Annotated in this window: 201 protein-coding genes, 2 tRNA genes and 1 other annotated feature (1 of these 204 running past the window's edge); of the genes, 96 read left to right on the forward strand and 107 right to left on the reverse strand. The window is 67.3% G+C overall.

All coding sequences use genetic code 11. The features are described 5' to 3' along the window. Window positions 1–1,090, forward strand: partial view of a 3-dehydroquinate synthase gene (gene aroB, locus BoBH3_RS04010; RefSeq protein ID WP_262329446.1) — the 3' portion only. Its footprint begins 59 nt before the window's first position; 1,090 of the gene's 1,149 nt are visible here — the last part of the coding sequence; its start codon lies beyond the left edge, outside the window; the stop codon is at window positions 1,088–1,090. A gap of 7 nt (window positions 1,091–1,097) precedes the next feature. Here the strand turns inward: aroB and BoBH3_RS04015 are convergent, their stop codons facing one another. The 4 genes from BoBH3_RS04015 to BoBH3_RS04030 form a co-directional block, all read right to left on the reverse strand. Further along, window positions 1,098–1,433: a DUF1330 domain-containing protein gene (locus tag BoBH3_RS04015; protein WP_262329447.1), complete on the reverse strand. Its 336-nt coding sequence runs from the start codon at window positions 1,431–1,433 to the stop codon at window positions 1,098–1,100. Window positions 1,434–1,545: 112 nt separating this feature from the next. Further along, complete coding sequence (locus tag BoBH3_RS04020; protein ID WP_262329448.1) at window positions 1,546–2,652, reverse strand: calcium:cation antiporter; 1,107 nt, start codon at window positions 2,650–2,652, stop codon at window positions 1,546–1,548. A gap of 96 nt (window positions 2,653–2,748) precedes the next feature. Further along, window positions 2,749–3,729, reverse strand: coding sequence for a TRAP transporter substrate-binding protein (locus BoBH3_RS04025; RefSeq protein ID WP_262329449.1), 981 nt, complete (start codon window positions 3,727–3,729; stop codon window positions 2,749–2,751). 56 nt (window positions 3,730–3,785) lie between these two features. Continuing rightward, entirely contained in the window at window positions 3,786–5,600 is a 1,815-nt protein-coding gene (locus BoBH3_RS04030) for a glucan ABC transporter ATP-binding protein/ permease (protein WP_262329450.1), read from the reverse strand. A 153-nt stretch (window positions 5,601–5,753) separates the two neighbouring features. Between BoBH3_RS04030 and BoBH3_RS04035 the strand changes: the two genes are divergently transcribed. Then, window positions 5,754–6,524, forward strand: a complete 771-nt coding sequence (locus BoBH3_RS04035) for a motility protein A (protein ID WP_262329451.1) — start codon at window positions 5,754–5,756, stop codon at window positions 6,522–6,524. Window positions 6,525–6,537: 13 nt separating this feature from the next. Further along, window positions 6,538–7,362 carry an OmpA/MotB family protein gene (locus BoBH3_RS04040; RefSeq protein WP_262329452.1) on the forward strand — a complete coding sequence of 275 codons (825 nt, stop codon included), beginning with the start codon at window positions 6,538–6,540 and terminating at the stop codon, window positions 7,360–7,362. 75 nt (window positions 7,363–7,437) lie between these two features. Here the strand turns inward: BoBH3_RS04040 and BoBH3_RS04045 are convergent, their stop codons facing one another. The 8 genes from BoBH3_RS04045 to BoBH3_RS04080 form a co-directional block, all read right to left on the reverse strand. After that, the gene (locus BoBH3_RS04045; RefSeq protein WP_262329453.1) at window positions 7,438–7,734 is read right to left on the reverse strand and encodes a hypothetical protein; all 297 of its coding nucleotides are present in this window, start codon (window positions 7,732–7,734) and stop codon (window positions 7,438–7,440) included. Window positions 7,735–7,741: 7 nt separating this feature from the next. After that, complete coding sequence (locus BoBH3_RS04050) at window positions 7,742–8,749, reverse strand: WD40 repeat domain-containing protein (protein ID WP_262329454.1); 1,008 nt, start codon at window positions 8,747–8,749, stop codon at window positions 7,742–7,744. Between the two features lie 15 nt (window positions 8,750–8,764). Then, the gene (locus tag BoBH3_RS04055; RefSeq protein WP_262329455.1) at window positions 8,765–9,727 is read right to left on the reverse strand and encodes a CobW family GTP-binding protein; all 963 of its coding nucleotides are present in this window, start codon (window positions 9,725–9,727) and stop codon (window positions 8,765–8,767) included. 44 nt (window positions 9,728–9,771) lie between these two features. After that, the gene (locus BoBH3_RS04060) at window positions 9,772–10,722 is read right to left on the reverse strand and encodes a metal ABC transporter substrate-binding protein (protein ID WP_262329456.1); all 951 of its coding nucleotides are present in this window, start codon (window positions 10,720–10,722) and stop codon (window positions 9,772–9,774) included. 34 nt (window positions 10,723–10,756) lie between these two features. Continuing rightward, the gene (locus BoBH3_RS04065) at window positions 10,757–11,632 is read right to left on the reverse strand and encodes a metal ABC transporter permease (protein ID WP_262329457.1); all 876 of its coding nucleotides are present in this window, start codon (window positions 11,630–11,632) and stop codon (window positions 10,757–10,759) included. 150 nt (window positions 11,633–11,782) lie between these two features. Then, window positions 11,783–12,517 (reverse strand): zinc ABC transporter ATP-binding protein AztA, encoded by a 735-nt coding sequence (gene aztA, locus BoBH3_RS04070; protein ID WP_262329458.1) that lies wholly within the window; start codon window positions 12,515–12,517, stop codon window positions 11,783–11,785. 14 nt (window positions 12,518–12,531) lie between these two features. Beyond that, window positions 12,532–12,687 carry a hypothetical protein gene (locus tag BoBH3_RS04075; protein ID WP_262329459.1) on the reverse strand — a complete coding sequence of 52 codons (156 nt, stop codon included), beginning with the start codon at window positions 12,685–12,687 and terminating at the stop codon, window positions 12,532–12,534. Window positions 12,688–12,913: 226 nt separating this feature from the next. After that, window positions 12,914–14,524 carry an OpgD/OpgG family glucan biosynthesis protein gene (locus BoBH3_RS04080; RefSeq protein WP_262329460.1) on the reverse strand — a complete coding sequence of 537 codons (1,611 nt, stop codon included), beginning with the start codon at window positions 14,522–14,524 and terminating at the stop codon, window positions 12,914–12,916. Between the two features lie 266 nt (window positions 14,525–14,790). Here BoBH3_RS04080 and BoBH3_RS04085 point away from each other — a divergent pair, with 266 nt between their 5' ends. From BoBH3_RS04085 to BoBH3_RS04095, 3 genes are all read left to right on the forward strand, one after another. Next, window positions 14,791–15,756 (forward strand): TAXI family TRAP transporter solute-binding subunit, encoded by a 966-nt coding sequence (locus BoBH3_RS04085; protein ID WP_410050546.1) that lies wholly within the window; start codon window positions 14,791–14,793, stop codon window positions 15,754–15,756. A gap of 158 nt (window positions 15,757–15,914) precedes the next feature. Continuing rightward, window positions 15,915–18,053, forward strand: coding sequence for a TRAP transporter permease (locus tag BoBH3_RS04090; RefSeq protein ID WP_262329461.1), 2,139 nt, complete (start codon window positions 15,915–15,917; stop codon window positions 18,051–18,053). Continuing rightward, entirely contained in the window at window positions 18,050–18,415 is a 366-nt protein-coding gene (locus BoBH3_RS04095) for a DUF1850 domain-containing protein (RefSeq protein WP_262329462.1), read from the forward strand. The genes BoBH3_RS04090 and BoBH3_RS04095 overlap by 4 nt, the downstream gene beginning before the upstream one ends. Before the next feature lie 21 nt (window positions 18,416–18,436). Here BoBH3_RS04095 and BoBH3_RS04100 read toward each other — a convergent pair whose 3' ends face one another. Further along, entirely contained in the window at window positions 18,437–18,676 is a 240-nt protein-coding gene (locus BoBH3_RS04100) for a hypothetical protein (RefSeq protein WP_262329463.1), read from the reverse strand. Between the two features lie 137 nt (window positions 18,677–18,813). Between BoBH3_RS04100 and BoBH3_RS04105 the strand changes: the two genes are divergently transcribed. The 5 genes from BoBH3_RS04105 to BoBH3_RS04125 are packed head-to-tail and all read left to right on the forward strand — an operon-like array spanning window position 18,814 to window position 23,276. Next, window positions 18,814–20,403, forward strand: coding sequence for a gamma-glutamyltransferase family protein (locus BoBH3_RS04105; RefSeq protein WP_262329464.1), 1,590 nt, complete (start codon window positions 18,814–18,816; stop codon window positions 20,401–20,403). Window positions 20,404–20,408: 5 nt separating this feature from the next. Further along, window positions 20,409–21,605: an amidase gene (locus BoBH3_RS04110; protein WP_262329465.1), complete on the forward strand. Its 1,197-nt coding sequence runs from the start codon at window positions 20,409–20,411 to the stop codon at window positions 21,603–21,605. A gap of 12 nt (window positions 21,606–21,617) precedes the next feature. After that, window positions 21,618–22,250, forward strand: coding sequence for a nitrile hydratase subunit alpha (nthA, locus tag BoBH3_RS04115; RefSeq protein ID WP_262329466.1), 633 nt, complete (start codon window positions 21,618–21,620; stop codon window positions 22,248–22,250). After that, window positions 22,247–22,906: a nitrile hydratase subunit beta gene (nthB, locus tag BoBH3_RS04120; RefSeq protein WP_262329467.1), complete on the forward strand. Its 660-nt coding sequence runs from the start codon at window positions 22,247–22,249 to the stop codon at window positions 22,904–22,906. The genes nthA and nthB overlap by 4 nt, the downstream gene beginning before the upstream one ends. Then, on the forward strand, window positions 22,893–23,276 hold the full coding sequence (locus tag BoBH3_RS04125; protein ID WP_262329468.1) for a nitrile hydratase accessory protein: 384 nt from the start codon (window positions 22,893–22,895) through the stop codon (window positions 23,274–23,276). The genes nthB and BoBH3_RS04125 overlap by 14 nt, the downstream gene beginning before the upstream one ends. Before the next feature lie 106 nt (window positions 23,277–23,382). On the opposite strand, the gene BoBH3_RS04130 is transcribed toward BoBH3_RS04125, so the two are convergent. Both BoBH3_RS04130 and BoBH3_RS04135 read right to left on the reverse strand, forming a co-directional pair. After that, the gene (locus BoBH3_RS04130) at window positions 23,383–24,399 is read right to left on the reverse strand and encodes a nickel/cobalt transporter (RefSeq protein WP_262329469.1); all 1,017 of its coding nucleotides are present in this window, start codon (window positions 24,397–24,399) and stop codon (window positions 23,383–23,385) included. Continuing rightward, complete coding sequence (locus tag BoBH3_RS04135; protein ID WP_262329678.1) at window positions 24,390–25,031, reverse strand: DUF1007 family protein; 642 nt, start codon at window positions 25,029–25,031, stop codon at window positions 24,390–24,392. The genes BoBH3_RS04130 and BoBH3_RS04135 overlap by 10 nt, the downstream gene beginning before the upstream one ends. A 315-nt stretch (window positions 25,032–25,346) precedes the next feature. On the opposite strand from BoBH3_RS04135, the gene BoBH3_RS04140 reads away from it, so the two are divergent. From BoBH3_RS04140 to BoBH3_RS04190, 11 genes are all read left to right on the forward strand, one after another. Beyond that, on the forward strand, window positions 25,347–28,892 hold the full coding sequence (locus BoBH3_RS04140) for an indolepyruvate ferredoxin oxidoreductase family protein (protein WP_262329470.1): 3,546 nt from the start codon (window positions 25,347–25,349) through the stop codon (window positions 28,890–28,892). Between the two features lie 113 nt (window positions 28,893–29,005). Beyond that, window positions 29,006–29,680, forward strand: a complete 675-nt coding sequence (locus BoBH3_RS04145) for a Crp/Fnr family transcriptional regulator (RefSeq protein WP_262329471.1) — start codon at window positions 29,006–29,008, stop codon at window positions 29,678–29,680. Between the two features lie 79 nt (window positions 29,681–29,759). Beyond that, on the forward strand, window positions 29,760–29,966 hold the full coding sequence (locus tag BoBH3_RS04150) for a hypothetical protein (RefSeq protein WP_262329472.1): 207 nt from the start codon (window positions 29,760–29,762) through the stop codon (window positions 29,964–29,966). A gap of 88 nt (window positions 29,967–30,054) precedes the next feature. Next, window positions 30,055–30,360 (forward strand): hypothetical protein, encoded by a 306-nt coding sequence (locus BoBH3_RS04155; RefSeq protein ID WP_262329473.1) that lies wholly within the window; start codon window positions 30,055–30,057, stop codon window positions 30,358–30,360. A gap of 333 nt (window positions 30,361–30,693) precedes the next feature. Further along, a complete protein-coding gene (locus BoBH3_RS04160) occupies window positions 30,694–32,679 on the forward strand; it encodes an AMP-dependent synthetase/ligase (protein ID WP_262329679.1) in 1,986 nt (661 codons plus the stop codon). Continuing rightward, window positions 32,676–33,491, forward strand: a complete 816-nt coding sequence (locus BoBH3_RS04165; protein ID WP_262329474.1) for an ABC transporter ATP-binding protein — start codon at window positions 32,676–32,678, stop codon at window positions 33,489–33,491. Before BoBH3_RS04160 ends, BoBH3_RS04165 begins: the two co-directional genes overlap by 4 nt. Window positions 33,492–33,663: 172 nt before the next feature. Further along, on the forward strand, window positions 33,664–34,578 hold the full coding sequence (locus BoBH3_RS04170) for a branched-chain amino acid ABC transporter permease (RefSeq protein ID WP_262329680.1): 915 nt from the start codon (window positions 33,664–33,666) through the stop codon (window positions 34,576–34,578). 13 nt (window positions 34,579–34,591) lie between these two features. Continuing rightward, the gene (locus BoBH3_RS04175) at window positions 34,592–35,671 is read left to right on the forward strand and encodes a branched-chain amino acid ABC transporter permease (RefSeq protein ID WP_262329475.1); all 1,080 of its coding nucleotides are present in this window, start codon (window positions 34,592–34,594) and stop codon (window positions 35,669–35,671) included. Window positions 35,672–35,775: 104 nt separating this feature from the next. Beyond that, window positions 35,776–37,104: an ABC transporter substrate-binding protein gene (locus BoBH3_RS04180; RefSeq protein WP_262329476.1), complete on the forward strand. Its 1,329-nt coding sequence runs from the start codon at window positions 35,776–35,778 to the stop codon at window positions 37,102–37,104. 69 nt (window positions 37,105–37,173) lie between these two features. Then, window positions 37,174–38,019, forward strand: coding sequence for an ABC transporter ATP-binding protein (locus BoBH3_RS04185; RefSeq protein ID WP_262329477.1), 846 nt, complete (start codon window positions 37,174–37,176; stop codon window positions 38,017–38,019). A gap of 39 nt (window positions 38,020–38,058) precedes the next feature. After that, window positions 38,059–39,291, forward strand: coding sequence for a phenylacetate--CoA ligase family protein (locus BoBH3_RS04190; RefSeq protein WP_262329478.1), 1,233 nt, complete (start codon window positions 38,059–38,061; stop codon window positions 39,289–39,291). A gap of 15 nt (window positions 39,292–39,306) precedes the next feature. Here BoBH3_RS04190 and ung read toward each other — a convergent pair whose 3' ends face one another. From ung to BoBH3_RS04205, 3 genes are all read right to left on the reverse strand, one after another. Next, on the reverse strand, window positions 39,307–40,005 hold the full coding sequence (gene ung, locus BoBH3_RS04195) for a uracil-DNA glycosylase (RefSeq protein ID WP_262329479.1): 699 nt from the start codon (window positions 40,003–40,005) through the stop codon (window positions 39,307–39,309). 152 nt (window positions 40,006–40,157) lie between these two features. Then, a complete protein-coding gene (locus tag BoBH3_RS04200) occupies window positions 40,158–41,678 on the reverse strand; it encodes a bifunctional metallophosphatase/5'-nucleotidase (RefSeq protein WP_262329480.1) in 1,521 nt (506 codons plus the stop codon). Window positions 41,679–41,766: 88 nt separating this feature from the next. Further along, window positions 41,767–42,477 carry a hypothetical protein gene (locus BoBH3_RS04205; protein ID WP_262329481.1) on the reverse strand — a complete coding sequence of 237 codons (711 nt, stop codon included), beginning with the start codon at window positions 42,475–42,477 and terminating at the stop codon, window positions 41,767–41,769. 158 nt (window positions 42,478–42,635) lie between these two features. On the opposite strand from BoBH3_RS04205, the gene hemH reads away from it, so the two are divergent. Continuing rightward, on the forward strand, window positions 42,636–43,700 hold the full coding sequence (gene hemH, locus BoBH3_RS04210; RefSeq protein WP_262329482.1) for a ferrochelatase: 1,065 nt from the start codon (window positions 42,636–42,638) through the stop codon (window positions 43,698–43,700). Window positions 43,701–43,715: 15 nt separating this feature from the next. Here hemH and BoBH3_RS04215 read toward each other — a convergent pair whose 3' ends face one another. Next, a complete protein-coding gene (locus BoBH3_RS04215) occupies window positions 43,716–44,600 on the reverse strand; it encodes an alpha/beta fold hydrolase (protein ID WP_262329483.1) in 885 nt (294 codons plus the stop codon). A gap of 45 nt (window positions 44,601–44,645) precedes the next feature. Here BoBH3_RS04215 and BoBH3_RS04220 point away from each other — a divergent pair, with 45 nt between their 5' ends. Beyond that, on the forward strand, window positions 44,646–45,137 hold the full coding sequence (locus BoBH3_RS04220; RefSeq protein ID WP_262329484.1) for a MarR family winged helix-turn-helix transcriptional regulator: 492 nt from the start codon (window positions 44,646–44,648) through the stop codon (window positions 45,135–45,137). Between the two features lie 90 nt (window positions 45,138–45,227). On the opposite strand, the gene BoBH3_RS04225 is transcribed toward BoBH3_RS04220, so the two are convergent. Both BoBH3_RS04225 and BoBH3_RS04230 read right to left on the reverse strand, forming a co-directional pair. Continuing rightward, complete coding sequence (locus BoBH3_RS04225) at window positions 45,228–45,938, reverse strand: orotate phosphoribosyltransferase (protein WP_262329485.1); 711 nt, start codon at window positions 45,936–45,938, stop codon at window positions 45,228–45,230. Between the two features lie 73 nt (window positions 45,939–46,011). Then, window positions 46,012–46,086 (reverse strand) — tRNA-Gly (locus tag BoBH3_RS04230). 185 nt (window positions 46,087–46,271) lie between these two features. Between BoBH3_RS04230 and BoBH3_RS04235 the strand changes: the two genes are divergently transcribed. The 4 genes from BoBH3_RS04235 (at window position 46,272) to BoBH3_RS04250 (ending at window position 49,918) form a co-directional block, all read left to right on the forward strand. Continuing rightward, window positions 46,272–46,796: a prolyl-tRNA synthetase associated domain-containing protein gene (locus BoBH3_RS04235; RefSeq protein WP_262329486.1), complete on the forward strand. Its 525-nt coding sequence runs from the start codon at window positions 46,272–46,274 to the stop codon at window positions 46,794–46,796. Window positions 46,797–46,879: 83 nt separating this feature from the next. After that, on the forward strand, window positions 46,880–47,779 hold the full coding sequence (gene trxA, locus BoBH3_RS04240; protein WP_262329487.1) for a thioredoxin: 900 nt from the start codon (window positions 46,880–46,882) through the stop codon (window positions 47,777–47,779). Window positions 47,780–47,858: 79 nt separating this feature from the next. Then, window positions 47,859–48,530 carry an LON peptidase substrate-binding domain-containing protein gene (locus tag BoBH3_RS04245; RefSeq protein WP_262329488.1) on the forward strand — a complete coding sequence of 224 codons (672 nt, stop codon included), beginning with the start codon at window positions 47,859–47,861 and terminating at the stop codon, window positions 48,528–48,530. Continuing rightward, window positions 48,527–49,918, forward strand: coding sequence for an MFS transporter (locus BoBH3_RS04250; RefSeq protein ID WP_262329489.1), 1,392 nt, complete (start codon window positions 48,527–48,529; stop codon window positions 49,916–49,918). The genes BoBH3_RS04245 and BoBH3_RS04250 overlap by 4 nt, the downstream gene beginning before the upstream one ends. Window positions 49,919–50,062: 144 nt before the next feature. Here BoBH3_RS04250 and BoBH3_RS04255 read toward each other — a convergent pair whose 3' ends face one another. The 4 genes from BoBH3_RS04255 to BoBH3_RS04270 form a co-directional block, all read right to left on the reverse strand. Beyond that, on the reverse strand, window positions 50,063–51,499 hold the full coding sequence (locus BoBH3_RS04255) for a homospermidine synthase (protein WP_262329490.1): 1,437 nt from the start codon (window positions 51,497–51,499) through the stop codon (window positions 50,063–50,065). 152 nt (window positions 51,500–51,651) lie between these two features. Next, window positions 51,652–52,185: a GNAT family N-acetyltransferase gene (locus BoBH3_RS04260; protein ID WP_262329491.1), complete on the reverse strand. Its 534-nt coding sequence runs from the start codon at window positions 52,183–52,185 to the stop codon at window positions 51,652–51,654. 227 nt (window positions 52,186–52,412) lie between these two features. After that, window positions 52,413–53,558 carry a type III PLP-dependent enzyme gene (locus BoBH3_RS04265; protein WP_262329492.1) on the reverse strand — a complete coding sequence of 382 codons (1,146 nt, stop codon included), beginning with the start codon at window positions 53,556–53,558 and terminating at the stop codon, window positions 52,413–52,415. 563 nt (window positions 53,559–54,121) lie between these two features. Beyond that, window positions 54,122–54,682, reverse strand: coding sequence for a glyoxalase superfamily protein (locus BoBH3_RS04270; protein ID WP_262329493.1), 561 nt, complete (start codon window positions 54,680–54,682; stop codon window positions 54,122–54,124). Window positions 54,683–54,982: 300 nt separating this feature from the next. Here BoBH3_RS04270 and BoBH3_RS04275 point away from each other — a divergent pair, with 300 nt between their 5' ends. From BoBH3_RS04275 to BoBH3_RS04285, 3 genes are read left to right on the forward strand one after another with little or no spacing between them, the layout of a single operon-like run. Then, a complete protein-coding gene (locus BoBH3_RS04275; protein WP_262329494.1) occupies window positions 54,983–56,662 on the forward strand; it encodes an OpgD/OpgG family glucan biosynthesis protein in 1,680 nt (559 codons plus the stop codon). A gap of 4 nt (window positions 56,663–56,666) precedes the next feature. After that, window positions 56,667–56,939 (forward strand): GNAT family N-acetyltransferase, encoded by a 273-nt coding sequence (locus BoBH3_RS04280; protein WP_262329495.1) that lies wholly within the window; start codon window positions 56,667–56,669, stop codon window positions 56,937–56,939. 15 nt (window positions 56,940–56,954) lie between these two features. Continuing rightward, a complete protein-coding gene (locus BoBH3_RS04285; RefSeq protein ID WP_262329496.1) occupies window positions 56,955–57,917 on the forward strand; it encodes a glutathione S-transferase family protein in 963 nt (320 codons plus the stop codon). On the opposite strand, the gene BoBH3_RS04290 is transcribed toward BoBH3_RS04285, so the two are convergent. Both BoBH3_RS04290 and BoBH3_RS04295 read right to left on the reverse strand, forming a co-directional pair. After that, on the reverse strand, window positions 57,918–58,367 hold the full coding sequence (locus tag BoBH3_RS04290; protein WP_262329497.1) for a Fur family transcriptional regulator: 450 nt from the start codon (window positions 58,365–58,367) through the stop codon (window positions 57,918–57,920). Between the two features lie 106 nt (window positions 58,368–58,473). Next, window positions 58,474–59,466, reverse strand: a complete 993-nt coding sequence (locus BoBH3_RS04295; protein WP_262329498.1) for an LLM class flavin-dependent oxidoreductase — start codon at window positions 59,464–59,466, stop codon at window positions 58,474–58,476. 193 nt (window positions 59,467–59,659) lie between these two features. On the opposite strand from BoBH3_RS04295, the gene BoBH3_RS04300 reads away from it, so the two are divergent. Next, on the forward strand, window positions 59,660–59,869 hold the full coding sequence (locus BoBH3_RS04300) for a hypothetical protein (protein WP_262329499.1): 210 nt from the start codon (window positions 59,660–59,662) through the stop codon (window positions 59,867–59,869). Window positions 59,870–59,884: 15 nt separating this feature from the next. Here BoBH3_RS04300 and serA read toward each other — a convergent pair whose 3' ends face one another. From serA to secA, 5 genes are all read right to left on the reverse strand, one after another. Further along, the gene (gene serA, locus BoBH3_RS04305) at window positions 59,885–61,144 is read right to left on the reverse strand and encodes a phosphoglycerate dehydrogenase (protein ID WP_262329681.1); all 1,260 of its coding nucleotides are present in this window, start codon (window positions 61,142–61,144) and stop codon (window positions 59,885–59,887) included. A 155-nt stretch (window positions 61,145–61,299) separates the two neighbouring features. Continuing rightward, a complete protein-coding gene (locus BoBH3_RS04310; protein ID WP_262329500.1) occupies window positions 61,300–61,746 on the reverse strand; it encodes an NfeD family protein in 447 nt (148 codons plus the stop codon). Between the two features lie 12 nt (window positions 61,747–61,758). Next, on the reverse strand, window positions 61,759–62,739 hold the full coding sequence (locus BoBH3_RS04315) for an SPFH domain-containing protein (protein WP_262329501.1): 981 nt from the start codon (window positions 62,737–62,739) through the stop codon (window positions 61,759–61,761). A gap of 206 nt (window positions 62,740–62,945) precedes the next feature. Beyond that, window positions 62,946–64,430, reverse strand: coding sequence for a SulP family inorganic anion transporter (locus tag BoBH3_RS04320; protein WP_262329502.1), 1,485 nt, complete (start codon window positions 64,428–64,430; stop codon window positions 62,946–62,948). Between the two features lie 60 nt (window positions 64,431–64,490). After that, window positions 64,491–64,546, reverse strand: a sequence feature (sul1 is cis-regulatory element that is thought to sense ions involved in sulfur or methionine metabolism; They are found in Alphaproteobacteria). A gap of 262 nt (window positions 64,547–64,808) precedes the next feature. Continuing rightward, a complete protein-coding gene (gene secA, locus BoBH3_RS04325; RefSeq protein WP_262329503.1) occupies window positions 64,809–67,592 on the reverse strand; it encodes a preprotein translocase subunit SecA in 2,784 nt (927 codons plus the stop codon). A 342-nt stretch (window positions 67,593–67,934) separates the two neighbouring features. Between secA and BoBH3_RS04330 the strand changes: the two genes are divergently transcribed. The 4 genes from BoBH3_RS04330 to mutT all read left to right on the forward strand — a co-directional run bounded on the left by BoBH3_RS04330 (window position 67,935) and on the right by mutT (window position 71,370). Next, on the forward strand, window positions 67,935–68,771 hold the full coding sequence (locus tag BoBH3_RS04330; protein ID WP_262329504.1) for a peptidylprolyl isomerase: 837 nt from the start codon (window positions 67,935–67,937) through the stop codon (window positions 68,769–68,771). 229 nt (window positions 68,772–69,000) lie between these two features. Continuing rightward, window positions 69,001–70,251, forward strand: a complete 1,251-nt coding sequence (gene argJ / locus BoBH3_RS04335; RefSeq protein ID WP_262329505.1) for a bifunctional glutamate N-acetyltransferase/amino-acid acetyltransferase ArgJ — start codon at window positions 69,001–69,003, stop codon at window positions 70,249–70,251. Between the two features lie 197 nt (window positions 70,252–70,448). Continuing rightward, a complete protein-coding gene (locus BoBH3_RS04340; protein WP_262329506.1) occupies window positions 70,449–70,958 on the forward strand; it encodes a peptidase associated/transthyretin-like domain-containing protein in 510 nt (169 codons plus the stop codon). 7 nt (window positions 70,959–70,965) lie between these two features. After that, a complete protein-coding gene (gene mutT / locus BoBH3_RS04345) occupies window positions 70,966–71,370 on the forward strand; it encodes an 8-oxo-dGTP diphosphatase MutT (protein WP_410050547.1) in 405 nt (134 codons plus the stop codon). 1 nt (window position 71,371) lies between these two features. Here mutT and BoBH3_RS04350 read toward each other — a convergent pair whose 3' ends face one another. The 5 genes from BoBH3_RS04350 to BoBH3_RS04370 form a co-directional block, all read right to left on the reverse strand. Further along, complete coding sequence (locus BoBH3_RS04350) at window positions 71,372–72,058, reverse strand: DUF930 domain-containing protein (protein WP_262329507.1); 687 nt, start codon at window positions 72,056–72,058, stop codon at window positions 71,372–71,374. A gap of 110 nt (window positions 72,059–72,168) precedes the next feature. Beyond that, a complete protein-coding gene (locus BoBH3_RS04355; RefSeq protein WP_262329508.1) occupies window positions 72,169–73,371 on the reverse strand; it encodes a winged helix-turn-helix domain-containing protein in 1,203 nt (400 codons plus the stop codon). Window positions 73,372–73,461: 90 nt separating this feature from the next. Continuing rightward, the gene (locus tag BoBH3_RS04360) at window positions 73,462–73,986 is read right to left on the reverse strand and encodes a CAP domain-containing protein (RefSeq protein ID WP_262329509.1); all 525 of its coding nucleotides are present in this window, start codon (window positions 73,984–73,986) and stop codon (window positions 73,462–73,464) included. A gap of 4 nt (window positions 73,987–73,990) precedes the next feature. Continuing rightward, window positions 73,991–76,672, reverse strand: a complete 2,682-nt coding sequence (locus tag BoBH3_RS04365; protein WP_262329510.1) for a DUF3772 domain-containing protein — start codon at window positions 76,670–76,672, stop codon at window positions 73,991–73,993. A 161-nt stretch (window positions 76,673–76,833) separates the two neighbouring features. Then, window positions 76,834–77,910 (reverse strand): ROK family protein, encoded by a 1,077-nt coding sequence (locus BoBH3_RS04370; protein WP_262329511.1) that lies wholly within the window; start codon window positions 77,908–77,910, stop codon window positions 76,834–76,836. 204 nt (window positions 77,911–78,114) lie between these two features. Here BoBH3_RS04370 and BoBH3_RS04375 point away from each other — a divergent pair, with 204 nt between their 5' ends. Beyond that, window positions 78,115–78,591 carry a DUF2938 domain-containing protein gene (locus BoBH3_RS04375; protein ID WP_262329512.1) on the forward strand — a complete coding sequence of 159 codons (477 nt, stop codon included), beginning with the start codon at window positions 78,115–78,117 and terminating at the stop codon, window positions 78,589–78,591. Between the two features lie 118 nt (window positions 78,592–78,709). Here the strand turns inward: BoBH3_RS04375 and BoBH3_RS04380 are convergent, their stop codons facing one another. Genes BoBH3_RS04380 through gloB form a run of 3 tightly spaced genes read right to left on the reverse strand, consistent with a single transcriptional unit; the run spans window position 78,710 to window position 80,699 of the window. Further along, window positions 78,710–79,468 carry a GNAT family N-acetyltransferase gene (locus BoBH3_RS04380; protein ID WP_262329513.1) on the reverse strand — a complete coding sequence of 253 codons (759 nt, stop codon included), beginning with the start codon at window positions 79,466–79,468 and terminating at the stop codon, window positions 78,710–78,712. Beyond that, a complete protein-coding gene (locus BoBH3_RS04385) occupies window positions 79,468–79,932 on the reverse strand; it encodes a cupin domain-containing protein (RefSeq protein WP_262329514.1) in 465 nt (154 codons plus the stop codon). The genes BoBH3_RS04380 and BoBH3_RS04385 overlap by 1 nt, the downstream gene beginning before the upstream one ends. A gap of 2 nt (window positions 79,933–79,934) precedes the next feature. After that, window positions 79,935–80,699 carry a hydroxyacylglutathione hydrolase gene (gene gloB, locus BoBH3_RS04390; protein ID WP_262329683.1) on the reverse strand — a complete coding sequence of 255 codons (765 nt, stop codon included), beginning with the start codon at window positions 80,697–80,699 and terminating at the stop codon, window positions 79,935–79,937. 139 nt (window positions 80,700–80,838) lie between these two features. On the opposite strand from gloB, the gene BoBH3_RS04395 reads away from it, so the two are divergent. The 4 genes from BoBH3_RS04395 (at window position 80,839) to BoBH3_RS04410 (ending at window position 85,404) form a co-directional block, all read left to right on the forward strand. After that, window positions 80,839–81,603 carry a class I SAM-dependent methyltransferase gene (locus tag BoBH3_RS04395; protein WP_262329515.1) on the forward strand — a complete coding sequence of 255 codons (765 nt, stop codon included), beginning with the start codon at window positions 80,839–80,841 and terminating at the stop codon, window positions 81,601–81,603. 129 nt (window positions 81,604–81,732) lie between these two features. Beyond that, entirely contained in the window at window positions 81,733–82,686 is a 954-nt protein-coding gene (locus BoBH3_RS04400) for an acetyl-CoA carboxylase carboxyltransferase subunit alpha (RefSeq protein ID WP_262329516.1), read from the forward strand. Window positions 82,687–82,870: 184 nt separating this feature from the next. Beyond that, complete coding sequence (locus tag BoBH3_RS04405; RefSeq protein WP_262329517.1) at window positions 82,871–84,271, forward strand: L,D-transpeptidase family protein; 1,401 nt, start codon at window positions 82,871–82,873, stop codon at window positions 84,269–84,271. A gap of 212 nt (window positions 84,272–84,483) precedes the next feature. Then, complete coding sequence (locus tag BoBH3_RS04410; RefSeq protein WP_262329518.1) at window positions 84,484–85,404, forward strand: TorF family putative porin; 921 nt, start codon at window positions 84,484–84,486, stop codon at window positions 85,402–85,404. Between the two features lie 51 nt (window positions 85,405–85,455). Here BoBH3_RS04410 and BoBH3_RS04415 read toward each other — a convergent pair whose 3' ends face one another. Next, window positions 85,456–85,926, reverse strand: a complete 471-nt coding sequence (locus tag BoBH3_RS04415) for a DUF1810 domain-containing protein (protein WP_262329519.1) — start codon at window positions 85,924–85,926, stop codon at window positions 85,456–85,458. 33 nt (window positions 85,927–85,959) lie between these two features. After that, a complete protein-coding gene (locus tag BoBH3_RS04420; RefSeq protein WP_262329520.1) occupies window positions 85,960–87,078 on the reverse strand; it encodes a mandelate racemase/muconate lactonizing enzyme family protein in 1,119 nt (372 codons plus the stop codon). A gap of 155 nt (window positions 87,079–87,233) precedes the next feature. Here BoBH3_RS04420 and BoBH3_RS04425 point away from each other — a divergent pair, with 155 nt between their 5' ends. After that, a complete protein-coding gene (locus BoBH3_RS04425) occupies window positions 87,234–88,271 on the forward strand; it encodes a DmpA family aminopeptidase (protein ID WP_262329521.1) in 1,038 nt (345 codons plus the stop codon). 123 nt (window positions 88,272–88,394) lie between these two features. On the opposite strand, the gene BoBH3_RS04430 is transcribed toward BoBH3_RS04425, so the two are convergent. After that, entirely contained in the window at window positions 88,395–89,645 is a 1,251-nt protein-coding gene (locus tag BoBH3_RS04430; RefSeq protein ID WP_262329522.1) for an aminopeptidase, read from the reverse strand. 206 nt (window positions 89,646–89,851) lie between these two features. Further along, complete coding sequence (locus BoBH3_RS04435) at window positions 89,852–90,727, reverse strand: GntR family transcriptional regulator (protein WP_262329523.1); 876 nt, start codon at window positions 90,725–90,727, stop codon at window positions 89,852–89,854. Between the two features lie 142 nt (window positions 90,728–90,869). On the opposite strand from BoBH3_RS04435, the gene BoBH3_RS04440 reads away from it, so the two are divergent. Both BoBH3_RS04440 and BoBH3_RS04445 read left to right on the forward strand, forming a co-directional pair. After that, a complete protein-coding gene (locus BoBH3_RS04440; RefSeq protein WP_262329524.1) occupies window positions 90,870–92,012 on the forward strand; it encodes a C45 family autoproteolytic acyltransferase/hydolase in 1,143 nt (380 codons plus the stop codon). A 53-nt stretch (window positions 92,013–92,065) separates the two neighbouring features. Then, on the forward strand, window positions 92,066–93,619 hold the full coding sequence (locus BoBH3_RS04445) for an ABC transporter substrate-binding protein (RefSeq protein ID WP_262329525.1): 1,554 nt from the start codon (window positions 92,066–92,068) through the stop codon (window positions 93,617–93,619). Between the two features lie 30 nt (window positions 93,620–93,649). On the opposite strand, the gene BoBH3_RS04450 is transcribed toward BoBH3_RS04445, so the two are convergent. Beyond that, window positions 93,650–94,294, reverse strand: coding sequence for a GntR family transcriptional regulator (locus tag BoBH3_RS04450; RefSeq protein WP_262329526.1), 645 nt, complete (start codon window positions 94,292–94,294; stop codon window positions 93,650–93,652). A 108-nt stretch (window positions 94,295–94,402) separates the two neighbouring features. On the opposite strand from BoBH3_RS04450, the gene BoBH3_RS04455 reads away from it, so the two are divergent. Genes BoBH3_RS04455 through BoBH3_RS04475 form a run of 5 tightly spaced genes read left to right on the forward strand, consistent with a single transcriptional unit; the run spans window position 94,403 to window position 100,469 of the window. Further along, window positions 94,403–95,287, forward strand: coding sequence for an alpha/beta hydrolase family protein (locus BoBH3_RS04455; protein WP_262329527.1), 885 nt, complete (start codon window positions 94,403–94,405; stop codon window positions 95,285–95,287). Window positions 95,288–95,338: 51 nt separating this feature from the next. Continuing rightward, a complete protein-coding gene (locus BoBH3_RS04460) occupies window positions 95,339–96,880 on the forward strand; it encodes an ABC transporter substrate-binding protein (RefSeq protein ID WP_262329528.1) in 1,542 nt (513 codons plus the stop codon). Window positions 96,881–96,940: 60 nt separating this feature from the next. Beyond that, on the forward strand, window positions 96,941–97,885 hold the full coding sequence (locus tag BoBH3_RS04465) for an ABC transporter permease (protein WP_262329529.1): 945 nt from the start codon (window positions 96,941–96,943) through the stop codon (window positions 97,883–97,885). A 14-nt stretch (window positions 97,886–97,899) separates the two neighbouring features. Then, window positions 97,900–98,754: an ABC transporter permease gene (locus BoBH3_RS04470; RefSeq protein ID WP_410050556.1), complete on the forward strand. Its 855-nt coding sequence runs from the start codon at window positions 97,900–97,902 to the stop codon at window positions 98,752–98,754. Further along, window positions 98,751–100,469 (forward strand): ABC transporter ATP-binding protein, encoded by a 1,719-nt coding sequence (locus BoBH3_RS04475; protein ID WP_262329530.1) that lies wholly within the window; start codon window positions 98,751–98,753, stop codon window positions 100,467–100,469. The genes BoBH3_RS04470 and BoBH3_RS04475 overlap by 4 nt, the downstream gene beginning before the upstream one ends. A 104-nt stretch (window positions 100,470–100,573) precedes the next feature. Here the strand turns inward: BoBH3_RS04475 and BoBH3_RS04480 are convergent, their stop codons facing one another. From BoBH3_RS04480 to BoBH3_RS04490, 3 genes are read right to left on the reverse strand one after another with little or no spacing between them, the layout of a single operon-like run. Beyond that, entirely contained in the window at window positions 100,574–101,767 is a 1,194-nt protein-coding gene (locus BoBH3_RS04480) for an ABC transporter substrate-binding protein (RefSeq protein WP_262329531.1), read from the reverse strand. A 31-nt stretch (window positions 101,768–101,798) separates the two neighbouring features. Next, the gene (locus BoBH3_RS04485; RefSeq protein WP_262329532.1) at window positions 101,799–102,833 is read right to left on the reverse strand and encodes an N-acetylglucosamine-6-phosphate deacetylase; all 1,035 of its coding nucleotides are present in this window, start codon (window positions 102,831–102,833) and stop codon (window positions 101,799–101,801) included. A 5-nt stretch (window positions 102,834–102,838) separates the two neighbouring features. Then, window positions 102,839–103,582, reverse strand: a complete 744-nt coding sequence (locus BoBH3_RS04490; RefSeq protein ID WP_262329533.1) for a glucosamine-6-phosphate deaminase — start codon at window positions 103,580–103,582, stop codon at window positions 102,839–102,841. Window positions 103,583–103,667: 85 nt separating this feature from the next. Between BoBH3_RS04490 and BoBH3_RS04495 the strand changes: the two genes are divergently transcribed. The 10 genes from BoBH3_RS04495 (at window position 103,668) to BoBH3_RS04540 (ending at window position 114,305) form a co-directional block, all read left to right on the forward strand. Next, window positions 103,668–104,882 (forward strand): ROK family protein, encoded by a 1,215-nt coding sequence (locus tag BoBH3_RS04495; protein WP_262329534.1) that lies wholly within the window; start codon window positions 103,668–103,670, stop codon window positions 104,880–104,882. Window positions 104,883–105,041: 159 nt separating this feature from the next. Continuing rightward, entirely contained in the window at window positions 105,042–106,217 is a 1,176-nt protein-coding gene (locus BoBH3_RS04500) for an extracellular solute-binding protein (RefSeq protein ID WP_262329535.1), read from the forward strand. A gap of 2 nt (window positions 106,218–106,219) precedes the next feature. Beyond that, the gene (locus BoBH3_RS04505) at window positions 106,220–107,236 is read left to right on the forward strand and encodes a Gfo/Idh/MocA family protein (RefSeq protein ID WP_262329536.1); all 1,017 of its coding nucleotides are present in this window, start codon (window positions 106,220–106,222) and stop codon (window positions 107,234–107,236) included. A 10-nt stretch (window positions 107,237–107,246) separates the two neighbouring features. After that, window positions 107,247–108,251 carry a Gfo/Idh/MocA family protein gene (locus tag BoBH3_RS04510; protein ID WP_262329537.1) on the forward strand — a complete coding sequence of 335 codons (1,005 nt, stop codon included), beginning with the start codon at window positions 107,247–107,249 and terminating at the stop codon, window positions 108,249–108,251. Window positions 108,252–108,399: 148 nt separating this feature from the next. After that, entirely contained in the window at window positions 108,400–109,908 is a 1,509-nt protein-coding gene (locus BoBH3_RS04515) for a xylulokinase (protein ID WP_262329538.1), read from the forward strand. A gap of 68 nt (window positions 109,909–109,976) precedes the next feature. After that, complete coding sequence (locus BoBH3_RS04520) at window positions 109,977–110,933, forward strand: ABC transporter permease (protein WP_262329539.1); 957 nt, start codon at window positions 109,977–109,979, stop codon at window positions 110,931–110,933. Between the two features lie 33 nt (window positions 110,934–110,966). Further along, window positions 110,967–111,911 (forward strand): sugar ABC transporter substrate-binding protein, encoded by a 945-nt coding sequence (locus BoBH3_RS04525; RefSeq protein ID WP_262329540.1) that lies wholly within the window; start codon window positions 110,967–110,969, stop codon window positions 111,909–111,911. Window positions 111,912–112,045: 134 nt separating this feature from the next. Next, complete coding sequence (locus BoBH3_RS04530; RefSeq protein ID WP_262329541.1) at window positions 112,046–112,810, forward strand: ATP-binding cassette domain-containing protein; 765 nt, start codon at window positions 112,046–112,048, stop codon at window positions 112,808–112,810. Between the two features lie 4 nt (window positions 112,811–112,814). After that, complete coding sequence (locus BoBH3_RS04535) at window positions 112,815–113,744, forward strand: nucleoside hydrolase (RefSeq protein WP_262329542.1); 930 nt, start codon at window positions 112,815–112,817, stop codon at window positions 113,742–113,744. A 39-nt stretch (window positions 113,745–113,783) separates the two neighbouring features. After that, window positions 113,784–114,305 (forward strand): hypothetical protein, encoded by a 522-nt coding sequence (locus BoBH3_RS04540; protein WP_262329543.1) that lies wholly within the window; start codon window positions 113,784–113,786, stop codon window positions 114,303–114,305. Window positions 114,306–114,356: 51 nt separating this feature from the next. Here BoBH3_RS04540 and BoBH3_RS04545 read toward each other — a convergent pair whose 3' ends face one another. Both BoBH3_RS04545 and BoBH3_RS04550 read right to left on the reverse strand, forming a co-directional pair. After that, entirely contained in the window at window positions 114,357–114,713 is a 357-nt protein-coding gene (locus BoBH3_RS04545; RefSeq protein WP_262329544.1) for a hypothetical protein, read from the reverse strand. 93 nt (window positions 114,714–114,806) lie between these two features. Beyond that, window positions 114,807–116,627, reverse strand: a complete 1,821-nt coding sequence (locus tag BoBH3_RS04550; RefSeq protein ID WP_262329545.1) for an ABC transporter ATP-binding protein — start codon at window positions 116,625–116,627, stop codon at window positions 114,807–114,809. 142 nt (window positions 116,628–116,769) lie between these two features. Here BoBH3_RS04550 and BoBH3_RS04555 point away from each other — a divergent pair, with 142 nt between their 5' ends. Beyond that, complete coding sequence (locus BoBH3_RS04555; protein ID WP_262329546.1) at window positions 116,770–117,906, forward strand: DSD1 family PLP-dependent enzyme; 1,137 nt, start codon at window positions 116,770–116,772, stop codon at window positions 117,904–117,906. Window positions 117,907–117,966: 60 nt separating this feature from the next. Next, window positions 117,967–118,743: a hypothetical protein gene (locus tag BoBH3_RS04560; RefSeq protein WP_262329547.1), complete on the forward strand. Its 777-nt coding sequence runs from the start codon at window positions 117,967–117,969 to the stop codon at window positions 118,741–118,743. Between the two features lie 9 nt (window positions 118,744–118,752). On the opposite strand, the gene obgE is transcribed toward BoBH3_RS04560, so the two are convergent. After that, entirely contained in the window at window positions 118,753–119,796 is a 1,044-nt protein-coding gene (gene obgE / locus BoBH3_RS04565) for a GTPase ObgE (RefSeq protein WP_262329548.1), read from the reverse strand. A gap of 43 nt (window positions 119,797–119,839) precedes the next feature. Beyond that, window positions 119,840–120,706 carry a LysR family transcriptional regulator gene (locus BoBH3_RS04570; protein WP_262329549.1) on the reverse strand — a complete coding sequence of 289 codons (867 nt, stop codon included), beginning with the start codon at window positions 120,704–120,706 and terminating at the stop codon, window positions 119,840–119,842. A gap of 166 nt (window positions 120,707–120,872) precedes the next feature. Between BoBH3_RS04570 and BoBH3_RS04575 the strand changes: the two genes are divergently transcribed. The 4 genes from BoBH3_RS04575 to BoBH3_RS04590 all read left to right on the forward strand — a co-directional run bounded on the left by BoBH3_RS04575 (window position 120,873) and on the right by BoBH3_RS04590 (window position 124,384). Further along, on the forward strand, window positions 120,873–121,775 hold the full coding sequence (locus BoBH3_RS04575; RefSeq protein WP_262329550.1) for a DMT family transporter: 903 nt from the start codon (window positions 120,873–120,875) through the stop codon (window positions 121,773–121,775). 88 nt (window positions 121,776–121,863) lie between these two features. After that, on the forward strand, window positions 121,864–122,409 hold the full coding sequence (locus tag BoBH3_RS04580) for a hypothetical protein (protein WP_262329551.1): 546 nt from the start codon (window positions 121,864–121,866) through the stop codon (window positions 122,407–122,409). A 748-nt stretch (window positions 122,410–123,157) separates the two neighbouring features. Further along, window positions 123,158–123,574 (forward strand): hypothetical protein, encoded by a 417-nt coding sequence (locus tag BoBH3_RS04585; protein ID WP_262329552.1) that lies wholly within the window; start codon window positions 123,158–123,160, stop codon window positions 123,572–123,574. Window positions 123,575–123,709: 135 nt separating this feature from the next. Continuing rightward, window positions 123,710–124,384, forward strand: a complete 675-nt coding sequence (locus BoBH3_RS04590; RefSeq protein ID WP_262329553.1) for a hypothetical protein — start codon at window positions 123,710–123,712, stop codon at window positions 124,382–124,384. Between the two features lie 4 nt (window positions 124,385–124,388). Here the strand turns inward: BoBH3_RS04590 and BoBH3_RS04595 are convergent, their stop codons facing one another. The 4 genes from BoBH3_RS04595 to BoBH3_RS04610 all read right to left on the reverse strand — a co-directional run bounded on the left by BoBH3_RS04595 (window position 124,389) and on the right by BoBH3_RS04610 (window position 129,730). Then, window positions 124,389–127,610, reverse strand: coding sequence for an efflux RND transporter permease subunit (locus BoBH3_RS04595; RefSeq protein ID WP_262329554.1), 3,222 nt, complete (start codon window positions 127,608–127,610; stop codon window positions 124,389–124,391). Between the two features lie 11 nt (window positions 127,611–127,621). Beyond that, entirely contained in the window at window positions 127,622–128,809 is a 1,188-nt protein-coding gene (locus BoBH3_RS04600; RefSeq protein WP_262329555.1) for an efflux RND transporter periplasmic adaptor subunit, read from the reverse strand. A 65-nt stretch (window positions 128,810–128,874) separates the two neighbouring features. Beyond that, complete coding sequence (locus BoBH3_RS04605) at window positions 128,875–129,516, reverse strand: TetR/AcrR family transcriptional regulator (protein ID WP_262329556.1); 642 nt, start codon at window positions 129,514–129,516, stop codon at window positions 128,875–128,877. 37 nt (window positions 129,517–129,553) lie between these two features. Beyond that, the gene (locus tag BoBH3_RS04610; RefSeq protein WP_262329557.1) at window positions 129,554–129,730 is read right to left on the reverse strand and encodes a hypothetical protein; all 177 of its coding nucleotides are present in this window, start codon (window positions 129,728–129,730) and stop codon (window positions 129,554–129,556) included. A gap of 29 nt (window positions 129,731–129,759) precedes the next feature. Between BoBH3_RS04610 and BoBH3_RS04615 the strand changes: the two genes are divergently transcribed. Continuing rightward, window positions 129,760–130,575: a glutamine amidotransferase gene (locus BoBH3_RS04615; RefSeq protein WP_410050548.1), complete on the forward strand. Its 816-nt coding sequence runs from the start codon at window positions 129,760–129,762 to the stop codon at window positions 130,573–130,575. After that, window positions 130,572–131,813 carry an NAD(P)/FAD-dependent oxidoreductase gene (locus BoBH3_RS04620; protein ID WP_262329558.1) on the forward strand — a complete coding sequence of 414 codons (1,242 nt, stop codon included), beginning with the start codon at window positions 130,572–130,574 and terminating at the stop codon, window positions 131,811–131,813. The genes BoBH3_RS04615 and BoBH3_RS04620 overlap by 4 nt, the downstream gene beginning before the upstream one ends. Window positions 131,814–131,998: 185 nt before the next feature. On the opposite strand, the gene BoBH3_RS04625 is transcribed toward BoBH3_RS04620, so the two are convergent. The 7 genes from BoBH3_RS04625 to BoBH3_RS24480 all read right to left on the reverse strand — a co-directional run bounded on the left by BoBH3_RS04625 (window position 131,999) and on the right by BoBH3_RS24480 (window position 138,826). Further along, window positions 131,999–132,796, reverse strand: a complete 798-nt coding sequence (locus BoBH3_RS04625) for a succinate dehydrogenase iron-sulfur subunit (RefSeq protein WP_262329559.1) — start codon at window positions 132,794–132,796, stop codon at window positions 131,999–132,001. After that, on the reverse strand, window positions 132,789–133,097 hold the full coding sequence (locus tag BoBH3_RS04630) for a hypothetical protein (protein ID WP_262329560.1): 309 nt from the start codon (window positions 133,095–133,097) through the stop codon (window positions 132,789–132,791). The genes BoBH3_RS04625 and BoBH3_RS04630 overlap by 8 nt, the downstream gene beginning before the upstream one ends. Window positions 133,098–133,108: 11 nt before the next feature. Then, window positions 133,109–134,941 (reverse strand): succinate dehydrogenase flavoprotein subunit, encoded by a 1,833-nt coding sequence (sdhA, locus tag BoBH3_RS04635; protein ID WP_262329561.1) that lies wholly within the window; start codon window positions 134,939–134,941, stop codon window positions 133,109–133,111. A gap of 4 nt (window positions 134,942–134,945) precedes the next feature. Then, window positions 134,946–135,338, reverse strand: a complete 393-nt coding sequence (gene sdhD, locus BoBH3_RS04640) for a succinate dehydrogenase, hydrophobic membrane anchor protein (protein WP_262329562.1) — start codon at window positions 135,336–135,338, stop codon at window positions 134,946–134,948. 11 nt (window positions 135,339–135,349) lie between these two features. Beyond that, window positions 135,350–135,751, reverse strand: a complete 402-nt coding sequence (gene sdhC / locus BoBH3_RS04645; protein ID WP_262329563.1) for a succinate dehydrogenase, cytochrome b556 subunit — start codon at window positions 135,749–135,751, stop codon at window positions 135,350–135,352. Window positions 135,752–135,901: 150 nt separating this feature from the next. Further along, the gene (locus BoBH3_RS04650; protein ID WP_262329564.1) at window positions 135,902–136,981 is read right to left on the reverse strand and encodes a MaoC family dehydratase; all 1,080 of its coding nucleotides are present in this window, start codon (window positions 136,979–136,981) and stop codon (window positions 135,902–135,904) included. A gap of 132 nt (window positions 136,982–137,113) precedes the next feature. After that, a complete protein-coding gene (locus BoBH3_RS24480; RefSeq protein ID WP_316045080.1) occupies window positions 137,114–138,826 on the reverse strand; it encodes a serine/threonine dehydratase in 1,713 nt (570 codons plus the stop codon). Between the two features lie 82 nt (window positions 138,827–138,908). Between BoBH3_RS24480 and BoBH3_RS04665 the strand changes: the two genes are divergently transcribed. Then, complete coding sequence (locus tag BoBH3_RS04665) at window positions 138,909–139,787, forward strand: HpcH/HpaI aldolase/citrate lyase family protein (RefSeq protein ID WP_316045081.1); 879 nt, start codon at window positions 138,909–138,911, stop codon at window positions 139,785–139,787. A 149-nt stretch (window positions 139,788–139,936) separates the two neighbouring features. On the opposite strand, the gene ppa is transcribed toward BoBH3_RS04665, so the two are convergent. Beyond that, window positions 139,937–140,473, reverse strand: coding sequence for an inorganic diphosphatase (ppa, locus tag BoBH3_RS04670; RefSeq protein WP_262329565.1), 537 nt, complete (start codon window positions 140,471–140,473; stop codon window positions 139,937–139,939). Between the two features lie 162 nt (window positions 140,474–140,635). Here ppa and BoBH3_RS04675 point away from each other — a divergent pair, with 162 nt between their 5' ends. Beyond that, window positions 140,636–141,358: a fused DSP-PTPase phosphatase/NAD kinase-like protein gene (locus BoBH3_RS04675; protein WP_262329566.1), complete on the forward strand. Its 723-nt coding sequence runs from the start codon at window positions 140,636–140,638 to the stop codon at window positions 141,356–141,358. Between the two features lie 4 nt (window positions 141,359–141,362). On the opposite strand, the gene BoBH3_RS04680 is transcribed toward BoBH3_RS04675, so the two are convergent. From BoBH3_RS04680 to hmuQ, 3 genes are all read right to left on the reverse strand, one after another. Beyond that, a complete protein-coding gene (locus BoBH3_RS04680) occupies window positions 141,363–142,820 on the reverse strand; it encodes a hypothetical protein (protein ID WP_262329567.1) in 1,458 nt (485 codons plus the stop codon). A 148-nt stretch (window positions 142,821–142,968) separates the two neighbouring features. Beyond that, the gene (gene hutX / locus BoBH3_RS04685; RefSeq protein WP_262329568.1) at window positions 142,969–143,490 is read right to left on the reverse strand and encodes a heme utilization cystosolic carrier protein HutX; all 522 of its coding nucleotides are present in this window, start codon (window positions 143,488–143,490) and stop codon (window positions 142,969–142,971) included. 10 nt (window positions 143,491–143,500) lie between these two features. Beyond that, complete coding sequence (gene hmuQ, locus BoBH3_RS04690) at window positions 143,501–143,848, reverse strand: heme-degrading protein HmuQ (protein ID WP_262329569.1); 348 nt, start codon at window positions 143,846–143,848, stop codon at window positions 143,501–143,503. 307 nt (window positions 143,849–144,155) lie between these two features. On the opposite strand from hmuQ, the gene BoBH3_RS04695 reads away from it, so the two are divergent. From BoBH3_RS04695 to BoBH3_RS04710, 4 genes are all read left to right on the forward strand, one after another. After that, complete coding sequence (locus BoBH3_RS04695; RefSeq protein ID WP_262329570.1) at window positions 144,156–145,088, forward strand: heme/hemin ABC transporter substrate-binding protein; 933 nt, start codon at window positions 144,156–144,158, stop codon at window positions 145,086–145,088. A gap of 23 nt (window positions 145,089–145,111) precedes the next feature. Next, a complete protein-coding gene (locus BoBH3_RS04700; RefSeq protein WP_262329571.1) occupies window positions 145,112–146,191 on the forward strand; it encodes a FecCD family ABC transporter permease in 1,080 nt (359 codons plus the stop codon). Beyond that, window positions 146,184–147,011, forward strand: a complete 828-nt coding sequence (locus BoBH3_RS04705; protein ID WP_262329572.1) for a heme ABC transporter ATP-binding protein — start codon at window positions 146,184–146,186, stop codon at window positions 147,009–147,011. The genes BoBH3_RS04700 and BoBH3_RS04705 overlap by 8 nt, the downstream gene beginning before the upstream one ends. Before the next feature lie 133 nt (window positions 147,012–147,144). Beyond that, the gene (locus BoBH3_RS04710; protein ID WP_262329573.1) at window positions 147,145–147,651 is read left to right on the forward strand and encodes a L,D-transpeptidase; all 507 of its coding nucleotides are present in this window, start codon (window positions 147,145–147,147) and stop codon (window positions 147,649–147,651) included. Here BoBH3_RS04710 and BoBH3_RS04715 read toward each other — a convergent pair. Then, a complete protein-coding gene (locus BoBH3_RS04715) occupies window positions 147,648–148,595 on the reverse strand; it encodes a 2-hydroxyacid dehydrogenase (protein ID WP_262329574.1) in 948 nt (315 codons plus the stop codon). The genes BoBH3_RS04710 and BoBH3_RS04715 overlap by 4 nt on opposite strands. A 293-nt stretch (window positions 148,596–148,888) precedes the next feature. Between BoBH3_RS04715 and BoBH3_RS04720 the strand changes: the two genes are divergently transcribed. Further along, the gene (locus tag BoBH3_RS04720; protein ID WP_262329575.1) at window positions 148,889–149,206 is read left to right on the forward strand and encodes a DUF2853 family protein; all 318 of its coding nucleotides are present in this window, start codon (window positions 148,889–148,891) and stop codon (window positions 149,204–149,206) included. A 172-nt stretch (window positions 149,207–149,378) separates the two neighbouring features. Here the strand turns inward: BoBH3_RS04720 and BoBH3_RS04725 are convergent, their stop codons facing one another. Next, window positions 149,379–150,683: a class I SAM-dependent methyltransferase gene (locus BoBH3_RS04725; protein WP_262329576.1), complete on the reverse strand. Its 1,305-nt coding sequence runs from the start codon at window positions 150,681–150,683 to the stop codon at window positions 149,379–149,381. Between the two features lie 80 nt (window positions 150,684–150,763). After that, on the reverse strand, window positions 150,764–150,985 hold the full coding sequence (locus BoBH3_RS04730) for a DUF1674 domain-containing protein (protein WP_262329577.1): 222 nt from the start codon (window positions 150,983–150,985) through the stop codon (window positions 150,764–150,766). A gap of 119 nt (window positions 150,986–151,104) precedes the next feature. Between BoBH3_RS04730 and htpX the strand changes: the two genes are divergently transcribed. The 6 genes from htpX (at window position 151,105) to BoBH3_RS04760 (ending at window position 157,705) form a co-directional block, all read left to right on the forward strand. After that, the gene (gene htpX, locus BoBH3_RS04735; RefSeq protein ID WP_262329578.1) at window positions 151,105–152,034 is read left to right on the forward strand and encodes a zinc metalloprotease HtpX; all 930 of its coding nucleotides are present in this window, start codon (window positions 151,105–151,107) and stop codon (window positions 152,032–152,034) included. 2 nt (window positions 152,035–152,036) lie between these two features. Beyond that, window positions 152,037–153,401 carry an RsmB/NOP family class I SAM-dependent RNA methyltransferase gene (locus BoBH3_RS04740; protein ID WP_262329579.1) on the forward strand — a complete coding sequence of 455 codons (1,365 nt, stop codon included), beginning with the start codon at window positions 152,037–152,039 and terminating at the stop codon, window positions 153,399–153,401. Between the two features lie 124 nt (window positions 153,402–153,525). Further along, window positions 153,526–155,250: a heparinase II/III family protein gene (locus BoBH3_RS04745; protein WP_262329580.1), complete on the forward strand. Its 1,725-nt coding sequence runs from the start codon at window positions 153,526–153,528 to the stop codon at window positions 155,248–155,250. 95 nt (window positions 155,251–155,345) lie between these two features. After that, entirely contained in the window at window positions 155,346–156,938 is a 1,593-nt protein-coding gene (gene purH / locus BoBH3_RS04750; protein ID WP_262329581.1) for a bifunctional phosphoribosylaminoimidazolecarboxamide formyltransferase/IMP cyclohydrolase, read from the forward strand. 13 nt (window positions 156,939–156,951) lie between these two features. Next, window positions 156,952–157,218 carry a hypothetical protein gene (locus BoBH3_RS04755; RefSeq protein ID WP_262329582.1) on the forward strand — a complete coding sequence of 89 codons (267 nt, stop codon included), beginning with the start codon at window positions 156,952–156,954 and terminating at the stop codon, window positions 157,216–157,218. A gap of 4 nt (window positions 157,219–157,222) precedes the next feature. Continuing rightward, a complete protein-coding gene (locus BoBH3_RS04760) occupies window positions 157,223–157,705 on the forward strand; it encodes a YbaK/EbsC family protein (RefSeq protein WP_262329583.1) in 483 nt (160 codons plus the stop codon). 2 nt (window positions 157,706–157,707) lie between these two features. Here the strand turns inward: BoBH3_RS04760 and BoBH3_RS04765 are convergent, their stop codons facing one another. Then, the gene (locus BoBH3_RS04765; protein WP_262329584.1) at window positions 157,708–158,511 is read right to left on the reverse strand and encodes a DUF72 domain-containing protein; all 804 of its coding nucleotides are present in this window, start codon (window positions 158,509–158,511) and stop codon (window positions 157,708–157,710) included. Window positions 158,512–158,654: 143 nt separating this feature from the next. Here BoBH3_RS04765 and pepT point away from each other — a divergent pair, with 143 nt between their 5' ends. Continuing rightward, a complete protein-coding gene (pepT, locus tag BoBH3_RS04770; RefSeq protein WP_262329585.1) occupies window positions 158,655–159,884 on the forward strand; it encodes a peptidase T in 1,230 nt (409 codons plus the stop codon). On the opposite strand, the gene BoBH3_RS04775 is transcribed toward pepT, so the two are convergent. From BoBH3_RS04775 to BoBH3_RS04825, 11 genes are all read right to left on the reverse strand, one after another. Then, window positions 159,881–161,305 (reverse strand): phosphomannomutase, encoded by a 1,425-nt coding sequence (locus BoBH3_RS04775; RefSeq protein ID WP_262329586.1) that lies wholly within the window; start codon window positions 161,303–161,305, stop codon window positions 159,881–159,883. The genes pepT and BoBH3_RS04775 overlap by 4 nt on opposite strands. 70 nt (window positions 161,306–161,375) lie before the next feature. After that, entirely contained in the window at window positions 161,376–162,668 is a 1,293-nt protein-coding gene (locus BoBH3_RS04780; RefSeq protein ID WP_262329587.1) for a TRAP transporter large permease, read from the reverse strand. Next, a complete protein-coding gene (locus BoBH3_RS04785) occupies window positions 162,665–163,213 on the reverse strand; it encodes a TRAP transporter small permease (RefSeq protein WP_262329588.1) in 549 nt (182 codons plus the stop codon). Before BoBH3_RS04785 ends, BoBH3_RS04780 begins: the two co-directional genes overlap by 4 nt. Before the next feature lie 61 nt (window positions 163,214–163,274). Continuing rightward, complete coding sequence (locus tag BoBH3_RS04790; RefSeq protein ID WP_262329589.1) at window positions 163,275–164,300, reverse strand: TRAP transporter substrate-binding protein; 1,026 nt, start codon at window positions 164,298–164,300, stop codon at window positions 163,275–163,277. Between the two features lie 57 nt (window positions 164,301–164,357). Then, window positions 164,358–165,884 carry an AMP-binding protein gene (locus BoBH3_RS04795; protein WP_262329590.1) on the reverse strand — a complete coding sequence of 509 codons (1,527 nt, stop codon included), beginning with the start codon at window positions 165,882–165,884 and terminating at the stop codon, window positions 164,358–164,360. A 5-nt stretch (window positions 165,885–165,889) separates the two neighbouring features. Further along, complete coding sequence (locus tag BoBH3_RS04800) at window positions 165,890–166,600, reverse strand: ABC transporter ATP-binding protein (RefSeq protein ID WP_262329591.1); 711 nt, start codon at window positions 166,598–166,600, stop codon at window positions 165,890–165,892. Continuing rightward, window positions 166,597–167,331, reverse strand: a complete 735-nt coding sequence (locus BoBH3_RS04805; RefSeq protein WP_262329592.1) for an ABC transporter ATP-binding protein — start codon at window positions 167,329–167,331, stop codon at window positions 166,597–166,599. The genes BoBH3_RS04800 and BoBH3_RS04805 overlap by 4 nt, the downstream gene beginning before the upstream one ends. After that, window positions 167,328–168,335 (reverse strand): branched-chain amino acid ABC transporter permease, encoded by a 1,008-nt coding sequence (locus BoBH3_RS04810; RefSeq protein ID WP_262329593.1) that lies wholly within the window; start codon window positions 168,333–168,335, stop codon window positions 167,328–167,330. The genes BoBH3_RS04805 and BoBH3_RS04810 overlap by 4 nt, the downstream gene beginning before the upstream one ends. Beyond that, window positions 168,332–169,207 carry a branched-chain amino acid ABC transporter permease gene (locus BoBH3_RS04815; protein WP_262329594.1) on the reverse strand — a complete coding sequence of 292 codons (876 nt, stop codon included), beginning with the start codon at window positions 169,205–169,207 and terminating at the stop codon, window positions 168,332–168,334. The genes BoBH3_RS04810 and BoBH3_RS04815 overlap by 4 nt, the downstream gene beginning before the upstream one ends. A gap of 58 nt (window positions 169,208–169,265) precedes the next feature. Continuing rightward, window positions 169,266–170,468, reverse strand: a complete 1,203-nt coding sequence (locus tag BoBH3_RS04820; RefSeq protein ID WP_262329595.1) for an ABC transporter substrate-binding protein — start codon at window positions 170,466–170,468, stop codon at window positions 169,266–169,268. A gap of 62 nt (window positions 170,469–170,530) precedes the next feature. Next, a complete protein-coding gene (locus tag BoBH3_RS04825) occupies window positions 170,531–171,301 on the reverse strand; it encodes an SDR family NAD(P)-dependent oxidoreductase (protein ID WP_262329596.1) in 771 nt (256 codons plus the stop codon). Window positions 171,302–171,740: 439 nt separating this feature from the next. Here BoBH3_RS04825 and BoBH3_RS04830 point away from each other — a divergent pair, with 439 nt between their 5' ends. The 7 genes from BoBH3_RS04830 to BoBH3_RS04860 are packed head-to-tail and all read left to right on the forward strand — an operon-like array spanning window position 171,741 to window position 178,705. After that, the gene (locus BoBH3_RS04830; protein ID WP_262329597.1) at window positions 171,741–172,964 is read left to right on the forward strand and encodes a CaiB/BaiF CoA transferase family protein; all 1,224 of its coding nucleotides are present in this window, start codon (window positions 171,741–171,743) and stop codon (window positions 172,962–172,964) included. Between the two features lie 11 nt (window positions 172,965–172,975). Continuing rightward, entirely contained in the window at window positions 172,976–174,142 is a 1,167-nt protein-coding gene (locus BoBH3_RS04835) for an acyl-CoA dehydrogenase family protein (RefSeq protein WP_262329598.1), read from the forward strand. 8 nt (window positions 174,143–174,150) lie between these two features. Next, the gene (locus tag BoBH3_RS04840) at window positions 174,151–175,401 is read left to right on the forward strand and encodes an acetyl-CoA hydrolase/transferase family protein (RefSeq protein ID WP_262329599.1); all 1,251 of its coding nucleotides are present in this window, start codon (window positions 174,151–174,153) and stop codon (window positions 175,399–175,401) included. After that, the gene (locus BoBH3_RS04845; protein WP_262329600.1) at window positions 175,401–176,576 is read left to right on the forward strand and encodes a CaiB/BaiF CoA transferase family protein; all 1,176 of its coding nucleotides are present in this window, start codon (window positions 175,401–175,403) and stop codon (window positions 176,574–176,576) included. Before BoBH3_RS04840 ends, BoBH3_RS04845 begins: the two co-directional genes overlap by 1 nt. A 17-nt stretch (window positions 176,577–176,593) precedes the next feature. Further along, window positions 176,594–177,052 carry a MaoC family dehydratase gene (locus tag BoBH3_RS04850; protein ID WP_262329601.1) on the forward strand — a complete coding sequence of 153 codons (459 nt, stop codon included), beginning with the start codon at window positions 176,594–176,596 and terminating at the stop codon, window positions 177,050–177,052. Continuing rightward, entirely contained in the window at window positions 177,052–177,915 is an 864-nt protein-coding gene (locus tag BoBH3_RS04855; RefSeq protein WP_262329688.1) for an HpcH/HpaI aldolase/citrate lyase family protein, read from the forward strand. Before BoBH3_RS04850 ends, BoBH3_RS04855 begins: the two co-directional genes overlap by 1 nt. 28 nt (window positions 177,916–177,943) lie before the next feature. Then, complete coding sequence (locus tag BoBH3_RS04860) at window positions 177,944–178,705, forward strand: IclR family transcriptional regulator (protein WP_262329602.1); 762 nt, start codon at window positions 177,944–177,946, stop codon at window positions 178,703–178,705. A 39-nt stretch (window positions 178,706–178,744) separates the two neighbouring features. Here BoBH3_RS04860 and BoBH3_RS04865 read toward each other — a convergent pair whose 3' ends face one another. From BoBH3_RS04865 to BoBH3_RS04905, 9 genes are all read right to left on the reverse strand, one after another. Continuing rightward, window positions 178,745–180,283 (reverse strand): amidohydrolase family protein, encoded by a 1,539-nt coding sequence (locus BoBH3_RS04865; protein ID WP_262329603.1) that lies wholly within the window; start codon window positions 180,281–180,283, stop codon window positions 178,745–178,747. After that, on the reverse strand, window positions 180,280–181,131 hold the full coding sequence (locus BoBH3_RS04870) for an NHL repeat-containing protein (protein ID WP_262329604.1): 852 nt from the start codon (window positions 181,129–181,131) through the stop codon (window positions 180,280–180,282). The genes BoBH3_RS04865 and BoBH3_RS04870 overlap by 4 nt, the downstream gene beginning before the upstream one ends. 77 nt (window positions 181,132–181,208) lie before the next feature. After that, window positions 181,209–182,123, reverse strand: a complete 915-nt coding sequence (locus BoBH3_RS04875; protein WP_262329605.1) for an allantoinase PuuE — start codon at window positions 182,121–182,123, stop codon at window positions 181,209–181,211. 160 nt (window positions 182,124–182,283) lie between these two features. Continuing rightward, window positions 182,284–183,102, reverse strand: coding sequence for an ABC transporter permease (locus tag BoBH3_RS04880; protein WP_262329606.1), 819 nt, complete (start codon window positions 183,100–183,102; stop codon window positions 182,284–182,286). An 11-nt stretch (window positions 183,103–183,113) separates the two neighbouring features. Continuing rightward, entirely contained in the window at window positions 183,114–183,980 is an 867-nt protein-coding gene (locus BoBH3_RS04885) for an ABC transporter permease (protein ID WP_262329607.1), read from the reverse strand. A gap of 12 nt (window positions 183,981–183,992) precedes the next feature. Next, a complete protein-coding gene (locus BoBH3_RS04890) occupies window positions 183,993–185,021 on the reverse strand; it encodes an extracellular solute-binding protein (protein WP_262329608.1) in 1,029 nt (342 codons plus the stop codon). Window positions 185,022–185,048: 27 nt separating this feature from the next. Further along, window positions 185,049–186,134, reverse strand: a complete 1,086-nt coding sequence (locus BoBH3_RS04895) for an ABC transporter ATP-binding protein (protein WP_262329609.1) — start codon at window positions 186,132–186,134, stop codon at window positions 185,049–185,051. Between the two features lie 120 nt (window positions 186,135–186,254). Then, window positions 186,255–187,022 carry a GntR family transcriptional regulator gene (locus tag BoBH3_RS04900; RefSeq protein WP_262329610.1) on the reverse strand — a complete coding sequence of 256 codons (768 nt, stop codon included), beginning with the start codon at window positions 187,020–187,022 and terminating at the stop codon, window positions 186,255–186,257. Between the two features lie 130 nt (window positions 187,023–187,152). Beyond that, the gene (locus BoBH3_RS04905; protein ID WP_262329611.1) at window positions 187,153–188,148 is read right to left on the reverse strand and encodes a carbon-nitrogen hydrolase family protein; all 996 of its coding nucleotides are present in this window, start codon (window positions 188,146–188,148) and stop codon (window positions 187,153–187,155) included. A 107-nt stretch (window positions 188,149–188,255) separates the two neighbouring features. Between BoBH3_RS04905 and BoBH3_RS04910 the strand changes: the two genes are divergently transcribed. Continuing rightward, window positions 188,256–189,110, forward strand: coding sequence for a LysR family transcriptional regulator (locus tag BoBH3_RS04910; protein ID WP_262329612.1), 855 nt, complete (start codon window positions 188,256–188,258; stop codon window positions 189,108–189,110). 6 nt (window positions 189,111–189,116) lie between these two features. On the opposite strand, the gene BoBH3_RS04915 is transcribed toward BoBH3_RS04910, so the two are convergent. Next, window positions 189,117–189,746 (reverse strand): pyridoxamine 5'-phosphate oxidase family protein, encoded by a 630-nt coding sequence (locus BoBH3_RS04915; RefSeq protein WP_262329613.1) that lies wholly within the window; start codon window positions 189,744–189,746, stop codon window positions 189,117–189,119. 143 nt (window positions 189,747–189,889) lie between these two features. Here BoBH3_RS04915 and BoBH3_RS04920 point away from each other — a divergent pair, with 143 nt between their 5' ends. After that, window positions 189,890–190,795: a LysR family transcriptional regulator gene (locus BoBH3_RS04920; protein WP_262329614.1), complete on the forward strand. Its 906-nt coding sequence runs from the start codon at window positions 189,890–189,892 to the stop codon at window positions 190,793–190,795. Between the two features lie 15 nt (window positions 190,796–190,810). Here the strand turns inward: BoBH3_RS04920 and BoBH3_RS04925 are convergent, their stop codons facing one another. The 9 genes from BoBH3_RS04925 to BoBH3_RS04965 form a co-directional block, all read right to left on the reverse strand. Continuing rightward, the gene (locus BoBH3_RS04925; protein WP_262329615.1) at window positions 190,811–191,821 is read right to left on the reverse strand and encodes an Ldh family oxidoreductase; all 1,011 of its coding nucleotides are present in this window, start codon (window positions 191,819–191,821) and stop codon (window positions 190,811–190,813) included. After that, on the reverse strand, window positions 191,818–192,204 hold the full coding sequence (locus BoBH3_RS04930; protein ID WP_262329616.1) for a carboxymuconolactone decarboxylase family protein: 387 nt from the start codon (window positions 192,202–192,204) through the stop codon (window positions 191,818–191,820). Before BoBH3_RS04930 ends, BoBH3_RS04925 begins: the two co-directional genes overlap by 4 nt. Window positions 192,205–192,298: 94 nt before the next feature. Further along, window positions 192,299–193,531, reverse strand: coding sequence for an ABC transporter substrate-binding protein (locus tag BoBH3_RS04935; protein WP_262329617.1), 1,233 nt, complete (start codon window positions 193,529–193,531; stop codon window positions 192,299–192,301). Window positions 193,532–193,590: 59 nt separating this feature from the next. Beyond that, complete coding sequence (locus BoBH3_RS04940; protein WP_262329618.1) at window positions 193,591–194,298, reverse strand: ABC transporter ATP-binding protein; 708 nt, start codon at window positions 194,296–194,298, stop codon at window positions 193,591–193,593. Continuing rightward, window positions 194,285–196,045, reverse strand: a complete 1,761-nt coding sequence (locus BoBH3_RS04945; protein ID WP_262329619.1) for a branched-chain amino acid ABC transporter ATP-binding protein/permease — start codon at window positions 196,043–196,045, stop codon at window positions 194,285–194,287. The genes BoBH3_RS04940 and BoBH3_RS04945 overlap by 14 nt, the downstream gene beginning before the upstream one ends. Before the next feature lie 2 nt (window positions 196,046–196,047). Continuing rightward, entirely contained in the window at window positions 196,048–197,001 is a 954-nt protein-coding gene (locus BoBH3_RS04950) for a branched-chain amino acid ABC transporter permease (RefSeq protein ID WP_262329620.1), read from the reverse strand. 127 nt (window positions 197,002–197,128) lie between these two features. After that, window positions 197,129–198,538 (reverse strand): MmgE/PrpD family protein, encoded by a 1,410-nt coding sequence (locus BoBH3_RS04955; RefSeq protein ID WP_262329621.1) that lies wholly within the window; start codon window positions 198,536–198,538, stop codon window positions 197,129–197,131. 42 nt (window positions 198,539–198,580) lie between these two features. Beyond that, a complete protein-coding gene (locus BoBH3_RS04960) occupies window positions 198,581–199,468 on the reverse strand; it encodes an NAD(P)-dependent oxidoreductase (protein WP_262329622.1) in 888 nt (295 codons plus the stop codon). 131 nt (window positions 199,469–199,599) lie between these two features. Beyond that, window positions 199,600–200,529 (reverse strand): LysR substrate-binding domain-containing protein, encoded by a 930-nt coding sequence (locus BoBH3_RS04965; protein ID WP_262329623.1) that lies wholly within the window; start codon window positions 200,527–200,529, stop codon window positions 199,600–199,602. A 146-nt stretch (window positions 200,530–200,675) separates the two neighbouring features. Here BoBH3_RS04965 and BoBH3_RS04970 point away from each other — a divergent pair, with 146 nt between their 5' ends. Next, window positions 200,676–201,416, forward strand: a complete 741-nt coding sequence (locus tag BoBH3_RS04970) for an SDR family oxidoreductase (RefSeq protein ID WP_262329624.1) — start codon at window positions 200,676–200,678, stop codon at window positions 201,414–201,416. 65 nt (window positions 201,417–201,481) lie between these two features. Here BoBH3_RS04970 and BoBH3_RS04975 read toward each other — a convergent pair whose 3' ends face one another. From BoBH3_RS04975 to BoBH3_RS04985, 3 genes are read right to left on the reverse strand one after another with little or no spacing between them, the layout of a single operon-like run. After that, window positions 201,482–202,450: a tripartite tricarboxylate transporter substrate-binding protein gene (locus BoBH3_RS04975; RefSeq protein WP_410050549.1), complete on the reverse strand. Its 969-nt coding sequence runs from the start codon at window positions 202,448–202,450 to the stop codon at window positions 201,482–201,484. Window positions 202,451–202,483: 33 nt separating this feature from the next. Further along, window positions 202,484–203,449, reverse strand: coding sequence for a sulfolactaldehyde 3-reductase (gene yihU / locus BoBH3_RS04980; RefSeq protein ID WP_262329626.1), 966 nt, complete (start codon window positions 203,447–203,449; stop codon window positions 202,484–202,486). Between the two features lie 36 nt (window positions 203,450–203,485). Beyond that, window positions 203,486–203,887, reverse strand: coding sequence for a carboxymuconolactone decarboxylase family protein (locus BoBH3_RS04985; protein WP_262329627.1), 402 nt, complete (start codon window positions 203,885–203,887; stop codon window positions 203,486–203,488). Between the two features lie 167 nt (window positions 203,888–204,054). Here BoBH3_RS04985 and BoBH3_RS04990 point away from each other — a divergent pair, with 167 nt between their 5' ends. Both BoBH3_RS04990 and BoBH3_RS04995 read left to right on the forward strand, forming a co-directional pair. After that, window positions 204,055–204,888, forward strand: a complete 834-nt coding sequence (locus BoBH3_RS04990) for an N-acyl homoserine lactonase family protein (protein WP_262329628.1) — start codon at window positions 204,055–204,057, stop codon at window positions 204,886–204,888. Next, window positions 204,885–205,679 carry an SDR family oxidoreductase gene (locus BoBH3_RS04995; RefSeq protein WP_262329629.1) on the forward strand — a complete coding sequence of 265 codons (795 nt, stop codon included), beginning with the start codon at window positions 204,885–204,887 and terminating at the stop codon, window positions 205,677–205,679. Before BoBH3_RS04990 ends, BoBH3_RS04995 begins: the two co-directional genes overlap by 4 nt. 106 nt (window positions 205,680–205,785) lie before the next feature. Here the strand turns inward: BoBH3_RS04995 and BoBH3_RS05000 are convergent, their stop codons facing one another. Further along, window positions 205,786–207,123 carry an MmgE/PrpD family protein gene (locus BoBH3_RS05000; protein WP_262329630.1) on the reverse strand — a complete coding sequence of 446 codons (1,338 nt, stop codon included), beginning with the start codon at window positions 207,121–207,123 and terminating at the stop codon, window positions 205,786–205,788. 18 nt (window positions 207,124–207,141) lie between these two features. Next, window positions 207,142–209,202, reverse strand: a complete 2,061-nt coding sequence (locus BoBH3_RS05005; RefSeq protein ID WP_262329631.1) for a TRAP transporter large permease subunit — start codon at window positions 209,200–209,202, stop codon at window positions 207,142–207,144. A gap of 149 nt (window positions 209,203–209,351) precedes the next feature. On the opposite strand from BoBH3_RS05005, the gene dctP reads away from it, so the two are divergent. The 3 genes from dctP to BoBH3_RS05020 all read left to right on the forward strand — a co-directional run bounded on the left by dctP (window position 209,352) and on the right by BoBH3_RS05020 (window position 212,224). Continuing rightward, window positions 209,352–210,389: a TRAP transporter substrate-binding protein DctP gene (gene dctP / locus BoBH3_RS05010; protein ID WP_262329632.1), complete on the forward strand. Its 1,038-nt coding sequence runs from the start codon at window positions 209,352–209,354 to the stop codon at window positions 210,387–210,389. Window positions 210,390–210,494: 105 nt separating this feature from the next. After that, entirely contained in the window at window positions 210,495–211,184 is a 690-nt protein-coding gene (locus tag BoBH3_RS05015; protein WP_262329633.1) for a GntR family transcriptional regulator, read from the forward strand. Between the two features lie 200 nt (window positions 211,185–211,384). Further along, window positions 211,385–212,224, forward strand: a complete 840-nt coding sequence (locus BoBH3_RS05020; RefSeq protein WP_262329634.1) for an amino acid ABC transporter substrate-binding protein — start codon at window positions 211,385–211,387, stop codon at window positions 212,222–212,224. Window positions 212,225–212,759: 535 nt separating this feature from the next. Here the strand turns inward: BoBH3_RS05020 and BoBH3_RS05025 are convergent. Further along, window positions 212,760–212,836, reverse strand: a tRNA-Met gene (locus BoBH3_RS05025). Between the last annotated feature and the right edge of the window lie 46 nt (window positions 212,837–212,882).

Raw genomic sequence — 212,882 nt, forward strand, 5'->3', positions numbered from 1 at the left:
GGGCCGCGCCTACGACATCCATATCGGTCGCCACCAGCTCTGCGAGGCTGCGGCGCTGATCGCCGGCTTTGCGCCGGGCGCCAAGGCCGCCCTCGTCACCGACGAGAGCGTGGCCGCGCTCCACGGCGCCGCCTTCGAGGCCTGCCTGCAGCAGGAAGGCATCGCGGCAACGCGCATCGTCATCCCGCCGGGTGAGAGCTCCAAATCCTACGCCCGGTTCGTCGCGCTGTGCGACGCTCTCCTGGAGGCGAAGATCGAGCGCAACGACCTCGTCATCGCCTTCGGCGGCGGCGTCGTCGGAGACCTGACCGGCTTCGCGGCGGCTGTGCTGCGGCGCGGCGTGCGCTTCGTACAGGTGCCGACGACGTTGCTTGCGCAGGTCGATTCCTCAGTCGGCGGCAAGACCGGCATCAACTCTCCGCACGGCAAGAACCTGATCGGCGCCTTCCACCAGCCGGCGCTCGTCATCGCCGACACCGCGCTTCTCGACACGCTGAGCGAGCGCGAGTTCAAGGCCGGCTATGCCGAGGTGGTGAAATACGGGCTGATCGACGATCCCGGTTTCTTCGACTGGTGCGAGGCGAACTGGGGCCGCGTCATCGCCGGCGGGCCGGAGCGGGACCATGCCGTCGCCGTCTCCTGCCGGGCCAAGGCCGCCATCGTCGCCCGCGACGAGCGCGAGGAGGGCGACCGCGCGCTCCTCAACCTCGGCCACACATTCGCTCACGCGCTGGAGCGGCTGACGAATTACGATTCCACCCGCCTCGTCCATGGCGAGGCCGTCGCCATCGGGCTCGCCCTCGCCTTCCGCTTCTCGCAGCGGCTCGGCCTCTGCCCGGGGCAGGACGCCCTTCGCGTCTCGCGCCATCTCGACCATGTCGGCCTGCCGAGCCGTCTCCAGCAGGTGCCGGGCGGTCCCGGCAGCGCCGACCAGATCGTCGAGGCGATGACGCAGGACAAGAAGGTCAAGCGCGGTGTGCTGACCTTCATCCTGGCGCGCGGCATCGGCCGAAGCTTCATCGCGCCGGGCGTCGCCGCCGACGAGGTGCGCGGCTTCATCGAGACGGAACTGGCCGCCAGCGCCGCCTGAGCAGCCGTCAGGCCAGACCTGCCTTGGCGAGGAAATCCGTCGCGCGGTAGCTCGGGTCGACGCCCTCTACGATCATCGTCACGCTGCGCGCGTTCTCCGTCCGCAACGGCAGGATCTCGCGATAGCCCGGCGAGTCGTACCAGGCCCGCGCCCGCCCGCGATCCGGAAAGGCGATCACCACGAGATCGCCGGGCCACGGCCCCTCGACGATCTCCGGTGTCGCGCCATGGATCAGGAACCGGCCGTCATAAGGTTCGAGCGTCGCGTCGATGCGCCGGATGTATTCGATGATCTCCAGGCCGAGCCGGACATCCTGCAGATGGGCGATGGCGTAGGCGGTCATCCATGTCTCCTTCACGATGGCCCTGATGGGGCGTCGCGAAGGACCCTGCAGCCGCGAGCGCCGCAGGTCGATTACCTGCGGGGTTATCGTCCGCCGATAACGCTGAAATGCTCTAGGGGCTAAACACCAGCACGAGGAAGACGAAGAAGACGGCGAGATGCACCGCTCCTTCCAGCATGGTGGTGCGCGTGCCGGTGAAGGTCAGCGTCGAGAGCAGCAGCGTCATCGCCGCGATGACCATGTTCGTCGCCGACAGGCCGAGCACGACCGGCTGGCCGGTGAACACGCCGATCAGCAGCACGGCCGGCACGGTCATGCCCAGCGTCGAGGCCGCCGCGCCGAGGCACAGATTGACGGCGCGCTGCAGCTGGTTGCCGGTGATGGCACGGAGCGCCGCAATGCATTCCGGCGTGAACACCACCATCGCGATCAGGATGCCGCCGAGCGCCGCCGGCGCCCCGAGTTGGCCGATGCCGAAATCAAGGACCTTGGCCAGGCTTTTCGACAGGATGACGATCGGCAGGATGTTGGCGAGCAGCAGCCCGATGCGAGGCAGCAATTCACCCGCTGCGGGACGGGCCCGCGCGTCCTTCGCAACCGCGGCCGCCGCCGGTTTGCCGTCTTCCTCCGGCTCGCGGAAGAACATGCTGTGGCGGCCGGTCTGGAGCGCGAGGAAGGCGCCATAGAGTGCGACCGTGAAGATCGAGAAGGCGACCGCCTGGAAAGGCGTCAGTGTGCCGTCCTGCGTCGAGGTCGTGAAGTTGGGAAGGAAGAGGGGGATGACCGTGAGCGGAATGATCACCGCCAGGTACGAGGAAGCGCCCTTCAGGTTGTAGCGCTGCTGGAAGTGCCGCAGGCCGCCGATGAGGAGGCCGACGCCGACCACGCCGTTGAGCACGATCATCAGCACCGCGAACATCGTATCGCGGCCGAGCGTCGGCGCGCCGGTGGCGCCGAGCATCACGGCGCCGACCAGCGCGACCTCGATGATGACGATCGAAAGTGTCAGGATCAGCGTGCCATAGGGCTCGCCTAGTCTTTCGGCCAGTTCCTCCGCCTCATGCACCACGCCGAAGGAAGACCAGACGATGACGCCAAGCAGCCACAGGAAGAGCAGCAGCGACGGCACCGGGGCGCCCAGTTGGCCGAGCAGAGTATCGCCAAACAATAGAAATACGGCGACAGAGGCCCAAGCGCAGGCAAGGCGGAAGATCATCATGCTGAAATGGCTCTGAGAGTCGGCGGGAATGCGGCGATAGTCGCATAATCCCCCGGCCCTGTCTCGGTAAACGCCCTCCTGACCGCGGCTGGGAGGCTATTTCTTCTCAAATTGATCGAGGACGGCGGCTCCATCAGCTCCGGCGCCGCGACGCCATTCCTCGACGACACCCTTGCCGGCCTTCGCCAGCGCCTGGGCGAGATCGGGCGACACATCGGTGCGGATCACGACCTTGTTGGCTCGCATCCGGGCATAGTTTTCATCGAGCCGGGTGAGGATCGCAGACCACTGCCGCTGCTCGGTCTCCTTCGCCGCAGCGTCCACGACCTGCCTGAGGTCCGCCGGCAGCGCTTCATAGGCAGCGAGATTCACCGTCGCGATGGAGATCGGCATCGCATAGTTCACTTCGGTGAAATGCGGCAGGAAATCCCAGAGATTGCGCCCCGCACCGCCATCGCCGGAAGACAGCACGGCAACGACGGATCCGTCCTTCACCTTCGGCATGGCGTCCGCGAAGGACAGGTTGGCGGCGCTCGCCCCGGCGGCGTTCATCACCGCGGTCGAGGTGGCGTCGTAGGTCCGAATCGCAAGACCCCGCAGGCTCGCGGCCGAATCCAGGGGCGCCTTCGACCAGATGCCCGAGGCCGGCCAGGGCGTCGTGTAGAGGATCTTCTGGCCGAACGTTGCCAGCCGCTTCTCATAGACCGGCCGCGCCAGATCGGTGAGGCGGCGCGCGTCAGTGACCGACGTCGCCAGGAAGGGCAGCGAGGACAGGCCGAACAACGGGTCGACCGCGCCGAGCGCTCCCGCGAACGCATCGCCCGCGGCAACCTCGCCCTTCTGGACGGCCGCGATCATCTGGGCCGATTTGATGCCGCGCTTGGCATCGAAGCTGGGGCGGATCGTCAGGCGCCCGCCGGCCCGTTCATTGACCAGCTTGGCGAAGGTCGCGACGCCCTCACCGGGAATGGCCGTTTCCGGATATTCCGTAGGCATCTCCCAGCTCGTCTGCGCAACGACAGCACCCGCGCCGAAGACGAAGCTGGAGACGAGAAAACCGGCGGCAAGCCATCGCATGACAATTTCCCTCGATCGATTTGCCGGATGATTCCAGCAAGAGGGAATGCCCCTCGTCAATCCGCCCGCAATTTCTGAGCCAGCGGGCTCACCGCTTCCTCGGCGGTCGCAACCGGCTTGTCGCTGACCAGATACTGCGCCCGCGCCAGCGCCGCGAAGCGTCCGCCCTTGGCGACGAGCTCGTCAAAGGTGCCCATCTCCTCGACCTCGCCCTGCTCGAAGACGAGGATGCGGTCGGCATTGCGGATCGTCGCGAGGCGGTGCGCGATGACGAAGGTGGTGCGGCCCTTCATCACCTCCTCCAGTGCCTTCTGCAGCTTGACCTCGGTGGCCGCGTCGAGCGCCGAGGTCGCCTCATCGAGGATCAGGATCGGCGGATTCTTGAGCAGGGCGCGCGCAATCGAGAGCCGCTGGCGCTCGCCGCCCGAGAGCGTGCGGCCGCGCTCGCCGACCAGCGTGTCGAGCCCGTCGGGCTGGCGGGCCATCACCTCGGCCGCCTGCGCGCGCTCAAGCGCCTGCATCATTTCCGTATCGGTGGCGTCCGGCTTGCCGACCTGCAGGTTCTCGCGGATCGAGCGGGCGAAGAGCATCGGCTCCTGGAAGACGACGCCGATATTGCGCCGGAGCGACAGCAGCGAGATCTCGCGGATGTCCAGTCCGTCGACGACGATCCGCCCCGATTGCGGATCGAAGGCGCGATGCAGCAGGCCGAGCGTCGTCGACTTGCCCGAGCCGGTGGAGCCGACGACGGCGATGGTCTCGCCGGGCCTGACCGAGAAGGAGACGTCGCGCACCGCAGCGCGCTTGCCGTCATAGGAGAAGGAGACGTCCTCGAAGGCGACCGCGCCTTCGAGCCGGCCCGGGTCCTTGGCGTTGGCCGGGTCGCGCACGCTCGGCAGCGTATCCAGCACCTCGAAGAACTCGCGCATCTTCGGCGCCTGCATGAAGATGAAGTTGACGAAGCCGACGATCTGCTCGAGCCGCCCGACCAGCATGGTGGCGAAGCCCATGAAGGTGACGATCTCGCCGACCGTCGTCTGGCCATGCATCAGCAGCCAGGTGCCGACGATGAAGATCAGCAGCACGGTCAGCGTCGCCGAGGCCCGCGTCGCGACATTGGCGACGGCCCACCAGGACAGGACCGGCAGCTGCGCATTCAGCAGGTTCGTGATCGTGGAGCGCAGACCCCTGACCTCGGCTTCGATGCGGGTGAAGCTCTGGATCACCGGCACGTTGCCGAGCGCGTCAGAGGCCCGCTCGGCCAGGTTGGAGTGGTAGGTCTCGACATTGCTCTGCAGCCGGTCGGTCTTGCGCAGCACGAAGGCGGTAAGCCCGCCGAACAGCAGGACGAGGAAGATCAGCAGCAGCCCGAGCTGCCAGTTCTTCCAGACGGTGAAGGGCAGCAGCACGAACAGCGCCACGGCCGAGGCGCAATGTTCGCGGAAGAAGGAGAGCCAGAGCGCCCACATCGCGTTGGTGCCGTCGAGCATCACCTTCAGCACGCGCCCGGAATGGGTCTGCGTGTGGTAGGCGAGCGGCAGGGTGAGCGCGTGCTCGAAATAGCGCGCCATCACGGCCAGCCGCGCGCGATGCGCCAGCCTGTCGGCATGCAGCGCGACGATGACGCCCATAACGATGTTGACGAGCCCGAAGCCGACCCAGGCGAAGATCAGCAGGTTGATGCTGTCCCAGGTGAGCTTCCCACCGGAGGACTGGATCGTGGTCAGCCGGTCGATCAGCGCGCCAAACAGCATCGGCTCCGCGAAGGAGACGGCGGCCAGCAGGACGTTGGCCAGGGCCAGAAGGACGCCGAGGCGCCTTTCCGATCCGAGCTCACCGAGGACACGGGCATAGAGCGAGAGCAGAGACATTCCCGAATCCTTATCCGATCCTTCTCGCGACGCGAAGCTGTAGACTTGAAGCGACTGGCGTAAGGCTCGCTCAAGCCGCCGCACCCTATGATGACCGCGACTGCATATACGAGGCGCCCCAGTTGCGGCGGCAGCCGCACTCCAAGGTGTGTCATGGATATCGCCACCGCGATCGGCGTCATCGGCGGCATTGCCACGATCTGCACGCTGATCATCATCGATGGTGGTAATTTCGCCGCCTATTGGGACAAGCACGCGGCGATCATCATCTTCGGCGGCTCCACGGCCGCGACGATGCTGCGCTTCCCGTTCTCCGTGATCATGCACGGCCTGCCCATGGGCATCCGCTTCGCCTTCACCCTGCGCTCCATCCATCCGCGCGAGTTGATCGACGAGATCACCCGCGTCGCCGAGATCGCCCGCAAGAGCGGCCCGGTCGCGCTCGAAGGCGCCGAAGTCTCCGATCCCTTCCTGCAGCAGGGGCTGCGTTACATCGCGGACGGCTACGACAAGGACTTCATCCGCGACACGATGGAGCGGGATCGCGACAATTTCCTGCAGCGCCTCGATGAGGGCTCCAAGCTCTATCGCGCCATCGGAGACTGCGCGCCGGCCTGGGGCATGATCGGCACGATCATCGGCATGGTCGGCATGTTCGCCAACATGTCGGACCCCGCCAAGCTCGGCCCCTCCATGGCCGTCGCGCTGCTGGCCACGCTCTACGGCGCGCTCGTCGCTAACATGCTGACGCTGCCGATCGCCGACAAGCTGCACATCAAGCTCGAGGAGGAGGAAATCTCGCGCACGCTGATCATCGACGGCGTGCTGCAGATGCGCGACAACAAGAGCCCGACCCTGGTGCGCGAAATGCTGCTGGCCTATCTGCCCGATCATCATCGGGCCGAAATGGCCGAGGCGGCCTGACGGGTCCCCGGCGATGGCACGCAAAAAAGGGGGAGGCCATGGCGGTCACGGCTGGTTCGTGACCTTCGCCGATCTCATGGCGCTGCTGATGAGCTTCTTCGTCATGGTGGCGGCCTATTCGACCATGGACAAGCAGAAGCTCCAGATCGTCGCCGGCTCGATGCGCGAGGCCTTCGGCAATCAGCCCGACAACCGCCTCTCCGGCATTGTCGAGATCGACGGCATCCCGACCAAGACCCACATCAAGAACACCTATATCAAGCCGCTCGAGGACGCCTCCGACAAGACCGCGCCGAACCAGAACACCCAGAAGGAAGAGGGCCTGATCTCGGCGACGCAGGATCGCGGCTTCGCGCTTGCGGCCGCCTCGCTGCGGCAGGCCCTGCGCGAGATGCCGGAGATTGCCGATCTCTCCCGCAACATCCTGATCGAGGTCTCGGACGAGGGCCTCGACGTCCAGCTCGTCGACCAGGAGGGGCGCGCCATGTTCGCGGAGGGCTCGGCCCAGCCGAACGAGCGCATGCGCAAGGTCCTCGCCGCGGTCGCGCCGACGCTGCGGCGCATGCCCAACAAGGTGGCGATCTCCGGCCATACCGCCACGCCGCGACCGGGATCTCCGCCGGAGGGGGACCTCTGGGGCCTCTCGATCGCACGCGCCAGCTCTGTTCGCGAGATTCTCGCCAATGCCGGCGTTCCGAACGATCGGTTCGTCTCAGTCACCGGCAAGGGCAATACCGAGCCGCTGATCAAGGACAATCCCTACCTGCCCTATAACCGCCGCATCGGGATCTCTCTGAGGGCGGAGGCCTCTGCCCTGCCGACCGGGCTGAAGCCCTGAGAATCCGATAGGCGCCATTCTCGGGCGCGACCCCAGGATTTCGGAAGCCAGCGCGCTCCTCAAGAGCTTCCCGGGTCAAGCCCGAGAAGGACGGAGTGCATCCACAAGCGCCTCCGGCGTCACCTCGTCCATCGCCATCTGGAGCTTGAAGGCGCGGGTCTTCTCGCCGGGCTTCATCACGAGGATGACGGTCTCGCTGCCGGGACAGGCGGGATCGGCGCAGATGATCTCGTTGACCGCGACCGCGGCCGTCTCGCCGAGGCCGAGCAGGTCCCGCACCTGCTCCTTCAGCCGCTCGGCAGTCGCCTTCGCCGCGGCTTTCGCCTCGTTCCCCTTGCGGGCCGCAGGCCCGCCGAAGAGCCCGAAGCGCATCGCGGCTCTAGCTCGGCAGGGCGAGCACGCCGGCCGCGCCGTCCTCGGCGCCGAAGGCGAGCTGCTTGCCGGCCTTGTCCCAGGCGAAGGCGCTGATGCCGCTGCCGCGCGCGGGCGGCCGCACCAGAAGCTCCGAGCCATCGGTCAGCCGCACCATCAGGATGCAGCCATCGTCATAGCCGATGGCCAGCACCAGCGCCCCCGGGTGGAAGGCGACGCGGGTGACGCGCGCATGGCGCACGCCGCATTCGCGCGGCGCCTTGCCCTGCGGCCCGTCGCCCTGGAACGGCCAGACGATGGCGCCGTCCGCCCCGCTGGAGGCGAGCCACAGGCCGTCATGGGACCATGAGAGCGAGCGGGGCTTCGCCGGGTAGCCGGTCATCCGCATATGGCTCGGCTTGTCGCCCAGCTTCCAGCCATGCAGCGCGTTCTCCTGCATGGAGGTGACGATGAAGCGCCCGTCCGGAGACCAGGCCACATCGATATGCGAGCCCTTCCATTCAAGGAATTCCGGTTTCGCCTCGGTGTTCGGATACCAGAGCGAGACGCCGTTCATCTGGCCGATGGCGAGGCGATAGCCCTTGGGCGCGAAGACGAGGCCCTGCGGCGTGCTGGCAGCTTCGAGCGTGCGGATGCGGCCCTTCTCGTCGCGGGCCTGCACAGTCTTGCCGCTGTTCCAGGCCAGGTTGCCCGAGGCCGAGAGCGTGATCGCGTCGACCCAGCGCCGCTTCGAATCCTTGGCGATCTCGATCGGTTGGCCTTCGAAACCCGTCGCGACGACGCGCCCGTCATCACCACCGGAGATCAGTCGCTCGCTGTCGCCGACGGCGCAGAGGATGCCGCCGGCATGGGCTTCGACGAATTCCGTCGCGCCCTCGCGCCAGCGCAGCACGCGCCCGTCGGCGAGCGCGAAGACGAGCCCCTGCTTCAGCCAGTGGGCGACTACGACATGGGTCTCCGCCGCGATCGGCGTGACGTGCTCGCGCAGCGAGACGGGTTTGTCAGTGGTGTTCATGACGCGGCTTTTACGTCACGCCGCGCAGGCTTCAAACCCCTTGCGCAGCTCATTTTCGTTGAGGCTGCGCCCGATGAAGACGAGGCGGCTCTCGCGCTTCTCGTCAGGCTTCCAGTCGCGCTGGAGATCGCCGTCCAGGATCATGTGCACGCCTTGGAAGACGAAGCGGCGGGGCTCGTCCTTGAAGGCGAGGATACCCTTCGAGCGCAGGATGTTCGGCCCCTGGATCTGGGCGATGTCATTGATCCACGGCATGAACTTCTCGGGATCGACATCGCCCGGGATGGTCAGCGAGATCGAGCGCACATCCTCGGCGTGGTGATGGTGGTGCCCGGCCTCGAGAAAATCCGGCTCGATGTCGAGGATGCGGTCGAGGTCGAAGGCGTTGCGGTCCAGCAGGCTCGCGATGTCCACATTGGCGCGCTCGGCCTTGTGCAGCTTGGCATAGGGGTTGATCGCGCGGATCGCTGCCTCGACCTCGGCCAGTTCTTCAGCCGTCACCAGGTCCGTCTTGTTCAGGATGATGATGTCGGCGAAGGCGATCTGGTTCTTCGCCTCGGGCGCGTCCTTCAGCCGGTCCTTCAGCCACTTCGCGTCGGTGACGGTGACGACTGCGTCGAGACGGGTGGCGTCGCCGACATCCTGGTCGACGAAGAAGGTCTGGGCGACGGGGGCCGGATCGGCCAGGCCCGTCGTCTCGACGATGATCGCGTCGAACTTGCCCTTGCGCTTCATCAGCCCGTCGAGAATGCGGATCAGGTCTCCGCGAACGGTGCAGCAGATGCAGCCGTTGTTCATCTCGAAGATTTCCTCGTCGGCGCCGACGATGAGGTCGCCATCGATGCCCGCCTCGCCGAACTCGTTGACGATCACAGCGAATTTCTTGCCGTGGTCTTCGGTCAGGATGCGGTTGAGGAGCGTGGTCTTGCCGGCGCCCAGATAGCCGGTGAGCACCGTGACGGGGATTTTCTCGGACATGGAATCGACCTGATGGCTGTGACGCGGGAGCGGTGCCGGCCCTGTCAGGCCGGACCGGCGGCGAGCGCCTTCTCGATCTCGCTTATATTGTGCTTCATCATGCGGATGTAAGTCCCCGCCGGTCCCGAACCGGCGGAGAGCGCGTCCGAGTAGAGCCTGCCGCCGACCTTGGCGCCGCTCTCGCGCGCAATCTGCTCGACGAGGCGCGGATTGGTGACGTTCTCCAGGAAGACGGCCGGGATCTTCTGCGCTTTCACCTGCCGGATGATGCGCCCGACATCGCGGGCGGAGGCCTCGGCTTCAGTCGAGACGCCCTGCGGCGCGACGAAATCGACGCCATAGGCCTTCACGAAATAGCCGAAGGCGTCATGCGTGGTGATCGCCTTGCGCCGGTCGGCCGGGATGCGCGAGACCGCAGCCTTCACCTCGCCCTCCAGCGCATCGAGCTCGGCGAGATAGGCCGTGGCATTGGCCTCGTAGCTCGCCTTGCCAGCGGGATCGGCAGCGCTCAGCGCATCGCGGATATTGGCGACATAGACCTTGGCATTGGCGACGCTCTGCCAGGCATGGGGATCGTCATGGCCATGGTTATGGGCATGGCCCGCCTTGCCTTTGGCGTGGTCGTCGTGATCGTCATCGGCCTCGATCGCAGTGATGCCCTTCGTCGCCTCGGCGAGCGCAGCCTTGGTGCCGGAGGATTTCAACAGCCGCGGCAGCCAGCCCTCGAAATGCAAGCCATTGACGACGACGAGCTTCGCCGCAGCCATGGCTTTCGCATCGGCCGGCGTCGGAGAATAGACATGGGCGTCGCCATCGGGGCCGACCAGCGTGGTGACGCTGACGCGGTCGCCGCCCACCTGCTGCACGAAATCGCCGAGGATCGAGAAGCTCGCCACCACCGGCAGCTTCTCCTGCGCGATGGCGCCGAACGGCGAGACGGCAAGCGCCAGCCCGTAGGCAAGGCTGGCGGCAAGAAGGACGCGGCGGTTCGGCATGGCTGACCTCCAGAAATGTAACGCTATAACGTTTCTATCTCTGGAGATGGGCCCGAGGCAAGAGGCGAAGCGCAAGCCCGCCCTGCGATCCGAACAGCAGCGAGCCGAGATAGATCGCCCCGGCGGCGAGGATGATGGACGGGCCGGCAGGCAGGCTCGCGCCCGCCGCATAGGAGATGACGAGCCCCCCATAGCCCGAAACCATGCCGAAGCCGGAAGCCAGCAGCAGAAGCCGGGTGATGTCGGCTGTCCAGAAGCGGGCGGCGGCGGCCGGCAGCATCATCATGCCGACGGCGAGCAGCGTGCCGAGCGCATGGAAGCCGGCGACGAGATTGAGCACGACGAGCGCGAGGAAGCTCAGATGCACGACGCCACCTGAGCGGCTGACCGAGCGCAGGAAGCCGGGGTCGACGCATTCCATCACGAGCGGCCGGTAGAGCGCTGCTAACGTTAGCAGGGAGACCGTGGCGACGCCTGCGAGCAGCAGCAGCACCTGGTCGTCCAGCGCCAGCACATTCCCGAACAGCACATGCAGCAGGTCGATCGCTGAGCCGCGCAGCGACACGATGGTGACGCCGAGCGCCAGCGAGATCAGGTAGAAGGCTGCAAGCGAGGCATCCTCCTTCAGCACGGTGGCCCGCGCCACGGCGCCCGCCGCGAGCGCCACCGCGAACCCTGCCGCGAGCCCGCCGATGGTCATCGCAGGCAGCGAGAAACCGGCGACGAGATAACCCAGCGCCGCGCCCGGCAGAATGGCATGCGCCATCGCATCGCCCGTCAGGCTCATGCGCCTGAGCATCAGGAAGACGCCGATCGGCGCGCCCGAGACGGCGAGCGCCGCGACGCCGACCAGCGCGCGCCGCATGAAGTCGAATTCGGCGAAGGGGCCGATGAGGAGATCGTAGAGCATGGGTCAGCTATCCGGCGGTCGGTCGCACGACGTCATTGCGAGGAGCGAAGCGACGAAGCAATCCAGGGGGATTGGTGAAACGCTTCGAACAAGCCCCCTGGATTGCTTCGCTGCGCTCGCAATGACGGAAAGCCGGATCGTCGGCGCGTCTTACGCCGCGTCGCGCTCGCAGGGAGCGGCGTGACTATCGAAGGCCTCGACCATGCGCCGCGCCTTCAGCAAATTCTCCGGCGTCAGCACTGTGGCGGTCTCACCCCAGGCCACGGCCTCGCGCGCCAGCAGCAGCGTCCGCGGGAAGGCCTGGCGCACCGTCTCGATGTCGTGCAGCACCGCGACGACCGTGCGGCTCTCGCCATGCCAGCGCCTGACCAATTCCAGCAGATCGGCCGTGGTGCGGGCATCGATGGCGGTGAAGGGCTCGTCGAGCAGAATCACATCGGCATCCTGCAGCAGCAGCCGCGCGAACAGCACCCGCTGCATCTGCCCGCCGGAAAGCGTCCCGATCGGCCGGCTCTCGAAGCCGGTCAGGCCGACAGCCGCGATGGCGTGCTCGATCTTGTGGGCAGCGCCCCCGCCGATGCGCCCGAAGATGCCGGCGCGGTTCCACAGGCCCATGGCGACGAGATCGTAGACATGGATCGGGAAGGAGCGGTCGAGATCGGCCGATTGCGGCAGATAGGCGATGCGCTTGCCCTTCGCGAGCGCGACACCGCCGGACAGCGGCGCAAGCGCGCCCGCAATGCCCTTCAGCAGGGTCGACTTGCCGGCCCCGTTCGGCCCGACGATGGCGGTGAGGCTGCCGGCCTCGATCTCGCCGGAGAGATGATGCACCGCCGGATGGCGGTCATAGCCCAGCGTCAGATCGGTGAGGCGGATGGCGGACATGGAACGCAACTCGCTCAAAAAATCACGGCCAGCGTCGCCAGCCAGAGCGCGGCGACGACCACGGCGGCCAGACCAACGCGGGCACCTGCCGAAAGACGCAGCAGCGACCAGCCCGGCTCGCTCGGAGCGGCATGGGGCGCGTGCCGGACATGGGCGTGCGTATGGGCCATGTGAGATGATATAATGTTACGCTTCCGCCGGAGCAAGTGCGATTCCGCACCTCGTCCAAGGCCTTTCCGGATGCTGGAGACGGCTTTTATCTGATTGAACCGTCATTGCGAGCGCAGCGAAGCAATCCGGGAGCGGCAGAGCTCTACGTCCCCTGGATTGCTTTGACGCTTCGCTCCTCGCAATGACGGGGAGCGCCTCAATACGATCGAATGCAATCTCAACCGTTCAGAACGGCAGGTACTGATACATCCAGGTCTCGGTCAGCACCGTCTCGCCCGCCTTGAGATAGCAGCGCAGCTCGACCGGATCGCTGCCATCGACGGTCAGGTCGAACTGGGCGCGCCAGTGGCCGGGCATGTCGTTGGGCACAGCTTCCGCGAAGACATAGGAAAAAAGGCCGCGCGAGGTCGAGACAACGACTTCCGGCTTCACACCGAAGGGGATGCTCTCGAGCATCGGCCCGAGGAACTCGACCATGAACTTGCGCACGCCCTGCGGGCGGACCATGCCGGGCTTGCCGCCATTACCGAGACGCGTGGCGACGACCCGCCCCAACGTGCTGGGAAAGGGTTCGTCGGCCAGCCAGTGCAGCTTGTAGCGGAAGTCGTAGGCGTTGCCGGCCTTGGCCTGCGCCTCCGGCACCCACATGGCGACGATGTTGTCGTGGATCTCGTCGTCGGTCGGGATCTCGATGAGCTGGACCGAGCCCCGGCCCCAATCGCCCTGCGTCTCGACCCAGAGGCTCGGCCGGCGCTCATAGGAGACGCCGTCGAGGTAATGGCCGACCTCGCGGTCGCGCTGCATCAGGCCGAAGCCGCGCGGGTTGCGGTCGACAAAGGCCGAGGCGGTGGTGTGGCGCGGATTGTTGAGCGGCCGCCAGGCGCGCTCGCCGGCCCCGGTCCAGAGCGCGAGCCCATCGGAATCATGCACCTCCGGCCGCCAGTCGATGGCGGCAGGCTTCGCCGTCTCGGAGTACCAGAACATCGAGGTCAGCGGCGCGATGCCCAGTCGCGCGATATCCTTGCGCAGATGCAGCGCCGTCTCGATTTCCATGACGACGCCCTTGCCGCGATGCATGCGGAAGCGATAGGCGCCGGCCACGCTCGGCCCGGACAGCAGCGCGTAGAGCGTCACATATTCGGCGCCGGGCTGCGGGGTTTCCAGCCAGATATGGGTGAAGTCCGGGAATTCCTCCTCCTTGCCGGAAACGGCGGGATCGATGGCCAGCCCGCGCGCCGAGAGCCCATATTGGTAGAGTTCGCCGATGGCGCGGAAATACGAGGCGCCGAGGAAGGCGACCCAATCGTTCCGCTTCCAGTCCAGCGCCTCGCCGTTGCGGCCGGGATGGCCGCTGCGGCTCTCCTGGAAACGCAGCCCCGCGAAGCCCGCCTCGGCTGGCAACGCATGGGCCGGCGAGTCGGCCGGCATCGAGAAATAGCTCTCATCGTAGAGGATCTCGCGCGCCTTGCCGCTCTCGGCCACATGCACGCGCACCGGCTTCTGGAAATACCGGCCGAGGTGGAAGAAGGTCACCGGCCAGGGCGAGGGACCGTTCGCCCACAGCGCCGCCTCCGGCTTAAACCGGATCTTGCCATGGGCGTCGTAGTCGATCCGCTGCAGGACATCCGGGCTTGGATTGGCGGGCGCCTGATAAGGCTCGCCGGCCATGCGCTTCGCCCGCGCCTTGAGCAGGTCGAAGGTGAAGTCCTGTGCCTGGCCGAGCTTGAGCCCCTGTTCGGCAAGCGCCTCCGGCGCGAAACCGACGGCCGCCAGTGCCGCCGTCGCGCCCGCTCCGGCGAGAACTGTCCGTCGATCGAGGCGCGTCCTCCGGCTCATCTGCATCAAGCTCAAGTCCTGCCCGCCACGGTCCCGCATAACGCCCCTGATCCAGTCTGGTTCCGCCGCCCGGCAGACCTTGCATTCGGAACGTCCGGGCAACGACCTGAGATAGGTGGCCGATTGTGGCGAAACCAGCACGTTCATTGGGCTAAAGGCGAAAGCCCCGGCATAGCCGGCCGCTTTCACTTTCACGGCCCGCATGCTCTAAAAAACCTCAACCCGCCGTTCGAGCCGGGGCACGAAGCCAAGACCAGGGAGAAAACATGAAAACGTCGTTCCGCGGCCGTCTGGCCGCCATGGCTGCGGCTTGCGCGCTCGCTGCCGCGCCTGTGACCGCGAACGCCCAGGATTTCGTCAACATCCTCACTGGCGGGACCTCCGGCGTCTATTACCCGATGGGCGTCGCGCTCTCTAAGATCTACGGCGAGAAGATCGCCAACACCCGCCCCAGCGTCCAGGCCACCAAGGCCTCGGTCGAGAATCTGGTGCTGCTGCAGCAGGGCCGCGGCGAGATTGCCTTCACGCTCGGGGATTCGCTCGACGCCGCCTGGAAGGGCGACGAGGAAGCCGGCTTCAAGGCACCGTTGAAGAAGCTGCGCGGGATCGCGGCCGTCTATCCGAATTATGTCCAGATTGTCGCTTCCAAGGAGAGCGGCATCAAGACGCTGGCCGATCTCAAGGGCAAGCGCCTCTCGGTCGGCGCGCCGAAATCCGGCACTGAGCTCAACGCTCGCGCCATCCTTGCCGCCGCCGGCATCGCCTACAAGGACCTCGGCAAGATCGAGTACCTGCCCTTCGCCGAGTCGGTCGAGCTGATGAAAAACCGCCAGCTCGACGCCACGCTGCAATCGGCCGGCCTCGGCGTCGCCTCGTTGCGCGATCTCGCGACCTCGGTCGAGATCAACGTCGTCGAGGTACCGAAGGCCGTCATCGACAAGGCCGGCCCGCCCTTCATCAGCGCTCCGATCCCGGCCAACACCTATACCGGCCAGACCAGCGACGTGAACACGGCCGCCGTGGTCAACTACCTCGTCACGCATGAGGGTGTGAAGGAGGAGCTGGTCTACCAGATGACGAAGAACGTCTTCGAGAACCTCGGCGACCTCGCCGCCTCTCACTCGGCTGGCAAGGAGATCAAGCTGGAGAAGGCGCTCGATGGCATGCCGGTCCCGTTGCATCCGGGCGCCGCGCGCTACCTGAAGGAAAAAGGCCTGAAGGCCGGTTCGTAAGGTCCGAAGCGCGTCATCCCGTGCAACGCTGCGGCGCAGACGCGGGACCGCGCGACGAGCAAGCACCTCTTCCTGAAGACGATCCCGCATCTGCGCTGCGGCACCGGCATGCCGCGGCGCGTGCGGGATGACACATGAACACCGGCAGGACTTCGACCATGGCCGCCACCGAAACCGACCAGTTGGAAACCCTCTCCGGCGCGAAGCCGGGCGAGGTCGAGCACGCCGATCTCGACAATTTCGAGCATGGCTTTCCGCACGGCTTCGGCCCCGGCGGCTGGGGGCTCTTCGCCTATGGCCTGGCGATCACCTTCGCCGCCTTCCAGATCGCCATATCCGCCTGGAACTTCCTGCCGAGCCAGGCCGCACGCGGCGTTCATGTCGGCTTCCTGCTGCTGTTGTCCTTCGGCCTCGTCGCCAATTTCCGGGCCAAGGACACGCCGGGCCGCCTGCTCGGCTGGGCCATCGGCCTCCTCGGCTTCGGCATCGGCCTCTATCAGTGGATCTTCTACGCCGACCTGATCCTGCGCGACGGCGATCCCTCGACGCTCGACCTCGTCGTCGGCACCCTGCTGATCCTGCTGATCTTCGAGGCAGCGCGCCGGTTGATGGGCAACGCCCTGCCGATCATGTGCGGCGTCTGCCTGCTCTACTGGTTCTTCGGCCAGCACCTCCCCGCGCCTCTCAATCACCGCGGCTACGGCTTCGACCAGATCATCGGCCACCTCTCCTTCGGCACCGAGGGCTTCTACGGCACGCCGATCTACGTCTCCGCGACCTATATCTTCCTTTTCATCGTCTTCGGCTCCTTCCTCGAAAAGGCCGGGATGATCCACCTCTTCAACGATGTCTCGCTCGGCATCTTCGGCGGCGCGCGCGGTGGCCCGGCCAAGGTCGCCGTGGTTTCGTCCGGCATGATGGGCATGATCTCCGGCTCCGGCGTCGCCAATGTCGTCACCGTCGGCCAGTTCACGATCCCCCTGATGATCAAGTTCGGCTATCGGCGCGCCTTTGCCGCCGGCGTCGAGGCCACTGCCTCGATGGGCGGGCAGATCATGCCGCCGGTGATGGGCGCCGTCGCCTTCATCATGGCCGAGACGCTGGGCGTGCCCTATGCCGAGATCGTCAAGGCGGCGGCGATACCCGCCGTGCTCTACTTCGCCTCGGCCTTCTGGATGGTGCATCTGGAGGCCGGCAAATACGGCCTCAAGGGCATCGAGCGCTCGATGCTGCCGAGCCCGCTCAAGGCCCTGCGCGAGCGCTGGTACCTCGCCCTGCCGCTCGCCGTGCTGATCTTCATGCTGTTCCATGGCTTCACGCCGCTCTTCGCCGGCACGATGGGCCTGGCGCTGACGGTCGGCCTTCTGCTCGGCGCCGGCATCACGGCCGGGTTCGGCACGCAGACGCTGCGCATCATCTTCTGGGTCGGCCTCGGGCTGATCGCCGCCGCGCTCTTCCGCGACGGCATGGACATCCGCATCGTCGCCGGTCTGATCGCGGTGCTGATCCTCGCCAACGCCTTCACGCTGGGCGGACGCACGACTCTGGCGATCAGCCGCGATGCCCTCGCCGACAGCGCCAAGACGGCCCTGCCCGTCGGCATCGCCTGCGCCATCGTCGGCACCATCATCGGTCTGATGACGCAGACCGGTATCGGCACCACCTTCGGCGCCTGGATCATCGGGCTCGGCCAGCACAGCCTGTTTCTGGCACTGATCTTGACGATGATCCTGTCGATCCTGCTCGGCACCGGCATCCCGACGATCCCGACCTACATCATCGTCGCGGCCCTCGCGGCACCGGCGCTGGAGAAGCTCGGCGTGCCGCTGATCGTCAGCCACATGTTCGCCTTCTACTACGGCATCATGGCCGATCTCTCGCCGCCGGTGGCGCTGGCCGCACTGGCGGCCGCGCCGATCGCCAAGGAGAACCCGGACAAGATCGGCTGGGAGGCGATGCGCGTCGCGCTCGCCGGTTACGTCATCCCCTTCATCGCCGTCTATTCGCCGGCGCTGATGCTGCAGTCGGGCGATCCGATGGCGAACGTGATCGGCTTCTGGCCGGCGGTCGTCTACGCCACCTTCAAGGCAAGCGTCGCCATTGCCCTCTTCGGCATGGTCGCGATCGGCTGGCTCTTCGGCAGGCTCTCGGTTCTCGAACGTGTGCTCTGCTTCGGCGCAGCGGTGCTGCTCTTCGGCGAATTCGCCTATAGCGACCCGCTCGGCTATGCGCTCGCCGCGGCCGTCGTGCTGCGCCATTGGCTGGCCTCGCGCAGCACGGCCGCGGCCGCGGCATGAGCCTGTGCCTCGCAGCCGGCGCGCTCGTCGTGGCGCTCGGCCGCGGGGAGATCACGCTGGGCTGGCGCCATTCCGTTCAGAAGACGCTCTGGGACGAGGTTTGGCGCGAGACGCCGGCCGGACTGGAGATCGTCGAGGCCCGCATCGAGGGCTCGGGCGCCGGCATGGACCCTCCGGACGGCGCGCGGCTCATCAATGGCTTCTGGCGTTGGCATCCGGCATTGCCGCCGCTCAGGGAAGTGGCGATGCGCCGCTCCGGCGCGACCGCCGACTGGCGCATCTGCATCGATGGCCAGTGCCGGCCGATGAGCGACTATCTGCCGGCCGATGCCGACCCGGTGACGCTCAAGATATGTGACTAGGCGCTATATGGGGCGCGAGCGTCAGTCGACCTCGGTCAGATGCTCGATCTTGAGCATCCGGCGCATCAGGTTGACCATCCCGTAGGCGGCGAAGACCGAGAAGATCGCCATCATGATGTACTCGAAGATCGGGCCGAGCTCGAACAGGCCCGCCAGCGCCCAGCCCGCCGCTAGCGCCACGCCGAACAGTTCGACGGCGATCAGGATCCCGAACGAGATCACCATGATCAGGTTGCGCCAGTTGGTGTGCCGTCCGGCCATGTCGTCCTTCCTTCGCGCGCAGGCGTCAGGGCCATGCGCCCGATGCACCTAGCGGAGCTTCCCGCCCCATGCAACAAATTCGCGAAAATCGCGCTGCCCGGTCAGATGGGCACGCCCCCGGAGATTGAAAACCCCTGATGCTCGATACGCCTGTCTTCGCTTCGGCCGCTGTCGCCGCTCCGCATACCCTGGCCTCCGAGGCCGGGCGGGCCGTCCTGGCCGAGGGGGGCAACGCCATCGAGGCCATGGTCGCGATGGCGGCGACGATCGCCGTGGTCTATCCGCACATGAACGCCATCGGCGGCGACGGCTTCTGGCTGGTACATGAGCCCGGCGGCCGCATGCACGGCATCGAGGCCTGCGGGCCGGCGGGCTCGCTGGCCACCATCGAGCGCTATCGCAGCCGGGGCTACGACGTCATTCCCTCGCGCGGGCCGGAATCGGCGCTCACCGTCGCCGGCGCTGTCGGCGGCTGGCGGCTCGCGCTCGATCTCTCCCGCTCGCTCGGCGGCCGCCTCCCGCTCCGCGACCTGCTGGCGGACGCCATAAGCCATTGCCGCGAAGGCTACGCCGTCTCCGCTTCGGAGCTGCGCACCCAGTCCAACGAGTTGGAGGCGCTGAAGGCGGCGCCCGGCTTCCTCTCCAGCTTCTGGACCGATGGCGAGCCGCCTAAAGCCGGCGCCCGCCGCAGGCCAACCGCGCTCGGCGCGACGCTGCAGCAACTCGCCGACGCCGGCCTAGACGATTTCTATCGCGGCGACATCGGCCGCGAGATCGCGGCCGATCTGGAGCGCATCGGCGCACCGGTGACCCGCACCGATCTCGAAGCCTACCGGGCGCAGGCCGTGACGCCGCTCTCGCTGAAGCTGCCGGGGCTGACCGTCCACAACCTGCCGCCACCGACGCAGGGGCTGGCCTCGCTCCTGATCCTCGGCATCTTCGAGAAACTCGGCCGCTGGAAGCTCGACAGCTTCGAGCACCATCACGGGTTGATCGAGGCGACGAAGCGCGCCTTCGCCATCCGCGACCGCCACGTCACCGATCCATCGCGCCTGAAGCACCCCTCCGCCGATTTCCTGACCGAGGCCGTTCTGGCGCGCGAAGCCGCCGCCATCGACATGAAGCGGGCCGCCACCCTGCCGCTCAAGAACGGCGACGGCGACACGATCTGGATGGGTGCCATCGATAGCACCGGGCTTTCCGTCTCCTATATCCAGTCGATCTACTGGGAATACGGCTCGGGCTGCGTACTGCCGGCGACCGGCATCAACTGGCAGAACCGTGGCCAGTCCTTCTCTCTCGACGAGCGCGCCGCCAACCCGCTGGCGCCGGGCCGCAAGCCCTTCCACACGCTGAACCCGGCCTTCGCCCGCTTCGACGACGGGCGCATCCTCTCCTATGGCGCCATGGGCGGGGATGGGCAGCCGCAGTTCCAGGCGCAGATCCTGACGCGCTACCGCGCCGGCCAGAACCTCGCGACCGCCATCGACGCGCCGCGCTGGCTCTTCGGCAAGACCTGGGGCGCGGGCTCGACGGCGCTCAGGCTGGAGAACCGCTTCGACCCGTCCCTGCTGGAGCGCCTCGATGCCGCCGGCCACCCTGTCACCGAGACGGGCCTGCCCTATTCCGACGGCTTCGGGCATGCCGGCATGCTGGTGAAGCACCAGAAGGGTCATGTCGAGGCCGTGCATGATCCGCGTTCCGACGGCGATGCGAGGGGGGTGTGACCGCCATGACGTTCGATGATCCGTTCCGCTGCTTCGTTCCCTATCCCGATGCGGCGGTGAAGCACGCCGCGGCCGGCCCACTCGCCGGGCTGACGCTGGCGGTGAAGGACCTCTTCGACGTGAAGGGCTATCCGACCGGCGCAGGCTCGCCGATCGTGCTGGCGCAGTCCGGCATCAAGACCAAGACCGCGCCGATCGTGAAGGATCTGCTCAAGGCCGGCGCCCGCTTCGTCGGCAAGACGCATACCGACGAGCTCGCCTTCTCGCTCAACGGCCAGAACGCGCATTTCGGCTCGCCCATCAACCCGGCCGCGCCCGAGCGGATCACCGGCGGCTCCTCCTGCGGCTCGATGGCTGCGGTGGCCGGGCGCCTCGCCGATTTCGCGCTCGGCTCGGACACCGGCGGCTCGGTCAGGGCTCCCGCGAGCTATGGCGGCCTTTTCGGCATCCGCCCGAGCCATGGCCGGCTCTCGCTGAAGCGCACCTGGCCGCTGGCGGAAAGCCTCGACACGCCGGGCTGGTTCGCCCGCGACGGCGAGACTTTTGGCCGCGTCGCGAACGTTCTCTTCAGCCTCGACAAGGCCGAGCTTCCGGAAGTGCCACGCATGATCGTCGCCGACGACATGTTCGGCCAGGCGGTACCCGAGGCGGAAACGATCCTGCGCAATGTCGTGCAGCGCACCGTCCACGAACTCGGCGAGTCCGAGAGCGTGAAGCTCGTCCGCGATCTCGATGCGCTCTATTGGGCCTTCCGCTGGATTCAGGGCCGCGAGGCCTGGCTCTCCGACGGCCCGATGATCGAGCGCTTCGCCCCGCCGCTCGGGCCGGGGGTGAAGGACCGCTTCGCCTTCTCGAAAGCCGTGACCGACGCCGAATACGCCAAGGCCGAGGCAACCCGGAAAACCTTCCGCGCCCGGCTGGCGCGCCTGCTCGGCAAGGACGGCGTGCTGATCCTGCCGACCATGCCGGACATCGCGCCGCTGATCAGCACACCGGAATCGGCGCTCGACGATTTCCGCAACCGGGCGCTGCGGCTGCTCTGCCTCGCGGGGCTTTCGGGCTTCCCGCAGGTCACGATTCCCGTTGCGCAGCGGGAAGGCGCGCCGCTCGGCCTGTCCCTGATCGGCCCGAAGGGCTCGGACCGCTCGCTCGTCGCCTTCGCCCTGCGCTATGAACGCGCCGCACGCATCAGGATCGCCTGAAAGGAGGTCGTCATGAGCGGACATCACCACGATCACGACCACGACCATCATCACGACAACCACTACACCGCCATTGAGGCGCGGGTTAAGGCGCTCGAGACGCTGATGGTCGAGAAGGGCTATGTCGAGCCGGCCGCGCTCGACGCCATCGTCGAGACCTACGAGACGCGGGTCGGCCCGCGCAACGGCGCCCGCGTCGTCGCCAAGGCCTGGACCGACCCGGCCTTTGCCGAGCGGTTGAAGGCGGACGGCACGGCGGCGGTGGCGGAACTCGGCTATGGCGGACGCGGCGGCGAGCACATCGTCGCCTGCTTCAACACGCCCGAGCAGCACAACCTCATCGTCTGCACCCTGTGCTCCTGCTATCCTTGGCCGGTGCTGGGGCTGCCTCCGGTCTGGTACAAATCCCCGCCCTACCGCGCCAAGGCCGTGATCGACCCGCGCGGCACGCTCGCCGATTTCGGCGTCACGCTGCCCGAGGGCCAGCGCATCCGCGTCTGGGACTCGACCGCCGAAACCCGCTTCATCGTCATTCCGATGCGCCCGGCCGGTACCGAGGGCTGGAGCGAGGAGAAGCTCGCCTCCATCGTCAACCGCGACTCGATGATCGGCACGGGGCTGCCCCGCGTGGAGGATGCGCGATGAACAGCGCCCACGACCTCGGCGGCCAGATGGCCTTCGGCCCGGTCAGGCCGGAGCCGAACGAACCGATCTTCCACGGCGACTGGGAAAAGCGCGTTCTCGCGATCAACGTCGCGGCCGGCGCCATGGGCGCCTGGACCATTGACGAGATCCGTCATCACCGCGAGAGCCTGCCTCCGGCGCAATACCTCTCCTCGACCTATTACGAGATCTGGCTCGCCGCTCTCGACAAGGTGCTCGTCAAGCATGGCTTCCTGACCTCGGAGGAACTGCTTTCCGGCAAGCCGGCGCCCTCGCGCCGCGAGCCGAAGCGCGTGCTCAAGGGCGAGGAGGTGCCGGCGGTGCTGCGTCGCGGCTTCCCCTATGAGCGCGAGGCCAGCGCCCCGGCGCGCTTCGCCATCGGCGACAGGGTCCGCACCATCGTGATGCACCCGCAGCATCACACCCGCCTGCCCCGCTATGCCCGCGGCAAGGAAGGCGTGATCGAGCGGATCGTGGGTTGCCACGTCTTCCCCGACACAGGCTCGCAAGGCCTGCCTGAGACCGCGCAATGGCTCTACACGGTGGTCTTCACCGGCCCCGAGCTCTGGGGCCGCGACGCCGATCCGACCTCCACCGTGAGCGTCGAGGCCTGGGAGAGCTATCTTGAGCCGGCATGAAAGCGATCTCGCGGCCGCACTGGCCGCCGACACCCCGATCCCGCGCGATGCGGAGGGTCCGATCTTCGCCGAGCCCTGGCAGGCCCTGGTCTTCGCGCTGGTGGTAGCGCTGCAGAGCAAGGGCGTCTTCACGGCGGACGAATGGGCGCAGGCGCTCGGCGCCGAGATCCGCGAAGCTCTGGCCGCCGGCGGCTGCCGGGATGGCTCGGACTATTACGAGCGCTGGTGCGAGGCGCTGGAACACCTGCTGATCGAGAAGGGGCTGGCCTCCCACGGCGGCGTCGACGCGCTCGCTGCCTCCTGGGCCCGCGCCGCCGAGGCGACCCCGCACGGCAAGCCGATCCTGCTGGAGAACGACCCGCTGCGCTGAATGGCCGTCATGCTCGGGCTTGACCCGAGCATCTCGGAAACCAGCGCCATCTCGTCATGAGATTCTCGGGTCGTCGCTCCGCGCCGCCCGAGACTGACGGGAGGCTCTAGCTGCCCGCCATCCACATCCCGGCGAACAGCGCCCCGCCCAGCACCGCGACGAAGGCGGCGGCCAGCAGTTCGAGGCCGCCGATGATCCGCGCGCCGCGAAGGCTGCCGCCGCCCGCGAGCTTCAGCGCCGCGAACTTGAAGAAGACCGCGACAGCCGCGAGCGCGCCCGTCGTCAGTGCCGTGCCGAGAGCCATGGCGAGAGCCGCCGCGACACCGGCCCAGAACAGCCCCTGCAAGGCGGCGAAGACGAGCACGATCAGCGCTCCCGCACAGGGCCGCAGGCCGGCCGCCAGCACGACGCCTGCCATCTCGCGCCAGCCGGCAAGCCGCGAAACCGCTTCGGCATCGGGCAGATGGACATGGTCGCAGGCCGCCGGATCATGGGCGCCGCCCGCATCGAGCGCGACGAAGGCGCCAGCTTTGCGCCAGAGGATCAGCAGCCCGACCAGCGCGACGAACAGGAAACTGCCCTGCTCGATCACCTGCGCCGCAGCGTTCATCCGTACAGCCGTCGTGCGCAACAGCAGCGTCGCCACCGCCACGATGCCGATCGCCACCAGCGCCTGCAGCAGGGCCGCCGCGAAGCTCAAGACCAGGCCCCGCTTCAGGCTGCGGTTGTCGGCGACGATATAACCGGAGATCACAGCCTTGCCGTGCCCCGGCCCGGCCGCGTGGAAGACGCCATAGCCGAAGGATAGCCCGAGCAACCCCCAAAGCGCGGCCGGCTGCTCGGCGATGCTTTTCAGAGCCGCCGTGAGGTCCCGATAGAAGCTCGACTGCCAGGCGATGATCAGCGCGCCGAACCCCGTAGTCGAGGGCAGCGCCTCGCGCGGCAGCGCCGCCCCGAAGGGATTGCGCGGCGGGGGAGGCGGGGGCGGGCTGACCGCCGCGATCACCATGGCCAGAAGCGTCATCATGCCCGCGACTACAAGCAGTGCCGCTACGAAGACGACGAGCCGCCGCGAAAGAGCGGCTCCCGCCGGGCGCATCGCCTCTGCCGGCGTCAGGGACATGCCACCAGCGCCCGCGTGGTCACCTGCAGGCCGCTCACATCCGGGGTCTCGGTAACGTCCGCCTCGGCGAGGCGCTTCTGCGTCGCATCATCGAGCTTGGCCGGCCGTGCGACGCGCACGATGCACCCCTGCGGCGCGTCCTTGGCGACGACCGCATCCGGCGCATCGACGATCTCGAAGGCGACGAAATAGGTGGGGTCGCCAATCTCGATGCCGAAGGAGCGCGCCTTCAGAGGGCTCTTCAGCGGCAGCGTGAAAGTCAGCGTCAGGACCTTGTCCTCATAGCTCATGCCCTCCTCGCCGGGCATGGCGAACTCCTGCTGGCGGCCATTGATCTTGGCGGTGGTGAAGAAGTCGACATCGGGCAGCGATTCGGTGTTGGTCTTGGCGAGCTCCGCCAGCTCGTCCGGAGTCACCTTGCCATCGCCGTTCTTGTCCAGCCCTTGGGTGATATAGGCCGAATAGGCCTCGTCGAAGCTCCAGCGATGGCGGATCGCCCGCACGGAGCCGTCCGGTGCGAAGACGATCTCGGCCTTCGCCTTGACGAAGACATGCGGATGCGCCGCCGCGCTGCCGGCGAAGCCGCAGGCGAGAGCAAATCCGGCCAGGGCCGAAAGCAGCCTCGATCGCATCAAGGACGGAACCCTCCTCGGTTTCGGGCACGCTCGCCGGATCATGGTTAACCGATCGTCAACGCGCGGCTCAACCCGGCGCGCTGTCACAGCCATCCCTGCCAAACGGGGCCAAATCGCGGCACATCTCATCAAGCCGAGCGCGTCGTTTCATAGTCACGCTGGACCGGCCGTCAAAAATTGGAATGATACCAGATTGATTGACCGCCCCCGGCCATCATGTCAGCCTCGCTGACATATCTGCCGCTGTGACGGCATGGCATGAGGCCGGAGCAACCGGCCCGCCTGGGGAAACGACGATCCGGGAGGTCGGCCATGGCCGAGAGACCGAACCAATCGGGCACTGCGGCGGGCGCGCTGCGAGAGGTCGCGCTCGACGACAAATACGACCTCGACAAGCGCGAGGTCTTCCTCACCGGCACGCAGGCCGTGGCCCGGATGCTGCTGATGCAGCGCGAGCGGGACCGGCAGGCCGGCTTGAACACCGCTGGTTTCGTCTCGGGCTATCGTGGCTCGCCGCTGGGCGGGCTCGACCAGCAGCTGCTGCGCGCGGGCAAGACGCTGAAGGCCGCGAACATCGTCTTCCAGCCGGGGTTGAACGAGGATCTCGCGGCCACCGCCATCTGGGGCACGCAGCAGGCGGGGCTCAGCGGCGAGGGCAAATACGACGGCGTCTTCGCGCTCTGGTATGGCAAGGGGCCGGGCGTCGACCGCTCGGGAGACGTCTTCCGCCACGGCAACATGGCCGGCACCGATCCCAGGGGCGGCGTCATCTGCCTGATGGGCGACGACCACACCGCCGAATCCTCGACCAACGCCCACCAGACCGAGTTCGTCCTCGTCGACCGGATGATGCCGATCCTGAACCCGGCCGGCGTGCAGGAGATTATCGAGTACGGCCTGCACGGCATCGCGCTCTCGCGCTTCGCCTCGGTCTGGGTCGGCATCAAATGCGTCAAGGACAACATCGAATCGACCGCCTCCATCGACGGCTCGCTCGGCCGCGTCTCGATCGTCACGCCCACCGATTTCGCCATGCCGCCGGGCGGCCTCGCCATCCGCCGCGAGCTCGATTTCCTCGAGCAAGAACGCCGGCTCCATCTCTACAAGCGCGACGCGATGCTGGCCTATCTCAGGGCCAACAGGCTCAACCGCATCGTCACCCATGGTGGAGCCAAGCCGCGCATCGGCATCGCCACCGTCGGCAAGTCCTATCTCGATGTGCGCCAGGCAATGGAGGATCTCGGCATCGACGAGGTCCGCGCCAACGATCTCGGCATCCGCCTGTTCAAGCTCGCCTGCCCATGGCCGATCGACCCGGCCGAGCTGAAGAGCTTCGCCGAAGGCCTCGACCTCATCATGGTGGTCGAGGAGAAGCGCTCGCTGATCGAGGTCCAGGTCCGTGAGGAGCTTTATGGCGCGGCGCAGCAGCCGATGGTGATCGGCAAGAAGGACGAGAAGGGCGAATGGCTCTTCCCCGTCCATGCGGCGCTCGACCCCAACGACATCGCCATCGCGCTCGGCTCGCGGCTGCTCCAGTACCAGGACGATCCCGCGTTACGGGCGCGTCTGGAGGAGATCGCCGCGGCGCAGGGCCGGCTCGCCGAGGCGCAGGAGATCGCGAAGCGCACGCCCTATTTCTGCTCGGGCTGCCCGCACAACTCCTCCACCGTGGTGCCCGAGGGCTCGCGCGCCTATGCCGGCATCGGCTGCCACTACATGGTGCAGTGGATGGACCGGGACACGGCGGGCTTCACCCAGATGGGCGGCGAGGGCGCCAACTGGGTCGGCGAAGCACCCTTCTCGACGCGCGGCCATGTCTTCCAGAATCTCGGCGACGGCACCTACACCCATTCCGGCTCGCTCGCGATCCGCTGGGCCGTCGCGAGCGGCGTCAACGTCACCTACAAGCTGCTCTACAACGACGCCGTCGCCATGACCGGCGGCCAGCAGGCGGAAGGCCATCTGACGCCAGACCAGATGGCCCGACAGGTCGCAGCCGAGGGAGTCCGGCGCATCGCCTTGGTCAGTGACGAGCCCGATAAGTACCCGGCCACCACGCAATGGCCCGCGGGCACGACGCTGCATCACCGCGACGAGATCGACGCCGTGCAACGCGAATTGGCGACGGTCTCCGGCGTCTCGCTCCTGCTCTACGACCAGACCTGCGCGACCGAGAAGCGCCGGCGCCGCAAGCGGGGCGCCTATCCCGATCCGGACAAGCGCGTGATCGTCAACGAGCTGGTCTGCGAGGGCTGTGGCGATTGCGGCGTGCAGTCGAACTGCGTCTCGGTGCAGCCGCTGGAGACCGAGTTCGGCCGCAAGCGCCAGATCGACCAGTCGAACTGCAACAAGGATTTCTCCTGCCTTAAGGGCTTCTGCCCCTCCTTCGTCACCGTCCATGGCGCGCGGCCGAAAAAGGCAGACCCGCTGCGGCTCGATGCCGATGCGCTCGGCGCGGGCGATCTGCCCGAGCCCGTCATCCCGGCGCTGGATCGCAGCTTCGCCGTGATCGTCACCGGGGTCGGCGGCACCGGCGTCGTCACCATCGGCGCGATCCTCGGCATGGCCGCGCATCTCGAGGGCAAGGGTTGCGGCATGATCGACATGGCCGGCCTCGCCCAGAAGGGCGGCGCCGTCTTCAGCCACGTCAAGCTCGCGCCCCGGCCCGACGACATCCACGCCATCCGCGTCGCGGCCGGGCAGGCCGATCTGGTGCTCGGCTGCGACCTCACCGTCACCGGCTCGAAGAAGGTCCTCGGCGCGATCCGCCCGGAAGCCGGCACCGTCATCGTCAACACCGCCGAGAGCCTGCCGGGGGACTTTACCCGCAACGCCGATTTCTCGCTGCCGACAGAGCGGCTGAAGCGCGCGATCCTCGCTGCGGCCGGCAAGGAACGCACCCGCTTCGTCGATGCCACGGCGGCCGCGACCGCCTTCCTCGGCAATGCCATTGCCGCCAACATGTTCATGCTCGGCCAGGCGTGGCAGCTAGGGGCCGTGCCGCTCTCCCGCACGGCGCTCGTCAAGGCGATCGAGCTCAATGGCGAGGCGGTTGCGATGAACCTGCAGGCCTTCGAGCTCGGCCGCCGCGCCGCTCATGATCCCGAGGCGCTGGCGCAAATGCTCGGGCAGACCAAGGCCGCAACCCCGTCCCGCCGCTTCTCCCAGACGCTGGAGGAGGTCATCGCCCGCCGCGTCGCCTTTCTCGCGGCCTACCAGAACACCGCCTATGGCGCGCGCTATCGCCATCTCGTCTCCCGCGTGCAGACGCGCGAAGCCGCCGTGATGCCTGGCCAGACCGGACTCAGCGAAGCCGTCGCCCGCAACCTCTTCAAGCTGATGGCCTACAAGGACGAATACGAGGTCGCGCGGCTCTACAGCGACGGCGCCTTCCGCCGGCAGGTCGCGGCGACCTTCGAGGCCGACAGCGCGGGGGGCAAACCGCTGCGCTTCGAGTTCCACCTCGCCCCACCGCTGTTGGCGCGGCGCGATCCGAACACCGGCCTGCCGCGCAAGATCGGCTTCGGACCCTGGATGATGGGCGCCTTCGCCGTGCTGGCGAAGCTCAAGGGGCTGCGCGGCACCGCCCTCGACATCTTCGGCTACACGCAGGAGCGCCGCACCGAGCGCCGGCTGATCGCGGATTACGAAGCGCTGCTGAACGAGCTGCTGACGCGGCTTTCGCCAGAGAACAACGCACTCTGCACGGCGCTGGCGGCGATCCCGGAGAAGATCCGCGGCTTCGGCCACGTCAAGGAGCGGCATCTCAAGGCGGCGAAGGCGGAGGAGGCGGCCCTGCTGGCGCAGCTGAGGGATGAGGGATCGACCCCGTCGACCCTGCCCCAGGCTGCGGAATGAGACCCGGGGAACCCTCTCCTGCAAGGAGAGGGTTCCAGCGCCTCTTCGGTTCAGCTTGAGCCAATCACCATCGGCCCCCATACTGAGCCGGCCCCGCCTTCTAAGGACTGCCTGTGATCGCCCCCGAGGAACTGCGCGCCATCGCTTCCTGGTCCCGCGACCTTTCAGAGGCCGAGTTCGAGGAGGCACGGCGCGGCATCTCCTTCAAGAGCTATGGCAAGGGCGCCTCGATCTGCCATGTCGGCGACCGGCTCGAGGCCTGGACCGGCGTGGCCGAAGGGCTGGTCAAGATGGCGACCACCTCGAAGACCGGCAAATCCGCGACGCTGGCCGGGCTTCGTGGCGGCGCCTGGTTCGGCGAGGGCACGGTCATCAAGGCCGAGCCGCGCCGCTACGAACTGGTGGCATTGCGCGAGACGCGGCTCGCCCTGATGCGCCGCGCCACCTTCCTGTGGTTGTTCGAGCATTCGGCGGCGTTCAACCGCTTCCTCGTCCACCAGTTCAACGAGCGCCTCGCCCAGTTCATCTCGCTGGCCGAGACGGAACGCACGCTCGATTCCACCGGGCGTCTGGCGCGCAATCTCGCCTGGCTCTTCAACCCGATCCTGTACCCCGACCTCGACCGGACGCTGGCGATCTCGCAGGAGGAGCTCGGCATGCTCGCCGGCATCTCGCGCCAGATGGCCAATCAAGGTCTGGCGAAGCTGGCGGATGTCGGGCTGATCGAGCTCGGCCACGGCAGCATCACCATCCGGGACCTCGACAAGCTGGCCCGCTACGAAGGTTGAGGTTTTCCAGCATGGCACCAAACCGCATCTCGCGCGTTGCCTTTCCCGAACAGCCTCGTGCTGAGAAAGGAACTTCGAGATGTTTGGGCTCTTCGACCTGTTCATGAAACGGGTCAATGACCAGGCCGCCGAATACGCTGCGACGCAGTCACGGATCGCCCGGCGCAGCTGGAACGAATGGGCCGACCCCTTCAACACGCTTCAGCCTGTGAAAATCGCCGTCCACCGCTCCGCGCGCGGCGCGATGCGGCATCGCGACCCGGCGGGACACCGCAGCTCCACCTGAACGCCAGCCAACTTTCTCATTCAGGCTTCATTGGAACGCGCTGCGCTTCAATGCGGCCATGGACAGTCATCGACTGAAGGAGACGACCATGCGTAGATTTCTGATGGCCGCCGGCTTGACCCTTGCCGCGATCGCCGCCTCTCCGGCCGGCGCCGCGCCGCAAAGCGCTCCGCAGGCCCGGGCGCTGGACACGCTTCCGGCCGAATATACCCGCCACACCCGTGAGCATCGTCACTGGGAGGTTCAGCGGAACATGGAGCGCCAGCACCGGCGTGACTCCTACCGCCATGGCCGTGGCTATGATCGCGGCTATGGCTACGGATATCGTCATCGCGGCCCGCCGCCGCACGCGCCGGCCTATGGCTATCGCCGCAACAACTACTATCGCTACTGATCGCTCTCGCGACGGCCGAACCGGCCCGCAGCTCCACCGAGCTGCGGGCCGTTTTCGTTGCATAGGTCTTTGGTCGCAGCGACATCGCAGCGGCGCCGATGCAGGCACAGCGGACAGCAGATCGACCGAATTGCTTGGGAAAGGCTGGGTGTAGACTGCCGCAAAGGGACGAATTCAGACCTCGCCGTGACCATAGTCACCAAAAGGGGAATTGTCTGTCAAGCACCTCCTTGCGAAGATGGCCCCCGCCTGCAAGGCTTGCATGAGAACGAGGTCGGAACCGGCCCGCAGAAGAAGCCGCCACACGCATGGCGGCTCGTCAGGGAGAACGCAATCGTGGCAAGCGGCACCGCCGGCGAGGCGGATACCTTTCCGAAGTTGCTGTTGCGCAATGCCCGCGAGCGCGCCTCGCGCGTCGCCTTCCGCCACAAGGACCTCGGCATCTGGCAGTCATGGAACTGGGCCGAGGTCGCGACCCATGTCCGCGATTTCGCCAAGGGCCTGCAGGATCTCGGGCTGAAGCGCGGCGAGAAGGTCGCGATCGTCGGCTACAACCGGCCGCGGCTCTACTGGTCGATGTGCGCGGCGCAGTGGCTCGGCGCGGTCCCCGTTCCCGTCTATGCCGACAGCGTCGCCGAGGAGATGGCCTATGTCCTCGATCATGCCGAGGCGGTCTTCGCCGTGGTGCAGGACCAGGAGCAGGTCGACAAGATCCTCTCCATCGCCGAGCGGCTGCCGCATCTGCGGCACATGCTCTATGATGAGCCGCGCGGCCTGCGCGACTACGACCACGCCAAGCTCCACGCCATCGAGGCGGTGATGCAGGCAGGCCATCGGGCGCTGAAGGACCCGCAGGCCGAGGCCGCCTTCGCCCGCGAGATGGAGCAGGGCAAGGGCTCCGATCTCGGCATCATCCTCTACACCTCCGGCACCACCGGCCGGCCCAAGGGCGTGATGCTCTCGCATTACAACGTCATCGTCGCCGCCGAGATCGGCTGCGGCTTCGACGGGCTGACCGAGAGCGACGAGGTCATCGCCTATCTGCCGATCGCCTGGGTCGGCGACCATGTCTTCTCCTATGCGCAGGCGATGCTGGCCGGCTTCTGCGTCAACTGCCCCGAGAGCCCGGACACGGTGATCGATGACCGCCGCGAGGTCGGCACCACCTATGCCTTCGCTCCGCCGCGCGTCTTCGAGAACATGCTGACGATCACCATGGTGCGCATGGAGGATGCGGGCGCCCTGAAGCGGAAGATGTTCCACTACTTCCTCGGCGTCGCGAAGCAGTATGGCGAGAAGATCCTGAATGGCGAAAGCGTGCCGCTGAAGGGCCGGCTGCTCTACAAGCTCGGCGACATGCTGGTCTACGGGCCGCTGCGCAACCGCTTCGGCCTCACCAACATCAAGGTCGGCTACACGGCGGGCGAGGCCATCGGCCCCGAGCTCTTCCGGTTCTACCGCTCGATCGGCGTCAACCTGAAGCAGCTCTACGGCCAGACCGAAGCCGGCGTCTACATCACCATGCAGCCCAACGGCGAGATCAAGGCCGACACGGTCGGCAAGCCCGCGCCGCTGGTCGAGATCCGCATCGATGAGAGCGGCGAGGTTCTCTATCGCTCACCCTCGATCTTCGGCGGCTACTACAAGGACCCGGAGAAGACGGCCGAGACGATGACCGCCGACGGCTATGTGCGCTCGGGCGATGCCGGCTTCTTCGACGAGGGTGGCCACCTCAAGATCATCGACCGCGCCAAGGATGTCGGCAAGCTCGCCAGCGGCGAGCTCTTCCCGCCGAAATACCTCGAGAACAAGCTGAAATTCTATCCGAACATCAAGGAGGCGGTGGCCTTCGGCCAGGGCCGCGACTACGCCACCGTCGCGATCAACATCGACCTGACAGCAGTCGGCAACTGGGCCGAGCGCAACAACGTCGTCTACGCTTCCTATCAGGAGCTCGCGGGCCACGATCTGGTCTACGACATGATCGCGAAGCATGTCGACGAGGTGAACCGCTCGCTCGCCGCCGAGCCGATGATGGGCGGCGCCCAGATCAAGCGCTTCCTCATCCTGCACAAGGAACTCGACGCCGACGACGGCGAACTGACGCGCACGCAGAAGGTTCGCCGCGGCTTCATCGCCGAGCGCTACGCCCCTCTGGTCGCCGCGCTCTATGACGGCTCCGAGATCGCCGACATCTCGACCGAAGTCACCTTCGAGGACGGCCGCAAGGGCGTGATCTCGGCCCGCGTCAAGGTCCGCGACGCCAAGACCTATCCCGTCACAGTCGAGGGGGCGCCGGCAGCGGCGAAGGCGGCATGAACGCGGAGCCGATCAACGTGACGGGCACCCCTCTCCGCGACAAGGGCGAGGTCCTGCTCTCGGTCGAGAACATCTCGCTGCGCTTCGGCGGCGTGAAGGCGATCACCGACGTCTCCTTCGACATCCGCAAGGGCGAGATCCGCGCCATCATCGGCCCCAACGGTGCCGGCAAGACCTCGATGCTGAACTGCATCAACGGCTTCTACCAGCCGCAGGAAGGCCAGATCGTCTTCAAGGGCGAGCGCCGCGCCAAGATGCGCCCGCACCGCGCCGCCGCCGGCGGCATCGCCCGCACCTTCCAGAACGTCGCGTTGTTCAAGGGCATGTCGACGCTCGACAACATCATGACCGGCCGCACCCTCAAGATGAAGAAGGGCTTCTTCTGGCAGGCGCTGCGCCATGGCCCGGCGATGCAGGAGGAGATCGAGCACCGCCGCGTCGTCGAGGACATCATCGACTTCCTGCAGATCGAGCACATCCGCAAATTGCCGGTCGGCAAGCTGCCCTACGGCTTGCAGAAGCGCGTCGAGCTCGGCCGGGCGCTGGCGATGGAACCGGAGCTGCTGCTGCTCGACGAGCCGATGGCCGGCATGAACCTCGAGGAGAAGGAGGACATGTGCCGCTTCATCCTCGACGTGAACAACCAGTTCGGCACCACCATTGCGCTGATCGAGCACGACATGGGCGTGGTCATGGACCTGTCCGACCGGGTCGTCGTGCTCGAATACGGCCGCAAGATCGCCGATGGCACGCCGGAAGAGGTCAAGGCCGACCAGCGCGTCATCGATGCCTATCTCGGCGTGGCGCATTGAGGAGCGTGGACCCATGAGCGACATCGCCACCCGCCCCGCCCCGAACGTCTTCGCCAATCCCATGGTGAAGGCCGGCCTGATCGCCGCGGCCATCGTCGCCGCGATCGCCATCGGCGTCCGGCTCGATCCGTCCAACACGCTCTACGCCATCTTCGTCGACCCGTTCCAGCAGATGGTCCAGGCGCCCGATCTCCTGGTGCAGACCATCTGGGAAGGGCTCGTCTCCGGCGTGCTCTATGCGCTGATCGCGCTCGGCTTCGTGCTGATCTTCAAGGCCTCGGGCGTGTTCAACTTCGCCCAGGGCATCATGGTCGTCTTCGCGGCGCTGACGCTGGTCGGGCTCTACGAGAAGGGCGTGCCGGCCTTCCTCGCCGTCATCCTGACGCTCGGCGTGATGTTCGCGCTCGCCGTTACCATCGAACGCGTGGTGCTGCGCCCGCTGGTCAATCAGCCCGACATCATCCTGTTCATGGCGACCTTCGGCATCACCTATTTCCTGATCGGCTTCGGCGAATCCCTCTTCGGCGGCAATCCGAAGCAGATGATCACCGAGCAGCTCTACCTGCCGAAGGGCGCGATCGACCTGCAGATCCTCGGCGGCCTGGTCTCGCTGCAGAAGATCGACATCGCCGCCGCGATCATCGCCTCGCTGATGATCGGGCTGCTGGCCCTGTTCTTCCAGTACACCCGCATCGGAAGAGCGCTGCGCGCGGTGGCCGACAGCCACAAGGCGGCGCTTTCGGTCGGCATCTCGCTGAACCAGATCTGGGTCATCGTCTGGTTCACCGCCGGCATCGTCGCGCTCATCACCGGCATCATGTGGGGCGCGCGCTCGGACGTCTCCTTCGCGCTGGAGATCGTCGCGCTGAAGGCCCTGCCCGTGCTGATCCTCGGCGGCTTCACCTCGATCCCGGGCGCCATCGTCGGCGGCCTCATCATCGGCGTCGGCGAGAAGCTCGGCGAGTTCTACTGGGGCCCGCTGATCGGCGGCGGCATCGAGAGCTGGCTCGCCTATTTCATTGCGCTGGGCTTCCTGCTGTTCCGGCCGCAGGGCCTGTTCGGCGACAAGATCATCGAACGCATCTGAGGAGCCGGACGACATGCTCTACCGCGAGGCCGGCCAGTACAAATCGACCTACGCCGCCGACATGGCTGTCTTCCCGCTCAGGGAGGACCGGATCGGCATCGCCGTGATCCTGGGCATCGCCCTGGTGGCGGTCCCCTTCCTTGGCAGCGACTTCTTCATCGCCTCGGTGATGATCCCCTTCCTCATCTTCTCGCTGGCGGCGATCGGGCTCAACATCCTGACCGGCTATACCGGGCTGATCTCGCTCGGCACCGCGGCCTTCATGGGTGTCGGCGCCTATGCCTGCTACAAGCTGACGACCTTCTTCCCGAACGTGAACATCATCGTCCTGATCCTCGTCTCGGGGCTGTTCTCGGCCGGCATCGGCGTACTCTTCGGCCTGCCCTCGCTGCGCATCAAAGGCTTCTATCTCGCCGTCGCGACGCTCGCCGCGCAGTTCTTTCTGCAATGGGCTTTCGTCCGCGTGCCCTGGCTGTTCAACTACAATGCCTCCGGCGCCATCGAGGTGCCGCAGCGCACGCTCTTTGACATCCCCGTCACCGGCGCTTCCGCCACGCCCGAGACGCGCTATTTCGTCTGCCTCGGCCTCGTCGTGGTGCTGACCTGGTTCGCCTCTAACCTTGTTCATGGAAAGCTGGGGCGGTCATGGATGGCCGTGCGCGACATGGACATCGCCGCCGAGCTGATGGGCATCAAGCTGCTCAACGCCAAGCTCGGCGCCTTCGCCGTCTCCTCCTATTTCGCCGGCGTCGCCGGGGCGATGATGATCTTCCTCTGGTACGGCGGCGGCGAGGCGGCGGACGTCTTCTCGATCCGGCTCTCCTTCAACATCCTGTTCATGGTCATCATCGGGGGGCTCGGCTCGCTGATCGGCTCCTTCTTCGGCGCGGCCTTCCTCTCGGTGCTGCCGACGGCGCTGAAGTTCGGCCTGCCGGCCCTGGGCGTGCCGCTCACCGGCGCCACCGCCGAGCACGTCACCTTCATGCTGGTCGGCGCGCTGATCATCTTCTTCCTGATCGTCGAGCCGCATGGGCTGGCTCGCCTCTGGCAGATCGGGAAGCAGAAGCTGCGGACGTGGCCCTTCCCCTACTGACCCGGGGGCGGTCCGATTAACGACCGGCGACAACGAAGCGCCGGCGCTTGAAGACCGGGGAGGCGACAGCCAGCCCGGACAGAGGAAACGAACGGAGGAAGTTCATGAAGACCAGCATTCTGATGAAGGGCGCGGCACTCGGGGCCCTCTTGGCGTCGACCGCCGCCATCATGCCCGCCTCGGCGCAGGACACGATCTACTTCTCCAACAACGCCTATCGCACCGGCCCGTTCTCCGGCTCCGGCATCCCGATCGGCGACGGCATGCGCGACTACATCTCGATGATCAACGAGCGCGACGGCGGCGTGAACGGCGTCAAGATCATCTACGAGGAGTGCGAGACCGGCTACGACACCAAGAAGTCGATCGAGTGCTACGAGCAGGTCAAGTCGAAGACCATCGTCTACTCGCCCTGGTCGACCGGCGCGACGCTGGCCGCGATCCCGCGCGCCCATGTCGACAAGCTGCCGATCCTCTCCATGGCCTATGGCCTCTCGGCCTCGGCCGACGGCACGAACTTCCCCTGGGTCTTCATCCCGCCGCTGACCTATTGGGACGGCGCCTCGGTGATGGTGAAGCACATGGCGGCCGAGCTCGGCGGCATGGACAAGCTCAAGGGCAAGAAGCTCGGCCTGATCCATCTCGACGCGCCTTTCGGCAAGGAGCCGATCCCGGTGCTCGAGAACCTCGCCAAGAAATACGGCTTCGAGCTCAAGCTCTATCCCGTCGCGGCGGCCGACATGCAGAATCAGGGCTCGCTCTGGCTCTCGATCCGCCGCGACCGGCCGGACTTCCTCTACAACCAGGGCTGGGGCGCGATGAACCCGACCGCGGTCAAGGAGGCGATCAAGAACAACTTCCCGATCAACAAGCTGGTCGGCGTCTGGTGGGCCGGCGGTGACGACGACGCCCGCGCGGGCGGCGCCGAGGCCAAGGGCTACAGGTCTCTGAACTTCAACGCTGCGGGCCAGAACTTCCCGGTCATCCAGGACATCCTCAAGCATGTCGTGGAGAAGGGTAAGAGCACGACGCCGAAGGAGAAGGTCGGCGAGAACCTCTACAACCGCGGCGTCTACAACTCGATGCTCGTCGTCGAGGCGATCCGCACCGCCCAGAAGCTGACCGGCAAGAAGGTGATCACCCCGGAGGACATGCGCCGCGGGCTCGAGAGCCTCAATGTCGACGAGGCGCGCCTCAAGGAGATCGGCATGGCCGGCTTCGCCTCCCCGGTGAAGATCACCTGCGCCGACCACTCCGGCCACCACAAGGCCTATGTCGCCGAGTGGGACGGCACCAAATGGACGCAGAAGGGCGACTGGATCGAGCCGATGAAGGACGAGGTCCGCCCGCTCATCGAGGCCAACGCCAAGGACTATGTCGAGAAGGCCGGCAACTGGCCCAAGCGCACCGAGCCCTGCGAGAAGTCGTCCTGATCTGACGGCAGCCGGCGGCGGCTCCCCGCCGCCGGCACCCCTTCGTTACCGATTGTCCGGGAGAGGCCGATGTCGACCGCCACCCTCGAAAAGCCAGCCTCCGCGACGGCCAGCGACACCATCCTGTCGCTGAACAACATCGAGGTCATCTACGACCATGTCGTGCTGGTGCTGAAAGGCGTCTCGCTCACCGTACCACGCAAGGGCATCGTCGCGATCCTGGGCGCCAACGGCGCCGGCAAGACCACGACGCTGAAGGCGATCTCCAACCTGCTCAAGGCCGAGCGCGGCGAGGTCACCAAGGGCTCGATCGTCTTCGACGGCGAGCGCGTCGACAAGATGTCGCCGAACGAGCTGGTGCGGCGCGGCTGCATCCAGGTGATGGAAGGCCGCCACTGCTTCGGCCATCTCTCGATCGAGGAAAACCTGCTCACCGGCGCCTTCACCCGCCGCGACGGCAATGCCGCGATCAAGCGCGACCTCGAGAAGATCTACGAGCTCTTTCCGCGCCTGAAGCAGCGCCGCAATTCGCAGGCCGGCTACACCTCCGGCGGAGAGCAGCAGATGTGCGCCGTCGGCCGCGCGATGATGTCGAAGCCGAAGATGATCCTGCTCGACGAGCCCTCGATGGGCCTCGCCCCGCAGATCGTCGAGGAGATCTTCGAGATCGTCCGCAGGCTCAATGCCGAGGAGGACGTCTCCTTCCTCGTCGCCGAGCAGAACACCAACATGGCCCTGCGCTACGCGACCTATGGCTACATCATGGAGACCGGCCGCGTCGTCATGGACGGCGAGGCGAAGATGCTGCGCGAGAACGAGGACGTGAAGGAGTTCTATCTCGGCGTCGCCGAGGGCAACAAGAAGTCCTTCCGGGAAGTGAAAAGCTACAAGCGCCGCAAGCGCTGGCTGTCGTGAAGGCGCCTTTTCCCGCGAGCCCATGAACGAGACCACACCATGACCGAGCATTACGACCCGCTCGAAACCCGCCCGCAGGCCCTGCGCGAGGCCGATCTCTTCGCGCGCCTGCCGAAGCTGCTCGCCGCCGCACGCGCGGCGCCGGCCTATGCCGAGCGCCTGCGCGGCGTCGACCCCGCCGAAATCACCGACCGCAATGCCCTTTCGACCCTGCCGGTCCTGCGCAAGGCAGAGCTGCCGGCTCTCCAGAACGCGGCCCTGCCCTTCGGCGGCTTCGTGCCGTCGCAGCCCTCCTCCTTCGGCCGGCTCTTCACCTCGCCCGGGCCGATCTTCGAACCGGAAGGCATCGCCACAGATGCCTGGAACGCCGCGCGCGGGCTCTATGCCGCAGGTTTCCGCAAGGGCGACATCGTCCTCAACACGTTGAGCTACCACCTGACGCCCGGCGGCTTCATCATGGATTCAGCCGCGCGCGCCGTCGGCTGCGCGGTCATTCCCGCCGGCCCCGGCAACACCGAGCAGCAGATGGAGGTGATTCAGGCCTATCGGCCCACCGCCTATGCCGGCACGCCGGACTTCCTCAAGATTCTGATCGAGGCCGCCGATGCGCGCGGCGTCGACATCTCGTCGATCCGACGCGCCGTGGTCTCGGGCGCCGCCTTCCCGCCCTCGCTCCAGGCCTGGGTCAAGGAGCGCGGCATCGACGCCTACCAGCTCTATGCCACGGCCGATGTCGGCGTCATCGCCTATGAGACGCCCGCCCGCGAGGGCATGGTGCTGAACGAAAACCTGATCGTCGAGATCGTGCGGCCCGGCACCGGCGACCCCGTGCCTGAGGGCGAGGTCGGCGAGGTCGTCGTCACCAATCTCGACCCGCACCACCCGCAGATTCGGCTCGCTGTCGGCGATCTCACGGCCATCCTCTCCGGCCTGAGTTCGTGCGGTCGGACCGGCACCCGCATCAAGGGCTGGATGGGCCGTGCCGACCAGACCGCCAAGATCAAGGGCATGTTCGTGCGCCCCGAGCAGGTGGCCGAAATCGCCAAGCGCCATGTCGAGATCGCGAAGCTGCGCCTCGTCGTCGGCCGCGCCGGCGAGGTCGACACCATGACGCTGAAAGCGGAGATCTACGCCGAGCCCGCCGGCCTGATAGACGCCATGTCCTCGACGCTCCAGCAGGTCACCAAGCTCAAGGGCGCCGTCGAGATCCTGCCCCTCGGAGCTCTGCCCAACGACGGCAAGGTGATTGCGGACGAGCGGTCGGTGGGGTGAGTTCGGCGGAGGTTGTCACCAACCAATCGCCGTTTCCCCCTGCGCTTCCAGCCACGCATTCGCCCGGCTGAACGGCTTCGAGCCGAAGAACCCCCGCCGCGCCGACAGAGGCGACGGATGCGCGCTGGCGATGACGAGATGGCGGCTCTCGTCGATCAGGGGCCGCTTCGTCTGGGCCGGGTTGCCCCAGAGCAGGAAGACGACATGCGGCCGCCCTTTAGAGACGGCCGCGATGACCGCATCCGTCACCGCTCCCCAGCCGAGCGACAGATGTGAGCCCGCCTTGCTCGCGCCTTCGCGGACCGTCAGCGCCGTGTTGAGCAGCAGCACGCCCTGCCGCGCCCAGCGCGTCAGGTCGCCATCGGCCGGCGCCGGCATGCGCATGTCCTCCGCCCGCTCCTTGTAGATGTTCACGAGCGAGCGCGGCAGCGGCGGCGGCCCGACATAGGAGAAGGCGAGCCCATTGGCGTGGCCCGGTGTTGGATAGGGATCCTGTCCGAGGATGACGGCGCGCACCCGGTCGAGCGGCGTCAGCGCCAGCGCCGCGAAGACGCGTTCCGGCGCGGGCGCGACGACATGCCCGGCCGCGCGCTCGGCATCGACGGCGGCGCAGGCGCCGGCAGCCGCGCCGCCAGTCGCGAAGACGGGCAGGTCCCGCCAGCCTTCCGATTCGGGCGAAGCGAGAAAGGCCGCGAGGGCATTCTGGCAAGACATCTTGGAGAGGCTTCCGACAGAGGGCGAAGAGGCTTCGCCGTCATTGCGAGAAGCGAAGCGACGAAGCAATCCAGAAGGACTGGGTCGAACCTCTCACCCGGCCCTCCCGGGTTGCTTCGCAATGCTCGCAGTGACGTTGGTCAGATCTCCGCCTATTTGAGCACGGCCCGGCCCTCGACCTTGGCATCGACCGTGCCGAGCCGGCGCACATAGACCATCACCTCATTGGCCATCAGCTTGCCGTCCGTGAGGCCGATCAGCGTCCTGCCACGCCCCAGCGCGGAGTAGCCGTCGCCGCCCTCCAGCATGAAGTTGTTGGAGGCGACAGTGTACTTGCCGGCCGGATCGATCGGCTTGCCGTCGACCGTGACCGCGGTGACGCGCGAGCCCTGCGGTTGCTTGAGATCGGCTTCGAATTTGAGCCCCGACACCACAGGGAAGCGCCCCGCCCCCTGCGGCGCATCGCGCAGCCCGTTCTCGATCGCGTCCCGCACGTCCTTGCCGGTGATCTCGACCATCACCGTGGCGTTGCCGAAAGGCAGCTCGCTCAGGACGTCGCGGCGCGTCAGCTTCTGCCCGGCAGCATATTGCTTGTTGGCGCGGATGCCGCCGGCATTGGTGATGGCGAGCTGCGCGCCGGTCGCGGAGCGGATCGCGTCCGCGATGAGGTTGCCGATGGCAGTTTCCTGCGTGCGGATCACGCCCGTGCGGGAATCGAGCGGCACAGCCAGCGTGGCGATGTCGATGTCGAGCTCCTTCGAGAGCTCCGACTCGTAGCCCTTCACGATGGCGGCGACGTCCGGATCCGGCGTCGCCGAGCGGGAATCGTTGACGCGGAAGGTCGGCGTCCAGGAGACCTGTCGCGCCGCGCCTTCGCCACGCACGCTGACCGCGATGTCGATGGCGGTGACGTAATTGCCCTCCTCGTTCGACTCCACCATCACGACCTTGCCGTCATAGGCGATGGCGAGATCGTGGTCGTGGCCGGTGAGCACGATGTCGACCACGCGCGAGCGCACGATCTCGTTGTCCATGGCGCGGTCGGCATGGACCACGGCGACGAGGATGTCGGCGCCCTGGCTCTTGAGCACCTTGGCCTCGCGGCGCAGCGCCTCCATCGTCGAGGAGAACTTCAGGTCACCCGGGAAGGAAACCTGCGGCGTCGAATCGAAGGCCGTGCCGATGACGCCCACCTTGATGCCGCCGAGCTCGAAGATCTGGCTGTCCTTGTGGCCGGGCAGCGTGTTGCCCGCGGCGTCTCGCAGATTGGCGGCAAAGGTCGGATAGGTCTGCGCCGCGACGAGCTTGAGATAATTCTCCTTGCCGAAGTCGAACTCGTGATTGCCGGGCACGAAGACGTCGATGCCCATCTTGTTCTGCATCGCGACGATATGGGCGCCCTGGTCGAAGCCCGACATCAGCGAGGGCGAGTAGCAGTCGCCCGCATGGCAGAAGAGGAGCGGCACGCCCTTGGCCCGCTCCGCCTTGGCGATGCCGGCCGCGCGCGCAAAGCCGCCGCGGCCCTTGTCGTCGCTCATCTTGTAGATGTCGTTCAGCAGCAACAGCGTAAAGCTCGGTGCCGGCTGCTGCGCGAGCGCGGCCGGGGTGGTCGCGGCGAGGGCGGCCGGGGCGGCGATGACGCCAAGCGCGTTGCGGCGTGTCAGCTTGGTCATGAGTGCGTTCCCCCAGCAAGGCGCGATGATAGACCTCGCCGACAATATCGCAGTGTCGAGCCGTTCCAATCAAGCGGCTCGCACGGCCCTAGCGATTGGTCATCTGGCTGCGGATGGTGTTGATCTCGTCGCTGAGATGGGCGTAGTTCGCGGCCGAATCGCGGATCCCAGCACGGCGATTGCGCTCGGTCAGCCACGGTCCGTCCCTGAACCAGGTCGTCAGATTGTCCTTGCGGATGTAGTGGTCGAAGGTCGAGTCGGGCAGCTCCTGCGCCTCCACCAGGTATTTGCGGCTCCAGTCATCCTCGCGCACCTGCGCGGGCAGCCAGTCGCGGATGATCTCGATGTCGTCGAGCACGTGCAGGAGCTCGTGCTCCCAGATGACGGCGAAGAGCTTCTGGCTGAGGCGGTCCTTGTCGACGGGGCGATCATCTTCGAGGACATGGACAGAGATCGTCGCCCCGAGAACGACCTCCCCGCCCATGAAGCGCCATGAGACGCGGTTCTGGGGGCCGACATTGCGCTGCCATTGCGTGTCGACGGCGGGGAAGAGGACGGCGAATTCGGCGGTGACCAGACCGTGGACCGAGGCCAGCTGGCTCGGATTGTTCTTCTGGCCGCCGCTCAGCAGTTTCATCATGTCCTCGCGCCGCACGAATTTCGGCAGGCGCAGGTCGCTGGCGGTCAACCCGTCGGGCGGCTTGATAGGATAGCGCCCCTTCGGCACGACCACGGTGTTGGCGTGGACGATCCGGCTCTTGATCTCGAAAGCCGGACCCTTGGCTGTCGGGGGCGGCATGGCATCCCTCCCTGTGCGCCAGCAACGGGACTGTCAAGGCTGATGCTCTGCCGGTTCCTCGGTCTCTGCAAGGCCGGATCGCCATTGTCGCACCCGCGGTCACGGCATTGGACGAAGCTCGGAACTCGTCTAAATCACGGCTCATGAAAGCCAGCGACATGATGATTGAGCCTGTGCCGACCGCCGCGCAAGACACGGTGCCGAAGCCGCCCGACCATCCCAAGGTACGATCCGGGCGCATCGGCGTGCTGCTGATGAATCTCGGCACGCCGGAAGGCACCGGCTACTGGCCGATGCGGGCCTATCTCAAGGAATTCCTCTCCGACCGGCGTGTGATCGAGGAGCCGCGCTGGAAATGGTGGCCGATCCTCAACCTGATCATCCTCTCGACGCGCCCCGGCCGAAAGGGAAAGGACTACGCCTCGATCTGGAACAAGGAACGCGACGAGGGTCCGCTCAAGACCATCACCCGCTCGCAGACCGAGCAGCTCGCCGAGCGCCTGAAACCGCTCGCCGGGGACCGCATCGTCTTCGACTGGGCGATGCGCTACGGCTTTCCGGACGTGAAGAGCCGGCTCAAGGCCCTGCTCGACCAGGGCTGCGACCGCATCCTGCTGGTCCCGCTCTATCCGCAATATGCCGCGCCGACCTCGGCCACCGCCTGCGACCAGGCCTTCCGCGCGCTGATGGAGATGCGCTGGCAGCCGACAGTGCGCGTCGCGCACCCTTATTACGAGGACCCCGCCTATATCGGCGCGCTCGCCGCCTCGATGCGCACCTCGCTGGCCAAGCTCGACTTCGACCCCGAAGTCATCCTCTGCTCCTTCCACGGCATGCCGAAGGACTACCTGCTCAAGGGCGACCCCTATTACTGCCAGTGCGCCAAGACCTGGCGGCTGCTGCGTACCGAGCTGGGCTTCTCCGAAGAGCGCTTTCCGCTGACCTTCCAGTCGCGCTTCGGGCCGGATGAATGGCTGCAGCCCTATACCGACGAGACGGTGAAGGCGCTGGCCCAGGCCGGGAAGAAGTCGATGGCGATCGTCGCGCCCGGCTTCTCGGCCGATTGCCTGGAGACGCTGGAAGAACTCGATGGCGAGAATCGCGAGATCTTCCTGCACAATGGCGGCGAGAAATTCGCCTACCTGCCCTGCCTGAACGACACACAGGAAGGCATCGACGTCATCGCCGCGGTCGTCCAGCGCGAGCTGATGGGCTGGGTCTGAGCGAGAGCCAGGACTTCAGCCACCGGCGACGAAGCGCGCCACCCGCTCGGCCACCGGCCGCGCCTGCAGGATACGGCGATGGCCGAGGCCCTCCGTTGCCTCCAGCGTGACGAACGGCCCCGCTTCCGCCAGCGCCTGCGCATGCTGAAAGCCGAGCTCGCGGTCCTGCCGGTCATGGATCAGCAGCGTCGGCAGGCCGATCGCAGCGAGTTGCTCCCGCCCCTCGAAAACCTCGACCGGATTGCCGGCGACGACATGGATGCGCCGCTCCAGCGCCGCCTGCCCGCGCCGGCCCAGCCCGATGGCGGAGCCGAACTGCCGGGTGATCTGGGTCATCGAGGACGGCGCGGCGATCATCGCCAGGCGGCCGGCTTGGACCGCAGGCTGCCCACGGACAGAACCCGCCAGCGCCGCCAGCGCGATCGCCCCGCCGAAGGAATGGCTCACGATCGCCTTGAACGGCCCGAATACGCGCGCAACCGCCGCCAGGCTCGCCACGCCGAGCGGGATGTTGAGTTCCCGACCCGTCGAGGCGCCATGGCCGGGCAGGTCGAAGGTCACGACCCGAAGGCCCGATGCCAATAACGGCTCGACGAAGCCGGTCATCGACGCTGCCTCTCCCGTCCAGCCATGGAGCAGCAGCACCGTTCCGGTGGGCGCGCCCTCGGGCTCGAAGGCATAGGCCTGCACGCTCCCGCACGAAAACGGGACCGCCCGCGCATTCGCCTGCTGCAGCCGCATCGTCGCCGCAGACGCAAGCTGCTTGCCGTTTCCGCTTCGCTTCCGCGGCCGCGGCGGGGTACAGAACAGGCGGAAGGCCAGCCGGCCGGTGGCGGTCGGGGCAATGAGGCTCGCGGCCCGCACGAAGGGGCGCATGTAACGGAGCGCGGAAGCGGTCATGGCGACAGCCCTATTTTGTTCAACGCTGAACGAATATGTTCAACAATGAACAAAAAGCAAGCCCTTTCCGAGCCGGCCCCTTCGCAAGTTTTGCCGTGGGATCTGCCGCGCTTCCGCAACTGGGTTGCCGTCGCGCGCGTCCACTCTCTCTGGGAAAAGCTGTTCGGTGAGGCGCTGGCGCCGCTCGGCATCCAGCTGCCGCACTATGACGTGCTCGCCAACATCTTCCATGCGCCGGGGCTGACCCAGCAGGCGTTGGCGGCCAAGCTCCTCGTCGGCCGCAGCGCCATGAGCATGCTGCTGCCGGTGCTCGAGCGTCGCGGGCTGATCGAGCGGCGCAGCGACGAGGCCGACCGGCGCCTGCGCCGCCTCTGGCTCACACCCGAAGGCGAGGCACTGACGCGCAAGGCGATGGCGATCCATGTCGCCGAGATCGAGGCGATGATGACGGTGCTCAGCGACGCCGAATGCGACGCCGTCGGCGAGATGATGCGTCAGGTCGGCAAGGCGCTGGAGGCCCGTGCCGGCGGCCGCTAGAGCACACGCACGCCTTCTCTATCGATGTCCTGGAGTCAGATTCACCGATCAGGTTGATTTCAACCTGATCGGTTCCGGCTCTAGCGCCGCTCAGTCCTTCTTCTGCTGGTCGTAGGACGAGATACCGCCATGCTTGCCCGACCAGCTGGCGGGGTCGTTGAGGAAGCTCTCGACCTCGGCCAGCACCTTGGCGTCGAAATGGCCGCTCTCCTTGGCGACCGCGAGCACGTCCCACCAGGTGGTGAGATAGTGCAGCTGGATGCCGATCTCGGCCATCAGCTCACGGCTGTTCGGGAAGATGTCGTAGAAGAACAGCACGAAGCAGTGCTGCACATCGGCGCCGGCATTGCGCAGCGCCTCGCAGAAATTGACCTTGCTGCGCCCGTCGGTAGCCAGGTCCTCGACCAGCAGGGTGCGCGCGCCCTCGGCGAGAGAGCCCTCGATCTGGGCGTTGCGGCCGAAGCCCTTCGGCTTCTTGCGCACATACTGCATCGGCAGCGCCAGCCGGTCGGAGATCCAGGCGGCGAAGGGAATGCCCGCGGTCTCGCCGCCGGCGATGGTGTCGAGGGATTCGTAGCCGATGTCGCGCACGATGGTGGTGGCGGCGAAATCGATCAGCGTCGAGCGCAGGCGCGGATAGGAGATGATCTTGCGGCAGTCGATATAGACCGGGCTCGCCCAGCCCGAGGTGAAGACGAAGGGCTTGTCGCTGTAGAAGTGGACCGCCTTGATCTCGAGCAGCATCTTGGCCGCCTCGCGCGCGATCACAGTCCTGTCGGTGGGAGTGAACAGGTTGGACATGGCGCCGGTCTCCACATGAAAAAAGCGCCGGACGTTTCCGGCGCTTGGGGGCTTTTCAGCATATTTGATTGTCTGGAGCGGGAGAAGGGATTCGAACCCTCGACCCCAACCTTGGCAAGGTTGTGCTCTACCCCTGAGCTACTCCCGCATCCAAGACATCCGCGCCGCAGCGCGTGGCCGGGTTTCTGCCCCAAAGCTTTGCGGAGCGCAAGCACCTTCTCGAAAGTTTTTTGCCGCCTTCCACGGCCCTCGTCAGGCGGCCGCGCCTTGCTGACGGCTGATCTCGCCGCTAGGCATCGTGCCAACACACCGTCACCACCTTCGATAGCGCCTATGACCAAGCCCCTCACGCCCGACGAGCTCTGCGCCCATCTGACCGAGCGCGGCATCGCCTTTCACCGCACCGATCACCCGGCCGTCTTCACCGTCGCGGAGACGGCGCCGCATCGCGACGAGATGGTCGGGCACCATACGAAGAACCTCTTCCTGAAGGACAAGAAGGGCCGGCTTTTCCTGGTCTCGGCCGAGGCACACGCGCGAATCGACCTGAAGCGCCTGCATGAGAGGCTCGGTGCCAGCGGCCGGCTCTCCTTCGGCTCTGCCGAGCTCCTGATGGAAAAGCTCGGCGTCACGCCGGGCTCGGTCACCGCATTCGCCGTCGTCAATGACCGCGCGGGCGATGTCACCATGGTCCTGGACGCCACGCTGATGACCGGTGCGGACGTCAATTTCCACCCGCTGATCAACACCGCGACGCTCCGGGTCGGCCGTGACGACCTCCTGGCCTTCATGCGCAGCACCGGCCATGAGCCGCTGATCGTCGATTTGCCCGTTCCGCCCGATGGACAGAACGGCTGAGACAACCCATTTATGTGGCCGACTGCGCCGGGCGGCCCATGGCATGCCGGCGCGCTCTTAAAGAACATCACGAAGGGCGACCCATGCTGGTCAATGGCGAAGCGGCCGAGCAACCCGGCCTGATCAAGGACACGACCACCCAGGCCTTCCGGCAGGACGTCATCGCGGAATCGATGACGCAGCCCGTGCTGGTCGATTTCTGGGCGCCCTGGTGCGGCCCCTGCAAGCAGCTCACCCCCGTCATCGAGAAGGCGGTCAAGGCAGCGGGCGGCAAGGTCAAGCTCGTCAAGATGAACATCGACGAGCATCCTCAGATTTCCGGCCAGCTCGGCATCCAGTCGATTCCTGCCGTCATCGCCTTCAAGCAGGGCCAGCCGATCGACGGCTTCATGGGCGCCCAGCCCGAGAGCCAGGTGAAGGCCTTCATCGAGCGCCTCGTCGGCCCGGTCGGCCCGGGCGAGGCCGAGGAATTGATCGCGGCGGCCGAGGCCGCCACGCAGGCCGGCGACGCTGCCGGCGCCAGCGAGCTCTATGCCGGCGTGCTCCAGATGGAGCCCGAGAATCTCAAGGCCATCGCGGGGCTGGCGCGGCTGCATCTCGACACCGGCGACATCGAGGGGGCCAAGGGCATCCTCGCCATGGCGCCCGCGGACAAGGCCGGCGACCCGGCGATCACGGCCGTGCGCGCCGCCATCGAGCTCGCCGAGCAGGCCGCCTCGCTGGGCGACACCGCCGAGCTGGAAGCCAAGGTCGCGGCCAACCCGAAGGATCATCAGGCCCGCTTCGACCTGGCTCTGGCGCTCAACGCCCGCGACCGGCGCGAGGATGCGGTCGATCAGCTCGTCGCCATCATCAAGGCCGACCGCACCTGGAGCGACGACGGCGCGCGCAAGCAGCTCCTGCAGTTCTTCGAGGCCTGGGGCCCGATGGATGATGCGAGCGTCTCCGGGCGCCGCAAGCTCTCGACCCTGCTCTTTTCCTGACTCTTTGACGTGCCGCATTTTCTTCACGCGAACCGGCATCCACTTCGCTTGAAAATGCTTTGGAAAGGATCGGCCGCGCATGGGCATGAACGCCGTCTATGAGGGGGCTGGGGACTGTCCGGAGGTTGTCCCGCTCTTCCCTTTGAGCGGCGCGCTGCTGCTGCCGCGCGGCCAGATGCCGCTCAACGTCTTCGAGCCGCGCTACCTCGCCATGGTCGACGATGCGCTCAAGGCCGGGCGCGTCATCGGCATGATCCAGCCCGAGCCGGAGACGGGCCGCCAATCCGAGATCCCGCCCCTGCTCAAGGTCGGCTGCCTCGGCCGTATCACCCAGTTCGCCGAGACCGGTGACGGCCGCTATATCGTCACCCTGACCGGGATCAGCCGTTTCCGCCTGCTCGACGAGCTTTCCGTGACGACCGCCTATCGGCAGGCGAAGGTCGATTACAGCGAGTTCGCCGGCGATTTCGTCGCCCGGATCGGCGAGGAGGAGGTCGACCGCAAGGGCCTGCTCAAGGCGCTGCGGAGCTTCGCCAAGGCCAACGAGCTCAAGATCGACTGGAAGGGCGTCAACGAGGCGCCGAACGAGGCGCTGGTCAACGCGCTCTCGATGATGTGCCCCTTCGGTCCGCGGGAGAAGCAGGCGCTGCTCGAGGCGCGCTCCCTGAAGGACCGGGCCGAGGTGCTGGTCGCGATCACCGAGATCGAGCTCGCTCGCGGCGGCGGCAACCCGGACACGACGCTGCAGTGACCGCGTCGCCGCCTGTCGAAGCCGTGCCCTTGCGCTATCCGCCGCGCCGCGCCGTCACGGCCTGGCTCTTCTTCGACTGGGCGGCGCAGCCCTTCTTCACGCTCATCACCACCTTCGTCTTCGCGCCCTTCTTCGCCTCGGCATTGGCGCGGGATGCGGCGGAAGGCCAGGCGCTCTGGGGCTATGCCACCGGCTTCGCAGGGCTTTGCATCGCGCTGCTCTCGCCGCTGCTGGGCGGCATCGCCGACCGCACCGGCCCGCGCAAGCCCTGGATCGCCGCCTTCGGCGCGCTGCTCGTCATCGGCTCGGGTCTTCTCTGGTTCGCCGTGCCTGGTTCGCGCCTGGCGGTGCCGATTGCGCTGGCTGGCTTCATCATCGCGACAATCGGCGCAGAATTCGCCACCACCTTCAACAATGCGATGATGACGCGGCTCGTGCCGCCGGAGCGGCTCGGCTGGCTCTCGGGCACCGGCTGGGCGATCGGCTATCTCGGCGGCCTGCTGTCGCTTGCGATCACGCTCGGCCTGCTCGCCGCCGACCCTCATACAGGCAAGACGCTCGCCGGCCTCTCTCCCATCTTCGGGCTCGACGCTGCCGCCCGCGAGGGAGACCGCTTCTCCGGCCCGCTGACAGCCCTCTGGTTCATCGTCTTCGTCGCGCCGATGTTCCTGCTGACGCCCGATTCGGTGCCGACCGGGATGCGCCTTTCGCAGGCCGCGCAGGGCGGGTTCGGGCGATTGAAGGCGACGCTCGCCGAGCTGCCGAAGCTGCCTTCGCTCGGCCGCTTCCTGCTCGCCAACATGATCTATCAGGATGCGCTGGTCGCGCTCTTCGCCTTCGGCGGCATCTATGCGGCAGGCGTCTTCGGCTGGCAGACCATCGAGCTCGGCATCTTCGGCATCCTGCTCACCGTCACGGGCACGCTCGGCGCTTGGCTCGGCGGTCAGCTCGACGACGCCATCGGCGGCAAGCCCGTGGTGCTGGGCTCGATCGCCTGCCTGCTCTTCGCCTGCCTCGGCATCCTCTCGCTCGGGGCCGACCATGTGCTGTTCGTCATCCCGGCCACGCCCGCCGCGCCGGGCGACGGGCTCTTCGCTTCGCTGCCAGAACAGGTCTATCTCGCGCTCGGCCTGCTGATCGGCCTCGTCGCCGGGCCGATGCAGGCGGCCTCACGCAGCCTGATGGCGCGGCTCGCCCCGGCGGGGCGCATCGGCGAGTTCTTCGGGCTCTTCGCGCTTTCGGGGAAGGTCACGTCCTTCCTTGGCCCGACGCTGGTCGCGCTGGCGACGACGATCTTCGCCAGCCAGCGCGCGGGGCTTGCCGTCCTGGTCGTCTTCTTCCTGGCAGGCGCAGCATTGCTGGCGGGCGTCAAAGTCCGCCGGCCGTAGGTGTCATCCCGCACGCGCTGCGGCACGATAGTGCTGCTGCGCAGATGCGGGATCGGTCTCAGGAAAAGGCGTCTTCTCATCGTACGGTCCCGTGTCTGCGCCGCGGCATTGCATGCCGCAGCGCGCACGGGATGACGCGCTTGGTCAGCGGACCAGAATATTCCTGAACTGCCAGGGATCGCTGGTGTCGATGTCCTCGGGGAACAGCCCCGGCCGGCCATCGAGCGGCGTCCAATCCGTGTAATAGCCCTTCACCGGGCCGAGATAGGGCAGCTGGATCCCGAGGCAGCGGTCGAGGTCCATCTCCTCGACCTCGACGATGCCGGCCTTAGGGTTCTCCAGCGCCCAGACCATGCCGGCGAGGACAGCGGAGGTGACCTGCAGCCCGGTCGCGGTCTGGTAGGGCGCGAGCTTGCGCGTCTCCTCGGTCGAGAGCTGCGAGCCGAACCAGTAGGCGCCCTTGTCGTGGCCGTAGAGCAGCACGCCGAGCTCATCGATGCCGTCGATGACCTCGTCCTCCTCGAGGATGTGATGCTCCTCCTGCGGGCGACCGGCATTGCCGAACATCTCGTGCAGGGAGAGCACGGCGTCGTTCGCGGGGTGATAGGCGTAGTGGCAGGTGGGCCGATAGATCGCCTTTCCGCTCTCGTCGCGCACGGTGAAGTAGTCGGCGATCGAGATCGATTCGTTATGCGTCACCAGGAAGCCGTATTGCGGCCCCGGCGTCGGGCACCAGCTCCTGACCTTGGTCTCGGCGCCGGCCTGCATCAGGTAGATCGCCGCCTGCGAGCCGGCTTCGTGGGTGCGGGCATTGTCCGGCATCCACTTCTCATGGGTACCCCAGCCCAGCTCCGCCGGCTGCACGCCTTCGGAGATGAAGCCCTCGACCGACCAGGTGTTGACGAAGACGCCCGGCGGCTTCGCGTTGCGCGAACGCTGTGTGTCGCGCTCGGCGATATGGATGCCCTTGACGCCGACCTGCTTCATCAGCCCGGCCCATTCCTCCCGGGTCTTCGGCTGCGGCACGTTGAGGCGCATATCGGCCGCGACGTTCAGCAAAGCCTTCTTGGCGAGCCAGGAGGCCATGCCGGGATTGGCGCCGCAGCAGGACACGGCCGTCGTCGAGCCGGGCGGACGGGCGCGCTTGGCGGCCAGCGTCATCTCGCGCAGCGCATAGTTCGAGCGCTCGCCCGGGCCTTTGGTCTCGTCGAAATAGAAGCCGAGCCAGGGCTCATTGACCGTGTCGATATAGAGCGCGCCCAGGCTAGAGCAGAACTCCATGATGTCGCGCGAGCCGGTGTCGCAGGAGAGGTTGACGCAGAAGCCCTGCCCGCCGCCGGCGGTCAGCAGCGGCTCGAGCATCGTCTTGTAATTGTCGATGGTGACCGCCTCCTGGATGAAGCGGATGCCGCGTTCATCAAGCAGGTGGCGGTTCTGATCGTCGGGAGCGATGACGACGAAACGGCTCTTGTCGAACTTGAGATGCCGTTCGATCAGCGGCAGCGTACCGCGGCCGATCGAGCCGAAGCCGATCATCACGATCGGGCCGGTGATCTCGCCGTAGACGGGCCAATTCGTCATTCTTCCAAACTCCTGGGTTCGTAGGTCAAAAAGCGGTTGAAGCTGGTTATGGGCGCAAAATCGCGCCGTCAATCGCGGCAAGCACCCTCCACGCGGCGCGCCGCATGGAAAGCGCCGGGCGATGACGGCGCGATGACGATTGAAAGCTGGCGTCAGGCGGCCTTGGCCACCTTCGGCGCAGCGACGGCAGCGCCATGCTCACCCGCCGCGACGAGGACGCCCTGCGCGCCGTCGAGCGCGCCGTCGCGCAATTCGATGGCGAGGAAGCGCTCGCGCTCGACCGGGCCGGGCATGGCGAGATCCCGCGTCAGCGCGGCGTCGAAGCCGAAGCGCGCATAATAGGGCGCGTCGCCGACGAGGATGACGGCGCCGTGCCCGCGGCAGGCCGCGCGCCAGAGCGCCTCGCGCATCAGCGTCTTGCCGAGGCCCTCGCCCTGCAGTTCGGGCTTGACCGCGAGCGGGCCGAGCATGAGCGCCGGCACGCCAGCGGCCTCGACATGCCAGAGGCGGACGGTGCCGATGACCTCGCCATCGCGCTCGGCGGTCAGCGCCAGACCATCGGCCGGCCGCCGGCCTTCGCGCAGGCGCTCGCTCGACTTGGCGGTGCGGCGCTCGCCCAGGCAGCGGTCGAGCAGCGCCTCGCGGGCGGGAATGTCGGCAACGACTTCGTCGCGGATCGTGATCATGACGCACCTCCGGCCGGAGCGCCCATCCTCATGGACCTACCCGGCGCCGCGCGAGCGCGGCCACAATGGAACGATGTGGGGAAGAGGGGTCCGGCGGGAGCCACGGCTGCGATCCCGATCCTTGGGATGCACAGTCGCTCCGCCCAGATTCTTTGGACGGCCTGATTTCGCAGGGCGCTTCGCCGGACCCGATTGATCAGGAGGGAGCGGTCCGCTCCCTCCTAACGTCAGATGACGTACTGCCTCAGCGGCGGGAAGCCGTTGAAGGCGACGGCCGAATAGGTCGTCGTATAGGCGCCCGTGCCCTCGATCAGCACCTTGTCGCCGATCTCCAGCGAGAAGGGCAGCATGTACGGGGTCTTCTCGTACATGACGTCGACCGAGTCGCAGGTCGGGCCGGCGAGCACGCACGGGACGGTCGCATCGCCATCGCGCACGGTGCGGATGGGGTAGCGGATCGCCTCGTCCATGGTCTCGGCGAGACCGTTGAACTTGCCGATGTCGAGATAGACCCAGCGCACATCGTCGCTCTCGGCCTTCTTCGAGATCAGCACGACCTCGGCCTCGATCAGGCCGGCCTCGCCGACCATGCCGCGGCCCGGCTCGATGATCGTCTCGGGCAGCTGGTTGCCGAAATGCTTCGACAGCGCCCGGAAGATCGCGTCGCCATAGGAGGGCACGCCCGGAATCGGCTTCAGGTAGCGCGCCGGGAAGCCGCCGCCGAGGTTGACCATCGACAGCGACAGACCGCGGGTGGCGCACTCCTTGAAGACCTCGGAGGCAGAAGCGAGCGCCGAATCCCAGGCGTTCACATTCGCCTGCTGCGAGCCGACATGGAACGAGATGCCATAGGCCTGCAGGCCCAGGCGATGGCCATGCTCAAGCACGTCCGCGGCCATCTCGGGCACGCAGCCGAACTTGCGCGAGAGCGGCCAGTCGGCGCCGGCGCCGTCGCAGAGGATGCGGCAGAAGATGCGCGCATCGGCGACGCCGGTCTTGTCCGCCGAGCGGGCGACCTTCTCGACCTCGGCCGTGCAGTCGACGGCGAAGAGGCGCACGCCGAGCTCCATGGCGCGCACGACGTCGCGCTCCTTCTTGATCGTGTTGCCGAAGGAGATGCGATCAGCCGTGGCGCCGGCCGCGAGCGCGAGCTCGATCTCGACGACCGAGGCGCAATCGAAGCAGGAGCCGAGCTTGGCCAGGAGCGCGAGCACCTCCGGCGCCGGGTTCGCCTTCACCGCGTAGAAGACGCGGGTGTCCGGCAGGGCGCGGGAGAAGGCATGATAGTTCTCGCGCACGACATCGAGGTCGATGACGACGCAAGGCCCGTCCTCACGGCGGGTGCGCAGAAAATCTCGGATGCGGTCGGTCATGAGACGCGACTCCCCTGCGGCGCAAGCGGCGCCGATGCGATGCATAGCGCCGGATGAAACGTTCGCGGACCGAGGCGCGATGGAGACGCCAAGGACAGCGGACGAAACGTCCGGACCCGAAACACCGTTCGATAGGGGAAGACCCCGCACGGCCGGCAATGAAGGACAAGCCTCTTCGGTGTTGGCCTTTGGAGGACCAACGAGACCAAAAAAGCCCGCTCCGTCGTTGCTTTAAGCTGCGTCCCCCGTGGAGATTCGGGGTTCGCCGGTTTTGCCTCCGGCTGCCGGTCTGTGTCGGGGAGCAGTTCTCTTGCGAGAACCGGGAAGCGTGATTTGAGGGATGTCCATCCCCTCCATCCGTCTTCCAATCCCCTGGCGGCTGTCCGGCCTCTTGTCCGGATGCCCACCGACCAGCACGCGGCCACAGGCACGTGCGAATTGGGTGAACGCGATATACGGATAGCGACCCCGGACCACAAGTGTTTTGTGAGCCCGAAGCCGCATTTTTTTGCATAGCCGATCCGCAGCGGAAAAAAGCGGAAAAAGCTGCGCCGGCTCTGAGCTTAGCTACGCTTCTCGCAGAACCGGATTCTGTTGCCGAACGGGTCCGGCACTTCGAGTGTCCGCCCGCCCGGCCCATCCTCGTGGATGCCCGGCCGCGAATAGGAATAATGCTTGCCGATCAGCTCGGCCCGATAGGCGTCGATGCCCTCCATCCAGACGAAGACGGTCGAGCCCGGGCTGGCGTCGCCATGATGCTCAGAGAGGTGAAGCTTCAGCCCGGAGCGCGAGACCTGCATGTACAACGGCAGGCTGGGCGCGAAGCGATGGTCCCAGTCCATCTCGAAGCCCAGGAACCCGAGATAGAACTCCTTCGCCTTCGCCTCGTCGAAGATGCGCATGATGGGTATGCCCATCTGGAGGCGCACGGCATCCTGCGCCGTGTCGGCACCCGCATCGGGCGCCGCCTCGTCGATCTTCGCCGCCAGCACGTTCCAGTCGTCATAGCCAAACTGGCGCGCCACGATCTCGAGGGTCTCGGAATGGCTGAGCGGCACCCGCCGGTCGGCCATGGCCGCCCGCAGGCTCTTCGCCATGAGCTTGGCATCGCGGAAATTCCGCATGGTCGTGATCCTTCTCGCTCGGACGGCCGATCATCGGGGCTCGCCTTGCCGACATCCGTCCAGGAGTCGATCGGGATCAGGACATCAACTGTCTGAGGATGCGTTCACCATGCCCTTTCGGGCGCGAGCGGCTGGCCGCATCCGGCCGATCGCGAAGCTCGCTGCGACATCGTGGATTGTCAATCTCGGAAGGCCGCGCCGCCCGCGTCGCAGACAGGCCCTAGACCAGCCCCATTTCATGGCCTTAAGTCACGCGCTGCGGCGATCAACTGACGTGTACGACCAGAAGACGGACCATCCATGACCACCACCGACCGCCGCCGCGTCCTGGGCGGATTGGCAGCCGCGCTCGGCCTGTCGGCCGCGCCCTCCGTGCTGCTCGCCCAACAGCCACAGCCGCAGACGCCTCCGCAGGCTCCGCCGCCGCAGAACGCCGCGCCGCAGCCGCGCTTCGGCTATGAGGATGTGCAGCGCCGGGCCCGCGAGATCGCCGCCGTTCCCTATGAGCCTGTTCCAGCCCTTCCCGAGCCTCTGGCGCGGCTCGACTTCGATTCCTGGCGGGACATCCGCTTCCGGCCGGAGCGGGCGCTGCTCGCGCAGAACGGCTCGCCCTTCCGCATGCAGCTGTTCCATCCCGGCTTCATGTTCAACCGGCCTGTGACGGTGAACGTGGTGCGCGACGGCGTACCGACGCCGGTGCCCTACGGGGCCAACCTCTTCGACTACGGCAAGCTGAAGTTCGAGAAGCCGCTGCCGGTCAATCTGGGCTTCGCCGGCTTCCGCCTACACCATGCGCTCAATGACCCACGCGTCCTCGACGAGCTGATCTCCTTCATCGGCGCGAGCAATTTTCGCGTGCTGGGGCGCGGCCAGCGCTACGGGCTCTCGGCGCGCGGGCTTGCGATCGGGACCGGGACCGGCAACGAGGAATTCCCGGTCTTCCGCGAGTTCTGGGTCGAGGCCCCGACGGCGGACGCGGATCGCGTCATCGTCCACGCCCTGCTCGATTCACCTTCCGTCACCGGCGCCTACAGCTTCGCCATCTATCCCGATCTCGACACCGTGGTGGACATCTTCGCGACGCTGTTCCCCCGCAAGCCGATCGAGAAGATCGGCCTCGCCCCGCTGACCTCCATGTTCCTCGCCGGGGAGAACGACCGGCGCTCCTTCGACGACTACCGCATGGAGTTGCACGATTCGGACGGGCTGATGATCCATTCCGGCAGTGGCGAATGGATCTGGCGACCGCTGCGCAACCCACGGCAACCGGCCACCTCCTCCTTCGTCGAACGCAATCCGCGCGGCTTCGGCCTGATGCAGCGGGACCGCACCTTCGAGCACTATCAGGACCTCGACCTCGCCTATGAGCTCAGGCCGTCCTACTGGATCCAGCCGCAGGGCGACTGGGGCGAGGGTGTCATCGAGCTGGTCGAAATGCCGACCACCGACGAGACCAGCGACAACATCGCCGCCTTCTGGGCACCGAAGACCACGCTGGAGCCCGGCCGCGAATTTTCCTTCGCCTACAAGCTCACTGCGATGCTGGACAGCAGCGACCTGCATCCGGGCGGGCGGGTGATCAACACCTATCAGGCCCGGCCCAAGGCGCTCGTCTCGGGCGAGCCTGTGACCGACGGCGCCCGCCGTTTCATCGTCGACTTCGCCGGCGGCGACCTCGACTATCACCTGCGCCAGCCGGAGAAGGTCGAGATCGTGCCCTCGATCGCCTATGGCCGGATCGACCGCGCCTATATCTTGCCCAACCGCAAGACCGACGGCTTCCGGGCCTTCATCGACATCGTGGTCGAGCCCGGCCAGACCGCCGAGATGCGCGCCTTCCTGAAGAGCGGCAACAAGACGCTGACCGAAACCTGGAGCTATCCCTGGCGCGTGCAGCTGAGGGAACCGCCGGCCCAGCCACAGCCGGCCCCGCAACCGGCGGCCGAACCGCAGCCGGCGCAGCCACCCGCCAAGGAGTGACGCGATGGACGTCGTCGAGAAGCCCGAGGAGAACCGTTTCGAGCTGTCGCTCGACGGCGGCACAGCGCTCGTCGCCTATCAGCGCGACGGCAACCGCCTCGTGCTGCTTCACACCGAGGTTCCCTCTGAATTCTCCGGCCAGGGCATCGGCTCGCGGCTGGCCAAGGGCGTGCTCGACCAGATCAGGGCGAGCGGGCGCAAGGCGGTGATCCGTTGCCCGTTCCTGAAGGAATGGATCGCCCGCCACCCCGAATACGACGATATCGTCGACGGCTGAGCGGAGACTTAAGCGATGGGATTGCTCGTCGACGGGCGCTGGCAGGACCAGTGGTACGACACGGCCAAGAGCGGCGGGCGCTTCGTCCGCTCGGAAAGCGCCTTCCGCAACTGGGTCACGGCAGACGGCTCAGCCGGGCCGAGCGGCAAGGGCGGCTTCAGGGCGCAGCCCGGCCGCTACCATCTCTATGTCTCGCTCGCCTGCCCCTGGGCCCATCGCACCCTGATCTTCCGCAAGCTGAAAGGGCTCGAGGACGCGATCTCCGTCTCGGTCGTGCACTGGCTGATGGCCGAGAACGGTTGGACCTTCGCGCCCGGTGAAGGCGTGGTGCCGGACCCGTTCGGCGGTGCGCACTTCCTGCACGAAATCTATACCCGCGCCGACCCGCAATATTCCGGCCGCGTCACCGTGCCGGTGCTCTGGGACAGGCAGGAGGGCACGATCGTCAGCAACGAATCCTCCGAGATCATCCGCATGCTGAACGCGGCCTTCGACGGCGTCGGGGCCAAGCCCGGTGACTACTATCCCGAGGCGCTGCGCCCCGAGATCGACGCGCTGAACGAGCGCATCTACGGCACGGTCAACAATGGCGTCTACAAGGCCGGCTTCGCCACCACGCAGGACGCCTATGAGGAAGCGCTCAAGCCGCTCTTCGAGACGCTGGACTGGCTGGAGGAGCGGCTGGGCTCGCGTCGCTACCTCACCGGCGGCAGCCTGACCGAGGCCGACTGGCGTCTCTTCACCACGCTGATTCGCTTCGACCCGGTCTATGTCGGGCATTTCAAGTGCAACATCCGGCGCATCGCCGACTATCCGCGGCTCTCGGCCTATCTGCGCGCGCTCTACCATGTCGAGGGCGTCGCGGAGACCGTGAACTTCGCCCATATCAAGGGGCATTATTACGAGAGCCACCGCACGATCAATCCGACGGGAATCGTGCCGGTCGGGCCGGACATGAGCGCGCTGCTCGGGATCTGATTACTTCCGGCCGCCCTTGCGCGCCGGCTGCTTCTTGCGGCCGTAGAGCTCCAGCCGGTGGCGGACCAGATCGTAGCCGAGCTCGGCCGCGATGCGCCGCTGCAGCTCCTCGATCGCATCCGAGGAGAACTCGATCACCTCGCCCGAATCGATGTCGATCAGGTGGTCGTGATGCTCCTGGTCGGCGTGCTCGTAGCGCGAGATTCCGTCCTCGAAGGCATGGCGCTCGATCGCCCCTTGCGATTCCAGCACCTTCATCGTGCGGTAAACGGTCGAGAGCGACAGCGTCGGATCGAGCGCGAAGGCGCGAGTAAAGATGCCCTTCGCGTCGGGATGGTCGTCCGCCTCGGCCAGAACGCGCAGGATCAGCCGCCGCTGCTGCGTCATGCGCAGCCCGGCTCCCTTGAGCTGGCTCTCGAAATCAGCAACGCGCCGGTCGACTTCGGTCATGACCTGCCCATAGCAATGCACGCGCGTAATTGCAAAAGCAGCTAGATGAACATCATTTTCATTTGCAGCATCGACGCTGGCGACGCGTAATTGCGTGGGCTTCTGCCTATCGGCCCAGCTCCGCCGCGATGCCGGCGACCAGCTCGAAGGAGCGCTTGCGCTTGTCGTGATCGTAGATCGGCGCCGTGACCATGATCTCGTCGGCCTGCGTGTCGCGGACGAATTCACCGAGCGTGCGCTTCAAGGTCTCGGGCGAGCCGATGAAGGCATAGCGCAGCATCTGCCGGACATGCCCCTTCTCGGCGGGGGTCCAGTAGCTCTCCATATCTGCGATCGGCGGCTGCAGCTTGCCGCGCGCGCCGCGCACCATGCCGACGAAACGCTGCTGCAGCGAGCTCGCGAGATACTGCGCCTCCTCGTCGGTATCGGCCGCGACGATGTTGATTCCCGGCATGGCATGGGGCGTCGCAAGCTGCTCGGACGGCTTGAAGCGCTCGCGATAGACGGCGAGCGCCTGCATCAGCGCGTCCGGAGCGAAGTGCGAGGCGAAGCTGTAGGGCAAGCCGAGCTCGGCCGCGAGCTGGGCGCCGAACAGGCTCGACCCCAGGATCCAGAGCGGCACGTTCGAGCCCTCGCCGGGCACGGCGCGGATCGCCTGATTCGGCCCGGCCGGCGCGAACAGCGCCTGCAGCTCCAGCACGTCCTGCGGAAAGCTGTCGGACGACATCGGGCTGCGACGCAGCGCCCGCAGGGTCAGCTGGTCGGTGCCGGGCGCCCGGCCGAGGCCGAGATCGATGCGGCCCGGAAAGAGCGCCTCCAGCGTGCCGAACTGCTCGGCGATCACGAGCGGCGCATGGTTGGGCAGCATGATGCCCCCCGCCCCGATCCGCATCGTGCTGGTCGCGGCGGCGAGCTGCCCGATCACGACGGAGGTCGCGGCGCTGGCGATGCCGACCATGTTGTGATGCTCGGCCACCCAGTAGCGCGTGAAGCCCAGCCGCTCGGCGTGGCGCGCGAGGTCGATCGACTTCAGCAGTGCTTCCCGAGGCCCCTCCCCTTCGATGACGGGGACGAGGTCGAGGACGGAGATCGCGACCATGTCGGATCCTCAGGGCTGGCGCCGGAGCCGGCGCGAGAGGCAGGACTTCACCAGATGGGAAGGTTCCCCACCACGTTCCAGAGGCGGCGCCGCATCGTCATGGCGCGCCTGCGCTGACGTTCTGGCGGAACGAGGAAGCGGCCGCTGCGTTGCTTGCTGGAGAGCTTCAATTTTTGAGCTGGAGGGAAGGACCATGCATACGAGCCACCACAACCCGGCGAAGGAAAGTCTGCGCAAGGAGCAGAAGGAGCAGCGCAAGGCCGAGCGTGAGCACGGCAAGGACGCGCTGCTCGACCAGGCGCTGGAAGACACTTTCCCGGCCAGCGACCCTGTCGCGGCTCAGGCCACCGTCACGCCCGGCGCCGCTGAGGGACGCAAGGGCGACGACAAGCCCAAGACCTGATTCGGCTGCGGGAACTCAGTCCCGCTGATAGAGCAGGCGGGCGCGGATCGTGCCGTCGAGCGCGCGGATTTCGCGCAGGATGTCGCGTGCCTCGACGGAGGAGACGCCGTCCGCCTCCATCACGACATAGCCGACCTCGCCGTCGGTCTGGTAGTTCTGCGCGGCGATATTGACCTGCCGGCTGGCGAAGACGTCGTTGAGGCGGCGCAGCATGCCCGGCACATTGCGCTGGACATGGATGAAGCGCGTGCCGATGGCGCGCGCCGGCAGCTGCACCTGCGGGAAATTGACCGCGCCCACGGTCGAGCCCACATCGGAATAATCGACGAGCTTGCGCGCCACCTCGGCGCCGATGCGCTCCTGCGCCTCCTCGGTCGAGCCACCGACATGCGGCGTCAGGATGACGTTGGCGCAGCCCTGCAGCGGCGAGACGAAGCGCTCGCTGTTCGATTTGGGCTCGACCGGGAAGACGTCGACGGCAGCACCCGCTAGATGGCCGCTCTTCAGCGCCGAGGCGAGAGCCTCGAGATCGACCACCGTGCCGCGCGAATTGTTGATGAGGTAGCTGCCGCGGTTCATCTGGGCGAGCTGCTCGGCCCCGATCATGCCGTGGGTCTGCGGCGTCTCGGGAACGTGCAGCGAGACGATATCCGCCGTTCCGAGCAACTCGTTGAGGCTGCCGACCGCCTCCGTGTTGCCGTGGCGCAGCCGGTCGGTGTGATCGAAATAGATCACGCGCATGCCCATCGCCTCGGCCAGCGTCGAGAGCTGGCTGCCGATATTGCCGTAGCCGACGATGCCGAGCGTCTTGCCCCGCACCTCGAAGGAGCCGTCCGCCGACTTGTCCCAGCCGCCGTCATGCGCCGCGCGCGAGCGGTCCGGGATGCGGCGCAGCAGCATCACGATCTCGCCGATGGTCAATTCGGCGACGCTGCGCGTGTTGGAGAACGGTGCGTTGAAGACCGGCACGCCGCGCTGGCGCGCCGCTTCGAGATCGACCTGATTGGTGCCGACAGAGAAGCAGCCGACGGCGAAGAGCCTGTCCGCCGCGGCGAAGATCTCCGGAGTGAGCTGGGTGCGCGAGCGGATGCCGAGCACATGCACACCCTGGATCGCCTCTACCAGCGCGTCGCGGTCGAGCGCCTTTGGCAGCCGCTCCATATTGACGTAGCCGGCCTGCTGCAGCAGCTCGACGGCGGAATCGTTGATGCCTTCCAGCAGCAGGACCTTGATCCGGTCCTTCGGGAGGGAAAGGCGTTCGCTCAGCTTGGTCATGGCCGTCACGCTGGTGGAAGAATCCACTTGGAAGGATCCATTGGGGGAGCGGTTGCTATAGTCCTCGCCGCGCGGGAGGCAACCGCTTTCAGCGCAGGGCAGCCGCGCCTGGAGCCAGATCCGATCAGGTTGCCTCAACTTGATCGGCCCGTGCTCTACGCCTTCTCGACCACCAGCGTCGCGCCCTCGACACGCACGACCCTGACCTCACTCCCTGCAAGAAGCTCCGGACCGGTGATGCGCCAGGAAGAATCCCCCACCCGGATGCGGCCTTCGCCGCCGGTCATAGTCGCCTCCAGCCGGAAGACCTTACCGACGAGCTGCCGGCCACGATCGTTGAGGCCGGTGGCGGCGTCGGGCTCCTCGCCCCTGTGGCGCGTCAGCAGCCGCCCGGCGATCACGCAGGCCACCGCCAGGGCGGCGAAGACCAGCATCGCCGCCTGCCAGCCGATACCTGACAGGCCCACGACCAGCCCGGTCAGCAGCGCTGCAAGCCCGAGCCAGATCAGGAAGATACCCGGCGCCAGCATCTCCGCGCCGATCAGGAGGAGGCCGAGAATAGCCCAGCTCCAGCCACCGAGATTGACAAATCCTTCCAGCATGACGACCTCGTCTCAGGCGCCGGTTCGCCCGGAGACCGGGACCGAGCCGCCATTGCGGCGCGTCGCGACGGCTTCATCGCCGAACACCGCCTTGGTGAGCTGCGCGATGCCGCCGACCGTGCCAGCGAGCGCAGCGGCCTCGATCGGCACGATCACGACCTTGCTGTTGTTGCCGCTCGCAATCGCCTTCAGCGCCTCGGTGTAGCGCTCGGCAATCAGGAAGTTGGCCGCCTGGATGTCACCCTTGCTGATCGCCTCGGAGACCATGGCGGTCGCGGCGGCCTCCGCCTGCGCCAACCGCTCGCGCGCCTCGGCATCGCGCAAGGCCGCTTCCTTGCGGCCCTCGGCGGCAAGGATCTGTGACTGCTTCTGGCCCTCGGCCTTGAGGATCTCCGCCTGACGCAGGCCTTCGGCCTCGAGCACGGCGGCGCGCTTCTCGCGCTCGGCCTTCATCTGCCGGTTCATCGCCCCGGCGATGTCGGCTGGCGGCAGGATGTCGCGGATCTCGATGCGCGTCACCTTGACGCCCCAGGGCGAGGCGGCCGCATCCATGACGCGGAGCAGCCGCTCGTTGATCTCGTCGCGGTGCGAAAGCAGCTGGTCGAGGTCCATCGAGCCGACGACCGTGCGGATATTGGTCATGGTCAGGACCATCAGCGCGTCGCTGAGCGAGGACACCTCGTAGCAGGCCTTGGCCGCGTCGAGCACCTGGAAGAAGGCAGCGGCATCGATCCTGACGCCCGCATTGTCCTTGGTGATCGCCTCCTGGGAGGGAATGTCGAGCACCTGCTCCATCACGTTCACCTTGTGCCCGATACGGTCGATCCAGGGCACGATCAGGCCAAGCCCCGCGCTCAGCGTGCGCGAATAGCGGCCGAAGCGCTCGACGGTATAGTTGTAGCCCTGCGGCACGGTCCGCACGCCGCGTGCAATCGTCAGCACGACCAGTGCGACGATCACGATGACGGCGATATTGAAGCCCGACAGATCCATGCTGTTTCCCCCGCGGCGCCGGAGACGCCAGCCCTGCCTGTTGCGGCGCAAGACTGGCGGCTGGGACGTGAGGATGCAAGGGCGCCGCGTGCTCGATGCCTTCCTCACTGGTCCGAGGGCGGTCCCTCATCCCTGCCCTTCTCCGACTCGGGAGAAGGGTTCCCCGCGCCCGGTAGATCCAAGCTTCGACCTACTTTACCGCTGCCTCAATGCGCGGCGGGAGCGGGAGCGCCCTCCGGCTTGTCATGCGCCGCAAAGCGCTCGACCATCGTCGCGCTGGCTTCGTTGAGACCGACGATCTCCACGGCCCGCCCATTCCGGCGTGCCTTGAGAACGACGCGATCGAGCGCGCCCACGGCGGAAATATCCCAGAAATGGGCCGCGTGGACGTCGATCACGATCCGCTCGACGGGCTCGAGTACATCGATCGACTCCGTGAAGGCGCCGGCCGAAGCGAAGAAGACCTGCCCCGTCACCCGGTAGGTGCGGACGCGCCCATCCTCGGACAGTTCCGAGACGACATGGCTGAGCCGCGAAACCTTGCCGGCGAAAAAGACGCCGGACAGGAGCACCCCAACCAGCACGCCGATGGCGAGATCCTTCGTCGCGACCACCACCGCCACCGTCGCGAGCATCACAACCGAGGAAGCCAGCGGGTTGGTGCGCAGCTGCAGCAGCGAGCGCCACTGGAACGTGTTGACCGACACCATGATCATCACCGCGGTCAGCGCGGCGACCGGCACGATGGCGAGCAGATCCTGCAGCAGGACCAGCAGGACGAGCAGGAAGGCGCCGGCGACCAGCGTCGAGAGCCGCCCTCGCGCACCCGAGGAGACATTGATCACCGACTGGCCGATCATCGCACAGCCGCCCATGCCGCCGAACACCGCCGACGTCATGTTGGCCAGCCCTTGCCCGACGCATTCGCGGCTCTTGTTGCTGGTGCTGTCAGTCATGTCGTCGACGATCTGCGCCGTCAGCAGGCTTTCCAGCAGCCCGACCGCGGCCAGCGTCGCCGCAAAGGGGAAGATGATCCGCAACGTCTCGAAGGTGAACGGAACCTCGGGCCAGCCAAAGGATGGGAGGGCGGAGGGCAGCTCCCCGAGCTGGGCCACGGCACGGACATCCAGCTTGAAGACGACGGAGACGATCGTGACCACGACGATGGCGACCAGCGGCGCGGGAACGGCCCGCGTGATGCGCGGGAAGCCGTAGATGATGACGAGGCCCAGCGCGATCAGCCCGTAGGTGGCTGCGGACACGCCCGTCAGCTCCGGCAGCTGCGCCATGAAGATCAGGATGGCGAGCGCATTGACGAAGCCGGTCATGACAGAGCGCGAGACGAAGCGCATCAGCCTTCCGAGCTTGAGCAGACCGGCGCCGATCTGCAGCACGCCCATCAGGATCGTCGCGGCGAAGAGATACTGCACGCCATGGTCGCGCACGAGATCGACCATCACCACCGCCGTGGCGGCGGTGGCAGCCGAGATCATGGCGGGCCTGCCGCCGGTGAAGGCGATGACGATGGCGATCACCACCGAGGCATAGAGGCCGACCTTGGGGTCGACGCCAGCGATGACCGAGAAGCCGATCGCCTCGGGGATCAGGGCGAGCGCGACGACGATGCCCGACAGCGCATCGGCGCGCGGGTTCGCGAACCACTCGCGCGCGAGTCCGGAATATCTGTTCATAAGCTTGAATCCGCAGGGAGATCGGCGCCCGTGCGCGGCACGGAGCAAACGTCTCGAATGCGTGGTCCGGCGGATCGGCGGCCGGAAGAGCCACCCGGGCTTGCACCGGGTCCGAGCGAATGAGGAAGCTCTAGTCGAGCGGTTGCTGCATTGCAACGGCGGAGGCGGCCTCGCGAATGAGTTCGCGCCTGAACCGCGATGCGTTCCCTTCTCCCGGATGGAAGAAGGTTGGCCGGAGCGCGGGATGAGGGCCTGCCCAGTCAGCAGGAGAAGCCCCGGAGCTGTCACGCGTCATTGACGGTCGGCGGTCCCTCGCCCCTGCCCCTCTCCCACCCGTGAGAGGGGTTCCCGGCGCCTCTGTTGTCGCCGTGGCGTCTCTCAGGCGTACTGGCCGTGGCAGTGCTTGAACTTCTTGCCCGAGCCGCAGGGGCAGGCCTCGTTGCGGCCGACCTTGCCCCAGCTCGAAGGGTCGTTGGGATCGCGATCCGCCACGGCGACGTCGGCTTCCGCGTCGACTGCCGCGAACTGCGTGCCGCCACCACCGAAGCCGCCGCCGAAACCGGCCGCGCCGCCATCCTGGCCCGGCAGCGAACCCTGATCCTCCGGCTCGTCGAAGCGCACCTCGACACGGGAGAGATGGCCGGTGACCTGCTGGCGCAACTGGCCGATCAGCCCGTCGAACAGCTCGAAGGCTTCCTGCTTGTATTCCTGCAGCGGGTCGCGCTGGGCGAGGCCGCGCCAGCCGATGACCTGGCGCAGATGGTCGAGCGTGACCAGATGCTCGCGCCAGAGCGAGTCGAGCGACTGCAGCAGCACCTGCTTCTCGACATAGGTCATCACCTCTTCGGTGTTGCGCTCGATGCGGGCGGCATAGTCCTCGTCGGCGAGCTTGCGGATACGGTCGCGGATCTCGCTATCGGCGATGCCCTCTTCCTTGGCCCAATCCTCGACCGGCAGATCGAGGTTGAGATACTGGAGCACCTCCTGCTTGAGGCCGGGCGTATCCCACTGCTCGGGATAGGCTTCCTCCGGGATGTGCCGGGCGACGACGTCCTCGACCACGCCATGGCGCATATCGTCGATCGTCTCGCGCACGCTCGCCTGGCGCATGAAATCGCGGCGCTGCTCGAAGACGACCTTGCGCTGGTCGTTCATGACGTCGTCGTATTTCAGGATGTTCTTGCGGATGTCGAAGTTGCGCGCCTCGACCTTGCCCTGCGCCTTCTCGACCGCCTTGTTGATCCAGGGATGGACGATCGCCTCGTCCTCCTTGAGGCCGAGCTTGGTCAGCATGCCGTCCATCCGGTCGGAGCCGAAGATGCGCATCAGGTCGTCCTGCAGCGACAGGAAGAACTTCGAGCGGCCGGGGTCGCCCTGGCGGCCGGCGCGGCCGCGCAACTGGTTGTCGATGCGGCGGCTCTCGTGGCGCTCGGTACCGACGATGTAGAGGCCGCCGGACTTGAGCACGCGCTGCTTGAACTCCGCCACCTCGGCGCGGATGGCGGCAGCCTTGGCGTCGCGCTCCGGGCCTTCTTCGACGCCCGCCAGATCATGGGCGATGCGCATCTCGGCATTGCCGCCGAGCTGGATATCGGTGCCGCGGCCGGCCATGTTGGTGGCGATGGTGATCGCGCCCGGCACGCCGGCCTGGGCGACGATATAGGCCTCCTGCTCGTGGAAGCGGGCGTTCAGCACGGCGAAGGCCTTGACCGACTTGCCTTCGCGAGCAGCCGCATAGATCGGCTCCAGCGCTGTCGGGTCGGTGAAGTCGAGCAGCTTGTAGCCCTCCTTCTCCAGCATGTCGGCGATCAGCTCCGAACGCTCGATCGAGGTCGTGCCGACCAGCAGCGGCTGGCCATTGGCCTGGGCCGTCTGGATCTCGCGGATGACGCCGCGGACCTTCTCCTCGAAGGTGCGGTAGACCTCGTCGTCCTCGTCCTTGCGGGAGATCGGGACGTTGGTCGGGATCTCGACGACTTCGAGCTTGTAGATCTGGAAGAACTCGTCGGCCTCGGTCGCCGCCGTGCCGGTCATGCCGGCGAGCTTGCCGTAGAGCCGGAAATAATTCTGGAAGGTGATCGAGGCGAGCGTGGCGTTCTCGGGCTGGACGGTGACGTGCTCCTTGGCCTCGAGCGCCTGGTGCAAGCCTTCCGAATAGCGCCGGCCCGGCATCATGCGGCCGGTGAACTCGTCGATGATCACGACCTCGTCGTTGCGGACGATATAGTCCTTGTCCCGCGTGAACAGCGAATGCGCACGCAGCGCCTGATTGACGTGGTGGACCAGCGTGACGTTGTGCGCGTCGTAGAGATCGCCCTCGGTCAGGAGACCGGCTTCACGCAGCAATTCCTCGATATGATCGTTGCCGACCTCGGTCAGCGCCACGGTGCGCTGCTTCTCGTCGACCTCGTAGTCGCCGGCGACGAGGCCCGGCAGCACCTTGTCGATCGCGACATAGAGATCCGACTTGTCGTCGAGCGGGCCGGAGATGATCAGCGGCGTACGCGCCTCGTCGACCAGGATCGAATCGACCTCGTCGACGATCGCGAAGTGATGGCCGCGCTGGCTCATCTGCGCGACCTCGTACTTCATGTTGTCGCGCAGATAATCGAAGCCGAACTCGTTGTTCGTGCCGTAGGTGATGTCGCAGGCATAGGCGCGCTGGCGCTCCTCGTCGTCGAGCCCGTGCACGATGATGCCGACGGAGAGACCGAGGAAGTTGTAGAGCTTCGACATCCACTCCGCGTCGCGGCGGGCGAGGTAGTCGTTGACCGTGACGACGTGGACGCCCTTGCCCTCGAGCGCGTTGAGATAGGTCGGCAGCGTCGCGACAAGCGTCTTGCCTTCGCCCGTCTTCATCTCGGCGATGGCGCCCTCGTGCAGCACCATGCCGCCGATCAGCTGGACGTCGTAGGGCCGCTGGCCGAGCACGCGTTTGGCTGCCTCGCGCACCGTGGCGAAGGCCGGCACCAGCAGGTCGTCGAGCTTGGCGCCGCCCGCGATCTGCTGCTTGAACTCCTCGGTACGGGCCTTCAGCGCCTCGTCGCTCAGGGCGGCGAGATCCTTCTCCAGCGCATTGATCGCCGCGACGCGGGGCTGATAGCCCTTGACGCGGCGGTCGTTCGACGAGCCGAAGAGTTTCTTTGCGAGCGCGCCAAGCATGTTGGGCCTTTCAGGTGATGCTTTGAAGCTTCCGGCCGGCGCGATGCTGTTCGCGCTGCGGACGCAAGCCAGGTATTCTTGAATTGCGACCGCGTTTTAGACGCGTGCGCGGGCAGGGTCTAGGGCTTGGCCCCAGTGAATTGGGCTCTCGATGTGGGGTTTTGCCGCCCCCGTTCCAAGGGCAGCGTCCGCAGCGCCGCCGCATGGCGCCGCAGCCGATCGGCCATTGCGGTGCAAAGCTGCGTGATCCGATGCCGCAACGGCCTGAATCGCCTTGCCTTTGCCGCGTTCAACTGGCAGTGCAGCCGCCATAATCTGGGGTTTCGACGAAAGGTCGTTCTCATGAGCTCCGCCCGCTTCATCGCCGTGCTCGGCTTCTCGCTGCTGGCCGTCCCGGCCTTTGCCCAGGCCGACAAGGTCGTCGCCAAGGTTGACGGCATCGCGATCACCGAGAAGGACATCGCGCTCGCCTCCGAGGATATCGGCGAGCGCCTCGCCCAGCTGCCCGAGGAGCGCAAGCGCGACGAGGTGATCAACTATCTCGTCGACCTCAAGCTCGGCGCCAAGGCGGCGGCCGCGGCCAAGATCGGCGACACGCCCGATTTCGCCGCCCGCCTCGCCTATTTCCGCGACAAGGTGCTGCTCGACGAATTCCTGACCCGCGAGGGCAAGAAGGCCGTCACGGCCGATGCCGCGAAGAAGCTCTACGACGAAACCACCAAGGCGATGGCTCCCGAGGAGGAGGCCCATGCCCGCCACATCCTCGTCGAGGAGGAGGCGCAGGCTAAGACGGTGGTCGAGCGGCTGAAGAAGGGCGAGGATTTCGCCAAGGTCGCGGCCGAGCTATCGAAGGATCCGGGCTCCGGCAAGGAGGGCGGCGATCTCGGCTGGTTCACCAAGGACCGCATGGTGCCGGAATTCGCCGAGGCCGCCTTCAAGCTGAACAAGGGCCAGGTGTCCGAGCCGGTGAAGAGCCAGTTCGGCTGGCACGTCATCAAGCTCGAGGACAAGCGCAGCAAGCCGCTGCCGGACTTCGCCGCCGTGAAGCCGCAGATCGACCAGTATCTCGAGCGCAAGGCCCAGCAGGACATGGTGCTGGCGCTGCGCGAGAAGGCCAAGATCGAACGCCTCGACCAGCCGGCCGCCGCTCCGGCTCCTGCCGAGCCGAAGAAGAACTGAGTCAGGGCCGTCATTCTCGGGCGAAGCGAAGCGCAGCCCCGAGAATATCCGGCAAGATATGCTCGGGTCGAGCCCGAGCATGACGTGGACTTCCTTTTTTGAAGGGCGGCCCTTGCGGCCGCCCTTCTTGTTTTCGTCATCGGTCTGCGGCAGAGGCTGCTGGACGAGAGCGCTGCCGGCGAGAACGGATTCGCCTCCCTCGGTGCAGGGCTCCGCAGGAGGAGGCCCCATGGCCGGCAAGGATGTCCCCGTTTCCCCGCTCGCGCCGAAGCGCCAGCCCAAGGTGCCGCCGATCCCGGGCGTGCGTTTCGCCACCGCCGAGGCCGGCATCCGCTACAAGGGCCGCCAGGACGTCTGGTTCGCGCTGCTCGACGCGGGCACGCAGGTCGCGGGCGTCTTCACCCGCTCGAAATGCCCCTCCGCCCCGGTCGACTGGTGCCGTGAGAACCTCGCCCAGGGTTCCGCCCGCGCCGTCGTCGTCAATTCCGGAAACGCCAACGCCTTCACCGGCCTGAAGGGCCGCGACTCCGTCAAGCTGACGGCCGAGATCGCCGCCAAGGCGGCCGGCTGCAAGCCGCAGGAAGTCTTCATCGCCTCGACCGGCGTGATCGGCGAGCCGCTCGACGCCACCAAGTTCAAGGGCGTGCTCGACGATTGCGCCAAGCGCGCCGCCGACGGCCCCTGGATCGACGCCGCCCGCGCGATCATGACCACCGACACCTTCCCCAAGGCGCTGGCCCGCAAGGCCAAGATCGACGGCAAGGAGGTCGCGATCGCCGGCATCGCCAAGGGCGCGGGCATGATCGCACCCGACATGGCGACGATGCTCTCCTTCGTCTTCACCGACGCACCCATCGCCGCCCCCGTCCTGCAGGCGCTGCTCTCGAAGGGCGTGAAGGGCTCCTTCAACGCCGTGACCGTCGACAGCGACACCTCGACCTCCGACACGCTGATGCTGTTCGCGACAGGTAAGGCCGCCGCGCGCGGCGTGCCGACGATCACCGACGTGAAGGACCCGCGCCTCTCCGGCTTCAAGCGGGCGCTGAACGCGATCCTGCTCGAGCTCGCCCATCTCGTCTGCAAGGACGGCGAGGGCGCGCGCAAATTCGTCGAGGTGCGCGTCACCGGGGCGACCTCGGCCCGCTCGGCCAAGCGCGTCGCGCTCTCCATCGCCAACTCGCCGCTCGTCAAGACCGCCATCGCGGGCGAGGACGCCAATTGGGGCCGCGTCGTCATGGCTGTCGGCAAGGCCGGCGAGCCGGCCGACCGCGACCGGCTCGACATCGGCTTCGGCGAGATCCTGGTGGCGAAGCAGGGCGCCCGCGCCGGTTCCTACGACGAGGAGGCGGTGTCGAACTACATGAAGGGCGACAATATCGTCATCACCGCCGATCTCGGCCTCGGCCGCGGCAAGGCCACGGTCTGGACCTGCGACCTGACCAAGGCCTATGTCGAGATCAACGGCGACTATCGTTCGTAACGCCCTCTGGCGTCATTCTCGGGCGTCGCAGAGAGACGACCCGAGAATGACGCGCCGAAAGAGGCGCCCTTTCCTGCCGGACATGTTCGGGTCAAGCCCGAGCATGACGGTCCGGGACCACCCAACAAGACATTGCACCCGGCCTGCCGCCTCGGCATGATCCCTGCCGGGAACGAAGGCTGTGGGGGCTCAAGGTCTTGCTGGGACGTTCGCTGGCGCTCGTCGGGGCGCTCTTCCTGTCGGCCTGCGTCGAGCGCAAGCCGGCCACGGTGGCTTTCTCGGTCGAGGAGGCCGCCTTCATCAAGAAGGACGGGACCGGCGTCATCACCGGCCATGCCTTCCGCACCAAGCCGAGCGGCGTGGTCGTCAATGCCGCCGGTCAGGTCGTTCGGCTCATCCCCGCCACAGGCTTTGCGCGCGAGCGCTTCAGCAATTTCTACGGCAAGGGCAAGTTCGTCCCGCATCGCGACTACCCGCGCGAGGACGAGGTCGACCCGGCCTATTCCGACTACAGCCGCACGACCAAGGCGGAATCCAACGGCCGCTTCATCTTCGAGAATGTGGCGCCGGGAAGCTACTTCATCACCACCCAGGTGATCTGGGGCGACGAAGCGGCCTTCTCCCGGGAGGGCGGCTCGGTCTATGACAGCGTCACCCTGACGGGCAAGGAAACCAGGCCCGTCGACGTCATCCTCTCCGGCCATTGAGTTTTCCGTGAAGCTGCTCCTCGTCGTCGCCTGCGCCCTGATCGATGCCGACAACCGCGTCCTCGTCGCCCAGCGGCCCGAGGGGAAGGCGCTGGCGGGCCTCTGGGAATTCCCCGGCGGCAAGCTGGAAGCCGGCGAGCGGCCGGAACCGGCGCTGATCCGCGAGCTGTCCGAGGAACTCGGCATCACGGTGAAGGAGGACTGCCTCGCGCCGCTGACCTTCGCCAGCTACGCCTACCCCGAGTTCCACCTGCTGATGCCGCTCTATATCTGCCGGCGCTGGCAGGGCACGGTCGCCTCCCACGAAGGCCAGGCGCTGAAATGGGTCCGCCCCGGCAAGCTGCGGGAGCTCGCCATGCCGCCCGCGGACGAGCCGCTCATCCCGCCGCTGATCGATCTTCTGGGCGCCTGATTCAGTGCACCGCCGGCAGCCCCAGCGCTTCCCAGCGCGAGGGCGCGATCGGCTCGCCGACCTGGAAGGCGAAGGCGCTGACCCGCTTGAGATCGGCCGAGAGGCTGCAGGTGAAGCTGAGCGCATACCAGCGCTGCCTGCTGCGGAAGGCTGCGCCCTGCGCCTGCAACTCGCGCCCTGAAAAGCGGGTCTTTGCCAGTGCATAGGCCGTGACCCGGTCGGGCTCGTAGCGGCTCTGCCAGGCGTGGATCTGGCTCATCGCCTCGACGCCGCAGAGCTGCTCCGCCCGCTCGTCTGGCGCCAGACGCGGCAGCATGGCGAGCGCATCGCGGCTGAGCGCATTGGCCAGCACCTGTTGCGAGAGCAGACGCCGGGGTCGGATCATCCCGTCGCTTTGCGGCAGGGCAGGTTCCGGCGCGGCAGGAGTCGCAGGCGGCGCGGGAGCTGGCAAGGCTGATTCGGGAAAGCTGGCTGCCGGCGGCGGCGGCGGCCGCAGAGGGGGCGGCCGCATCAGCGCCTCGAACTGCTCCAGCGTCTGCAGCTCGACATCCACGCTCTGCTCGAGGACGCCGGGAGTCTCGGTCAGTTGCTGGACAGCGACGGAAGCGAGCCAGGCCAGCAGCGCCGCATGGACGAGCGCCGCGGCCGGCAGCCCGGGGTCTGGCAACAGCCGACGCGCTGGCGTCACCACCATCATGGCTCAGGCTGAAGCGTCCGGGCGCCCCGAGGCCCCGCGCCGGAATCCCGCTGCCATCCGCCTCTGTCGCCCCTGCCCCGATCGGCCCGCAACAGCGCCGATCAAGCCGGCATTTTTGTGATCGCCTCGTCCTCGACCGGTCCGCTCTCGTCGCGGCCGAGCTGGAAACGCTCGAAGCGCTGCAGCTCCTCCTCGATGGCCCGCTTCAACTCCGGGCTCTCATGGCCGTCGAGCCAGCTCCATTGCTGCATCAGCAGCTTTCCCGCCGCGCGGTCCGTCTTGAGATCGAGCACGGCGACCATGCGCTCCCCTGCCAGCACGGGCAGGCTGAAATAGCCGTAGACCCGCTTCTCCTTCGGCAGATAGGCCTCGAAGACATGGCCGTAGTCGAAGATCAGCTTCGTCCGCTTGCGCTGGATCACCAGCGGATCGAACGGCGAGAGGACGTGAATCAGCGTCCCTTCGGGCTCCGGCAGCGTCTCCAGCGAAGCCGGCGCCGCCCAGTGCTGTGTCTTGCCGGCGCCCGCGACGGAAACCGGCACCAGTTCCTTGCGCCGGACTCGTGCATCGATCAGCTCGGCCACCGCCTTCTTGGCCGGTGCATCGAGATGGCAAATGGAATCGAGGCTGACGAGGCCCTGCGCGGTCAGCGCCCGGTCGAGCTTGTAGGCGATGATCTGCCGCTCGCTCGCCGGTGTCGGCTTCTTCTCCCAGGCGAAATGCCGGTCGAAGAGCTCATAGGTCTTGACCATGCCGGCCCGCGCCGCGATCGCCAGCTCACCATCGTAGAAGGCCCGCTCCAACAGCCCCTTGGAGGGCTTCTTGCTGGCCCAGAGATGGGCTTTCTCAACCGGTTCCTCGTCGATGTCGCGGATCGTCAACGCGCCGTTCTTCCGGATGCGGCTGAGCAGCTTGCGCGTCTCATCCCGCGCGCCCACAGCCGACCAGCGCTTCGGCTCGGCGCGATGCGCCTTCATCGCTGGCAGGAAATAACGAATGTCGCGCGTCGGCACATAGGAGAGCGCGTGCGTCCAGTATTCAAAGACGCTCTTCTCGGCCGCTTGAAGATGGGCAAGGTCGCTGCGGCGATAGGCCGGGATCCGGGCATAAAGGATATGGTGGTGGCAGCGCTCGATCACGTTGATCGTGTCGATCTGCACATAGCCGAGTTGCTCGACCGCCTGGCGCGCCGCCTCCGGCCCGGCGCCGAAGGGCTCGCGCTCATCGAGCCGCTGCGCCCTCAGCCAGATGCGGCGGGCCTGCGCGGCGGAAAGGGAAAGAGGCTTGCGCGGTCGCGGAGGCATGATCCGCAGGCTAGCCTCCGCCCGCCCGCGCCGTAAGGGGGCAACCCGCACCACCGCTGACAGCCTATGGCGGGAGCGGCCACGTCATCCTCAGGGCGCGACGATCAGCGCCCAGTAGACCTGATATTTCGAGCTTGGCGCGTAAGCCGTCGCGATGCCCATGCGCTTGGCCTTGGCATCCTTCATGACGCGGTCGTGCTGCGGCGAGTCGCGCCAGCCCGAAAAGGCCTCGGCGAGGCGGCGATAGCCGGCGGAGAGATTGGCCTCCGCCCCCGGCTGCCCCTCCTTTGCCAACCGCGCCTTGACGGCATCGGCCTGGACCGGCTTGTCGGAAGCCGCCATCGCCGCAGCCTCGCGTTGCGCGGCCTCGGTCAGAGCCGGGTCGAGCGCGAGCGCACCGAGCCCGGCATTGAGCCGATAGGCCGAGATCATCGCGCGCGCCTGCTCGGCATCGACCTGCGCCGAGGCCGAGCCGAGATCGCGGTAGAAGGCGGGCTGCCCCTGGCGCGGCGCCTCGGTGCAGCCGGCGACCCCGAGAAAGGCGAGCGCGCCCGCCACGGCCGCGGGGCAGCTCATCGCGCGCAGGGCCGCGGCGCGGCAGGAAAGGCTGGGCATCGGGTCATCCTTGGCTGTCTTCCTTGGCCGGCTCGGGCTGCGGAGCGGGCTTGGCGGTTTCGGTCGGCTCTTCCTCTGGCTCCGGCTCGGCTTCGACCGGCTTGCGCGCCCGGCGCGCCTTCGCGGAAGCCTTTGCGGCCGTCTTGCTGTCTGGCAACGGGGCGGGCTCTGCGACCGGCCGCGTCGCGGCAGCCGTGAAACCGGCGAGCGCCTGTTCAACGCCTTCTAGCCCGCGCACCCGCAATTCGGGCGTCTCGGCCACGGGCTCCATCTCGGCGAGGCGCTTCTGGATGGCGAAGTTCAGGTCGCTGGTGACGCGCCCGACGATCTCGACATCGTCCACGACGCAGATCAGCTCGAAATCCATGGTCGTGGTGCCGAGCTTCTTGAACATCACCGCCGGCGGCGGCTTCTGCAGCACGTCGCCATGGTTACCGGCGACCTCCGCCAGCATGGCCCGCACCGCGCCGGCATCGATCGCGCGCGGCACGCTGAGCGCGATCAGGACGCGGCCCGAACGATCGGTGCGGACGCGGTTGCGGACGACGCCGGAGATCAGGTTCGAATTGGGCACGATCACGGTGGAGCGGTCGAAGGTCGCGATCTCGGTGGAGCGGACATTGATGCGCTTCACGATGCCTTCGACATCGCCGACCACGACCTGGTCGCCGACGCGGATCGGCCGTTCCCAGAGCAGGATCAGCCCCGAGACGAAGTTCGACACCACCGATTGCAGGCCGAAACCGATGCCGACCGAAAGCGCCGAGGCGACCAGGGTGAGCCGCTCGAGGCTCAAGCCCACCGCCGAGACCGCGATCGCCACCGCCGCGATATAGCCGACATAGCCGGCCGCGGTGGTGATCGAATTGCGCAGGCCCGGGTCGAGGGACGTCGTCGGCAGGAACTGGTTTTCGAGCCAGCGCTGCATCGCCCGCGTCGCGGCGATGCCGAAACCGAAGACCAGGGCGAAGACGACGATGGTCGAGAGCGAGATCGTCACGCCACCGACCTGGAAGCCGAAGAAGGCGGCCCGGAGCGAGACGAGGAAATCGCTCGATTCCAGCCCCCAGGGCGCCAGCACCAGCAGCACCGTGACCACGATCAGCAGCAGCTTCAGGATGCCGACGCCGATCACAGCGATCTTCTGCAGCGTCGCGGCACGCAGCCCCAGCCCTGCCTTGAGGGTCGTGGCGAAGCGGCTTTTCCCGGTCAGCGCACGCGGGATGCCGAGATCGATGAACTGGAAGGCGAGCAGGAACAGGCAGGCGACGATGCCGATCCAGAGCGTCTGCTCGGCCAGGAAGCCGGCGAAGACGACATAGCCGGAAAGCGCCGACGCGATGATGCCGAAGCCGATGATCCAGCCGAGGATGCGGACCGGGCCGAGGCTCGCCCCGTCCACCGGCACATAGGGGCCGAGGCAGGCCTCCTGCTCGATCTCCTCGTCGTCGCGGATCTGGTAGAGCCCCGCGATCAGCGCCAGCGCGAAGAGCACGGCGAAGAAGGCCTTGACGATGATCGAGATCGCGAGCCCCGCCGCGATGGCCTGCAGCCACGCCTCGAAGACCTTGCCGACCGACATCACCAGCGCCAGCGCGCTTGCGATCCAGACCACGCTGCGCGCCGTCCGGTCCATGACGCTGACGAGGCGTCGCTGCGGATTGGACGGAGCGAAGAGCGCGTCGGCGAGCGCCTGGACGAAGGCGACGATGGCGAGCCCGATCACCAGCGCCCAGATCACCGGCTGGATGCGCGGCGGCAGCAGCCCCGTCGTGCTCAGCGCCTTGTAGATCAGCCAGCTCGCCAGCGCCGGCGGCGCCGCACCAGCCACGATATGGGCGAGCGCGACATAGAGGCAGTGCAGGTTGCCGGTGTCCTGCATATTGGCATAGCGCGCCTTGAAGCGCGGCAGGTAGCGCGCGCGCGCCCAGTAAAGGCCGATCGCGCCGATCAGCGCGATCGCCACCACCAGCCCGCGCATGCCGGTCGCGTCGCCCACGCCTTCCAGCCAGCCGCCGAAGATGTAGCCGGAAGCCCGAATATCCTCGGGCGCCGTCGCGATGGCATTCGTCCAGACATCCGGGTTCAGCGCCGAGGGGCCGGCGGCGAAGAGCGCCTTGGCGAAGATCTCGCGGCGCTTGTCGCCGATGCTGGTCTGCAGCATCTCCGCCTGAAGCAGCGCCGCGTTGGACAGCCTCAGCAGTTCGTCGGCATCGGCATAGGCCTTGGTGCGCGTCTCTCGATCCTTGGCGATCTCGGCGCTTTCGGGCGGCGCACCGGCATCCGGCTTCGGCCCGAGCTGGTCGAGCCGGAGCTTCGCCTGCTCGACGCGCGGCTTCTGCTCGTCGAGGATGACGCGGAGCTGGTCGAGCGAAGGCTGCAGGCGGATGCGTTGCCGCTGCAGCTCGCTGTCGCTCAGCTCCGGGGACGCAAGCGTCGTCTCGATCTGGGCGAGTTCGGTGCGCACCGTTTCGAGCCTGGCCCGGGCGCCCGCGGCAGGGTCGGTCGGTGCCGGCTGGCTGAAGGAGGGAGCGCTCGCCGAGAACGCCAGCGTGACGAGCAGCAGCCCGGCCGCCAGCCACCGGCGCAGCTTCCGGAACGATGCGCGCGTCACATGCGCTGCCATGGCGATGCGGCCCTGCCTGTCGAGATGATTCGGCTCAGGCTCGACCCTCGGCACAGCCATGCCCTCAAGGCAAGACAAAGAGCTATTTTCTGCGGCCGGCAACGATCTGGGCTCCGGAGATCAGGATCGGATGGCCCGCCTCATCGCCTCCAAACGCGACCTGAAGATGGCGCGCGGTCCTCGCAGCCCGTCTCAGCCCCGGACGTCTCGACAGAGGGCTTTCAGCTCTTGCCCTTCTTCTTCGGCTGATTGCGGAAGCTGGCATTGCCGAGACCGGTGCCGATCGTCAGCACGGCCCAGTGCTCGACATCCTGCATCGACGGCAGCTCGCTCAGCCCCTGGATGACGGCATCGTTGTGCATCACGACCTCGGTCTGGTGCTCGCCGATCTCGGGCACCAGCTTGCGGATGCTGTCGACGAGGTTGAAGCGGCTGCTTTCCCAGTTGCCAGGCAGGTTCTGCGCGCCGCGGTCGATGGCGCCGTCGGCCTGGATCAGACCGGGGCAGCCGACGCCGATGAAGGGCGCGACGCGCAGGCCCTCCTTGCTGGCATTCCGGATCTGCTCGTTCAGCATCTCGCCCAGGCGCGCGATCGCCTGGTCGCGGCTCGGCTCGTCGTCGGCATGGCGCCACAGCTCGGACTTCCAGACCCGCGCCTTCGAGAGGTCCGGCGCCTTCTGCTGCCGCAGCTCGACGATGCCGGCGCGGATGTTCGAGCCGCCGATATCGACGGCGACGAGACTGTCATAGGCCTCGAAGATCCATTTCGGCGCGAGATGCGCGCTGCCGACCAGCCCGGCCTCGTCCGGATGATGGCTGATCGGCACGAGATCGATATCGCGCCCGTCCGTGCGCAGGATGATGGCGGCGCGCGCAATGGCGAGCTCGCCGACGCGACTCTCGCGGAAGCCGCCGCCGACGACGATGCGCTCGACCGCAGCCCAGCTCTTCAGCCGGGCGAAGCGGCGGATCACGAAGGCGAAGGACTGGGCGAAATCCTCGACGGCGCTCAGCACCAGCGCCGCCTCTCCGGCATCGCCCTCCAGCAGCGCGTCGAGCTGCTTCTTGCCGATCTCCTTGGTCGGGCCTTTCAGCGGATCGTCGCCGGCCCGCTTCAGATGGCGGCGCAACGCCTCGAGATGGGCCATGAAGGCGCCGCGGCTGGCCTTGTCGCCGACGAAGCCCTCATCGTCGCGAACCTCCAGATTATAGCTGGTGATCAGCGCGGAAGGCAGTTCGACCGCGCCATGCGGCCCCGTCGTGCTGCTGCCCGTCTTCTCTGCGACCGCCGATGCCATGTCCGGTATCCCCTCTGCCTGCTGATTCCGAACGGCAACCTGCATGCGCGGCGCAAGGTTCCGCAGGCCGGGCAATGCGCCGCATGCAGCCCCTCCCTGCACGGCTCAGGTCCCGCGGCGGTTGACCGCCGTCACGATCGCCGCTCCAACGGAAGAAAGCCGACGGCAAGGGCGGCAGCAGGAAATCGGCAAGGGGAACGGGGCATGTCCGAATTCATCTATCGCATGGTCGTCATCGGGGTCGGAGCGACCATCCTTTTCGACCTCTGGCAGCAGTTCCTGCGCCTGCTCGGCATCCCGAAGCCGAACTGGGCGATGCCGGGCCGCTGGTTCGGCCATCTGCTGCGCGGGCGCGTCATGCATGCGGACATCGGCAAGTCCGAGCCCGTCGCCAACGAGACGGCGCTGGGCTGGCTCTTCCACTATCTCGTCGGCATCCTCTTCGCCGGCATCCTACTGGCGATCTGGGGTGTGGAATGGGCGCGCAATCCCACCGTCCTGCCGGCGCTGATCGTCGGCTGGGTCACCATCGGCTGCGGCTGGTTCATCCTGCAGCCCGGCATGGGGCTGGGCATCGCCGCCGCGAAGCGGCCGAACGCCAACCAGCTCCGCCTGCTCAACATCCTCGGCCACACCGTCTTCGCCATCGGGCTCTACGGCACGGCGCTGCTGACGCGTTAGGCACGCTCGTCATTCTCGGGCTCGACCCGAGCATCTCCAGCCAGGAGAGGCACTGGAGCCTCCCGTCACGAGATTCTCGGGTCAAGCCCGAGAATGACGCCCTCCAGCAATGACGCGCCTAATCGAGAATCCGCGTCTCGTAGGCGTAGAGCTGGCGGAAGCCGAGGCTGCCATAGAGATTGAGCGCGACGGCATTGCCCTGCTCGACCTGCAGATAGGCATCGCGGCAGCCCTGCGCCGCAGCCCAGCCCATCAACCCGCGCACGATCGAACGGCCGTAACCATGGCCGCGATGGCCAGGGCTGACGCAGATCAGGCCGATCTCGGCCATGCCGCGCTCGGCGACGCTCATGCCGAAGGCGACCGGCTCGCCCTCGATCGTCCAGGTCGCGAAGGCGGCGGGCAGCCTGATCCGGTCCAGGATCGCGCCGAGGTTGCCGGCATGCGTCTTGACGCCGGTCTGCAGCGCGGCGCAGCCCGCGATCCATTCCGCCCCCGCCCGGGCCTCCATCTCGAATTCCGCCTCCTCGGACGGCGCGATATCGCCGAGCGGCGCGATCATGCCGAAGGACTTGTCCTTGACGCGATAGCCGCGCTCCAGCACCGCCGCGCGGGTCGCCTCCGCGACGAGTGGCGTGAGTCGGATGCTCGGAAGGAGCCCATCGGCGCGATAGAGCTCCTCGATCAGGTCGAGCATCTCGGCGTCGAGCTCGGCACCGTAGGAGAGCGGCGTCGCCGCATTGGCGCGGCCGGAATAGCCATTGGCGAAGCGCAGCACCCAGTCGCCGACCATCAGCGTCGCGACCGCCGGCCATGCGTTGACGATCCGCCGCTCGCAGCCGATCACCAGCCCGCTCTCGTCCGCCTTGGTCAGCATCAACGTCCTCCCGAAGGCTTGCGCGGCGTCGGCCGCCAGCCCGGCGGGGCCATCTCGAAGCCTGAAAAATCGAAGCCCGGCGCGACGGTGCAGCCCACCAGCGTCCAGGCGCCGAGTGAGGTCGCGCTCTGCCACCACCCGGCCGGCACAACGAATTGCGGGCGCTGGCCGGTGGCGAGATCGGTGCCGAGGTGATGGGCCGCGGCGTCGTGGCCGTTGGGCGAGACGGTTATGACCAGCGGCGCGCCGGCATAATGGTGCCAGATCTCGGCGGCATCGACGCGGTGCCATTCCGAAGTCTCGCCGGTATCGAGCAGGTAGTAGATCGCGGTCGAGAAGCCTCGGCCCTCCGGCCCGGCCGGGTCGCGGAAGGTCTCGCGATAATGGCCGCCCTCGGGATGCGGCTTCAGCTCGAGCAGCCGGATGATCTCCGCCGCAGTGAGCCCTTCGAGGCGGACCGGCATGGTCAGAACCTGTTCTTGGCTTCGCGCAGCGCCGCGAAGACCGCGCCGGCCGACGCGCCGGAAAGACCCATCGCCGCGGCGAGCGCAGGCTCCCCCGCCCGGAAGAACGGATTGGTCGCCTGCTCCTCGGCGACGGTTGTCAGCGCCCAGAAGCGCCCCTCGGCCTTGGCCTTCTCGACCTCGGCGAAGCGCGCCGCCAGCGCCGCATTGTCGGGATCGACCGAACGGGCGAAGCGGGCATTCGAAAGCGTGTAGTCATGGCCACCGAGCAGGCGCGTATCGCCCGGCAGCGCCATCAGCCGCGAGAGCGAGGTCCACATCCGCTCCATCTGGCCGGGCTGCACGCGCCCACAGCCCATGACGAAGACCACGTCGCCGACGAAGGCGAGCTTCGCACCTCGGCCGACATAGCTCAGATGGCCGTCGGAATGGCCGGGCGTATGCCAGATCTCGAAGCGCTCGCCGCCGAAGGTAACGCTGTCGCCCTCGCCCACCACCGTGTCGACCGGCGCGCTGCCCTGCGCGTCGGCGGGCCCGAAGACCTTCGCACCCGTCGCCTGCTTGACCTCGGCCACGCCCTGCGTGTGGTCGTGATGCGCATGGGTGATGAAGATCTCGCTGATCGTCCAGCCCTTCGCCTTTGCCGCGGCCAGCGTCTCGCCGGCATCCGGCACGTCGATGGCGGCGCAGGCGCCGGTGGCCGGATCGTGGAGCAGCGCGCCGGCATTGTCGCTGAGCGTGCGGAAGACGTGAAGGTCGAGCGGCATGGCTTCCTCCGGCATGGCAGTCGGGTGGCTGTTGTCGCCCTCTGCATGGGCCAAGCGCCGCCCGCGATCAAGCCGCCGCCGGCGCAGCGCCGCCCTGCCGCCCTTGCGTTCGGCCCCCCGGCGTTCCATGTCAGGCGCCATGCCTCTCGACGTCGTCGATCTGCGCGCCTTCTATGCCAGCCCGCTCGGTCATGTGGCCCGGCGCTTCATCGGCCGGGCGATGCTGCGCTTCTGGCCGGACTGCGCGCGCCAGCGCCTGCTCGGCCTCGGCTTCGCGACGCCCTATCTGTCCGTCCTTGGCATGCAGGCTGAGCGGACCATCGCCTTCATGCCGGCGGCGCAGGGCGTGGTGAACTGGCCATCCTCCGGCCTCTCGGCCTCGGCCCTGGTCGAGCCGACCTTGCTGCCGCTGCCGACCGCCTCGATCGACCGCGTCGTCCTCGTTCATGCGCTGGAGGAGACCGAGAGCCCCGACGACCTGCTCGAAGAGGTCTCGCGCGTGCTCAACCCCGGCGGCAGGATGATCCTTGTCGTGCCCAACCGCCGTGGCCCCTGGGCACGGATGGATGCCACGCCCTTCGGCCAGGGCCGCCCCTTCAGCCGCCGCCAGCTCTCGGCGCTGATGCGCGCCGCCGAATTCTCACCCGAGAACTGGACTGAGGCGCTCTATGTCCCGCCGCTGCAGCGCCGGCTCCTGATGCGCTCGGCCCCGATCTGGGAGCAGGTCGGGGCAGGGCTCTCGCTGCCCTTCGCCGGCGTCCATGTCATCGACGCCACCAAGCAGTTCTACCGTCGCGCGCCCTTGCGCGCGACGCGGCGCAGCTTCGCTCTGAGGCCGATTCTCCTGCCACAGGCCTCGCCGACCCCGCGCCTGAAGAAGCCTCGGACGGCCGGAGACGTCTGACGGCAAGGACTCGGATGGGTTGACTTTTTCGCCGGCGCGCGGACAAGGTCCGCCGCCTTTTCAAGCCCGGTTTCGCTGTAAACCGCCGCTCCGCCCCCTCTATGGCGCGGAACCTGAACCTGGATCACGATGCGTAGCTATCTGGATTTCGAGAAACCGGTCGCCGAGCTGGAGGCGAAGGCCGACGAGTTGCGGGCGCTGGAAGCGCGCGGCGACGGCATCTCCCTGTCCGAGGAGATCGGCAAGCTCGACGCCCGGGCGAACCAGGCGCTCAAGGACATCTATGCGGCGCTGACGCCCTGGCAGAAGACTCTTGTTGCCCGCCATCCGCAGCGGCCGCATTTCAAGGATTACTGCGCCGGACTGATCGATGAATTCACCCCGCTCGCGGGCGACCGCGCCTTCGCCGAGGACGAGGCCATCGTCGGCGGCTTCGGCCGTTTCCGCGGCGAGCCCGTCTGCGTCATCGGCCAGGAGAAGGGCGATTCGACCGAGACCCGCATCCGGCACAATTTCGGCATGCCGAAGCCCGAGGGCTACCGCAAGGCCGTGCGCCTCGCCGAGATGGCCGGGCGCTTCGGCCTGCCGGTGCTGAGCTTCGTCGACACCGCCGGCGCCTATCCCGGCATCGACGCTGAGGAGCGCGGCCAGGCCGAGGCCATCGCCCGCTCGACCGAGGCTTGGCTCGGCCTGCGCACGCCGAGCGTGGCCCTCGTCATCGGTGAGGGCGGCTCGGGCGGGGCCATCGCGATCGCCGCCGCCAGCCGCGTGCTGATGCTGGAGCATGCGATCTATTCGGTGATTTCGCCGGAAGGCGCCGCCTCGATCCTGTGGCGCGACACGGCACGCGCGCAGGACGCCGCCACCGGCATGAAGATCACGGCGCAGGACCTGCTCAGGTTCGGCGTCATCAACCGGATCGTCCAGGAGCCGACCGGCGGCGCCCATCGCGACGGCGAGGCCGCCATCGCGCGGGCGGGCGACGCCATCTCCGCCTGCCTGCAGGACATGGCCGGCCTGAGCCCTGAAGAGATCGTGGAACAGCGCGAGGAAAAGTTCCTCGCCATCGGCCGAAACCTTTAACCACATCCTTTGCGGGCGGCCGAATGCCCGTCTTTACCCGCCGTTGACCATATGGTCATGCTCGGCGAGTGTGTGGTAAGGAACGGTCAAGCATAACAGCTCAAGAACGAGTCGACGGCACAATTCGGCCGTCTTGCGAAGTCACAGGTCGCACCCCGGCCTGCCGTTCAATGGGAATGACGACGTGGCAATCAAGCAACTCGCACTCGTGGCTTTTGTTGCATTGTCCCTGGGTGCCTGTGAGGAAGAGCGTTATCGCGGCTCCGCCCGGCATTGGATCCCGATCCCGAGCGCGACCTACACGCTGATGTCCTCGCAGGGCATGACCAAGGATCAGCCGATCCTGATCCGCTCCTACAAGAAGGAGTCGGAGCTCGAGGTCTGGAAGCGCAAGGCCGACGGCCAGTATGCGCTGCTGAAGACCTTCCCGATGTGCCGCTGGTCCGGCCAGCTCGGCCCGAAGGTCCGCGAGGGCGACCGCATGGCGCCGGAGGGCTTCTACGCCATCGCCCCCCAGCAGATGAATCCCAACTCCTCCTATTACGTCTCGTTCAACATGGGCTATCCGAATGCCTATGACCGGGCCCATGGCCGCACCGGCGCGCATCTGATGGTCCACGGCGCCTGCTCTTCGGCCGGCTGCTATTCGATGACGGACGACCAGATCGGCGAGATCTATGCGCTGGTGCGCGAGGCGCAGAACGCCGGCCAGAAGGCGGTGCAGATGCAGGCCTTCCCCTTCCGGATGACGCCGCAGAATCTCGCCAAGCATCGGCTCGACCCGAACATCGCCTTCTGGAAGAACCTGAAGGAAGGCTCCGACTATTTCGAGGTGACGGGTTCCGAGCCGTCCGTCTCGGTCGCCGGCGGCCGCTATGTCTTCAACGACGGCGCGGCGCCAGCCGCCGTCGCCGAGAAGCGCCGGCAGGACGAGGTCGCGGTCGCCTCGCTCGTCGCGAAGGGCACGCCCGCTATCCGGCTTCTCTATGACGACGGCGACCAGCACGCCTCCTTCAAGCAGGCTCTTGTGAGCAACGGCAGCGCAGCGCTCAACCGCTCGGCCTCCTGGGCCTCGCGCGATGTCGGCGTCAGCCGCGAGGACGCCCTCACGGCCGGGCCCCGCGTCGTGGTCTTCGACGACAAGGGCAAGGCGAAGGCGACGGTGCGCGCCGTCTCAGCCGACAACGATGCGGTGCTCGCCGCCGTCGCCGGCGCACCGGCCGAAGAGCCCGCCAAGCCCGAAGCCGCCAAGCCGGCCGTGCAGCGCCCGGCCGCAGCCCCGGCTGCGACGCAGGTCGCCAAGGTGCTGCCCGGCAACGCCCAGCAGGCTCCGGTTCTGGCCAGCGCCTCCTCGACGCCGGTTACACCCACCGAGGAAAAGCCCTTCCTGCAGCGCGCGCTCAGCTTCGTGCCGGTCTTCGGCATCGGCGGCTCCAATGCGACCGCCGATCAGGGCGTGACGACCGCTTCGACCGCGCCGACGACCATGGTCGCCCCGCTGCCGCCGCGGCGCGCCAGCGGGCTGAAGACCTCGAATCTGGACCAGGCCACGGCCGGCTATGCGAGCCAGCCAGCCACCCGCTGAGACTGTTGCAAGCAAGCGCCGGCCGTGACGGAAATGCAACATTCACCGTCGTAATCGGCGCCGCCATTCTCATAGGCGCAAAAGCCCCCGGTTTCGGGGGCTTTTGCCTTTCTGGTGGGCAACCCGCTCAAAAGCTCATCTTGCCGAAAAACGGCCCTCCCCACTTCATGATTGGCATAACGCAAATCATGCGGGGCTAGGGATTTCTGCAGATGACCGACCTCTTCCGTTCTTCGATTATCGGCCTGGCCTTCTCGACCGCTCTCGCCACCGGCACGCTGGCGTCGGATCTGCCGAGCAAGAAGGGCGCCCCGCCTGCCCCGGTCCCGCCGGCCATCACCTGGATCGACGCTGCGGTCAGCATCAAGGCGATGACGGACTACAACTTCCGCGGCATCTCGCAGACGGACCGCAAGCCCGCCGTCCAGGGCGGCGTCGAGCTGCAGTTCTACAACAACCTCTTCTACGCCGGCGTGTATGCCTCGAATGTCGACCTGGTCACGCGCCCTGACGCCGAGATCGACTTCTACGCCGGTATCCGTCCGAAGTTCGGCGACCTCGCCTTCGATTTCGGTGTCTGGCAGTACTACTACCCGGGTGAGAAGCAGTACATCGACACCTGGAGCGCCGGCGCCCCGATCTTCTGGACCCCGAAGAACACCGACTTCACCGAAGTCTACGGCAAGGTCTCCTACACCTATGCCGAGGCTCTCACGGTCGGCGCCAACGTCTTCTATGCCTGGGATTGGCTCGGCACCGGCGCGAGCGGCACCTACGCCTCGATCACCGCCAAGTACATGCTGCCCTTCCTCGAGGGCCTCTCGGTCTCCGGCGAGTTCGGCCATTACTGGCTCGGCACTACCAACCAGGCGATCTGGTCGACGACCCCGCCGACCAACCTGCCCGACTACAACTACTGGAACGCCGGCGTCTCCTACACCTGGAAGAACCTGACCGCCGATCTGCGTTACCACGACACCGACCTCAGCAAGCGCGAGTGCTTCCTGAACACCTCCGATCCGCGCGGCATCATCAGCGGCAGCAACCAGTCGAAGTGGTGCGGCCCGGCCGTCGTCGCCACGCTCTCCTTCGACATCACGGCGAGCAGCGTCGGCATCTTCGCCCCGAAGTAAGCCACCGCACCCTAGCCATCAGAGAAGGCCGCCCTTTCGGGGCGGCCTTTTTCATTTGCGCTTCACCCGCGGCGCCCCGAACCCCGGTGCTCTACCGCCCCCGAGCAGATCCAGCGTGCGCGGATCGGGAACGCCGTCGAAGAAGTTGCGCAGGACGGCGTAGTAGAGATTGTCCCCGGGCTCGCTCGCCGCATCGAAGAGCGTCATGGACGAGCGAAGCTTCATGTCGTCCGGCGAGCCGAAGATCGAATGGGCGCTCAGCTTCTCATGCGCCAGCACCGCCTCGGCGCAGGCCGTGAGCCGCGCCCCAAGCTCAGGATGCGCCAGATAGGCGCGCGCTTCGTCGAGCGAGGCGATCCCGTAGAACTCGGAGGTCGCCGAGAGGCCGAGGCCCCGCATCTGCGGGAAGACGAACCAGATCCAGTGGCTGCGCTTGCGCCCATCCGTGATTTCGGAGAGCGCCGTCTGCCAGACGCTCTCCTGCGCATCGAGGAAACGTTGCAGCCGGAACGGGTCGGGCATGGTCGCGGCTCCTACTGTCCCAGCCTCGTATCGTCAGGCCAGCGGCTTGGCGAAATTCGCGAAGGCCTCCGCTGTGGGCGTGGTGCCGGCGCCTGGCTGCTGCGGGCGCAGGAAATAGCCGTCGGCGACATCGGCCGGCTCGCGGAAAGCGTCCTTGATCCAGGGAATGTACTCCAGGACGGGGGTGGCAGCATGCCAGTAAGCGAGATGGACATGGACCTGGCTCATCTCGCCGGCATGAGGCGCCACCGGCAGGCGGCTCGCCAGAGCGAGGTCCGCGACCTGGATATACTCGCTGATGCCGCCGAGCCGGGTCACGTCGGGCTGGACGTAATGGATCGCATCGGCCGCAACGAAGCTGCGGAAGGCATCGAGCGTATAGAGCTGCTCGCCGAGCGCGACCGGGATGGAGGTCGAGCGGGCGAGCGCCGCATGGGAACCGACATCGTCATACCAGAGCGGCTCCTCGAACCAGAAGATGTCGAGCCCTTCGGCCCGCGCGCAGAAGCGCTTGCAGGTCGGCAAATCCCATTTGCCGTTGCCGTCGATGGCGAGCGTGACATGGTCGCCGATCGCGTGGCGCACAGCCTCCAGCCGAGCGATGTCGGTCATCGGATCGGCATGGCCGACCTTGACCTTGAGCCGGCGGAAGCCGTCGCGCTCCACCGCCATGCGGCAGCCCTCGATGAGCTGGTCCTTGGGGATGGAGAGCCAGCCGATATCGGTGTTGTAGGCTTCGAGCTTCGGCTTGGTCGCGCCGCCGAGCAGATGCCAGAGCGGCACGTCCGCGGCTTTCGCCTTCAGATCCCAGAGCGCGACATCGACGGCCGCGAGCGCGAGCTGCGTGATGCCGGCGCGCCCGACCCATTGCAGCGCCGGATGGCGCGCGAGCTTCAGCCAGAGCCGCGAGATCTCGGAAGCGTCCTCGCCCATCAGCAGCGGTGCGTAGCAATCCCGGATGCAGGCAGTGATCAGCCGGTCCGAGGGAAGATCGGCATGAGTGCCGGTGAAGCCATAACCCTCGCGCCCGTCCGTGGTGCCGATCTTCACCCCGACCACGCCCCAATGGCTGATTCGATGCGTCGAATCGGCGATGGAGCCGCCCGTCACCGGGATGTGCAGGATGAAGGGCTCGATTGTCTTGATCTGCATAGGCGTTCCCAACCCTGTGATTATTGCTGTTGGAGGGAGCCTAGCGGCATTGCGGGCGTCGCGCTCGCCGGTTCTATCATGACAGCCCCGCAGCGGGGTTGTGCCGGACGGTGCCCGTGCTAGTTCCTGCCCGGCACCGACGAGACCCGAGAACCATGACCCAGCGCCTGCGCGATTTCGGCCTGACCTGCGGCATCATGCAGCCCGGCCCGCTCAATGCGATCACCGATGTGGCGGGCGTCAGGGTCGGGCATCACACGCTGAGCCAGGGCGACCTCCGCACCGGCTTCACGGCGCTGCTGCCGCATGACGGCAACCTGTTCCGCCGCAAGCTCCGCGCCGCGGTCGACATCATCAACGGCTTCGGCAAGAGCGCCGGGCTGATGCAGCTCGCCGAGCTCGGCCAGATCGAGACGCCGCTCCTGCTCTGCAACACGCTTGGCGTCGGCACCGGCTTCGACGCGCTGGTCACGCGGGCGCTCGCCGCCAATCCCGACATCGGCCGCGAAACCGGGACGGTCAATCCGGTCGTGCTCGAATGCAATGACGGCTATCTGTCGGACATCCGCGCCCGCGCTTTGACGCAGGACCACGCCTTCGCCGCGCTCGATGCCGCATCCGCCGGCCCGGTCGCCGAGGGTGCCGTCGGCGCCGGCACCGGCATGAGCGCCTTCGGGTTCAAGGGCGGCATCGGCACCGCCTCGCGCCGCTTCGATCTCGACGGGCGCGCCTTCACGCTCGGCGTGCTGGCCCTCGCCAATTTCGGTAACGCAGGCGATCTCGTCCTGCCTGATGGGCGCCGCCCGGTTCCGCCCGAAACGAAACCGCAAGCCGAGCGCGGCTCGGTCATCCTCGTGATCGCGACCGACGTGCCGCTGGAATCGCGGCAGCTTCAGCGCATCGCGCGGCGCGGCGGCGCTGGGCTCGCGCGGCTGGGAGCTTTCTGGGGCAATGGCAGCGGCGACATCGCCGTCGCCTTCACCACCGCCTCTCCCGTCGACCATGACGAGCGCAAGGACATCGTCGCGCTCGGCGCGCTCAACGAGAGCCGCATCGACACGCCCTTCCGCGCTGCTGCCGAGGCGACGCAGGAAGCCGTGCTCAATGCGATGGTGGCAGCCCCCGCCACGACCGGCCGCGACGGACATCATCGTCCGTCGCTTGGGGACTGGTTGCGGGCGAACGCAGGCTGAAGGAGACAGAATCCGCGTCATTCTCGGGCGAGGCGAAGCGCAGACCCGAGAATCTCATGCCGAAAGAGGCGCCCTCTCGTCCTGAGATGCCGGGTCAAGCCCGGGCATGACGCATTTCGTTGCTCAGGCCCATTCGCCCTTGCGGAACACCGGCACGCGGCTGCCATCCGGCTTGACGCCGTCGATATCGACCTGGCCCGAGCCTATCATCCAGTCGATATGGATCAGGCTCTTGTTGCCGCCCTGCGCCGCGATCTGCTCCGGCGTGAGGTTCGCGCCGTCGACGAAGCACTTCGAATAGCACTGGCCGAGCGCGATGTGGCAGGAGGCGTTCTCGTCGAAGAGCGTGTTGTAGAACAGGATGCCACTCTTCGAGATCGGCGAGGAATGCGGCACCAGCGCCACCTCGCCGAGCCGGCGCGAACCCTCGTCGGTGTCGAGCACCTTGTTGAGCACCGCCTCGCCGCGCGCGGCTTTTGCCTCGACGATTCGCCCGCTCTCGAAACGCACCTGGATCTGGTCGATCAGCGAGCCCTGATAGGAGAGCGGCTTGGTGCTCGACACATGTCCGTCGACACGGCGCGCATGCGGCGTGGTGAAGACCTCTTCGGTCGGAATGTTCGGGTTGCAGACGATGCCGTTCTTGGCCGGCGAGGCACCGCCTTGCCAGTCATGCCCGTCGGCAAGGCCAACGGTGAGATCGGTGCCCGGCCCGGTGAAATGCAGCGCGGCGAAGCGCTGATCGTTGAGCCAGTTGCGCCGCGCCTTCAGGGCCGCGTTATGCGCCGTCCAGGCGGCGACCGGATCGGCCTCGTTGATACGCGAAGCGGCAAAGATCGCTTCCGCCAGCTTGCCGACCGCGACCTCCTCCGTGTCATCAGGAAAAACCTGACGCGCCCAGGCTGCGCTCGGATAGGCGAGGATGTTCCAGTTGATGTCGAAGCCCGCGATCTTCTCGAGCGCCGGCTGATAGGCGATCGAGTTCGCCTTGCTGGCGCGGCCGACCTTGGCCGGGTCCTCATTCGCCAGCAGCATCGGATTGTCGCCGACCACGGCAAGCCGTGCCGTATTGGCGGCAAAGGCCTTGGCGACGCCCTCGTAGAGCCAGCCCGGCGCCCTGTCGAAGCTCTCATCCCGCGCGTTGCGATAGCGCGCCAGCGTGATCTCCTCGTCGGAGAGCATCGGCGTCACGATCCCGGCGCCGGCCTTGTAGGCATGCTCGGCGATGCGGCGGACCAGCGGCAGCGCCGCGACCGGCGCGGTCAGGAACAGGTCCTGTCCCGGCTGCAAATTGAGGCCGACACGGATGGCGACCTCGGCCAGCTTGTCGAGCTTGGCGGGGTCGATGGCTTGGGGACGCTGGTGAACTGTCATGAAGGCGACCTGTCGGATGAACGGATGGCCGCCATTGCTCGCCGAAATCGCCGCCGGGTCAACCGCCCCGATGGCAGGGCGGGTATCCGCTTGCCCGCCATTCTCTGGCGAGTGAAGCGCAGACCCGAGAATCTCAGGCAGAATAAGGCAAGGGAGCCTCATCTTTCAGGAGATGCTCGGGTCAAGCCCGAGCATGACGGCCTGACTTAGCCTTCCACCAGCGGCCTGAGCTTGCTCGCCCGCAACAAATGGCTGCGCATCAGGGCGGAGGCGACCTCCTGCTCGCCGGCCTCGATATGATCGAGCATCGCCATATGCTCGGTGCAGTTCACCTGCACCCGCTCGAAGCCGAACACCCAATCGTAGTTGGAGAGCCGCCGGAGCTGGTTCTGCCGCCTGATGGCGGAATGGATGAAACGGTTGCCGGAGGCCGCGGCCAGCCCCTCGTGGAAATCGGCATTCATCTCGTAGAGCGCGATGCTGGATGATTCCCGCCAGGGCTGCGTCAGCATCCCATCATGGCGCTGGCGCATCTCGGCGATCCAGCTTTTCTCCAGACGAAAATCAGGTTCGAGCAGAGCCAGTGGCTCGACCATCAGCCGGAAGCGATAGCGCTCCTGATGCACGCGCGGGTCCCGCGCCTCATGCAGGAAGCGCCAGCCATAGCCCGGCTTGCGCTCGACCATGTCGAGATCGGCGAGCCGTGCCAGCAGCTTCTGCGCCTCCGGCCGGCCGAGCTCGTAGCGCCGCATCACCTCGAGCTCCGAGACCTCGTCCGGCAAAATCCCATTCTCCCGCTCATGCGCCAGCCGCACCATGGCGAGGTCGATCGCCTCGGGCGGAAGCGTGCTGTCGCCGGCAGCCGGCAGCGTCAGGATCTCGACGCCCTTGTTGAGATGGCGCCGCACCACCCCCTGCAGCGCCAGATGTTCGAGTGCCGCACGCACAGGTGTACGGGACACCCCGAGGCGTCGCGCCGTGGCGTTCTCGTTGAGCCAGTCGCCGGCCGAAAGCGCATCGTCGCGCACCAGTTGCAGGATGCGTTCGGCGATCTCCTGCTGCAGCCGGGTCGGCATCGCCATGGCAAGGCCCTTGCTTGTCTTAGTTCGAGATGAAATACATTAGAGCATGATGCCGAAAAGTGGGAGCCGGTTTTCGGACGACATCATGCTCCCAAGCTTCGGTTGAACGAGGTTCCGCCAGCATTACGGAAAGATGCGCGTCATGGTCCAGCCCTGCCCCTTCGTCGATGTCTCGGGTACGCCCTATGAACGCGGCCGCCAGCATGGCGCGGCCGTTCCGCAGAAGGTGAAGCGCTCGATCGAGCTCTATGGCGGCCAGCTCGGCGAGCTTGGCTACGACGCAGCGGCGAAATCGGCGCTGATCGCCGAGTTCGCCCGCGAGATAGAGGCCTTCGGCGCCCACTATGTCGAGGAGATGCGCGGCATCGCCGACGGCGCCGGCGTCCCGCTCGAAGACATCGTCATGATCAACGCCCGCACCGAAGTCATAGCCAAGGCGCGCATGATCAAGAACAAGCCGGTCGAGGCGCAGGAGGAGCTGGACGACGGCTGCACCGGCGCGATCATCCTCCCCGAGCGCAGCGCGACCGGCGAGCTGATCCACGGCCAGAACTGGGACTGGAAGGCCGAATGCGCCGAGACGGCGATCGTCCTGCGCGTGCGCCGCGACGACGGTCCCGACTTCCTGACCTTCGTCGAGGCCGGCGGCCTCGCCCGCTGCGGCATGAACGCGGCCGGCGTCTCGATCACCGCCAACTACCTCGAATGCGACCGCGACTTCACGCAGGCCGGCGTGCCGCTCGCCCTGATCCGCCGCAAGGTGCTGGAGCAGGAGCACCTCGCCTTCGCCATCAAGGCCGTGGCATCGACGCCCAAGGCCTGCTCGAACAACATGATGCTCTCGACCGTGAAGGGCTTCGGTATCGACTTCGAATGTGCGCCGGACGAGGCCTTCCCGCTTTACCCGGACGATGGCCTGATCGTTCATGCCAATCACTGGGTCAGCCCGATCGCGCTGGGCAAGGTCAAGAACACCAGCGTCCCGCGCGTGCCCGAAAGCTTCTACCGCGACTGGCGGGTCAAGAAGCTGCTCGACGAGGCCGGCCGCAAGCTGACCGTCGACGACCTGAAGCAGGCCTTCTTCGACGATTTTCTCTCGCCCTATTCGGTCTGCCGCCCGCCGCGCCTCAACGACACCGGCAACCTCTCCGCCACGGTCGCGATGGTGATCATGCAGCCTGCCAAGGGAATCATGGAGGTGGCGCCACTGCCGTCTGAGAACCGCGTCTTCACCCGCTACAGCCTGACCGAAGACCCAGTCCTGCTCGCCGAGGCGGCTGAATAGCCGCCCCAGCCAAAACCCATCGCGTCACAACCGAACAATAACAGGGGAACATGATGCGCCGACCGACCTTGACCTCCATCGCTTTTGCCGCCGCGGTCGCCTGCGGCGCGCTTCCGGCCGCTGCCGCCACGCTGCGCGTGCAACTGCCGGCCGACATCCGTTCCATCGACCCCGGCGTCAACCGCGACCACAACACCGATGCCGTGGTGCTGCACATGGTCGAAGGGCTCGTCGCCTATGCCGACGACGCGACACCGAAGCCGCTCCTGGCGGAAAGCGTCGAGATCGCGCCCGACGGAAAGAGCTACACCTTCCGCCTGCGCCCCGGCGTCAAGTTCCACAACGGCGCCGAGATGACCTCGGCCGACGTCGTCTGGAGCTGGAACCGCTACATGGACCCCAAGACGGATTGGCGTTGCCTGTCCGAGTTCGACGGGCGCGGCACGGTCAAGGTCGAGAGCGTGACCGCATCGGACCCGCGCACCGTGGTGTTCCGCCTCGACAAGCCAAGTGCGCTCTTCCTGGCCTCGCTGGCGCGCACCGACTGCGCCATGGCAGCCGTACTGCATAAGGATTCGGTGAAGGCGGACGGCAGCTTCGACAAGCCGATCGGCACCGGCCCCTTCAAGCTGGGCGAGTGGAAGCGCAGCGAATATGTCCGGCTGGAGCGCTTCGCTGACTACGCCGCCCTGCCCGGCAAGCCGGACGGGCTGACCGGCTCGAAGCGTCCGCTGGTCGACGAACTGCGCTTCGTCGTGATCCCCGACAGCGCGACGGCCAAGGCCGCGCTTCTCAAGGGCGACATCGACATCGTGCCCGATCTCGCCAATGCCGATGTCGTCGAGCTGAAGAAGGGCAGCCCGGTCAAGCTCTCCGTCGTCTCCCACATGGGCCTGGTCGGCCTGATCATCCAGACACGCGATCCCGTACTGGGCAACGTCAAGCTGCGGCGCGCCATCGCCGCCGCGCTCGACAAGCCGGAGCTGGTCGCGGCCGTCACCGACGGACTCGGCAAGGCCAATGGCTCGATCGTGCCGAGCCTGTCCGGCTATCACGGCAAGGTGCAGGACGAGGACATCGCCTACGATCCCGCCGCGGCCAAGAAGTTGATCGCGGAGGCGGGCTACAAGGGCGAGAAGATCGTGATGCTCGCCAACAAGCGCTATCCGCAGAGCTTCAACACCGCCGTGGTGGCCCAGCAGATGCTGCAGGCCGTCGGTCTCAACGTCGAGATCGAAGTCCTCGAATGGGCCACGCAGCTCGACCGCTACAGCAAGGGCAACTACCAGATCCAGGCCTTCCCCTATTCAGGGCGGATGGACCCCTCGCTCTCCTTCGAGTCGATGACGGGGCCGAAGGACAAGCAGCCGCGCAAGCTCTGGGACGATCCGCAGGTGCAGGCGCTTCTCGACAAATCGACGGTGGTCGCGGACCGGGCCGAGCGCCAGGCCATCTTCGACGAGCTTCACCGGCGCTTCCTCGCCGACGTGCCGATGGTGATGCTCTACAACGGCATCGCCGGCGGCGCGACGACGCCCAAGGTCAAGGGTTATGTCTCCTCGCTGACCTCACTGCCGCGCGCCTGGGAAGTCAGCAACGGAGAGTAAGGTATCGGGGCGGGGCCAAATCCCGCCCTTTCAACCCCGCTCTTCCTGGCCGACGCGGGTGAGATGGCGAGCGATCACGGCAGCGAGATGCCCGGCATCGCGCACGCGCAAGGCCTCCATCATCTCGTAGTGCTCCCGGTCGCTGCGCAGCAGGGATTCATGCGAGGCCCAGACGGTCACCCGCGAGCCGCGCGAGCGGTCGCGAAGGGCCCAGATCGTCTCTTCCAGAACGGCGTTGCCGCAGAAGGAGTACATGATCTGATGGAAGGCGCGGTTGACCTCGCTCTGATCGACCCGGGTCCCTTCCCGGACCGCATGCGAGAAGGCGCGCGCCAGCTCTTCCAGGCGCGCGATCGCCTCGTCGTCGATATTCGTCACGATGGCGGCGGCGGAAGCGGTCTCGAGGATCATCCGCGTGGCGCGGATCTCCTCATAGGTCTTGAGGTCGATCTCGGCGACGCGATAGCCCCGGTTCGGGACGTGCTCGATGGTCTTGCGCACAGCGAGCTCCTCGAGCGCGCTGCGGACATCGAAGCGCTTCGCCTGGAAGCGCTCCTCGAGGTCGATCTGGCGCAGCCATTCGCCGGGTCGGTACACCCGCAGCCGGATCGCCTGCGCGATCTCGTTGGCGAGCACGCGGCGAACCGTCGCGACCTTCTCTTTTCGATCACTCATGAGCGCTCTCTAGCAGAAGTCGCGCGCGGCCGCGCAAGCCTGTTGCAGCGCCTCGCATAACATGCAACTTAATTGGCGCCAATATAATCGCCATGAAGGAGACCGGGCGTGAGCGCTGTTGCGGAAACCACCGGCAAGCCGGAAGACGACGCCGCCGCGCGCGGCCGCGCGCTCTACGAGCGCGGCCCGACGCCGGTCTACGCCTGCAAGCACGATCCCCGCTTCAGCTACTGCCTCTATGTCCCGCCGCATCTCGGGCAGGGGTCCGAGGCGCCCGAACTCGTCGTCGCCATGCACGGCACCGGCCGCGGCTTCACCGGCTATCGCGACGGATTCTCCGCCTTCGCACGCTGGAACAACTGCATCGTGCTCGCCCCGCTCTTCCCGATCGGCGTGATGGGCGACAACAATGGCGACGGCTTCAAGTACATGCGCGAGGCCGGGCTGCGCTACGACCATATCCTTCTCGCCATCGTCGATGAGGTCGGCCAGCGCTTCGGCCTGAACTTCGAGCGCTTCGCCCTCTTCGGCTATTCCGGCGGCGGCCATTTCGCCCATCGCTTCATGCTGCTGCAGCCGAAGAAGCTCTGGGCGGTCTCGATCGGCGCACCCGGCTCGGTGACGCTGCTCGATCCCAGCCGCGACTGGTGGGTCGGCACCCGCAACATCGTCGAGCTTTTCGGCAGCCCGCTCGATATCCCGGCGATGCGCAAGGTGCCGGTGCAGATGGTGGTCGGCGCCGCCGACCTCGAGACCTGGGAGATCACCCACAAGCCCGGCGGCCGCAACTGGATGCCGGACGCCAACCACGCCGGCAGGACACGGCCGGAACGCCTGGCGCGCCTGCGCGATTCCTTCAAGGAGAACGGCATCGACGTGCGCTTCGATCTCGTGCCGAACACGCCGCATGACGGGCCCAAGGTCGTGCCCATCGTGGAGGATTTCTTCGCAGCCGAGCTCGCCCGGCTGCGTGCGGCCCGAAAGGCCGCCTGACGCGCCGGAAAAACCGGCACGACGACGAACCAGAACGACAGGGGAATGACCATGAACCGCTTGCTCGCCTCAGGCCTGGCCCTCGCCCTTTCGGCCGGAGCCTCCCAGGCCCAGAGCCTGACCGCCGTGCTCAACGCCGATATCCGCTCGACCAACCCCGGCGTGAACCGGGACGGCAACACCGACGCCGTCCAGATGCACATGATCGAGGGCCTCGTCGGCTATGCCGAGGACGGTTCGGTCGGCCCGCTGCTGGCCGAGAAGGTCGAGATCTCGCCTGACGGCAAGACCTACACCTTCCGCCTGCGCAAGGGCGTGAAGTTCCACAACGGCGCCACGATGACCTCGGCCGACGCGCTGTGGAGCTGGACCCGTTACATGGACCCGAAAACCGACTGGCGCTGCCTGTCCGATTTCGACGGGCGCAACGGCCTCAAGGTCGTCTCGGCCACGGCCCCCGATGCCGACACCTTCGTCATGGAGATCAACGAGCCGAACGGCCTCTTCCTCGACACGCTCGCCCGCGCGGATTGCGGCGGCACGGCCGTGATCCACAAGGATTCGGTGAAGGCCGACGGCAGCTGGGACAAGCCGGTCGGCACCGGCCCCTTCATGCTCGGCGAATGGAAGCGCGGCCAGTCGGTCCAGCTGCTCGCCTTCGACCAGTACGCCTCACCGAAGGGCGACAAGCGCGACGGCTATATCGGCAGCAAGCGGCCGCTGGTGAAGGAAGCCCGTTTCCTCGTCATTCCGGATGCGGCGACCGTCAAAGCCGGCCTGCTCTCGGGCTCGCTCGACCTCGCGCTGATGCCGGAATCGGACGTGCCCGATCTCAAGAATGCAGCCAACGTCACGCTCGCGATCGCCCCCAACCCGGTCCGGCACGGCCTGATCATCCAGACGCGCGATCCGGTGATGAAGAACCAGGCCCTGCGACAGGCGATCGCCGCCGCGGTCGACTTCCCCGAACTGGTCGCCAATGTCAGCAACGGCCTCGCCAAAGCCAACAATTCGCCGGTCTACATGACCTCGAAATATTACAGCGATGCCGAGAAGCAGGGCTTCAAATACGATCCCGCCGCCGCCAAGGCGCTGCTGCAGAAGGCCGGCTACAAGGGCGAGAAGATCACGATCCTCGCCAACAAGCGTTCCAGCGTGCCGAGCTTCAACACCGCCGTCATCGCCCAGGCGATGATGCAGGCGGCCGGCATCAATGCCGAGATTGAGGTGCTGGAGTGGGCGACGCAGCTCGACCGCTACAACAAGGGCAACTACCAGATGCAGGCCTTCTCCTATTCGAGCCGCTTCGACCCCGCGCTCGGCTTCGAGCAGGTCTCCGGCCCGAAGGACAAGCAGCCGCGCAAGGTCTGGGAGGACCCGGAGGCGCTCGACCTGATCCAGAAGTCGATGGTCGTAACCGATACGGCCGAGCGCCAGAAGATCTTCGACGCCCTGCACAAGCGCTTCATCGAGCAGGTGCCGACGATCTTCACCCATAACGACCTCGACATCATTGCCCATTCCAAGCGCCTGACGGGCGTGACGCCCTGGGCATCGCAGCTGCGGCTCTGGGAGGTCGGCGTCGCCAAGTAAGGCGGCGCCACCGGCCCCGGTCATGGCCGGGGCCAGCGGCAAGGCTTGGGAGGGCCTTCGATGTTTCGGTTTGCGCTGACGCGGATCGCCATGGCGTTGCCCACGCTGCTGATCGTGGCGGTGTCGGTCTTCGTCCTGATCCGCCTGATTCCAGGCGACCCGGCGCAGCTCATGCTGGGCGATCTGGCGACGCCCGCGAGCCTCGCCGATCTGAGGGCGCGACTCGGCCTCGATCAGAGCCTTCCCGTTCAGTTCGGCATCTGGATCGGCAATGTGCTCACCGGCGATTTCGGCCGCTCGATCTCCTCGCAGGAGGCCGTGCTACCGCTGATCCTGCAGCGCTTCTGGGTCAGCGCGCAGATCGTGCTCGTCGCCGTGCTGCTGGCGAGCCTCGTCGCGGTCCCGGCCGGCGTGATCGCCGCCTGGAAGCAGGATTCAGCCCTCGACCTCGGCCTCGTCGCCAGCGCGACGCTGCTGCTCTCGATCCCGACCTTCTGGCTCGGCCTGCTGCTACTGCTCTTCTTCGGGCTCAAGCTCGAATGGCTGCCGGTCGTCGGCTATGTCTCGATCGCCGAGAACCCCTGGGCCGGAATCCTCTACCTCGTCATGCCGATCATGACGCTCTTCCTGCATGAGATCGGCGTCATCCTGCGCATGGCACGAGCCTCGACGCTCGAGGTGCTGCGGCTCGACTACATCACCCATGCCCGCGCCAAGGGCCTGGGCGAGGCCGCGGTGCTCTGGCGCCACGCCTTCAAGAACGCCTTCGGGCCGACCTGGACGCTGATCGGCCTCGTGCTCGGCAACCTGCTCGGTGGCATCGCGGTCGTCGAGACCGTCTTCACCATCCCTGGCCTCGGCCGGCTCCTCGTCGACGCGATCTTCGCCCGCGACTACCCCGTCATCCAGGGCTGCATGCTCTTCGTCGCGTTCACCTATGTGCTGGTGAACCTCGTCATCGACCTCTGCTACCCGGTCTTCGATCCAAGGGTCACGGCGCAATGAGCAGCGACAGCACCATGAGCACTGGCGGCTCCGGGAAGAAGGCCCGCCGCTTGAAGCTCCCGGCTCCCAACGCGATCATCGGCGGCGGCCTGATCGGCACCCTTCTCGCGGTGGCCGCCACCGGCGCGCTCTGGACGCCCTACGAGCCGCTCAAGCTCTCCTTCCGCGAGAAGCTCGTCGCACCGAATGCCGCCCATTGGCTCGGCACCGACGAGTTCGGCCGCGACGTGCTCTCGCGCCTGATGGCCGGCGCGGCGACCAGCGTCTGGATCAGCCTGCTCACCGTGACGCTCGCCGTGCTGCTCGGCACCCTGATCGGCCTGATCTCCGGCTACACCCGCGGCTGGACGGACCGGATCATCATGGCCTTCAACGACGCGCTGCTGGCCTTCCCCGGCATCCTGCTGGCCCTTGGCTTGCTTGCCGTGGTCGGCGCCAACAAATATGGCATCATCCTCGCGCTCGGCATCGCCTATACGCCCTCGGTCGCGCGCGTCGTGCGCGGCACCGTGCTGTCCCTGCGCGAGCGCGAATTCATCGCCGCCTCGCGCGTGATGGGCAATTCCGAGGCCTTCACCATGGCCCGCCACGTCCTGCCGAACTGCATCGCACCGCTGACGGTGCTGGCGACCTCGATGTTCGGCTATGTGCTGCTGGCCGAGAGCGCGCTCTCATTCCTGGGCCTCGGGGTGCCGCCGCCGGCGCCGACCTGGGGCAACATGCTGGCGGGCTCGCGCCCCTATATCGGCCAGGCCGTCTGGCTCGGCATCTTCCCGGGCCTGTGCATCTCGCTCACCCTGCTCGGCATCAACCTGTTGGGCGACGCGCTGCGCGACAAGCTCGACCCGCGGATGAGGGGCGCACGATGATCCAAGCGTTTTCAAGCGAAGTGGGCACCGGTTCGCGTGAAGAAAACGCGTCGAGCAAGAACCCCCAGCCTCTTCTCGATGTCGCGGGCCTGACGCTGAGGATCGGCGAAGCCGGCCGCACCGTCGTCGACGATGTCGACTTCCAGGTCTTCCCCGGCGAGATCGTCGGCATCGTCGGCGAATCCGGCTCGGGCAAGACGCTCGCGGCCCGCGCGGTGATGGGCTTCATCCCGCCCGCGGTCCGGCTCGTCGGCGGCACGATCCGCTTCGACGGGCAGGACGTCATGGCCATGAGCGGCAAGGATCTGCGCGCCATGCGCGGCTCCAAGGTCGGCATGGTCTTCCAGGAGCCGATGACCTCGCTCAACCCCTCGATGCTGATCGGCCGTCAGCTCGACGAAGGCCTCGCCCTCCACCGCAAGCTCGATGCGGCGGCAAGGCGCGCGCTGATCCTCGACATGCTACGGCGCGTCGGCCTCAAGGACCCCGAGGGCGCGCTCGAATCCTACCCGCATCAGTTCTCCGGCGGGATGCGCCAGCGCATCATGCTGGCCTCGGTAATGCTGCTCAGACCCGCCTTGCTGCTCGCCGACGAGCCGACGACGGCGCTCGACGCGGTCGTCCAGCGCGACGTGATGGAGCTGATGGTCGGCCTCACGCAGGAGAACGGCACTGCCGTGCTGCTGATCTCGCACGATCTCGGCATGGTCGCCCGCTATTGCAGCCGCATCGTCGTGATGTGCCAGGGCGAGGTGGTCGAGCAGGGCAAGAGCGAGGACATCCTCGCCCGGCCGCAGCACGCCTACACCCGCAAGCTCCTCTCGGCGATGCCGCACCGGCTGCCGGCGCGCGAGCTGCCGCAGGCGAAGACACCGATCGTCTCGGTGCGGGACCTCGTCGTCGACTATCCCGGCCGGCAGGGCTTCTTCCGCAAGAGCACGCCCAAGCGCGCGCTCCACGGCATCAGCCTCGACGTCCAGCCCGGCGAGGTCGTCGCGGTGGTTGGTGGCTCGGGCTCCGGCAAGACCACGCTCGGCCAGTCCATCGCGGGGCTGGTCAAATCGTCCTCGGGCGCGATCCTCTTCGACGGCAAGCCCATCACGAAGGGCGAGGCGGGCTATTGGGACTACCGGCTCAACTGCCAGATGGTCTTCCAGGACCCTTATTCCTCGCTCGACCCGCGCATGACGATTGGCGAACTGGTGGCCGAGCCACTGAGGCTCGTTCCCGGCATGGAATCGGCTGCGAAGGCTGCGCGCGTCGCCGAAGTTCTTTCGGAAGTCGGTCTCGGCGACGGCTTTGCCGGCCGCTTCCCGCACGAGCTTTCGGGCGGCCAGCGCCAGCGCGTCGCCATCGCGCGCGCAGTCGTCAGGCGGCCGAGCTTCGTGATCGCCGACGAGCCCGTTTCGGCGCTCGATGTGACGGTGCGCGCGCAGGTGCTCGAACTCTTCGACGAATTGCAGAAGAAGCACGGCTTCTCCTGCCTGTTCATCAGCCACGATCTCGGCGTGGTCGAGCAGGTGGCCGATCGCGTCGTGGTCATGCAGGACGGACGCATCGTCGAGGAAGGCCCGCGCGATGCGATCTTCGACGCCCCGCAGCACGCCTATACCCAGAAGCTTCTCTCCGCCGTGCCCGGTCTCGAAAGCACTGGCGAGGGCGGCGTCAGGCTGTTCTGGCGACGCGCCGAGAACGACGCTTCGATCGTGAGCTGAAACAAATCGGCCCGGAACTCATCGGCGGGGGCAACTCCACCAGATGGGTTCCGGGCCTTTTCTTCGCTCCGCGCCAGGGCGGAACGATGGCGTTATCGTTCGGCTTACTTGCGCTGCTTGGCGCCGACCAGCTCGTCCCACTTGCGGAAGGCGACGACCATCTTGTCGGGCTTCAGCGGCAGCTCGATCGGGTTGTTCGCGATCAGGTCGGCATATTCCGGCCGGCCGAACTCCGCGATCACCTCCTGGCTGCGCTTGGGCGCGAGCGAGAGCGGCACGTTCTTCACGGCCGGGCCGGGATAGAGATAACCCTCGTCATAGGAATAGGCCTGCATCTTCGGCGTCAGCACATGCGCCATGATGTCGAGCACCACCGCGAGACGATCGTTCGGGACACCCTTCGGCACGCACATGAAGAAGGCGTCCGAGACCCAGCGGAAGTTCTTCAGCGTCTGGATCTTGGCTTCCTTGGGCACGATGCCGAGCGCGCGCGGGTTGATGTCCCAGCCCGTGGTCGAGATGATGATGTCGCGCGAGCCGTCGCCGAACTCCTTCATCGTCGCGCCGGTGCCGGCCGGGTAATACTCGATATTCTGGCCGAGCTCCTGGAGATAGGCCCAGGTCTTGTCCCAGCCATTGACCGGGTCCTGCGGGTCCTTGTCGCCGAGGATGTGGGGCAGGCCCATCATGAAGGTGCGGCCCGGGCCGGAATTGGCCGGGCGCGCATACATGAACTTGTTCGGATTGGCCTTGGACCAGGCGAGCAGTTCCTCGGCCGTGGTCGGCACCTGCTTGACGCGATCCGGCATGTATTCGAGCAGCGGGCCGGACGGGTAGTAGTTGACCACGACGCCGAAGCCCGCGCCCTGTACCTTGTGCAGGTTGAGCGCCGCCGGCTCGTAGTTCTCCTCGATCTTCGGGAACTTGTCGTTGAAGTCCGGCAGGATCTTGAGCCAGAGGTCCTGCTCCAGCCCGGCGGCGAGGCCGTCGCTGCCGGTCAGCACGAGGTCGAGATCGGCGCGGCCGGCGTTCTGCTGCGCCTTGATCTTGCTGGCGAGTTCCGGCGCCGGCGCCTTCACATAGGTGATGCGCGAGACGAGCTTGGGGTTGGCGGTGCGATAGTCGTCGAAGGCCTGCTGCATCAGGGCCAGCGCGCCGCCGACATCGATGATGTTGATGCCGACCGGCGCCGAAGGCAGCGGCGGCGAGGCGGCGAAGACCCCCTTTCCGCTCACGGCCAGGGCTCCGAGCCCGCCCAGGACGACGCGGCGGTCAACGCCATTCGTGAAGTCAGTCATGGTCTCCCCTTTTTGCTTGGTGGTGATGTCTTCAGGCTGCCGCCTCGGCAGCGAAGTCGCGTGTCATGTCGCCGATGCGGATGTGGCGGATCCGCAGTTCCGGCGACCAAATGATCTCGTTCTCGGGCAGCTTGATCCCGGCCGCCTCCAGCGCCGGCTGGAGCGCCCTGAGCGCGTGGCTCGACGCCATGGCGACCGCCTCCGCCGGCGTCGCGATGCCCCAGGCCACGACATTGCGGACCGCATCGTCGAGCTTGAGGGCCGAGCCAGCCAGCGAGACGCCGCCGGGTTGCCGCACCGAGCCGTCGGCGGCCAGATCGACCGGCATGCCCGCGAAATGATAGCGCCCCGGCTCGGCTCCGGCCGCGACCACGGCGTCGGTCACGAGGATCGAACGCTCGAAGCCTTTGGCCCGGATCAGGCTCTTCAGCGCCTTGGGATGGATATGGATGCCGTCCGCGATGAAGCCGGCCATCAGCCGGTCCTCGCCGAGCTGCGCGAAGAGCGTGTTGTTCAGCTTGTGGAGCTGCTGCGGCAGGCCGTTGCCGAGATGGGTCGAGAGCGAGGCTCCCGCATCGGCTGCCGCCTGGACGGCCTCGAAATCGGCGGCCGAATGGCCGATCGCCACGATCTTGCCGGCTTGCGCCAGCTTGGCGGCGAGCGCGAGGCCGCCCTCGATCTCCGGCGCCAGCGTCACCATCAGGATCGGCCGCTGCAGCACGGCATCGAGCTGCTCCACGAGGTCGGCCTTCGCCGCCGTCATCGCATCGGCCGGATGGCAGCCGTGATAGCCGGCTCCCGAATTCAGGAACGGGCCTTCGAGATGATAGCCGGGGCACATCAGCGGGCCGAGCCGGCTCGCGCCCACAGCGGCGTCGAGCGCCTGGAAGCGTTCCACGAGCTCATGCGGATGGGCCGTGATGATCGTCGGCAGGCAGGTCGTCACGCCGGTCGCCAGCATCGCCTCCAGCGCCCGGTCGAGCGCCTCGGCCGTCACCGCGCCGGAGTTGAAGTCCAGCCCGGCGAAGCCGTTGACCTGCAGATCGACGAGCCCCGGCGTCCGCATGGCGCCTACTTCCGGCTCAGCAGCGAGGCGGCGGGCGGATCGATGAACAGCACCGTTCGCTTGTGCGTCTGCAGGATAGAGGCCGGGGCGAGATTGCTCACCGGCCCCTCCAGCGCGTCCTTCGTCGCCTGGGCCTTCCGCGTATCGGACACCGAGAGCACGATCAGCTCGCTCTTGAGGATCTGTCGGATGCTCATCGAGATCGCCTGCTGCGGCACCGCCTCGAAGCTCGGGAACCAGCCCTCGCCGAACTGCTGGCGGCGGCAGGCCTCATCCAGCGTCACCACCAGATAGGGCTCTTCCGTGTCGAAATCGGCCGGCGGGTCGTTGAAGGCGAGATGGCAGTTCTCGCCGAAGCCGGCGAAGCACACCGCGATGCGCCGGCCGGCGATCAGCGTGTTGAGCTGCTTCACCGCCTCCTGGGGGTCGCCCTCGCCGTCGACGGCAATGAAGCGCGGCGCATTGTTCAGCGGCGCCATGAAGCGCTCCCGCAGATAGCGCCGGAAGCTCGCCGGATGCGCCTCGCTCAGCCCGACATACTCATCGAGATGGAAGGCCGTCACCTTCGACCAGTCGATGCCCTCCGCCGCGACGAGGTGCTGGAGCATCTCGAACTGGCTCGCCCCGGTCGCCACGATGATCGACGCCTCGCCGGAGCGGGCGATCTCGTCCCGGATCGCCTGCGCGCCGAGCGCCGCTGCCTGCTGGCCCAGCGTCTCCTTGTCGGAGGCGAGATGCATCTCGATCATCGAATTTTGAACCTTTTGCGCAACGAAATTTCCGATATTCTGGAACTGAGCTTATGGAGCCCCCGCCAGAACGCAATGGTTAATTTTGAACGCAACTGTTCCGAATAATGCGCCGCAATCCCTGCTCTCGATCGACGAGAGCCGTTTCGCGCTCGCCCATGAGCGGGACTGCGCCCGCATCTACCGGCTGATCCTCGGCGGCCAGGCCCATTCGCGCCCCGAGATCGGCCGCATTCTCGGGCTGCGCTCCACCAGCGTCTCCCGCGTCGTCGGCGATCTCCTGGCGCGCCGGCTCGTCCTGGAGACGGTCGGCGAGGCGAGCGGCCGGGGCCGGCCGCCGGCTATCCTGCTGGCCCATGGCCGGCGCATCGGCGCTTCGGTCATCTACGTCTCCAGCCAGTCGCTCTCCGGCGCGCTGGTCGATCTCAACGGCCATATCGTTGCCGAACGCCGCACGGCCATCGAGAGCGAAGCCGACAACGACACCATCGCCGCCGCCATGGCAGACCTCGCCCGCGACCTGCTCGACGCGATGCCGCCCGGCATGGGCCATGCCGGCACCGCCGTCTCGCTGTCCGGCCTGATCGACCTGAAGCGCGGCCAATGGCTGATGGCCTCGCGCTGGCCGCGCATGCGCGGGCTCGACATCGGCGCGGTGCTGGCGCCCGTCGCAGGCCCGGTCGAGATCTGCCGCAACCTCGATGCGGAGCTGCGCGCCCGCGCCGCACGTGAGCCGGACCAGTTCTCGGGAGGGACGCTGCTGCTGCATTGGGGCTGGGGCGTCGGCCTGGCCTATGCGGTCGATGGCGAGCCTTTCGCGCCGGCCGGTTCCTTCGGCGAGATCGGCCACTGGCGCCTCGCAGCGCTCAGCAACCGCTCCTGCGGCTGCGGCAATACCGGCTGCCTGGAGACCGGCGCCGCGCTCTGGTCGCTGCTCCCGGCGCTGCGGCGGCATTGGCCCGATCTCGACCAGGACGAGACCCGCCTCGCCCGGCAGCTCGCCGGGCTCGACCTTCTCGCCCTGCCCCAGGTCGAGATGGCGACGGAGCTCGTCGCCCGCGCGCTCGCCAATGCCTGCCGCCTGCTCTTTCCGGCCCGGATCGCGGTGAGCGGCCCCTTCTCCGCCAATCCCCAGCTCTGGGCCCGGTTCAACAGCCTGTTCCGCGCCGAAGGCACAATGGACGGCTTCGCGATGCCCGATCTCGCCGGCCTGCGCGCCAGCCAGCTCTACGAAATCCACGGCGCGGCGGCGCCGCTGCTCAGCCGAGCGGCGGAAGCTCTGCTGGCCGAGCAGAGCTGAACCCGGCCGACCATCTGCCCTATCGGAAAGCCGATGTCGCCCATGCCGCCGGCGCACGCGAAACGCGCTGGCGCGCCCTCCATTGGTGCACTAGTATCCCAGTCAGGGCTCCGCGTGCCTCCCTAGGCAATGACAGAGAGCTCAACCCAGGGAGTGAACATGAATCATCCGACTCGTCGCACCGTCATGGCCGGAGCGGCCGGCCTCGCCGCCCTCAAAGCCGGCGGCGCACAGGCGCAGAGCGCCCCGGTCGCACTGAACATCATCGATGTCGCCGGCAATCTGCAGCTCACGCAGGCGGCCATCGAGAAGTTCGCCAAGGACAATCCGAAGCTGATTTCGCGGCTGAACTTTTCACGCGCGCCCTCGCCGGAGCTACCCGCCAAGATCAAGGCCCAGCAGCAGGCCAACCGCGTCGACATCGACCTCGTACTGACCGGCCCCGGCGCCATGTCGGACGGCATCCAGCAGGGCCTCTGGCTCGATGTCTGGAAGTCCCATGCCAAGGACCTGCCGAAGCCCGAGGAGGTCTATCACGAGCAGGCGCTGATGATGCAGCGCAACTTCGGCCAGAACGAAGGCGTCGCGGTCGTCTATTCGCCCTCCGGCCCGCTGTTCGAATACGCGCCTGAGCGGCTCAAGGCCGTGCCGAAGACCGCCGAGGACCTGCTCGCCTACGTCAAGCAGAACCCGAAGCGCTTCACCTATGCGCGGCCGGTCAATTCCGGCCCCGGCTGGACCTGGCTGCAGGGGCTGCCCTACATCCTCGGCGATTCCGACCCGAGCGACCCGATGAATGGCTGGGCCAAGAGCTGGGCCTATCTCAAGGAGCTCGGCACCGGCGTCGACTACTATCCGGCCGGCACGGCCGCGACGATGAAGGAGCTCGGCGAAGGCACGCGGGACGTCATCGTCTCGACGCTGGGCTGGGACATCAACCCGCGCGTGCTCGGCATCGTCCCGAAGGAGGCCAAGGTCTTCGTCCTCGACAAGACGCACTGGATTCCGGACACGCAGTTCATGTGCATCCCGAAGGGCGTCCCCGCCGACAAGGTGACGGCTCTGGTCGCGCTGATGGCCCATATGCTCAAGCCCGAGGCCCAGGCCGTGACCTACGACAAGGGCTATTTCTATCCCGGCCCGGCCGTGAAGGGCGTGACGCTCGCCATGGCTCCGCAGGAAAGCCGCGACATCCTCGCCGAATATGGCCGGCCGGAATATGACGGGCTGATCACCAGCCTGCCGACCAAGCCGCCGCTGACACCCGAACGCCTCGTCGCCGCCTTCCGCCGCTGGGATCAGGAGATCGGCGTCGGCCACGGAGCGCCGCAGTAGCGATGAAGTTCGCCGTCATCGGCCTCGACCACCGCCATATCTACCATATGGTCGGTGGTCTCCTCGAAGCCGGCGCGCACTGCGCCGGCTTCGATCCCGCGACGAGCGACGAGCGTGTGCTGACCGGCTTCCGCGAGCGCTTTCCCGATCTGACCGAGAGCACGGCCGACCTGTTGCTCGGCGAACCCTCGATCGACCTGATCCTCTGCGCCGCGATCCCCGCCGAGCGCGCCGGCATCGCCATCCGCGCCATCCGCGCGGGCAAGGACGTCATGGTCGACAAGCCGGGCGTCACCGACTTCGACCAGCTCGCCGCCGTGGAGAAGGCCGCAGCCGAGACGGGCCGCATCTTCTCGATCTGCTTCTCGGAACGCTTCATCGTCCCGGCGACGCTCATTGCCGGCAAACTGATCGCCGACGGCGCGATCGGCCGCGTGATACAGACGGTCGGCCTCGGCCCCCATCGCTTCAACCGCGCGATCCGCCCCGGCTGGTTCTTCGACAAGCGCCACTATGGCGGCATCCTCACCGACATCGCCTCGCACCAGATCGACCAGTTCCTGCATTTCACCGGCTCGCAGAATGCTGAGATCGTCGCCTCCGGCACCGGCCATTTCGGCGATCCGGACTTTCCCGATTTCGAGGATTTCGGCGAGATCCTGCTGCGCAGCGACCGGGCGGGTGGCTATATCCGTGTCGACTGGTTCACCGCCGACGGGCTGCCGACCTGGGGCGACGGACGCCTCACCATCCTCGGCACCGAAGGCACCATCGAGCTGCGCAAATATGTCGATGTCGCCGGCCGCCCCGGCACGGACCATGTCTTCCTCGTCGACAGGGCCGGCACCCGCCATATCGACGCCTCGCGCGAGCCACTGACCTATTTCCGAGACCTGATCGCCGACATCGGCTCCCGCGGCGAAACCGCGATGAGCCAGGCCCACGCCTTCACCGTCTGCCGCCTCGCCCTGGAAGCGCAGGCGAAAGCCGCGTGGCTGCCGGCCAAACCCGCCATCTGAGGAGCCGACCATGACACGCAAGCTCGGCATCGCCGTGATCGGACTCGGCCCCGCCTCGCTGCCGCACTCAAAAAGCCTGGTCGACCTCGCCGACCGGGCGCAGACGCTCTGGGCCGTCAGCCGCACGCCGGACCGCGCCAAGGCTTACTCCCAGCAGTTCCCCTTCCCGACCACGACCGATCTCGACGCGGTCCTCACCGATCCGGCGGTCGATGCGGCCATCGTGCTCACCCCGCCCTCCAGCCATCTCGACGTCTCGGCGCGCTGCCTCGAAGCCAGCAAGCATGTGCTCGTCGAGAAGCCGCTGGAGCTGACGAGCGAGCGCGGCCAGCGCCTCGTCGACGCGGCCCGCCGCTCGGGCAAGGTCTTCGGCGTCACCCTCCAGCATCGCTTCCGCCCCGCGAGCCTGCGCCTCAGAGCCGCGCTGCAGTCCGGCGAACTCGGCACGATTCAAGCCGCCTCGCTCTCCGTGCCGTGGTGGCGCCCGCAGAGCTATTACGACGAGCCCGGACGCGGCACGCTGGCCCGTGACGGCGGCGGCGTGCTGCTGACGCAGGCGATCCACTCGCTCGACCTCTTCCGCTCGCTCGTCGGCGTCTCGAAGGTCGTCGCCGCGCAGAGCCGGACCACCGCGCTCCACCGCATGGAAACCGAGGATTACGTCTCGGCCCTGCTGGAGACCGAAAACGGCGCACCCGCGACCCTGATGGCGACGACGGCGGCCTATCCCGGCTATCCCGAGCGCATCGAGATCACCGGCACGAAGGGCCATGCCAGCCTGATCGGCGGGCGGCTCAGCCTCGCCTTCCTCGACGGACGCGAGGAGGTCGTCGAGGCCGAGGGCTCGACCGGCAGCGGCGCCAACATCATGGATTTCCCGCATGACGCCCACCGCGCCGTCATCGCCGATTTCCTCGATGCCATCGAGCAGGGCCGGGACGCGGTCGTCACCGGCGAGGAGGCTCTGGCCTCCCAGCGCCTCGTCGACGATATCCTGAAGGCGGCGCGTTCTTGACTCCGGCATCGATTATGCTGCCGATGCCCCAACTGCCGTCATTCCGGGCTTGACCCGGAATCCATCATAACGCGTCGCGCCCAACGATGGATTCCGGATCGGCACTGCTTCGCGGCTTGTCCGGAATGACGAGTGTGTTTCTCTCCCCATGAACGAAAAGAGCGTCGTCCTGGCCTGCGATCTCGGCGGCAGCAGCTTCCGCGCCGCCCTGATCGACCAAAGCGGCGCGGCGCTAGCTGAAAGCGCCGCCGTCGGCCCCGCTCTCGACGACCATCTCGGGCACTCACAGGTCGCCGCGGAAGGCTGGTGGCAGCTGCTTCTCCGGACGGCCGGCGAGCTGGCGCAGCAGAAGCCCGACCTCTTCGCGAAGATTGAAGCCGTGACGATCTGCGGCGTCACGCGCACGCAGGTCTTCCTTGGCGCGGACGGGCGCGAGCTACGGCCCGCTTTGACCTGGAAAGACAGCCGCTCGGAAGCCGCGGCGGCGGAACTGCTGGAGCGGCTCGGACCGCATCCGGAAGCCGGCCGCATCAACGCCTTCCACCCGCTCGCGCGGCTCGCCTGGCTTGCGGAGGAGGAAGCCGACAACGCCCGCGGCCTCGCCTGCGTGCTGGAACCCAAGGATTATCTGAATTTTCGGCTCACCGGCCGCCACGCCAGCGATCCGGTCTCGATGGCCCGCCTCGTCGCCGGCCGCTCGGCCCTCGCCACCATCGGCCTGCCGGCCTCGATCATTCCCGCGATCATCGAACCGAGTGAGATCGTCGGCCCGATCAATGGCGCTCTGCCCGCCCCCTTCGACAGGCTGGCGGGCGTGCCGGTGTTCTGCGGCTGCAACGACACCTGGGCCGCAGTCGCAGGGCTCGGCGCGATGCGGCCGGGCTATGCCTACAACATCTCCGGCACGACCGAGGTGCTCGGCGTGCTGGGCACGGACGAAGCCGAAGCCGAGGGGCTGATGACCGTCGACTGGCGCGGGCTCTGGCATCTCGGCGGGCCGAGCCAGAACGGCGCCGACACCGCCGCATGGCTCGCCGGCCTGCTCGGCGGCCCCGAGGATGTCGGCGCGCAGATCGACAGCTTACTCGCAGGACAGCGTCATCCGCAGCCACTGATCTTCCTGCCCTATCTGCAGGGCGAGCGCGTGCCCTACTGGAACCCGAACCTGCGCGGCGCCTTCATCGGGCTCAACCGCCAGCACGGCCCGACCGACCTCGCCTATGCGGTGCTGGAAGGGGTCGCCTGCCTCAACCGCCTCGTTCTGGAGCGGGCGGAAGGCGCGCTTGGCGCCCGCGTCGACGAGATCCGCTTCGGCGGCGGCGCAGCGGCGAATCCGATCTGGGCGCAGGTGAAGGCCGATCTCTGCGGCCGCCGGATCGCAATCGGCACGGCCAAGGAGCCCGGCCTGCTCGGCGCGGCAATCATCGCCTGGACGGGGCTCGGACGCTTCGCCTCGCTGGAAGCCGCGCAGGACGCCCTTGTTAAGATCGCCCGGCGCTACGAGCCCGACCCGGCGCGACGCCCGGCCTACAACGCGCTCTATGCGCTCTATCGGCAGAGCGAAGCGGCTCTCGCCCCGATCTCGGCCGAGCTCGTCACGCTGGCGCAAAGCACCGCCGCGTTGCCCGGCCTCGCCAACCCGGCAAACGCCACGTAAAGGACGTTTCATGCCGACGATCCGAAACCGGGCGCTGGCGCGCATGATCGCGAAGAAGGGACTGTGAGTTGGGCCGTATAGACCCGCGCGAATTGATCGGGCGCTATGGCACGGCTCTGGCCGGGCTGGCGCTGATCCTGTTCTTCCTCGTCTTCGCGCCGAACTTCGCCTCCAGCATGAACATCATCAATGTGCTGAAGGATACGAGCTTCCTCGCCATCCTGGCGCTCGGCTTCGCGCTGGCCTTCACCGTCGCCGAGCTCGATCTTTCGGTCGCCGAAGTGGCGAGCCTCGCGGCCGTCGTTTGCGGCTGGCTGGTGCATGCACAATACCCGCCGGCCGTCGCCGTATCGGCGGCGCTGGGCGTCGGCATCGTGCTCGGCTCCTTCAACGGCTTCGGCGTTACCGTGCTGCGCATTCCCTCGCTGATCATGACGCTGGGCACAGCTGCCATCGCCAAGGGCCTCGCCTTCATGATCACGCAGGGCGTCGCCTTCGTCGGGCGCTGGCCTGTCGGCTTCACGGGGCTCGCGCGCGGCTACAGCTTCGGCATCCCCAATCTCGTGCTCTGGATGGCCGGCGCCACGCTCTTCGCCTGGGGCCTCGTCCGCTGGACGAAGACCGGCGCGCATATGGTCGCGACCGGCGAGGCGGACGAGGCTGCGCGGCTTGCCGGCATTGCGACGCCGCGGATGAAGCGCATCGGCCTTCTGCTCGCCGGCCTCTTCGCCGGCATCATGGCGATGCTGCTCGCCGCCAATCTGTCCTCCGCCGCGCCCAACATGGCCGGCGACTACCTGCTTTACGCCATCGCCGCCGTGCTGCTCGGCATGACCATGTTCGACCCCGGCAAGCCGAACATCGCCGGCACGGTCTTCGCGGCCCTGGTGCTCAAGGTGCTCGGCAACGGCTTGGTCCTGCTCGGCGCGCCCTATTACATTCAGGACATCGTGCTCGGCGCGATCATCATCGGCTCGGTCGCCTTCTCGGCCAGCGCGATGAAGAAAGCGGCGTTCAAGGTCTAAGGTTCAAACGGTCCAACAAGGGGAGTGGGCTTCATGTTCGGTTTGAGGAAGATGCTGGTCGCGGCCGCGGCGCTCGTTGCACTGGGCCAGTCTGCGCAAGCGTTCGAGGTCGGCATCATCGGCTTCCAGTTCTCGTCGGAGACACATGCGCGCGTCGCCAACGCCGCTGCGGCGGCGGCCAAGGCCAGGGGCTGGGGTGTGACGCTGCTGAACTCGGAAGGCGCGCTGCCCAAGCATGCCGAGCAGTTCGACGCGCTGATCGCCAAGAAGGTCGACGCGATCATCATCGCCATGGGCAAGCCGGTCGAGGCCGACGCCCAGTTCAAGGCCGCCAAGGACGCCAAGATCCCCGTGATCACCGTGCAGTCGGGTTCGAGCCCGCATGCGCTCTTCGACATCCAGACCAACGAATACAAGGTCGGCGCCGATGCCGCGCTCTATCTGCTCGGCCAGCTCGGCTATCAAGGCAACATCGTCTCCGCCCGCTTCGACCTCAACGTCGCCTCGCGCATCCGCGGTCGCATCCTCGACGCGGTCCTGGCCGAGAACCAGGCGGTGAAGGAGCTCGGCAAGTTCTCGATGGCCCGCACCCAGAGCTGGCGCGATGACGTGCGCGCCGGCATGCAGGCGCTGCTCCTGCAGAACCAGGGCAAGATCAACGGCATCTGGGCCTCCTTCGACGGCCAGGCCTACATCATCGACGACCTGCTGCAGGCTCAGGGGATCAAGAAGGGCCAGATCCCGCTGATCTCGGTCGATGGCGGCAAGGAGAGCTACGAGCGCATCGCCGACCCCAACTCGACCTTCATGGCCACCGTCGCGGTGCCCTTCGACGAGATGGGCAAGCAGGCGGTCGATGCCATCCAGGCGATCGTCGTCGAGAAGAAGCCGAAGGAGACCATCGCGTCCGGCCCCTATCTCTTCACCGAAGCCGTGCTGGTCGACAAGAACAACGTCCAGCAGTTCCTGAAGAAGTGAGGGCGACAGCCGTCATGCTCGGGCTTGACCCGAGCATCTCGGAAACCAGCACCCTCCGGTCCTGAGATTCTCGGGTCGAAGCCCTGCTTCGCCCGAGAATGACGGCAAGCCCTCCGCGATCCCATGGACAGGCCATGACCACCTCCACCCCGCTCCTCTCGCTTCGCGGCATCGGCAAGAGCTACGGCCCGGTCGTCGCCGTGCGCGATGTCGATCTCGACATCTTTCCCGGCGAGGTCGTGGCGCTGTGCGGCGACAATGGCGCCGGCAAGTCGAGCCTGATCAAGGTGGTTTCCGGCGCCGAGGAGGCGACAGCCGGCACGATCAGCCTGCGCGGCAAGCAGGTCGCCTTCACCTCGCCGCATGATGCGCTCGAAAACGGCGTCGCGACGATCTACCAGGATCTCGCGCTCGCTCCGCGCCTCTCCATCGCCCAGAACGTCTTCATGGGCTCGGAGCTGACGAAGCCCTTCCTGCTGCCCTTCCTGCGCATCCTCGACAAGAAGCGGATGATCGCGGACTCGCAGCGTTACCTGTCCCAGCTCTCCGCCGCCGTCACCGACATGACCCGGCCGGTCGAGCGGCTCTCCGGCGGCCAGCGTCAGGCGGTCGCGATCTCGCGCGCGCTGCGCTGGAACGCCGAGATCATCATCATGGACGAGCCGACAGCCGCGCTCGGCGTCAAGGAGAGCGCGCTCGTCCTCGACCTCATCCGCAAGCTCAAGGCCGACGGCCGCACCGTCATCCTGATCAGCCACAACATGCGCGACGTGGTGGCGCTGGCGGACCGCGTCGTCATCATGGGCGCAGGCCGCAAATACGTCGACCGGCCGCTCGGGGACCTGTCGGCCGACGACATCGCCCATATGATCATGGCCGGCAACGCGAAGGCGGCGTGAAGCGATGCGCGAGACGATCGTCATCGATACCGATCCGGGACAGGACGATGCCGTGGCCCTGCTGCTGGCCTTCGCAAGCCGCGACGCGCTGGATCTGAAGGCGATCACCACCATCGCCGGTAATGTCCCCGTGGCGCAGACCACGGCGAATACCCTGCGCATCCGCGACCTCGCAAAGGCCGGAGACATTCCGGTCTACTGCGGCGCAGAGACCCCGCTCGTCATCGCGCTCGAAACCGCCGAGTTCGTCTGCGGACCGGATGGGCTGGCCGGTGCCGGTCTCCCCGCTCCGGCGAGCGCCGCCGCGCCCGGCCACGCCGTGGACGCGATCATCGCGATCTGCCGTGCCGCGCCCGACGAGGGCGTCACGCTCTGCCCGCTCGGGCCGCTGACAAATCTCGCGCTCGCCTTCCGCCTCGCGCCCGACATCCTGCCCAAGGTGAGGCGCATCGTACTGATGGGCGGGGCCATCGGGCTCGGCAACATCACGCCAGCGGCCGAATTCAACGCCTATACCGATCCGCATGCCGCCGCCGTGGTCTTCGGCTGCGGTCGGCCCATTGTCATGTTCGGGCTGGGCGTCACGCTGCAGGCCATCGCCAGCCACGCCCAGATCTCCCGCATCGGCACGCTCGGCAACGCCACCGGCAAGGCCGTGCACGGCATGCTGACACGCCCGCGCCCCGGCGGGCTCGGCAGCGACGGCCATCCGATGCACGACCCCTGCATCGTCGCGTTCCTGCTCTGGCCGGAACTCTTCGAGGGACGCGACTGCTTTGTCACGGTCGAGACCGGCGACGGTCCCTTACGCGGCCGCACGACCATCGACTGGAACGGCAGGCTGAAGCGCGAGCCCAACGCCCATGTCGTCGCTGCCGTGAAGGCCCATGAGCTGTTCGAGCGCGTGATCGAGCGCCTCGCCACATTGCCTTGAGCCGTCGCTTGAAAATCCTTGCCTGAAAGAGCCTGAGCCATGCCGCATTTCGTCGAAGCGCTGCAGCAGGAGGCGGCCGAGGCCATGGCGCAGATGCAGGAGGCCGCGCTGAGGGCGCGCCACGCCCATGCCCGCGCCGAGCTGATGCGCCACATGCTGACCACCGCCCGCAAGGTCAAGGACAAGCCCAAGGCGGAAGCCGTCGAGACGGTGGTGCGCGAATGGATGGACGCCTGGAACCTCGGCCGCGCGGACTGGCCCCATATCGCCCGCGATATGGAGGCCTTCACCGAGGCCTTCCACGACTACGCCAACGAGCCGAACGATGCCCATGACGAGAAGCTGCGCGAGAGCTGCGCCGCGCTCGACATCGTGCTGGAGAAGGAAGGCACCTCGATCTCAGACCAGATGGCCTTCCGCTCGCAATGCGCCCATGGCTGGTGGGAGCTCGTGAAGCCCGTCCCCGCCGAGCTGCCCGGCCGCAAGCCGCGCCCCTCGATCCCGGCCCTCGACCCAGACAAGCCCTTCTGGGACGCCGGCTGCGCCGATTTCTGCCGCTGAGCGGCTCGCCTTAGCCGTCATTGCGAGGCTCGCAATGACGGTTATAGCGCCTCAGGGCAGCTGCTGGTTCTCGAAGAAGCCGTCCAGCGGGATCTGGGTGATCTTCTCGAAATCGTCCATCGCGTCGAGAAGGCGCTGGCGGTAGTTCAGCAAGGCGAGCAGGAGCTGCGCCGCGTCGCGCGACAGCCCGTAGCGCGCCCAGCTCTCCGAAGTCACCCTTTCAAGCCCGATCTGGTCGCCGAAGGCCTCGACGCTTTGGAAGCCGAGGCCGCGGACCACCTCCAGCAGTTCCTCGGCCGACATGCGCGGCTTGACGACGTGCGAATGCACCCGCTCCAGTACCAGCCGGATGTCGGACGGGCGGAACTGCAGCGAATTCCGCGCGAACTGCTCGAGATTATTGGCCATTTTCGATGTCCCCGCTCACCGCATTCGAGGCAGCGTCGGCGCATCGTAGCACGCGACGCAACAGGTTCGTTGGAAGAATCCGACGGCCCGCGCTCAGGCCTCGACGAACTGCAGCCGGTGCAGCCGCGCATAGGCGCCGTTGCGGGCCAGCAGTTCGTCATGGCTGCCGGTCTCGACCACCTTGCCCTCGTCCATCACCACGATCTGGTCGGCCTCGCGGATGGTCGAGAGCCGGTGCGCGATCACGATGGTGGTGCGCCCCTTCATCAGTTTCGCCAGCGCCTGCTGGACCAGCCGCTCCGATTCGGTGTCGAGCGCGCTGGTCGCCTCGTCGAGCAGCAGGATCGGCGCGTCCTTCAGCATCGCGCGGGCAATGGCGATGCGCTGGCGCTCGCCGCCGGAGAGCTTGTGGCCGCGCTCGCCGACCGAGGCGTCGTAGCCACCGGGCATCGCCATGATGAAGTCATGTGCGGCCGCGCCCTTCGCTGCCGCCATGATCTCCTCGTCGCTGGCGCCGGGCCGGCCGAAGGCGATATTGGCGCGCACCGTGTCGTCGAAGAGCACGACGTCCTGGCTGACGACGCCGATCTGATGGCGCAGGCTCGCGAGGGTGACGCCGCGCAGATCCTGCCCGTCGATCTCGACCCGGCCCTCGACGGGATCGTAGAGCCGGGGCACCAGCGCGAGCAGCGTCGATTTGCCGGAGCCGGAGCGGCCGACCAGCGCCGTGGTCCGGCCGCCATGCGCGACGAGATCGATGCCTTCGAGGGCGCGCTGGTCGTCGCGATAGCGGAAGCGCAGATGGCGGAAGGAGACCTCGCCGGCCTTGACCGCAAGCGGCTTCGCATCCGGCCGCTCGAGGATCAGCGGCTTCTCGTCGAGCAGCGCATAATAGCGCTTCAGCGAGGCGCCGGCCTCCTGCACGATGGCGTTGAGGTTGCCGAGCGAGCGCATCGGTTGTGCCGCCAGCAGCAGGGCCGAGACATAGCCGGTGAAGTCGCCCACCGTGGAGGAGCCGGAGGTGATGCGCACGCCGATGGCGGCGAGCACGCCCGCGACCGCGAGGCCGCCGCCGACCTCGAGCAAGGGATCGAGCCGGCCCCGCGCATTGGCGGCCTTCATCTTCAGCGCCCGGATCGTCTCGAAGGCATGCGCGGCACGCTGCTTCAGATAGGGCTCGAGCGAATCGGTCTTGGCGGCGCGCGCGCCCTGCAGGCTCTCGGTGACGAGGCTCGCCATGATGCCCGTCTGCTCCTGCTGGGAGTTGGCCATACGCCTCAGCTTCTTGCCGATGCGGCCGATCGGATGGGCGATGACGGGCGCGATCAGCAGCACCACCAGCGTCATCTGCCAGTCGATCCAGAACAGCGCGCCGACCAGCGCGATCGCCGTCACCACGTCGCGGATGGCGATGTTGACGATGCGCGTCAGCGCCTCCTTCACGAAGGTGAAGTCGGTGGTGAAGCGCTGTGTGAGGGAGGCCGGGTTTTCCTTCTGCAGCTGCGCGAGATCGGCATCGATCAGATGGCCGTAGAGGGCCGTCTGCATGTCGGCCTCGATGCGGCTGACGACGCTGTTGGTCATCACCGTCTGGGTGAGCAGCGAGAAGCCCTTGATCGCGGTGACGATGACGACCACGGTCGCGATCGCATTGATCACCCCGATGTCGTAGTGGATCGACTTCGAGACCAGCCGCTCCATGCGCCGGACGAAACCCGTCGATTCGGCTGTCAGCGGATCGGCGAAGGCGTCGAACGCCGCCTTGATCAGCAGCGGATAGAAGCTCGTCGTCGCCGCGATGACCAGGACCAGCGCCAGGATCATCGCCATCTGCGGCAGGTAGCTCCTGATCTGCTCGCGCCAGACGCGGGCGAAGAGAGCGAGGGTATCGTCGGTGACGCGGCCGATTTGCATGGGCCGCGACCTAACATGACGAGCCACGAGTGGCGAGTGGGCCGCCCGTCCATTCGCCAGCCGCGTCTCGCCAATCCCCCGGCGGGCCTTGCTACCGACACGAAGCTGGCCTCCCATGGCCACAACCGACTCAGGAGACTTCATGCCGCTATCGCCGCCGGCCCAGCCGGGCCAGAGCTTCGCCGAGATCGAGACTCCGGCCCTTGTGCTCGATCTCGATGCCTTTGAGCGCAATCTCGTCGCCATGGCGGCCTTCACCCAGGCCCATGGCATCAGGCTCCGGCCTCACGCCAAGACGCATAAGAGCCCTGAAATCGCGCTGCGCCAGATCGCCCATGGCGCAGTCGGGCAATGCTGCCAGAAGGTCGCGGAAGCCGAGATCCTGGTCGCGGGCGGCGTCGGCGACGTGCTGGTGACGAACGAGGTGGTGGGCGCGGCCAAGCTCGACAGGCTGGCGAAGCTCGCCCGCAGCGCCCGCATCGGGCTCTGCGTCGATCATCCCGACGGCGTGCGCGAGGCGGCGGAGGCGGCGGCACGCCACGACGTGGTGCTCGATGTGATGGTCGAGATCGATGTCGGCGCCCGGCGTTGCGGCGTCGCCCCCGGCGAGGGCGCGGTGAGATTGGCGGAAGCGATCGCACGCACGAACACGCTGCGCTTCGCCGGCATCCAGGCCTATCAGGGCTCCGCGCAGCATATGCGATCCATCGACGAGCGGCGCGAGGCAATCGAGCGGGCGGGGCTTTCCGCGCGCAACACCGTCGAACGGCTCGCCCAGGCCGGGCTCAACTGCGAAATCGTCAGCGGCGCCGGCACCGGCACCTACGAACTGGAAACGCAATCCGGCATCTGGAACGAGCTGCAGGCCGGCTCCTACATCTTCATGGACGCCGACTACGCCCGCAACCGCAACGCCGACGGCACCCCCTTCCGCAACTTCGAGCATTCGCTCTTCATCCTCACCAGCGTGATGAGCAAGCCGGTGCCGGACCGCGCCGTGGTCGATGCCGGCCACAAGACGGCCGCGGTCGATTCAGGCATGCCCGTGCCGTTCCGGCGCGAGGGCATCGTCTACACCAAGCCCTCCGACGAGCACGGCGTCCTGACGGGCGACCCCGTTGCGCTGCCGCATCGCGGCGACAGGTTGCTTCTGGTGCCGGGCCATTGCGACCCGACGGTCAATCTGCACGACTGGTATGTCTGCGTGCGCGGCCTCGACGGGCCGGATGCTCATGTCGAGGCCGTCTGGCCCGTGGCGGCGCGCGGCGCGCTGACCTGACGCATCGGGCCGAAGCATGGGAGCCGGCTTTCGGGAACAGCAGATGCGAAGCGCCTAGCCATGCTGGCCGAACTGGCCCTGTGGCTGGCGACGCCCGCCGGCCGGATGACGCGCAAGCTCGGCCTCGTGACCGAGAGCGTCTCGCTCTGGGCGCGCGGCAACCGCCAGCGCAAGGCCTGGGCCGAACATCACGCGTGCTGCCGCGCGATCGTCGCTGGGGTCGTGGACGAGCTGCCGCAGCGCCGGACAGCGGTTGTTCTCGGCTCCGGGATGCTGCGTGACGTTTCAGTCGGCCAGCTCGCGGCGCGTTTCGAGCGTGTCCTGCTGGTCGATGCGGTTCACCTGCCGACGGTGCGGCTGCGCATGCGCTTCCACCGCAACGTGACGCTGCTGACCCGGGACCTCTCGGGCATCATGGACTGGCTCGGGGGCGAGAGCGACCGCCGCACCGATCCGCTGGCCGATCTTGCCGCCGCCCCGGCTATCGACCTCGTCGTCTCGGCCAACCTTCTCTCGCAGCTCGCCTGGCCGGTCGAGGACTGGCTGGAGGATCATGCCACAGAGGCGAAGCGCCTGCCCGCGGACCTGCCGGCGCGCTGCATCGCCTGGCATCTCGACGACCTGCGCCGCTTCCCCGGACACGTCGTGCTTCTGAGCGATGTGGAGATGATCGAGCATGACCGCGCCGGCAACGTCACCGACCGGCTCGACCTGATGCGCGGCGTTCCGCTGCCGCCCGCCGACGAACGCTGGGACTGGCCGGTCGCGCCCTTCGGCGAAGCGGCCCGCGACCGCGAGAACATCCACCGCGTCCAGGCCTGGCGCGATTTCCGCTAGAGGACCGGGTTACGGCCGCCAGCCGGTTTCCTCGACCGGAGCGTTCTCGCGCTCTTCCTCGCGGCGTGCTTCCTCGACGACGGTGAAGAGCGCCCGCAGCGCCTCGTCCACGCCCTCGCCCGAGGCAGAAGAGAGCACGATCGGCGCACGCTTCGCCGCCCGCTTGAGGCGCGCGACCTGCTCCTTAAGCATTTCGGGCGTCAGCGCGTCGGCCTTGGAGAGCGCGACGATCTCCGGCTTCTCGGCGAGCCCCTCGCCATAGGCCTCGAGTTCCTCGCGCACAGTCTTGTAGGCCTTGCCGGCGTGCTCGCTCGTGCCCTCGACCAGATGCAGCAGCACGCGGCAGCGCTCGATATGGCCGAGGAAGCGGTCGCCGAGGCCATGGCCCTCATGCGCGCCCTCGATCAGCCCGGGGATGTCGGCGAGCACCATCTCGCGCCCGTCGACTCGCACCACGCCGAGCCCCGGATGCAGCGTCGTGAAAGGATAATCGGCGATCTTGGGCTTGGCGGCGGTCACCGTGGCGAGGAAGGTCGACTTGCCGGCATTGGGCAGGCCGACGAGCCCGGCATCCGCAATCAGCTTGAGCCGGAGCCAGACCCAGCGCTCCTCGCCCGGCAGGCCGGGATTGGCATGGCGCGGCGCCTGGTTGGTCGCGGTCTTGAAGTAGGCGTTGCCGAAGCCGCCATTGCCGCCCTTGCACAGCACGAAGCGCTGGCCCGGCTCGGTCAGGTCCGCGATCTTGGTCTCGCCGTCCTCTTCGAGAATCTCGGTGCCCGGCGGCACCTTCAGCACCACGACCGGCGAATTGGCGCCGTGCCGGTCCTTGCCCATGCCGTGCTCGCCGGTCTTGGCCTTGAAATGCTGCTGGTAGCGATAATCGATCAGCGTGTTCAGCCCCTGCACGCATTCGACCACGACGTCGCCGCCGCGCCCGCCATCGCCGCCATTGGGCCCGCCGAACTCGATGAACTTCTCACGGCGGAAGGAGACGCAGCCCGCGCCGCCATCACCCGCCTTCACATAGATCTTGGCCTGGTCGAGGAATTTCATGGCTTCTCAGTAGTGATGGCGGAGCCGAAGGGCAATGCACCGCTCATGCGGCCACCCGCAGCATGCTCATTTCCTCTCGCAGGGCATCGGCGAAGCGCCGCGCCGCAAGATCCGGATTCGGCCCCATGATCAGCGCGACCGACATCTCGAACAGCGGCGGCAGACCCTCGGCCGGGCCGAGCCGGCGCAGCGAAGGCGGAACCACACTCTCGGTCAGCGCCGCGACACAGAACCCTGCCTCCACCGCCGAGAGCACGCCCGAGCTATGAGAGCACGAGAAGACCAGCCGATGCGCCTTGCCGGCCGTGTTCAGCGCGGCAAGGAGGCGCGGCCTGATCCGGCACCCCTCGGAGAACAGGGCGAGCGGCAGGACCTCCTGCAGCTCCGGCCGGTGCCCGCGCGCCGCGACCCAGGTCACCGGCTCGCGCCGCAGCACCTCGCCCAGCGGCCGGTGCGGGTCCTGCGTCACCACGGCGAGGTCGAACTCGCCCGCCAGCAGGGCCGGCTCGATCCGCTTCGACAGGTCGCAGCGCACTTCGAGCTCGACCTTGGGATGCTCGGCGGCGAAGCGCGCGATCAGCGGCCGCAGATAGCCGTCCATATAGTCGTCGGGGATACCGATGCGCAGCCGGCCGGACGGCGTGTCGCCGCCGAGATCGGCCAGCGCCTCGCGCTCGACCGCAAGCAGGCGCCGCGCATGGGCGATCAGCCGCTCGCCGGCGTCGGTCGGCGTGACGCCGCGCCGCGAGCGCTCCAGCAGCTTGTGGCCGAGCTGATGCTCGAGATCCTGGATGCGCACCGAGATCGCCGACTGCGTGCGGCCGAGCCGCGTGCTCGCGGCCGTGAAGCCGCCTGTCTCGGCCACGGCCACCAACATGCCGAGCGCGGCGAGGTCGAAATGTCCGTTCATGGCGTCCCCGATTGAAACACCTAGCTTCGATCGATTTTAAGAATGGTTAAATGAGAATAATCCGTTTTTCCGATGGAAGGAAGCGCCCTATATCGGGCCAAACGCCGGACGGCAGCGCGCGCAGCGCGGCAGGAAGCCCGGCCCGACAGAAAAATAGAAGACGATCATGTCCGCTCCCGCGATTTCCGTCCGTCCCGCCTCGCCCGCGCTCGCGATGTTCCTCGCACTGCTCCTCGGCGCCACCTGCATCGGCTTTTCGGGCATCTTCGTGCGCCTCGCCGATGTCGGCCCGGCGGCGGCGGGCTTCTGGCGCATGATCTTCGCCCTGCCGATCCTCGCGGCCTGGACCGCACTGGAGCGGCGCGGCCCCGCTCGAAATATGCCCCGCAGCGGCGCCTTCGGTGCCATCGCGCTGGCCGGGATCGCCTTCGGCTTCGACGTCGTGCTCTACAATGCCGCCCTTGGCCACACGACCATTGCCAACGCCTCGCTGCTCGGCAATCTCGCGCCGGTCGGCGTCGTGCTCGGCGGCTGGCTGCTGCTCGGCGAGCGCCCCTCGCGACGCATCCTCGGCGCCCTGATGCTGGCGGTCGCCGGCGCGCTCCTGCTCGTACTGCCCCGCTTCTCCGGCACGGCGCCCGCCTCTGGCACTCTCTTCGGCGACAGCCTCGCCTTCGCCGCCGCCCTCTCCTATGCGGGCTACATCCTGGCCGTACGCCGGGCGCGCGACCATGCCGATGCCGGGCGCGTCAGCCTTATCTCGAGCGCGATCTGCGCCGTCTTCTGCCTTGCGGCGGCGCTCGCGCTCGGCGAGCAGATCGTTCCCGCGAGCCTGCAGGGCTGGCTCGCGGTCGCCGCGCTCGGTCTCGTCTCCCATGCGCTCGGCCAGGGGCTGATCACGCTCTCGCTCGGCAGCTATGGCGCGAGCGCCGCCTCGCTCGTCATGGTCTGGCCGGCGCTGGTCAGCGTGCTCGCCGCCTGGGCGCTCTTCGGCGAGCAGCCGACACCCGTGCAGGCCTTCGGCGGCGTCGCGATCCTGGCCGCCGTGCTGCTGGTGCGGCGCGGCTGAGCCGGGAGGCTCCCCCGCCGGAGAGGGCTTCCGGCTTTTTCCGCCGCGGCACGATCCAAACCGCTCCTGAGGCGTTGAGCCGGCAGGAGTGGAGATCATGACACGACATCTCATCGCGAAAGCGCTGCTGGCAGCGGCCTTGTCGCTGCTGGCGCAGCCGAGCCTGGCCGAGAGGGAGACCGATCGCGACGCGGCGGGCTTCCTCAGTTCGCTGGAGGGTCGTTTCAGCGGCAGCGGCACGCTCCAGAGGGCCGGCGGGAGCAGCCGCTCGCTGACATGTGCGTTCAATGGCGACCAGCAAGGCACCCGCCTGAGCCTCGAAGGAAGCTGCAGCACCGCGATCGTCCTCGGTACCAAGATCCAGATCGAGCTGCGCCTCGATCCGCAGACCGGGCGCTATGTCGGGACGTTCAGGGAAAGCACCGGCACGGTGGCGAACCTCTCCGGCCGACGGCAGGGGCAGAGGCTGACTCTGGCCTTCAACGAAACGGCCGAGAGCCGCCGCCCGAACCCGCCCGCAACCTTGACGATTTCCCGCCGTGGCAGCGGGCAAGGCAGCGGCGTCGAGTTCACCCTGCGCGGCAGCGAGCCCGGCAAGGGCCAGAACATCGACCTGTCGTTGAAAGAGGATTGATGGGCGGGGGTTGCTCGCCTGTCGAGCGGCCGAGGTAACGCCATCTGGTTAGTTGCCGGAGTCCCAGGATCGTTCTCACTAGTGAGACGCGAACGCTTGCCGCGGTGCGCTGGCGTAGCGGCCAACTTATCCCCGGTCGCTAAAGCTATCGGACACTAGGGCTCCTTCCGGGAGCCCATCATCGTCTCTCTGCTCGCGGAAGCGAGCTTCGCGTCCTCCGTTTGCGCCTGCTTCGCCTGCGCCGTGAACTCGACCTGATCCGTCGCGAGCAGCGCTGCCTCAAATACAATCCCGATCAGCCCCGCGTCCCCGCCGGGAATTCAGGCGGCGGACAATGGACCAGCGGCACGGGAGGCGGAGGCGGCGGTCTTGCCGCCGGAATCCCCGGCCTGCCCGGCTTCGGCACTGCTGAAGGCGCAGCCGAGAGGGCGAGGCCGGCTGGTCCTCGCTGAGCGAAGGCTGGAATGAGGACGGCACCGTCTTCGAGCAGGCCGTCACCGACGGCGAAGGCACGACGATTCAGTCGGAATATGCCGCTTCCCGCGCCGCCGGCTTCGACGAGCGCCAGACCGTCACCACGACCAGCGGCACGATCAGCTTCGAGACCACCGACAAAGTTCAATCAATCCGCATCGATGGTCCAGACGGCGAGGTCGTAAGCAGGGCGGTCTGGACGCCGGATGGACCAGAACCAATTGCTGACATCGTCGAAGCGCGATGGGGACGGAACAGAGGGTCGGGCAGCTCATTGCCGCAGGCAGCCGACAAGCTGTTCGGCTGGTTCAACACGCTGGGAAATGCGACCGGCCTTCAGTCTATCCTTGGCTTTCGCGCCAACGATTATGCACCTGGGCAAGCTGGCTCCTTCGACGTTACGTGGGTGGGCAGAGTCGATCGTTCCGAGGTCGAAAAGGCCTGCCCGTATCTCCCCAAGATTCAAGAAATGCTGGATGATGCAGCACGCGAGGCAGGGCCATCCAGCAATTTTGCTACGATGCAGAAATATGGCACGGACGTTCACCTTCGGTTGAAGCAGAAAGTCGATGCTTGGAAAAACCCTGACGTCTTTGCGGAACGGTCCTATTTCAAGGAACGGCAAGAAATGGGTGAACAGCCATGGAACGGCGGGAACCGCCAGATTCGATGTGCACGAAAAGGGCGCTAATGGCACCCGCTGCCTTTACGACATCAAGGTCGGGCGCGAACTCTCCCGAACGCGGTCAGACACCCTCGCCGATGCGGCAATGCGCATCTCCGGATTTGTGACGCGGCTCCTCGTAATCGAGCTGAGGCCACAACAGTGACGACGCGGCGACAGATTCACAAGCTTCTCCGCCCCTACCAAGAGCGCGGAGACCTGCTGGTCAGTAGGCATGAGGTTTATCTCCTGCCCATCTATCACGTCGTGCGGGGGTTCAGCATCTATCGGACAGGCGAAGCCGATCGCTTCGATATCGCGCTGTTTGTCGGGCCGAGCTTCGTTCCTACCAACGAATCGCCACGCGCTGTTTCGCAGATCAAGAGATACGAAAACTGGCTGCCCAGCTGGACGCAACCGGATCTTCAGCAGAGATTCGAGGACGTCATCCGCGAATATGCACTGCCCTCGCTGAAGCAAATCGATCTGCAGACCTTTCTACCGAGATCCGACGCGCGCTGGCATGGCCCGGAAAGCCTTTTCGAAGATGCATTCGAAATGGCGCACATGAGGGCGTTTATCCATACGGCTCACGGCGATTTCGAACCGGCGGCCGCGAGCCTGGAAGTCCTCGCTCAGATACCGCGCGGTCACCGCGTGATGGAGCCTGTCTTGCGCGTCCTCCTAGATGATCTTCAGCCGCTGCTTCTGGCCAACGATCGCGCCGCCGCCGCCGCCCTGCTGCATACATGGGAGGGGGAAGCGATCAATCGCTGGAAACTGTCGGAATACTGGCGGCCGAGCCCCTTCCCGCTCGAACTCCAGCCGCAGCCCTGAGCCCTCACTCCGCCGCCAACCTTGGCGGAGCCGGCTTCGACATCGCCTCGGCGGTCGCTGTGGCCGGCGCCGCGTGCTCGTCCATCTTCTCCCACAGGCTCTCATCCTCGGCCTTGCCGAAGAAGCGGCCGAAGAGCCAGCCGGTCGCCCGCGAGAGATCGTCCATCACCATGTAGAAGGACGGCACGAAGACGAGCGAGAGCACGGTCGAGACGAGCAGGCCGCCGATCACCGCGATCGCCATCGGCGCGCGGAACTCGCCGCCGTCGCCGACGCCATAGGCCGAGGGCAGCATGCCGGCCGCCATGGCGATGGTGGTCATCAGGATTGGCCGCGCGCGCTTGCGGCCGGCCTCGATCAGCGCCGTGAAACGGTCCTTGCCGCGGCCGACCTCCTCCACCGCGAAATCGACCAGCATGATCGCATTCTTGGTGACGATGCCCATCAGCATCAGCAGGCCGATATAGACCGGCATCGAGACGGCGTTGTGGGTCGCCAGCAGTGCGATGACCACACCGCCGAACGACAGCGGCAGCGAGAGCAGGATCGTGATCGGCTGGAAGACCGAGCCGAAGAGCAGGATCAGCACCGCCAGCACCAGCATCAGGCCGGTCGTCATCGCGGTGATGAAGCCCTGGACGACCTCGCCCTGGATCTCGGCGTCGCCGGTGGCGGCGATCCAGACGCCCGGCGGCAGGCCGACCTCCTTGACGATCTCCTGGAACTTGTCCTGCGCCGTGCCGAGCTCGAAGCCGCGCTTGAGATCGGCGCCGATCTGGGCGCGGCGGACGCGGTCATAGCGGTCGATCGAGCTCGGGCCCTCGCCGAAGCCGATCTCGGCCACGGCCGTGAGCGGAATCGAGACGCCCGTGGCGTTGGTCACGCGCAGCGCCGCGATGTTGCGGATGTCGGTGCGCGCCGACTCGTCGAGCTGCACACGGATCGGCACCAGCCGGTCGCCCGCGTTGAACTTGGCGAGGTTGGCGCCGACATCGCCGATGGTCGCGACGCGCACGGCCTCCGAGATCGCCTCCGGCGTGACGCCGAGATTGGCGGCCTCCTCCAGCTTCGGCGTGACGCGCAGCTCCGGCCGGCTCAGCGAGCCCGCGGTCGCGACGTTGAGATAGCCGTCGACCTGGCGCATCTTCGCCTCGATCTTCGCCACCGCCGCATCGAGCGCCTCGCCGTCCTTCGACATGATCGAGAAGGCCATCTCGCGCTCGCCGCGCTCGTTGACATACCAGGCGCGCACATCCGGCACGCCGGCGAGCTTCTCGGCGATGGTGACCTTGAGCTCCTTCTGCGCAATGTCGCGCTCAGCCTTGGGCTTCAGCAGCACGAAGACGGATGCCCGGCGCACCTCGCGCTGGCCGGTCGGCGAAGCGCCGCCGAGCACGAAGACGTCGCGGACCTCGGGGATGGTCCGGAGCGTATCGACGATCCGGTCCGTCGTGAGGCGCGTATCCTCCAGCGTCGAGCCCGGCGGCAGCTCGACGCTTGCGACGACGCGTGAAGTGTCCTCGTCCGGGATGAATCCGGTCGGCAGCATCTGCGTGGCCTGGATCGAGCCGATCAGGAACATGAAGCCAATGATGAGCGTCGCATAGGCCGTGTTGAACGGCATCGTCCGCCACTGGCGCGAGCCGTCGAGGCGCGGGAAGAACGGGATGCGCCGACGCTTGAGCGAGCCCTTGAGCAGCCCGACATAGGCGCCCATGATGAGCCCGTCTTTCGGCTCGGCATGTTCCACCGGCTTCATCAGATAGGCCGCCATCATCGGCGTGATGAGCCGCGCGACCAAGAGCGAGAACAGCACAGCCACCGCCACCGTCAGGCCGAACTGCCGGAAATACTGGCCCGCGACGCCGCCCATGAAGGAGACCGGCGCGAAGATCGCGACGATGGTCAGCGTGATCGCGATGACCGCGAGCCCGATCTCGTCGGCCGCCTCCATCGCCGCGCGATAGGGCGACTTGCCCATCTTCATGTGCCGGACGATGTTCTCGATCTCGACGATGGCGTCGTCGACGAGGATGCCGGTCACCAGCGTGATGCCGAGCAGGCTGACGAGGTTCAGCGAGAAGCCCATCAGCTCCATCGCCCAGAAGGTCGGGATGGCGGATAGCGGCAGCGCGACCGCCGTGATCAGCGTGGCGCGCCAGTTGCGCAGGAACAGGAAGACGACGATGACGGCGAGCACGGCGCCCTCGATCAGCGTCTCCATCGCCGCCTTGTAGTTGCCGTGGGTATAGGCAACCGCGTCGTCGATCGGCGAGAGCTTGATGTCGGGGAAGCGCTGGTTCAACTCGGCAACGCGCTGGGCCACGACGTCCTTCACCGAAAGCTCGCTCGAACCCTTCGAACGGAACACCGCGAAGGTGACGACCGGCTGCTTGTTCAGCCGGCCGAAGGCCCGCGGCTCGGAATTGGAATCATCGACGCGGCCTAGTTCCTTCAGACGCACCTCGCGCCCGCCCGAGAGCATGATCTTGGTCTCGGCGAGCTCCGCCACGGTCCGTGCACCGGCGAGCATGCGCACGGTCTGCTCCTGCCCGCCGATCTCGCCGCGCCCGCCGGCGAGGTCGACATTGGTGGCGCGGATCTGGCGGTTGACCTCCCCGGCCGTGATGCCGAGCGCGAGCAGCCGGTCAGGATCGAGCGAGACGCGGATTTCGCGGTCGACGCCGCCATAGCGCTCGACGCGGCCGACGCCCTTCAGCCCCTGTAGTTCACGCGCGACGATATCGTCGACATGCCAGGAGAGCTGCTCCAGCGTCATGCCGGCCGAGGCCGCGCCATAGGTCAGGATCGACTGGCCCTCCACGTCGATCCGCTGGATCACCGGCTCGTCGATCGTGCGCGGGAGGTCCGCCCTGATCTTGGCGACGGCGTCCTTGACGTCGTTGACGGCCCGGTCGGTATCGGTCTCGAGCCGGAACTCGATCAGGGTCTGCGACTGTCCGTCGGTCAGCGTCGAGACGACATGCTTCACGCCGGTGATGTTGGCGACCGAATCCTCGACGCGCTTGCTGATCTGACTTTCGAGCTCGGCCGGCGCGGCGCCGGCCTGCGTGATCGTCACCGAGACCAGCGGCACGTCGATGTTCGGAAAGCGCGTGACCGGCAGCTTCGAGAAGGCGAGCAGCCCGAGCACGCAGAGCACGACGAAGAGCAGGATAGCCGGAACGGGCTTGCGGATCGACCAGGCCGAGATGTTGATGTCCATGGCCGGCCCCGTCAGTTCGTCGCAACCGGCGTGACGAGGTCGCCATCGCGCACGAAGGTGCCGGCGCGCGCAACCACGGTCTCGCCCTCGGCGAGGCCGGTCACGATCTCGGCGCGGCCGCCGCCGGCAAGGCCGAGCGTGACGGGCTTGGTCGAGACCTTGCCGTCCTTCACGGCCTGCACCGAGGCGCCGCCCCGGCTATAGGTGATGGCCGAGAGCGGCAGGGTCACGGCCTTCTTGCGGCCGGTCTCGATGACACCGCGCGCGAAGGTGCCGATCGCGACCGGCGGATTGCCGTCGAGCGCGACACGCACCCGGCCGAGGCGCGACGCCTTGTCGACCTCCGGCGCGATGAGCCGGATCGTTCCCGCCAGCGCATCTTTCGCGCCGGCCGGCGTCACCGCAACCTTCTGGCCGATCTTGAGCCCCGGCAGCTCGACCTCGGCGACCTGCGCCTCCAGTTCGACGGCACCGTCCGCAACGATCCGAAACAACGGCTCGCTCTGCGGCATCATGCTGGTCGTCTGGCCAAGCTTCGCCGTGCGGCGGCTGACGATGCCGGCGCCGGGCGCCTTGATCTCGGTGCGCCCCAGCCGGACGGCGATGTCCCTGCCCTGCGCCTTGGCGAGCGCGAGATCGGCCGTTGCGATCGCCAGCGCCTGCCGCGCCGAATTGGCGCGTGCCTGGCCGGAGCGCGCGGCAGCGGCGCGCTGGTCGAACGTCTCGATGCTGGCATTGCCGGTGTCGCGCAGCGCCTTTGTGCGGTCGAAGGCATTGTTGGCCTGGACGAGGTTGGCGTCCGCCTCGGCGATCTGGGCATTCGCCTGCGCGACCAGGGCTTCGGCGCGGGCGATCTGGGCGTCGTTCTGCGCCTTCTGGACATCGAGCGTCGTTCGGTCCAGCCGCGCCAGCACCTGGCCTTGCGCGACCTTGTCGCCCTCTTCGGCCAGAAGCTCGATGACGGCGAGGCTATCGACCTCCGGCTGCACCAGGATCTCGTCGCGGGCGATCATCGAACCGGAGACGACCACGCTCTGGACGATCTCGGTCAGCGCGGCTTGCGTCACGGTGACTGAGGGGCCGGCGGCCACAGTGGGCTTCGCGGGCGTCTGCGCTGCGAGCGGCAGCGGCGCCGCCAGCAGGGCGAGAGCGAGCGCCAGCGGCGCGGTCGAGCGCAAGGCGGTCGAGCGAAGAAGCATCGGAAGCGATCCTGTTGCGGCCGCGGGGCCGGAGGAAAACGGAGAGTGCCGGGCGGGGGCGGACGTCATGGCGTCGTCTCCTCTGCCTCTGGCAGCAGCATGGTCTGGGCGAGCTGGCGCATGCCTGCGAACAGCGTTTCGGCCGCGAAGGCCTCGTCGAAGGCGGGGTCCATGCCGCGCCGGCAGAAATAGCCGTCCGCCATCATCGAGACGGCGAGCAGGAAGCGGTTGTCGTCGAGCCGCGCCGGCAGCTCGCCATTGGCCTTGGCCACGGCGATGGCGGCGGCGAGGCCCTGCATCACCGTGCCATCGATATCGGCGCACATGCTCGCCATCTCGGGATTGCGCGCTGCCTCCGCCCAGATCTGCAGGGCGATCACCGCCTTCTCGCGCGGCGGATCGATGAGGTGCTTGCGCGCCAGCGCCTCGAGCTGGTCGAGCAGCGCGCCGTTGCCCGGATGCAGGCTGCCGAAATCAGCCGCGATCAGCGAGCGGTCGCGCTCGGCCATGCCGGCGATGATCGCGTCCTTGGAGCTGAAGTAGCGGTAGAGATTGCCGGGGCTCATCCCCGCCTCGGCCGCGACATCCTGCATCGTCGCCGCGTGGAAGCCGGCGTGCGCGAAGACGCGCTCGGCCGCATCGAGGATGCGGATATGGCGCTCGGAAAGGTTCGAATCGGTCAGCGCAGCCGGGACAACGGGTGGCATTGGCACTCTGAGATGAGAATGAACGTTCATTCTCATCTCAGAAAGGGCGCTCGCCGTCAAGCGAGGCCCGTTGCAGCGCAGCAGAATCGGGAAGGATTTGCTCTTTTCGATGCGGATACCGAAAGATTTTGCTCAGGCTCGGCGCATAAATTGCTTGCCACGCCCCGCGTGGAACCGCATCCTGACGGGCGATCTCGAATGGCTTCGCGCGCATCCCTCCCCTCCGCCGGCGCGCAGGCGAGCATGAAGACCGTGATGAACGACCACGCCTTCCCACTGTTCCCGGCCCGCAGGACCCGTTCCCCCATCTCAGCCCGGCCGCGCGACCCCGCGCCGAAGCCCGTGCTGATCGTGCTCCATCAGGAGCATTCGACTCCCGGCCGCGTCGGCCGGCTCCTGCAGGCGCGCGGCCATGCGCTCGACATCCGCAAACCGCGCTTCGGCGATCCGCTGCCGCAGACGATGCGCGACCATGCCGGAGCCGTGATCTTCGGCGGTCCGCAGGGCGCCAACGATCCGGACGACTTCATCAAGACCGAGATCGACTGGATCGGCACCTGCCTGAAGGAAGACGCGCCCTTTCTCGGCATCTGCCTCGGCGCGCAGATGCTGGCCAAGCATATGGGTGCGCGCGTCTATACCCATGGCGAGGGCCGCGCCGAAGTCGGCTACTATCCGCTTTCGATCACCGATGCCGGCAAGACCCACGCCGAAACGGCCAGCTTCGTCTGGCCGGGCACCGTCTATCAGTGGCATCGCGACGGCTTCGATTGCCCGAGCGGCGCCGAATGCCTTGCGCTGGGCGGCGATTTTCCGACCCAGGCGATCCGCGCCGCCTCGCGCGTCTACGGCATCCAGTTCCACCCGGAAGTCACCCCGGCGATGATGTATCGCTGGTCGGTGCGCGGGCATGAGCGCACGCTGATGCCCGGCGCCCAGCTCGGCCACACCCATGTGCCGGGCTGGTTCCAGCACGACCCGGCGATCCGGCTCTGGCTCGACGCCTTCCTCGACCACTGGCTGAAACAGCCCGCCTGCGCCGGCACGGAGCCGCTTTGACCCGCACTGCTATTGTTCTCGGCGCCGGCATGGTCGGCGTCTCCTGCGCGCTCGCGCTCCAGAAGCGCGGCATCGCTGTCACGCTGATCGACCGCCGCGAGCCCGGCCGCGAAACCTCCTACGGCAATGCCGGCGTGCTCGCGGCCTCCTCGATCGTGCCGCTCAACAACCCCTCCCTCTACGCCAAGATCACGGGCTATCTCGGCAACCGCCACCCGGCGCTGAACCTGAGCTGGCGCCGCGCCTTCAGCCGGCCGGGCTGGCTGCTGCGCTTCCTTTGGGAGGCCCGCCCCTCGCAAGGGGCCGCCCGCATCGCCGCCTTGCAGGCGCTGACGGCGAGCACGGTCGAGCTCCATCGCGCCCTGATGGCCGAGGCCGGCGTATCGCACCGCCTGCGCGAAACCGGTTCTCTCAAGCTCTGGCGCACGGAGGCGGGCCATGAGGCGGCGCGGGCCGAGCATGATTTCCTGAAAAGCCGCGGCATCGAGTCCCAGATTCTCGACCGGCAAGGCATTTCCGGCATCGAGCCTAGCCTGAAGCCGATCTTCCCGGCCGGGCTCCTGATCCCCTGTGTCGGATCGGTCGATTCGCCTGGCGCCGTCACCGAGGCTTATGCGGCGCTCTTCGCCCAACGCGGCGGCAAGATCGAGCAGGCCGCGATCACCGGCCTCGCCCGCAACGGCAATGGCTGGCGGGCGAGCACCACCGCCGGGAGCTTCGATGCCGATATCGTCGTCGTCGCGCTCGGTCCCTGGAGCGGCGATCTGCTGAAGCCTCTCGGCCTCGATCCGAAGCTCGATGTCGAGCGTGGCTATCACCGCCATCTGAAGCCGGAAGCCGGCGCGGCCCTGTCACGGCCGGTCTACGATGTCGACGCCGCCTATTTCATGGCGCCGATGGAGCAGGGCTACCGCGTCACCAGCGGCGTCGACCTCTCCTTCCGCGATGCGCCCGATGAACACCGCCAGATCGACGGCGTCACCGCCGCCGCCCGCGAGGCGCTCCCTCTCGGTGAGGTCGTGGGCGAAACCTGGCGCGGCGCGCGTCCTACCCTGCCGGATTCCTTGCCGATGATCGGCGAGGCTCCGCGCAATCCCGGCCTCTGGCTCGCTTTCGGCAACCAGCATATCGGCTTCTCGACCGGTCCGATCACCGGCGAGATGATCGCCGCCATGGTCTGCGGCGAGAGCCCGCCGATCGACCCGACACCGTTCCGGCCGGGGCGGTATATCGGCTGATGAAGGTGTCATCCCGCACGCGCTGCGGCACGAAGTGCTGCTGCGCAGATGCGGGACCGCGCGACGAGAAGGCCCTTTAAGATTGAGAGGGCGCGTTCCCGGATGAGAACGCGCCCTTTTTGGAAAACGATCCCGTGTCTGCGCAGCGGCATTACATACCGCAGCGCGCACGGGATGACACGTCGTCAGACCTGACGCGTCACCATCATCTTCTTCACTTCCGCAATCGCCTTGGCCGGGTTCAACCCCTTCGGGCAGGCGTTCGCGCAGTTCATGATGGTGTGGCAGCGATAGAGCCGGAAGGGATCTTCCAGATTGTCGAGGCGCTCGCCGGTCGCCTCGTCGCGCGAGTCGATCAGCCAGCGATAGGCCTGCAGCAACGCGGCCGGGCCGAGATAGCGGTCGCCGTTCCACCAGTAGCTCGGGCAGGAGGTCGAGCAGCAGGCGCAGAGGATGCACTCATAGAGGCCGTCGAGCTTCTCGCGGTCGTCCTTGGCCTGGCGCCATTCCTTCTCGGGAGCCGGCGTCGTCGTCTTCAGCCAGGGCTCGATCGAGGCGTGCTGCGCATAGAAGCGCGTCAGGTCTGGCACGAGATCCTTGACCACCGGCATATGCGGCAGCGGATAGATCGCGATGCGGCCCCCGGAAGACTTGGACTGGCCGCACTCGTCGATGCCGGTGGTGCAGGCGAGCCCGTTCTTGCCGTCCATGTTCATGGCGCAGGAGCCGCAGATGCCCTCGCGGCAGGAGCGGCGGAAGGTCAGCGTCGGGTCGACCTTGTTCTTGATCCAGATCAGCGCGTCGAGGACCATCGGCCCGCAATCGTCGCGGTCGACATAATAGGTGTCGGTGCGCGGATTGGCGGTGTCGTCCGGGTTCCAGCGATAGATCTTGAACTCGGTGACGTTCTTGGCGCTGGCCGGCTTCGGCCAGGCCTTGCCCTCGGTCAGGCGGGAGTTCTGCGGGAGATTGAATTCAGCCATTTTCTCTTCCGTTGAGACCGAAGGACGTCAGCTTCTTCCAGAGTGGCTTGGCTGTTATGCAGCCGAGCCCGAACGAAACTGCGAATCCCGATACCACGCAAAGCACCAAAACAATTCCGGGCCAGCCATCGTCAATGTCGACGCCACCGAAATCAAAAGCATACTCGCCAACGTAAACCAGCGCGTATATCGACAGAAAGACTCCTGCTATCGATAACAACGCGACGTACGCCACTGCGACGACGGTCTCAAAAACGAAGATCGCCAGCTGATAACTCATCATGTTGAGCCGATCAGCCAACCCGCTTCTCCTCAGTACACCCGCGCCTTGGGCTTGATGTACTCGATGTCGTTGGACATCGTGTACGTATGCACCGGCCGGTCATCGAGCGTGACCGTGCGCTTCTCGTCGTCGGTCCAGGCGAGCGTGTGCTTCATCCAGTCCTTGTCGTCGCGGTTCGGATAGTCCTCGCGGGCATGCGCGCCGCGGCTTTCCGGGCGGTTCAGCGCCGAGTCCATGGTGACGACCGCCTGGGTGATGAGGTTATCGAACTCCAAGGTCTCGATCAGGTCCGAGTTCCAGATCAGCGAGCGATCCTTCGTGCCGACATCGGGGAGCCCGCCCCAGACCTCGTGGATGAGCTTGTGGCCCTCTTCCAGCGTGTCGCCCTCGCGATAGACGGCGCAGTTGTTCTGCATCGTCCGCTGCATCCGGTCGCGCAGCACCGCGGTCGGCGTGCCGCCGGAGGCGTTGCGATACTTGTCGAGGCGGCTGAGCGCGAGATCCGACGAGCCCTTCGGCAGTTCCGGCTGCTTCTCGCCCGCCGTCACCGTGTCGGCGCAGCGCAGGCCGGCCGCGCGGCCGAACACCACGAGGTCGATCAGCGAGTTGGAGCCGAGGCGGTTGGCGCCATGCACCGAGACGCAGGCCGCCTCGCCGATTGCCATCAGGCCGGGAACGACCGTATCCGGGTTGCCGTCGACCTTGGTCAACACCTCGCCGTGGAAGTTCGTCGGGATGCCGCCCATGTTGTAGTGCACCGTCGGAAGAACCGGGATCGGCTCGCGCGTGACATCGACGCCGGCGAAGATCTTGGCGCTCTCCGAGATGCCGGGCAGGCGCTCGTGCAGGATCTTCGGGTCGAGATGGTCGAGGTGCAGGTAGATGTGGTCCTTGTCCTTGCCGACGCCACGGCCCGCCCGGATCTCCATCGTCATCGAGCGCGAGACGACGTCGCGCGAGGCGAGGTCCTTGGCGGAGGGGGCATAGCGCTCCATGAAGCGCTCGCCCTCGGAATTGGTGAGGTAACCGCCCTCGCCGCGCGCGCCTTCCGTGATCAGGCAGCCCGATCCGTAGATGCCGGTCGGGTGGAACTGCACGAACTCCATGTCCTGCATCGGCAGGCCGGCGCGCAGCACCATGCCGCCGCCGTCGCCGGTGCAGGTATGGGCCGAGGTCGCGGAGAAATAGGCGCGGCCGTAGCCGCCCGTCGCCAGGATCGTCTGCTGGGAGCGGAAGCGATGCAGCGTGCCGTCATCGAGCTTGAGCGCGATCACGCCCCGGCAATGCCCGTCCTCGTCCATGATCAGGTCGATGGCGAAGTATTCGATGAAGAACTCGGTATTGTAGCGCAACGCCTGCCCATAGAGCGTGTGCAGCATGGCGTGGCCGGTGCGGTCTGCCGCGGCGCAGGTGCGCTGGGCCGGCGGGCCCTCGCCGAACTCGGTGGTCATGCCGCCGAAGGGGCGCTGGTAGATCTTGCCGTCCTCGGTGCGCGAGAAGGGCACGCCCCAATGCTCGAGCTCGTAGACGGCGGCCGGCGCGTTGCGCACCAGATATTCGATGGCGTCCTGGTCGCCCAGCCAGTCAGACCCCTTCACGGTGTCGAACATGTGCCACTGCCAGGTGTCCTTGCCCATGTTACCGAGCGAGGCGGCGACGCCGCCCTGGGCTGCGACGGTGTGCGAGCGCGTCGGGAACACCTTGCTGATGCAGGCGGTACGCAGGCCGGCCTGCGAGCAGCCGACCGTGGCGCGAAGCCCCGCGCCGCCGGCGCCGACGACGACGACGTCGAAGGTGTGGTCGGTGATCGGATAGGCAGTGCCGGTATAGGCCGGGACCGGGCGGGACTTGGTGATCGCCATCGGATCAGCCTCCAAAAGACAGCTTCAGCACCGCGTAGACGCTGGCGGCGCCCACGGCGATGGCGAAGAAGGTGTTGCCCATCACGGCGAGGATCTTCGGAAACTCGGCATGGATGTAATCCTCGATGATGACCTGCATCCCGAGCCGCATATGGATGCAGGCCGACAGGATGAAGAGCAGCATCAGGATGGCGACGCAGGGGTTCGACAGCAGCGCGACAGCCGACGCATAGGGCCTGCCGACGAGCGCGATCACCACGCCGACGAAGATCAGCGTGAGGATGACGTTGGCGACGGCGGTGACGCGCTGCAGCCAGAAATGACCGGTGCCGGACTTGGCGGAACCCAGGCCGCGGACGCGGGCGAGCGGGGTGCGCATCGAGGAATTGGACAGCATGGCGGGGCTCCTCAGCGCAGGACCAGCGCGACGATCCAGATCAGGACCGTCAGAGGCGCGGAGACGGCGATCGAGAACTTCGCCATGTTCATCCGCGTCTGCGGATCATAGCCGTGCCCGAGGTCCCAGACGAAATGGCGCAGGCCGCCGACCATGTGGTGGATCAGCGAGAAGCTGTAGAGGAAGAGCACGAGGCGACCGAGGAAGGAGCCGGCGATCGCCTGGGCGGTTTCGAAGGCCGCCGGCCCGGAGGCAGCGGCGACGAGCCAGGCTGCGATCAGGATCGTGCCGAGATAAAGCCCCGTGCCGGTGACGCGGTGGGCGATGGACATCGCCATCGTCCAGGACCAGCGATAGATCTGCAGATGCGGCGAAAGCGGGCGAGCCGCTGGCTTGACCTCGGCCAAAATCATTCTCCGGTCAGGCGGTCCGCCGACGCGGCAGACCCGTTTTGCATCATTCTAGAGTGACTGGCTCTGTAACGAAACCAGCCCGATGCCGCAATGCGGCACGCGCAAAGGAAAGTTACAGATTCTGAAATTCGTCATTTTGTTGCCGAAAGCTTAACGCGGCAGCAGCGCCCAGTAATCGAAATCGAGGATCACGCTGGGATCGTAGTCCTCGCCCACGCGCAGCGGATAGGCGCCGCAGGGCTGGTTCTTCGTGGCGACGAGCCTCAGCCGCAGCGCTCCGACATCCTCGCGGCCGGGTAGCGCCGCGCTCTCCAGCACCTCGCTCCAGGCATAGACGGTATCGCCCGCGAAGAGCGGCGCGACATGGCGCCCGCCATTGATCGCGGCGATGTGGAAGGCATTGCCCAGCCCGTTGAAGGACAGCGCCCGCGCCAGGCTGATGACATGGCCGCCATAGATCAGGCGCTTGCCGAAACGACTCCCCTTCGCCGCATGGGCGTCGAAATGCACCTTGGCGGTGTTCTGGTAGAGGCGCGTGGCGATCTGGTGCTCGGCCTCCTCGACGGTCATCCCGTCGACATGGTCGATGCACTCGCCCTTGGAATAGTCGCCCCAGCGATAGGGCGAGCCGGCCAGCGCCTCCTCATAACCCGCAAGCCCGATGGGCGGGCAGCCGCCGCCTAGCTCGGCGGCCGGCACGGCCTTCGGCACCTCCGGCGCATGCTCGGCATGGGCCGGCGTGCCCGGCACGCGCTTGCGCACCAGCACCCAGCGGACATAGCTCAGCACCGCATCGCCATGCTGGTTGCGGCCGATCGAACGGACATAGACGATGCCGGCATCGCCGGATGAGGTCTGCTTCAGCCCGATGACCTTCGAGGTGGTCGAGAGCGTGTCGCCCGGGAAGACGGGGCGCAGGAAGCGGCCATCCGCATAACCAAGATTGGCGACGGCATTGAGCGAGACATCCGGCACGGTCTTGCCGAAGACGATGTGGAAGACCAGCAAGTCGTCGACAGGCGCGGCCGGATAGCCGAGCCCCTTCGCAAAATCATCGGAGGACTGGACGGCAAAGCGCGGCCCGTAAAGCGCGGTATAAAGCGAGACATCCCCGGCCGTGACCGTACGCGGCGTCGCATGGACGATCTGCTCGCCGACCGCGAAATCCTCGAAGAAGCGGCCGGGATTGGTCTTGGGCGCGGACGCAGTCTTGGGCGCGGTCTCGGACATGGGATGCGGGCTCGGGTTGGCTCTGGCTGAGTGTGCGCCGCGCCGACGGGCAGCGTCCAGCCCCAACGAAAGATCGAGCATCCCTTGTCATTCCGGGTCTGCCGCTTCGCGGCATCCCGGAATGACAACGGCTCACCCCACGATCGTCGCGAGTTTCGCCAGATCGACATTCGCCCCGCAGACCAGCACGCCGAGCCGCTCCCCCGCTGCCGGCTTGTAGGCGCCGGAGAGCAGCGCCCCGAGCGCAGCCGCACCGCCCGGCTCGACCGCGAGGCGGAAATCGCGCCAGAGCGTCCCCTGAGCTTCAGTAATCGCGGCATCGGGCACCAGCACGATCTGATCGACCGCGTCCTTCGTCGCGTCATAGACGAGCTGGCCGACATTGCGCGCGCCGAGCGAATCCGCGGCGACCGAAGCAACCTTGACCTCGACAGGCCCCTTCGCCTCGAAGGCCGCCTGCAGGGCGCGCGAGCCCTCCGGCTCGACGCCGACGACCTTGACCTTCGAGCCGGCGAACCAGCTCGCGATCCCCGAGATCAGGCCGCCGCCGCCGACCGCGACGAGAACGGTGTCGAGATCGGACTCCTGGCTGTCCCATTCGCGGCCGAGCGTACCCTGGCCGGCAATGGTCTCCACCGCCGCGAAGGGGTGGATTTTGAGCGCGCCGGTCTCGGCCACGAAGCGATCGCAGGCGGCCTGCGCATCGTCATATTGCGCCCCACCGACCACTACATCGGCACCGAAGCGACGGATCGCCTCGATCTTCGCGGCCGGCGAGATCTCCGGCACGAAGATCGAGGCCTTCACGCCGCGCTTCATCGCCGCATAAGCCACGGCCGCGCCGTGATTGCCGCCGGAAGCAGCCGAGACGCCGGCAGCCGGCACCGGCAGAGAAAGCAGGTTGTTGAAGGCGCCGCGCGTCTTGAAGGAGCCGGCATGCTGCAGGCATTCGAGCTTTAGCGAGATATCCGCGCCCGAGCCGAAGGCGCCTGTGCCCAGCCGCATCACCGGCGTGACGCGAGCATGGCCGGCGATGCGCGCGGCGGCGGCCTCGATCATCGGGCGGGTGACGGGGCGCTCGGTCATGGCGGAATCCTGTGCGGGCGGGCGCTCGGACCGGAAGGTCCAGATCGCGATGGGAAGCCCGTGGCTATCGCGTCCCGGCGGATCGGGGAAGGGCGTTCCGCGCCCGGCGGCGATGTGCCGGGCGACGACCAGAGCCGCCAGCGCGTCGAGCGCATCGTCGGCCGCAGCGCCGCGCGGCGGCCGCGCATGGGCGACGTCCATGGAGATGCCGGCCGCGACAAGGAGCGCGCGACGCTCCGCCATGCCGGCAGGATTGACCACGCCCCTGATCTTCTTCGGCGTCGTAAGCGATGCCCCCTTCATCGTCCGGAAGGCGAGTTCGGGATGCACCTCGAAGACCCGCTCGCGCAATGGCGGGGTCTGCCGCAGCAGCAGGTCGATCTCGCGGATCTTGGGAAAGAGATGGAAGCCCTGCTTCGAGACCTTCCGCGGCGGCTCGGAAAAGGAGAGCGCCAGCCGGCACGCGTCCCAATAATCCTCCGCCTCCACGGCAGCGCGGGCGGGAATCGAGAAGACGGAGGATTGACGCTCCCCAAGCAGCGGCCGCACCAGTTGCTCCGGCCCGCGCCCCGAACCGTTGACCCGGTCGGGCAGGCCGATCGGCATGTCCACTGCAACGAGCGACGCCGCGTCAGGGCCTTCCAGCAGATCGGCGAGCCGCGGCACGACGCGCAGCAGCGGCGGTTCCTTGGCCTCGGTGTCCACCAGCGCGGCGATCCAGCCCGCCTTGCAGCCATCGACACCCGCGATCCACGCCATGGCCGCTCCTCCTTTCGCACAACTGCCGTTGCAGTCCTGTCACGTCTAGTGTGCAGTGCAGCGCAATCCGCCAGGAGGCATCATGACCAAGATCCATCCCCGCCGCAGCGCCCTCTACATGCCCGGCTCGAATGCCCGCGCGCTCGAAAAGGCCCGCGAGCTCCCCGCCGACGTCCTGATCCTCGATCTGGAGGACGCGGTCGCGCCCGACGCCAAGGCGGCGGCACGCGAACAGGTCTGCGCCGCGGTCAAGGCCGGCGGCTATGGCCGGCGCGAGCTGGTGATCCGCGTGAACGGGCTCGACACCCCCTGGTTCAAGGACGACCTCGCCGCCGCCGCAGAGGCCGGGCCCGACGCCATCCTGATCCCGAAAGTTTCGTCGCCGGAGACGCTGCAGCAGGTCGGCACGCTTCTGGAGGGCCTGTGGGCCGCGCCCGGTATCCGGGTCTGGGCGATGGTCGAGACGCCGCTCGCCATCCTCGACATCGAGCGCATCGCGCGGGCCGCACGGGACCGGCGCACGCGCCTGTCCTGCTTCGTCATGGGCACCAACGACCTCGCCAAGGAGACGCGCGCCCGCTTCCTGCCCGGCCGCGGCCCGATGCTGCCCTGGCTGACGAGCGCGCTGCTCGCCGCCCGCGCGCACGGCATCGACATCCTCGACGGCGTCTACAATGACATCAAGGACGAGGCCGGCTTCCAGGCCGAGTGCGAGCAGGCGCGCGATCTCGGTTTCGACGGCAAGACGCTGATCCACCCGGCCCAGCTCGGCCCCGCCAATGCCGTCTTCGCGCCGGACGCGGCGGAGCTGGCGCGGGCCCGAGCGGTCATCGCCGCCTTCGACCAGCCGGAGAACGCCGGCAAGGGCGCGATCCAGCTCGACGGGCGCATGGTCGAACTGCTCCACGCCGAGATCGCCCGCCGGACGGTGGCACTGGCGGACGCGATCACCAGCGCTTGAGCCTTCTCCCCTCGGGGGAGAAGGTGGCACGGCGAAGCCGTGACGGATGAGGGCAGAGCCTCGGCCGGAAACAAGAAAGGGCCGCTAGCGCGACCCTTCCCTCATCCGTCTGCTGCGCAGACACCTTCTCCCCCGAGGGGAGAAGGGCTTCACGCCTTCGCGGCCTTGGCGCGGTCCATCGCCTCGACGATGAGCTTCTTGGCCATGGCGGCGTCGCCCCAGCCCTTGAGCTTCACCCACTTGCCAGGCTCCAGATCCTTGTAGTGCTCGAAGAAGTGCTGGATCTGGTCGAGCGTGATCTGCGGCAGATCGGTGTAGTTGTGGACGTTCTCGTAGCGCTTGGTCAGCTTCGGCACCGGCACGGCGATGATCTTCTCGTCGCCGCCGCCCTCGTCCTCCATCAGCATCACGCCGATCGGGCGCACGGCGATGTAGGAGCCCGGAACCAGCGGGCGCGTATTGGCGACCAGCACGTCGCACGGGTCGCCATCTTCGGAGAGCGTGTGCGGGATGAAGCCGTAATTCCCCGGATAGCGCATCGGCGTATAGAGGAAGCGGTCGACGAAGAGCGTGCCGGCTTCCTTGTCCATCTCATACTTGATCGGTTCGCCGCCGATCGCCACTTCGATCACGACATTGACTTCGTCGGGCGGGTTCTTGCCGATGGAGATGGCGTCGATGCGCATTGGTTAACCTGTCACTGAGATATTTCGCCGGGCCTTATGCAATTTCGGTTGGAAAAGTCCAACCCATTCCTTGATCTACGTAAACGGCGACAGGCTCCGCAATTTGCGCAACCGGTTTCGCACTGCTATCGGGCGCCGCATGAATTCGACTGAAGTATCATCATGCTGACCCGGCCGCGCTCCGACGAGGAACGCTACGCCCGCCGCATGGCGCGCATCGCCCGCTGGGACCGGCCCATCGAAAGTGGCGGTCAGCGCCTGCGCGCCTGGGCCAACATGCTGCTCGTCGACCACGGCATCTTCCGCTTGGCCTATCTCAACGCGCATCGCGTCACACCGCGCCTCTGGCGCTCGGCCCAGCCGGCGCCGCACCAGATAGCACGTTTCGCCCGCGAGGGCGTCAAGACCATCGTCAATCTGCGTGGCGGCCGCGAGCATGGCTCATGGCCCCTGCAGAAGGAAGCCTGCGAGCGCCACGGCATCCGGCTGGTCGATTTCGTGCTGCGCTCGCGCGGCGCGCCGGACCGCGAGACCATCCTCGGCGCCGAGGCTTTCTTCGAGGAACTGGCGGAGCCGGCGCTGGTCCATTGCAAGTCCGGCGCGGACAGGGCCGGTTTCTTCTCGGCGCTCTATCTGCTGGTGCATGAGAAGCTGCCGCTGGCCGAGGCGATGCGTCAGCTCTCGTTGCGCTATGGCCATTTCCGCTTCGCCAAGACCGGCATCCTCGATGCCTTCTTCGAGGCCTATCGCCGCGAGGGCGATGCCAAGGGTATTCCCTTCCTCGAATGGGTCAGGACCGTCTACGACCCGGACCGGCTGGAACGCGAGTTCAAGCCGGGGCTGATCTCCTCGCTGATCGCCGACAGGCTGATACGCCGGGAGTAGCGCTTCAGAGCGCTGCGCGGGAAACGGCGAAACCATCCCCCGCCTGGTCCGGCGCCTCGCCGAGATGCAGCCAGATGAACAGCGTATGCAGCAGCGTACGCAGGATCGAGATGAGGCCAATCGTCTCCAGCAGGGCTGGCGACAGCGAATTGGCGCAGAGCATCACCGCGACGATCGCCGCCAGCGCCATGCCGTTGACGGCAACCTGCCAGAGCGGCCGACGCGACAGCGTCGCCATCTCCTGCAACGGTCCCAGCACGGCGATACCGGCATAGAACGGCGCCATCAGCGCGATCACCATGCCGAGCCCCGCCCATTGCGTTCCGGCCAGTAGCGGATCCCCGAGCGCCAGCACGAAGGCGATCGCGCCGAAGACCAGCGCGGCGGCCGCGATCAGGGCCAGCGCCATCAGCCGCCCCCAGAGGCGCCGGCGCGGACCGGCATAGGAACGCAGGCGGTTGAGCACGACCGGAACCGACACTGTGCCGAACATCTGCGTCGGCATGTCGAGAAGCCGCATCGACAGGGCGACATGGGCAGCAAGCAGCGTGTTCGCGGCATAAGGCAGCATCAGCACCGGCGCGATCGCGAAGCCATAGGCGAGCAGCGCCGCCGGCAGCAGCGCCCGCGGCGCATCGCGCCAGCGCCATGCAGCCTCGGCGAGGCCGCGCCACGACCAGAGCGCCGGCGCCACCAGGGCGCGGACCGAGGAGGCGCGGCGGCGCAGCAGATAGCCCGCAGCGAGCACATTCCCCAGCGCATCCGCGAGGAAGAGCGCCAGCGCCTTCGGCCCGAAGATCCAGATCAGGATCAGCATGATCGCCGGCTGGACCAGCGCCTGGACGAGATTGCTGTTGCCGATCGCACGGAAATCGCCCTCCGCAGTCGCCTCGGCCCAGAGCAGCCGCAGGACGGCGCGGGCGGCGAGAGAGATCAGGAAGATGAAGGCGACCGCAGGCGCAACCCAGCCGATAAAGGCGAGCACCGCCAGAATCAAGGCGCTCGCGCCGAGAAAGCCGACGCCGACCACGCTCGCCAGGCGGAAGGCCAACCCCAGCCTGACCCGGTCGCGGGACTGGAAGAACACTGCCTCCAGCCGCAGCAGCGTGGCGATCGAGACGAAGTTCACCGCGGCGGAAAAAACGGCGAAGGCGGCGAAGACGAAGGGCGGGCAGAGCGCCGCAGCGATGATCAGGCCCCAGACCGAGATCAGCCGGGCCTGTATGAAGCGCAGGCCGAGCAGGATCGCCGAGCCCAGGCTCGAGCGCAGCAGCGGGGCGCGGGCCGCGACGAAGCGGCGCCCCGCCGCGAGCGCCATCGCTGGCCGGCTCGGCGGAAGCAGTGCCCGTTCCATAGCGACGTGCGCGGCCATATCGACATCCACGACCGGATCGTCGGACAGCGTCTCGCCGTCCGGATCCGTGCCCGCCGCAGAGGACGAGCGATCAGCGGCCCCGATCACGAGTGACGGGCCTTCTGTCGGGCAGGCTGGGGCAGCGTGGTTAACGCGCGGTAAAATTCGGCCATGATCGTCTTATGGCGATGGGCCCGCTCGTCGGGCCCATCGGGAGCGGCGCGCATCAACCGCAGGAAACCGCCTTTTTTGCGGCTCAGACGAACATCGTCTTGAGCGCTTCGAAGCGCGTCAGCTGGTCCGGCAGCAATTCGCGCGCGGCATCGCGACGCACGAAGACCTTGAACATCACCTCGCCGGCCCCGTTGAAGAACTGCACCGAGCAGGCGCGCCGCCCCTGTGCGGTCGAACGGTCGACAAGGTAGATGCCCCGGCAGTTCTCGGCCTTGATATGACCGCCGATCGGGCTGTCGCCATGGATGTTGTAGTAGCCATGGCCGAAGCTGCCGACGGGGAGATGGCCCTCGACTTCCAGCACGATGTCGGGCGTGTGCATCAGGAAGAGCACGGTGCCCCAGCTGGCGAGTTCCTTCCAGACGTCCTCGAAGCGCTCGGGCGCGATGAGCAGGCGCTGCTCGGCCGGCAGGAGTTCGAGGACGTCGCGCGTCGAGACCTTCGCCTCGCGCGCCACGGCCTCGATCAGGCCGTCGGGCTTGGCGGCGAGCAGGGCGCGAGCGACATCGATCGGGGCCTGGGTCGTCATATCGGCAGTGGTCATCGGGCGTGCCTCACTCGGCCGCCTGGAGCGGCCGATGCGGATTGGTCTCGCTCAGCACGGTCTCGAAACCCTCGAACTCCGGATGGCCGAGGAAAATCGGCTTCGGCCGGGGCTGGCCGGCATTGCGATGCGAGTCGCGGAACTGCTCGGACTTCGTCCACGCGGTGAAATCCTCCTTGGAGGCCCATGTCGTGTGCGAGGAATATAGCGTGTGATCCTCCTTCTCCGGCCCCTTGAGCAGGTGGAAAGACAGGAAACCCGGCATCTCGTCGAGCCGGCTCTTGCGCGAGGACCAGATCGTCTCGAAGGCGCTCTCCTCGCCCTTGACGACCTTGAAGCGATTCATGGCGATGAACATCGGGAAACCCTGCATTGGCGCGCCGCAGACCGGCGCAGACGAAGGATGCCGCAAAACGGCAGGGCGGCCACCGCGGCCGTGCGGCGCGCGAAAACGCGGCCGAAGTCCGCCATGTCGGCGTCGCCCTTGACCCCTTGTAGTAAAGGCGAATATCACCGTCAACAATACGCGCAAGAGAGCTTTGTTTTGAGTAATTAAAAACAAGACTCTACTTGAGTGGAATCATTTTAAACTGTCGACCATCTTCTTGATCGGGCACGATCCGTAGCGGCAGCAGCCGCCGACCGGGCCCGGATGGAGTTGCAATATGCCCGGCTCTTCCACTCCCCCGGCGTCCTTTCGTACCCGTCGCGAATTCGCCGCGGCGGCGCTGATCCTGCTCGGCGGGAGCGGCCTCGGCTTGCCGATGTCCGTGCTGGCGCAGGCGCCCGAGCGCATCGCCGTCGCCGGCGGCGTGATCACCGAGGTGATCTATGCTCTCGGCCTGCAGGACAGGATCGTCGGCGTCGACACGACCAGCCAGTTCCCCCCCGAGGCGCTGAAGGAAAAGCCGAATGTCGGCTATGTCCGGGCGCTCTCGGCCGAGGGCGTGCTCTCTCTAAAGCCCACGCTCATCCTGGTGATCGACGGAGCAGGCCCGCCTGACGCGGTCTCGCTGCTCAATGAATCCGGCGTGAAGATCGTCCGCATCGCCGACGGCCTGACGCCGGACGGGGTTGTCACCAAGATCGCCGCCATCGGCGCCGCGATCGGTGCCGGCGCGCCGGCCGAACGCCTTGCCGCCCAGACGAAGGCGCGCTTCGACGAACTGGCCGCGTTGCGCGCCGGCATCGCGAAGAAGAAGCGCGTGCTCTTCCTGCTGTCGCTCCAGAACGGCCGCGCCATGGTCGGCGGCCGCAACAGTTCGGCAGATGGGATCATCGCCCTTGCCGGCGGTATCAATGCCGCCGAGGCGATCGAGGGCTACAAGCCGATGACCGACGAAGCGATCGCGGCAGCCGCGCCCGACATCGTTTTGATGATGCGCAACAGCAGCGCTCACAACCTCACGCCGGACGAGCTCTTCGCGATGCCCTCCTTCGCCCAGACGCCGGCCGCGGCGAGCAAGCAGCTTGTGCGGATGGACGGGCTCTATCTGCTCGGCTTCGGCCCGCGCACCCCGATGGCGGCGCGCGACCTCATGGCCGCAATCTATCCGGAAGCCGCCATCCCGCCGCTGAAGACGGCCGCTGCTCCGTGACGCTAGCGGCTCCCGCCCCTTCCGTGTCCGCCACGGCCCTGACAGCCCTGATCTCCGGCCGCCGTCGCATCGGCCTGCTGGCGGTGGCGGGACTCAGCCTGGCCTGCCTGCTGCTGACCATCGTCGCGATCGGCCAGGGCGCCATATCGATCGCGCCGGGCCGCGTCGCCGAGATCCTGATGGCGAAACTCACCGGCGACGACGCGCTGCTGCAGGGCCGCGACGTTCTCGTGGTGTTGAACATCCGCGTGCCGCGCGTCCTGCTCGGCCTGCTGGTCGGGGCCGGGCTCGCGGTCTCCGGGGCACTGATGCAGGGGCTCTTCCGCAATCCGCTGGCCGATCCGGGCCTCGTCGGCGTCTCGGCCGGTGCGGCGCTGGCGGCCGCCGCCACCATCGTGCTCGGCGACCGCTTCCTCACCGGCACTCTGATGAAGCTGCCCTTCGCAGTCCTGCCCCTCGGCGCCTTCTGCGGCGGCCTCGTCTCGACACTGGCGCTCTACCTCATCGCCACGCGCGGAGGGCGCACCTCGGTCGCCACCATGCTGCTGGCGGGCGTGGCGCTGGGCGCGCTGGCGGGCGCGCTGACCGGCCTCCTCGCCTTCATATCCGACGACCGGCAGCTGCGAGACCTGACCTTCTGGTCGCTTGGCAGCCTCGGCGGCGCGAGCTGGACCAAGCTCTCGGCGGTCGCGCCGATCATCCTGCCGCTCCTGCTACTGATGCCGCTGCTCGCGCGCGGGCTAAACGGCCTGATGCTGGGCGAGGCCGAGGCCTATCACCTCGGCATCCCGGTCCAGCGCATCAAGGCGCTGACGATCCTGCTCGTCGCGCTCGCCGTCGGCGCCAGCGTCGCCTCGGCCGGGCTGATCGGCTTCGTCGGCATCGTCGTGCCGCACCTGATCCGGCTCTCGGTCGGCCCCGACCACAGGCTGCTGCTGCCGCTTTCGGCCCTGGGCGGAGCCATGCTGCTGGTCGGCGCCGATATCGTCTCCCGGCTGATGGTCGCCCCCGCCGAGCTGCCCATCGGCATCGTCACCGCCACGATCGGCGCGCCCTTCTTCCTCTGGCTGCTGCTGCGCCGGACAAGTGTGCTCGATGTCTGAACCCGTCGTCCCGATCCTCTCCGGCCGCGAGCTGAGCTTCGTTGCAGGCGGGCGCCAGCTCGTCACAGACGCCACGCTCGATCTCGTATGCGGCACCACGACCATCCTGATCGGCCCGAACGGCGCCGGCAAATCGACCCTGCTCAAGCTCCTGACCGGCGAGATCAAGCCCGCCGGCGGCCGGATCGACATCGCCGGGGAAGCGCTCACCGGCGTGCCGGCCTGGCGGCTCGCCTGCCTGCGCGCAGTCATGGCCCAGCATGCGCGGCTGGTCTTTCCGTTCAGCGTCTATGAAGTCGCGAGCCTCGGCGTCGACGGCATCGGCCGGGCGCTGACGCGCCAGCGCCGCGAAGCGATCGTGGCCGAAAGCCTCGCCGCCGCCGGCGTGATCGATCTCGCCGGCAGGCGCTACCAGACGCTCTCCGGCGGCGAGCAGCAGCGCGTCCAGTTCGCCCGCGTGCTCTGCCAGCTCGAGGCCGGCCGCAGCGTCGCCGAGCGGCAGGTGCTCTTCCTCGACGAGCCCATCGCCAGCCTCGACCTCTGCCACCAGCTCTCCCTGCTCGACATGGCGCGCAGCATCGCCGCCCGCGGCGTCGCCGTGCTGGTCGTGCTGCACGACCTCAACCTCGCCGTGACCTATGCCGACCATCTCGTGGTGATGGACCAGGGCCGCATCATCGCGCAGGGCCCTCCGGCCCGCACGCTCGACGACGCGCTGCTGCGCCAGGTCTTCAAGGTCGACCTCTCACTCAGCCGGGCGCCTGCGCCGGGCCTGCCCTTCCTGTTGCCGCAGCAGCACCGCTCCCGCCCGGCGGCGTAAGAATTCCAAAGACTTCGGCAGCGACAGGATTCAGCGGCGATTCATCCTGAATCGCCCTTCACCATATCGCTCAACCGCCGCTTCACCGCTCCGAGCGAGGTTTCCCGCATCACCCAAGCGGGAGACATGGACCATGTGGAAACCCACTCTTGCCGCCGGCTCCGTCGCCATCGCCCTGTCGCTGGCTTCGGCCGAGGCGCGGGAGATCGTCGGGATGCGCGATGCGCGCTTCGACCCCGGCACCATCGTCATCCGCACCGGCGAACGGAAGCTCTACTTCGTCGTCGCTCCCGGTGAGGCGATCCGCTACACCATCGCCGTCGGCAAGGCCGGCAAGCAGTGGCGCGGCGTGAAATATGTCGAGGAGCTGCAGGTCGATCCGGCCTGGGCGCCTCCGGCCGAGGTCAAGCGCGACAACCCCCGCCTGCCCGACGTCATCCCCGGCGGCTCGCCGCGCAACCCCATGGGCGCGCGCGTCATCGGCCTCGGGCCGGGCGGGCAATACGCCATCCACGGCACCAACATGCCGCAGACCATCGGCACGGCCGCCTCCTATGGCTGCTTCCGCATGCACAATCAGGACGTGATCGACCTCTACGCCCGCGTCCGCATGGGCACGCCGGTCGTGGTGATGCCCTAGAGCACAACCGGCGAGAGCAGCGGCCGCCCTGCGAAGAAGGCTTCCAGATTGGCCAGCAGCAGCTTCTGCTGGGCCTTCTGTGCCGATTCGGAGAAGGCCGCGATATGCGGCGTCAGCACCACGTTCTGCAGCGCCTTGAGCCGGTCCGGCACCAGCGGCTCATGCTCGTAGACATCGAGCGCGGCGCCAGCGATGACGCCGGTCTCCAGCGCCTCACACAGCGCCGTCTCGTCGATGGCGATGCCGCGCGAGATGTTGACGAGATAGCCGCCCGGACCCAGCGCCTTCATGACCTCGGCATTGACGGCATGGCGGTTCTCTGAACTCGCACGCACCGCGACGACCAGTACATCGGCCCATTCGGCAAGGCCGGCCAGGCTGTCGTGATAGGCATAGGGCAGCTCCGGCCGCCGCGAGCGGTTGTGGTAGCCGATCTCGACCCCAAACGGAGCCGCAAGCTGGGCGATCCGACCGCCGATGGCGCCGAGCCCGTAGATGCCGACCCGGCTGCCCGCCAGCCCGCGCACGATAGGCATGCGCTCGATCGTATTGCCCTTCCAGCGCCCGGCGCGGACGAAGGCATCTCCCTGCGGGATCTGGCGCGCGATGGCGAGGATCAGCCCCATCGCGAACTCCGCCACGCTGGCCGCGTTCGTATCGGCGGCATTGCTGAGCTGGACGCCGCGCGCCTTGGCATGGGCGCCGTCGACGCCCTCGATGCCTGTGCCGTAGCAGGCGATCAGTCTCAGCTTCGGCAGGGCGTCGATCAGCGCGGCATCGGTCTTCTGGGTGCCGATCGTCAGCACCGCCTCCGCGCGCTCCTTGCCTTCCGGCAGGAACTCGGGCGCCGAGCGCTCCATCGGCCCGATCAGATCATAGCGCGACGAGAGCTCGCGGATCAGCGCCTCCGGCATGCGGGGCACCATCAGGATCGTCGGCTTCATCGTGCACGGCCTCAAAAGCATCGTCCCGAAAACCGGGCGGCTTTCGAGGAACGCGATGCAACATCATCTTGACGCAATGCAGCATCGCACGGGCCTGCGCTCAACCCTCTTCGCCTGCGTGCCCCCCATCCCCGCAGCGCATCCGTCTGTCTTCGACCAAAGGCGGTGATTGCATCGTTCCAAAAGCCGAAATCGCCGGCCCGGCCCTCTCGCCCCTCGGGAAAAAGCACGTTAACCTGACGTTGCGACACGAAACCGCCCGTGCTCGACACGGGCCAGGAAGGGGCTACCAGATGGACCACCTCGCCGACGTGAAGAAGTTCGCCAAGAAGCCGCTGAACGAAGCCGCTTTTGCCGGGATGTCGAAGTCCTATGCGCTCGTGATGAGCAAGCCGGACACCCGCTACGTCGCCTGTTCCGACCCCACGGAGATCGAGCGCGTCCGCGAGAATTTCCTGAAGAAGAAGCTCGGCCTGAAATCTGGCGACCTCGACGGCTCGGTCAAGGCGATCTGCGAGCACATGAAGGCCGACAAGACGAAGTCCCGCCTGACCTTCTACTACCTGCTGGCCGAGCATCACGGAAAGCTCGACCTCTTCGTCAAGAAGTAGGCGCCTGCGCCCGCCCGGCGCTTCCCTCCGACAAACGGCCTGGCCGGCGCTAGATCATCGCGCGTCCTGTCGGACGCGGTCACGATGATCTATCACGTCGTTATCGCATCGGATTTTTCCGAAAAGTGGTTTCCACTTTTCGGTCCGATGCTAGAGCGCCGGCCGCGTGCCTTCAATCGCGATAGAGGTCTGTCCGCGTCAGCGGCAGGCCCGAGGGGCCCTTGCGCCGCTTCGACACCAATGTCTGGTTGATCAGCGCCCCGCCCCGCTCGAAGGCGAGCGAGCAGCCGGCGAGATAGAGCAGCCACATCCGCGTCCGCTCCGGGCCGATCTCGGCCTCGGCCTTCGCCTTGTTGGCCTCGAGCCGCTCCCACCACAGCCGCGTCGTGCGCTGGTAATGCTCGCGCCAGCCCTCGACGTCGTGAACCTCGAAGCCATGGCGCTCGAGATTGGCGATCGACATGCCGAGATGGTCGAGCTCACCGCCCGGGAAGATGTAGCGCACCAGCGCGCGATACTCCGCCGGCATCTTCCTGAAGGCCTTCTCGGTCTTCTTCGCCCGGCGCGAGATGGTGTGGTGCAGATAGAGCCCCCGCGGACGCAGCAGCCGGTTCACCGCTTTGAAATAAGAGGGGTGGTTGGCGATGCCGACATGCTCGAACATGCCGATCGAGGAGATCTTGTCGAACTCCCCCTCCATCTGGGTGAAGTCCTTGAGATGGAGCGTCACCTTGTCGGTCAGGCCGAGCCTCTCGACCTTCTCGCGGGCGAGCGCCAGCTGCTCCTCGGCCAGCGTCACGCCATGGGCCTCGACGCCGTAATGCTGCGCCGCATGGCAGACCAGCGCACCCCAGCCGCAACCGATGTCGAGGAAGCGGTCGCCGGGCTTGAGGCGCAGCTTCCGGCAGATCATGTCGAGCTTGTCGCGCTGGGCGCGGGCGATATCGCCATGATCCTCAGTGAAGTAGGCGCAGGTGTAGACCATTTCCTCGTCGAGGAAGAGCCGGTAGAAATCGTTCGAGACGTCGTAGTGATAGGCGATATTGGCCTTGTTGGTCGCCGGCGCGCCGTCCCGCGCGATCTCGTCGCCCTTGCGATGGTCGACGGCAGCCTGCGCCTTACCGGGCGCGAAGATGAAGCGGCGGACCACCTCCAGCACCGCGCCCTTCGGGATGTTGCGCGCCAGCCGGCCGATCTTGCCCTCCGGCCGCGCCTTTGCGAGGTCGAAGATCGAGCCGTTCACGATCGAGATGCGGTCGGAGATATGCAGATTGAGCAGCGTGTCGAGCTTCGGTTTGCGCATCAGCGCAGCGACGACGCCGGCATCGGCTATCGCGATGGCAAGCCCGTCGGCGGCCCATCCAGCCGGGACGAAGCTGCCGTCCCAGAGCCGGAAGCCGAGCTTCAGGCCGAGCTTGTCATGCGCCTCGGCGAGAAGGCGGCGCAGGGCCGCGAGGCGCTTGTCGGTCACATTCATATCGAGAATCCGCTGCCAGTCGCTGCTGTTTGGCCGAAAAGCGCGCGGATTGGCAAGGGTCGTGCCGCTGCGGCACCGCCTTAGAAGTCGCTGGCGATGCCCTTCACTTCCCAATCGTCGTAGCGCACCGGCTCGAGACCGCCGCGGCCGTTGACCTCGCGCTGCTTCGCGACATCGGCGGCATGGGCGTCGATCGCGGCGCGGCGGGCGGCCGCCTCGGCGAGTGCACGCTGCGCCGCCGGCGAGAGCCTCTTGGTCTCGGTCGCTGCAACCGGCACGCTCTCATCGGTCTTGTCAGGCATTTCCGCTCGTTTCCTTGCGCGTTATCTTGCAGGATCGGGTTGGTCCCCACCACATAGGACACGATCCCGGCCTCCGCGAGGGCTTTCCGCCCCGCAGCAACGCCGATGAAGGGGAAACGATGAACTACGTTCGCACCGGCATGCTCATGGCGGGCCTGACGGCGCTGTTCGGCGCGGTCGGCTATGCGCTCGGCGGCGGCAGCGGCATGCTGATGGCGCTCGGCTTCGCCGCCGTGACCAATCTCTTCAGCTACTGGAATTCCGACCGGCTGGCGCTCGCCGCCCATAACGCCCAGGAGGTCGACGAGCGCACGGCGCCCGAGCTCTACGGCATGGTGCGGGACCTCGCGGCACGCGCGGACATGCCGATGCCGCGCGTATACCTGATCGATGAGGACCAGCCCAACGCCTTCGCCACCGGCCGCAACCCGCAGAACGCGGCGGTCGCGGCCACGACCGGCATCCTGCGCACGCTCTCTTCTGAGGAGCTGGCGGGCGTGATGGCGCATGAGCTGGCGCACATCAAGAACCACGACACGCTGACCATGACGATCACGGCGACCTTCGCCGGCGCGATCTCCTCGCTCGTCACCTTCGGCATGTTCTTCGGCTCGCGCGACAACCGGCCGAACTTCATCGTCCAGATCCTGCTCTCGATCCTGGCGCCGATGGCGGCCGCCCTGATCCAGATGGCGATTTCACGCTCGCGCGAATACGAGGCCGACCGTCTCGGCGGTCAGATCTGCGGCAATCCCGTCTGGCTCGCCGACGCGCTGGCCAAGATCGCCGCCGGCGTCGCGCATATTCCCAGCGAGACGGCGGAGGCGAAGCCTGCTACGGCGCACATGTTCATCATCAATCCCTTGACCGGCGGCGGCATGGATAACCTCTTCTCGACCCATCCCGACACCGGCAACCGCATCGCCGCGCTGATGGATCAGGCCCAGTCCATGGGCATCGGCCGCAGAGCCGCAGCCCCGAGCTTCACCGGCCAGGCGGGCGCAAGCCCCTGGGGCAGCGAGCCCCGCCAGCCGGGGCCGTGGGGCTGACCATGGCCCGCCACGCCCCCCAGCGCCCCCGCTCGCCGGAACCGCCGCCGATCACGCGCAGCAACGCACCCGGCCTGCCGGCTCGCCGGCTCGCCGCCGACGCGATCGACGAGGTGCTGCGCGCCCGCGTCGCGCTCGATGAGACATTCGAGCGCCTGCTCCCGGAAGCCGGCCTCGACGCCGCCGATGCCGGGCTCGCCCGCGCCATCGCCGTCACCGCCTTCCGCCGGCTCGGCACGATCCAGGAGGCGATCAACGCCCGCCTCGAACGCGGCAGCCCGCGCAATTCCGGCCCCTTCGAGCCGATCCTGGTCGCGGCGGCGGCCCAGATTTTGTTCCTCGACGTGCCGGACCACGCCGCTGTCGACCTTGCCATCCGGCATCTCCATGAGGACCCGCGCTCGGCCCGCTACGTCGCGCTAGGCAACGCCCTGCTGCGCCGGCTGGTGCGCGAGCGCGACGCGATCCTGGCCGAGACGGCCGCCGACGCCTTCCGGGACACGCCGGACTGGCTGGCCGAGAGCTGGCGCGAAAGCTATGGCGAGGAGACTGCCGCCGCCATCGCTGCGATCCATCGCGAGGAGCCGCCGCTCGACCTCACGGTCAAGGCTGATCCCGCCCACTGGGCGGAAGCCCTCGACGGCATCGTGCTGCCGACCGGTTCGGTTCGCCTGCGCGAGCGCCAGACCGTCACCGGCCTGCCCGGCTTCGAGGAAGGCGCCTGGTGGGTTCAGGATGCCGCCGCCGCCCTGCCTGTGAAGCTGCTCGCACCCAAGCCCGGCGAGCGCATCGTCGATCTCTGCGCGGCCCCCGGCGGCAAGACCGCCCAGATCGCCGTTGCGGGCGCCAGCGTCACCGCGCTCGACCGCTCGGCCCCGCGATTGCGCCGCCTCAAGGCGAATCTCGCCCGCCTCGGACTCACCGCCGAGGTGGTCACAGGCGATGCCACGAACTGGAAGGCCGAGCCCTTCGACGCCGTACTGCTCGATGCGCCTTGCAGTGCGACCGGCACGATCCGCCGCCATCCCGATGTCGCCTGGAGCAAGACGGACGAGGATCGCGACCGGCTCGCCGCCTTGCAGGAGCGGCTGCTCGATGCCGCCGCCGCCCTGACGAAGCCCGGCGGCAGGCTCGTCTACTGCACCTGCTCGCTAGAGCCGCAGGAGGGCGAGGCGCAGATTGCCGCCTTCCTGGAGCGCAATCCCCAGTTTCGTCGCGAACCCGCCCAGGCGGCTGAAATCGGCGGTTTGGCCGAGGCAATCGACGCAAATGGCGACATCCGCGCGTTGCCGCACCAGCTCCACAACCTTTCCGCGCGGTTATCCGGATGGACGGGATTTTACGCAAGCCGTCTGATCAGGCTATGACGGCTCCCTGATCTGCCGCGTGGGGGCGCTGCGGATTCTCAGAGAGAATCGGCGTGTGCCGGCATCGCGCGCATCGGGGATGGAGCGTCAGGGGCATTTGAGCGGCTGGTCTGAGCGACGGGGGTTGGCCCAGGCCGCCATCGGACGGGCGGCACGGCGCACGCGCGGCCAGGTCGTCGGCGCGACGCGTCGGCTCTGGCCGTTTGGCCGCAGGCCTGCGACGCGGCTGCTCTTCGCACCTCACGACCTGCGCACGGCCGACCCGACCACGGCAGGTGATTTCTATGCGGGCTACTACGCCTTCTCCGGGCGCACGCTGCGGACCCATGGCGAATCCCCATTCGACGCTGTGCCGCCGAGCGAGGCCTGGGCCGAGGTGCTCTACGGCTTCGGCTGGCTGCGCCACATGCGCGCCGCCGACACCGCCATTGCCCGCGCCAATGCCCGCAGCCTCGTGGAGGAGTTCATCGTCAAGCGCCGCGACCGCAACGAGATCGCCCGGCGCCCGGCCGTCGCGGCGCGCCGGCTGGTCGCCTTCCTCTCCCATTCGCCGCTGCTGCTGGAAGGCGCCGATCACGTCTTCTATGAGCGCTTCCTGCGCCATGTCGCCAAACTCGCCGAATGGCTCGACCTCGCGCTGGCCGGCGCCGTGGAAGGCGCCGACCGGCTGAACAGCCTGATCGCCATCACGCTGGCCGCGATCTGCCTCGACGGCCACGACGCCAGGCGGCGGCGCGTCGAGACACAGCTCTCGGACGAGCTCGACGAGCAGATCCTGCCCGATGGCGGCCATCTCTCGCGCAATCCGCGCCTGCTGATCGAATTCCTGCTCGACCTCTTGCCGCTGCGCGAGACCTTCGCGGCGCGCGGGCTGGAGCCGCCGCGCGGCGTCCTGACGGCGATCGAGCGGATGATGCCGCATCTGCGCCTGTTCCGGCATGGCGACGGCGCGCTCGCTTTGTTCAACGGCATGGGCACGACCCCGCCCGATCTGATGGCGACGCTCGCTGCCTATGACGACGCCCGCGGCCGCCCCACCGAGCACGCCGCCTATTCCGGCTACAGCCGGCTCGCCGCCGAACGCAGCATCGTGGTCACCGATGCCGGCGCGCCGCCACGCGGCGCCAATTCCACGGAGGCGCATGCGGGCTGCCTCGCCTTCGAATTCTCCAGCGGCCCCCAGCGCATTGTCGTCAATTGCGGCGCCAGCCGCTTCGGCCCGCCTGAGCTCAGGCTCGCCGCACGCAGCACCGCCGCGCATTCCACGCTCGTCCTCGACGACCGTTCCAGCGCGAATTTCGGCATGGTGCTGGGCGAGATGCGCGTCGTATCCGGCCCGAAGGATGTCCGCATCGCGCGCCAGGACAATCCGGAAGGCCCGGAATGGGTGGCGAGCCATGACGGTTACCGCCGCAGCCTGGGAGCCGTTCATACCCGCCGCCTGCTGCTCGCCCGCGACGGCGCCTCGCTCTCCGGCGAGGACGAGGTCGCGCTGACCGGCTCGCGCGCGAGCCTGCCGGCCGCCCTGCGCTTCCATCTGCACCCCAATGTCCGGGCGAGCCTCGTCCGCGACGGCAGTGGCGCGCTGCTGGCGCTTGCCTCCGGCGAGGTCTGGGGCTTCGAGGCCGAAGGCCGGATCATCGCGCTCGAGGAGAGCATCTTCCTCGCCGCGTCGGACGGACGTCGCCGCACGGAACAGCTCGTCATCGCCTTCGACGCGGTCGAGACGCCGCGCATCACCTGGCGCTTCAGCCGCATCCGCACCGCCAATCCGCGCGCCGGCAAGACGGTGGCCGCGGCCATCGCCGAGCGCGAGGCCGGCGAGCCTGATCCCGACCTCGACGCGTGACGGATCTGCGACGGCGCGCTTTGCCTTTCGCAGGGCAGCATGATAGCTCGCGCCCAAACAGCCTGTCCCTGCAATAAAAGCCGGACCTGATCCCGATGCCGAATGAACTTCGCCGCGTCGAGCGCGCGCTCCTTTCCGTTTCCGACAAGACCGGGCTGATCGACTTCGCGCGCGCCCTCCACAAGCTCGGCATCGCGCTGGTCTCGACCGGCGGCACGGCGAAGGCGATCGCCGAGGCCGGCCTGCCGGTCAGCGACGTCTCCGATCTGACCGGCTTCCCGGAAATGATGGACGGCCGCGTCAAGACGCTCCATCCCAAGGTCCATGGCGGGCTGCTCGCCATCCGCTCTCATCCCGAGCACCAGGCTTCGATGCTCGGCCACGGCATCCAGCCGATCGACCTGCTCGTTGTGAACCTCTACCCCTTCGAGGCGACGGTCGCGGCCGGCAAGCCCTATGACGATTGCATCGAGAACATCGACATCGGCGGCCCCGCGATGATCCGCGCCGCGGCCAAGAACCACCACGACGTCGCCGTCGTGGTCGAGCCTTCGGACTACGCCTCCGTGCTGGCCGATCTGGAGGCGCAGAAGGGCGCCACCACGCTCACCCTGCGCCGCAAGCTCGCGCAGAAGGCCTATGCCCGCACCGCGGCCTATGATGCGGCGATCTCGAACTGGTTCGCCAACGAGCTGAAAGACACCGCGCCGGCCTTCCGCGCGCTCGGCGGCACGCTTGCCGAGACGATGCGCTATGGCGAGAACCCGCATCAATGGGCCGCCTTCTACCGCACCCCGGAGAACCGCCCCGGCGTCTCGACCGCCCGTCAGGTCCAGGGCAAGCAGCTCTCCTACAACAACATCAACGACACCGACGCCGCCTTCGAATGCGTCGCGGAGTTTGATCCCGCCGCCACCGCCGCCTGCGTCATCGTCAAGCACGCCAATCCCTGCGGCGTCGCCGCCGGCGGCTCGCTGCTGGAAGCGTATGAGCTGGCGCTGCGCTGCGACCCTGTCTCCGCCTTCGGCGGCATCGTCGCGCTGAACCGCAAGCTCGACGCGGCCGCGGCGAAGAAGATCGTCGAGGTCTTCACTGAGGTCATCATCGCCCCTGATGCCGACGAGGAGGCGATCGCGATGATCGCCGCCAAGAAGAACCTGCGCCTGCTGCTGACCGGTGGCCTGCCCGACGTCCGCGCGCCGGGCCTCGCGCTGCGCACCGTCTCAGGCGGCTTCCTCGCCCAGTCGCGCGACAATGCCGTCGTCGACGACATGGAGCTCAAGGTCGTGACGAAGCGCCAGCCCAGCGAGCGCGAGCTTGCCGATCTGCGCTTCGCCTTCCGCGTCGCCAAGCACGTCAAGTCGAACGCCATCGTCTATGCCAAGAATCTCGCTACGGTCGGCATCGGCGCCGGCCAGATGAGCCGCGTCGATTCCTCGCGCATCGCCGCCTGGAAGGCCGCGGAAGCGGCAAAGGCGGCTGGCCTGCCCGAGACGCTCGCCAAGGGCTCGGTCGTCGCCTCCGACGCCTTCTTCCCCTTCGCCGACGGCCTGCTCGCCGCAGCCGAGGCCGGCGCCACGGCGGTGATCCAGCCGGGCGGCTCGATGCGCGACGACCTGGTCATCCAGGCCGCCGACGAGGCCGGCCTTGCCATGGTCTTCACCGGCCACCGTCACTTCCGGCACTGAGGGGAGCGGCGGCATGCACAGCCTCAAAGTCATCGCCGCCGGTTTCGCCCTTTTGGGCGCGCTGCACTTTCTCTCGCGCCGGCTGAAGCTCGGCAAAGGAGATCCCACCGGCTTCGCCGTCAGGCTGTTCCTGCCCCTCTGGCTGGCCGTCGCCCTGATCAATCTGTGGGTCGGCGTCAGCCGGGCCGGCTACACCATGATGCAGGAGCTGCCCTTCTTCGCGCTGGTGTTCGGTCTGCCTGCGGCTTTCGCAGCCCTGCTTTTCCTGCGGTTCCGGTAGCGCCATGAGCCTCGAATCTGTCCGCGCCTTCTTCGCCGCGCACGCTCCCGACATCGCCGTCATCGTCACGGAGCAGAGCAGCGCGACCGTTCCGCTCGCAGCCGCCGCGCATGGCGTCGAGCCCGGTCAGATCGCCAAGACGCTCTCGTTGCGCATCGGCGAGGAAGTGGTACTCGTCGTCGCCCGTGGCGATGCCCGGCTCGACAACCGCAAGACCCGCGAAGCTCTCGGCGGCAAGCCGCGCATGCTCGGCCCCGAGGAGGTCGAGGCACTGACCGGCCATCCGGTCGGCGGCGTCTGCCCCTTCGGCCTCGCCACCCCGCTCAAGGTCTATTGCGATGTCTCGCTCAAGGCCTTCGACGAGGTCGTCCCGGCCGCAGGCTCGACCCATAGCGCCCTGCGCATCTCGCCCACGCGCATGGCCGAGCTGACACGCGCCGAATGGGTCGACGTCTGCCAGGAAATTCAAGCAACGGCAGACGCTTAAGACTAATTCTTCACCCGCTCAATCAGCTCCATCGCTGCCGCCGGATTGCGGATTTTCCCGCCGCTGATAACATAGAGGAAGACATCGCGCTTCTGCTTGGGCGCGGCCTGGCCGACGGTCTCCATTCCGGCCGGCACGCCGCCCTCGGCCCAAGCTTTGGCGGCCTTGGCCCAGCGGTCGAGATCAGTGTCGGAATAGCCCTTCGGCTCGGATTCCTGCGTGCCCATGATCCGCGCATAGACGAAGGGGGCCGTGACGTCCGCGATCACCGGATGCTCGGAATCCGCGCCTGTGATGACGGCGACCCCGTATTCACGCAGCAGCGCAACAAATTCCGGCGAGCGGAAGCTGTCGTGCCGCACCTCGACCGCATGGCGCAGGGCAACGCCGTCGACCTCCTTCGGCAGCAACTTGAGGAACGCCTCGAAATCCTCGGGGTCGAATTTTTTCGTCGGCATGAACTGCCAGTTGATCGGCCCGAGCTTGTGCCTCAGCTCCGTCAATCCGCTGGTCAGGAACTTCTCGACCGAAGCCCCTGCCTCCGCCAGCACGCGCCGGTTGGTGCAGAAGCGCGAGCCCTTGAGCGCGAAGACGAAGCCCTCGGGCGTCTCCTCGCGCCATCGGGCGAAGCTCTCGGGCTTCTGCGAGCCGTAATAGGTGCCGTTGATCTCGATGGAGGTGAGCTTGCCCGCGGCATATTCGAGCTCGCGCTTCTGCGGCAGCCCGTCCGGATAGAACGCGCCACGCCAAGGCTCGAACACCCAGCCGCCGATGCCGATGTGGATCTCACCTGCGTCACGCGCCATGACCGCCCTCCAAAAGCCTGGACCATAGGTTCTCTGGCCCTGAGATCTGTCAGGAGCAAGGATATGACATGGCGGGCGACACTCGCCAGAGCCGGGCCGCTTCGGTTATCTCGCTGGGCGATATTTTCGGAGGAGACTGCCCGATGACCCTCAGCGCCCAGCTGACCGAACGCTTCCTGCGCTATGTCGCGGTCGAGAGTCAGAGCGATGCGGCCTCCACCACCTTGCCCTCGACGCCGGGCCAGCAGCGCCTCGCCGAGCTTCTGGCCGAGGAACTGCGGGCGCTCGGGTTGGAGAACATCGTCGTCGACGACCACGCCACGGTGACGGCGTTGAAGCGCGGCACCAGTCCCGGCGCGCCGCGCATCGGCTTCATCGCCCATCTCGACACCGTCGATGTCGGGCTCTCGCCGGTGGTCAAGCCGCAGATCCTGCGCTTTGAAGGCAGCGACCTCTGCCTCAACCGCGAGCAGGACATCTGGCTGCGCGTCGCCGAGAACCCGCTGATCAAGCCCTGGAACGGCGCCGACATCCTCGTCAGCGACGGCACCAGCGTGCTCGGCGCCGATGACAAGGCCGCCATCGCCATCATCATGACGCTGCTCGCCGAGCTCGGACCGGACGACGCCCATGGCGACATCCTGATCGCCTTCGTGCCCGACGAGGAGATCGGCCTGCGCGGCGCCAAGGCGCTCGACCTAACCCGCTTCCCCTGCGACTTCGCCTATACGATCGACAGCTGCGAGGTCGGCGAGGTCGTCTACGAGAACTTCAACGCCGCCATGGGCGAGATCGTCTTCACCGGCGTGACCGCCCATCCGATGTCGGCCAAGGGCGTGCTGGTGAACCCGCTCACGATGGCGACCGACTTCATGGCCGCCTTCGACCGCGCTGAGACACCGGAGAACACGGCGGGTCGCGAAGGCTATTTTTGGTTCATCGAGCTTGCCGCCGGCCCGAGCGAGGCGAAGCTCAAGGTCATGATCCGCGAATTCGACCGCGCCCGCTTTATGGAGCGAAAGCAGCGCATAGGAGAGGTCGCGGCCCAGATCGCAGCGCGCTACCCGACTGGCCGGGTCGAGGCCCACGTCACCGACACCTACGGCAATATCGGCGACAGCCTGGGCGATGACCGCCGCCCGGTCGATCTCATCTTCGCGGCAATGGAATCACTGCAGATCAAGCCGAAGGTGATTCCGATGCGGGGGGGCACCGATGGTGCGGCCCTCTCGGCGCGCGGCCTGCCGACGCCGAACTTCTTCACCGGCGGCTGCAATTTCCACTCGCGCTTCGAGTTCCTGCCGATCCCGGCCTTCGTCAAATCCTACGAAACCGCCCGAGCGATCCTGCGGCTGGCCGCGGAAAAGGCCTAACCGCGCGTCGCCTTAGCCGCAAAGGCGAGCCCTTCCGCCAGCAGCGCCTCGGCCTTGGTGCGATCCGGCGCCTCGACATAGACGCGCAGCTCCGGCGCATTGCCCGAGGCGCGGAAATGGATCGTCGCGCCATCGCCGAGCGTGAGCCGCAGGCCGTCGCGCCGGTCGCGCACGGCGACGCCGCCATGCGCCACGAACGCCGCCTCGCGATAGGCGCCGTCCTCGGCATCGAGCTTCGCGATCATGGCCGCCGTCCTCTCCTGCGGCACCTCCTGCAGGCGGTCCGACAGGGCGATCTGGAAATTCAGCTCGGCCGCGATCGCGCTGAGCGGCTTGTCACGCCGGGCCCGGAGCGAAAGCACCGCGAGGATCGGCAGCATCGCGTCGCGCGTCGGCAGTGCCGGCAGCCTGCGTCCCTCGCGCACGACATCGGAGCCGAGCAGCACGCCGCCATTTGCCTCGAATCCGACGACGATGCGCGCGCCCGCCGCCTTGGCCTCGGCCATGCCGGCGATGACATAGGGCGAGCCGACGCGCGTGCGGACCACGCGCTCGAACAGGCCGAGCTTCTCAAGCGCCGAATTGGACGTCACCGGCGTCACGATCGCATCGGCGCCGAGCGAGGCCGCCGTCAGCGCCCCGACGAGATCGCCGCGCAGGAAGCGGCCGGTCTCGTCCGCCACCAGCGGCCTGTCGGCATCGCCATCCGTCGATACGATGGCGTCCAGTCGCTGCTCGCCGGCCCAGCCGTGGGCGAGTTCCTCATCCTCGGGCCTCAGCGCCTCGGTATCGACCGGGATGAAGCGGTCGGCGCGCCCGAGCGGTACGGGCTCAGCGCCCAGTGCGGCAAGCGCATCGCAGATCGCATCCCGCCCCACCGAGGAGTGCTGGTAGACGCCGACAACGAGCCCCTTCAGCGCCGCGGAACCGAAGAAGCCGGCATAGCGCGCCTGATAGGCGGCGAGCGCCTCATGCGGCTGCGCTGTCGCCGGCGCTTCCGGGAAGGCAGAGAGGGCGAGCTTGCCATGCCAGCCGAGGATGCGCGCTTCGTCAGCTTTGTCGATCTCGCCTTCGGAGCGGTAGAATTTCAGCCCGTTGCGATCATCGGGGATGTGGCTACCCGTCACCATCACCGCAGGAGCACCGAGGCTCATGGCGGCGAGCGCCAGCGCCGGCGTCGGCACCTCGCCGCAATCGACGGGCTTGAGCCCGGCGTCGGAAATCGCGCGGGCACATTGCGCCGCGATCAGCGGGCTCGAAGAGCGCAGATCCCGGCCGATCAGCACCTCGCCGCCCGGCCCGGCCGCCCCGTCCTCGGCGATCATGGCGCAGAAGGCGCGGACATGGCTGTAGGCCGGCAGGCCGACGAGCTCGGTCACAAGCCCCCGCAGGCCGGAGGTCCCGAATTTCAGGCTCGTCATGTCGCCTCGCCGGTTGCCGGTTGCTCGTGAACAACCGGCTACCGTGGCGGCAGCCGCCGATCAAGCCGTCTCAACCGCCCATCATCTGGCGTGGCAGCCAGAGGATGATCTCCGGCCAGGCGACCAGCACGGCGATGATGATGATATGGGCGATGAAATGCGGCAGCGAGCCGCGGAAGATCTCCTGCACCGGCCGGCCGGAATAGCGCGCGACGACGAAGCAGTTGAGCCCGATCGGTGGCGTGATCATGCCGACCTCCGCCGTCACGATCTTGATGATGCCGAACCAGAGCGGATCGAAGCCGAGCACCTTGATAAGCGGCAGCACGATCGGCACCGTCAGCACCAGGATCGCGATCTGGTCCATGAACATGCCGAGGATGATGTAGCCGCACAGGATCAGCGCGATGATCACCCAGCGCGACACTTCGAGCGCGCCCACCCAGGCGACGAGGTTCTGCGTGACCTGCGTCAGCGTGAAGAAATAGCCGAAGATGTGCGCGCCGAGCAGGATCATCACGATCATGCAGGTGCCGTTCGCCGAGCGGCGCAGCACCTTGACCAGCGCCGGCGTGGTCACCTTGCCGTACCAGGCGGCAATGGCGAGCGCCCCGGTCGCGCCGAGCGCCGAGGCCTCGGTCGGCGTCGCGATCCCGGTATAGATCACGCCGGTGACGGCGCCGAACAGCACGACCATCGGCCCGACGACCCTGAGCCAGGCGATCTTCTCCCGCCACGACACCGGCGCGGCCGCCGGAGCACGCGAGGGATCGAGCAGGACGAGGACATAGACCGTCGCCATGATCGTGAGCATCACGAGTATGCCCGGGATGATGCCGCCGATCAGCAGGCCGCCGATATTCACCTCCGCCAGCAGCCCGTAGATGACCAACGCGACGCTCGGCGGGATCAGCATGGCGAGCGTGCCCGAGATCGCGACGACGCCGCCGGCCATCGACGGCTCGTAGCCCTGCTTCAGCATCGCCGGCAGGCTGGTCGCCGAGAGCGTTGCCGCCGAAGCCGTGCTGGTGCCGCAGATCGCGCCGAAGCCGGCGCCAGCCAGCGCCGTCGCCATGGCGAGCCCGCCCCGGACGCGCCCCATCCAGGCGGCCGTCGCCCGGAACAGATCGTCGGCGACGCCGCTGAGCAGCACGAGCTCCGCCATCAGCAGGAACATCGGGATGGTGATCAGCTCATAGGCGCTGACCGTCGAAAGCGGCGCGGTCTGCAGGATGCCGGAGAGGATCGGCATGCCGCCGACGAGATAGAGGCCGAGAATTCCGGAAGCCGCCATCGCAAAACCGACGGGCGTGCCGATGGCCAGCAGGACGAACAGCGCCCCCAATCCGATGGCGACGATCATTCGAAGCGCTCCTTGTCGCCATGGTGGCCGATGCTCAGCGGGATCAGCGAGCTGCCGGTGGCGAGATCGATGACGTGGCCGATGAAGTGGAGGGTCAGCCGCAGCGCCAGCAGGCCGCAGCCAAGCGGCACCAGCGCATTCGCCGGCCATGTCGGCCAGGCAATCGCCCCCGAAAGCACGTCCTTCTCGACGAAGGCGTCGATGGTCTTCAGCGCGCCGAAATAGGCGATCAGGCCGAAGATCATCGTGCCGACCGCGGCGGTGACGATCTCGCTCAGCCGGATCCCGGTCTTCGGGAAGGTCTGCTGCAGGATGTCGACATTGACGTGGGCGCCCTCGCTATAGGCGGCCGAGAGCGAGAAGTAGAAGACGGCGGCGACCAGATAGAGCGAGATCAGGTCGTAGGCCCAGGAGAGCGGGCTGTGGAAGATGTAGCGCATCAGCACGTCGCAGAAGACGACGAGCATCATCGCGATCATCGCCAGCGCGGCGAGCCAGCCCAAGGCGTTCTCGACGCGGGCGAGCAGGCGCAGAATCGGTTTCATCGGCAGGTCCTTGCGGGGATGAGCCGGCGCGGAGCCGCGCCGGCCGCAGCGATCGTCTCGTTCAGCCGCCGGCAGCCTTGAGGATGCCCTGGAACTCCTTCAGGACCTCGCTGCCCTTCTTGCCGCGCCCGTCCAGCCCCTTCGCCCATTCGGCACCGACCTCCCCGAGCTTGGTCGCGACCGAGGCCTTCATCGCCGCAGGCAGCGGCGCGAAGGTGACGCCGGCATCCTTCAGCTTCTGCTTGGTCTCGGCTTCCTGCTGGTCGACCGCAGCGCAGGCCGAGCGGTTGACCTCCTCGGCGGCCTCGGCCATCGCCTTCTGCGTCTCGGGCGGAAGCTTCGCCCAGGCCTGGTCGCTGATCGAATAGGCGACGATGAAGCTGCCGAAGTTCTCGCCCTCGGTCGAATACTTCACCAGCTTGTCGACATTGTAGGAAATGACGCTGTCGAGCGGGAAGAGCACGCCGTCGAGCGTGCCGCGCGAGAGCGATTCATAGGTTTCGGGCGCCGCCATCCGGACCGGCGTCGCGCCGATGCTGCGCAGCGTCAGGTCCTGCGCGCCACCGGTGGTCCGCAGCTTCTGACCCTTGAGGTCCTGCTCCGAGGCGATCGCGGTCTTGGCCGTCAGGATCTGGTAGGGCGGCAGCGCGACCGCGAGCAGCAGCTTGATCTTGTTGGGCGCATAGTCCTGCTGCGCGACGAGGCCGTTGCGGGCCGTCTGCAGATAGGCGCGCGTGCCCTCGCAGGACGTCTTGAAGCCGCCGGGCAGCATCGCGACTTCGGAAGCGACCATCTTGTCCGAGACATAAGCCGGCGCGACATAGCCGATCTCGGCGACCCCGGTCTGGGTCAGCTTGAGCATGTCGGCCGCCTTGCCGAGCTGCTGGCTCGGGAAATACTCGAAGGTCACCGCGCCATTGGTGCGTTTCGTCACCTCGGCCATCCAGGGCTGGATGATCAGCTTCACCAGATAGTGGCCGCCGGGAAAAGAGTCGGCCACGCGCAGCTTGGTCTGCGCGAGCGAAGGCGTGGTCAGCGCGCAAAGCGCGGTCGCGGCCAGGCAGGCCGCCTTGAGGGTCCTCGTCATGTCGTTCCTCCGTGGGTGATGCGGCGCGTTGTGGTCGCGCTCTTGCGGGATGGGTTTTCAGGCTGTCTGGCGGCGCAGCTCCGTCTTCAGGATCTTGCCGTAGGAGTTCTTGGGCAGCGCCTCCATGAAGAGGTACTGCTTGGGTTTCTTGAAGCGGGCGATATGAGCCTCGCAGAGCGCGTCGAGTTCGCGCTCGCCGACCGAGGCGCCCTCATGCAGGCTGATCGCGGCGACGACGATCTCGCCCCAATCGGCATGCTTGCGCCCGAAGACCGCGACCTCGCAGACGGCCTCGTGCTGCAGCAGCACCTCCTCGACCTCACGCGGGTAAATGTTGACCCCGCCGGAGATGATCACGTCCTTGGACCGGTCCTTCAGTGTGAGCAGCCCGTTTTCGTCGAGCGAGCCGAGATCGCCGGTATGCAGCCAGCCGCCGCGCAGCGCGTTGGCGGTCGCCTCCGGGTTGTTCCAATAGCCGCTCATGACCGTGTCGCCGCGCACCAGCACCTCGCCGATCTCGCCCGCCGGCAGAGGCTCATCGTCGCTGCCCGCGATGCGCAGCGAAACGACCGCCTGCGCATAGCCGACCGAACCCAGGCGCCCGTCCAGCGCGCCATCGCCGCTGTCGGCATGGAGGTGGCGCGGCAGCACCGTGATGGTCATCGGGCTCTCGCCCTGGCCGTAGATCTGCACGAGGCGCTGGCCGAAGACTTCGAGCGCGCGATGGCTGTCCTCGACATACATCGGCCCGCCGCCATAGATGATCGTCTTGAGGCCCGCCCGCTCCGCATCGCCGATGACGCCGGCATTCACCAGCCTCGTCACGATGGTCGGCGCCGCGAAGAAGGCGCCCCCCTTATGGCTGCGGAGCAGGAAGGCCAGCTCCATGGGGTCGAACCGCCCACTCTCCGGCACGACCTGCGCCGCCATGCCGGCGACATGCGGCAGGGCGTAGAGGCCCGAGCCATGCGAGAGCGGTGCCGGATGCAGGATGCAGTCGCCAGGAGAAACCGTGTCGACCTCGGCGAGATAGCCCAGCGTCATCGCCAGCAGGTTGCGGTGGGAAAGCACGGCGCCCTTGGAGCGCCCCGTCGTGCCGCTCGTATAGAAGAGCCATGCCGGATCGCCTGCGGCGCCGTCGTGCTCGCCCGCTTCATCGCAGGCCGCGAGCGCGCGATAATCGGCGTCCCCGACGAGCAGCGCCGTGGGCGTTTTCGCCTGCATGAAGCGGGTAGCTTCTTGCACCGTGGCGGCAAGATCGGCAGTGACGAAGACAAGCGCCGCGCCGGAATCGTCGAGGATATGCGCGATCTCGCGGGCATGGAGCTTGGCGTTCACCGGCACGCAGATCAGCCCGGCGCGCCAGCAGGCAAAGAGCAGCGCGAGATAGGCGGGGCAATTGCGCATCACCAGCGCCACCCGGTCGCCGGGCTTCAGCCCATGACGCGCGACCAGCCCCGCCGCGATCCGTGCCGAGAGCGATGCAAGCTCCCGGAAGCTCCAGACCGCGCGGTCGCCCTCAAACACCGCCGTCCGGTGCGGCAGGACGCGGGCGGCGCGGCTGAGGAGGGAGGCGATGTTCATGCCGCTCACTGTCCGAGATAGGCCGCGCGCACTTGCGGATCGTCGAGCAGCTGCGCGGCCTCGCCATGCAGCACGATCGTTCCCTGGCGCAGCACATAGGCCTCGTCGACCGAGCGCAGGCTGAGCTGCACGTTCTGTTCGACCAGCAGGAGGCTCAGACCCGTGCTGGTCAGCGAGCTCAGCACCTCGAAGATCTCCGCCACGATCCGCGGCGCAAGGCCGATCGAAGGCTCGTCCAGGACGAGCAGCCGCGGCCGCGTCATCAGAGCCCGGCCGATCGCGACCATCTGCTGCTCGCCGCCGGACAAGGTGCCGGCGCGCTGGGCGGCACGCTCCCGCAGCCGGGGAAAAAGCCCGAAGACACTCTCCAGGCTCTGTTCGCGCTTCGCCTTCGCCTCGCCGAACGTGGTCGCGGCGATGAGGTTCTCGGACACGGTGCAGTCGGGAAAGAGAAGGCGCCCCTCCGGCACGGTGCCGATGCCGGCGCGCGTGCGGTGGGACGCCCGGACCGGGCCCATGGCGGCACCGTCCCAGCTGATGCTGCCGCCTCGCAGCGGCAGCAGGCCGTTGATAGTGCGCACGATGGTACTTTTGCCCGCGCCATTCGAGCCGACCAGCGCCACGCGCCGCCCGGCCGGAATGGCGAGGCTGACACCGCGGATGACATCGACCTTGCCGTAGCCGGCCGAAACATTGTCGAGGACGAGCGTGCTCATGCGTCGACCTTTGCGTCGGCCCGGCCGAGATAGGCTTCCTGAACGCGCGGATCGTCGATCACCTCTTCCGTCGTCCCCTCCGCCAGCACCTCGCCGAAAGTGATCGCCACGGCGCGCTCGCACAGGCTTCGGACGACCGGGATCGAGTGCTCGACGACGATGACGGCGATGCCCTGCCGCGGCAGCGCGCGGATCAGGTCGCACATCGCCGCGGACTCGGCCGGGGTGAGGCCGGCGAGCATCTCGTCGAGCAGCAGTAGCTTGGGCTCGGTCGCGAGCGCACGCGCGATCTCGAGCCGGCGCATCTGGGCGACATTGAGTTCGTCGGCGTCGGTCTCGGCGAAGGCCTCCATGCCGAGATGCGCCAGCACCCGGTGGGCCGCCGCCTCGGCGTCGCGCGGACGCGGATGGCGGGCGAAGGCCGCGACCTTGACGTTCTCCAGCACGGTCATGCCGCGAAACGGCTTCACGATCTGGAAGGTGCGCACGAGACCCTGCGCGCAGATCTCATGCGGCGGCCGGCCGTCGATGCGCCGGCCCTGGAAAAGGATCTCGCCCTGCGTCGGCGCCAGCGCGCCGGCGATGCAGTTGAACAGCGTGGTCTTGCCGGCGCCGTTCGGGCCGATGATCGCGAAGATCTCGTCGGGCGCGACGCTGAAGCTGACATCGCTCAGCGCCTTGAGACCGCCGAAGGCCTTGCCGACATTCTTGAGTTCGAGCAGCGCCGTCATGCCGATTTCTCCGCCGCCGCGACGCTGGCGAAGCCCTCAGGGCGCGGCGCGGCCTTGCGGCGGCGCCAACGGGCCGTCAGCCAGCCGGCGATGCCTTGCGGCAGGATCAGCGCGAGGACGACGAGCAGCACCGCGTAGGCGATGATCTCGCTGCCCTGCATGGCGGAGATGTTGCGCAGGAGCACGCTGAAGGGCACGAGCAGCACCGCCCCGAGCAGCGGCCCCCAGAGCAGCGCCATGCCGCCGATGATCGAATAGACCAGCATCTGGATCGAGAGGTCGATGCCGAGCACCGAGCGCGGATCCACGAAGGCGACGTAATTGGCGTAAAACGCGCCGCAAACTGCGGAAATGCCGGCGCTGAGCATGAAGCAGCGCAGCTTGTAGGCGCGCGCGTTGACGCCGAGCGCTTCCGCCGCCTCCTCATTGTCGCGCAGCGCCCGCCAGTAATAGCCGGTGCGGGACGTCAGCAGGTATTGCCCTATCGCCAGCGTCGCGATCAGCACCGTGCCGATGATCAGCCCATAGGGCCATTTGTCGAAGAACTGCAGCATCATGACCGAATCCTCCGAGGAGGTCGGCAGGATCAGCCCGTCCGAGCGGCCGAGCGCGACGCTGGCCGAGACCGAGAAGAACGCCACCTCGTTGAAGGCGAGCGTCGCGATCGCGAAGAAGTAGCCCCGCAAGCCATAGCGGAAGCAGAGCATTCCCATGACGGCAGCGGCCGCCACCGCGATGACGACACCCATCGGCCAGGTCACCAGGGGCGGCCAGCCCTGCACAGAAGCGCCCCAGGCGACGCTATAGGCGCCGATGCCGACGAAGAGCGCGTGCCCCAGGGACATCAGCCCCGTCAGACCTGCCATCATGTTCCAGGACACGGCGAGCGCGCCGTAGAAGCAGGTCAGGATGAAGACATCCATGTAGTAGCGGTCCGAGAGCGCCAGCAGGAAGGCCGCGACCACGAGCGCGGCGACGATGGCGACGGTTCTGAAGCCGCTCATCGTGCAAGGCTCCGGTTCATCAGCCCCTCCGGGCGCAGCAGCAGGACGAGGATCAGGATAGCGAACGGCACGGCGGCCGCGATCGAAGCCGAGAACCACGCCCCCGCGATGCTCTCGGCCAGGCCGACGATCAGCGCACCGACCAGCACCCCGCCAAAGGAGCCGAGGCCGCCGACGATGACGATGACGAAGGCCTTCAGCGTGAACAGCGCGCCGACATGCGGATTGACGTAGAGGATCGAGACCAGCAGCGGCCCGGTCACGCCGAGCGTGCCGACGCCCACCGCCATCGCCCATTTATAGACGGAAGCGATATCGATTCCCGACAGCGCCGCCCCGTCGCGCGACTGCGCGACCGCACGCATGACGAGGCCGAAATCGGTGCGCCGCAGGATCAGGTAGATCAGGCCGAGCAGCAGCAGCGAGGCGCCGCAGGCGATCAGATGCGTCACCTGGATCACCACCGGCCCGAGCACGATGCCGGCCGTCGAGCGCGGCTGCGTCACCAGCATGTTGTCGCCGGAGAAGAGGACGAGCGCGAGATGCTGCAGTAGAAGCGACAGCCCGAGCGTCACCGCCATCTGGTTGATCTCCGGCACCTTGAGCGCCAAGCGCACGATGCCGCCATAGAGAGCCATGCCCAGCAGCGCGAGCAGCGGCGTCACGATCAGGATGGCCATGACGGGGTCGACCCCGAACAGGGACCAGGCGAAGAAGCCGCCATACATCGCGATCATCAGGAACTCGCCATGGGCGAAGTTGATGATCCGCATCACACCGAAGACGAGCGTGAGCCCGACCGCGATCAGCGCGTAGATGGAGGCGTTCGCCAGGCCGCTGACGACGGCCTGAAGGAAGATGCCAAAGGTCATGTCGGTCCGGTCGGCTTCGGGAAAGCGGGGCCCCGCCGGCGCGGCGGGGCCGAGGGGCTCACTTCAGGAACTTGACGGGCTTGCTCGCCACGGCCTCGGGCCAGACGGTGACGAAGTTGCCGTCGATCACCTGCGACATCACATTGCCCACGATGTTCTGGCCGTTCTCGTCGAAGGCGAGCGCATCGTTGGGCAGGAGCGAGGCCGGGCCGCTCGACAGCTTGAGCTTGCGCAGCGCATCCCGGATCGCCAGCGGCTCGCGGCTGCGCGCCGCATCCGCCGCCAGGGCGGCGGCCCAGGTCGACGCATAGGCCTGCGCGGCGTTGCTCAGCGGCGCCTCGCCATAGGCCTCCTTGTAGGTCTTCACGAAGGTCTCGGAAGCGGGCTTCTTGACGTCCTCCATCCACTCGACGATGCCGAAGGCACCCTCGACCAGCGGGCCGAGTTTGAGCAGCGTCGGATGCACATGGCCGCCGCCATAGCCGAGCACCATGGGCTTGTATTGCTGGGCGGCGAGCGCCCGCAGCAGCACGGATTCGTCGTCGACATAGCAGACGATCAGCACGAGATCGGCGCCGCTCGCCTTGAGCTTGGCCGCCTGCGTCGAGAGATCGGGCGAGCCGGTGCGGAAGGTCTCCTCCGCGACGATGGCGATGCCCTTCTCGGGCAGGCCGGCCTTGTAGCCCTTCGACACGGTCTGGCCGAAGGGGCCGTCCTCATAGGCAAGCGCCACCTTGTCGATCTTCTGGCCCTTCTGGCGCAGGAAGCCGATGAACTCGATCACGTCCTTTGCCGCCCAACTGCCCTTCGGCGAAACGCGGAAGACGAATTGCAGCTTCTGCTCGGTGATCGAATCGGTGACGGCGCTGGTGACGATGAAGGGCGTCCGGTAGCGCTCCGCGACCTGCATCGAAGGGATCGTGACGGCCGAGGCCCAGGCCCCGAGCAGCACGCTGGCGCCGGCCCGCGAGATCAGGCGCTCGGCCTCGCTGCGGCCGACCTCCGGCTTCGACTGCGTGTCGGCGACCATGAGCTCGATCTTCGCGCCACCCAAGCCCGCGATGCCACCGGCCTCGTTGATCTGCTTGGCCGCGAGCTCATGCGCCTTCAGCAGTCGCGCCCCGTCGCCGGCCGTGGCCCCCGTCATCGGCACGAGCACGCCGACCTTCAGCGGATCGGCCGCATGTGCGAAGCCCGCAGGCAGCACCGTGGCGGCGGCCGCGATCTGCATGAGCCGGCGCCGGTTCAGTTCCTGTGTCATGATCCCTCCCTCTTCGTTCCGATGTTCTTTTGTTGCGTCGGATTGTTTTGGCGGCCCGCCCCTCAGCGGGCTGTGAAGCCTCCGTCGACCGGCAGCGCCACGCCCGTCACGAAGGACGCGTCGTCCGAGGCCAGCCACAGCGCCGCATGGGCGATCTCCTCCGGCCGGCACAGGCGCCCGAGCGGCACCGACATCAGCAGCTTCTTCTCGTTGGCGGCGGCCTCGACGGGGTCGCCCGCACGGCTGGTAAAGCCCATGGCCATCGGCGTGTCGGTCAGGCCCGGGCAGATCACGTTCACGCGCACCTTGTCGGGCGCGAAGGTCTGGGCGAGCGACTTGGTCAGCCCCACCACCGCGAACTTGCCGGCGGAATAGACGGGCGAGAACATCGAGCCGACGAGGCCCGAGATCGAGGCCGTGAAGATCAGGGAGCCGGCGCCGCGCTTGCGCATGTGCTTGATCACCTCACCCGCCGCCAATGCGGCGGAATCGATGTTGAGCGACATCGCCTGCTGATAGGCGCCGAGGTCGAGATCCTCGATGCCGCCAGGGCCGGGAATGCCGGCATGGGCCCACATCACGTCGATGCCGCCGAGCTTGGCAGCCGCTTCATGCACGGTCCCGCGCTGCCGTTCGGCCGAGGAGAGATCGGCCTGTATCGTCTCGACCGCGTAGCCCTTCGCCTTCATCTCGGCCGCGAGCTTCTCCAGCGCGTCGCCGTTCAGGTCGATGGCACAGACCTTCGCCCCTTCACGGAGGAAGAGCTCGACCCCGGCCTTTCCCATCCCCGATGCAGCCGCGGTGATGACGGCAAGCTTGCCTGCAAGACGCATGGTCGTTTCCTCCGGTCGTTCTTATGGGGCGTAGGCATTCGGAAGTCGGCCGGTCGGGCTGACGATCCCTGGCCGCCTCTCCGGGACATCGTCGAGATCGCCCGATCCGACGAAACGACAGCCGTAGCCGCGCAGCGGCGCGGCCGAGGTGCTGGCGGAATTCAACGCGGCGGTCACGGGCGCCTCCCGTTCATGATCTGGACAATTGTGTACACGGTCATGAATTTTTGAGTCAACCGGCGGAAATCCGCTCAGTTCGTCGATAGGATTCTTTTAAGTCCTTGTGATTGCGCGTTAAATAGCAAACTCGGCAGAAGCCTTCCTGTCCCGCATCGCACCAATTCGACGCCGCGCCGCAGCATTGAATCGCTCTTTTCTGAATTGAAAATCTCTGTATATGAATTTTATGCCATCCAGAGATGGCCTGAAGGAAGCACGCATGGGCCCGCTCGCAGGCATCAAGATCATCGACATGACCTCTGTCCTGATGGGTCCCTACGCGACCCAGATTCTGGGCGACATGGGCGCGGACGTGATCAAGGTCGAGGCGCCGGACGGCGACGTCACGCGGCAGATCGCGCCGTCGCGCAATCCCGGCATGGGCGCGATCTATCTCAACGCCAACCGCAACAAGCGCAGCATCTGCCTCGACCTGAAGCAGCCGGCCGGGCGCGAGACCCTGCTGAAGCTCGCGGCCGATGCCGATGTGCTGGTCTACAATATCCGCCCGCAGGCGATGCGCCGGCTCGGGCTCGGCTATGAGACGCTGGCGGAGATCAATCCCCGGCTGGTCTATGCGGGGCTTTTCGGCTTCGGCCAGGGCGGCCCCTATGCCGCCAAACCCGCCTATGACGACCTGATCCAGGGCGCCTCGGTGATGTCGGCCCTGATCGCGAAGGCGGGAGACGGCACGCCGCGCTACGTGCCCACCGCCGTCGCGGACCGTGTCGTCGGCCTCGCCGCGGTCGGCGCGATCTGCGCGACATTGGTCAACCGGGACCGAACGGGCCTGGGCCAGCAGGTCGACATCCCGATGTTCGAAACCATGGTCGGCTTCGTACTCGGCGACCATCTCGGCGGCCTGACCTTCGAGCCGCCGATCGGCGGCGGCGGGTATCCACGACAGCTCTCGCCGGACCGCCGCCCCTATCGCACCAGCGACGGCTATGTCTGCGCACTGATCTACACCGACAAGCAGTGGACGAGCTTCCTGGAGGCGATCGGACAGGCCGACCTGCCCGAGCGCGATCCGCGTTTCGCGAATTTCGCCAACCGCATCGCCAATATCGACCATGTCTACGGCGAGCTCGGCCGCATCTTCCTGGAGCGCAGCACGGAAGACTGGCTCGCGCTGCTGGAGCAGGCCGACATCCCCTCCATGCCGATGCATGATTTCGACTCCGTGCTGGCGGACCCGCACCTCAGCCAGACCGGCTTTTTCCAGACGGTCGAGCATCCCACGGAAGGCAAGCTGCGGACGATGCGGCTGGCAACCGAGTGGTCGCGCACCCCCGCCGAGATCACGCGGCTGCAGCCGCATAAAGGCGAGGACGGCATCGCGATCCTGCGCGAGGCGGGCTTCAGCGAGGACGAGATCAAGGAGCTGGCGGCGCAGCGCGCGCTGCTGACACCCGAGCGGAAAGACGCCGCCGCGGCAGGCTGAGGAGCAGGCAGATGGATTTCAGACTCAGCGACGAACAGGAAGCGATCCGCGAGGCGATCGCCGGCATCTGCAGCCGCTTCGGCGACGATTACTGGCTGAAGCGCGACAAGGAGGGCGGCTTCCCCCAGGACTTCTATGCCGCCTTTGCCGCCGATGGCTGGCTCGGCGTCTGCATTCCCGAGGAATATGGCGGCTCGGGCCTCGGCATCACCGAAGCCGCGATCATGATGCGCGCCATCGCCGAATCCGGCGCCGGCATGTCGGGCGCCTCCTGCCTGCACATCAACATCTTCGGGCTGAACCCCGTGCTCGTCCATGGCACCGACGAGCAGAAGCGGCGCATGCTGCCGCCGATGGTGCAGGGCAAGGAGAAGGCCTGCTTCGCCGTCACCGAGCCCAATACCGGTCTCAACACCACGCAGCTCAAGACCCGCGCCGTCCGCAAGGGCGACCGCTATGTCGTCGACGGCCAGAAGGTCTGGATCTCGACCGCGCAGGTCGCCGACAAGATCCTGCTGCTCGCCCGCACCACCCCTCTGGAGCAGGTGCAGAAGCCGACCCACGGCCTGAGCCTGTTCTACACCGATTTCGACCGCAGCCGGATCAAGGTCCACGAGATCGAGAAGATGGGCCGCAAGGTCGTCGACTCGAACGAGCTCTTCATCGAAGGCTTCGAGATCCCGGTCGAGGATCGCATCGGCGAGGAGGGCCGCGGCTTCGAATACATCCTGCATGGCATGAACCCCGAGCGCGTGCTGATCGCCTCCGAGGCGATCGGCTTGGGTAAGCTCGCCCTGTCGCGGGCGACCGCCTATGCCAAGGAGCGCATCGTCTTCAACCGCCCGATCGGCCAGAACCAGGCGATCCAGCATCCGCTCGCCAAGAACTGGATGGAACTGGAAGCCGCCTGGCTGATGGTGCTGCGCGCCGCCTGGGAATACGACAGCGGCCTCCCCTGCGGCGCCAGCGCCAACGCCGCGAAATACCTCGCGGGCGAGGCCGGCTTCGATGCCTGCCAGCAGGCGGTGATGACCCATGGCGGCTTCGGCTACGCCAAGGAATTCCATGTCGAGCGCTATCTGCGCGAGGTCATGATCCCACGCATCGCGCCGATCAGCCCCCAGCTCGTCCTCTGCTTCATCGCCGAGAAGGTGCTCGGCCTGCCGAAATCCTACTGAGCGGCGCGATGAAGCGGCTCGACGCAGCGGCGCTCGATCTGGCCGGTTTCATCCAGCCGGGCAACCGCGTCGTCGTCGGCCAGGTCAGCGCCGAGCCGCAGACTCTCGCGGCGGCGCTGCCGGTGGCCTTTACGGAAATCGGACCCTTCGAGACCTTCCTCGGTACGGTCGTTTCCGGCAGCTTCGAGGCTGTCCCATCCGAGATGCCCTTTGCCGGCTACGGCGCCATGGGCAAGGCGAGCCGCATCGCCCGTCGGGGCCGGCTCGATGTCTGGCCAATGCACTACAATGCGCTGGAGGCGGGCTTCGCCGCGGGCGTGATCCGCGCCGATATCGTGCTGATCCAGCTCGCGCAAGGGCCGGACGGCTTCTGCGCCACGCTCGCCAACGACTATGTGCTCGCCGCCGCGCGCCATGCCCGCTGCGTGATCGCCGAGGTCAACGCACGCGCGCCGTGGTGCGCGGGGACCGAGATCGGTTCGGATATCCGCATCGACGCCATCGTTGAGACGGATCGCGAACCTGTCTGCGCGCCGGCCGTCGTACCCGGCGAGACCGAGCAGGCCATCGCGCGCCATGTCGCCGCGCTCGTGCCGGACGGCGCGACGATCCAGATCGGTATCGGCGCCATCCCCGATGCAGTCCTCGACGGTCTCGCCCATCATCGCGACCTCGGCATCCATTCCGGCGTCTTCGGCGACCGGATGGCCGGGCTGCTCGCGCACGGCGTGTTCACCAACGCCCGCAAATCCATCGACCCCGGTCAGGCGGTCGCCAATGTCGTGGTCGGCTCGCGCCCGTCTTTCGACGCGATCGACCGCAACGACGCAATCCGCCTCGCCCCCGCTGCCCATACCCATGCGCATTCGATTGTCGCCCGTCAGGAGCGGATGATCGCCATCAATGCCGCGATCGAGGTCGATCTCTCCGGGCAGGCGAATGCGGAGCTGGCCGACGGCGCGCCGGTCGGCGGGGCAGGCGGGCTCTGCGATTTCACGCGCGGAGCCACGGCCGCGAAGGGCGGCCGCGCCATCATCGCGCTGCGCGCGACCGACCGCACCGGCAGGGTCTCGCGGATCGTCCCGCAGGTGCAAGCCGTCACGCTCGCCCGCACCGACATCGACACCATCGTGACCGAATACGGCGTGGCCGAGCTGAGACATCGCAGCGCCACTGAGCGCGCCCGCGCCCTGATCGCCATCGCCGCCCCCCAGCATCGCGAGATGCTGGAGCGCAGCCTGTTCGAAAGGTCGGCGTGATGGCCAAGCCCCGCAGCGGCCCGCTCGCCGGCCTCAGGATCGTCGAGTTCGCCGGCATCGGCCCGGCGCCGATGACCGGCATGCTGCTCTCCGATCTCGGCGCGGAGATCGTCATCGTCGACCGGCTGGAGCCCAGCGGGCTCGGCATCGAAAAGCCGACCCGCTTCGACATCACCCGCCGCGGAAGGCGCTCGGTCGCGCTCGATCTGAAGCGGCCGGAAGGGATCGCCTGCGCGCTCGATCTGGTGGCGCAGGCGGACGCGCTGGTCGAAGGCTTCCGCCCCGGCACGATGGAACGGCTCGGGCTCGGGCCCGAAATCTGCCTCGAGTGCAATCCGCGCCTCGTCTATGGCCGCATCACCGGCTGGGGGCAGGACGGGCCGCTCGCCAGGGCCGCAGGCCACGACCTCAACTACATCGCACTCTCGGGCGCGCTCTCGGCCATCGGCCGGGCGGGCGAACCACCGGCGATCCCCCTCAATCTAATCGGCGACTATGGTGGCGGCGCCATGCTGCTCGCCTTCGGCGTCGTCTCGGCGCTACTGGAAGCATCCCGCTCCGGCAAGGGACAGGTGGTCGACGCCGCCATGGCCGAAGGCAGCGCCACCCTGATGGCAAGCCTGTTCGGCCTCGCCGCCGCCGGCATCCATAAGCCGGAGCGCGGCACGAACCTGCTCGATTCAGGCGCGCCGCATTACGAGACCTATCGCTGCGCCGATGGCGAATGGATCACCATCGCCCCCATCGAGAGCAAGTTCCGGGAAATCCTGCTCGGCCTGATCGGCTTCGACCCGGTGAGCTTTCCGGATGTGAACGACCCGGCCCGCTGGCCAGACGCCCGCAGCCTGCTCGCTGATCGCTTCGCCGAGCGCAGCCGCGCCGAATGGTGCGCTGTGCTGGAAGGCACGGATGCCTGCTTCGCCCCGGTGCTGAGCCTCGCGGAAGCGCCGGGCCATCCCCATGCGCGAGCACGCGCCACCTTCATGGCCATCGACGGTGTCACCCAGCCCGCCCCGCAGCCGCGCTTCAGCCGCACCCCGCCAGCCGCGCCTGTCGCCGGCGAGCCGGCCGGCGCCAGCAGCCGGAACGTGCTGGCGGATTGGGGCTTCGCGCCCGGGACAATCGACCACCTCGAACAGGCAGGCGTCATCCGCGCCGCCAAACCAACCGCTTGAACCGGAGGACAGCCGCCATGGCCGGACGCTATTACGAGGAATTCGAGGTTGGGCAGCTCTTCGAGCATGCCTTCTCGCGCACCGTCACCGAGCAGGACAACATCAGCTTCAGCCTGATGACACTGAACCCGCAGCCGCTCCATGTCGACGCGGATTTTTCCAGCCGCACCGAATGGGGCCAGCCGCTGTTCAACAGCCTCTACACGCTGGGCATCATGATCGGCATGAGCGTCTACGACACCACGCTCGGCACCACGGTCGGCAATCTCGGCATGAGCGATGTCCGTTTCCCCAAGCCGGTCTTCAACGGCGATACGCTGCGTTCGCGCACCAAGGTCGTCTCCAAGCGGGATTCGAAGTCGCGCCCCTCGGTCGGGCTCGTCGAGTTCGAGCATGAATGCCTGAACCAGCGCGGCGAGGTCGTCGCGATCTGCCGGCGGATGGCGATGATGCACCGGCGCAAGGAAGCGGCATGATGCGCAGCCTGCTCTTCGTCCCCGGCGACAGCGCCCGCAAATTCACCCGCGCCCGCGAATGCGGCGCCGATGCGCTGATCATCGATCTCGAGGATTCGGTCGCGCCCGACGCCAAGGAGACGGCACGGCAGGAGACGGCCGCGATGCTGCAGGCGCCGCGCGGCCGCCAGAAGCTCTTCGTGCGCGTCAACGCCTTCGACACCGATCTGACCGCCACTGACCTCGCGGCAGTGATGGCCCATCGGCCGGACGGCATCGCCCTGCCGAAATGCGACGGGCCGGAGCAGGTCAAGCGATTGGCCCATATGCTCGATGCGCTCGAAGCGGCCCACGGCATCGCGCCCGGCAGCACGCTGATCCTCGCCATCGTCACCGAGACGGCCGCCTCGCTCTTCGGGCTGGGCAGCTATCGCGGCTGCAGCGAGCGGCTCTGGGGCATGATGTGGGGCGCGGAGGATCTCGCCGCCTCCTTCGGCGCCACCGCCAATCGCGATGCGCAGGGCAACATGTTCGCGCCTTACCGGCTCGCGCGCAATCTCTGCCTCGCCGGCGCGGCCGCCGCCGGCGTCGTCGCCGTGGATACGGTCGCCGTCACCATCGACGATCTCGCCGCCGTCGAGCAGGAGGCGCGGGAGGCGCGCCGCGACGGCTTCATGGCCAAGGGCGTGATCCATCCCAAGCATATCGAGCCGGTCAATGCCGCCTTCCGCCCCAGCGATGACGAGATCGCCTGGGCGCGGCGCATCACGGACGCATTTGGCAATCAGGCCGATCTCGGCGTAGTGAAAATCGACGGCCAGATGATCGACAAGCCGCATCTGCGGGCAGCCGAGCGCATTCTGGCGTCGCTAGCCCCGTCATAGTGACGATCGAGGAGCAACGGGAAGACGCATGCAGGTCAAGCAGGCCGCCAATGTTCTGGAGTTACTGGAATTTTTCGCCCGCCGGCAGCGCCCGGCGACGCTGGCGGAACTCTCCGACGAACTCGGCTGGCCACGCTCGAGCACCTTCAACCTGATCGGCACCCTGGCCGAGAAGGGCTATCTCTACGAGCCGCGGGCGCGCGGCGGCTATTATCCGAGCCCGCGCTGGCTCACCATGGCGCAGGCGGTCTCCCAGGCCGAGCCGCTGCCGGAAGCGGCGCTGATGCTGGTGTCGGAAGTCGCCGAGGAGACCGGCGAGACGACCGCCATCGGCGCGCCCGCCGGCATCCACACGATGTGGATCCACGTCATCGAATCGACCGCGCCCATCCGCTATTTCGGGCGCGTCGGCCATCGCCTGCCGATCCATGCGAGTTCGACCGGACGCGCTATTCTGGCGCAGTACAGCCTTGCCGAGCGGCAGGCCATCTACCGCAAGCTCAGCTTCGAGCGCTACTCGCCGACATCGCCGATGAGCATCGACGCCGTCGAGGCCGAACTCCGCCGCTCCGCCGCGCGGGGCTACCATTTCAGCAATGGCGATTTCAGCCAGGATCTCGTCGGCGTCGCCCTGCCGCTTCCGATCGGCCAGCGTCGACTGTCGATCGTCGTCGCCGGGCCGCAGTTCCGCTGCCTCGACAAGGTGCCGGCCATCGCCGAGACGATCCGCTCCGGAATAGCCCGCTTCGCGGCGGACATGGCCGTCGATCCAGATCCGACGGCGGCCTGAGGGCCCGCCGGAGCCGAACCCGCCGACTCGATCCACGTCTCAGGAACGGCCGCTCGTCCGGTAATGCGGCTCGTCGCCGATCCCGTCGAGATAGCCCTCGTAGAAGCGCCGGACATGCGGCATCACCGCTTCCGATAGCGCGATACGCGCCTGCTCGGCCTGCGTCTTCGGCCGGGCCAGCATCGCGGCGATCTCGCCCAGCACGGCGTCGCGGTCGACCTTCGTGAAGCGCCGCTCGCGATAGACCCACTCACCGCCGATCAAGACGCTGTGCACCGCCTTCGCCTTGGCCCGCTGGACCAGCACGTCGACGAAGCCGAGGCCGATATCCTGATAGGGGAAGGTGACCTGCTTCCAGTCGAACAGCACGCAATCGGCCGCCATGCCGGGCGAAAGCCGACCGATCGTCTCGGCAAAGGGCGTGGTGCGCGCGCCATGCTCCGTCGCCATGCGCAGCACCTGCGCGGATGATGGGTGTGGCGCCTCGATGCCGGGCTCCCGATGGGCGCGCAGCACCAGCCGCATCTCCTGCAGCATGTCGCGGTCGTCGTTGATGCCGGCCTCGTCGATCCCGATGGCGACAGGGATCGCCCGCGCCAGGAAGCGGTTGACCGGCGCCGTGCCGCTCTTCAGCCGGAAATTCGAGGAGCAGTTGTGGCAGATGCAGGCGCCCCGCTCCGCCACCAGCGCGATATCGGCCTCGCTCATCCAGACGCCGTGACCGATGGTGAAATGCGGCCCGAGCAGCCCGAACCTGTCGAGATAGGCCAGAGCCGAGCCGCCGGCCCGCTTCTGCGCATAGGCCTTCTGATAGGGCGTCTCCAGCACATGCATATGCACCGGCAGGTTGGTGCGGCCGGCAAGCTCGGCCGTGGTTTCGAGCGCCGCATCGGACAGCCAGTGCAAATTCGCCGGCGCGATCTGGACGCGGATACGTTCGCCCTCGCCATGGCGGTGCAGCAGCTCGTCGAAGATCGCGACCTGCTCGGAGAGCGGCAGGGTGAAGCGAGCAAAATAGGCTTCCAGCGCCGGGCGGAGCTCGGCCGGCACCCGCGCGACGAAATCCCGGTCGGCCTCGTAGACGAGCCGGTTCTGGTCGCGCAGCGCCATGGAATAGGAGACGCGCATGCCGATGGTGCGATAGGCGCCGATCACCGTCTCGGCCGCGGCGAGGACGTCATCGGCAGAGCCCGGCGCGCGGCTGTGCAGGTGCTGCACCGTGGTCACGCCGCTCTCGATCATCTCGAAGGCGGAATAGAGCGTGTCGCGATGGAGATCGACATCGCGCAGCGCCAGCCGGCTGGCGAACCAGAGCTCGAGCGGATGATCCGCCGAGCCGAGCTGCAGCGGCGTCAAGCCGACATGGTGATGCGCATTGACGAAGCCCGGCGTGATCGCGAAATCCGCCCCGCCTTCGATCACGGCCTCCGGCGAGCGCGCCCGAAGCTGATCGACCGGGCCGAGCGCCGCGACCGCACCGTCGCGCACGAGGATGCCGGCATTCCGGTGCAGGATCGGCTCGCCGGCTGCATCGAAGCCTTCCAGCAGCGTCCCGCCCCAGATAATGCGGTCGGTCATCCCAGCCGCACCAACCGCGTGAGCCGGCTCGGATTGCTCTCCGCCAGAAGGATGTTCCCTTCCGGCGTGCCGAAGAGACCATGCGCCCCGTTCAGCATCGGCCGGCAACGGCCGAGCTTCTCGCCGGCGGGGCCGATCTTCTGCAGGCTCGGGATCATATCCGTGACGTAGCTGTTGCCCTCCTCGTCGCCCCAGATGGCGACGGGCTGGTAGAAATGCGTCCAGCTCTGGAGATGGTTGCCGTTCAGGTCGAAGACCTGCACGCGGTTGTTAGTGCGGTCGACCACGACCACGCGCCCGTCGGCATGGGTCCAGATCGCATGCGGCCAGCCGAACTGGCCGTCGCCATCACCCTGGCTGCCCCAGCTCTGGACATGCACGCCATAGGCCGAGAAGCGGTGGACCCGGCTCGCCGCATAGCCATCGGCGACATAGATGTCGCCCCAGGCGGAGACATGCACGTCGGTCGGATGGTTGAAGGGTGCCAGCGGCTCGGCCCGCGCGCCCAATGCGCCAAGCCGTTCCCCGGTGGCCGAGCAGATGATGATCTCGTGCATGTCGCGGTCGACACAGAGGATGCGGCCCTGCGCATCGGCGGTCAGCATATGGGAATCGGCGATCAGATCGCCCCCCCAGCCGGCGAGGTAGTTCCCCTCCGGGTCGAGCTCGACCACGCGCGGATCGTCGGGTTGGGTCAGTGGATCATGGCGGAGCATGACGAAGATATGCCCACGCCCATCGACCGTGACATCGGTGACAAAGCCGGCATTCTGCGGCCAGGAGCCGAAGGGCCGCTCGACGCGGTAGCGGATGTCGCCGAGCGAGACGATAAGGTCATGGGTGGGCATGGCGTGCTCTTGGCTCTGTCGTTCGAGACGGGCGCGAGGAACCCCGTTCCCGAAAGGAGCGGGGTGCGGGCCGCGGTTCACGCACCCTGATAAGGATGCGTCTTAGCCCAGTGCTGCGCGATGTCGAGCCGGCGCGTCACCCAGACCCCTTCATGCTTCTGGACATAATCGAGGAAGCGGGCGAGGCCCGCGGCACGGGCCGGATGGCCGATCAGCCGCATATGCAGCCCGACCGACATCATCTTCGGCTGCGTCGCACCCTCGGCATAGAGCATGTCGAAGGCGTCCTTGTGCCAGTCGAAATAGTCGTTCGAGGTGGCGAAGAAGCCGGAGCCGAACTTGCCGTCATTGTTGACCAGCGAGTAAGGCACGACGAGATGCGGCTTGCCATCGACCGTCTTCCAGTATGGCAACTCATCGTCGTAAGCATCTGAATCGTAGAGGAAACCTCCTTCTTCGACCACGAGCTTGCGCGTGTTGACGCTGGGCCCGTAGCGGCAGTACCAGCCGAGCGGCCGCTCGCCCACCATCTGCTTCAGGGAGGCCACCGCCTTGGCGATGTGCTCGCGCTCCTCGGCCTCGGTCAGGTCGTAATGCTTGATCCAGCGCCAGCCATGGCAGCAGACGTCGAAACCCGAGGCCTTGATCGCCGCCGCTGCCTCAGGGTTGCGCTCGATCGCCAGCGCACAGCCGAACACCGTCATCGGCAGGCCGCGCTCCTGGAAGAGCCGCATCAGCCGCCAGAAGCCGACGCGGCTGCCATAGGCGAACATGCCCTCGCCGGCGAGATCACGGCCGCTGACGCCGGTCGGCAGTCCGTTGGCCTCGGTCAGCCCGAGCTCGGTATAGCCCTCGCCATCCTGCACCGAAGGCTCCGAGCCCTCCTCGTAATTCATCACGAAGTTGATCGCGATCCGGGCGCCGCCGGGCCATTTCGGATCGGGCGGGTTGGCCCCGTAGCCGATCAGATCGCGGTCATAGCTGCTGGTCATTGGGAGGCTCCGTCCTTCTGTCATTCCGGGGCGGGCCAGCAGGCCCGAACCCGGAACCCAAGACCGGGTGAGACCGGCCGGCTGTTCGAATGGCGCACCCGGTCTTTGGTTCCGGTTGCAGCGCCATGCGCTGCAACCGGAATGACGAAGGCGGTGCTCATCATCCGCTCATCCGCTTCGTCAGGCCGGTCAGCCGGTCCATGACGAGCATCAGGACGAGGGTGGCGAGGATCAGCACGCCGGCAATCGCCGCGATGCGCACGTCCAGCGTCGATTCCATCATCCCCCACATCCGGATCGGCAACATCCCGGTGCGGGCGGTGGAGAGGAAGAGCGAGACCGGGACATTGTCCATCGAGGAGATGAAGGCGAGGAAGCAGCCTGCCGCGATGCCCGGCGCGATCAAGGGCAAGGTGATGCGGCGGAAGGCATAGAGGCGGCTGGCGCCGAGGCTTTGCGATGCCTCCAGAAGCCCCGGATCGAGCTGGGTCAGGCTCGCCAGCGTCGTGCGGAAGATGAAGGGCGCGATCACGACCAGATGGCCGGCGATCAGCAGGTTGAGCGAAGGCCGGATGCCCATGACCGAGAAGAACATCAGCGCCGCGAGCCCGTAGGAGAGCGTCGGCAGCACCAGCGGCGACAGGAAGCCGGCCTCCAGCAGCCTGGCTGAGGGACGACTGACCCGCGCGACGGCGAGCGCCGCCAGCACCGAGAGCACCATGCCGACCGCGGTCGCGCAGAAGGCGACCCAGACGCTGTTCCACGCGGCGATATGGATCTGCGCCGAGCGGACAGGGTCGAACAGTTCGCGATACCAGCGCAGCGACAGTTCCGGCGGCGGGAAGCGCAGCGTCTGCGAGGTGGTGAAGGAGGTCGCGATCACGATCGCCACCGGCCCGACCAGGATCAGGATTCCGAGCCCGGCCAGCAGGCCGACCGCCCATTTATAGGTGATGTCGCTGAAGGTGGAGCGTTGCATCGGCTTGCTCCTTACGTCTTCGCGAAGCGGCCGAGCCAGCCCAGCGCCATGATGCCGGCGAGCACGGTGAAGAGCAGCGTCAGCGAGGCCACCGCCGCGAAGGGCCAGTTATAGACGACCGTCGCCTGCTGGTAGATCAGCGCCGGCAGGTAGACCAGCCGCGCGCCGCCGATCACCGTCTGCGAGATGAACGCCGTGGTCGAGGAAGCGAAGACCAGCGTCGCGCCGGCGATCCAGCCCGGCAGCGTCAGCGGCAGCACGACGCGGAAGAAGGTCCGCCATTGCGAGGCGCCGAGCGCGCGCGAGGCGTCGACCAGGTTCTGGTCCATCTGGTTCATGATCGTCAGCAGCGGCAGCAGCATCAGCGGCATCTCGATCTGCGTCAGCGCGATCACCAGCCCGAGCTCCGTCTGCAGCAGATTGAGCGGCGCGGCCGTGAGGCCCAGCGTCATCAGCGTCTGGTTGACCACGCCTTCCCGCGCCAGGATCACGATCCAGGCGAAGGTACGGATCACGACCGAGGTCAGCAGCGGCATCAGGATGACGAAGATCAGCACGCGCTGAACCCGCGGCCCCGAGGCTCGGAAGACCAGCGCCAGCGGGTAGGCGACCAGCGTCGTCGCCGCCACGGCGAAGAAGCCAAGTTTCAGCGTGTCGAAGATGACCTTCAGGTAGAAGGCGTCGGAGTAGAACTTGACCCAGCTTCCGAGCCCGAGCCGCGTCTGCTCCGCATCGGCATAGAAGCTGATGCCGAGCAGGATCGCGAAGGGCGCGGCGAAGAAGAAAAGATAGGTCAGGCCGAGCGGCGCCGCGAGGCGCCAGTCGACCCGCTCGCCGGAGGCTGTCGCGCCTCCGGCCACGGCGATCGCTCCGGCCACGGACCCGCCTCCCTACTTGGTGATCTCCTTGTTGAAGCGCTCGATCCAGGCGGCGCGGACCGGATTGATCTTGGTCCAGTCATGCGTGACCATCTTCGACAGCTCGTCCAGCGACTTGATGTCGAGCGCGGGGTCGAGCTTCGTGTCGGTGTTGATCGGCACCATGTTGTAGGGCGCCTTCTGCAGGGCATCCTGGATCGGCGCCGAGATCGCGGTGTCGATATACTTGTAGGCCGCGTCGACGTTCTCCGCGCCCTTCACGATATGCAGCGTCGTCTGGAAGGTGATCGAGCCGGATTCCGGCGCGATATAGGCGATGTCGACGCCGCGGCCCTTCAGGATCGCCACCGTATTGGTGTTGCCGTACATCACGTCGATCTGGCCCTGCTGGAACAGGCCCGGCAGCGCCGCCGGGGCGGCGATGGCGGCGACCTTGGAAGCAGCCTCCTTCAACGCCTTGAAGGCCGGCTCGATATTGTCGATGCCGCCGCCGAAGGCCTTGGCGATCTCGATCAGCGAGACGGTGCCGAAGGTGGTCTGGAAGCCGGTGAGGCCGAGCCGTTCGACATAAGGGCTCTTGAACAGATCGGCCCAGCTCTTGGGCGGCGTTGCGAACTTCTTCGGGTTGTAGGCGATGCCGACGACCTGCGCATTGCAGGTCACGGCATGCGACGTCACCAGACCCTTCGGCACCTTGCCGGCATTGGACAGCTTCGAGGCGTCGATCGGCTCGAACAGGCCGGCCTGCATCGCCGCCGCGGCCGGGCCGGGGTCGAGCACGAAGCAGTCGAACGGCGGCACGCCGCGCGCGGCGCGCACCTTCGCCACCTGATCGACCGCGAAGAGCGAGTCGAAGGCGATATCGACGCTGTAGTCCTTCTTCAGCGCGGGCGCGACGACATTGCGATAGGCTTCTTCCCAGGTGCCCGGATAGATCGCGGCAGTGAGGCTGCCGGCAGCTCGCGCGGGCAGGCCGAAGGCCGCCGCGGCGCTGAGCGCGCCGGCTCCGGCAAGAAACTCGCGGCGTCTGATGATCGTCATCTCGGTCTCTCCTACGGTTGAATGGAGTCAGGATCTGGCAAAGAGCGAAGGGCGGGCATGGTCGGCAAGACCGCAGAAGGCCTGTTCCGCCGACCGGCTCGACACACCGGGCCGCCGCGGCGCAGCGATCTTCAGGGAGGTGCCAGCCGGGCCTGCGACGTCATGGATGAGCTCGCCGCCGATCGGCAGGCTGAGCGCAACCGAAACCGGAAAGCGCCCCTCGCCGGCCTCGTCCGCGAGCACCATCTGCTCGGGCCGGACCGAAACCGTGACCGGCTCTCCGGGCGCGAATTTGCGGCTGGAGGCGACGGTCCAGCGGGTGCCGGCATTGAGCGCGACGCCATAGCCCTCCGGCCCCGCCGTCTCGACCGTGCCGTCGAGGAGATTGCTGGTGCCGAGGAAGCCGTTGACGAAGAGGCTCGCCGGCTCGTCATAGACCTGCGTCGGCGTGCCGACCTGCTCGATCCGGCCCTGGCTCATCACGGCGATGCGGTCGGCGATCGCCATCGCCTCGTCCTGGTCATGCGTGACCATGATCGCGGTCAGGGCGAATTGCCGCTGCAGCCGCTTGATCTCGATCTGCATGTCGAGGCGCAGATTCTTGTCGAGCGCCGCAAAGGGCTCGTCGAGCAGCAGGATGCGCGGCCGGATGGCGAGAGCCCGCGCCAGCGCCACGCGCTGCTGCTGGCCCCCGGAGAGCTGTCGCGGCTTGCGATCCGCCATGGCTTCGAGCTGCACGATCGCCAGCATCTCGGCGACGCGCTCCGCCTGCACCTTGCGGCTCTCGCCGCGGGCGGCGAGCCCATAGGCGATGTTCTGCGCCACCGTCATATGCGGGAACAGCGCGTAGTTCTGGAAGACGATGCCGATCTCGCGGCGGCTCGGAGGCAGCGTGTCGATCGGCCGCTCGCCGATGATGACCTTGCCGTTGCTCTGTTCGATGAAGCCGGCGACTATCCTGAGCAGCGTGGTCTTGCCGCAGCCGGAAGGCCCGAGCAGCGCGACGAGCTCCCCGCCCTTCACCTCAAGCGTGACGTTGTCGACGGCGAGTCCGCCGCCATAGCTATGGGTGACCCCGTCGAGCGTCAGGGGCTGGGCCACGGCAGGGGGCATGTCGGGGCGCTGGAGCATCACAGGGCGCGAACCCGACCCCATGCACCGGCCGGACGACAGGCCGAAGCCTCGTCGCTGATCGTGCTGACGGTCCGGCTCCCCATGCACATCCCTCCGGGATCACGGCGGGGACGTCGGTTTCCGCCCCTCCTCGCCGGCCGAACTGGTATGCAAGGGCTGTGCCGAGGGCACGACCGGTTCGAGCGCGTCGCGCAATTGCTGCAACGGATCGGCGTCCGCGGGAATGCGCAGCTTCGCCTCCCAGGTGCCGAGATGAACGGCCATGCACCGCTCCGCCTGCGCGATATCGCCGGCTTCGAGCGCCGCCACGATGGCCTCGTGCTCGGCGAAGGAGTGCGCCGCTTCGTCGCGGGATTGATGATGCGTCGCGGCCAGGGTGGTTCGCACCGTCAGGTCGCGGACAGTCACCGCGAGCAGGTGATTGCCCAGCACTTCGGCAAGGCAGGCATGAAAATCGCCCAGCAGGAAGCTGCGAAGGCCGGCATCGTCGCCGAGGAGGGCCTTGCGCTGCCGCTCGATATGGCCGCGCAGCCTCATGATCTGGCGCATGTTGGGCCGGGCCGCATGGCGCAGCAGACCGGTCTCGACAACCAGCCGCGCCTCGAACGCCTCGCGTGCCTGGTCGCGCGACGGCTTCGCCAGATACCAGCCGCGACGGGCGCTGACCGTGACAACCCCCCGCTCAGCCAGGCGGATCAGCGCCTCGCGCACCAGCGTGCGGCTGCAGGCGAACAGGGCGGCGAGCTGACTCTCGCCCAAGCGGCTGCCCGGAGCCAGCTTGCGCGCCAGCGCCGCCTCCAGGATGCGGTCGCTGATCTTGGATGGAAGCCTCATGCTGTTTCCCTCGCCCGACAGAAGCGCAAGCAAATGTCGTGCAACAGGTATACAAGATTGGCTTACATTCGTCGCTGGTCCGCGAATGAAGCCCCGAGGCCCCCGAGAGCACGGCAGACCATGCGTCGAGCGTGGCTTGGGCGCAGCCGCCCTCGTCCATCGCCTAGGTGCTGTGCGAATTCGCGGCGGCGAGGCCGTTCGGGCCACTCCCATCACAGATATCGGGCATCGGCGCGTTGGCGCGCTCGACGATCAGGCGCAGTAGATCCGGGCGGGAATAGTGCCCGCCGGCGTCCACCGCGGATTTCGCCGCCAGAACCGCCTCCATGGAGCCTTCGGCGAGCAGGATCGTCTCGCCCTCCGCCGGGCCCGCGATGATCTCGCCGCGCGGGTCGATGATGCAGCTCTGCCCGGTGTGCTCATAGGTCGCGAGCTCCCGGTAGCGCTCCGGAACATCCTCGGTCAGCCTTATGCCGGCGGCGCAGATGACGTAGCACGCCGCCTGCGAGGCAAAGGCGCGTGACAGCAGCAGCTGGCGCGGCCAGATGATGTCGGGATAGGCCGGTGCGGCGGCCGGCTCACGCCCCGGCCATGCGGCGACATGGATCTGGGTGCCCTGCGCCGCCAGTGCATAGCCCGGCAGGATGATGTTGTGCTCCCAGCAGTTCAGCCCGCTGATGCGGCCATAGGGTCGCGGGTGGACCGTGAGCCCCTCGGCATCGCCATCGCCCCAGACCGCCCGCTCGACATGGGTGCCCTTCAGCTTCCGATGGCGGCCGAGGATGCGGCCTTCGCGCCCGATGAACAGCAGCGTGCAGTAGACGGTGCCGAATGTCCGCGTGTCGCGCTCGACGACGCCGATCACGACGTCGATACCGCCCTCCCGTGCGGCAGCGCAGAGCCGTTGCGTCTGCGGGCCGGGAATATCGACGGCCTGGGCATGATATTCCGCCATCGCCTGCCAGCTCAGCGGGCGAAATTCCGCATCGGCGAAGAACGGATAGCCATGAAGCCAGGCCTCGCCGAAGGCCGCGATCGTCGCACCTGCTGCCGCAGCCTCGCCGATCAGCCGACAGGCCTTCTCCGTCGCGGCATGGCGGTCGAACAGGATCTGGCGCGCCTGGATCGCCGCGAGCGTGAAACGTCCCTCGACAGGCATGATCCCCTCCCGGGTGGCGCATTCCTCCCTGCGATCCTAGTTCCCGGCTGACATAACGAAATCAAAACTGCATTATCTCCGGCATTAACAATCCTTATCGAGGCGCCATGCCGCGCAACCTCGACATCGCCCTGTTGCGCGCCTTCGACGCCGTGGTGGCGGCCGGCGGCATCACGGCGGCGGCCCGCCTTCTCAACCTCACCCAGGCTGCCGTCAGCCTTCAGCTCAAGCGGCTTGAGGAGAATTTCGGCTGCCGCCTCGTCGAGCGTCATCGGGCCGGCATCCGCCTGACCCCGCAGGGCGAGCGCCTGATCGGCCAGGCCCGCCATCTGCTCCATCAGAACGACGAGGTCTGGGCCTCGATGAAGGCGCCGGCCTTCGCAGGCGAGGTGCGGCTCGGCATGCCATCCGATCTTGTCCGCCCCTTCGGGACGCCCGTGCTGCGGCGCTTCGACCGGGCCTGGCCACAGGTCCGGGTCACCATCGTCTGCGACACGAGCGGGCGGCTGCTCGAACAGCTCGACCGCAGGGAGATCGACCTCGCCATCGTCGTGCAGCCTGACTGCGCCGCCCATGGCGAAACGCTGCGGATCGAGCCGCTGGCCTGGGTCGGCGCCCGCAACGGGACGGCGCATCTGCGCGAGCCGCTGCCGCTCTCGACCGGTGACGAGACCTGCCCCCATCGCCCGATTGCACTGAAGGCGCTCGCGGCGGCGGCCCGGGACTGGCGCTTCGTCTGCGAGGTAGCGAGCTTCGAGGCGATCTGCGCGCCGGTCGAAGCGGACATCGCGGTCTCGCCCATGCTGCCCTCGACGATCCCCGATGCGCTGGAAGCGTTGAAGGAGTCGGCCGGTCTGCCGCCCCTGGCCGATTTCTACGTCAACCTCTATCTCCCGCGCGCTGGCGCGACCGATATTGCTTCGGAACTGGCCCGCCAGATCCGGGAACTCCATGCCGAATGACAAGCGTCAAACCGCGTCACCGGCCACAAGCTGCGCCCGCAATGCGGCATTCTCCGCTTCCAGCGCGGCAAGGCGCTCGCGCAGCGGCGTCACTGCGGTGGCGATCTCCGCCTCGGTGAATCGCGGCACGATGTGCTGCGGGCAGTTCCAGTCGAAAGCGGCGAGCCTGAGCTTCAGGATGCGCTCGGGCTTGGCCCTGTAGCCCGGATCGAGCACGCGCTCGGCCAGCGCAGGGTCCGAATCGAGCGGCACGGCCTCGACATGCGCGTAGATCTTCAGGCGCGCCCGGCCGGCATAGTCCATCAGGATCAGCGCGACCCGATCGTCGGCTCGGAGATTCCCGACGCTGATGTATTGCCGGTTGCCGCGATAATCGGCGAAGGCCAGCGTCTTCTCGTCGAGAACCTTGAGAAAGCCCGCCGGGCCGCCGCGATGCTGGACATAAGGCCAGCCCGTCTCGGAGGCGCTCGCCATGAAGAAGCTGTCGCGCTCGGCGATGAAACCCATCTCGGCGGGCGTGAAGCTGTCGAACTCGCGCTGCCCGCTGAATTCACGCCAGATTCCGTCCGCCCCCATCTCGGCCTGCACGGCACGCACGCTGTCGGTCGTGGCGATATCGAGGAAACCATAGGACATGGACGGAACTCCTTCGCGTGGCGGAGCCTGCAGCTGGGAGAGGCCTTTCACCGCAGCTCCGCTCGGCCAAGGAGATAAGGCATTCCGCTCAATCAGATAATCTGCTCAGATAGGGAATATCTCTCCCATTATATGGAATAATCATGGACAGGCTCGAAGCCATGGCGGTCCTGCTCCGCGTCGCCGAGCGTGGCAGCTTCTCGGCCGCCGGGCGGGAGCTGCACATGCCGCTCGCCACCGTCAGCCGGAAGGTCGGCGAGCTGGAGGCGCATCTGGGAACGCGGCTTCTCCTTCGCACGACGCGCAAGGTGGCGCTGACGGATGCGGGAGCGGCTTATCTCGCCTCGGCACGGCGCATTCTCGGCGAGATCGAGGAGGCTGAGCGGGTCGCGGCCGGCGAGTTCCAGGCGCCTCGGGGAGAGCTTGTCCTGACCGCACCGCTGCTCTTCGGCCGTCTCGTCATCCTCCCGGTCGTCACCGAGTTCCTGGCGGCCTATCCGGAGATCGACGTCCGGCTGCTGCTTTCCGACCGGAACCTCCATTTGGTCGACGACCACGTCGACATGGCGGTTCGCATCGGTGCGCTGCCGGACAGCAGCATGATCGCGACCCGCATCGGCGCGATGCGAACCGTCGTCTGCGCCAGCCCGGAGCTGATCGATCGCCATGGCGAGCCGGAACGCCCCGAGGATCTCCCCCTGCTGCCTTGCGTCAATTTCGAGTTTCTCTCCTCCGCTCCGATCTGGTCCTTCCGATCGAGCACTGCGGAGGCAGCCGTCGAAGTGGCGATACGGCCTCGTCTTTCGGTTTCGACGGCCGAGGCGGCGGTCTGGGCTGCGGAGCGAGCTGTCGGTGTCACCCGCGTCCTGCACTACCAATGTGCCGACGCGGTGCGCGCGGGAGCGCTGCGGATCATCCTCGCCGCATTCGAGCCGGAACCACGGCCGGTCCACCTGCTCCATGCGGCACGCGGGACGCTGCCCTCGAAAATGCGCGTCTTCCTCGATTTCACGACGGAGAGGCTGCGCAAGACGCTGGCAGCGCTCTGACCGTCGCCAGAAGGTTCACGCGGCGAGTTCGAGCAGCCGCCGGTGGATCGCGGCCGGCACGCCGATGCGATCGGCCGCGAGCCTCGCCGCGCGTTCGCGACGCGAGCGGTCGAAAGGCATCTGTACCGGCCGGCCCGGGTCGAGAGGACGCGTGGCGCGCACCATATGCGCGTAATCCGCGACCGCCTGGCGCCATTGCCCGGCGTCGGTGAAGAGAGCGGGATCCAGCGTGACGATCAGGAATCCGAAGCCGGAGAGTTCGCCTGGCAGGACCGGTCCGCCGGCGAGCGAGCCAAGCAATTGCACGGCCAGCGCCAGGCCGGAGCCGCGATGCCCGCCCCAGGCGGCGAAGGCGCCGGCGAGTGCGGCCGCGGCGTCCTTCGTCGGCGCGCCATCCGGCCCGAAGGCGACGCCATCGGGCAATTCCCTGCCCATCCGCCCGGCGAGGACGACCTGGGCATGGACGATCTCGGAGGTTCCGATGTCCCAGATCACCGGCTCGCCCTCACTCGGAAAGCCGATGCAGATCGGGTTGGTGCCCATGCGGCCTTCGCTGCCGCCATGCGGCGCCACCCAGGGCGAAGCGTTCGAAAAGATCAGGCAGACGAGGCCAGCCGCGCAGAGCCTCTCCGCATAATAGGACAGCATCCCCGTGTACCAGGTATCGCGCCCGGCGATCGCGGCGAGGCCGCTGGCCTGCGCCTTGGCGAGAGCGAGCTCGGTCGCCCTCTGCATCACGAGGTAGCCGATCTGGTCGTTGCCTTCGACCAGCGCCGAGACCGGCGTCTCGCGCGCGATGGCGATGCTGCGCGGGCTGCGTCCGGTCCGGCCGAGCCGTTCCGCGACGCTGAGAATGCGGGCAAGGCCGCCATAATCGAGGCCGCGCAGCTCGCAATCGATCAGATGATCGGCGATGACCTTCGCCTCGGGCGCATCGTGCCCGAGGCGCATCATGACGCGCGCCGCGAGGTCGAGCGCTTCCGCAACCGTCAGCGGAACCTCGTCCCCATCGGCGTCCGTGCTCACTTGCTGCTGGCCTCGACCTCGGCGAAGGCCTCGCGGGCGATGCGGAAGGCGTCGACGCCGGCGGGGATGCCGCAATAGATCGCAACCTGCAGGAAGACCTCGCGGATCTCTTCCTTGCTGACACCGTTCTTGAGCGCGCCCTTGACGTGCATCTTCAGTTCGTGCGGGCGATTGAGCGCACTGATCATGGCGAGGTTCAGCATCGAGCGCGTCTTGCGCGGCAGCTCCTCGCGGCCCCAGCACCAGCCCCAGCAATATTCGGTGGTCAGTTCCTGCATCGGCATGTTGAAATCGTCGGCCGAGGCGAACGACTTCTCCACGAATTCCTTGCCAAGCACGTCCTTGCGGATGGCGAGGCCACGGTCGAACACTTCCTTGCTCATGCTGCTCTCCTTGGGCCGAGCGGGGTGAAGGGGCTGCCCGGACCGCGTCCGAGGCGGTGGCCCCGGCGCGAAGGCCGGGGCCGGGATCGTCAGGTCACTTCTTCGACCAGACGGCCTCGCTCATCGCGAGATCCGGCGGATAGACGGTGTTCGGAATGCCATTCTGCCACTGCAGGATGGTCAGCCCCGCATCGACGCGCCGGCCCTTGTCGTCGAACTTGATCAGGCCGCCCGGGTAGTACTTGGAGGGGCCGAGATCGAGCGTGCGCAGCGCCTCCGCCACGGCCGCCTTGTCGGCCTTGCCGGACTTCTCGAGCGCCGCGGCGATGACCCACATATCGGCATAGGTCGAGATCGCGTTCTGGGTCATCCAGGGCTCGTTGTACTTGCTCTTCAGCTCGGCGATCAGCTTCTCGTGGCCCTTCGAGCCCCAGCTTCCGACGCAGCTCATCACGCCCTGCAGCAACTCCGGGCTCATCGTGCGCAGCATCTCCGGCTCGGCGATGGCGATGCCGAAGGAGACGGTCGGGATGCGGGCCTGGCCGAGGCCGAACTCGTTCATCTTCTCCAGCACCAGCTTGGCGTCGGAGATCACCGTCGGCAGGAAGAAGAGCAGGTCCGGACGGGTGGCGCGCACCTTCTGGACCAGCGGCGTGGCGTCGGAGAGCGGCGGGGTGAAGGTTTCGTCGACGACGAGGTTGAGACCGTGCTCCTTCAGCAGCCCTTCGCGCATCGGCTTGACCGACGCGACGGAGGCACCGGTGTTGTCGGTGATGATCGCGACGGTCTTCGGCTTCTGGCCGGTCGCCTTCTCGGCGACCTGCATCATCACCGGCAGGCACTGACGCGCCTGCGAGGCGGCCGTCGCCGAGGTCTGGAAGACGTATTTGAAGCCGCGGTCGGTGATGAGGTCGGAATAGGAGAGCGTCAGCACCGGCAGCTCGGCGCGCTCGGTCACCTCCGTCACGGCCAGCGTGAAGGAGGAGAGATAGGCGCCGCTGGCGGCGACGAGGTCGGTCTCCTGCGCGACCATGCGCTGCGCCGCGTTCTTCGCCTTCTCGACCGTGTCGCCGGAATCGAGCAGCACGAGCTTGAGCTTGGCGCCGCCCAGCGCCTTGATGCCGCCCAGGGCGTTGATGTGCTCGATGGCCATCTCCGCGCCCATCTTCATCACCTGGCCGGGGCGCGCGTAGAGGCCGGAAAGCGGCACCAGCAGCCCGACCTTCACCTCGGCCGGGTTCTGCGCCTGGGCCGGGCCGGCCAGTCCGAGCGCGGCGAGCGCTCCGATGCCGAACACGCCTGCGGAAACTATCCTTCTCGTTGTCATTCTGGTCTCCTCCGATGTTGCGCCGCTGTGGCCGCGGCTTTTTTGAATGCGGTGATGGCTCACATGCCGAGATAGGCCTTGCGGACGCGGTCGTCGGCGCGCAGCGTCCGGTTGTCGCCCTCAAGCGCGACACGGCCGGCCTCGAGCACATAGCCGTGGTCGGCGGATTCGAGCGCCTCGGCGACGCGCTGCTCGACGAGCAGGATGGTCAGCCCCGTATCGCGCCGGATCTCGATCAGCTTGTCGAAGATGAAGTCCGCGATCGCCGGCGCGAGGCCCATCGAAGGCTCGTCCAGCATCAGGAGCTTCGGCGAGGACGCCAGCCCCCGGCCGATCGCGACCATCTGCTGCTCGCCACCGGAGAGCGTACCGGCGAGCTGGGCGCGCCGGTCCGCCAGCACCGGCAGCCAGGCGAAGATCTGCTCGATATTGCGCTTCCAGCCGCGCCGCCCGGCTTCCGTGTAGGCGCCCATCTCAAGGTTCTCGAGCACGCTGAGCGAGGGGAAGACCTGCCGGTGCTCGGGCACATGGGCGATGCCGAGATGCGCGCGGCCGGCGGGCGGCACGGTCGAGAGATCGATGCCCTCGAAGGTGATGCGCCCGGCACGCGGCTGGACGATGCCCGAGATCGTCTTGAACAGCGTCGTCTTGCCGGCGCCGTTGGGGCCGACGACCGCGACGAACTGCCCGGCATCGACCGAGAGCGAGACGCCCTGCAGGACGGGGATGGCCGAATAGCCGGCCAGGACGTTCTCAAGCCTGAGCATCGGCCACCCATTTCTTGCCGAGATAGGCCTCGATGACGCGCGGATCGCGCGTGACCGCCTCCGGTTCGCCGTCGACGAGGACGGCGCCGTGGTCGAGGACGAGGAAATGATCTACGAGCTTCACCATCGCCTGCATCGTGTGCTCGATGATCACGATGGTGATCGCCTCGCCGGCGAGCCGGCGGATCACGGCGACGACCTCGTCCGCCTCGCCATGGCCGAGGCCGGCCAGCGTCTCGTCGAGCAGGAGCAGCTTCGGCCGGCCGGCGAGCGCCCGCGCCAGCTCCATCAGCCGCAGCTCCTTGGTGGTCAGCTCGCTCGCGAGCCTGTCCGCCACGGCGCTCAGGCCGACCCGCGCCACCGCTTCAGCCGCGAAGCGCTTCGCCTCCGCGTCGTCCTTCGTCGCGACATAGGCGCCGACCACGACGTTCTCCGCGACCGACATCCGCATGAACGGGCGCATGACCTGGAAGGTGCGGCCGACGCCGAGCGCGCAGAGCCGGTGCGGCTTCATGCCCGTCGTGACCTCGCCATAGACCTTCACCTCGCCCTCATCGGGCTTGATGAAGCCGTTGAGCAGGTTGAACAGGGTCGTCTTGCCGGCGCCGTTCGGGCCGATGATGCCGAGGATCGCGCCCTCCGGGACATCGAAGGAGATGTCTTGGTTCGCCTTCAGCCCGCCGAAGGATTTCGAGATGCCGCGCACGCTCATCGCGACGGGCGCCTCCGGTCCCGGACGGCTGCGCGGCCCGGCCGTCGAGGCGGGTGTGGCTACGGCTGCATCGAGCGTCCTGGCGGGAACCGCGCGGCGCTTCGTCAGCCGGTCGCGCACCTTCCAGTAGACGCCCTCCGGCGCGATCAGGATGACGCCGATGATGGCGAGGCCGTAGATCACGCCCTGGATGCCCGGGAAGCGCGCACCGAGCTCCGCATGCAGGATCTCGCCGACCGGGATCAGGAAGGCGGCGCCGATGACAGGCCCCCAGACGCTGCCGATGCCGCCGAACATGGTGACGGTGAGCGCCTGCGCCGAGACGAGCATGCCGAAGACGGAAGGCGGCGTGACCACCAGCAGGACGACCGCGTAGAAACCGCCGACCATGCCGGCGATGGCGCCGGAGACGACGATGGCCTTCAGCTTCCACGACAGGGTGTCGATGCCCGCCGCTTCCGCCGCCGCCTCGTTCTGCTTGATCGCCAGCAGGGCCCGGCCGAAGCGCGAGCGCTCTACGAACAGCGAGAAGGCCATCACCGCGAAGAGCAGCACCAGCGCCAGCAGGGTGTAGACCCTGTGGTCGGAGAACTGCATGTAGGCGGCCGGGTTCTCGCGCTTGATCGGCAGCGTGAGCTCCTGATAGCCGAGCCATTCGAAGACGTAGAGCAGCGCCAGCGGGTAGGCGAGCATGGCGAGCGCGAAATAGTGTCCGCGCAGCCGGAAGGTCGGGAAACCGATGGCGAGGCCGGCAAGCCCCCCGACCAGCGCCGAGACCGGGATCATCAGCCAGGGCGTCACATCGAAATGGATCTGGCCGAGCGCCGTGGTGTAGGCGCCAAGCCCGAAGAAGGCGGCATGGCCGAAGGAGACCAGCCCGGTATAGCCGGAGAGCAGGTTCCAGGAGAGGCCGAAGCAGGCCCAGACCAGGACCAGCGTCAGCATGAGCTGGTAGTAGGAATTCGTGACCAGCAGCGACAGCACGGCATACGCGAGGACGAAGCCGAAGACCGGAAGGAGGGCGCGCAGGCTCATCGTCACGTCCTCTCGACCACGCGCCCGAAGAAGCCCTGCGGCCTCAGGAACACGATCAGCAGGAAGACGACGAAGATCGCGGCGTTCTGGAGCTGCGTCGGCAGGATGAGCGTCGAGAGCTGCTGCACGAGGCCGATCGTCATGCCGCCCCAGAAGGCGCCGATGATCGAGCCCATGCCACCGAGCACCACGCCGGCGTACATGACGATGACGTATTCGAGCCCGATATAGGGCTGGAAGGGGTAGTTGGTGGCGAGCAGCCCGCCCGCAATGCCGGTGATGCCGACGCCGAGCGCGAAGGCGACGCGATGGGCGCGGTCGACGTCGATGCCCATATAGGTCGCCGCTTCCGGATTATCGGCAGCGGCGCGCAGCGACTTGCCGAGCCGCGAGCGCGTGATCACCAGCGCCAGTACGATGATGGTCGCGAGCGAGAACAGGGCCGCGATGCCGCGCGACTTGTTGACGAAGACGCTGACGAAGTCGCCCCAGAGCGGCCCGACCTCCCAGGCGCTGCTGGACAGGGGCGTGCGGATCGAATGCAGCTCGGAGCCGAACAGCATCTGGCCGCCGTTCTGGATCACCAGCGCGATGCCGAGCGTCAGGATGAGCTGCGCATAATGCCCTTCGCCTTCCAACTGCGCCGTGCGCGTGCCGGTGACGCGGGCGATCAGCGTCTTGTGGACGGCATAGCCGAACAGGAAGAGCAGCGGCCCGGCCAGCACGATCGCGAGATAGGGGCCGCCATAGCTGCCGGCGACCGCCTGGATGCCGAGCGCGCCGAACAGGAAGTAGGCGGCATACATGCCGAGCATCATGAAGTCGCCATGGGCGAAGTTGATCACCCGCATGACGCCGAAGATCAGGCCGAGGCCGACGCACATCAGGCCGTAGATCGCGCCGGCGAGCAGGCCAGCCGCCAGCGCCTGCAGGATATTCTCGACGAGCTGCGTCATGCTGCGGCTCCCCGGCCGCCGGCTCGCGCCGTCGCCTCACTCCCGGTCGTCATGTCTCGCTCCCCGTGTCGTTCCCGCCGGATCTTGCGTCCGGCCTTTGGTGCCGCGCCGTCTCCGGCGCGTCGTCTCAAACCCTCGCGGCGCGGCGTCCGCGCGCGAGCGTGCCGGGTTCCCCCGGCGTGCACAGCCGGGCGATCCGGCCGGAATCCTCGAGCTTCTCCAGCCCGTCGATCAGCGCCTCAATCTCGTCGGCGCGACGCAGGCCCAGCCGCTCGCCCGCCGCGGCGCGAAAGCGCGCCCGGATCTCGGATTCGGTCGCCGGCACGACATCGTCGAGCCGGTGGTTGATGCGCGTGCCGTTGCGTAGCGTGACCGAAACCTCAGCGCCCTGGCGGGCCGGGAAGGCGGCATCGAAGCGCTCGTCGCGCCTCAGCTTCGCGAGGCGGGCGAGCCGGAGCACGGCGGGCTCGTCGAGCCGGGCATAGTTCGCCTCCTCGACCGTGCCGCGCACCAGCGCGGCGGCCACCCCGTACTGGATGCTCATCTTGGCCTGGAGGGCCCGTGCGAAGGGGCCGGAGAAGTCGCAGCCGGGATAGCGGATCGCGGCATTCGGCAGGTCGATCGCCAGCGTCTCGATCTCCGCCGGATTCTCGATCTCGCTCGCGACGCGGATGGCGGCCTGGCAGGCAGTCTGCGCGAAATTGCAGGCCGGAACCGGCTTGTTGTAGACGGCGGCGATCTCCGCCGTGCCATCCGAGAAGAGCGCGACCGGCATGCGCGGCGGCCCGCGCCGGAAAGCGGCGAAGAGCCCGGCCTCCCCTTCGAGAATATCCTCGCTGGCATAGGCGCCGGCGAGTGCGAGATCGACGGCGGTGATCGCGCTGCGGGCCGCGAAGCCGGGGTGGAAATACATATCCGAGGCGCCGGCCTGCGGCCACTGGTTGAGCCCACTGGAGGTGTTCGCGGCGAAGCCCAGCGCGGCGACGGCCTGATCCTCGGAGAGGCCGAGCAGCACGGCGCCACCGAGCGCTCCCCCCAGCGGACCGACCGTTCCCGTCGGCCGGAACAACCGCGCGAGATCGGCATCGAACAGCGCGCGCCCCAGCCGCGCTCCGCATTCATAGCCGACGAGCGCGCCCTTCAGCAGCGCAGCGCCGGAGGCGCCGCGTTCCTGCGCCAGAGCGAGCAGCGTCGGCCAGATCACCACGCCATGATGCGTGATGCTGCCGGCGTGCATGTCCTCGCGGACCAGCCCATGGCCGGTCGCGCCGTTGGCGAAGGCGGCCTCGCCGGCGGCGAAGGCGCCTTCCGCCCCGACGATCGAGGCGCCGTCCTGCCGCGGCCGTGCGATGGCGCGCGCCTGCCGGCTCGGCGGCAGTTCGAAGGCCTCGAAGCAGCAGGAGAGGAAGTCGATCAGGCAGATCTTGAGCTTGGCCGCGACCTCGGGGCCGAAGGAGGAGACATCGGCGGCCAGCCCCTCACGGGCGAGCAGCCGCGTCAGCGTGGCCGGACCGGTTTCGGCGGTAGCTACTGACATGCGGCGCTCCCTTCCCGATTCCAGTTCCGGCCTTGAGCCGCCTCAGCCTCGGATCTCGACGCCCGCCCACTCCTCCAGCACCTTGGCGATGCTGGTGAAATCGGATTGCGGCCCGAACTTCGCCTGAGTGACCGCGAGCATCTGGCGGACGGCGGCGCCGACCACCATCGGCACGCCCATGGCCTCCGCCTCGTCGACGCAGAGCCTGACGTCCTTGTAGGAAAGCCCGGTCGCAAAGCCGAAATCGAAGGTTCCGGGCAGCACCGCGCGCGGGAACTTGTCTTCCGTGGCGCTGGAGCGGCCGCTGGAGACGTTGACGATGTCGATCAGCACCTTCGCGTCGAGCCCGGCCTTGACGCCCATCGCCATCGCCTCGGAGGTGATTACCAGCGAGCATGCGGCCATCAGGTTGTTGGCGAGCTTCGCCGTCTGGGCGAGGCCCGGCTTCTCGCCGGTGAAGAAGACCTTGCCGAACACCTTCAGGAAGGGCTCGATCTCGGCGAAGGTCGGCTTCGGGCAGGAGACCATCACGGCAAGCGTGCCGCCTACCGCGCCCTTGATGCCGCCCGAGACGGGGCAGTCGACCGCGATCTTGCCGCGCTCGGCGAGGCCGTTGGCGACGGCCACCGCAACGCCCGGCCCGGTCGTCGAGAGGTCGATCATCACGCGGCACTTCGAGCCTTCGCCAATGCCATTGGCGCCCAGCGCCACAGTGCGCACCACATCCGGCGTCGGCAGGCTCGCAAAGACGATCTCGGCGATGTCCGCGACGGCCTTGGGCGAGTCGACGATCTGCGCGCCCTTGGCGGCGAGCGCGTCGGTCGCCGCCTTCTGCGTGTCGAAGGCCACGATCTTGTGTCCGGCATCGATGAGCCGGGACGCCATCGGGCCGCCCATGCGGCCGACGCCGACGAAGCCGAGAAGAGCCATCCTTGTATTCCTCTGATGCGACGGGCGCTGCCGGCCCGGCGTCTTGCTTGATTGAGGCGAGGTTAGCGAAGCCGTGCAGCCAGCGGCATCGCCAAGGGTGGAATATCAGTCATGACGATCCCGGCAGCGGGTCAGCGTCCACGCGGCAGCCAGAGCCCCTGCTCGGTCAGGGACTTGACCTCCTGGCGGACCATCGCGACCAGCGAGCGCATCGCCGGGGTGGTCGGCCGCTGGCTCGACGTGGCGAGGATGAGCTGGCGCGTGATGCCGGGCTCGACGATGCGCCAGGCGCGCATCCGGCCTTCCTGCACGCGGGCATGGGCGGTCGAATAGGACAGGATCGTGTAGCCGACGCCCTTCTCGACGAGCCCGAGCGTCGAGGGCATGGCCTCCACCTCGATGTCGATGCGCGGAACGATCCCCGCCTCGCCGAGCATCGAGTCGATCAGCATGCGCAGGCCGTGCGGCCGGGCGGGCAGGATCAGCGGGATATCCGAGAGCAGGCGCGCGGGAATCGACTCGCCGTCCGGAACCGGCCCGCCGGTTGGCGGGCCGAGCAGGAAGAGCTCGTCGGTCAACAGCGGCTCGGCCCTGAGGCTGCCGGTGCGCGGCGCGTTGTAGAGCACCGCGACGTCGATCTTGCCGGTCAGCAGCCATTCCAGCACATGGCCGCTGAAGCCTTCCATCACGCGCAGCGAGATCAGCGGAAAGGCCTCGCGGAAATGCTGGACCAGCGGCACGGTCAGCACGATGCCGACCGAGGGCGGCAGGCCGATCACGATGGTGCCGCGCGGACTGGAACGAAGCGCCGTGACTTCGCTCGCAGCGCGGCCGACGGTGTCGACCACCTCCTTGGCGTATTGGTTCAGCACCTTGCCGGCCTCGGTCAGCACGGTGCCACGGCCGTTGCGGTAGAACAGCTCGACGCCGAGCTCCTGCTCCAGCGCCTTGATCTGCCGGCTGAGCACGGGCTGCGCCACGCCCAGCACCCCCGCCGAGCGCGAGAAGCTGCCGAACTCGGCCAACGTCGAGAAAGCCTTGAGCTGCTTGAGATCGATCATCCCGCGCTCCCGCCCCGGACCGATCCGGCATAACAGCTAGCACGCCCGCGACGGCGGACAAGCCGGGCGCGGCTGTGCCACCCTCCCGACCAAACAAGATTTTGGAGCGCCCCGCCATGCGAGCGGCCGCGCCGAGGGAGATAACGATGACGATCGAGCACACCCGCACCGTCCTGCTGACCGGCGCCGCCGGCGGCCTGGGAGCCGCCTTCGCGCGCGCGCTGGTCGCCAGCGGCCGCCGCGTCGTGCTGGTCGATCGCAACCGGGAGAAGCTCGAGGCGCTGGCAGCCGAGCTCGGTCCTTCGACCCACCCGGTGCTCCTCGACATCAGCGACGCTGCCGCGGTCGACGCCCTGCCCTCTCGCATTCCGGCCGAATTCCAGCCGATCGACGTCCTCTTCAACAATGCCGGCCACGACATCGGCGGGCGCACACCCTTCGCCGAGGGCTCGCCCGACGACTGGACCGCGATCATCGAGACCAACCTGATCGGGCTGATGCGCATGACCCGCGCCTTCCTGCCCGCGATGGTGGCGCGCAACCACGGCCACATCCTCAATATCGCTTCGATCAACGCGGTGCGGATCGTACCGGACATGGCGGCCTACAGCACCAGCAAGGCCGGCGTGCACATGTTCACGCAGACGCTGCGCGGCGAGCTGGCGGAAACGGCCATCCGGGTCACGGAATTCCAGCCGGGCCTCGTTCGGACCGGCATCATCCTGACCCGCTACCGCGGCGACGAGGCCAAGGCGAAGGCCTATTTCGACCAGTTCGAGATGGCGATGGACCCAGAGGACGTGGCGCGCTGCGCGATCTTCGCCCTCGACCAGCCGCCGCACATGCAGATCGCCGAGATGATGATGCTGCCGGTGAACCGGTACTGACGGCGGGTGCCGGCCCGCATCCGCGCGCGCCGGCACCCGCCCGTCCCGAAAGCCGAGCATTCCCGTCACTCCGGCTTGACGCCGGCGCGGGTCATGGCGAGCGACCACTTCTTGAGCTCCGCCGCGAGGAACGTCTCGAGCGCCTTCGGCGTCGCCTGCTCCTGGCTCACCGGCTCCATGGAAAGGTCGGCGAAGCGCGCCACCACGGTCGGATCGGCCAGAGCGGCCTGCAGCGCACGGCTCAAATGGTCGATCACCGGCCGGGGCGTGCCGGCCGGGGCATAGAGCCCGTACCAGGTCGAGACCTCGAAGCCCGGCAGCCCGGCCTCGTCGGCAGTCGGCAGGTCGGGCAGCGTCTTCAGCCGCTTCTTCGTCGTGACCGAATAGGCCTTGATCTTGCGGTCCTGGATCAGCGGCGTGGTGCCGGTGGCAGGGTCACAATAGACGTCGATCGTTCCGGCCATCAGGTCGGTGACGACCTGCGAACCGCCACGATAGGCGACCCAGGTCATCGGTTTGCCGATCGCATCCATGAACAGGACACCGCAGAGATGCGCTGCGGAACCTCGGCCATTGTGGCCGAACGTCACTTTCTCGCCCTTGGCACGCAGATCGGCGACCAATTCACTCAGGTCTTTGGCAGGGTAGTCCGGCCGCGCGACCAGCGTCATCGACACATCGGTCACCATGCCGATCGGGGCGAGGTCCTTGACCGGATCGAAGGACAGCTTCTCATAGAGCGAGGGCGCGGTCGCGATGCCGGTATGCATCAGCAGGAGCGTGTAGCCGTCAGGTGTCGCTCTGGCCGCGCGGGCCGTGCCGATCGTGCCGCCGGCGCCCAGCGCATTCTCGATGATGACGTTCTGCTTCAGAGCGTCCGTCATTGCTTTGCCGACGAGGCGCGCGATGGTGTCCCCCGGCCCGCCGGCCGCGAAGGGCACGATGATGGTGACCGGTTTCGCCTTCGGGAAATCCTGCGCCGACACGGCGCCGGCCGCGAGCAGCGCCGCGGCTGCAAAAAGCATTCTCAACATCTTACCCTCCCATGTTGCGCGAGCCGGCTCGCCCTATTCGGCGGCGGCCTTCTTGGTCCTTGAAAACGGATCGACCTCCTGCTGGTTGGTCGATGTGTACGGAATTTCGGCCGGCAGCCCGGCAAGCTCCCGGATCACGGGATAGATCGCGGTGTAGTCCTGCCCGCCGCGCCCGAGCGAACGGGCGACGGAGTAGCTCTGCAGCGCAGCCGCCCCCATGAAGACCGGGACATGGCTGCGCGCGGCGAGCTCGATCGCTAGGCCCAGATCCTTGTGCGCCAGATCGACCTGGAAACCGGCCGAGAGGTCCCCGCGCAGCACCTTGTTCGGATAGGTGATGTTCATGTGGCCGAGGCCGGCGATGGTCCCGCGCATCACGTCGAGCGCGAGGTTGATCGTGATGCCGGCCGCCTCGGCCAGTGTCAGCGCTTCGGCCGTCAGGGCATTCAGCGAGATGCCCATGAAGTTGTTGACGATCTTGGCGCGGGACCCGCCACCGAGCGGGCCGCAATCGACCGTCTGGCTGCCCATCACGTCGAAGGCGAACTGCGCCTTCCTGATATTCTCCGGCTCGCCGCTGGCAAGGATCAGCAACGCGCCGCGGCGGGCCTCGATGGCGGAGCGGCCGACCGGGGCGTCGAGCATGCGCAGGCCGCGCGCCTTCATCTCGGTGCCGAACGCGTCCGTCTCCTGCGGCAGGATGGTCGACATGTTGATGAAGACCGCGTCCTTGCCGAGCCTGTCCGCGATGCCGAGCGCCCCGAACAGGGCGGTGCGCACATGCGTGGCGTTGGGCAGCATGGCGATGACGATGTCGGCTCCGTCCGCCGCCTCGGCGGCTGACCCGGCGACGGAGCCGCCCGACGCCGAAAGCTGCTGCGTGGCCTTCGCCGAGATGTCGAAGCCGACGACCTTGAACCCTGCCGAGGCGAGGTTCTCCGCCATCGGCAGCCCCATCGTTCCCAGGCCCACGAAACCGATGCGCTTCTGCTGTGTCACTGCCTGTCCTCCCGAAGCTGTTCCGGCCGGGCCGCTTCAGCGGCCTTCTTCGATGTCCTTGAGCGTCTCGACCACGACCTTCATGCAGTCGAGCGCCGCCGGGACGCCGCAATAGATCGCGGCCTGCAGGATCACCTCCTGGATCTCCTCCGGCTTGAGCCCGTTGTTGATCGCGCCGCGCACATGCAGCTTGATCTCGTTGGGGCGGTTGAGCGCGGTGAGGAAGGCGAGATTCAGGAAGCTGCGGGTGCGGCGGTCGAGGCCCGGGCGGCCCCAGACCTCGCCCCAACACCATTCCGTCACGAGCTTCTGGAGCGGCGCCGTCATGTCGGTCGCGCCCTGCACGGATTTGTCGACATAGGCGGGGCCGAGAACCTCGCGGCGGATCGCGAGCCCCTTCTTGAACTGCTCTCCCTCGAATTCCGGGCGAATCGTCATGCATGCTGTCCTATGCTCCCGGGCCGATCTCGGACCCGCCGTCTCGCCATGCATAGGACGGCGATCACCAAGGCGTCAATGATTGTATTACGGTATTATTGTGTGTTGATATGAACTGACAACGGCCACGCTCGTCGATGGCCCGGCTGGAGAGGGAAGGCCCGACCATGAAGACCGCATCCGCGCGCACTGGCGCACATCCCGAACCCTTCGAGCTTTTCGCCCTGCGCTACGCGAACCATACGGGGCGCAAGGCCTGGGACAACGCGATCGGCGGCGATCCGCACGAGGCTGGTTCCGATCTCGACTACTTCATCTGGGTCGCGCGTCGTTCCGACCGCACCTTCGTCATCGATACGGGCTTCGACACGGAGCAGGCGGTGGCGCGCAAGCGCGACCTCATCCGCAAGCCCCACGAAGCGCTGGCCCTGATCGGCATCGACGCGGCCAAGGTCGACGAGGTGATCCTCAGCCATCTGCATTACGACCACGCCGGCACGCTGGGCGACTTCCCGCGCGCCTGCTTCCATGTCCAGGATGCCGAGGTGGCCTATGCGACGGGCCGCTGCATGTGCCACGGCTTCCTGCGCCATCCCTTCCATGTCGAGGACGTCGTCTCCTTCGTGCGCCACGTCTATGCCGGCCGCGTCGCCTTCCATGACGGCACCGTGGAGCTCGCCGACGGGCTGACGCTGCACCGCACGGGCGGGCATTCGGGCGGGCTGCAGGTGGTCAGGGTCTGGACGAAGCGCGGCTGGGTCGTCGTCGCCTCGGACGCCTCGCATCTCTACATGAACATGAATCGCCGCCTGCCCTTCCCCGCCCTCCACGACGCCGGAGCGATGATGGAGGGCTTCCGCATCATCCACGAGCTGGCCGATTCGCCAGCCCATGTCGTGCCCGGCCACGACCCGCTGGTCATGGCGATCTATCCCCCGGTCTCGCCAGAGCTCGCCGGCATCGCCGTGCGGCTGGACGAGACGCCGAAGGAGCTGCCATGAGCGGCGCGATGCTGTCCGGACGGCATGCCTTGGTCACCGGCTCCGTCGCGGGGCTGGGCTATGCCATGGCGCGCGGCCTCGCCCTTCAGGGCGCGAGCATCACCCTCAACGGGCTGGCGGAGCCGGGGGTCGGCGAGGCCGCCGCGGCGGCGCTGGCCGACGAGACGGGCGCCGAGGTCGGTTTCGACGGGGCGGATCTCGCACAACCGGACGAGATCGAGCGCCTGATGGAACAGGCCGCGGCGCAGCGCGGCCCGATCGGCATCGTCGTGAACAACGCGGTGATCCGCCATTTCCAGCCGATCGAGGCCTTCTCGCCAGCGCAATGGGACCGGGCGCTCGCCGTCAATCTGTCGGCGGCCTTCCATGCCGCGCGCCTCGCTTTGCCCGGCATGAAGGCGGCGGGATGGGGCCGCATCGTCAACCTGTCCTCGATCTACGGCGCACGCGGCGCCGAGGACCGGGTCGACTACGTCACGACCAAGACCGCGTTGATCGGCCTGACACGCGCCATCGCGATCGAGACGGCCCGGACAGGCATCACCTGCAACGCGCTTTGCCCCGGCACTCTCCCGTCCCCGGCGATCCTCGACCGCATCGCCGGCATCGCCGCCCAGCAGGGCGTCAGTGAGGAGGCGGCGGCGCGCGACTACATCGCGCCGCGCCACCCGACGCAGCGCTTCGTGGCGCTCGACAGCGTCGCCGCCGCGCTCGTCTTCCTGTGCAGCCCCGCAGGGCAGGACATCACCGGCACCACCCTGCCGATCGACGGAGGCTGGCAGGCGCGTTGAGGCGTGAAGCATTTTCAAGCGAAGTGGACACCGGTTCGCGTGAAGAAAATGCGATAAAACAAAAAGCTAGAGAAATTCCGCAGTTCGAAGAAATGCTGGATTTCTCTCACCCAACGGCCGCGAGCCGGATCACGGCTCCGGCGTCCGCCGCCTCGTCCAGGCGCCAGAGCCCAGCGAGCAGGGGCTCCGGATCGAAGCCCGGGCAGCCGTGGGCGGCGAGGCTGCGGAACTTCTCCGAAATCTCGCCGTCCGAGAGGGGCCGGCCGGTGCTGCCGCGGGCATCGATGACGACATGGTCAAGCACCGCGCCGTCCGCGAGGCGGATCTCGACGCGGCAGCCATCGACGCTGTGGCCGCCTTCTCGCTCGACCGCTACGCGCGCGCGCAGCGCCAGCACATCCGCCGCCGCGACGCGGGCATCGGAGAATTGGGCGATACCGGCCGCACCATCGAGCCAGGCGACGGCCACGGCATGCTGGGCGCTGACCTGCGCCTCGCGCCCGGTCGTGACATGGGGCCTGTCGGCGCGCTCGTCGAGCAGCGGATGGCCATAGACCCGGATCGCCGCGATCCGCTCGGCCGGCACCGCCGCCTGCGCGCGCAGCGCCAGCACGGCATCGACCACCGGGTTCAGCACGACGCCGCAGGGATAGGGCTTGTAGGTGTTGCGCAGCAGCTCCCAGCTCTCGCCGAGGCGCTCGGTCAGCCCGTCCGGCGAGGCGCCGTCGCCGAGCACCATCAGGAAGCCGCGCGGCCCCTCGATCGGCCGCTCCGGCCCGGCCATGCCGTTCTCGGCCAGGAAGGCGGCTAGCAGCCCGCCGCGCGCCGACTGGCCGACGCCGGTGCTCTTGGCCATGGTGCCGAGCGTCTCGACGAGCCCGCTCGCCTGGGCGGATGCGTTGCCCAGCGCCCAGAGCAGGCGCGTCTCGTCGAGGCCGATGGCATGGCCCGCAGCCATTGCCGCGCCGAAGACGCCGCAGCTCGCCGTGATGTGCCAGCCCTTCTTGTAATGCTGCGGCGAGACGGCATTGCCGAGGCGGCATTCGACCTCGACGCCGTGCACGAAGGCCTCGAGCAGCGCCCGCCCGCTCATCGGCCGGCGCTCGGCCAGCGCGAAGAGCGGCGGCCCGACGGGCGCGGAAGGATGGATGATCGTGCCCGGATGCGTGTCGTCGAAATCGAAGACGTTGCCCGCGAGCGCGTTCAGGAAGGCCGCGTCGAGACAGCTCATCCTCTCGCGCCGGCCGATCAGCGTCGCCTCGGGCGGGGCGGAGAACGGCGCCAGCGTGCGCCGCGCGATGCCGCTCGCCTCGTCGGCGGAGCCGCCGAGCGCGGTGCCGACGACGTTGACCAGCGAGCGCTTCGCCTCGTGCAGCAGTTCGGGAGCCATTCCCGCGCCGCGCGAGGCGGCGAGGAAGTGGGCAAACTCGCGTGAAACCGTCATGTCCTGTCCCCTGAACCGTCAGCCGATCTTGCTCGGCAGCCAGGTGACGATGCCGGGGAAGAAATAGAGCAGCCAGATGAAGCCCAGCATCAGGAAGATGAAGGGGATCACGCCATAGGCAATGTCCTTCAGCGAGACATTGTCGCTCATGCCCTTGAGCACGAACAGCACGAGGCCGACAGGGGGCGTGACGAGACCGATCTCGACGAGCAGCACCAGGATCACGCCAAACCAGATCGGGTCCAGCCCGATCGAGACGATGACCGGGAATGTGACCGAAAGCGTCATCAGCATCATCGCGATCGATTCGATGAAGCAGCCGAGGATCAGGTAGATCAGCACGATGATCGCGAAGACGAGCCAGGGCTCCAATCCGGCATCGGTTACGAGCTGGACCATGGCGCGCGGCAGCTTCAGATAGTCGAAGACCCAGCTCATCACCGCAGCGCCCACCACGATCAGCATGATGAAGGCCGTGACCTTCACCGTGTCGAGCAGGCAGGCATAGAGCGACGAGGCGTCGAGCCGGCCGCGCTTCACCGCCATCAGGAAGGCGGCGACGGCGCCGATCGCGCCCGCCTCGGTCGGCGTCGCGATGCCGAGATAGAGCGAGCCGAGCACGGCGACGATCAGTAACACGAAAGGCAGGACACCGACGGTCGCGGCGATCTTGCGGCTCATCGGATAGGCCTCGCCCTCGGGGATCGAGCGCGGCGAGACGAGCCCCCAGATGAAGACCGTGACCATGAACAGGAAGGAGAGCAGGAGGCCCGGAATGATGCCGGCGAGGAAGAGCTGCGTCACCGCGACTCCGACGACATTCCCGTAGATGATCATCGCGATCGAGGGCGGGATCAGGATGCCGAGTGTTGCGCCGGCCGCGACCACACCGTAGGTCAGCCGAGGGCTGTAGCCGCGCTTGACCATCTCCGGCGCCGCGACCGAGCCCAGCGTCGCCGCCGTGGCGAGGCTGGAGCCGCAGACGGCAGCGAAGGTGGCCGCTGCCGCCACGCTCGCATGAGCGAGACCGCCCTTCGTGCGGCCGAACCAGGCGACGAGCGCGTCGAAGAGCTCGGTGGTGATGCCACTGCGCACAAGCAGGGCGCCCATCAGGACGAAGCTTGGCACGGCGGTCAGCGTGAAGCTGTTGATGCTCGTCCAGGCCCGGTCGGGCAGAACGGGCAATTGCGTCATCGGCAGCAGGAAGTAGAGGCCGAGCAGGCCGACGAGGCCCATCGCGAAGGCGACGCGCACGCCGACGAAGAGCAGGACGATCAGCGTCAGCCCGAGGAGCGAACCGAGCCACAGCTGCGAGGTGCCGCGCGACAGGTAGAAGACCAGCGCCAGCGCGCCGAAGGCGAGCGTCGTCGCGAGCGCAATGCGCCAGCCGCTCCAGGCGACCATCCCGATCACCACCGAGATGCAGACCAGGATGGAGCCCCAGTCGAAGCGCGTGCCGGGGAGGCGCCAGTCGGCGCGGCCCATGCCGATCAGGGCGAGCGTCAGCACCAGCGCGATGACGGGCACGGTCCATTGCGCGAGCGGCGTGCGCGGCGGCCGCAGCTCGTGGATGTCACGCAGCATGGCAACGATGAACAGCCCGAGCCCGAGCGTCATCGGGAGCTGCGGCAGCCATTGCGGCGTGCTGAGCAGGCCCCAGTCGCGCGCGCCATGGACATATTCGAGGAAGGTGAAGCGCGCGCCGTGCCATGTGCAGAACGCGGTGAAGAGCAGTGCGAGCCACAGGGTCGCGAGCTCCAGCCGCGTCCGCCATTCCGTCGGAAGCGAATCGACCAGGATCTCGACGCGGATATGGGCATTGCCCCGCTGCGCGACCGCCATGCCGAGAAAAGTGATGGCGACGAAGAGATAGGTGCCGATCTCGGTCACCCAGATCGTCGGCTCGTTGAAGACATAGCGTGAGATCACCTCGTAGACGACGATCGCTGTCATCGCGGCGAGCGCGAGCGCGGCGACGAAGCCGGCGCCATCGACGATCCGGTCGATACCTCGGATGACCGCGGCCCGGCTCGGCGGGGCGGCCACGACCGCATCGTTCGGCAACACTGCATCGGCCATCTGCGTCTCTCCCGGTCTCGTTCTTTGGACACGGGTTAGCACGGCGTCCGTTTGACATGCAATACGACTGTCATATTGTATGATTGCACGACGACCACTCATCGGTTCCGCCGAAGAAGCGGTCGCGACAGTCCTCGGGAGGAATGATCATGGATTTTGATAGCAAGGCGCGCCGGCTGCTCGCCGGAGCGGCACTGGTTTTCGGCGCGCTCGGCGCAGCGGCCCCGGCAATGGCCCAGAAGAAGATCGAGCTGACGATGGGCATCATCGTCTCGCCGGGCGATGCGTATTCCGCGATGACGGCCAGCGTGCCTGAACGCGTCAGGAAGGCCACCAACGGCCGCGTCGAGGTGACGGTGAGCGATTCGCTCGTCGCGCCGGCGCAGATCGCCTCGGCTGTCCGGGACGGCCGCCTGCCGATGTCGGCCTCGCTCCACACCTATCTGGCGGCCGACGAGCCGCGCATGGGCATCTTCAACCTGCCCGGCCTGATCAACAACATCGAGGAATACCAGAAGGTCCGCGATGCGTTCTGGGCCAAGGACGTGGCCAAGATCTGGGAGGACAAGTGGGGCGCGGTCGTCCTGGCGGAGGGTGCCTGGTGCCCGACGCGCCTGTTCTCGAAGACGCCGATCCGCACCGTCGAGGATTTCAAGAACAAGCGCGTGCGCGTGCACAATCCGCAGACGGCGGCCCAGATGAACGCGCTCGGCGCCAAGCCGACGCCGATGGCGACCACCGAAATCATGCCCGCGCTCGAGCGCGGCGTCATCGATGGCGTCTTCATCTCGACCTGCGTCGGCGGGGCTATGGAGTTCTGGCGCATCGCCAAATACGTGCAGGATTGGGGTGTCGGCGCGATCACCGGCTGGGCCATCCTGATCAATAAGGCCGAATGGGAAGGCATGCCGGCCGATGTCCGCGAGCAGGTCCGCGGCGCCATGGCCGAACTTCAGAAGGACGCATTCGGCACCTACAATGCCTTCGTCGAGAAGGCCCTCGACAACATGCGCAAGAACGGCGTCGAGCCCTGGACGGCCTCGCCCGAGTTGCGGGCTGCGATCAACGACCCCAAATACGCACAGCCGGCATTCGACAGCTGGCTCTCGCGCGCCAAGGAAGTCGGGGTCGACGGTCCGGCCTATGTCAATCAGGTCCGCGCCGCTCTCGGCCGCGCGACGCAGTGAATACCATCTCGCGTCGGCGCTCCTTGCGAGCGGCCGACGCGAGACAGGCCCAAGGCATTTGATGTATTCGGTTAGAGGCGAGGTTCGCTACGGAGAGATGAGCGCATGAACGGGATTGTGTTTCCCGAGCGGGACTATCGCGTGGAACGCGTGGCGGCGCCGTTGCGCCAAAGCGTCACCGAGAGCATCCGCTATGCCATCGCGACCGGGCGCTTCCAGGCCGGCGAACGACTCCCCGAACGGGAATTGTGTGAAATGGTCGGCGTCAGCCGGACGCTGATCCGCGAGGCGCTGCGCCAACTCGAATCGGAAGGGTTGATCGAGGTCGTCCCGCATCGCGGCCCGATCGTCGCCCGCCTGACAGCCACGCAGGCTCGCGGGATCTATCAGGTCCGTACACTGCTGGAGGGCCTCGCCTGCGAGCTCTTCGCCGCCAAAGCTTCGGACGCACAATTGGTGGCCATTCAGGCAGCCTTCGAGCGGCTGCGGGCTTCCTATGACAGCGCCGACCCGATGGCGCGCCTCACCGCCAAGAACCAATTCTACGACGTGCTCATCGACGGCTCCGGAAACGAAGCGCTCGGCCAGAGCCTGCGCATGCTCAATGCGCGGATCATGCTCCTGCGCGCGACCTCGCTGAGAGCGCCAGGGCGAGGTGCCGAGAGCCTGCGCGAGCTTGGCGATCTGCTGACGGCGCTGGCCCGCCGGGACCCGGAGGCCGCGCGGCTCGCAGCCGTTCACCACGTCGAATGCGCCGCCAAATCGGCCTTGGAGATGCTGAGCGACCCGGGCTGACGCCACAGGACGCACCATCCACCGCCCGGCGTCGGGCTGAAGGCACCGTTCAGGAACCCCGCCGGCCGGATCGAAGCGGCAGGACAGGCGAAAATTCGCGCTGGCACAGCCGAAGCGCGCGTGGCCGTCAGAATCACCATTTTTGAATCGGCCTATCCGCATTATCGTCTTCGCCGCGGCCAAAAAGACGGAACGGGATCATGCAGGCCATTCTGATCGCGCTCGTGAGCATGGCGATATCGACGGCCAGCTTGGCGGCGGACACCCTCGCGCGAGCGCGCGAGACCGGCACCTTGCGGCTCGGCTTTCGCCCCGACGCGCCGCCCTACTCCTATCGGACGAGCAACGGCGAGCCGTCCGGTTACATCGTCGATCTTTGTCGCGAAGTGGCTGCCGGCGTGAAGAAGGCGCAGGATCTTCCTGGGCTCAAGATCGAGTATGTCGAGGTCTCGTCGACCACACGTTTCACCGAACTGCGTGACGGCCGGATCGACGTCCTCTGCGATCCATCCTCGGTGACCATGTCCCGGCGCGCCATCGTCGATTTCTCGCTGCCGACCTTCATCGATGGCGCCGGCGTTCTTCATCGGGTCAACGAGATGAACCGCATCGAGGATATGCGCGGCAGGAAGATCGGCGTGCTCCGCGGCACCACGACCGAGGAAGTCCTGAAGGCGACGCTGAAGCAGCTCGGCATCGAGGCCGAGATCACTCCGGTGCAGGCCCATCCCGAAGGGGTCCGGAATCTGGTCGAGGGCAAGATCGACGCTTATTTTGCCGATCGCGGCATCCTCAACTTTCACATGCTGAACAGCCGGAACCGCGCCGGCATCAAGCTCTCCGAACAGTATTTCACCTTCGAGACCTACGCGCTGGCCCTGCCGCTGGGCGACGACAAGTTCCGCCTGCTGGTCGACGCCACGCTGGCGGAACTCTATCGAACGGAGCGCGTCAAACGCATCTATGCCCGCAGCTTCGGAACCTTCCCTCCGGATCAGTTCATCCAGGCGCTCTTCGTCATAAACGGTGTGCCGAAGTAGCCCTGTTGACCGGACGCCCAGGCCAGCTCGCTGAGGGTCAGTCGCGCGGTATCCGCGGCGGGGGTAAAGGCCTGCAGGGCCCATTGCAAACCGGTCCATGATGCCTTCGTAAATTGAAGCCCCTGCTGCGGACCAGGGTCGGACGCGCCGCTCCCGCCCTCTGGGAAACAGTCGGAGCAATCGCGATCGATTTCTCGCCGCCAGAATGTGCCGACGATCTCAGAGCTATCCGGAATGCGCCGCATGAGGACGCAACCGCTCGAGGGTATCGGACGGAAAGTGGAATCGACCCTTCGGAAAAATCCGACGCGATAACGGTGAGGTAGCTCACCATGACCGTGCCCGACCGGATGCACGGTGATCTCGCGAACGGCTGCACATCCGTGCGGGCTCGGCTTTGCAGCAAGGATAAGGGAGCGGATTTTTAGCCCAAACGAGAACTCGCTCGCTCGAGTTCCGTTCTGCTTTTCGGGATTTCGCTTGCGTATATTGCAGTAAAAAACCCCCGCTTCATATGTGAAGCGGGGGTTTTTATTGGTTGCGGGGGCCAGATTTGAACTGACGACCTTCAGGTTATGAGCCTGACGAGCTACCGGGCTGCTCCACCCCGCGTCAACTTTTTGGCCTTTGGCGTCCAGGACTGGCGGCGCGGCCTTAT

The organism is Allobosea sp. BH3, from assembly GCF_025499465.1.
In the GTDB taxonomy this organism is placed as follows: Bacteria; Pseudomonadota; Alphaproteobacteria; order Rhizobiales; family Beijerinckiaceae; genus Allobosea.

Bases quoted from the DNA above. Each gene is read 5' to 3' on its own strand.
- BoBH3_RS04790 (WP_262329589.1), bottom strand. From the start codon at position 164,300: ATGACGAGGACCCTCAAGGCGGCCTGCCTGGCCGCGACCGCGCTTTGC.
- BoBH3_RS04060 (WP_262329456.1), bottom strand. From the start codon at position 10,722: ATGCCGAACCGCCGCGTCCTTCTTGCCGCCAGCCTTGCCTACGGGCTG.
- BoBH3_RS04990 (WP_262329628.1), top strand. From the start codon at position 204,055: ATGAAGACCGCATCCGCGCGCACTGGCGCACATCCCGAACCCTTCGAG.
- BoBH3_RS04870 (WP_262329604.1), bottom strand. From the start codon at position 181,131: ATGCCCACCCATGACCTTATCGTCTCGCTCGGCGACATCCGCTACCGC.
- BoBH3_RS04840 (WP_262329599.1), top strand. From the start codon at position 174,151: ATGAAGCGGCTCGACGCAGCGGCGCTCGATCTGGCCGGTTTCATCCAG.
- BoBH3_RS04280 (WP_262329495.1), top strand. From the start codon at position 56,667: ATGGACGTCGTCGAGAAGCCCGAGGAGAACCGTTTCGAGCTGTCGCTC.
- BoBH3_RS04480 (WP_262329531.1), bottom strand. From the start codon at position 101,767: ATGACTGACTTCACGAATGGCGTTGACCGCCGCGTCGTCCTGGGCGGG.
- BoBH3_RS04795 (WP_262329590.1), bottom strand. From the start codon at position 165,884: ATGAACATCGCCTCCCTCCTCAGCCGCGCCGCCCGCGTCCTGCCGCAC.
- BoBH3_RS04015 (WP_262329447.1), bottom strand. From the start codon at position 1,433: ATGACCGCCTACGCCATCGCCCATCTGCAGGATGTCCGGCTCGGCCTG.
- BoBH3_RS04095 (WP_262329462.1), top strand. From the start codon at position 18,050: ATGAGCCTGTGCCTCGCAGCCGGCGCGCTCGTCGTGGCGCTCGGCCGC.
- BoBH3_RS04445 (WP_262329525.1), top strand. From the start codon at position 92,066: ATGCGCCGACCGACCTTGACCTCCATCGCTTTTGCCGCCGCGGTCGCC.
- BoBH3_RS04100 (WP_262329463.1), bottom strand. From the start codon at position 18,676: ATGGCCGGACGGCACACCAACTGGCGCAACCTGATCATGGTGATCTCG.
- BoBH3_RS04265 (WP_262329492.1), bottom strand. From the start codon at position 53,558: ATGACCGACCGCATCCGAGATTTTCTGCGCACCCGCCGTGAGGACGGG.
- BoBH3_RS04105 (WP_262329464.1), top strand. From the start codon at position 18,814: ATGCTCGATACGCCTGTCTTCGCTTCGGCCGCTGTCGCCGCTCCGCAT.
- BoBH3_RS04530 (WP_262329541.1), top strand. From the start codon at position 112,046: ATGACCACCTCCACCCCGCTCCTCTCGCTTCGCGGCATCGGCAAGAGC.
- BoBH3_RS04365 (WP_262329510.1), bottom strand. From the start codon at position 76,672: ATGGCTGTGCCGAGGGTCGAGCCTGAGCCGAATCATCTCGACAGGCAG.
- BoBH3_RS04080 (WP_262329460.1), bottom strand. From the start codon at position 14,524: ATGAGCCGGAGGACGCGCCTCGATCGACGGACAGTTCTCGCCGGAGCG.
- BoBH3_RS04880 (WP_262329606.1), bottom strand. From the start codon at position 183,102: ATGCAACGCTCCACCTTCAGCGACATCACCTATAAATGGGCGGTCGGC.
- BoBH3_RS04430 (WP_262329522.1), bottom strand. From the start codon at position 89,645: ATGACAGTTCACCAGCGTCCCCAAGCCATCGACCCCGCCAAGCTCGAC.
- BoBH3_RS04025 (WP_262329449.1), bottom strand. From the start codon at position 3,729: ATGCGATGGCTTGCCGCCGGTTTTCTCGTCTCCAGCTTCGTCTTCGGC.
- BoBH3_RS04505 (WP_262329536.1), top strand. From the start codon at position 106,220: ATGAAGTTCGCCGTCATCGGCCTCGACCACCGCCATATCTACCATATG.
- BoBH3_RS04130 (WP_262329469.1), bottom strand. From the start codon at position 24,399: ATGTCCCTGACGCCGGCAGAGGCGATGCGCCCGGCGGGAGCCGCTCTT.
- BoBH3_RS04860 (WP_262329602.1), top strand. From the start codon at position 177,944: ATGCAGGTCAAGCAGGCCGCCAATGTTCTGGAGTTACTGGAATTTTTC.
- BoBH3_RS04045 (WP_262329453.1), bottom strand. From the start codon at position 7,734: ATGCGCTTCGGGCTCTTCGGCGGGCCTGCGGCCCGCAAGGGGAACGAG.
- BoBH3_RS04050 (WP_262329454.1), bottom strand. From the start codon at position 8,749: ATGAACACCACTGACAAACCCGTCTCGCTGCGCGAGCACGTCACGCCG.
- BoBH3_RS04730 (WP_262329577.1), bottom strand. From the start codon at position 150,985: ATGCCTGACAAGACCGATGAGAGCGTGCCGGTTGCAGCGACCGAGACC.
- BoBH3_RS04835 (WP_262329598.1), top strand. From the start codon at position 172,976: ATGGATTTCAGACTCAGCGACGAACAGGAAGCGATCCGCGAGGCGATC.
- BoBH3_RS04815 (WP_262329594.1), bottom strand. From the start codon at position 169,207: ATGACCTTTGGCATCTTCCTTCAGGCCGTCGTCAGCGGCCTGGCGAAC.
- BoBH3_RS04225 (WP_262329485.1), bottom strand. From the start codon at position 45,938: ATGTCCAACCTGTTCACTCCCACCGACAGGACTGTGATCGCGCGCGAG.
- BoBH3_RS04135 (WP_262329678.1), bottom strand. From the start codon at position 25,031: ATGCGATCGAGGCTGCTTTCGGCCCTGGCCGGATTTGCTCTCGCCTGC.
- serA (WP_262329681.1), bottom strand. From the start codon at position 61,144: ATGACCAAGCTGAGCGAACGCCTTTCCCTCCCGAAGGACCGGATCAAG.
- BoBH3_RS04385 (WP_262329514.1), bottom strand. From the start codon at position 79,932: ATGCCGGTCCGCCTCGAAGGGCTCACTGCGGCGGAGATCATCCGGCTG.
- BoBH3_RS04020 (WP_262329448.1), bottom strand. From the start codon at position 2,652: ATGATGATCTTCCGCCTTGCCTGCGCTTGGGCCTCTGTCGCCGTATTT.
- BoBH3_RS04550 (WP_262329545.1), bottom strand. From the start codon at position 116,627: ATGCAAATCGGCCGCGTCACCGACGATACCCTCGCTCTCTTCGCCCGC.
- BoBH3_RS04320 (WP_262329502.1), bottom strand. From the start codon at position 64,430: ATGAACAGATATTCCGGACTCGCGCGCGAGTGGTTCGCGAACCCGCGC.
- BoBH3_RS04485 (WP_262329532.1), bottom strand. From the start codon at position 102,833: ATGCGGACGCCGGGGCTCGTCGATCTGCAGGTCAACGGCTTCGCCGGG.
- BoBH3_RS04775 (WP_262329586.1), bottom strand. From the start codon at position 161,305: ATGACGAGCCTGAAATTCGGGACCTCCGGCCTGCGGGGGCTTGTGACC.
- BoBH3_RS04465 (WP_262329529.1), top strand. From the start codon at position 96,941: ATGTTTCGGTTTGCGCTGACGCGGATCGCCATGGCGTTGCCCACGCTG.
- BoBH3_RS04220 (WP_262329484.1), top strand. From the start codon at position 44,646: ATGAACAAAAAGCAAGCCCTTTCCGAGCCGGCCCCTTCGCAAGTTTTG.
- BoBH3_RS24480 (WP_316045080.1), bottom strand. From the start codon at position 138,826: ATGGCGTGGATCGCGGGTGTCGATGGCTGCAAGGCGGGCTGGATCGCC.
- BoBH3_RS04605 (WP_262329556.1), bottom strand. From the start codon at position 129,516: ATGCCACCCGTTGTCCCGGCTGCGCTGACCGATTCGAACCTTTCCGAG.
- BoBH3_RS04825 (WP_262329596.1), bottom strand. From the start codon at position 171,301: ATGCGTCTTGCAGGCAAGCTTGCCGTCATCACCGCGGCTGCATCGGGG.
- BoBH3_RS04190 (WP_262329478.1), top strand. From the start codon at position 38,059: ATGACCGAGCATTACGACCCGCTCGAAACCCGCCCGCAGGCCCTGCGC.
- BoBH3_RS04285 (WP_262329496.1), top strand. From the start codon at position 56,955: ATGGGATTGCTCGTCGACGGGCGCTGGCAGGACCAGTGGTACGACACG.
- trxA (WP_262329487.1), top strand. From the start codon at position 46,880: ATGCTGGTCAATGGCGAAGCGGCCGAGCAACCCGGCCTGATCAAGGAC.
- BoBH3_RS04715 (WP_262329574.1), bottom strand. From the start codon at position 148,595: ATGAAGCCGACGATCCTGATGGTGCCCCGCATGCCGGAGGCGCTGATC.
- BoBH3_RS04460 (WP_262329528.1), top strand. From the start codon at position 95,339: ATGAACCGCTTGCTCGCCTCAGGCCTGGCCCTCGCCCTTTCGGCCGGA.
- sdhD (WP_262329562.1), bottom strand. From the start codon at position 135,338: ATGCTGTCCAATTCCTCGATGCGCACCCCGCTCGCCCGCGTCCGCGGC.
- BoBH3_RS04965 (WP_262329623.1), bottom strand. From the start codon at position 200,529: ATGATCGATCTCAAGCAGCTCAAGGCTTTCTCGACGTTGGCCGAGTTC.
- BoBH3_RS04985 (WP_262329627.1), bottom strand. From the start codon at position 203,887: ATGACGATTCGCCCGGAATTCGAGGGAGAGCAGTTCAAGAAGGGGCTC.
- BoBH3_RS04805 (WP_262329592.1), bottom strand. From the start codon at position 167,331: ATGACGGCGCTGCTCGAACTCAAGAATGTCGGCAAGGCCTTCGGCGGT.
- BoBH3_RS05015 (WP_262329633.1), top strand. From the start codon at position 210,495: ATGAACGGGATTGTGTTTCCCGAGCGGGACTATCGCGTGGAACGCGTG.
- BoBH3_RS04175 (WP_262329475.1), top strand. From the start codon at position 34,592: ATGCTCTACCGCGAGGCCGGCCAGTACAAATCGACCTACGCCGCCGAC.
- BoBH3_RS04395 (WP_262329515.1), top strand. From the start codon at position 80,839: ATGCCTCTCGACGTCGTCGATCTGCGCGCCTTCTATGCCAGCCCGCTC.
- BoBH3_RS04845 (WP_262329600.1), top strand. From the start codon at position 175,401: ATGGCCAAGCCCCGCAGCGGCCCGCTCGCCGGCCTCAGGATCGTCGAG.
- BoBH3_RS05005 (WP_262329631.1), bottom strand. From the start codon at position 209,202: ATGGCCGATGCAGTGTTGCCGAACGATGCGGTCGTGGCCGCCCCGCCG.
- BoBH3_RS04090 (WP_262329461.1), top strand. From the start codon at position 15,915: ATGGCCGCCACCGAAACCGACCAGTTGGAAACCCTCTCCGGCGCGAAG.
- BoBH3_RS04950 (WP_262329620.1), bottom strand. From the start codon at position 197,001: ATGACGCAGCTCGTCGAGAATATCCTGCAGGCGCTGGCGGCTGGCCTG.
- BoBH3_RS04085 (WP_410050546.1), top strand. From the start codon at position 14,791: ATGAAAACGTCGTTCCGCGGCCGTCTGGCCGCCATGGCTGCGGCTTGC.
- BoBH3_RS04215 (WP_262329483.1), bottom strand. From the start codon at position 44,600: ATGACCGCTTCCGCGCTCCGTTACATGCGCCCCTTCGTGCGGGCCGCG.
- BoBH3_RS04205 (WP_262329481.1), bottom strand. From the start codon at position 42,477: ATGCCGCCCCCGACAGCCAAGGGTCCGGCTTTCGAGATCAAGAGCCGG.
- secA (WP_262329503.1), bottom strand. From the start codon at position 67,592: ATGCTTGGCGCGCTCGCAAAGAAACTCTTCGGCTCGTCGAACGACCGC.
- BoBH3_RS04535 (WP_262329542.1), top strand. From the start codon at position 112,815: ATGCGCGAGACGATCGTCATCGATACCGATCCGGGACAGGACGATGCC.
- BoBH3_RS04330 (WP_262329504.1), top strand. From the start codon at position 67,935: ATGAGCTCCGCCCGCTTCATCGCCGTGCTCGGCTTCTCGCTGCTGGCC.
- BoBH3_RS04035 (WP_262329451.1), top strand. From the start codon at position 5,754: ATGGATATCGCCACCGCGATCGGCGTCATCGGCGGCATTGCCACGATC.
- BoBH3_RS04560 (WP_262329547.1), top strand. From the start codon at position 117,967: ATGCTGGCCGAACTGGCCCTGTGGCTGGCGACGCCCGCCGGCCGGATG.
- BoBH3_RS04895 (WP_262329609.1), bottom strand. From the start codon at position 186,134: ATGCCCCCTGCCGTGGCCCAGCCCCTGACGCTCGACGGGGTCACCCAT.
- BoBH3_RS04855 (WP_262329688.1), top strand. From the start codon at position 177,052: ATGCGCAGCCTGCTCTTCGTCCCCGGCGACAGCGCCCGCAAATTCACC.
- BoBH3_RS04500 (WP_262329535.1), top strand. From the start codon at position 105,042: ATGAATCATCCGACTCGTCGCACCGTCATGGCCGGAGCGGCCGGCCTC.
- BoBH3_RS04450 (WP_262329526.1), bottom strand. From the start codon at position 94,294: ATGAGTGATCGAAAAGAGAAGGTCGCGACGGTTCGCCGCGTGCTCGCC.
- BoBH3_RS04780 (WP_262329587.1), bottom strand. From the start codon at position 162,668: ATGATCGTCGCCATCGGATTGGGGGCGCTGTTCGTCCTGCTGGCCATC.
- BoBH3_RS04255 (WP_262329490.1), bottom strand. From the start codon at position 51,499: ATGACGAATTGGCCCGTCTACGGCGAGATCACCGGCCCGATCGTGATG.
- BoBH3_RS04300 (WP_262329499.1), top strand. From the start codon at position 59,660: ATGCATACGAGCCACCACAACCCGGCGAAGGAAAGTCTGCGCAAGGAG.
- BoBH3_RS04940 (WP_262329618.1), bottom strand. From the start codon at position 194,298: ATGCTCAGGCTTGAGAACGTCCTGGCCGGCTATTCGGCCATCCCCGTC.
- BoBH3_RS04525 (WP_262329540.1), top strand. From the start codon at position 110,967: ATGTTCGGTTTGAGGAAGATGCTGGTCGCGGCCGCGGCGCTCGTTGCA.
- BoBH3_RS04740 (WP_262329579.1), top strand. From the start codon at position 152,037: ATGGCCCGCCACGCCCCCCAGCGCCCCCGCTCGCCGGAACCGCCGCCG.
- BoBH3_RS04935 (WP_262329617.1), bottom strand. From the start codon at position 193,531: ATGACAACGAGAAGGATAGTTTCCGCAGGCGTGTTCGGCATCGGAGCG.
- BoBH3_RS04920 (WP_262329614.1), top strand. From the start codon at position 189,890: ATGGACAGGCTCGAAGCCATGGCGGTCCTGCTCCGCGTCGCCGAGCGT.
- BoBH3_RS04995 (WP_262329629.1), top strand. From the start codon at position 204,885: ATGAGCGGCGCGATGCTGTCCGGACGGCATGCCTTGGTCACCGGCTCC.
- BoBH3_RS04355 (WP_262329508.1), bottom strand. From the start codon at position 73,371: ATGCCTCCGCGACCGCGCAAGCCTCTTTCCCTTTCCGCCGCGCAGGCC.
- BoBH3_RS04470 (WP_410050556.1), top strand. From the start codon at position 97,900: ATGAGCACTGGCGGCTCCGGGAAGAAGGCCCGCCGCTTGAAGCTCCCG.
- obgE (WP_262329548.1), bottom strand. From the start codon at position 119,796: ATGAAATTCCTCGACCAGGCCAAGATCTATGTGAAGGCGGGTGATGGC.
- BoBH3_RS04675 (WP_262329566.1), top strand. From the start codon at position 140,636: ATGCTGACCCGGCCGCGCTCCGACGAGGAACGCTACGCCCGCCGCATG.
- BoBH3_RS04275 (WP_262329494.1), top strand. From the start codon at position 54,983: ATGACCACCACCGACCGCCGCCGCGTCCTGGGCGGATTGGCAGCCGCG.
- dctP (WP_262329632.1), top strand. From the start codon at position 209,352: ATGGATTTTGATAGCAAGGCGCGCCGGCTGCTCGCCGGAGCGGCACTG.
- BoBH3_RS04625 (WP_262329559.1), bottom strand. From the start codon at position 132,796: ATGGCTGAATTCAATCTCCCGCAGAACTCCCGCCTGACCGAGGGCAAG.
- BoBH3_RS04030 (WP_262329450.1), bottom strand. From the start codon at position 5,600: ATGTCTCTGCTCTCGCTCTATGCCCGTGTCCTCGGTGAGCTCGGATCG.
- BoBH3_RS04185 (WP_262329477.1), top strand. From the start codon at position 37,174: ATGTCGACCGCCACCCTCGAAAAGCCAGCCTCCGCGACGGCCAGCGAC.
- BoBH3_RS04310 (WP_262329500.1), bottom strand. From the start codon at position 61,746: ATGCTGGAAGGATTTGTCAATCTCGGTGGCTGGAGCTGGGCTATTCTC.
- purH (WP_262329581.1), top strand. From the start codon at position 155,346: ATGCCGAATGAACTTCGCCGCGTCGAGCGCGCGCTCCTTTCCGTTTCC.
- BoBH3_RS04375 (WP_262329512.1), top strand. From the start codon at position 78,115: ATGTCCGAATTCATCTATCGCATGGTCGTCATCGGGGTCGGAGCGACC.
- BoBH3_RS04370 (WP_262329511.1), bottom strand. From the start codon at position 77,910: ATGGCATCGGCGGTCGCAGAGAAGACGGGCAGCAGCACGACGGGGCCG.
- BoBH3_RS04165 (WP_262329474.1), top strand. From the start codon at position 32,676: ATGAACGCGGAGCCGATCAACGTGACGGGCACCCCTCTCCGCGACAAG.
- BoBH3_RS04975 (WP_410050549.1), bottom strand. From the start codon at position 202,450: ATGTTGAGAATGCTTTTTGCAGCCGCGGCGCTGCTCGCGGCCGGCGCC.
- BoBH3_RS04170 (WP_262329680.1), top strand. From the start codon at position 33,664: ATGGTCCAGGCGCCCGATCTCCTGGTGCAGACCATCTGGGAAGGGCTC.
- BoBH3_RS04040 (WP_262329452.1), top strand. From the start codon at position 6,538: ATGGCACGCAAAAAAGGGGGAGGCCATGGCGGTCACGGCTGGTTCGTG.
- htpX (WP_262329578.1), top strand. From the start codon at position 151,105: ATGAACTACGTTCGCACCGGCATGCTCATGGCGGGCCTGACGGCGCTG.
- BoBH3_RS04705 (WP_262329572.1), top strand. From the start codon at position 146,184: ATGTCTGAACCCGTCGTCCCGATCCTCTCCGGCCGCGAGCTGAGCTTC.
- BoBH3_RS04905 (WP_262329611.1), bottom strand. From the start codon at position 188,148: ATGCCTGTCGAGGGACGTTTCACGCTCGCGGCGATCCAGGCGCGCCAG.
- BoBH3_RS04610 (WP_262329557.1), bottom strand. From the start codon at position 129,730: ATGCGCGCGAAGCCATTCGAGATCGCCCGTCAGGATGCGGTTCCACGC.
- BoBH3_RS04865 (WP_262329603.1), bottom strand. From the start codon at position 180,283: ATGACCGACCGCATTATCTGGGGCGGGACGCTGCTGGAAGGCTTCGAT.
- BoBH3_RS05000 (WP_262329630.1), bottom strand. From the start codon at position 207,123: ATGACGGTTTCACGCGAGTTTGCCCACTTCCTCGCCGCCTCGCGCGGC.
- hutX (WP_262329568.1), bottom strand. From the start codon at position 143,490: ATGACCACTGCCGATATGACGACCCAGGCCCCGATCGATGTCGCTCGC.
- BoBH3_RS04875 (WP_262329605.1), bottom strand. From the start codon at position 182,123: ATGACCAGCAGCTATGACCGCGATCTGATCGGCTACGGGGCCAACCCG.
- BoBH3_RS04360 (WP_262329509.1), bottom strand. From the start codon at position 73,986: ATGCCCAGCCTTTCCTGCCGCGCCGCGGCCCTGCGCGCGATGAGCTGC.
- BoBH3_RS04720 (WP_262329575.1), top strand. From the start codon at position 148,889: ATGGACCACCTCGCCGACGTGAAGAAGTTCGCCAAGAAGCCGCTGAAC.
- BoBH3_RS04575 (WP_262329550.1), top strand. From the start codon at position 120,873: ATGTCCGCTCCCGCGATTTCCGTCCGTCCCGCCTCGCCCGCGCTCGCG.
- BoBH3_RS04955 (WP_262329621.1), bottom strand. From the start codon at position 198,538: ATGTCAGTAGCTACCGCCGAAACCGGTCCGGCCACGCTGACGCGGCTG.
- BoBH3_RS04410 (WP_262329518.1), top strand. From the start codon at position 84,484: ATGACCGACCTCTTCCGTTCTTCGATTATCGGCCTGGCCTTCTCGACC.
- BoBH3_RS04110 (WP_262329465.1), top strand. From the start codon at position 20,409: ATGACGTTCGATGATCCGTTCCGCTGCTTCGTTCCCTATCCCGATGCG.
- BoBH3_RS04570 (WP_262329549.1), bottom strand. From the start codon at position 120,706: ATGAACGGACATTTCGACCTCGCCGCGCTCGGCATGTTGGTGGCCGTG.
- BoBH3_RS04055 (WP_262329455.1), bottom strand. From the start codon at position 9,727: ATGTCCGAGAAAATCCCCGTCACGGTGCTCACCGGCTATCTGGGCGCC.
- BoBH3_RS04295 (WP_262329498.1), bottom strand. From the start codon at position 59,466: ATGGTCGCGATCTCCGTCCTCGACCTCGTCCCCGTCATCGAAGGGGAG.
- BoBH3_RS04475 (WP_262329530.1), top strand. From the start codon at position 98,751: ATGATCCAAGCGTTTTCAAGCGAAGTGGGCACCGGTTCGCGTGAAGAA.
- BoBH3_RS04960 (WP_262329622.1), bottom strand. From the start codon at position 199,468: ATGGCTCTTCTCGGCTTCGTCGGCGTCGGCCGCATGGGCGGCCCGATG.
- BoBH3_RS04695 (WP_262329570.1), top strand. From the start codon at position 144,156: ATGCCCGGCTCTTCCACTCCCCCGGCGTCCTTTCGTACCCGTCGCGAA.
- BoBH3_RS04850 (WP_262329601.1), top strand. From the start codon at position 176,594: ATGGCCGGACGCTATTACGAGGAATTCGAGGTTGGGCAGCTCTTCGAG.
- BoBH3_RS04650 (WP_262329564.1), bottom strand. From the start codon at position 136,981: ATGTCCGAGACCGCGCCCAAGACTGCGTCCGCGCCCAAGACCAATCCC.
- BoBH3_RS04515 (WP_262329538.1), top strand. From the start codon at position 108,400: ATGAACGAAAAGAGCGTCGTCCTGGCCTGCGATCTCGGCGGCAGCAGC.
- BoBH3_RS04765 (WP_262329584.1), bottom strand. From the start codon at position 158,511: ATGGCGCGTGACGCAGGTGAGATCCACATCGGCATCGGCGGCTGGGTG.
- BoBH3_RS04315 (WP_262329501.1), bottom strand. From the start codon at position 62,739: ATGGATCTGTCGGGCTTCAATATCGCCGTCATCGTGATCGTCGCACTG.
- BoBH3_RS04890 (WP_262329608.1), bottom strand. From the start codon at position 185,021: ATGACGATCATCAGACGCCGCGAGTTTCTTGCCGGAGCCGGCGCGCTC.
- BoBH3_RS04150 (WP_262329472.1), top strand. From the start codon at position 29,760: ATGTTTGGGCTCTTCGACCTGTTCATGAAACGGGTCAATGACCAGGCC.
- BoBH3_RS04260 (WP_262329491.1), bottom strand. From the start codon at position 52,185: ATGATCACGATCCGCGACGAAGTCGTTGCCGACATTCCCGCCCGCGAG.
- BoBH3_RS04710 (WP_262329573.1), top strand. From the start codon at position 147,145: ATGTGGAAACCCACTCTTGCCGCCGGCTCCGTCGCCATCGCCCTGTCG.
- BoBH3_RS04760 (WP_262329583.1), top strand. From the start codon at position 157,223: ATGAGCCTCGAATCTGTCCGCGCCTTCTTCGCCGCGCACGCTCCCGAC.
- BoBH3_RS04435 (WP_262329523.1), bottom strand. From the start codon at position 90,727: ATGGCGATGCCGACCCGGCTGCAGCAGGAGATCGCCGAACGCATCCTG.
- hemH (WP_262329482.1), top strand. From the start codon at position 42,636: ATGATGATTGAGCCTGTGCCGACCGCCGCGCAAGACACGGTGCCGAAG.
- sdhC (WP_262329563.1), bottom strand. From the start codon at position 135,751: ATGATTTTGGCCGAGGTCAAGCCAGCGGCTCGCCCGCTTTCGCCGCAT.
- BoBH3_RS04725 (WP_262329576.1), bottom strand. From the start codon at position 150,683: ATGAATGTGACCGACAAGCGCCTCGCGGCCCTGCGCCGCCTTCTCGCC.
- aztA (WP_262329458.1), bottom strand. From the start codon at position 12,517: ATGTCCGCCATCCGCCTCACCGATCTGACGCTGGGCTATGACCGCCAT.
- BoBH3_RS04540 (WP_262329543.1), top strand. From the start codon at position 113,784: ATGCCGCATTTCGTCGAAGCGCTGCAGCAGGAGGCGGCCGAGGCCATG.
- BoBH3_RS04235 (WP_262329486.1), top strand. From the start codon at position 46,272: ATGACCAAGCCCCTCACGCCCGACGAGCTCTGCGCCCATCTGACCGAG.
- nthA (WP_262329466.1), top strand. From the start codon at position 21,618: ATGAGCGGACATCACCACGATCACGACCACGACCATCATCACGACAAC.
- BoBH3_RS05020 (WP_262329634.1), top strand. From the start codon at position 211,385: ATGCAGGCCATTCTGATCGCGCTCGTGAGCATGGCGATATCGACGGCC.
- argJ (WP_262329505.1), top strand. From the start codon at position 69,001: ATGGCCGGCAAGGATGTCCCCGTTTCCCCGCTCGCGCCGAAGCGCCAG.
- BoBH3_RS04665 (WP_316045081.1), top strand. From the start codon at position 138,909: ATGACCAAGATCCATCCCCGCCGCAGCGCCCTCTACATGCCCGGCTCG.
- BoBH3_RS04615 (WP_410050548.1), top strand. From the start codon at position 129,760: ATGAAGACCGTGATGAACGACCACGCCTTCCCACTGTTCCCGGCCCGC.
- BoBH3_RS04270 (WP_262329493.1), bottom strand. From the start codon at position 54,682: ATGCGGAATTTCCGCGATGCCAAGCTCATGGCGAAGAGCCTGCGGGCG.
- BoBH3_RS04945 (WP_262329619.1), bottom strand. From the start codon at position 196,045: ATGAGCCTGCGCGCCCTCCTTCCGGTCTTCGGCTTCGTCCTCGCGTAT.
- BoBH3_RS04440 (WP_262329524.1), top strand. From the start codon at position 90,870: ATGGTCCAGCCCTGCCCCTTCGTCGATGTCTCGGGTACGCCCTATGAA.
- BoBH3_RS04820 (WP_262329595.1), bottom strand. From the start codon at position 170,468: ATGACACAGGAACTGAACCGGCGCCGGCTCATGCAGATCGCGGCCGCC.
- BoBH3_RS04510 (WP_262329537.1), top strand. From the start codon at position 107,247: ATGACACGCAAGCTCGGCATCGCCGTGATCGGACTCGGCCCCGCCTCG.
- BoBH3_RS04140 (WP_262329470.1), top strand. From the start codon at position 25,347: ATGGCCGAGAGACCGAACCAATCGGGCACTGCGGCGGGCGCGCTGCGA.
- BoBH3_RS04810 (WP_262329593.1), bottom strand. From the start codon at position 168,335: ATGAGCGGCTTCAGAACCGTCGCCATCGTCGCCGCGCTCGTGGTCGCG.
- gloB (WP_262329683.1), bottom strand. From the start codon at position 80,699: ATGCCGCTCGACCTTCACGTCTTCCGCACGCTCAGCGACAATGCCGGC.
- nthB (WP_262329467.1), top strand. From the start codon at position 22,247: ATGAACAGCGCCCACGACCTCGGCGGCCAGATGGCCTTCGGCCCGGTC.
- BoBH3_RS04490 (WP_262329533.1), bottom strand. From the start codon at position 103,582: ATGATCGAGATGCATCTCGCCTCCGACAAGGAGACGCTGGGCCAGCAG.
- BoBH3_RS04180 (WP_262329476.1), top strand. From the start codon at position 35,776: ATGAAGACCAGCATTCTGATGAAGGGCGCGGCACTCGGGGCCCTCTTG.
- ppa (WP_262329565.1), bottom strand. From the start codon at position 140,473: ATGCGCATCGACGCCATCTCCATCGGCAAGAACCCGCCCGACGAAGTC.
- BoBH3_RS04420 (WP_262329520.1), bottom strand. From the start codon at position 87,078: ATGCAGATCAAGACAATCGAGCCCTTCATCCTGCACATCCCGGTGACG.
- BoBH3_RS04755 (WP_262329582.1), top strand. From the start codon at position 156,952: ATGCACAGCCTCAAAGTCATCGCCGCCGGTTTCGCCCTTTTGGGCGCG.
- BoBH3_RS04910 (WP_262329612.1), top strand. From the start codon at position 188,256: ATGCCGCGCAACCTCGACATCGCCCTGTTGCGCGCCTTCGACGCCGTG.
- BoBH3_RS04290 (WP_262329497.1), bottom strand. From the start codon at position 58,367: ATGACCGAAGTCGACCGGCGCGTTGCTGATTTCGAGAGCCAGCTCAAG.
- BoBH3_RS04785 (WP_262329588.1), bottom strand. From the start codon at position 163,213: ATGAAACCGATTCTGCGCCTGCTCGCCCGCGTCGAGAACGCCTTGGGC.
- pepT (WP_262329585.1), top strand. From the start codon at position 158,655: ATGACCCTCAGCGCCCAGCTGACCGAACGCTTCCTGCGCTATGTCGCG.
- BoBH3_RS04930 (WP_262329616.1), bottom strand. From the start codon at position 192,204: ATGAGCAAGGAAGTGTTCGACCGTGGCCTCGCCATCCGCAAGGACGTG.
- BoBH3_RS04155 (WP_262329473.1), top strand. From the start codon at position 30,055: ATGCGTAGATTTCTGATGGCCGCCGGCTTGACCCTTGCCGCGATCGCC.
- BoBH3_RS04415 (WP_262329519.1), bottom strand. From the start codon at position 85,926: ATGCCCGACCCGTTCCGGCTGCAACGTTTCCTCGATGCGCAGGAGAGC.
- BoBH3_RS04075 (WP_262329459.1), bottom strand. From the start codon at position 12,687: ATGGCCCATACGCACGCCCATGTCCGGCACGCGCCCCATGCCGCTCCG.
- BoBH3_RS04245 (WP_262329488.1), top strand. From the start codon at position 47,859: ATGGGCATGAACGCCGTCTATGAGGGGGCTGGGGACTGTCCGGAGGTT.
- BoBH3_RS04380 (WP_262329513.1), bottom strand. From the start codon at position 79,468: ATGCTGACCAAGGCGGACGAGAGCGGGCTGGTGATCGGCTGCGAGCGG.
- BoBH3_RS04830 (WP_262329597.1), top strand. From the start codon at position 171,741: ATGGGCCCGCTCGCAGGCATCAAGATCATCGACATGACCTCTGTCCTG.
- BoBH3_RS04200 (WP_262329480.1), bottom strand. From the start codon at position 41,678: ATGACCAAGCTGACACGCCGCAACGCGCTTGGCGTCATCGCCGCCCCG.
- BoBH3_RS04970 (WP_262329624.1), top strand. From the start codon at position 200,676: ATGACGATCGAGCACACCCGCACCGTCCTGCTGACCGGCGCCGCCGGC.
- BoBH3_RS04600 (WP_262329555.1), bottom strand. From the start codon at position 128,809: ATGCTTCTTCGCTCGACCGCCTTGCGCTCGACCGCGCCGCTGGCGCTC.
- BoBH3_RS04425 (WP_262329521.1), top strand. From the start codon at position 87,234: ATGACCCAGCGCCTGCGCGATTTCGGCCTGACCTGCGGCATCATGCAG.
- BoBH3_RS04065 (WP_262329457.1), bottom strand. From the start codon at position 11,632: ATGCTCTACGATCTCCTCATCGGCCCCTTCGCCGAATTCGACTTCATG.
- BoBH3_RS04555 (WP_262329546.1), top strand. From the start codon at position 116,770: ATGCCGCTATCGCCGCCGGCCCAGCCGGGCCAGAGCTTCGCCGAGATC.
- BoBH3_RS04800 (WP_262329591.1), bottom strand. From the start codon at position 166,600: ATGAGCACGCTCGTCCTCGACAATGTTTCGGCCGGCTACGGCAAGGTC.
- BoBH3_RS04595 (WP_262329554.1), bottom strand. From the start codon at position 127,610: ATGGACATCAACATCTCGGCCTGGTCGATCCGCAAGCCCGTTCCGGCT.
- ung (WP_262329479.1), bottom strand. From the start codon at position 40,005: ATGTCTTGCCAGAATGCCCTCGCGGCCTTTCTCGCTTCGCCCGAATCG.
- BoBH3_RS04545 (WP_262329544.1), bottom strand. From the start codon at position 114,713: ATGGCCAATAATCTCGAGCAGTTCGCGCGGAATTCGCTGCAGTTCCGC.
- BoBH3_RS04915 (WP_262329613.1), bottom strand. From the start codon at position 189,746: ATGTCCTATGGTTTCCTCGATATCGCCACGACCGACAGCGTGCGTGCC.
- hmuQ (WP_262329569.1), bottom strand. From the start codon at position 143,848: ATGTTCATCGCCATGAATCGCTTCAAGGTCGTCAAGGGCGAGGAGAGC.
- sdhA (WP_262329561.1), bottom strand. From the start codon at position 134,941: ATGGCGATCACCAAGTCCCGCCCGGTCCCGGCCTATACCGGCACTGCC.
- BoBH3_RS04400 (WP_262329516.1), top strand. From the start codon at position 81,733: ATGCGTAGCTATCTGGATTTCGAGAAACCGGTCGCCGAGCTGGAGGCG.